Origin of the sequence: Devosia lucknowensis, assembly GCF_900177655.1 — a bacterium.
GTDB classification, from domain to species: Bacteria; Pseudomonadota; Alphaproteobacteria; order Rhizobiales; family Devosiaceae; genus Devosia; species Devosia lucknowensis.
The window spans coordinates 402,452-626,251 of the sequence record NZ_FXWK01000002.1; the positions used below are offsets into that span (position 1 = coordinate 402,452).

Below are 223,800 nucleotides of genomic sequence, written 5' to 3' on the forward strand. Positions count from 1 at the left end.
GTACGCATAGGCCTCGTTGTCAAAATCGACGTAAGGATGGATTTCGGGCCAACCGCTTCGACCGTGGCTGACGAAGGGAAAGTCATTGTCGATGAGGAAGCGAATGCGCTCGTCGAACGTCTCGGCCTTGGAAAAGATCACGCCATCGGCCATGCGATTGCGCACGATGTGCTGAATGGGCACGATAGGCTGCATGTTGCGGAAGAGCGGGGTGATGACCAGGTGATAACTGGTGTCGCGCAGGGCTTCGGTGATCCCGGTCACCAGATTGGTGCCGAACCCGTAGATCTGTTCGTCGGGCTCGAGAATGAGCGCAATCACGTTCGTTCGCCCTGTCTTGAGACGAAGGGCGGCTCGGTCGGGCAAATAGCCGATTTCGGCGGCGATCTTCTGAACGCGGTCACGCGTTTCCTGGGCAAGCTCGGGAGCGTTGTTCAAGGCGCGCGAAATGGTCGTGACGGCCAGACCGGTCATTTGCGCGATCGTCTTCAGCGTTGGCTTGCCGGATGGCTTGACGCCGCGTTTGCCGCGCGTGGCTGGCGGTCCGTCTTCCTGTGACACAGATATTCCCCTCAAACCCGCCCGGCATGGGGCGGGGACGCTTTGGCGGCAGAACACCAGATTGCGAACCCGCACGCAAGACAAAGCACTTGCCTGAAAAGCTGAACGAGTTTATCAGAATTTCATCGGCGCAGAATTTCCGATACAGATTTTTCGGAATTCTCTCCAATACGCATAAAGACGCACTGGAAAAGCCGGAGAGCGTCCCCTATCTTGCCATTGCTGCGCCGTAATGGCGTGAGATTACACCGTCCAACACTCGCAAGGGAGAAGACTGACGATGACGACATCGACCACCTTCACGATCCATGCCGTGTGTTCGACCGTAGTAACCTGCAAGCGTGCCACCAAACGTTGGCAAGGGTCCTGTCGATCCAAACGAATGTGACCAGCTGTCACACCCTCGTCTTAGATAACCGATAGAACCCCGCGTGACCTGGCGTCGGCCCTTTTGGTGCCGCTCCGGATAGACGCGCAAGTGGAGATTCCACCCATGCAGGAAAATAGTCTCAACAGGGCCGAAAGGCTCAGACCGATCGTCATCGAAGTGGCAGGGGAGCCTCAAGGCGTCGTCGTGCCCGCAGATGGCGGCTACAAGTTTCTCGCCGTGAAGTTGCCGGCCTTCGTTATGGACGGGCATCATTTTCCGTCGATCGAAACCGCGCATCTGGCGGTCAGTCGTGCCGTGGAAAGCGGCGAAACGGCATGAAAAAGCCGGTGGCTGGACCACCGGCTTCTGCTTTTGGCTCACTCAATCGTCGTTGGTCGCATTGAGCTCCGAGGGGCGCTTGCCTTCGGCGGTGGGCGGCGTGGGGTCGATCGCCTGTTCGACGGCGTCAGCCAGAGCTTCTACGTCGATGCGAGAGGCGCCCGATTGCGCCTGACGTTCCAGTTCCGCCGACAGCGCGGTGATGATTGCCTGACGGCGCGGGCCGATATCGTTAGCCGTTTCCATCGATCGAAATCCCCTGCTCGTTGACGCGGACTTCCAGCGACGGCTGCGCCTGTTGCTGCTGGTATGTGTAGATACCGAAAACAACGAGGGCGATAACCAGGATGGCGATCACGCCGTAAAGGCCGTTACGGGACAATTTGAAACTCCTGACGCTTGATAGTCAGGAAAGAACGCAAGGGGCGGGCCGGAAGTTCAATCGTCGGCAATGGCGCGCAATGCCATGATGAACGCGGTGACGCCGATCCCCACGGAACTCGAATTGTCGATGACGACGGGTGACACGTCAGCGGGAAGCGACGCCCCCTCGCGCGCCAGTCGCGCAACGATCTGATCGCGGTTTTCCCGGCCCCGCCGCGCCAGCCGTTCGGCCCGGAGGGATATTTCCGCAGAAATCTGAATCACCCGGCACAGGGGATACTTGGCCATGGCGCCTGGCACCGCATGACGCGAGATGTTGGCGACCACCACGCGTCCGAGGGCCAGGTCGGTATCGACGCCGATGGGCAGGGCATAGCTGAGCCCATGGGCCTGCCAGGTGAGCGCAAAGCGGCCAGCCCGCGCGGAGCGGTCGAACTCCTCGCGGTTAAGACTGACGTGATCCTCGAGGTCGATGTCGCTTGGGCGCGTCACGAGGCGCCGCACGAAACTGAAGCGTTTGTCGCCATCGAGCGCCTGGCGCGCTCCAGAGATCAATGTGTCCTTGCCGACCCCGGACGGACCCACGACAAGGACCAGCACTCCAGGGGGACGTTCACTCAACTGACCCGGTTTCCTTCACGCCAAACGCCACATACCGCAGGAAGTTGGCCCCGCAGGGAGACCCGCACAAGATCAGCTCGCTTGCCGATGGCGATCTCACCGCGATCGTCGAAGCCTGCTGCACGCGCCGGATTGAGCGTCACGGTAGCAAGCGCCTTCGAGAGGTCAAGGCCCGCCACTCTGGTCGGCATAAGGAAGGCGGCCTGGAGCAGCGCGAACGGCACATAGTCGGATGACAGAATGTCCAGAAGTCCACCGGCAACCAGATCGGTGGCCGATATATTGCCGGAGTGCGATTTGCCGCGCACCACGTTCGGCGCGCCCATGAGGATGGCCAGACCCGCAGCATGCGCCGCCGAGGCGGCCTCGAGCGTGGTCGGAAATTCGGCGATGGCGACCCCATCGGCCTCTGCCTGTTCGACATGGGCGAGCGTCGCGTCGTCGTGACTGGCCAGCGCGATCTGCATGTCCCGGGCCCGCGTGACGATCGCCTGCCTGTTGGCAGCGGAATAGCGGTCATGCTCGGCCTGCCGCGCATCGATATAGGCCTGCACCGTCTCGTCGGTGCCGCCCATTTGGCGCGCATAAAATACCTTGTAGGCGTCCAGCGAGCGAAACTGACGTTGCCCTGGCGTATGATCCATGACCGAGGCGAGGCGCGTCGACGGATGATCGGCCAGCGCGTCGAAATGATCGACGACGTCGTGGCTGGGAAGCTCGCAGCGCAGGTGGATGAAATGCTCGGAGCGGAGCCAGCCTCCTTCCGCACCGGCTCGGACTGCTGAAACGAGTCGTTCGGAATGCGTGAGCATGTCGGGCAGATCGATATCGGAACCGATCCGGACTGCATCGAAGACCGTGGTTATGCCTGATCCTGCAATCTGCGTGTCGTGCGCATGCAGGGCCGCCAGCGGATCCCAGAACACGCCCGGGCGCGGGCGATAGTGGTTCTCGAGATGGTCGGTATGCAGCTCGACGAGACCGGGAATAAGATAATCGCCTTCGAGATCAAGGCCAGCCGCGCTGGTGCCGCGGTCGACACGCGAAATCATGCCATCGCGCACGACGACGCTGCCTAGAAAGGCTTCGTCTGCCAGAACGACCCGCGCATTGGTGAAGACCGTTTCGGTCATTCGCGGCCTCTCCCGAGTGGGAAATCGGCCATCCGCGAGAATGGAAGCTTGTTCTCCTTCTCATGAAAGAGCGTCAGGCGATCCAGTGTCAGCTCTTCTTCCAGCACCGGCGCGAACCAGGTCTGAGCTGCCTGCAAAAGGGCGGAGCGATCCTCCTCGGCCAACCGATCGGTCAGGGTCATGTGGAAGCGGAATTCGTCGAACACATAGGGGTAGCCGTAGGCATCGAGCAGTTCCTCCTGACGTGGCGTGAGGCCATGCGAGGCACGGGCCGCCCGGTCTCGCGGGCTGAGAGGAGCACGGAACGGCTCGAATATTTCCACAACGCTGGCGGCGAAGTCCTGCAGGGCCGCGTTCTCGGCCCTTTCCGGCACCAGGGCCAGAAAGCCATCGATATCGGCGATCACCAGTTTGCCCAGCGGCACAGGCTCGAGTTCGGCGGCCGCCCGCTGCATCGCCTCGCGCAGGCCTTCCTCGTCCTGCCCCGGTGCAAGCGCCATCGGTGGCTTGAGCGTCGCATGGAAACCATAGCGGCCGGCAGATTGCGTGAGGTTGAGAAGCCGCGCGCGGTCGATGCCTGCCACGGCGCCGTCGTAGGGCAGACCTGTCGAAGGATCCCGGCCCAGCCAGACAGCGGCGCGTTCCCACAGGTGATCGGTCGCGGCAGGGGCGTAGTAAATGGCGAATCTTTGCGGCATGCATCCTCCTGGCGCGCAGCTAATGGAGCCATATGGCGGCCGTTTGACAAGCCAGCGGCTGGACAAAAGCAGGTCCGGTAGTGACAAGTAACCCAAGTCCGCCCCACCAAAGACGTTCCCCATGACCCGACAGCTTCTCGAAAATCTCTTCCACCGGGCTGTTGCAAGCGCGCAACCGGCACTGGCTCTCGAGCGGCATCTCCCGGCCATGCCGAAGGGACGAACTGTCGTTATCGGCGCGGGCAAGGCCTCGGCCCAGATGGCGCGGGCCTTCGAGAAAGCCTGGACAGGCGAACTCTCGGGACTCGTGGTGACCCGCTACGGCTACGCCGAGCGTTGCGAGCGCATCGAGATCGTCGAGGCGGCGCATCCGGTCCCCGATCAGGCAGGTTTCGAGGCGGCGCAACGCCTGATGCAAATGGTATCGGGTCTCGGGCCCGATGACCTGGTCGTCGCGCTGATTTCGGGAGGAGGATCGTCCCTCCTTCCGGCGCCGGCTCCGGGCCTCAGCCTCGATGACGAGCAGGCCATCAACCGCGTCCTCCTCGCCTCCGGCGCGCCGATCGGCGTGATGAACCTCATCCGCAATCAGTTCTCGACCATAAAAGGCGGGCGCCTCGCGGCGGCGGCAGCACCGGCCCGTGTCGCGACGCTGGTAGTGTCCGACGTGCCGGGGGACGATCCTGCCCTCGTCGCCTCGGGCCCAACCCTGCCTTTGTCCGGAGGGAGGGAAGAGGCGCGTCGGCAAGCAGCTCTTTACCGCATGGACCTGCCCGACCGGGCCCGCGAGCTTCTGGCCAGCGATCTCAACCTTCCGCCCGAGCCCGGCGATCCGGCCTTTGCGCGCAACAGCGTCGTCACGATAGCCTCGGCCGTTATTTCGCTCGAGGCCGCAGCGGACCTGGCGCGCGAGAGCGGCATCGAAGCGGCGATCCTTTCCGATTCCATCGAGGGTGAAGCGCGCGACGTGGCGCAGGTGCATGCGGCGCTGGCCCGGGAGATCGCCGTGCGGAACCGCCCCTTCACCAAGCCGGTGGTGCTGCTTTCGGGCGGAGAGACGACGGTGACGCTCCGCGGCAAAGGCCGTGGTGGGCGTAATGGCGAGTTCCTGCTGGCGCTGGCAATCGCGCTCGACGGCGTCGAAGGTGTTTCGGTCCTGGCAGGCGATACGGACGGCATCGATGGGTCGGAGGACAATGCCGGCGCCTTTGTGGACGGAACGAGTGCGCGTCGGATGCGCGAGGCGGGGCTCGATCCGCAGGCTGCGCTTGCTGAGAACGACGCCTATGGCGCCTTTTCGGCCATTGGCGACCTGTTCGTGACCGGCCCAACCGGAACCAACGTCAATGACTTCCGGGCTATCCTGATCAGCTGAGGACGCCCGAAACAGACCCCGATTAAAATCATACTTATGTTGATGTAGGGCCTTGGCAGAGAGTGGCAAGACCTGCTCTATAGCCGCGCTTCCGAGCAATGGAGTTTCCGGATGACCAAGCGCAAGATTGCCGTGATCGGCGTGGGCAAAATCGCCCAGGACCAGCACCTGCCTGTCATTGACGCTTCCGACGACTTCGAGCTGGCGGCGACGGTCTCGACCCGCGGCGTCGGACATGGAAGCGTGCCGGTGTTCCGCACCGCAGCCGAGCTCTATGCCGCGATGCCCGAAGTCGGCCTCGTCTCCATCTGCACGCCGCCGGGCGTGCGCCACACGCTTGTCCGAGAGGCGCTCGACGCGGGCAAGGACGTGATGATGGAAAAGCCACCTACCACGACGATTTCCGAGCTCGACGACATTATCGCCCATGCCGCGCGCCTTGACCGGGTGCTGTTTCAGACCTGGCACAGCCAATACAACGCCGCGGTCGACCGAGCCAAGGCGATCCTGGCCGAGCAAGGCGTCAACGCGGTGCGGATCGACTGGCGAGAAAGCGTGCGCAAATGGCATCCCGGCCAGGACTGGGTCTGGGAGCCCGGCGGGTTCGGCGTCTGCGATCCTGGTATCAATGCCTATTCGATCTTCACCAAGATCATGCCGTTTCCGGTTTTCGTGGAAAGCGCGAAGCTGACTTTCCCCGCCAACCGTCAGACCCCTGTCGACGTCGAGGTGACGTTCAAGTCCGGCCAGGCCCACAAGCCGACACTTTCGTCCGGCTTCAACTGGCTCGAGGAGAGCGGTGAAATCTGGACGATCCAGGTCACCACGGGCACTGGCGACGACCTCAAGCTCGAACGTGGCGGACGCACCCTGCGCATCAATGGCGAGGTCGTCATTGAGCATGGCGATGAGGAATACGCGGGAATCTACGACCACTTTGCCCATCTGCTCGACGCGCGTCAGTCCGATGTCGATGCCGCGCCGTTGCGCTTGATGAGCGACGTGTTCTTTCTCGGAGCCCGCGAGAACGGCCCCGCCTTCGAGTGGTGATCCGCCGGCGGCTTGCGGTCGGTATGCCAGCGGATGCGAATGCCCTTGAGGATGAGGCGCAGCGCTTCCCAATGAATGCCCGCCGTGACCTTGAGCGTCATCAGCGGATGCGAGAAGAACAGACGCATCAGCTCGGCATCCGAAAAGGGTCGGCGCGCTCCTGTGAAAGCGGCGTAGAGTAGCGGCTGACCGCCCTGCGTCTCATTGATGGCGACGCGCACGCGCTCTTCCGGAGCAGACAGGCGAAATTCGTAGCGGCAATCCATGTCGATAAAGGGCGACACGTAGAACGCCTTGTCGGCGGCCTGCTCTGCGGCGTTTGCGGGCAGAACGTAGGTATGCCGCTCCTTGAACGTGTTGTGTACCTCGTAGATCGTGGCGAGAGGCTCGCCCGCGGCATCGTCGCAATACCAGACCGTCAGCGGATTGAAGACATAGCCCAGAATGCGCGGGTAGCAGAGAAGGCGAACGCGGCCTGCCTCGGGCAGTCCCTCGGCCGCCAACTTGTCATTCACCCAGTCGCGAAGTGGCTGGCCATCGCCGTGATCGGCATCGCGAAACGAAAACAATGCACGCCGGTTATGGCCGAAACGTCTCAGACCATCGAGACGATCGAGTTCGTCGAGGTCGATCAGCAGCGAAAAGACGCGGTAGCGCAGGCTGTGCTTCTTCGGGCGATGCCGCTGATGCACCACCTGGCCGACATAGATGGCTGAGTTGAGGCTCATCCCACCAGTGCTTCTGCGGCGGGCGGCGCCAGCGTAATGCGACCGGAGGGATTGGCAACCGTCCAGGGACGGGGGAGAGACCCCATCGCTTCGGCCGCTGCCAGACCGGCCTGAAGGCCATCCTCGTGGAAGCCACGCCCGAAATGCGCGCCCGCAAACCAGGTGCGGTTCTGGCCCTGGATTTGCCAGAGGTTGTCCTGCGCGTGGATGGCGGCAGTGTCAAAAAGCGGATGGGTGTATTCGAACCGCGCAATTTCCTCGCGAGGGTCGGTAGGCGGGTTGAGCGTCACGAAAAGATCGCGTCCCTTGAAGCCCTGAAGCGCATTCATCCAGTAGCTGACGCAGAGCTGCTGCTCTTCACCCAGATGCTCCATGGAAATGTAGTTCCAGCAGCACCAGACGCGCCGCCGGCGCGGCATGAAAGCCGGATCGGCATGCAGCACGGCCGTGTTCTTCGTATAGGTGAAGGCGCCCAGAAGGCCGCGTTCCGCGTCGCTCGGATTCTCGAGCATCGCCAGAGCCTGATCTGCGTGCGTGGCGATCAGCACCGCGTCAAAACGGTCGGACTGCCCATCGCGGGTAAAGAGCGTGGCGCCGGTATCGTCGCGCACGACACGGGCGATGGGGGACGACAGACGCACCTGACCGGAAAAACCATCGAGGAGCGCCTTCACGTACGAGCGGCTACCGCCCTTTACGGTGCGCCACTGCGGCCGCTCCCAGAGCTGCAGCAGGCCGTGGCTTTCAAAGAAGCGCACAAAGGCCAGCAGCGGATAGGCGCGAATGTCTTCGGCGCTGGACGACCAGATGGCGGCCGCCATAGGCAGGAGATGATCGTCGACGAAGGACGCCGAATAGCGCTGCTGGCGCAGATATTCGTCAAGCGTCAGCCCGCGCATTTCGGGTTGATGCAGGACCGACGGCGCTTCGCGATAAAAGCGCAGAAGATCGCGGAAGAGGTTCCAGAACCGCGGCCGGAAGGCATTGAGCCGCTGCGCCAGCATGCCCGAAAGCCCTTCCCCGCAATATTCGAAATTGCCCTGATCGAGCGATGCGGCGAACGACATCTCGGTGGCGTTGTTGGCCACGCCGAGATGCTCGAGCATCGCCTTGAAATTGGGATAGTTCTTGTCGTTGTAGACGATGAAGCCCGTATCGACGCCACCGGTTCCCTCGACCTCGACGGTGTTGGCATGTCCGCCAATGCGATCATCGGCTTCGTACAGCACGACATCATGCGACTGCGACAGAAGCCAGGCCGCCGACAGGCCGGACACCCCGCTCCCTACGACGGCGATACGTTGCCGCGCGGATTGCGGATGCGAGAAGCCGGAGGCGGCATGGAACATAGTCTTGGTCCTGGAATGTTTGGTGTAGATACGGCTGCGGGGCCAATTTGGATCAAGCCTAATGCCGCTATTCTAAAAAAAGTGAACGGCATCAGAAATTTTGGGTGCGCCATGATCCACCCTGGAAATGGCGCCGTATCTGGGACATGTCACTTGCGATTTACCCACTTGCCGGACCGTGTCAGGATGCAGCGTCAGCAACGCGCCGCCGTCCCAGCGTGCCCGCGCGAGAAAAGGGCAACGATCGCATGACGGACCGAACTTCCCTCGCAGGTTCGTCGCCAGCAGATATCGGCAAATACATCGTCGCCATCGCTTCGGCGCAGGACATGGTGGCTTTCGAAGCCCTGTTCCGCGAATTTGGTCCGCGCATCCGCGCCTATCTCCTCAAGCTCACCCGCGACAGCCAGGCGGCCGAAGACCTGATGCAGGAGACCATGCTGGCTATCTGGCGCAAGGCCGGGCAGTTCGACCCGATGCGCGGACAGGCATCGGCGTGGATTTTCACCATTGCCCGGAACATCTGGATCGACGCGTGGCGCAAGCAGAAGCGGCCCGCATTCGACCCGGACGATCCGGCACTAGTGCCCGCGGCCGAGCCCGAAGCGCCCGACATCATGGACCTCAAGCAGAGCGGCGCGGCTCTCCATGCCGCGCTCCTGACGCTGCCGCAGGAACAGGTTGACCTCATTCGCCTTTCGTTTTTCGACGAAGCCTCCCACAGCACCATCGCCGCCCGCACCGGGCTTCCGATCGGCACTGTCAAATCCCGCATCAGACTGGCCTTCGGACGCCTTCGCACGGCGCTGGAGGAATTCAAATGACCACGATCCGACATCACCTCAGCGACGACCTCCTCCTCGAATATGCCGCGGGCAGCCTTTCCGAAGGCTGGTCCCTTGCTGTTGCCTGCCATCTTGCCATGTGCCCGACATGCCGGGGAGAACTGGCGCTTGCCGAAGCTACGGCCGGCGTGATGCTGGAAGAGCTGGCCCCCGTCGACGGACCCGCCGAAAGCTGGGACGCTCTCAAGGCACGCATCCTCGCCGCGCCCGAGGACAAGGCCAGCCCGGTGGTCCGCCCGGGGAATGCCACGCTCCCCGAGCCGCTGCGCTCGTATCTGGGCGGCGATGTCGCAAGCCTCAAATGGCGCAACCTGGGCAATGCCAAGCAGATCCTGATCAAGACCGGGGACGAAACGACCCAGGCGCGGCTGCTCTGCATCGCCGCCGGCAAGCCGGTGCCCGAGCACAGCCATGGCGGGCGGGAACTGACCGTGGTGCTGACCGGCAGCTTCCACGACGAGCTCGACAGTTTCGGACCGGGCGACATCGAGGATGCCGACGGTTCGGTGACGCACCAGCCGATCGCGGGCACCGATGCCGACTGCATCTGCCTTGCCATCACCGATGCGCCGCTGAAGTTTTCGAGCCGCCTGGTGCGGATGGTCCAGCCCATTCTGGGCATCTGAGGAGAAACGCTATGTTCGGCCTGCCCATCATGACCATTCTGGCCGCCTATGGCGGCACCGCGCTGGTGTTCTTCGGACTCGACATGCTGTGGCTTACGGTGCTCGGCATCGGCTTTTACCGGCAGGAAATCGGCGCCCTGCTGATGGACCAGCCGAACCTCGTGCCGGCGGCCGTCTTCTACCTCTTCTACATCGCCGGCATCGTCGGCTTCGCGGTGATCCCGGCGGTCAACGCCAATTCGTGGATCTGGGCGCTGGTGGCCGGGGTGGCGCTGGGGCTCCTGGCCTATGGCACCTATGACATGACCAACCTTTCGACCCTCAAGGGCTGGACGCTCAAGATCAGCATTATCGATCTCGTCTGGGGCGGCTTCCTGTCCGGCGCCTCGGCGCTGGCCGGCTACTGGGCCGTGAAGCTGACCCAGTAACCGCGCTCTCCTCCCCTGCCCTAGCCATTGAGCTTGCGCGTCAGCGCGAAGGCGACGGGATGGGGCAGGACGCCGAGCAGTTTCAGCGGCCAGATGAGGCGGCGGGGGAACGCCGTCTCGAAACTCTTGCCATCGAGCCCCCTGACGATCCGCCGCGCGGCCTCCTCGGGCTCCATGATGCCTGGCATGGCAAAATCGTTCCTGTCGGTGAGGGGGGTGCGCACGAAACCCGGCGTCACCAGCCGCACATCGACCCGCGGCCACAGCTCGGCCCGCAACGATTGCGCCAGATTGACGATGGCCGCCTTGGTGGCCGAATAGACCTGGCCATTGGGCAGGCCGAATATGGCGGCCGCCGACCCGAACAGCACCAGCTGCCCGCCAGGGGCCAGCGCCGTCATCGCCACGCGGGCGACGTTGAAACTGCCCGTGAGATTGACTGCAAAAATGGCCTCGGCCTGTTTCTGGTCGGCCTTGCCCACCGGGCCCGGATCATAGATCGCCGCTGTCGTGATGATGCGGGTGAAGGGGCCATGCGCCTGCGCCACGGCATCAAGGCTTTCGGGCTTTTCCGCATCGGCGACGACGGCCACGGCGCCATCACCGAGGCCGAGCAGCGCCTTGTCGAGCGCCGCCTGCTTGCGGCCGGAGATGACGACCAGCGCACCGCGCGCCACATAGGCCCGGGCCAGCGCCTCGCCGATGCCGCTCGAACCGCCGATGATCCAGATCTTTTCGCCCGCGCCGCTCATGTGCTGCTCCCGTTGCTGCTTGCGCAGGCAATACGAGGGCGAGGCCCGATTGGATGCCGGCAGGCGGCGGCGGGGGACAATAAAAAAGCCGCCTTGCGGCGGCTTTCTCGAACTCGGCTGATCGCCATCCGAGCCTAGCTCGCATGGCCTTCTCGCCTCAGAACGCTCCACTGGAGCGTTTTGCCCTTGCGGGACGGCTCGAAGTTACTTCAGCAGGGTCAGGTTCACGGCGGATTCACGGCCGTCGCGGCCGGTTTCGACGTCGTAGGAAACCTTGTCGTTCTCGTAGAGACCGTCAACGCCCGAGCGCTGCACGGCGGAGATGTGGACGAAGTGGTCCTTGCCGCCATTGTCGGGGGTGATGAAGCCGAAGCCCTTGGTGGTGTTGAAGAATTTCACGGTGCCGTTGATCGAGGCCATGATGATAGTTCCTTTGATGTAAGCTCGTAGCCGAAGCAAATCGAGCGTTTTGCCTCTGCACATGCCGAGGCGGGACAAACGTTCGCAAGTGGATCAGTGAGCCAAGGAACCGGAAATGACCGGCATCGGCAGCCGACTTAGGCTGAAAACGTATGGACGCTGTTGTGACAGATAATCGCGTCGAGAGCAAGGCAGGCGTCGACGCGCGCCGGAACGCCCTGCGGCACGGATACCGACGGGTGCAAACAATGGACGGACCGGAGACAGATTGCGTCTCTGGATGGTTTTAGACGAGACGAAACCTGTCCCCGGCGCCGGTTTTTGGAACTGATCGGCGGCGGGGGATCGCTCGTCCCGTCGCGGCCGACCTGGAACCTGTGGGAGAGGCAAAGCCCCCACCCGGCCTGCCCCGCCACTGTTCGCCTGCAGGCCGCCGCGCGGGGCAATGGCCCAAGTTTAATCGAGCCGCCGCAGCCGGGGATAAGTTTGCGTGGGTGCGGCCATCGCTTCGGGCGCGGACGGTGCGGGAGGCTCGCCCTGGCGCGCGGCGCGGCCGGCGCTGAACCCCGCTTCATAGGCCGCGCGCTCGCCGCTCCGGATCATGCGGCTCAATTTGTCGCGGATCACGTCGGTGTCGTCGCGCTTGAAATTCAGCGCCGCGGCGGGCGGATGGAGGCGCATGATCGGCCGATAGCCGGAGTGCAGCGTCCAGATGCGGCAATTAAAGCGCGTGGCCCAAGTGGTGTGGCGTGCCTCCCAACCCTCGAGCGCCGCCAGCGCCTGTCCGAGCTGGGCGGCAAGACCCGCGAGATCGGGCGCGGCAACGGGCAGGCGCTCATTGCGCTTGCGGGTAAAGGCGGCGCAATCGCTGAGCAGGCCCTCGGCGCTGATGCGCAGGGCCTCGGACACGGGCGCATTGGGCTTTTTTGCGCCGAGGGCAATCGTGTCCTTTTGGAGGGCGGCAAGGCTCAGCCACAGGGCTTCGTGGCGCTCGGCCTGGGACTTGGTGGTGGTGCCTTCGCTCAAGCGTGGGTGGGGCGCAGCCTGCGGGGCAGGCTGGTCCTGAGGGGGTTGGCCGAAGGACGCGGGGTGGTCGGTGTGTGTGGGCATGAGATTCTCCTGTGCGGCGGGAGGCCGGACAGGAGAGGGTGCACACAGGTGGAGGGGGCGGGGAGAAGTTTAACCTAAGATGCTAGTAGGCGTAGGCGCCGGAATCCCCCTCTGATTAGGTAGTCATCGGAAGCGGCAAGCAAGTGCGCCAGCTTGGGAGGTAGCCCGCCACTTTGGACTCCCGGCTGCACCGCAATGAACTCAAATTCGATCTGAGCGGCGGCCCGCGCGACCAAAAGGTCTTCGAAATTTTGGAGAGTGCCCTTCACGAAGCGTGAGCCGCCCAAACCATTCTGAAATCTGCGGCTTACGTGGCCAATGACCCGTTGCTTCAAGGCCCAGATCGTTGACTTTGTCGCCTGCGATACCACTTCGTATAGATCATCAACGCGATGCCCAGCAGATTGTCCCGATGAACTTTTGCAGTGGTAGAGCCGTATCACAAGGCGGTCTACTTCCTCCGTCGCTGTGATGTAGTCGGCAATCTCACCGCTTCCGTGATCGTAGTAGATGACGGAGTTGTCGCCCACGGTCAGCATTGCTTCCAGCCCTTCGTGAACAGACACGCCGCGCTCTGATTTAGCGCCGAACTCAAGCGTAATGTCGACGCCCATGGCGGCCCAGTCCAATGCTTCAATCTGGTTCGCATCGAAGGACAGATTTTCGTCGGGTGGCAAGGACAGGTAGCTCGTCCCAGTCAGCGACCCAAGCTCAGCCGTGAAAAACGTAATAGGATCATCGTTGATGTATTCGACCAATCCCACATCGCCGTCGTCGAACAATATGAAGAGGTCTGTGGCGCTGTCGCTTGACCATTCAAATAGACGCTTGTTGTTTAGGGAATAAACGAACGTCTCGGAATAACCAGCTTCGTGCGAAATGCGCACAAGAACCGAATTTTTATCAGATTTCCCTCTAATGACATCTAAATCAAAGTCCACGAGCGGAAACTCGAACCTTCCCTCACTTGTTTCAAAACTGCAAAGGGGGGACGAGCGATAAATGTCCATCGGCCAATCGGCAGCGATAATATCGTCAGGCAATTCTGATATTTCGTCGCCGACGTCAAGAATGTCGACGCCCGACATCGTCTTGGGCGTGCCTCTCGTGGAAATTCTGGATGCCAGAATGGAGCACCAGTCGATCAACGCGGGGATTTTGTCCGATCGATTACTCCAAACCTTGGATGCGCTGCTTATGCCAATTGTTACTGCATCGCCATCTTGTTCGCCGCGGCCAAATGCGTGACCAGCATGGAACAGTCGACCGTCAGATTTGCTGATCGATTTATCAGCGTTTGAGCCAGTTATTATTCGATAAGACTCGCTCGTGTTTCCTAGAACCCGATTTCGCATGCCAACGTTGAAAAATTCTGGCGAGTTGATGTCGTTCAGAACTCTGTTTATCCGCGATAGCGGCAGTGCACGGGGAACAGCAGACGCAAACCAAGAGGCGATGTGGTCGTACATGCCTGCGTTGCGTCTCGAGGCGCAAATAAACAAGAGCAAGCTCTTGGGGTCTTGATATATGATAAATAGGTCGGACGAAGATGACGCCAGGCGTTCATCGCCAGTCCATCTAGGCTGAGAGATCTCGCGAGTTATGTAGATGGCCGCGCCGTGCTCCTCACTCGAAACCTTATAAACGATCTGCATGGGAAATGGGAATTCTTCGCCTGCTGAGACATCAACTAGATCTTTGAGCTGAAGTATTTTCACGTGAAAATATGGCTCCAGGTCAAACAGAGAAAAATCCGACAAGTCGTGGCTGGCGTCGACCGGCAGGAAGGTATCCAACACCTCGCGAGTGTGGACCTCTTCTTCGATCCGGGCAGCGCTGAGATTTTGGACGATTTCTTGCCACACGGCCCTGGCGTCATATAGGCGCTCTGCCTCAATCTCGATGGCTGTAGGCACCGCCAAGAATGTAGCGCCACCAAGCTGTTCTCCCGTAGTCCGGGCAAACCTGCCGACAAACTGGAGGATAACTGCCAATGAGCGATGGGGCGAATGCACGGCGGCTATCTTTAATGACGGGAGGTCAAACCCTTCCCCGAGCATGTTGACGCAAATTAGCCCGTCAAGAGCTCCGGCCTGTAGTTCCTTGAGCACCGATTTTACATGGCGTAGTGACTGGTCTCCTTTAATTAGCTTGAGACGCAGGTTTGTATTTGCAGAGTATGTGTCCACCAGCTCTAGCGCCCGAGCGCGGCTATCGGTCCTGACCATCACCTTGTGATTGAAGCCGGCTTTAGCGTCTCTTTGAAAAACTTCCTGGCATGCTATGGCTACAGCCACGTCAGGGGGCTGCCCCTTCAAGGGATAGACTGGCTGGTACTCAATCTCTCCAAACACCTGATCTTCGAAAGCCCTCCGCAGATCATATGTGTATATAAAGCGGCCCCTGATCTCTCGTTGATCCTGACGAAATGGTGTTGCCGTGAAGAGCACCCTTCTGGCAGTCGAGAAATGATCAAGTGTCGACTGCCAAGTACGCGCCGGGCTGTGGTGAGCCTCGTCGACCAGAACGAGGTCAAATAGGTCCGCGGGGGGCTCCGGAACTACTTCATATTCTGGACTTATGCTTTGAATCGTCCCGACGACCACGTCATATTCTCGCATGCTCTCCCAGTCTTCGACCGAAGAAACTCTGCCAAGCGTGGCGAAGACCTTTGGTCCTTCCACGGTGTCAATTGCCCCAGCAATGCGGAGCGTTCGTAGCGCCGACGCTTCCTCGGCAATTTGCTCTCTAACCAATCGGCTGGGCGTTATGATCAGAACCCGCTGCGCTCTGAGGACAAAAGCTGCAGCCAGGAGAACGGCTGTTTTGCCCGATCCAGTTGGCATTGTAACAACGGCTGGATCGGCTCGAAGTGAGAAATGCGAAGCTATCGCATGGATAGCGCCCACTTGCGCTGGTCGGAGACCGACGTCTTCCGGCTTGTCTTTGATCGGATAAGTGAACCTTGAATAGTTTTCAGAAAAGAAGCTGATCGCAAGCTCCAAACAGAAGATGTTATTCCAGTCTCAAGTTCAGCCTTGTCAGATGCATTCAGTCAATAGGCGGATTTCGATTCCACTGGCTGAGCCAGATGCTGCCTTCAGTTGGACACAGCAACGTTAGTCACCCTCCATCACCAGCACCTTGATAACCTCATCCTAGGATATCGCCGCTGACCCAAACTGCCGCATGCGGGCCATTAAAGCATCGCCCTCACGGCCTGCTTCCCAAAAATTGCTCCACGAATGAAGATTCGCTTCCGGGACGGCGCGCAGTCTTCGGGCCTAAGCGGGCGGAGTATCCCCCTCGCCCGTCTCGGCCTGCGGCCGAGCCACCCTCTCCCCGAGGGGGCGAGGAATAAGAGCTGCGGCGGCGCTCGGGCGGCGAGCGTAGCTCTAGATTGCGAGAAGGCTCCCTCACCCGGCGCTACGCGCCGACCTCTCCCCCAGAGGGAGAGGTGAAATGGGCTCAGCTTGTAGAACTAGCCCGGGTGCCCGCTGCCTCTGGCAGCGACCCGGCGATTAATCTGCCAAGGCGCCACCGGCGCCTCGGATTGGCACAATTGCCAACCGATTAATCGTCCCCCATCTTCAGCGCCTTGATGAAGGCTTCCTGCGGAATGTTCACGTTCCCATACTGCCGCATCTTGGCTTTGCCCTTTTTCTGCTTGTCCAGGAGCTTGCGCTTGCGGGTGGCGTCGCCGCCGTAGCACTTGGCCGTCACGTCCTTGCGCATGGCGCGGACGGTTTCGCGGGCGATGATCTTGCCGCCGATGGCGGCCTGGATCGGGATGACGAAGAGATGGGGCGGGATCAGCTCCTTGAGCTTTTCGCACATCTGGCGGCCGCGCGATTCGGCGACCGAGCGGTGGACCAGCATGGCCAGGGCGTCGACGGGCTCGGCATTGACCAGCACGGTCAATTTGACCAGATCGCCGGTGCGGTGGGTATCGAGCTTGTAGTCAAAGCTGGCATAGCCCTTCGAGATCGACTTGAGGCGATCGTAAAAGTCAAACACCACTTCGTTGAGCGGCAGGTCGTATTCGACCATGGCGCGATTGCCGACATAGGAGAGGTTGTTCTGGATGCCGCGGCGATCCTGGCAGAGTTTGAGGATGGCGCCGAGATATTCGTCGGGCGTCAGGATCGTCGCCTTGATCCAGGGCTCGCGGATTTCCTCGATCTTCATGACATCGGGGAGATCGGCGGGATTATGCAGATGCATGGTCTCGCCATTGGTCATCACGACCTCGTAGACCACGCTGGGCGCAGTGGCGATGAGATCGAGATCGAACTCGCGGGACAGGCGCTCCTGGATGATTTCGAGATGCAGGAGCCCGAGGAAACCGCAGCGGAAGCCGAAGCCGAGGGCGGCGCTGGTTTCCATTTCGAAGGAGAAGCTGGCGTCGTTGAGCCGCAGCTTGCCCATGGCGGCGCGGAGTTCATCGAAATCCGAGGCATCGACCGGGAAGAGGCCGCAGAACACCACCGGCTGGGCCGGGCGGAAGCCGGGCAGCGCCGTGGTCGTGGGCTTCCTGTCATCGGTGATGGTGTCGCCGACATTGGTATCGGCCACTTCCTTGATGGACGCGGTGAAGACGCCGAGCTCGCCGGGGGTGAGTTCAGGCACTTCCACGAGCTTGGGCGTCTGCACGGCGACGCGATCGAGCTCGTAGACGGCGCCCGAGGCCATCATGCGGATCTTCTGGCCCTTCTTCATCACGCCATCGATGATGCGCACGAGAACGACGACGCCGAGATAGGTATCGTACCAGCTGTCGACGAGGAGGGCCTTGAGCGGCGCATTGATATCGCCCTGGGGGGCGGGCAGGCGCTGGACGATGGCTTCGAGCACGGTGTCGATGCCGACGCCTGTCTTGGCCGAGATTTCGAGCGCGTCACTGGCGTCGATCCCAATGACATCCTCGATCTGCGCTTTGACGCGCGGGATGTCCGCCGCCGGAAGATCGACCTTGTTGAGGACCGGGACGATCTCGTGATCGGCATCGAGCGCGTGGTAGACATTGGCGAGGGTCTGCGCCTCGACGCCCTGGGAGGCGTCGACGACAAGCAGCGAGCCTTCCACGGCCGACATGGAGCGGCTGACTTCATAGGCGAAGTCGACGTGGCCGGGCGTGTCGATGAGGTTGAGGACGTAATCCTCGCCATCCTGCGCCTTGTATTTGAGGCGCACGGTCTGCGCCTTGATGGTGATGCCGCGCTCGCGCTCGATATCCATCGAGTCGAGGACCTGTTCCTTCATCTCGCGCGCGTCGAGCCCGCCCGTCATCTGGATCAGGCGATCGGCCAGGGTCGATTTGCCATGGTCGATATGAGCGACGATGGAGAAATTGCGGATATTCTTGAGCGGCGTGGTCATGAGGGCGCTGATAGCAGAAGGCAAGGCCACGAGAAAGATGGTTTAGCGGGGGTTAACCGGGCACTTTGCGCAACAATCGTGCAGGCAGATGCGTTCGTAGCGCATGCGTCACCTCGTTCCAGCCATTACCGCCCTCCTTGTCGCCACCGCACCGGTGCCGGCGCAGGATTTTTTCCGGGATCTCGAGAGGTTCGTGGAGGACGCCTTGCCGCAGCGGCAGGCACCGCGGCCCAGCGGCGGCGTGAGCGAACCGACCCGTCCGACGCCGCCCAGCGTCACACGACCCGTTGCCCCGGTGACGCCGACCCCGATGACGCAGCGGCCAGAGGCCGACGCGGCGGAGGAGGAGCCGCCCCTGCCCCGCCCTCGCCCCGACGAGGCCGCGGATGCGGATGAAGCGGAGGGGCCGGACGAGCCTGCCGCACCGGACGTTTCGGACCCGGATGTGCCGGTGGCGGAACCGCAGCCCGCGACGCCGGAGCCGGAGCGGGTGTACCAGACCGCCTGCCCGGCCCTGCTCAGCGGCGTGGTGGTGGGCGAAATGCTCGACCCGATCGCCGAGGGCATTTGCGGCGAACGCTCGCCGCTCTCGATCACGGCGGTGCGGGTCAACGGCCGGGAGATCGGGTTTTCGAGCCCGGTGACCACCAATTGCGCAATGGCAGGCGCGCTGGCCGACTGGGCCGGCGAGGTCGACGCCTATGCCAATGCGGCGCTGGACAGCCCCATCGCGACGCTCGATACCGGCACGTCGATGATGTGTCGCAACCGCAATGGCGGCGACGAGGGCTTTGTTTCCGAACACGGCTTTGCCAATGCAGTCGACGTGATCGGCTTCACGCTGGCGGATGGCCGGAGCATCGCCGTCGAAGCCGACTGGTCTGCGGCGGCTTCACCAGAGGGCAAACTGCTGCGCCAGGCGCACGGGGCGGCCTGCGGACGTTTCACGACCGTGCTCGGGCCGGACGCCAATGCCGAGCATGAGGATCATTTCCACCTGGACCTCGGCTGCCACGGACAAACGTGTACGGCGCAGATCTGTGAGTGAGGCGCAGCAATTCACCCGCATTTGGGGTGATGGGTGGGCAGGTCGGCCCAGTCGTGGAGGGTCATGCAGTCGGGGTTTTGGGATCGGGCGGACGGCACGGAGCGGCCGAGCCACGCCAATAGGCGAGCCAGGATCGACATTTTCTGTCTCCGGAAATGAGTTGCTGGTGTTCTATGGCCTCATAATGCGCCACGGCGCTGGCCATCTCAATGGACATGCTCTGCCAGGCGCTATAGAAAATCTACATGAGTAAGGCATTTCCCATTCCCCTCAATGCGCTGCGCGCCATCGAGATCGTGGCGCGCCGTGGTGCGCTGGCGCCTGCTGCCGATGAGCTGGGCGTGACCGTCGGTGCCGTCAGCCAGCATCTGCGGCGCGCCGAAGAGCGGCTGGGGGTGGAGCTTTTCGCCCGGACGCCGCAAGGTCTGCGACCACTGCCGGTGCTGCTGCAGATCCTGCCGCAGCTTTCGGCCGGGTTCACGCAATTGCAGGATGGGCTGGCGGGGCTGACCGGTGCGCAGGACGGCGTGCTCAACGTGACCGTGGGCAGTGTCTTTGCCTCGCGCTGGCTGATCTGGCGGGTCCACAAATTCTCGGCCCTCTACCCTGGACTGGAACTGCGGCTGACGGTGACCGGCGCCATGCTTGATCTCAACCGGCTCGATATCGACTGCGGCATTCGCTATGGCGATGGGAGCTGGCCGGGTGTCGATACCAGCCTGATCGGCGGACAGGATTTTCAGCCGGTCTGCTCGCCCCTGATGCTCGAGCGGCTCCGGAGCCCCGCCGACCTGGCACGGGTACCCGTCATCAAAGACCAGACCAGCATGCTCGACTGGCCACTGTGGTTCGCGAATGCCGGGGTCGATCCCGCCGCGGCGCTGCAGGGACCGGTCTATTCAGATGCGTCGCTGGCTTTCGACGCCGCAATTTCCGGGCAGGGTGTGCTGCTGGCCGCCGACATGATGACAGCCGATGCGGTGAGCGACGGGCGACTGGTGCGTCCTTTCAACAGGCCGGTGAAGGGATCGAGAGGCTATTTCCTTGCCACAGCCAAAGGGCGGCGGGAGCCCGGCAAGCTTCGACTGTTCCGGGAATGGCTGGCGGCGGAAGTGCCCGACAGCGTGCTGGGCTATGTGCATCAACAAAGGCCGGAGCCAGCGCGAGAGTGAGAACATGAACGACCCGCCGCATGGATGATGCGGCGGGCCGTGCTGTTGCGTCGGATCAGGCAGCGGTGGATGCGGCCATGTCCTCCTCGAAATAGAGGGTGAGAATGCCACCCTCGAGCGTGCCACCCACAAGGGCTTCGAGAGAAAGACCGGCCTCATCGACCTGGGCGCTGAGATCCCCGGACAGCTGGACCGCCGCCTTGAGCGATGCCAATTCATCCTGGCGCAGCACCTGAACGCAGCCGCTGATGCTGACCAGGGACACATCCTCGACGTCGCGCAGATCAGTCGGGGACGGCATGCTGACCGAGCTCAGGGCTTCGAGACCGGCAATGCAGCTGACTTCGGCCACGACCATGTCGGGTTCGACCAGCGCCGCGGGCATCTGGGTGTTGACGGCTACCGCCCCGCTACCGGCACCCGTTCCCGGACCGCTGGCGCCGCCAGTTCCACCTGAGCCGGTTCCGCCTGTTCCACCGGTGCCGTTGCCGCCAGTGTTGCCGGTACCACCCGTGCCGTTGCCACCGGTACCGTTTCCACCGGTACCGCCACCATTGCCGGAGCCACCGTCATTGTTGCCAGTGCCGCCGCCATTGTTGCCGCCGGTGTCACCACCATCGTTGCCGCCGTTGCCGCCCGTGCCGCCACCGCCGTTGCCGCCTGTGCCGCCGTCGCCATTGCCGCCGGTACCATCGTCGCCGCCGTCGCCGTCATTGCCGTCGGTGCCACCACCGCCAGTACCGCCGCCGATCGAGCCTGTACCGATGGTGAGATCGACACTGGCGAGATCACCAAGATCACCCAGAAGGCCGCCGTTTTCACCCAGACCGGCGTCGATGAAGACGCGGGTCGGACCACCCTCGGGACTGTCGATGCCGATCACGGCCTCGGGCGAAAGGCCCGCATCATCAAGACTGTCGAGAAGATCAGCCGTGATCAGCACATCTTCCGTGTCTCCGTCGCGGCCAAGGATGGCATCGAGCTGAGCCAGCGACTCTTCGCCCAGAAGAGCGTCGACATCGATGAGTTCGATATTGCCACCCGATGTCCCCCCGCCCGAACCGCCGGACGAGCCGAGAATGCGAATAATGGCATCGAGCCGCTGTTGTTCGTTGGGAAGCAGCGCCAGGTCGATCCGGGCGAGTTCCTCATCGGTCAGAAGGTCGATGTCGAGCTCGGCGAGATCAGTGTCGAGCAACGGGCCGGTGGCATTGTCGGTGCCGGCCAGATCGAGGTCGAGATCGACCACGATGAGCTCGGCACTGCCATCGCCGTTGACGGAAATCGCGACGACGTTTTCACCGGAAAGACCCTGACGATCGAGAATGGCGCTGAGCTCCACACTGGCCTCGATGGCGGCGATGAGTTCTTCACGGCCTGGGCCACCCAACTCGACAAGGGCGCGAATTTCGCTGGCATCCTCGTCGCCGAAGAGTTCGGCAAGAGCAAGGATGGAGACACGCCGATCGTCGATCAGGGCATCAAGATCCGCTTCGGCCAGATCGGGCGTATTGATCTGATCGATCACGGCATCTACCCGTGCGGCCTGATCGAGAGCGGCAATACGGACCCCAAGGACCGGGGTGGCTGAGCCGCTACCGGCGCTGCCACCACTGCCGCCAGACCCGGCACCGACGGTCACATCGGCATCGAGCAGACTGTCGTCGTCGAGAACGTCGACCCCCACACCAACGATATTACCGCGGGTGCCGCCATTGCCGCCGCTGCGTGTGCCGACGCCGGCATTGACGTCCACGAGATTATCCTCGCCAAGCACTTCAGCATCGACGCCGATCTGGGCGCCGCCGCCGCTTTCGGAGCCGGCATCGACGTTGACACCGGCATCAACGAGGCTGTCGCCGCCGACACCCACACCCGCGCCGACATTCACATTGGTATCGCCGATGCCGAGATTGACGCCAGCATCCAGGCCGATACCGCCATTGTCGGAACTGCCGCCGAGATTGATGCCGAGATTGAGCTGCGCGAAAGCGGGGGGCGCGGCAAGCATGGCCGCCGTCAGTGCGATGGCCGAGATTTGTGTTTTCCTACGCATGGTAACAGTCTCCTCTTCGAGCATTCGAGGGCTGTCATGCGGGTCCATGGACCGCTCTTGGATCGATCCCGATCCGGGGTTAGGCTGGGCTGGAGGGTTCAGCTCCAATCGTCATTGCGGCCGCTGGATTTTCCGCATGAAACACACTCCATCGAACAAAATTGCATAAAATTAGACTAATACTGTATAATATTCAGAAATCGACAACTTCGGGCTTGCAGATGGCATAAATTGCCGAGCCTGAACTGGTAGTAATGACAAAGTAACTTCGACATCCAGCATTGGTTGCAGGGGAAATATGGACGACGTCATCATTCTCGGAGCCGGAATTGTCGGCATCGCCACCGGAATTCATCTGCTCCGCCGCGGCCAGACGGTGATTCTGGTCGACAAGAATGAGCCTGGCCACGAAACCAGTTTCGGCAATGCCGGCATCATCCAGCGTGAAGGCGTGAGGCCCCACGCCTTCCCGCGTGACCTGCAGACACTGCTGCAGGTGGGACTGCATCTGTCGACTGCAGCCCGTTACGAGCCGCTTGCCCTGCCCAAGCTGGCGCCGCCGCTGCTCCGATACTGGTGGGAGTCGTCGCCCGAGCATTATCGCAAGGTGGTGCAGAGCTATGCCCCCCTGATCGGCCGCTCCATCGTCACCCATTCCGACCTCATCGAGGCGGCCGGGCCTGAGGCGGAAAAGCTGATTTCCCGCTATGGCTGGCACCTGGCCTTTCGCAGTCCAGACAAGCTGGAAAAGGAAGTCGGCAAGGCGCAGGGCGACCATGACCAGTTCGGCATCGGCTTTGAGGTGCTGGACTGGCCGGCCCTCAAGGCGGTCGAACCCAACCTGATCGGCGGGCTGGCCGGCGCCATCCACTGGACCGATCCCTGGACAGTGAAGGACCCGGGCGCGCTGGTGGCCGAGTATTTCAAACTGTTCCTCAAGCTCGGTGGCCGTTTCCGGCGCGGCGTGGCCAAAGGGCTGAGCGAAGAGGCCGGCGGCTGGACGGCCAGCGTGGAGGGGCAGACCATCCGGGCGCGGCAGGCCGTGATCGCGCTGGGACCGTGGGCTCCGGATGTGCTGGAGCCACTCGGCTACCGGTTGCCGCTGTTCGTGAAGCGCGGCTACCACATGCATTACGGCAGCGGCGAGGGCGTGGTGCTGAACCACCTGCTGCTCGATCCGGAAGTGGGCTATGCCATGGCGCCGATGGCGCGGGGTATCCGCATCACCACCGGCGCGGAATTCGCCGAGCGTGATGCGGCGCCGACCCCGGTGCAACTGGCCAAGGCGGAGAAGGCAGCCCGCGAGCTGTTCCCGCTGGGCCAGCGGCTCGACCCGCAGCCCTGGAAGGGCGCCCGTCCCTGCACGCCCGACATGATGCCGATCATTTCCAAGGCACCCAAGCATGAGGGACTGTTCGTCGGCATCGGCCACGCGCATCACGGCTTCACCCTGGGACCGGCTACCGGCGAACTGCTGGCACAGATGATGACCGGCGAGGCGACGGCGATCGACGTCAATCCCTTCCGCATGGGACGGTTCATGGGCGCTTGAGCGTGAACCGGCTCCAGTTCCGCGCCGCGGTGATCTATTGGCGCGGGCCCGCCCCATTCCTGTTTGCCGCCATCCCGGCGGCGCTGGCCGCCGATATCCGGGCGCTGGGCAGCGCAGTAAGCTATGGCTGGGGCTGCATCCCGGTCAGCGCGCAGATCGGCGAGGCCCGTTTCACGACCTCGCTGCTGCCCAAGGACGGCAGCTATCTGCTGCCGCTCAAGGTGGCGGCCCGAAAGGCGATCGGGCCGGTGGATGTGGGCGACACGCTGGACGTGTCGCTCGATATCGGTACTAGCCGCTGATCAGGCGGCGCAGCTTGGCGACGGCGGTATCGCTCGATTCGCGATAGGCGATGGTGCCCTGGAAGTTGCCGTCGCGGTCGACCAGGAACACGGACGCCGTGTGGTCCATGGTGTAGTCGTCGCCCTCGAGCGGCACCTTCTCGTAGTAGACGGCCCAGGACCTGGCCATCCGGTCGATCTCTTCGGGCGATCCGGTGACACCGGTGACACGGCCCGTCCAGGACACGTAGTCGCCGATGATCTCGGGCGTGTCGCGCTCGGGGTCGACAGTGACGAAATAGGCCTGGAGGTCCCTGGCCTCGTCGCCCAGCGTTTCGTACCACGCCGTCATCTCGGCCAGCGAGGTGGGACATACATCCGGACAGTGGGTGAAACCGAAAAACAGCATCGAGGGGTGACCCGAAAGACTGGCGCGGGTGAACGGTTCGCCCGCTGCCGTCACCAGATCGTAATCGGCCTGCCCGAGGCCGGCCGCGGGCCTGGGCGCAATGAAGGTGGTATAGGCATAAAGCCCGGTGGCGCCGAGCGCCGCCACGGCAACGAGCGTCCAGAGGACGGTGCGGAGATGGGCAAGTGCGGGCATGATCAGTGGCTCATGGGCGCGGCTGCAGCGGTCGCGCCGGCGCGGAGATCGAGGGTGACCGTACCGGCCTTCTCGAAGGTCAGGGTGACGGGGACGGCATCGCCTTCGGCAATGGCACCGGTGAGCCCCATGAACATGAGGTGATAGCCGCCGGGCTCAAGCACGACGGTGGCGCCGGCCGGAATGACGAGGCCATCGGCGAGCTGGCGCATCCTCATGACATCGCCCTGCATGGCCATTTCGTGGATCTGGCCTTCGCGGGCAATCGGACTGTCCACCGAGACCAGGCGATCATCCTCCGCACCGGTATTGGTGAGGGTGAGGAAGCCGCCGGCCACCGGCGCATTGGGCAGGGTGGCGCGGGTGAAGGCGCCCGAAATCTCGATGGCGCCAACGGTGACGGGCGCCGTTTCGGCGTGGGCCGCATGCGCCGACGCATCCTGGGCGATCGCGGGGGGGAGACTTGCGAGCGTGGTCGCAAGAGCGAGGGTGAGAATGGAAGAACGGCGGGACATGGTAGTTCCTTTCAGTTGAGGTCGAGTTCAGTGCCGATGCGGGCAAGGGTAAAGCGGTCGAGCCTGATATCGAGGACGAGGTCCCAGAGGCCGGCCAGCGGAATGGCTTGGCCCTCGATGCGCCAGAGGCCATCATCCGGCGTGGCGGCCTGCCGGATGGGTTCGATGCCGAGCGCGGGGGCGGAGAGGGTGAGATCGACGCTGAGCGGGGTGACCGGGGCGCCGGCGATGTCGGTGAGCGCGATATCGATGGTGACGGGGCCGGCGCGGCCGGGAGTGACCACGATATCGGCCATGACGGCGTCGTTCATGGCATGGGCATAGCCGGGGACGGCGAGGGCGGCCTGGGCGGCCTCGGCGGCGGCGATGGCGCGGGGCGGCGGAGTGAAGCGCCAGCCGGCGGCGAGAGCGACGATGGCGAGCACCAGCACGATCTCGCAGACGATCGCCCGGCGCAGATGGCGGCGGGCGGCGGTGTCGCCGGCCAGCGTGGGGGTGGTGAGACGGAGCCGGTTGAAGAGGGCAATGGCCAGCAGCACGGCGACGAGGCTGAGCTTTGCCGCAAGGATCAGCCCATAGGGCGCGAGCCAGGCGGGACCCGGCGCCCCCATCTGCACGCTGGCAAGGACGAGGCCGGAGAGGAGGATCGCGGCAACGGCATAGGGGGCGAGCCGCGAGAAGCGCGCGAGGGCGCGGCCGGCTTCGGGCGTGGTTTGGCGCAACGCGGCAAGGAGCGGCAGGAGGGCGCCGGCCCAGAACAGGAAGCCGGCGATATGCAGAGCAACCGCCGGACGGGTCAACCATTGCGGATCGGCCGCGCCGGCATGTCCGCTGACGGCCAGCGCCACCGCTGCCAGTGCCCAGCCGGCAAGAGCGAGGGGGCGGAAACGGTAGAGGCTCGCAAGGCCGAGGGCAAAGGCGACCACCAGCATCAACACGGTTGGACCGTAGGTGGTGGCAAAGCCTGTGCTCCAGGCAGGAGCAGCGAGGATGGCTTGTGGACCCAGGCCGAGGGCGTCGGCGCCGTGCAGACCCAGGCTCACCGGCGCCCCGACGATACCGAATAGACTTGCAGCGCGGGCGAAGCGCCGTGCGGCGGGTGGCAAGGGCGCGAGCAACTGGAAGACTGACGCCCCAAGGCCCAGAGCGAGCGCGGCGAACAGGATGGCCTTGCCGGCCCAGAGCAGGACCGCGGTCGCCGGGGGCGCCTCCGGAATGTCTGCGGCCGCGCCGGTGATGGCGCCTACCGAAAACACCAGCGAGCCTGCCACGGGGTGGGCATCGACCGAAACCACCCGCCAGCTGAGGACGTGGGTGCCGCGACCGGGCGCGGAGGGAAGGTGGACGGAAAGGATTTCTCCACCGGCCGCCGCCGCCGTGAGGTCGGTCGATGCGCCATCGGGGCCGATCAGGGTCATGGCAAGCGGCGTCACCGGCTCGTTGAAGATCAGGGCGAGCGTTTCGGGCGCCGTGCCGAGCACAGCGTTTGCGGCGGGCTCGGTCGACAGGAGCTGGGCATGGGCGAGCGCGGGCATGTCCTGCGCCAGCATCAGCAGCAGGATCATGAGCGGAACGACAAAACGGGCCGTGATGGCGGGCATCGTATGGTCCTGGCGCAGGAAGAGCGCGGGGCGGGACGGACAGGCCCACCCCCCTTATCGGTCAGTGGCCGGGAGCGGCTTCCGACGGCACGAGCGTGACGCTGGGCGCGGGCATGTCGCCGTCTTCCGAGGTCTCGATCCAGGCTTCTTCGCCGGTGGCGCATTCCTGGATGGACAGGAAGTAGAAGGGGCCGGGTTGGAGCGTGTCGGCAAAGGTGCCGCGGAAGACGAACTCGTCATACCACTCGTTGGGCAGGTTGCCGCCCGACCACACGATCTCCCTGACGCCTTCCGTCACCTCGGTGCCGTGGTTCATGTAGGCGTTTTCGTAGGGACCGGTGACGGTTTCGAGGTCCCAGCCGGCCTTGGGCATGGGCTTGACGTTGAAAAAGCCTTCGGGGATCTGGATGCGGACGGTGTGGGTGGCCTCGGTGCCGCAGCCATGTGGCACGCGGAGCACGGCCTTGTAGGACGAGCCGATGGCGGCTTCGCCGACTTCAAGGGTGGCGTGGGCGAAAGCGGGCGCGGCGAGCGCGAAAACGGCAGATGCGGCCAGGGTGGCGCAGGCGAACGTGCGGATCATGTGATGATCTCCGGTCAAATGGTCTGAACGTGGGCGGCAAACCGCCCGGGCTTGATCAGACAGCGACGGGAGGGGCGCGCGACTGCCCAAAATGGGCAGGCAGGATGGGACGTGAGGGCGCCGCCGTCTCCGCAAAGACCACGAGTTCGGCAACAGTGGGCGCCTCGAGCAGCAGAACCGGCGGCAGAACGGCCGTCAGCTGATGCTTGGCAATGCCGGTCACCGGACAGGTCAGCGCCGCAGCGGCCGCTGGGTTGCCCTCGTCGTCCTGCGCCATGGGCTGGCAAATGGACCAGCTCGACAGCGTCGAATAGCCAAGGGCATTGAGATCGCGCTGGAGGCCCGCGGCCTGATGCAGCGGCAGGAGCAGGGTCAGCACATAAATGGCTAGTACCGCGACTGCCATGCCGGCTTCGCGGAACATCCGACCCTTCATGGTTGGCGCTGAGGTGCTCACGAACATCTCGTTAGCGCGGGACGCTCTCGGGCTCAAGCAACTTGCGGCGGCGGGACGGCAACACGATGTCGCAGCAGAAAAGCAGTTGCCGTCAGTTTAGAACCGTTCTAACTGTTGTCTGGAACCATTCTAAACTGGAGGGCGGCGATGCTGCGCTTTTGGCCGGACACCCGTCGTGACTTTGCGTCGTTGAGCGAGCGGGAAATCCTTTCCCTGGCGGTGGCGGCCGAGGAAGAGGATGGGCGCATCTATTCGGAGTTCGCCGCGCGACTGGGCGACACCTATCCGGGCAGCGCAGCGCTGTTCGAGGGCATGGCCGCCGAGGAGGACGAGCACCGCCGCAGGCTGCTCGATCTCTACGTCGTCCGCTTCGGAACCCGGCTCGTGCCGATCCGCCGCGAGCATGTGCGCGGTTTCCTGACGCGCAAACCGGTATGGCTTCAGAAAACGATGACCCTGGAACAGGCGCGCCAGCAGGTGTGGGAGATGGAGGAAGGCGCCTATCGCTTCTATCTCGAGGCCGCAAGGAACGTCACGGATGCGGGACTGCGCAAGCTATTGGGCGACCTGGCCGCAGCCGAAAAAGGTCATGCCACGCGTGCCGACCAGATCGATGAAACCGTGCTGGGCGCGGCCGGACGCGACAGCGAGGCGCATGAAGTGCACCGCCAGTTTCTCCTGACCTATGTGCAACCGGGCCTTGCCGGGTTGATGGATGGATCGGTTTCGACGCTGGCGCCGGTGTTTGCCGCAGCCTTCGCCACGGGCGATACGCACCAGACTTTTCTCGTCGGGCTCGCCGCAGCCGTGGGCGCGGGCATATCCATGGGCTTTACGGAAGCCGCATCGGATGACGGAAGACTGACCGGCCGGGGCTCGCCGATCAAGCGCGGACTGGCGGCCGGCATCATGACCGCCATTGGCGGCCTTGGACACGCCCTGCCCTACCTCATCGCCGACTTCTTTACCGCCACCGCCGTCGCCATCGTGGTGGTGCTGATCGAGCTATGGGCCATCGCCTATATCCAGAAGCGCTATATGCAGACCCCGTTCTGGCGCGCGGTGATGCAGGTGGTGCTGGGCGGCTCGCTGGTGTTTGCGGCAGGGATCCTGATCGGAAGCGCTTGAACGGGCTTTGGCAGCGACTCCCACCTAATTTCCCTTCGAGCTGGGAAGGGGCGCATCGGGATCATATCGGCCATTGCGCGGCAATCGTTGGCCGCTATACCGGGACCATGGAGAAACACGAGATCGAGGTCGATGACGGCACACGCCTTCATTTTGGGCTGCTGGGTCCAAAAACGGGTGTGCCGCTGCTGCTCTGCCACGGGCTCGGAGCCGGAGGGGCGCAGTTCGAAAGCGATATGGAATGGTTTGCGGCACGCGATTTTCGCGTACTCGTGCCAGACCTCAGGGGCCATGGACGGTCGGGCCTGCCGGCCCGGGTTGAAGCCGGCAGTTTCGCGACGTCGCGACTGCGGGCGGATATCTATTCCATGATCGACCACATCGGGATGACCCGGGTGCACTGGATCGGCAATTCGCTGGGCGGCATTCTGGGACTGGGCGCGAGCGTGGAGGCGCCAGAGCGGCTGGCTTCGCTGAGCATTTTCGGCACGGCGCTGGCGCTCGACGTGCCGGCAAGGGGCTGGATGCTGGCGCTGATGGATCGGGTGCCGGGGCGACGGATCGCGGCGCGGATGACGGCCATCAGCACGACACACAACAGGGCCGCTCGACCCCTGATCGAGGCCATGCTGAACCAGTACGACGTGCGGGGGGCGGGCGCGATCGTGGATGATATCCGGCGCTACGACCTGACCGAGGCGGCACGGGCGTGGACGGGTCCGGGCCTGATCCTGACGGGCGGCAAGGACCGGGCGGTCAACCGGGCCCTGCTGCCGCAGCTGGTCCGGCTGAACGATCTGCCGAACTGGCGGATCGCGCACTTGGCCGATGGCGGGCATTGCGCCAATCTCGACGCCCGCGAAGACTGGCGTCGCGAAATCCTCAGTTTCGTGACGAAAGCAGCGGGACCAGGGCCCGGCGCCGCAGGTTGAGCCACAGGAAAAGCGCCCCTGCCAGCACCGGCACCAGCACCATGAGCGAGTGCGCCCAGCCGGCGTCCGGTCCGAACAGCATGAGATGCATGCGCCGGCCGGGCAGGAAGGTGAACGCGCCGGCCAGCATGAGGGCACCGGCATAAAGACCTTGCATTTCCGCCCGATGACGGCGGCTGTCACGATCGACGATAATGGCCTTGAGGCCATTGAAGAGCGTGACATAGGTGAACAGCGAGAACAGGTGGATCGGGCTGAAGGGTCCGATCAGCCGGATTTCGTGGATAAAGAGCGCGCTCGTCGCGGTGACGAGCATCAGCACGACCCAGATGCGGCCCAGCGCCTTGTGCAGTCTCGTGCCCTTTCGACGCCACAACACGAAGGCGCCGATGAACACGGCCGCGACGGCGGTGGCGACATGAAGCTGAATGGCGAAGTCGGCATGCAGGATAGGCTGGAGAGTCATGAAAAGGCTCCGCTGGGTGATTGCCCTGCATGGGTGACGCGGTACACTCGGCACCTCAACCCGCCCTACTCGAACAGCCGGAATACTTCGTGAGCGACAGGCCCATGCAATCCACGCTTCGCGAAATGCAGCGGCTGCTGCGCGACAGCCGAAGCTGGGCGGTGCTCGTGGTGCTGAGCCTGATTGCCGGCATGATCGGGCCTTTCGGCACCTATGAGGCGATCCCGGTCGTGCCGCGGCTGGCCTACTGGAGCGCCATCGTGGTGGGGACCGCTGCGATGGGTACGCTGGTGGCCAGCGTGGTCGAGCGGTTGTTGCGACCACGTCTGCCGGAGTGGCTGGCGGCGCTGATCGCAGGCGGGGCGGCGGGGCCGTTCATCGCCGCGCTGGTGGCGCTGCTCAATTGGGCCGTGTTCGGGCCCGACATCACCGTCATCGACCTGATGACGCTGACCATCTACTGCACCCTGATCTCGATGGCGGTGACGCTGTTGAGCGCCCTGCTCGGGGCGCGGCCCGCAGGCGCCGTTCCTGTCGACGCGGGCGCGGCGACGGAAGCCGAGCCGGCGCTGCTCGCGCGGCTGCCGCGCGGGCTGCGCGGCCGGCTCGTGCATCTGGCTGTATCGGACCATTATGTCGACGTCACCACCGACAAGGGCACGACCCTCGTGCTGATGCGCCTTTCGGACGCCATGCGGGAGACCGCGCCGGTGCCCGGACTGCAGGTGCACCGGTCGCACTGGGTGGCGCTCGACGCTGTGCGACGCAGCACGCGGCAGGCGGGCAAGCCCATGCTGGAACTGGTGACCGGAACGATGGTGCCGGTCAGCCGGACCTATCTGGAGGCGACCCGCGCAGCGGGACTGCTGGACTGAAACAGATGCAGGCGATCGTCGATGATTTCGCCGACGCGTGCGCTTTCCTGGGCGATTTCGCGAATGAAGTCGGCCAGCATCGGGCGCTCAAGCACCGCCGGATTGCGCACGACCATGGCCGTATCGCGGTGCAGCGGCTCGAAATCGATCGGTGAAATCTCGACGAGGCGACCTGCCCGCACATCCTCCTCCACCGCCGAGTTGACGAAAAAGCCGAGCCCTTCTCCCTTGAGAGCGAGGCGCCGCGCCGGACCCGTGGGCAATTCGACGCTGGTCTGGGCCAGGCGCACCAGCGCCGCGGCGCGTTCGGGATCGGCCTGCCACCAGCGCAGGGCAATGACGCGCGGCACCAGAGCCAGCACTTCATCGATGCTGGGCTGGCTCGAGAGCCTCGCCGCCACTTCGGGCGACACCACGAGCGGCACGCGTTCGCGCATGATGATCAATGGCTCGAGATCGACCACCAGCGGATCGATATTGGGCCAGCAGAGAATGCCCATTTCCACTTCGCGCTCATGCAGCATGGCGGCGATCTGCGCCTGACGTCCCTCGCGCACGACCACGTCGACGGCCGGGTATTTTTCCTGGAAGCGCAGCAGGCTTTCGGTGATGAGCGGCGATACCAGGGTGCGCAGCGAACCGATGGAGACGCGGCCGCGCTCGACCCGGCGCAAGGCCTCGCGCCCTTCCTGTGCCGTGCCGATGATGCGGCGGGCAAAAGGCAGGAAGGTCATGCCCTGATCAGTGAGGGTGACCGTGCGTCCGCGCACGAAAAGCTGCACGCCCAGAAGCTGCTCCAGCGCACGGATCCGCATGGAGGCTGTGGCCTGGGTGATATTGAGATGAGCTGCGGCGCGGGTGAAGGACTGGTCCCGGACGATACGGTCGAAAGTGCGGAGCTGATCGAGGTCCATCGGATAGACTTATGTGACAGATGGTTTCCGGCGATCTATCGCGCGCGCCATTGGCAATGTCTATACGTCATGTGGCGCATAACGGATTGCGTTATATAACGCGTCGCGTTATGATCTCATCCATGATCCAGAGCTTTGCCGATGGCGAAACGGAGCTGATATGGCAGGGCCGACGCAGCCGTAAACTACCCGGCGACATCCAGTCCATTGCCCTACGCAAGCTTCGTCTGCTCCACGCCGCCCGCCAGTTGCAGGATCTGCGGATACCACCCGGCAACCGGCTCGAGAGCCTGAAGGGCAACCGTTCGGATCAATGGAGTATCCGCATCAATGACCAGTGGCGCATCTGCTTCATCTGGGAAGACGGAGGACCGGCCCATGTCGAAATCGTCGACTACCACTGATGACTTTCTAGCCAACCCGCACCCGGGGGAAATCCTGCTGGAAGACTTCCTCAAGCCATTGGGTCTGAGCCAGAATGCCCTGGCGCGTGGCATTCATGTGCCGCCGCGACGGATCAACGAGATCGTACTGGGGCAACGCAGCGTAACGGCGGACACCGACCTGCGGCTGGCGCGCTATTTCGGGCTTTCGGAGGGGTTTTTCCTCGCCTTGCAGACCGAGTACGACCTGATGGAAAAGCGGCGCGAGATTGGGGACGATCTGAGCCGGATCGAGCCGCGCGCCGCCTAGCCCTTGTTGGCCAGGCGGGACTGTTCGGCCAAGGCCTTCTTCTGCTCCCGGCGCTTGTGCGCCTCGGACATTGCTTCATCGCCCAGATGGGTGGCGCCGCGCTTTTTTGCCAGATCCATCTGGCGCTGGCGTTCGGCGGCGGCCTCGTGCTTGGCGGCATCGCCAATGCAGTGCGGGCAGCTGACGCCTTCGTGGTAATCGGCATGCCGGCGATCGGCCTCGGTCAGCGGATGCCGGCAGGCGCGACAGAGCGTGGCAGTGCCCAGCTCTAGCCCGTGGCCCACCGATACGCGCTCGTCGAAGACGAAGCATTCGCCGGTGAAGCGACTTTGCTCGGGCGGGGTGACTTCGAGATATTTCAGGATGCCGCCCTTGAGGTGGAAGACTTCCTCGAAACCCTGGCTCAGAAGGTAGGACGAGGCCTTCTCGCAGCGAATGCCGCCGGTGCAGAACATGGCCACCTTCTTGTCTCGCGCCGGATCGAGGTTGCTGGCGACGTAGTCCTTGAACTCGGTGAAGTTCTGCGTGCCGGGATCGAGCGCGCGCTGGAAGGTGCCCAGACCGACCTCGTAGTCGTTGCGGGTATCGACAAGGACCACATCATTGCGCTCTATCAGCGCATTCCAGTCCTCGGGCTCGACATAGGTGCCGACCTGCCTATTGGGATCGATCTGAGGCGCGCGCAGCGTGACGATCTCGGGTTTTATGCGCACCTTCATGCGCAGGAAAGGCGCGGTATCGGCGAATGAATACTTGGTTTCGGCACCGGCGAGCCGTGCCCCGAACGGGCCGGTCGAGAACAGAAACGCCGCCAGGGCATCGATCGCGTCGGGTGTGCCGGCGACGGTGCCGTTGATACCTTCGGGCGCGAGGATCAGCGTGCCCTTGATGCCTCTGGCGCAGCAGAATTCGGCCAGCGGCGCCTTGAGGGCCTCGGCATCGGGCAGAGCGGCGAATTTATAGACCGCCATCACCTTGTATGGATGATGGGGCTGGGGCACAGTGGCGGTGGACATAGAGCGAGGCGCGGTCATTTCCCGCCGCTCATATCACCGGTCGAGCCCGACGTCACGGGCGGCCGCAGCCATAACATTGGGAGTAGACCATGACCTATCGGGCGGATAACGCACGCTACGACACCATGCAGTACCGCCGGTCCGGCAAATCCGGGCTGAAGCTGCCGGTGGTGAGCCTGGGGCTGTGGCAGAATTTCGGGGGCACGCGCGACTATCCGGGCGCCATGGAAATCCTCGGCTATGCCTTTGACCAGGGCGTGACCCATTTCGACCTCGCCAACAATTACGGCCCGCCGGCAGGATCCTCGGAGGAACTGTTCGGCCAGGTGATGGCCCGCGACTTCCGGCCCTATCGCGACGAGATGATCATCTCGACCAAGGCGGGATACAATATGTGGCCCGGTCCCTATGGCGAATGGGGAAGCCGGAAGTATGTGCTGGCCAGCCTCGACCAGTCGCTCAAGCGCCTGGGGCTCGACTATGTGGACATCTTCTATTCCCACCGCTTCGACCCCGATACGCCGCTCGAGGAAACGATGGGCGCACTGGCCCATGCGGTGAAATCGGGCAAAGCGCTCTATGTCGGCATCTCGTCCTACCCGGAGGCGCAGACGCGCGAAGCCCATCGCCTCCTCAAGGAGATGGGCGTGGCGACAACCATCCACCAGCCGAGCTATTCGATGATCAACCGCTGGATCGAGAACGACCGCACCATCGATGCCTGTGGCGAGCTCGGGATCGGCGTCATCGCGTTTTCGCCGCTGGCCCAGGGCGTGCTTTCGGGCAAGTACAATTCGGGGCATGCCGAGGGATCGCGCGGCGACAATCCGAACGGAACGCTGCGCGCCAGCCATATCGAGCCGCGCGTTCTCGATGCCGTACAGAAGGTGGGCGAGATCGCGCGGGCGCGCGGGCAATCCATGGTGCAGCTGGCGCTGAGCTGGGTGCTGCGGCGCAAGGAAATGACCTCTGCGCTGATCGGGGTACGCACTCTCGACCAGCTCAAGGACAATCTGGGCGTGCTCAACAACCTCGACCTGTCCGAGGAGGAAATCGCGGCCATCGACGAGGCCACCAAGGGCGGGCAGATGGAACTGCAGCCGCGCCCGCAGGGCTGGTTGCGGTAACAATTTGGGCAAGGCCCCCTCGCCCGCCGGCGTCGCCGTCGACCTCTCCCCCAGGGGAGAGGTGGGCGCGCAGGGTCGGGTGCGGGGGCTCTGGCCTTACACCATCATCGATTGCAGCGCGCCCATGGCGGCGAGCGAGCCGGAATTGCTGGCGAAGGTGACCGAGTGCATGCCGGTCGAGAGATCGCCGCAGGCATAGATGCCGGGACGCGAAGTGGCCTGCATGTCGCCGACCTGGACCATGGTGCCGGTGGGCGTGTCCTTCATCTCCAGACCGAGCTGGGCGTGCAGATCTGCCGAGGGCCGGTTGCGCGGATGCGCGTAGAGCGCCTCGAGGCCGTATTCGGTTCCGTCCTCGGTGACCACGGCGGAGATCTTACCCTCGCTATGGCGGATGGTCGCGAGCTTGCCATCGACCAGCTTGACGCCGCGCTTGCCGAGCTTGTGCCGCTCCTCGTCGATGATGTCGTGACCATCAAGGAAGAGGGTGATGTCGTCGGTCCAGTTGGCGTAGAGAACCGGGCCATGCAGCGACATGGGCGACGAATAGACCAGCCCCCAGCGCGTTCCGGCCACTTCGTAGCCGTGACAGAACGGGCAGTGGATGACCGTCCTGCCCCAGCTTTCGGCAAACCCCGGGATAGCGGGAAATTCGTCGACGATGCCGTAGCTCAGGATCAGCCGGCGGCCTGCTATGGTCTCACCGGCCTCGGTCGTGACGGTGAAATTGTCAGGCTCGCCGGCGACGGTGACGGCCTTGCCCGCGACCAGATCGACGGTCGGGTATTGCCCGACCTGGGCGCGGGCGACACGCAGCATGTCATGGGGAGGCGTGCCGTCCTGACCGAGGATGTTATGGGCATGCTCGGCATAGCGGTTGCGGTTGAGGCCGGTGTCGAGCACGGTGACTTTCCGACGGGCGCGACCAAGCTGCATGGCGGCGGTGAGGCCGGCAAAGCTGCCGCCGACGATAATGACATCCTGCATTGTATTCTCCTTTTTCGAGGGCGAGCGGAGCCGTCCGGCGCCAGGGGGCATTCCGGGCAAGTCCGCTTGCGGGGATTTGGTTCAGGCCAGGGTCGGGAAGCCTCCATGGCGCGCCTGGCTGGCGATATCGCTCAGTTTCACCCGGCTCAGCCGCGCCGCGAGGAGCGCCTCGGCATCGTCGAGAAAATCGGTCATGACCCGATCGACCGATCGGACGATGCCGCAGGCGGCATCGCCGGGATCGCTTTCGGTGCGCAGCAGCAGGCGTTCGCCCATGGCCGAATACACGGCATGGAGGGTAATCTCCTCGGCCGGCCGCGACAGGGTCCAGCCGCCATTGGGACCCTTGCTGGCATCGACAATGCCCGCCTCGCGCAATTCGCCCAGCACCCGGCGCACGACGACCGGATTGGTCATGAGGCAGGTGGAGAGCGCCGTCGAGGTCAGAGACTTGCCGGGCTGGGCGTGCAGATGCACGAGCGCATGCAGGGCGATGGACAGTCGGCTGGAGCGTTTCATGTAACTTTTATTGTTACACATTGCGCTCGCCGTCAAGTGCCGGGTTTCGTGTGGGTTGGGGCTGGGTTAGACTGCTCTCCTACCTCGGGAGGGTTCGCCATGCGCCAGATCGTTTTTCCAGTTGCCCTGCTTTTGGCAGGCGCCCTGCCCGGCCAGGCCTTCGACGCGCAGAGCCAGGCCGTGCTCGACCGGATGAAGGCCGGCAAGCTCGTTCATATCGATGACGTGGCGGCCCTGATGATCGGTGCGGAGCGCTGGTGCTACCGCGAGCAGGACGGCAATTGCGCCTGGTCCGACATCTACCTCTCGGTCGAGGGCACGGACGCCACTTACGAGATTTCAAATCCCTGGAGCGAAGAGGTGGACATAGCCTTCGTCGACCGCGGAGAACTGCGCGACGACAGGTATATCTGCGAGATCGGCTTTGACTGGATCCCGTCGGTGCGCGGCTACACGCGCAGCGATGGCAATGCCATCGAAGGGCGGGCGCTGGAAAACCTCCGGCAGGAAATCAGGAGCCAGGTCACGGTCGAAGATAACGACGACTGCTTCGACTATGTCTACCGCAGCGCGGACGCCGAGACGCAGGTGGTTACGCTGCTGCAGCGCCAATATATCGATGGCGAAACCGACCCGGCCAACGATACCGAAGTAAAACTCTATTTCGACAAGGACGCAGCCGAGGCGCTGGGATGGTACTGGTAAGCCCCGTCCAGTTCCGTCCTCGGGCCAAGCCCGAGGACGGAACTGCGGGTGGTTGAGCAGGCTAGCCCAGTTTGCCGTCGCGGAGGCTTTCGGCCAGCGGCGCGGGGCGCTCTACCGGGGTTTTGATCTCGACCGTGCGCCCGTCCCGCGATGCATGTTCGAAGGCTTCCATGACCTCGAGCACATGCAGCGCCAGATCGCCATTGGCGCGATGCGGTCGGTTTTCGAGAATGCCCAGCGCCATGTCGGCCACACCGAGCGAGCGGAAGTTGCCTTCGGCATAGGGCTGCTCGACCTGGACCGGGGTCCAGTTCTCGTCACGCCCGCGCTTGCGCAACTCGACCTCGCCACCGAAGAAATTCGGATCGGGAACGATCAGCGACTGCTCGGTGCCGTAAAGTTCGAGCGGCACATGCTTGTGGGCGGCGACGTCGAAGCTCATGCCGATCTGCACTACGGCGCCGTTGGCAAAGCCGAGCGAACCGGTGACGTGGGTGTCGACATGCACCGGCATGACCTGGCCCTTCTTGGGTTCAGAGGTCACGGTGCGTTCGGTGCGGAGGCGCGACGACATGGCCGAGACGCGCGCCACCGGGCCGAGCAGGTTGACGAGGTCGGTGATGTAATAGGGTCCCATGTCCAGCATGGGGCCGCCGCCGATATCGTAATAGAAGGCCGGATCGGGGTGCCAGCTTTCGTGGCCGGGACACTGGAAGAAGGCGGTACCGCCGACGATGGTGCCGAGCGCGCCGCTATCGACGACAGCGCGTGCCTGCTGGTGGGATCCGCCAAGGAACGTGTCCGGGGCCGAGCCGATGCGGCGGCCCGCAGCATTGGCGGCATCGAGCAGTTTGCGACCCTCGGCATAGGTGATGCCCAGCGGCTTTTCGGAATAGACGTGTTTTCCGGCCGCTATGCACCTCAGGCCCACCTCCACATGGGCGCGCGGGATGGTGAGGTTGACCACGAGGTCGATTTCCGGATCGGCCAGGAGCTGATCGACCGTCATGGACTTCAGGCCGAATTCGCTGGCGCGGGCGCTGGCGGCCTCGGCCTTCATGTCGGCGAGACCCTTGACGTCGAGAACGCCGAAGCCCGGCATGCCGTCCTTGCCCAGAATAGCCTTCAAATAGGCCGACGAAATGTTGCCGGTACCGATAAAGCCGATACCAAGGCGCTTGCCGCTCATTGGCAATCCTCCCAGATGTACGTGCATCAGACTATCCGGGGTGGATGGGAGTCGGAAGTGGGATCGGCAAAGAATTGCTAGCCCACCAGCACCGCACGATCGCAGCGCACGCCATAGACCCGCACATCCGCTTCGCCAACACCGAGCCCCAGCGCCGCCAGGGCACCGCTGATGGTGAGATCGAGCGTCGGAGCCATGGGCGCCAGAAGGTTGCGCAGGGCCTGGGCAAAGGTCGCGGGCGGCGAGAGCCCGATACCGAGGACGCTCACGGTGAGGTCGAGCGTGCCCAGGAGCGACCCGGCAAGCGAGGCCACGGGGGTGGTGGTGCGCGCCGTCTTGACCGTACCGGCGGCAATCTCGGCGGAGGAGAAATCGAGCTGGATTGGCGCGGTCTGCGCCACATTCACCTGGGCCGATGCGCTGATCCTGAGCACCAGGGCATTGATCAACACTGTCGCGCCGTGTGGCACCGGGGCTGCGAAGTCGTTCAGTGCCGCATCGCTGAGGGTTCCAAGTCCAAGGCGGGCCGCGCCCGGCAGCACGGCAAGGCGGGCGCTACCCCGCGGCGCCGCGACGGAGGGACAGGATGCGGAAACGACCTGTGCCTCGGACTGGGCGAGATCGAGCCAGAGCGGCAAAGACACGCCGGCGCCGAGCAGGGCGGAGCCGCCGAGCATGTCCGCCTTGATGCGCATGCGCACTTGCGCCGTCCGCACCATCGTGCCCGGCGGCCCTGCCGCGAACCAGGCCGCGCCCTGCGGCCTTTCGCCGATGGCCAGATCGAGCTTGAGCGAAACGAGGCCCGGGACCGATGCCGCGAGGTTGACCGAAGCCTGTCGATCGCCATCGGCGACGGATGCGGTGGCGACCAGTGTTTCCAGAGCCGAGAGCGCAAAACCCGATGAACTGCCGCTGCCCACCTGCAGCCCTCCCAGTTGGCCAAGCCGGGCGAGCTTGGACAGCGGCACTGCATGACCGGCGCCGCCACCGGCAATGGCGTTGAGCGCGGTGCGGGCGGCGCCCGTGGTAAGGCTGGCGAGCGCCGCAGCGACCGTACCGCTACGCGCATCCATCGCGAGAAGATGGTCGTAGGTGCCAGCCGTGACGCCGATGCGCTGGCCAACAGCGTCGAGGAGCAGCAGCGTATCGATACGCGCGGCCGCAAGCGCCGTGTAGTCGGCTATCGACAGGGACACGGTGGTGCCCAGCAACCTTGAGAGCACTTCGTTGGCAAGGCCTCCATTGAGACTGGCGAGGCGCGATCCAAGCGAAAACGACACTTCGGGCGTCACCGAGGCGATGCCTGCGGCGTGAAGGCGCGGGGTTTCGATCAATCCGCCGGCGAAATAGAGGGTTCCGGGCCGCTCCAGGGTGACCGATACGGCATTGGCGGGTAGACCGCCGGGCGTGAAACGATCGGCGATGAGCGCTGGCGCCGGGTCATACCGGCCGGTTACCACGGTCAGTCCATCCATGCTGGCCGGGGCAAGGAGCCGCGCCCCGACCAACACGGTTTGGACGATCTCGACGGCGCGGGAGGGTTCGGCCGCCGCCGCTATCGCCGCCAGGTCTACCCCGGCCTGCAACAGCCTGCGCTCCTGATAAAGCGAGGCTGCATCAACCGCCACTGCCGACACCAGGGCGGAAATCGTAAAGCCGAAGGCAAACAGGATCGACATATTGGCGCGCTCATCGCGGCGAAATTCAGACCCCATGCCGATCATATTCCGCCCCGGCGGATGGTGGCGCCATAACTGATCGTGGTGTCCGGGAGCGGCAGCGGCGGATAGAGGTTCCAGATAGGCAGGCGCGTGGCGTCGTAGCTGAGATGGACTTCGTACTGGTTCGGATCGGTGAGGCTGTCGCCGACACGATGCCGGAGCAGGGTGGGATCGATCAGCATGTAGGCCGAGGCATTGCGCGCCAGAAAGTCGGTGACCAGCCGGTTGCGCTCGGCGGTGTCTCGGCCGGCAATGGCCGTGCGCGCGGCATCAGCCGCCAGCTGCTGCAAGGCATGGGCCGCGCTGAAGTAGATGCCATAGGCGAGCATGCCGGCCAGCATCAGCAGGTAGACCGGCGTGAGAATGGCGAATTCCACTGCAGCCGCCGCCGACGTGTCGCTTCGCCCCTCTCCCAGGCGCCGCCGCATCCGTGCCTCCATCCAGTACGTTCCCGGCGCGACAGTGGGGCGACGAGGGCAAGCGGCTGGTTAAGGTACGGCTCGGTGGTTTCGCCGTCAGGACATACCCGCAGGCCAAATATGACTTTATTTATCCGGTTGCACTGGGTAGGAGTGAACGACCCGCAAGAGGCCAGCCGTGACCGCCCGAAACTATCTCTTCGCCCCCACTGCCGACGATGCCGCGTTGACGCGCTTCATCGCGCTCGGGGCATCGGCGACGGGCTTTCTCAAGGGCGCGCCCGGCGGGCACCTGCCGGGGTGGCACACGCCGGGCCAGGACAATACCGAGTTCCTGACCACGCTCTATCAGCGACTGGAGGCGAGCTATCCCCATGCCGGGCAGCCCTTCTATGCGGTGCGGCTCTGGACCAACCTCATGTGGCAGCCGGCCTACCTCGCGGTGATCGCGGTGCATCTGTTCGGGGCGCTGCCCGACGTGACGACGCTGTCACAGGCGCGGCAGAACATCGACATCAACGGCTATCGACTGCGGCCCGGCCCGATGGTGGAGGGCGACCTCGAAGTGCTGATCGCGCGCGCCGGGCAGGACTTGCGCCGTATGGGCGATGCCGTGCTGGCCGAGATCAACGGGGTGACCAAGCTCAAGCGCGTTCCGGCGCTGCGGCTTTTGACCGACCGCATGCTGGGGCTGATGGTGCGGCTCAATCACTACCGTCCCGGCATGGGCGTGGACGAGCAGAAGCGCCTTTGCGGCCTGTGGCTCAAGGCCATGGGGCTCACCGGCCAGGGCGATCTCGAGATCCTCACCCTCCACGACGGGAAGCAGGTGGCGATCACGGCGCGCAAGGGCTGTTGCCTCGACTATCTGGCGTTTCCGGGCACCTATTGCGCCTCATGCCCCAAGCAGGACGACGCCTTGCGGCTCGCGCGACAGACGGCCGATGCGGTGGCGGAACTGGCCGCGGCAAGCTGAGCGCTCAGTCGAATTCCTCGGTAGGGTAGACGCCCCAGAGCTCGGACTGCGAGACCCAGCCCGAATAGGAGGTGTGCGTGCCCGGCTGGGTGGCCGAGACATTGCACCAGTTGCCGTCGCATTCGCTGATGGAGACGCGAAATCCGGCGGACAGGCGGGCCCGCACTGAGGCGTCCGCCGACTTGCCCGAATGAATGGCGACCTCGCCATTGGCCATCAGCGGCTCGGCGAAGCCGGCACGATTGCCCGAGAGCAGGCTCTGGTGCACCCAGCCCTCGTCGCCGTCGATATCGCGGATTTTGCGCCAGGTATCGAATTCCTGGATGATCTCGACGGGGACGCCCGACACCTTGTAATTCCAGGCGATTTCGTAGCGCGTGCCGGGCCCGACACGGACGTTGATCGGGTTGGAACGGGTGGTGACGAAACGCGGCAGAGGCAGGCCGCTGGGATTGTCCTGGGCGGCGGCGGGAATGGCATAAAGACCGGTCAGACCGGCTAAAAGACACAGAAAAAAAGCGCGAACGCGGCCCGTGAAGGCTGGCAAGAACAACATCACTTTGCAGACGGGTTGGATTTGCCCTATCACTAGCCCATGATCCTTAATGGTCGCTGAAGGCGACGCTGGCGCAGGGTTTTTCCGGCCTGGTTTTCGGTACGCATGACATTACACAAGCCCAAGATCCTGGTGACGAGGCGCTTGCCCGCGAGCATTGAAGCGCGCATGGCCACCCTGTTCGAAACCGACGTCAACGAGGGCGACGTGGCGTTGACCAGCGAGGATATCCTCGCGGGCCTTGCGGGCAAGGACGTGCTGGTTTCCACCATTACCGACCGCATCGATGCCGACCTGATCAGGCGGCTGCCCCCAAGCGTGCGGCTGATCGCGCAGTTCGGCAATGGCGTGGACAATATCGATCTCGAGGCGGCCTGGGCGGCGGGGCTGACCGTGACCAACACCCCCTCTGTGCTGACCGAGGATACGGCCGACATGGCGACGGCCCTGATGCTGTCCCTGCCCCGGCGGCTGGTGGAAGGCACGCAGATGCTGCTGCGCGACCGGCAGTGGGCGGGCTGGTCGCCGACCTCGATGCTGGGGCACCGCCTGCGCGGCAAGGCCCTGGGCATCGTCGGCATGGGGCGGATCGGCACGGCCGTGGCGCAGCGCGCCCGCGCCTTCGGCCTCAACATCCACTATTTCTCGCGCCAGCAGCGGCCGCTGGCGGTCGAAACCCCGCTCGGCGCCACCTATTGGGACGATCTCGATGCCATGCTGGGCGAGGTCGACATCGTGTCGCTGCACACGCCGCTGACGAGGGATACTCACCATATTCTTTCGGCGGAGCGGCTCGACCGCATGAAGCCGGGATCCTACGTGGTCAATGTCAGCCGCCCGGAACTGCTCGACGAGACCGCGCTGATCGAGCGGCTGGAAAGCGGGCGACTTGCCGGTGCGGCGCTCGACGTGTTCGAGAACCGTCCGGACATCAATCCCCGGCTGCTGGCGCTGGCGGAAGCCAATCGCGTGGTGCTGACCGCGCATATGGCGTCGGCGACGCTCGAGGCGCGCGTCGAGATGGGCGAGGCGGTCATCGTCAATATCCGCGCTTTCATGGATGGCCACCAGCCGCCGCACCGGCTGTTGCCAGACCGGCCGCTGCCGCGCACCGCCCGGGCCTGACCGGAGCGGGCAGTGTTGCACCAATTCCGCAACGGCCCTGTGTTTTGAAAGCATAACCGCCCCCCGCTCTTGCACCCTTGGGACATGCCGCCTAATCGTCAGCCTGTCGGCGCGGCTGGGGGCCTCGCGCCACGGGACTGATGTGTTTGATGCCGGGTGTCAGGAGAACCCCGTGACCATGACCAAATTCGTGCCGGCCGTGGCGGCCGCCCTGGCGATCGCGACGCTCCCCGGATTTGCCCAGGAGGCCGGCGCCCTGCCGTTCACCCAGGTAGACGGGCAACTCGAGCTCGAAACCATGGGCCAGAAGCTGACGCTGCCGCCGCCGGACTGGGCTGCCCGGGCCACCACCCCGGCCGAACTCTCCGAACAGGTCTCGACGCGTTTTCTCGAGGAAAGCGGTCAGGCGCATCTCGAAATCTACAAGCGCGGCGAAGGCGAGGCGTTCTGGACCACGCTCTATGGCGCCCGCGTTTCCAACCAGACCAACCTGTCGCTGGCCGATTTTCGCTCGGTGGTGATCAATGTCTATGCCCAGTCCTGCGACCCGGCGACGGTGGCGCTGTTCCAGCTCGAGCCCGACCAGGACGACATGCTGCCGCCGGTGGGCTATGTCTGCGGCGCCTATCTCGACGGCTTCACGGCCTTTGCCGGCCAGGGCGAGGTGATGGTGATGGGCTTCTACAAGTCCGATGCCGGCATCGGCATGGTCTACCAGGAATGGCGCGGCGACGCGTTCGATGCGGCCGATCCCGCGAGCTGGCCGGTGGCATCGAGCGAGGTCGAAGCCTATATGGCGCGGCTCAAGAGCGACGTCACCCTGACCGCTGCGGATTGACGCCGGACCCGAGAGGGCCTAATCCGCATGCCCATGAAAAAAGACCACAAGCCCGCTGGCCCAAGCCAGCGCATGCTGCGCGTCGGGGAACTGGTGCGCCATGCCCTGGCGGCGCTGTTTGCCCGGGGTGACATCGAGGATGAAGCCCTGAGCGGCGCGGTGCTGACCGTGCCGGAAGTGCGCATGACGCCCGATCTCAAGATCGCCAATGCCTATGTGATGCCGCTGGGCGGCGCCCATGCCGAGGAAATCGTCGAGGCGCTCAACCGCAATCGCAAGTTCATCCGCGGTCGCGTCGCGCCGCTGATTGACCTGAAATATGCGCCCGAAATCCGCTTCTTCGTCGACGATACGTTCGAGGAGGCCGGTCGCATCGATGCGCTGCTGCGCTCGGACCGGGTGAAGCGCGACCTCGACGACGATACCGACGACAGCAGCGAAGACTGACGCTTGAGCCAGCAGAAATCGAAAAAGCGCGCCATCTCCGGATGGGTCGTGCTCAACAAGCCCTATGACTTCACCTCGACGCAGGCCGTGGGCAAGGTGCGCTGGCTGCTTTCGGCGGCAAAGGCCGGCCATGCGGGCACGCTCGATCCGCTCGCCACCGGCATCCTGCCCATCGCCTTGGGCGAAGCCACCAAGGCCGTGCCGCAGGTTCAGGACGGCACCAAGATCTACCGCTTCGCCATTGGCTGGGGCCGGGCGACGACCACCGACGACACCGAAGGCGAGGTGATCGCGACATCCGACGTCCGTCCCGAAGGTTCGGCGCTCGAAGCCGTGCTGCCGCGGTTCACCGGCACGATCATGCAGCGGCCGCCCGCTTTTTCGGCGATCAAGGTGGATGGCGAACGCGCCTATGACCTGGCGCGCGCCGGGGAAACGGTGGAACTCGCCGCGCGCCCGATCGAGATCGACGGCATCTCGCTGGTTTCCCACGGCCCGGACGAGAGCGTGCTCGAGGTCACCTGCGGCAAGGGCACTTATGTGCGGTCGCTGGCGCGCGACATTGCCGAGGCGCTGGGGACAGTGGGACATGTCACCAGGCTGCACCGCGCCGCGGTCGGCCCATTCACCGATGCCGACGCGGTGACGCTCGAGATGCTGGAGGCGGCGGAGGCGGGGGACGCGCGCGATGCGCTGCTCCGGCCCGTTGCCGCAGGGCTGACCGACCTGCACGAAATCCGGCTCGACGCCGGGCAGGCCACTGCCGTCAGTCACGGCAATCCGGTGCTGCTCACCGGAGCGGGCGCCCCGGTGGCGCTGGACGAATGCTGGGTCAGCTTCAAGGGCAAGGTGCTGGCCACCGGCCATGTCGAATTCGGCCAGTTCAAGCCGGGCCGCGTTTTCAATCTCTAGCCCGGCGGCTGCTGGGTAGGGCGCAATCGCCCGGCCATGACGAAGGTCAGCACCAGGAGCGGAATGAGCATGGCAAAGGCCATGCGCACGCCCAGGCCCTGTGCCACGACCCCGATCAGCGCTGGCGCGCCCAGATTGACCAGCTGGAACACCATGGTCACCGCCGCGACATTCTGCGATGCCGGACGATCGCCCAACCGCGCCGCCGCGGACAGCATCAGCGGATAGAGCACGCAGATACCCACGCCGATCATCACGAAGGCGAAAAGCCCGAGCCCGGCATTGGGCGCGACGACCACGAGCGCGAGCCCAGCTATGGCAATGGCGGCGAGGACGCGGGCGGTGGGCACCGGCCCGAAGCGGTCGAGAACCCGGTCGGCGCCCAGCCGGCACACCGCCATGGCCGCAACCAGTGCGGGCAGCGCCAGCGACTGTATCCAGGCCGGGACACTGAAACTGTCGCGCAGATAGATGATGGCCCAGGCGCGTGACGCGCCTTCGGTGAGGCCCGCGCCCAGCCCGAAGGCCACGAGTGCCAGGGTCGCCAGCGTCGGCAGGGCCAGCCGGCGCACCGGTCCGCCCGCATGGGGACGCGCCGTGCTGGTCGGCATGGGCAAGGCAATCAGCAGCAGTGCCGCTATGAGGAGCGGCGCGAGGAGCCCCAGATGCAGGGCCGGACTGATGCCGGCTCCGCGCATGGCCACCCCGAGGAGGGCTGTGGCCAGGAATCCCATGCTCCAGATGCCGTGGCAGGTATTCATGATGCGATCGCCCGATGTGGCCTCGACCCGGTCGGCCTCGACATTGATGGCGATATTGGTGAGCGAGAAGCCGACGCCGTTGAGTGCGAGCAGCGCGAAGAGTGCGACGGGATGGAGAAGGATGCCGGCCAGGGCCGACGTGACGACCACCACCGGCAGGAACCAGAGGATGACCCGGCGCGGTCCGAAGCGCTCGATGATGGCGCTGGAAACGAGAAACATGGGCAGGCCACCCAGGGGCTGGCCCATGAGCACAAGGCCGAGTTGGGCTTCCGAGAGCCCATTGAGCAACTGGAGGTCGGGGATGCGGGTCTGCACCGCGCCGACGGAGAGCGCGTGGATGAAAAACAGCGCGGCGATGCGCCAGTGGGTCAAGGGCATGGCGATCCAGGAGGCAGGCGCGCGGCCTGCGGTCAGAGGCGGGGGCCGGGATCCATCAGCACGTGGATACGATCGGCACCCATGCGGGCGAGCTTGAGCATCAGCGCCTTGCGGCGGGCCGGTGCGAGAGGCGTGTCGGGACTATCGCGCAGAATGGCGCCATCATGACCATCGGCGACGATCAGGCCTTCGCTCTTGGGAAAGATTTCGCCATCGAGTTCGGGTGGCTTGGCAAAAAAGAACCTGTCGGAAAATTCGCGGTATTCTGGCCATTTGCGATCGACCTGGAAGTCTATGAGGCTCGACTTGATCTCAATGATCCAGATCTCCCCCTTGGGGCCCACAGCCAGCACGTCGGCACGCCGCCCGTTGCTGAGCGGGACTTCGGCATAACAGGCCATGTCGTGCCGTTCGCGCAGCATCCGCATGACCCCGCGCTGGACGCGCAGGGCCGTGGCCGACTGGCGAAGGTCGACGATGGGCGGCAGATCCTCAGCCATTGGGTCCGAGTGGCTCGGGCGGCAGGTGGAGCGGCGTTTCGACCTTGCGGGTCCCCAGGGCAAAGCTCGATGCCCAGAGACCGGCCAGGAGCAATGGCAGGCAGATAAGGTAGGAGGCGCGGATATCGATCAGTTCGGCCACGAAGCCGAGCAGCGGCGGCGCCAGGAAGAAGACGACGAAACTGACCTGTCCGAGGGCCGCCACGTTGACGGCTGCCGGCCGGTCGGTGCGCTGCGCGGCAGCGGACACCGCAAGCGGATAGACCGCCGAGCAGCCTGCGCCCATGAGGGCGAAGCCCAACAAAGCCACTTCCGGCATGGGAGCGATGCCGACGAGCAGCGCGCCGACGCTGGCGAGGCCCAGCATGCCCATGGCCACGGTGCGGGGACCGTAGCGCGACACGATGGGATCGGCCGTGAGGCGCATCACGGCCATGAAGAAGGCAAAGAGCGTCAGGCCCATGCCGCCGACAAAGGGCTCCACCGAGAACACCTCGCCCATATAGATTGCCGACCAGTCGATGCCCGCACCCTCGACGAGGAAGGCGGCAAAACCGATCAGGCAGAGCGGCAACAGACCGAGATTGGGGAAGGCGATGCGATGCTCATCGGCGCCGGGCGCGGCAGCGGGCCGGGGTGCCGAGGTCGCGCCATAGATCAGATAACCCCCGATCAGCACCACGACCAGCGCGACGACGCCCATATGGACCGCAGCGGTGATGCCGGACTGACGGATCATGGCGCCGAACAGCGCCGTGAAGAAGAAGCCGACGCTCCAGAAGCCGTGGGCGCGGTTCATGAAGCGCTTGCCGGTGTGGGTTTCGAGACGATCGATCTCGACATTGAGATTGATCTCGAGCGCCCCGGCCAGCAGGCCAACGACGAACAGCAGCGCGAACATGGCCGGGGCCGACGGCAGCCAGGGAATGGCGGCGAACAGCAGCGCCGGGCCGAGCGTGGTAAAGAAGGCGGTGGTGCGGAAGCCCAGGCGCTCGATGATCGGCGCGCCGAAGGTCAGCGAGATCAGCGAGCCGATCGACATGCCGATCATGGTGAGGCCGAGCTGGCCCTTGCTGACATCGAGATGGGCCTGGATATCGGGCAGGCGCGCCATCAGCGCACCCGTGGTGACCGCAAAGAAGAAGAAACAGGCGTAGATGCGGTGCTGTGCGGCGATCATGGCGTGACCTCACGCATCTGCGGCCTGGGCGCCAGCACATGGGCGGTCGCGAGACCGAGCAGCACCAGCGGGAAGCCGACGCCGAACACCCACTGGATGCCGAAATGTTCGCCGATATAGCCCAGCAGTGGCGGCCCCAGCAGGAAGGCGGTGAACGAGAACTGCGCCAGCGCCGCGACGTTTATGGCAGCCGGACGGTCGGTCTGCTGCGCGGCTGCGGACATGGCCAGCGGGAAGAGCGCCGACGAACCGGCGCCGATCAGCGCAAAGCCGAGATAGGCCACCCAGGCATAGGGCGCAAAAAACGCGAGCAGCACGCCCGCGCCCAGCACGGTGAGCAGCACGCGGGCCACCATGACCGGGCTGTAGCGCTCGACGAACCCGTCGGCAAAAAAGCGCGCCACGCCCTGCGATCCGGCGACGGTGGCCACGGCCAGGCCCGCCCAGAAGGGTTCGGCGCCGAAGATGTTGCGCATGTAGATGGCCGACCAGTCGAGCCCCGCGCCTTCCATCAGCATGGCAGAGAGACACACGGCCACCAGCGCCATGATGGTCAGCGTGGGGCGGGCAAAGCGCGGCGGCTCGTCGGTGCTGGTTCCGGCGCGATGGGCCGCGGGCTGGAACTGGCCGAGCACCAGGAGCGTGGCGAGGATGACGACGGGGATCATCAGCATCAGGTGGACATGCACTTCGAGCCCGGTCTGGGCGATGAAGGAGCCGACCATGCCGGCGGCGAAGAAACCCAGGCTCCAGAAGGCATGGGCGCGGCTCATGATGCGCCGGCCGATGGCATGCTCGACGCGATCGGCCTCGACATTGATGATGATCTCGATGCAGCCGATGGTGAGGCCAACCGGCACGAGCAGCAGGAAGAATGCGAGCGGCGTGCTGGCCCAGCTGGCGAGGGCGTACAATGCCGACAAGAGCGGAATGGCCACCAGCAGCACGCGGCGATAGCCGATGGCTTCCACGAAATGGCCGGCAAATGTCAGCGAGATCAGCGTGCCCAGGGCAGAGCCGATCAGCGCCAGTCCCAACGCGCCTTCACCCACATTCATGGCATCCTGAATGTCGGGGAGGCGCGGGAAAATCGATCCCATGCAGAAGGAATAAACGAAGAATGCCCCGAAGACCTTGATGTGGGGCGGCAGGGAAAGGCCGAATCGCATTTCTGGAAGTGCTCAAAAGATCAGTCGGCCGCGACGCTAGGCTATTTCCGCCGGGCTGAGAATGGGGTGCGGCCGGATTGTTGCAACGATTGCAATGCGGTCACACGGTCTTTGCCGAGGGCATGCCCTCGCCCCGGAACAGCGGCGCATGGGCCTGCATCAAATCGCCGATGCGGTCGGCCACGGTGCGCACCGCCGGCGTGTGGCGCTCCTCGTGGTGGCTGACCAGCCATTGATCGGTCTCGAGTTCGGCAATGGGCCCGGCCATGCGCGCGACGCGCGGATCGCTGTCGCCGACGAAACACGGGAAAACCGAGATGCCGGCGCCCGCGGCGACCAATTCGAGAACGCTCATGGCATCGTTGCCGCGCGTGGCGATGCGGTCGGCATGGCGGGCATGGAGCCAGCGGGCCGAATGGGTCTGGTTCCCTTCGCCCGCCACGCCCACGAAATAGCCGGCGGCGACGCCGCTCACCAGTTCGGGACGGGCATAGAGCGCATAGGCGACCTTGCCGGCGAGACGCCCCGCCAGCCACTGCTCGGTCGGACGCTGGTTGCGGATGCCGATATCGGCGTGACGACGGCCGATATCGACCTTGTTATTGGCGGTGACGAGTTCGAGCGCGAAGCGATCGGCCGCAGTCCAGATCGCGGCGATGTTGCGGGCGAGAAAGGCCGAGGTCCAGGGACCGGCGGAGACGCGCACCACGCGTTCGCCGATGGCGCCGTCCTTCCAGCGCTTGAGCGAAAGCATGGCCGCCTCGACTTCCTCGGCCCGCACCAACAGCTCCTCGCCCGATGGGGTCAGGCGATAGCCGGTCTGGCTGCGCACGAAAAGCCGCTCGCCGACCTGCTGCTCGAGCGCGGTAACGCGGCGGCCCAGCGTGGCCGCCGAAAGCCCGGTGGTCTGGGTTGCGGCACTGAGCCCGCCCAGCCGCGCCACGTCCAGAAAGAGCCTCAGGTCGTCCCAGGAGAATTCCATTTTTCATTTCTGAAATGATTGTTGCGTTCACCAGTGTAGCGCAGGACGCTGCAAACAGGCAATTATCTCCTTGTGAAGCGGGACCAAGCCGCTCCATCCAGCAACCAGTCGATCAAAAATGCAACGCGGGGCACGACAGCTTCTGCGCGCGTGGTCGGCTGGCCCGTTCTCAAGGAGATGCACCATGTACAAGCACCTGACCCGCCGCCTGCACGACTGGCACATGCGCAATGTCACGCGCCGCAAGCTGTCGATGCTGGACAGCCGCATCCTGGCCGATATGGGGATCGAGCGCGATCAGATCGGCGACTTTGTCGCGCGTCTGAGCCCACCGCATGCCAAGGGGTGAGCCGGGCGCAAACAAAAGGCCGCCCGATGCACATCGAGCGGCCTTTTGTCGTTCCGGGAGGAAACGCTTATTTCTGTGCGATGCACACCGAGGTCACGCCCCGGTTCTGAAAGCCCAGGGCCGCCGCGGCGCCCTTGGACAGATCGATGATGCGCTTGCCATGGAAGGGGCCACGATCGTTTATGGTGACCTCGACAGACTTGCCGGTGCGCTGGTCGGTGACTTCGACCTTGGTTCCGAAGGGAAGGGTCCGGTGCGCCGCGGTCATGGCGTTCTGGTTGAACACTTCACCGGAGGCGGCAACTTTGCCGTTAAATCCAGGTCCGTACCAGGAAGCGCCACCACACTGGGCATAGGCTGCAGAGGAGAGGGAAAGGAGAGCTGCAACGGATGCGGCGGCGATAACGGCTTTCTTAAACAATGGTCCAGGGGCTCACTGATGTTTTCGATGGAGCCTTCAATAAGGGCAAGGACGGCCTGAATCTGGGCCGCCCCGTTCACAATCGCCGCCTCGCGCGGCTGTGATGCAACCAAAACACAGGTTTCCGGGCTGTCTGCGCGATCGTCAGGCGGTGAGATTCGGTAAACCCTAGAACGAGAATCCATTTGGCAATGGATTCCGGCGCGTCGTGCACGGCTATTTCGCCGGAACGGGATTCGATTTGCGCGGTGTGTCGGATGGGCAACTGTTCCGCCAAAGCGACCTCAAACCCACCAGATTGGGTGGGGACAGTGGGGAAAACGTCGCCGAAATCGCCCTGCGCCGTCGCAATCGGGCGCAAATGTGGCGGATTTCCTGGGCTTTGTGGCAAAGAAAAAGGGCGACGGCCGCAACCATCGCCCAGTTCGTCAGGGAGAAAACGGGGTCCGCGCGGGATCAGCCACGCGGTTGAGGAACAATGCGCAGATAGGGCTTCAGTTCCTTCCAACCTTCGGGATACTTCGCCTTGGCCGCTTCATTGGTGACGGCGGGAACGATGATTACGTCCTCGCCCTGCTTCCAGTTGACGGGTGTCGCCACCTGATGCTTGGCGGTCAGCTGCAGGCTGTCGATGACGCGGATGATCTCGTCGAAGTTGCGGCCGGTTGAGGCCGGATATTCGATCTTGAGCTTCACCTTCTTGTCCGGTCCGATGACGAACAGCGACCGCACGGTCAGCGTGTTGTCGGCATTGGGATGGATCATGTCGTATTTGCGCGCCACTTCGCCCTGGGTATCGGCGAGCAGCGGGAAGTTGAGGGCCGAGCCCTGGGTTTCCTCGATATCGCGGGCCCAGCCGGCGTGATCCTCGAGCTTGTCGACCGACAGGCCCAGGACTTTGACGCCACGCTTGGCGAATTCGTCCTTGAGCTTGGCGGTATAGCCGAGCTCGGTGGTGCAGACCGGGGTGAAATTCTTGGGGTGGCTGAACAGCACGGCCCAGGATCCATCGATATAGTCGTGGAAGTGGATGGTGCCCTCGGTGGATTCGAGGGTGAAGTCCGGGGCGGTGTCGCCGATCAGGATGGCCATTGTCGTCTTCCTTTCCCCGCGCAAATGCGGGTCCGCATTCGTATTGCTCTTGAGAATATCGTGCTGCAGCCCCCTGCTTGAAGCGGCAGGAGGCGAAATGGTTTTGCCTTGTTGGGGCCGAGCTCGGCAAGCCGTTTCTCCGCCATGGGGAAAGCGGCAAAGCCGGGTTTCAGCGCAGCATGGCCATCAGGCGCGGCGGCAGCATCGGATTGAGCAGAAATGCGATGGCCACCATGGGAATGGCGGCGATGACCAGAGCCGCCATGGGCCCGGCCTTGAGGATCCGGGCGATCAGGTAGACGATGAGGAAAAAGGCCAGATTGATCAGAAGATCAGCCGCATTGGCGGACAGATAGGCAAGCAAACCCCGCATCGACACCCCCCGATGGCATGGCCGATAGGGGGAGGATGCGCGCGGGCTGTTGCCTATTCCTTCCGGGATTGAAGCAAATTTTCCGACAATGCGGTGGTTCTACTGCACCATCACCGAGCCCTGCATGGGCTGCGCCGTCGGCGCTCCATTGTCCCAGGTCACGTCGGCCCCATTGAGCGGCACGACCGACAGGCTCATCTTGCCCGACCCCTGCTGCACCTGCCGGGCGTGGGCCAGATAGATCAGCGAATTGTTGGCGGCGTCGTAGATGCGGGTGACGCGCAGCGACTTCCAGATCAGCGAGCGGCCCTGCTGGAAGATTTCCTCGCCGCCGGCACGGGTCGCTATATCGCCCACCGTCACGGGCCCGACGATCGAGCAGTCCAGCGCCGAATAGGAGGGATCCTCGAACCAGTTGCCCTGGCTGACGCGATCGATGAAGGAGCGGTTGAAGAAAGCGAGGTGACACACGACGCCGTCCACGTCGGGATCCGCCACCGCCTCGATGGAAATGTCGTTGCCGGTCCAGTCCACCCCGACGCTGCCCACTTCGTTGCGATTGCCGCAGGCGGCCAGCGAAACGGCCGCGATGGCGACGACGGCGAGGCGGGCGAATGCGTGCATGGGGTTCCTCCGGGGTGACGTGACCAAAATGGTCATCTCGAGGGCGCGATGCAAGATCGACCACCGGACGAGGGCGGAACAGTATTAGATGCGATCGGTGGTGCCTACCGTCCCACACGCCGGTCCATCACCCTTTCCAGCCAGCGCAGCAGCAGCGAGAGCGAGATGGTCATGGTGAGATAAAGGAAGGCCACGACATTGTAGGTTTCGAAGAACAGGAAACTCGACGAGGCCGAGAGCTTGCCGAGCTGGGTGATGTCCTGCACGCCCAGCGCCGAAACCAGGGCACTATCCTTGACCATGGACACGAAGTCGTTGCCCAGCGGCGGCAGGATGGTGCGCAGGGCCTGGGGAAAGACGATGTGGCGAAAGCAATGCCAGCGCGACAGCCCGAGCGAGCGGGCCGCCTCGACCTGGCCGCGCCCCACCGCCTCGATGCCGGCGCGGAAGATTTCGGCAATGAAGGCCGAATAGCACACGGTCAGCGCGAAAATGGCGCGCCACACGAAATCGAAGCCGCGCACCGTCGCCGGGGCGATCCAGCCCACCTCGATAAGCGGCGCCATCACCCAGTTGAAGCCGGCCACCATGGCAGGAGCCGCCACGAAGGCGATGTAAAAGAGAAAGACGAGGATGGGGATGCCGCGCAGGATTTCGACGTAGAAAGTGGCGATTTCGCGCAGCACCCGCACCTGCGAGGTGCGCGCCAGCGCCACCAGCAGTCCGAGCACGGTGGCGGCAACGAAGGCGAGTATGGTGACCCAGAGCGTGGTGATGACGCCACCCGAAAGCGTCTGGAAGATCGACGCGTAAGTCTGGTTGCTGGTGATGGCCCAGAGCCCGAGCACGAACAGCAGGAAAATGGCCAGCAACCAGTAGGGCAGCCGGGCGAACAGCGAGGGCGGACGGGGGCGATAGGTCATGAAAGCGAGCCGTTCTTCGGCTTGAACGCCAAAGCCATTTCAGTCGTCACCACCGGACTTGTCCCGGTGGTCCATCCGATGCCTAGAGAAGATGGATTGCCGGGACAAGCCCGGCAATGACGATGGCTTGGTTCAGTCAGCGCCTCACTCGGCTGCGTACTGGAAGAACCAGTAGTTGATGCGCTCGTCGAGCCAGCCTTCCGCGCGCAGCTGGTCGATGGCGGCGTTGAAGGGCTCGACCAGATCGGAGCCCGGGGTGAGGATGAAGCCGAAGGGGTCGGACTTGATGGCGTCGCCGGCCTGCTTGAAGGCGCCGGGATCGGCACCGATATAGCCCGCCGAGGCCGCCTGGTCGGCGATCACGGCATCGACGTCTCCGGCCTTGAGGGCCTGCACGGCAGCGCCGAAGCTGTCGAAGGTCTTGATGCGCGGATTGGCTTCGTCGCCATCCAGCACGTCATAGACGGCGGTGAAGAACGATGAGGTTCCGGCTTGGGCGCCGAACAGGAGATCGGTGTTCTCGGCAAAGCTTGCGGGACCGGTGATGCGCTCTTCATCGGCGCGCACCAGGAAATACTGCTCGACAGTGATGAAGGGCTCGGTGAAATCGATCTGCTCTTCGCGCTCGGCGGTGATGGTGATGCCGTCGGCGCCCACGTCGAACTGCCCGGTGCGCACGCTTTCGATCATCACGTCCCAGGCCGTCAGGTCCCATTCGACGGTGGCGTTGAGACGCTTGGCGATCTCGTTGATCACGTCATATTCGAGACCGATGCCCTGCCCGTCCGGACCAGCGAAATTGAGCGGATAATAGGCATTCTCGGTGACCGCGTGGATGACGCGTCCTTCGAGATTGGGCAGGTCCTGCGCGGCAGCCGGCAGGATCGCCACAAGCAGCGCGGCGCCAGCAAGCAGGGCGGATTTCATGATCATGATGTTGACGTCTCCCGGAAATTGTCGCGGCGAGACTAGACCAATCCGATCGGCTTTGGGAATGGGGCAGACGTGTCAGGCTCCGCGGTCAAGTGCGTGTCACATCTGAGCCAGCACAACGCCCGGCGTCACTCCGGCGAAGGACGGAGTCCATTTTTGGGCTTACGCGCGGATTCCGGCCTGCTCCGGAACGACTCCGTGGAGATGACGGCAACGCGCGCCCGGTCGCTCCGCCAATCTTGAAAACGCGCCCTACTGTTCCAGGTTCACCCGGTCGACATGCCCGAGATCGCGATCGGGATCGATGTGGTCGCGCACCATCTGCTTGAGCACGCGGATATCGGGGAAGCCGCCATCGCGCTTGCGCTCCCAGATCAACACATCGTCGAGATGGATTGCGAAAATGCCGCCGGTGCCCGGAATGAGCGTTACCTGCCCGAGGTCGGTGGAAAAGGTGGACAGCAGTTCCTGCGCCATCCAGCCGGCGCGCAGCATCCAGTTGCATTGCGTGCAGTAGGCGATGCTGATGCGCGGCCGCTCGGTCATTTACGCTTCTTCTGCGTGTCGGCGGGATCGACGAGGCTGGCGAGGATCTGGTCGACGAGATCAAGGTCTTGGCGCTTGCCGGCCGCCTGCTGTTGCAAGTCCACGAGATAGGAGGTCGTGTAGTAGAGCCGGCGCGCGAGCATGGTGGCGATGTGAAGGCTCATCTCCGGATGGGCTTCGAGGAAGGTCAGCGCATCGGGAATTTCATAGGCCCGAACCTCGGAGAGCGCCTTGACCGTCGCCGAATGCGGCATGTCGAGCAACACGGCCATTTCCCCGAAAATCGAGCCGGGCTCGTCGACATGGGTCACCTGGGTGCGCTCGCGGATGACCTCGACCTGGCCTTCGATCAGCACCAGGAGTTTGCCCAGCCGCTCGCCCTCGGGCAGCATCACCTGGCCGGATTTGAACCGGACTTCGCCCAGGTCCGCACAGTAATCGAGAATGTCCGACATCGCCCGCCCTCCACGCGCCGACCGTGCCCCTCGCCCGGCCGCCAACTGCGCCGAAATCTAGTGCATCGCCCGGACAAAGCAAAGCCGCCCGGAAACGGTGTTTCCGAGCGGCTTGGGTCACGGCGTCGGGGTGTGGGGTTACTGAACCCAGACCACGGTGCGCGTGCTGTTTTCGACAAGAGCCGGACGGCCGTCGATATAGACATAGCCATAGTACGGATCTTCGGGGACCGGGGTAACGGTCGTGCCATCGGGCAGAACGTAGCCGACGACCACGTCGCCCTGGGCATTGATCGGGTCGATGGGGTTGGCGACGGCAAAGTCTGCAGCCGACTGGCTCACGACATAGCCCGGCGAATAGACGAGCGTATTGCTGGCCAGATCGACGATCCAGACACGGCCGTTGGCATAGAGATAGCCATAGGCCGGATCACCTTCCACCGGATAGACGGTGACGCCAGCGGGCACGACAGTGCCGGCGTTGACGTTGCCCTGGATGACCACCGGATCGACCGGATGCGCACCGGCATATTCCACCGTCGAGGTGGCGATACCGGCTTCCGCACCGATCACCGCGCCGGCAAAGCCTCCGATGATGGCGCCGATCGGGCCGCCAGCGAGAAAGCCGATGGTCGCGCCGCCGGCAGCACCGCCGGTGAGGCCGATGGCGGCGCCGGCGTCAGGGTTCACGACGCCTGCATCCTGGGCCATTGCCGGCACGCCGAGGGTAAGCGAAATCATGGCCACGGAGGCCAGAAGGGTCTTCTTCATTGTTTCAATCCTTCACTTGACGGCTTGGACGCCGCCAGTCTCACGGAAAGCTGGCCGGGACCGGCCGGCTTGTTCCGCCCCTTGCCCAACGAACGGGATTTGAGGCGAAGCGTTCCGCAGCGGAAGGAATATGATTGTGGGCTGTGGCCCGGCTGCTACAGCAGCTTTTCGATGTCGGGCGCTATGTCGGCAGGCTCGGTGGTGGGCGCGTAGCGCTCGACCACGCGACCGTCGCGACCGAGCAGGAACTTGGTGAAGTTCCACTTGATGGCCTCGCTACCGAGAATGCCGGGCGCCGACTCCTTGAGCCAGACGAACAGCGGATGGGCGTCGTCCCCATTGACGTCGATGCGCTCGAACAGCGGAAAGCTGACGCCGTAGTTCAGCGAGCAGAATTCGGCGATTTCGTTGCTGGTGCCCGGCTCCTGGCCGGCGAACTGATTGCACGGAAAACCCAGGATAACGAGGCCACGCTCGCCATACTGCCGGTGCAGCGTCTCGAGCCCTTCATATTGCGGTGTGAGCCCGCACTGGCTGGCGACATTGACCACCAGCACGACCTGCCCGGCATAGTCGGAAAGGCGCTGGGGCTTGCCGTCGAGGCGGTTGGCAGTGAAGTCGGCAAGGGTGGTCATGATCGCGCTCCGGGATGCATCGGAGGAGAGCTAGCACAGATCGCTCCGGCTGAAACGCGGCAGAACGGCGCGATCGCCCGGCATGTGTCTGTCGCTCCCTTCCCCGGTTCCCCCCACCGTTCCGTCCTCGGACTAGACCCGAGGACCATTTCCCGCATCATGCTGCCAAGGGCAGCGATTCATCCGGGTGGTGGCGATGGACTGGTGGAACGCGATCTCCCACAACCGTCATTGCCCCGCTTGACCGGGCAATCCATTCCTCCCCCAGCCCCCAGAGGTGGCCCGAGGCCGTCCCCCCCTCACCGTTCCGTCCTCGGGCTCGACCCGAGGGCCACTTGCAACGTGCACGATGTGGCGGTGGGAAAAGGGCCCTCGGGTCATCCCGAGGGCGGAATTGTGGGGCCTTTAGCCCTGCTGGGCGGCAAGCCAGGCCGGATCGGGTTCGATGGCGGTGATGACGTCGATGAGGATGCCGTTGGGATCCTCGACGATCACGTGGCGCTGGCCGAAGACTTCGTCCCGCAGCGGCTGGGCGATCTTGGCGCCCGCTGCTTCGAGGCGCCGCGCCTCGGCTGCTGCGTCCTCGACATAAAAGCTCAGGATGACACCGCTCGAGGGCTTGCGTCCGATCTCGGGGATGCTGTCGTGGTTGAAATCCATGACCGCCATTTCGAACAGGCCCTCGGCTTCGCCCCTGAGGTGGACATACCAATCGCTTTCGAAAACGGCGGTGAAGCCGAACATGTCCTTGTAATACTGCGCGGTGGCAGCGACGTCGCGAACCTGGAACAGCGGGAACATGCTGGAAAACTGCATTTGTCGTCTCCTTGTCATCGTCGATTAAAAGATACATACTGCATGTATCAATGTCAATAACATACAGGCAGTATGTATGCAAGAGGCAAGACGCACGCAGGAAGAACGGCGCGAGGCGACGCGCAGGGCGTTGATGGACGCGGCACGGAGCCTGTTCGCGGAAAAAGGCTACGCGGCGACGGGTACGCCTGAAATCGTGGAAGCGGCCGGGGTGACCCGGGGAGCCCTCTACCACCACTTTGCCGACAAGCTGGCACTGTTCGAGGCGGTGGTCGAGGATGAGCATCGCGCCGTCGCGGAGGCGATCACCGCTGTCGCCGACGGCGCCGAGGCTCCATCAGACATGATCGATGCGCTGGTCGCGGGCGGCGAGGGCTTCCTCAGCGCGATGCAGGACGAGGGCCGGCGCCGCATCATGCTGATCGATGCGCCGGCGGTTCTAGGCCGCGAGGCGCTCGACGCCATCAACCAGCGGTTCGGCCAGCAGACGCTGACGGAGGGCGTGCGCTGCGCGGTCGAGGCCGGGGTGCTGCGCCCGATGGAGGTCGAGCCGACAGCGCAACTGCTCGGCGCCCTGTTCGATCGGGCCGCGCTTGCGCCAGCAGGCGAACTGCCCGCCTACCGGACGGCCATGGAGGCGGTGATCCGGGGTTTGCGGCGGTAGTCGCGGGCCCCCCGGCCTTGGTCTCTCCGGACCAAAAAAAAAGCGGGACTTTCGTCCCGCTTCTCAGTCCGGTCAGGTGACCAGGAAGATGATGATGATCAGCCAGATCGGCACGCCGAGCAGCCAGAGGGCGAGACCTTTGAACATGATTTCTCTCCTTACGCTCGATTAGAACCGGCGGAACACGTCGGCGAAGACGGTGTTCTTGTCGCGGTGGTTGCCGCCCTTCTGGGCCGCCCAGTAGGCGCCGATGGCCGAGACCAGCGACGAGGCAGCGATCAGGAAGGCCGCGATGATGGCCGTGTTGCGGGCAATACGGGCCGCTTCGATGGCCTGCTGGCGCGCCGCTTCGACATTGGCGCTGACCTGGTCGACGCGCGCCTGGGCCTCTTCCGGCGTCAGGCCGGTATTGGCGGCCACGACATTGGCGAGGTAGGTGCGGTCTTCGGCCGCCACGGTGCCGTCGCCGAGCGCAGCCTGGGCAAAGATGCGGCCGGCTTCGTCGCGAACCAGCGTGGTGTCACCGGTGGCCGGGGTTTCCGTGCGGAACAGGGTATCGACGAAATAGGCGTTGGGATCGACCACATTGCCCGCTTCGTCGGCCGCGTTAGAGGCTGCGACGGTTGCGGTGGCGACCGCGGAGCCGGCAGCGTTGGCGAAGGCTCCGATGCCGCCGACGGCGAGAACCGCACCGACGATCAGCGCACCGCCCCAGACCAGCAGACCATGGGCGCCGTCACGGACGTCGCTTTCGTCTTCATTGGCATCGAAATGGCGGCGGCGCAGGCGGCCGGCGAGATAGCCACCTGCCATGAAGCTCGAGATCTGCACCCAGAGGAACCAGCTTGCAGCGCCGATGCCGATGAGGATGGCCGGGGCGCCTTCGCGGGAGTTGAAATCGAGGAAGTTGAGGCCGACGGCCGAGCCGAAGCTGATCAGGACGAGCGAGATGGCCGAGGCGAAGACGATGCCGGCGAAGATCGCGGCCCAGTCGACGTAGGAGGCATTCTCCCGGGTAGAGGTTTGGGTTTCGACGACGGCAATGCCGCCAGGTGCATCAATAGCCATGGTGATGATCCCTCCCTGCCGTTCAGGCGAGGCCGATGAAGGACAGGATGGCCATGACGATGACCACGAGACCGACGAGATAAATGATGGAATTCATGGGATAGCCCTCTTCGTGTTGACGCTTTTCGAGTGACGCTGCTGCCCCAACGGCACGAGGGCGGATTTTGTTCCGAATGGGGCAAGACACTGGCAGAACGGCGAAAAACAAAACGGGCGGGGATCGCTCCCCGCCCGCTGCAATGCCTCCTGGCAGCGCTTACTTGAGCGCGTCGGTGACCACGGTCGTGTAGGCGCCTTCGGGTTCGGCCTTGATGATGCTCTGGTCGAGCAGGGCCTTGGCCGTGCGGTCATAGGTGGCCATGTCGAGGGCCGCATCATCGGCGTCGACGAGCTTGGAAACCTCTTCCACCATGTAGCGCTGGTGATCGAACTCGGCCGCGCCGGTATCGTCCATCTCCACCACGATCTCGGCGGCCTCATCCGGGTTTTCCAGGGCATAGGCCCAGCCCTTCATCGAGGCGCGCACGAAACGGGTATAGGCGTCGACCTTGGCCGGATCGTCGAGGGTGTCCTCCATGACGTAGAGGCCGTCTTCGAGCAGGTCGTTGCCCATTTCGGTATAGTTGAAGATGGTGAGGTTGTCGGGACCGTAGCCGGCATCGAGCGCCTGGCCGTATTCGTTGTAGGTCATGACCGAGATACAGTCCGCCTGGCCCTGGATCATGGGCTGGATATCGAAGCTCTGCTGCAGCACGGTGACGCCGCCTTCCGAGCCGTCGGTGGCGAGACCGATCTTGTTCATCCAGGCAAAGAACGGATATTCGTTGCCGAAGAACCAGACGCCCAGCGTATGACCCGGGAAGTCGGCTTCCGAGGTGATGCCGGTTTCGGTCGGGCAGATCATCATCAGGCCCGAGCGCTTGAACGGCTGGGCGATGTTGACCAGCGGCACGCCGTTGTCGCGCGCCGACAGGCCAGCGGCCATCCAGGTGACGATGATATCGGCGCCACCGCCGGCGATCACCTGTTCGGGGGCGATGTTCGGGCCGCCCGGCAGGATGGTGATGTCGAGGTTTTCCTCGTCGTAGAAGCCCTTGGCCTCGGCCACGAGGTAACCGGCGAACTGTGCCTGGGTCACCCACTTGAGCTGCAGCGTCAGCGCGTCGGCGGCCATGGCGGCCGGGGCGGCTGACATGGCCAGCACCCCTGCCATCAACCCTGTGATGATCTTCTTCATTTGCTCGTTCCCTTTTCCCTTTACGTCCGCCCACCACGGACAGACGGATGCCAGAAGGTGACGCCCCTTTCGATGAGGGCGATCACCCCGTAGAAGGCGGACCCCGCGACCGCCGCGACAGCGATCTCCGCCCAGACCAGGTCGATGGCGAGACGCCCCACCCCGGTCGATATCCGGAAGCCCATTCCCACGACGGGCGTCCCGAAGAATTCCGCTACGATTGCGCCGATCAGGGCCAAAGTCGAGTTGATCTTGAGGGCGTTGAATATGAAGGGGCCCGCAGCGGGGAGCCTGAGCTTCATAAGGGTCTGCCAATAGCTGGCGGCATAGGTGGTCATGAGGTCGCGCTCCATGGCCGAGGCGGCATTGAGCCCGGCGACGGTATTGACCAGCATGGGGAAGAACGTCATGGCGACGACGACGGCAGCCTTGGATTGCCAGTCGAAGCCGAACCACATGACCATGATCGGCGCGATGCCGATGATGGGCAGGGCCGACATGAAATTGCCGATGGGCATGACGCCGGCCTTGAGGAAGGGCGAGCGGTCGACGGCGATGGCGACGACGAGGCCGGCGAGGCACCCGATGATATAGCCGGGAATGACCGACTTGATGAAGGTCTGGACGAAATCGGCCCACAGGATGCCGGTTTCGGCGGCAAGGCGCGCGCCGATGGCGGAGGGAGGCGGCAGCAGCACCGGCGGCACGTTGGCGCCGCGGGTGACCACTTCCCACACCACCAGCAGGGCGAGCCCGAACACCACGGGGATCAGGACGCCGGTGCCGGTTTCGGGCAGCCTGCCGGCACGGATGGCGGCGGATAGCCGTTCGACGAAGAGCCAGGCGAAGGCCCAGGCGGCGAACAAGGCCAGCCAGTGGTGAATGGGCATGGTGCCCGCCGGCAGCGACGCGATCAGCGCGACCGCGCCGAACACCGCCATCGCACCGTCGAGCCAGGCGCTCAGCGGCATGACGAGGCGCACCAGCGAGAGTGCCGCCAGCGCGAAGAAGGTCGCGACCAGCGGCGCGGTGCCAAGCGTAGGCAGGCTCATGGCGAACCCGGCGAGGCCACAGCCTGATGCGATCAGCGCCAGGTAGAGCTGGAAATAGGAGAGATCGCGCCTCATGCCCGGGCTCCCATCCTGCGGTTGACGACCCGTTCGGCCGAGCCGACCACCGCAACGAGCACGGCCGCAAGTCCTGCCGCGATGAACAGCGCCGCCCAGATCTGGATGGTCTGGCCATTATAAGACCCGGTCAGCAATCGTACGCCCAGACCACCGCCCGAGGCATTGGACAGTTCGGCGACCACCGCCCCGATGAGGGATATGGCGATGCCGACCTTCATCGAGGCGAAGAGGAACGGCATGGAAGCGGGCCAGCGCAGTTTCCAGAACACCTGCCAGGGATTGGCATCATAGGTGCGCATCAGGTCGAGCTGGATATTTTCGGGCGAACGCAGGCCCTTGACCATGCCGACGACGACCGGAAAAAAGCTCAGATACATCGAGATCAGCGATTTGGGCACGAGGCCGGTGAGGCCGACCGCTCCGAGGCCGACCACCACCATGGGTGCGACGGCGAGAATGGGAATGGTCTGGCTGGCGATGATCCAGGGCATCAGCGACCGATCGGATGCGTCATTGTGGATGATGGCCACGGCCAGGCCCACGCCCAGCCCCGTCCCCAGAGCAAAGCCCAGGAGCGTCGCCGACAGGGTGATCCAGGCATGGTAGGCAAGCGAACGCCGCGAGGTCAGTTCCAGCGCCACGGTCGCGTTCCAGATTTCCCCTACCACCTGATGCGGTGCGGGCAGAACCGGCTTGTCCTGCGACCAGGTCTGCTGGGCGAATTCGGTGAAGGGCACGTTTTCGAGGCCGGCACGACCATTGAGCTGGTTCTGCCAGGGCGCATTCATATGCACGGCCATGACGTACCAGAAGAGGACGATGGCAAGCAGGACCGTGAGCACGGGGAAGACGCGGTTCATGAGCTGAAGACCCCCACCCAACCTCCCCCTGAAGAAAGGGGAGGAGTGCATCGGGTTTGCCGCGAGAACGGGCCGGACACCGGCAGGCCCCTCCCCCGTCTTCCGGGGGAGGCTGGGCGTGGGCGTTTTGGGCTAGCCACCGCCCCCATCATACCGCTCCCTCGTCATAGCTATGCCCTGCCCTCAACCCATCGCGCACCCGTGCGGCGATCTCCAGGAACTCCGGCGTTTCGCGGATGTCGAGCGGCCGCTCCCGTGGCAGCGTGCTTTCGATCACATCGGTCACCCGGCCCGGCCGCGGCGACATGACGACGATCTTGGTCGAGAGATAAACTGCCTCGGGAATGGAGTGCGTCACAAAGCAGATGGTCTTTTGCGTCCTGTCCCAAAGCTTGAGGAGTTCGGAATTGAGATGGTCGCGGACGATCTCGTCCAGCGCCCCGAACGGCTCGTCCATCAGCAGCAGGTCGGCATCGAAGGCCAGGGCGCGGGCGATGGAGGCGCGCTGCTGCATGCCGCCCGAGAGCTGCCAGGGATATTTTTTCTCGAAACCGGCGAGGTTCACGAGTTCCATAGTGCTCCGGATGCGCTCGGCCTGTTCGCTGGCCGAATAGCCCATGATCTCAAGTGGCAGAGCCACGTTCTTCTCGATCGTGCGCCACGGATAGAGCGCGGCCGCCTGGAACACATAGCCATAGGCCCGCGCCTTGCGCGCCGCCTCGGCGCTCATGCCGTTGACGGTGAGCGTGCCAGACGTCGGTTTTTCGAGATCGGCAATGGCCCGCAGGAACGTGGTCTTGCCACAGCCCGAAGGCCCGATGAAGGAGACGAAATCTCCCTTCTCGATGGTGAGGTTGACATCGCTCAAAGCGACAATGTCGCCATCGCCGGTGGGAAAGGTGAGGCCGAGATTCTGGGCGGAGACGACGCTCATGCGGACATCCCCCTCATCCGGCGCTGCGCGCCATCTTCTCCGCGAGAGGGAGAAGAATGGTCCGGTGCTCGGTCGAACTCGGTGCTAATTCCTCTCCCTCTCGGGGAGAGGGTGGATCGGCCAAGGGCCGAGACGGGTGAGGGGGATTTCTCCACGATAACCAAGTGCCGCATCAAACCCCCGTCGCCGGAATACCCGTCCGCTCCACCTTGCGCGGGGCGACCAGTTCCTTCCACTGGCTGAGCGCCCTATTCACAGGGTTCTTCGCTTCGCGCGCCACGAACTTGCCGTGGCCGGGCTCGGCCTTCACCTCGTTCTCGACAATCGACACCTTGCCGCGGCTGAGCACGAAGCGCGGCAGGCCGGTGACTTCAAAGCCCTCGAACACATTGTAGTCGATGACCGACTGCTGGCTTTTCGCCGAAATGGTCTTCTTGCGCTTGGGGTCCCAGACGACGAGATCGGCATCGGCGCCGACCATGACCGCACCCTTCCTGGGATACATGTTGAGGATCTTGGCGATGTTGGTCGAGGTCACGGCCACGAATTCATTGGGCGTCAGCCGCCCGGTATTGACGCCTGCGGTCCAGAGCACCGGCAGTCGATCCTCGAGCCCGCCCGTGCCGTTCGGAATTTTCGCAAAATTGCCGACACCGGTACGCTTCTGCTCCGACGTGAAGGCGCAGTGATCGGTGGCGACGCAGGAGAGCGAGCCCGCCTGCAGGCCAGCCCAGAGCGAATCCTGGTGCTGCTTGTTGCGGAAGGGCGGCGACATCACCCGGCGCGCGGCATGGTCCCAGTCGGCGTTGAAATATTCGCTCTCGTCGAGCGTCAGGTGCTGGATCAGCGGTTCGCCATAGACGCGCATGCCCTTCTGCCGGGCCCGGCGGATGGCTTCGTGCGCCTGCTCGCAGCTCGTGTGCACGACATAGAGCGGCACGCCGGCCATGTCGGCGATCATGATGGCCCGGTTGGTGGCTTCGCCCTCGACTTCCGGCGGCCGCGAATAGGCATGGCCCTCCGGCCCGTTATTGCCTTCGGCCAGGAGCTTGGCCGTCATCGCGGCAACGACGTCGCCGTTTTCGGCATGCACCAGCGGCAGCGCCCCCAAGGCCGCGCAGCGCTGGAACGAGGCGAACATCTCGTCGTCGTTCACCATCAGCGCGCCCTTATAGGCCATGAAGTGCTTGAACGAGGTGATACCGCGATCAACCACCTCGGCCATTTCGTTGAACACCTGCTCGCCCCACCAGGTGATGGCCATGTGGAAGGAATAGTCGGCGCTGGCCTTGCCGGTCTTGTTGTCCCACATCTTGAGCGCTTCGAGCAGGCTCTGGTCCGGATTGGGCAGACAGAAATCGACGACCATGGTGGTTCCGCCCGCGAGGCCCGCCCGCGTGCCGCTCTCGAAATCATCGGCCGAATAGGTGCCCATGAACGGCATTTCGAGATGCGTATGCGGATCGATGCCGCCGGGCATGATGAGGCAGCCCGTGGCATCCAGCACTTCGTCGCCGAAAAGATTCTTGCCGATCTCGACGATCACATCGCCCTCGATCCGCACATCGGCCTCGTAGGAGAGATCGGCGGTGACGACGGTGCCGTTCTTGATGACTGTGCTCATGGATTCCCTCTTGATGCTGAGGCCCCCTCATCCGTCTCGCCCTGCGGGCGAGCCACCTTCTCCCCGAGAGGGAGAAGAACGGACCGTGCCTGATTGAGAAATTGTGCGCCGGCGGCAGCGCGAACGCCTCTTATTCCTCTCCCACTCGGGGAGAGGGTGGCCGGAGCGAAGCGGAGGTCGGGTGAGGGGGATTTTTCAATCACCCCCAGGATCAGTTCGCAGACCATGTCGCGATGATTCAGCACTTCGTCGTTCCAGAAGCGCACAACGGAATAACCCTCGGCATTGAGAAAGGCCGTGCGCGTTACGTCCGCTGCATTCTCGGCATGCTGCCCGCCATCGAGTTCGACGATCAGTGCTGCCTCACGGCAGGCAAAGTCAGCGATGTAAGGTCCCACTGGAACCTGACGGTTGAACTTCCACCCGCCTAAGCCCCGATTGCGCAAAACATACCAGAGCCGATTTTCGGCATCGGATGCAGTCCTGCGCAACTGACGGGGGCGGGTAGTCACCTGCAATCCCCCTCACCGACTCGGCTACGCGGAGCCACCTCTCCCCGAGAGGGAGAGGAATAAGCGGCGCGCGCCGATCTATTCTTCTCCTTCTCAGGGAGAAGGTGGCGCGGAGCGCCGGATGAGGGGGATATCGAAACGAGCGATAATCTCACTCCACGACCTCCGCCGTTTCCACCACCGCGTGGAACAGCACATCGGCTCCCGCCGTCGCCCATTCCCTGGAGATCTCCTCGGCCTCGTTGTGGCTCAATCCATCGACGCAGGGGCACATGATCATGGTCGCCGGCGCGACTTTCGCCGCCCAGCAGGCGTCGTGGCCGGCGCCGGAGATGACGTTCATGTGGCTGTAGCCGAGCTTTTCGGCGGCCGCGCGCACCCGGCCAACCAGGGTGGGATCGAAGGTGACCGGATCGAAATGGCCAATCGCCTCCACCGCGCAACCCACGCCAATCTCGGCGCAGATGTCGGCGGCGCGCTTTTCGATCTCGGCCCGCATGCGATTGAGCTTGTCGATATCGGGCGAGCGGATGTCGACAGTGAACACCACCTTGGCCGGCAGCACGTTGCGCGAATTGGGGGTGAATTTCACCTGCCCCACGCCACCGACGGCGCCCGGCTGGGCTTCCATGGCCACCTCTTGCACCATTTCCATGATGCGCGCCATCGCCAGACCCGCATTGACGCGCATGGTCATCGGGGTCGAGCCGGTATGGGCTTCCTTGCCGGTCAGGGTGAATTCGAGCCACCACAGGCCCTGGCAATGCGTCACCACGCCGATCTGCTTGTCCTCGGCCTCGAGGATCGGACCCTGCTCGATATGGTATTCGAAATAGGCGTGCATTTTCCGCGCGCCCACGGTCTCGTCGCCGACCCAGCCGATGCGTTTCAGTTCGTCGCCGAAGGTCTTGCCATCCATGTCGGTGCGGGCATAGGCGTGCTCGAGCGGGATCACCCCGGCAAAGACGCCCGAGGCTAGCATGGCCGGGGCAAAGCGCGCGCCTTCCTCATTGGTCCAGTTGGTGACGACGATGGGGTGCCTGGTCCTGATGCCCAGATCGTTCATCGTCCGCACGACCTCGAGTCCGGCCAGCACGCCGAGCACGCCGTCATACTTGCCGCCCGTAGGCTGGGTATCGAGATGGCTGCCGACATAGACCGGCAGGGCGTCGGGATCGGTGCCCGGCCGGGTCATGAACATGGTGCCCATCTGGTCGACGCCCATGGTCAGGCCCGCGTCCTCGCACCAGCGCTGGAACAGTTCGCGGCCTTCTTTATCCGCATCTGTCAGGGTCTGGCGGTTATTCCCGCCCGCGATCCCCGGCCCGATCCTGGCCATGTCCATCAGGCTCTCCCAGAGCCGGTCGCCATTGATCCGAAGGTTTTCGCCGGGAGAGGTCATGGATGGGTCTCAGATGCTGGTGGTCGAACAAAAAGCCCCGCCATCGCGACAGGGCGAGGGCAGGGCCGGAAACGTCAGTGTCCTCTCCGCCGGGGAGAGGCGCAGGCGGGTCAGCGATTTGGAGGTGCCGCTGACCATGTCGCGCCTATTTCACGCTCGGGAAGCTGAATTCCGCGCCGCCCTTGATGCCGGCGGGCCAGCGGGTGGTGACGGTCTTGAGCCTTGTGTAGAAGTGGATGCCTTCGGGCCCGTAGATGGAGTGATCACCGAACAGCGAGCGCTTCCAGCCGCCAAAACTGTGATAGGCCACCGGCACCGGGATCGGCACGTTGATGCCCACCATGCCCACTTCGATCTTGTCGGCGAATTCGCGCGCGGCGTCGCCGTCGCGGGTGAAGATGGCCGTGCCATTGGCATATTCGTGGCCGTGGATCAGGTCGACCGCGTCCTTGAAGCTGTCGCGGCGCACCACCGAGAGCACCGGCCCGAAGATCTCTTCCTTGTAGATCTTCATGTCCGGCTCGACGTTGTCGAACAGCGTGCCGCCGACATAATAGCCGTTCTCGTAGCCCTGCAGCGTGAAGCCGCGGCCGTCGACGACGAGCTCGGCGCCCTCTTCGACACCGCTGTCGATGTACCCCAGGATCTTGTCGCGGTGCATCTTTGTGACGACAGGACCCATTTCGGCGTCCTTGTCGGTCGCCGGGCCGATTTTCAGACTTTCGACCCGCGGCTTGAGCTTGGCAACGAGTGCATCGGCCGTGTCCTTGCCCACCGGCACGGCCACCGAAATGGCCATGCAGCGCTCGCCGGCCGAACCGTAGCCGGCGCCCATCAGCGCGTCGGCCGCCTGGTCGAGATCGGCATCGGGCATGATGATCATGTGGTTCTTGGCCCCGCCCAGGGCCTGCACGCGCTTACCGGCCTTGGTGCCGCGCTGGTAGACATATTCGGCGATCGGGGTCGAGCCGACGAAGCTCACGGCCTTGATGTCGGGATGGTCGAGAATGCCGTCGACCATTTCCTTGTCGCCATGGACGATATTGAGGATACCCTCGGGCAGCCCGGCTTCCATGAAGAGGTTCCAGGCCAGCATGGGCGCGCTGGGGTCGCGCTCGGAGGGCTTCAAAATGAAGGCATTGCCGCAGGCGATGGCCGCCGGATACATCCACATCGGCACCATGGCCGGGAAATTGAACGGGGTGATGCCGGCCACGACGCCGAGCGGCTGACGGTCGGAATAGCTGTCGATATTGGGGCCGACATTGCGGCTGAATTCGCCCTTGAGCAGGTGCGGAATGCCGCAGGCGAAATCCACGCAGTCGATGCCGCGCGCCACTTCGCCCAGCGCGTCGTCATGCACCTTGCCGTGTTCCTTGGAGATCTCGCGCGCCAGATCGTCGGCATACTGGTCGAGCAGCGCCTTGAACTTGAACATGACGCGCGCCCGCTTCATCGGCGGGGTGGCGCCCCAGGCGACCTGCGCCTTGACCGCATTGGCGACGGCGGCGTTCAGCTCGTCTGATGTCGAGAGCGGCAGTTCGGCGGATTGTTCGCCCGTTGCCGGATTGAACACCGGCACGCGGCGGGTCGAGGATGAAACATAACGCTTGCCGGCAACGGCGTTTTCGATGACCTGCATCAGGGCATGCCCTCCAGTTTGAGAACGTTCATTCTATATTTTCTGGTATAGAATGTTTGTTCCATTTCACTCAAGCGTCTTGAGGATGCCCGACAGGGTCGAGACGATTTCGCCGATCTGCGATTCCGAGATGATCAGCGGTGGCGAGAGCGCGATGATGTCGCCGGTGGTGCGGATCAGCAGTCCCTGCTCGAAGGCCTTGAGGAAGGCCGCGAAGGCGCGCTTGGTCGGCTGCCCGTCGATGGGCTGCAGCTCGATCGCGCCGACGAGCCCGATATTTCTGATGTCGATGACATGCGGCAGGCCCTTGAGCGAATGCAGAGCATCTTCCCAGACCTTGGCCAGTTCGGCGCCGCGCGTCAAAAGGCCTTCGTCCTTGTAGGTCTCGAGCGTCGCCAGCCCTGCCGCCGAGGCAATCGGATTGCCCGAATAGGTGTAGCCGTGGAAGAACTCGATGACGTGTTCGGGCCCTTGCATGAAGGCGTCGTGGATCTCCTTGGAGACCATGACCGCACCCATGGGGATGACGCCGTTGGTCAGGCCCTTGGCCGTCACCATGATATCGGGCACGACACCGAAATAGTCGGCGCCGAATGGCGTGCCGAGACGGCCGTAGCCGGTGATCACTTCGTCGAAGATCAGCAGGATGCCGTGCTTTTTGGTGATGTCGCGCAGGCGCTGGAGATAGCCCGGTGGCGGAATGAGCACGCCGGTCGAGCCGGCGACGGGCTCGACGATGACGGCGGCGATGGTCGAGGCGTCGTGCAGGGTGACGATGCGCTCGAGCTCGTCGGCAAGGTCGACGCCATGCGTAGGCTCGCCGCGCGAGAAGGCATTCTTGGCAAGGTTATGGGTATGGGGCAGGTGATCGACGCCCGTCAGCAGCGTGCCGAACATCTTGCGGTTGGTGACGATGCCGCCCACCGAAATGCCGCCGAAATTGACGCCATGGTAGCCGCGCTCGCGACCGATGAGCCGGGTCCGCGAGCCCTGCCCGATGACCTTCTGGTAGGCCAGGGCCACCTTGAGGGCGGTCTCTACCGATTCCGAGCCGGAATTGGTGAACAGCACGTGGTCGAGACCTTCCGGAGCCAGGTCGACAAGGCGATTGGCGAGCTCGAAGGCCTTGGGATGACCCATCTGGAAGGCAGGGGCGTAGTCGAGCTCGGCCGCCTGGTTGGCGATGGCTTCGACGATCTTGGGGCGCGCATGCCCGGCATTGACGCACCACAGGCCCGCCGTGCCGTCGAGCACCTGGCGCCCGTCCGAGGTGGTGTAGTGCATGTCCTTGGCGGCGACGAACATGCGCGGCGCCTTCTTGAACTGCCGGTTTGCCGTGAAGGGCATCCAGAACGCGCTGAGATCGTTCGGCGCAACGTTGGATGATGTGGGCACTTGGCTCTCGCTCCCGATGATTTTGGCCCGGTCAACAATTGGCTCTTGACGGACCGTCCCGAACCCCGGAAATTTTGACCAGTTGGAAAAATGTTAGCATCCCTACACATTCCCGCAAGGCGAAAATGGCCCCCCGAAATCTGAAAGCCGCCGAGCACACCGTTTCTGCCGCCAAGCGCCAGCACAAGGCCGATGCCAAGGCAGCGACGGCCCATCCGCGGCCGCTGACGCGGATCCAGAAGGAAAAGCAGGACATCATTCTCGAAGCGGCGCTCGAGGTCTTCGCCGTGCACGGGTTCCGGGGCGCCACCATCGACCAGATCGCCGAGGTGGCGGGAATGAGCAAACCCAACCTGCTCTATTATTTCCCGAAAAAGGAAGAGATCCACCGTCGGCTGATCGCCGCGCTGCTCGACACATGGCTGGCGCCGCTACGCGATTTCGACGAGGACGGCGACCCGTTCACCGAAATCCGCTCCTATATCCGCCGCAAGCTTGAAATGGCGCGCGACTTCCCGCGCGAAAGCCGGCTCTTCGCCAATGAAATGCTGCAGGGTGCGCCCCGCATCAGCGAAATGATCGAGATCGACCTCAAGGGGCTGGTCGATGAAAAGGCGAAGGTTCTGCTGACCTGGATGGATCAGGGCAAGCTGGCGCGCACCGATCCCTACCACCTGATCTTTTCGATCTGGGCCACCACCCAGCACTATGCCGACTTCGACGTGCAGGTGCGGGCGGTCCTGGGCAAGGGCCGCAATGGCGAGGGACGTTTCGAGGATGCGGCGCGCTATCTCGAACAGCTGTTCATGCATGGCCTCACGCCCCGGCCACGCCCGGGCGCCGCGGGCTGATCGTCAGGCGGCGTCGCGCGCCTGCGCCGAGCCCTTGCGCCCGCCCGATGACTGACGGCGCTTGTCGCCGCTGAAGCAGAAGGCTGAGCCAGCCATGCGCTTTGCTTCATAGAGCGCCCGGTCGACGCGCTTGAGCAGGGCCGCGGGCGGATGAGCACCACCATCTTCGACGAGGCCAATACTGACGCCGACCGTGACATTGGCCCCGACCGCATGGATCGGACGGCCGACCGCCGCGATACAGTCGCGCGCCAGTTGCGCCAGTGCGGTGCGCGGATCGTCGCGGCGCACCACGGCCACGAATTCGTCGCCGCCGACGCGGGCGAGGATTTCGCCGGGCCGCAATTGCAGCGCCAGTCGCTGTCCGATCTCGATCAGGGCCAGATCGCCGGCGTGGTGCCCGAAGAGATCGTTGATGGGCTTGAAACGATCGAGATCGAAAGCCAGCACCGAGAAGGCGGCACCTTCGTCCGCAAGGCGTGACAGTTCTTCGTCCAGCGCCAGGCGGTTGGGCAGGCCGGTGAGGTGATCGCGCAGCGCCTGCCGTTCGGCGTCGCGCCGCTGCCGCTCCAGCCTCCGCACATAGCGCAGCATGGCGAGGAGGCAGATCAGCACCATGGCGATCAGGCCCAGGATCAGCGGTACCCGCGTCGGCGCATGGGTTTCGAACAGGATCTTGCCCGGCCGCTCGGCGCGCCAGGACAGGAACTGGCCGCCCAGGGGTTCACCGAGCAGCGGGATGGATTGCATGTCCTCCCCGGCCGCGGGCTGCGGCGCGAGCGTCAGCGCGCGCAGCCCTGCAACGCGGCCCATGGCGGCAATGGCGGCCGGCAACTGGTCGGCCGGCAGATGGGGGATGATCTCGGCGATGCGGGTCGCGCGCATGCGCTCCTCGGCCATGGAGAGTTCGTCCGTGGTCGACATCACATGCAGCACTGAAACGAACAGGGCCGTGCAGGCCAGCACGGCGCTGAGGAATGCACCCAGCACCAGCAGCCGGATAGGCGCCAGCGCCCGGCCAGGATCGGAATCCTTCGCGTTGAGGCGGGGTTTGATGTTCATGTCCACGTAGTGGGTATGCGTCCGCCCCCATGATCACCCGCCAAAGGTTCGCATCCGGTTAGCGCCGCGACGCTTTTATGCGCGGTCCGCTCTGCTCCGGCGCGACATCAGCGCCAGAGGGCGATCCTCCAGGTCCGTGAAGAAGGCCATCCAGTCCTCCGTGCCGTCACCGTGCCGATGCACGAGGTGAGGCGGTCGCAGAAAGCGGACGCCACGCGCTTCCAGTGCTGCGTGGGTGGCCGAAATATCCTCGACAGTGAAATAGAGGATGGACTGCTCGCCCGCATCGGCTTGCTGCTGGAGATAGAGGCGCATGCCCGCCAGGTCGAAGAACGCCATGCCCTCGAAGATATAGAGCAGCGGCAGGCCCAGGACGTCGCGATACCAGGCCGTGGATTGCGCGACATCGCGCACGGAACGGGCGACCTGCCCGATACCATTGATCCCTGTGGACGACGTCATCTCACCCTCCATGCGATCGGGCCATGATAGCCCCGTCGCAGCGACATCTCCACTCGTCCTTAACTCGGGCCCGACCATGATCGCGTCCTTCCCGCTTGAGGACCTGTTCCGTGCCCGACCTGCAAAAGCCCGCGCTGACCCGCCAGGACTGGCTTTGGATCCTGGCTGCCTGGGCCATCGCCGTGGCGACGCTGGTCTACAAGGTGTTCTTTTCCAACAGCAACGGGCCGTTCTTTGCCGACACCGACGACGCCATGCGCATGGTGGTGGTGCGAGACCTGACTGCCGGCCAGAACTGGTACGATCTGGTCCAGCATCGGCTCAACACGCCCTATGGGGCCGAAATTCACTGGTCGCGTCTCGTCGACCTGCCCATCGCCGCGCTGGTCATGGCGGCATCGCTGTTCGCCGATCCGCGCATGGCGGCGATGATCGCCGGGACGATTTGGCCGCTTCTGCTGGTCGGCACGCTGCTCTGGCTCAGCGCCCGGGTGGCGTTCGAACTGGTCGGGCGCGAGGGCCTGTTGCCCGCACTGGTGCTGCCGATCCTCAGCCCGGCCGTACTCGCCGAGTTCAACCCCGGGCGCATCGACCATCATGGCGTCATCATCGTCCTGACCATGGCCTGTCTTCTGGCCAGCCTGGTCGCCCTGCGCCGGCCGCTGGCGGCATGGCTTGCGGGTGTGGTTGCAGCCACGGCGCTGGCCGTGGCGCTCGAGGCGGCGCCGCTTGTTGTCGCCGCGGTTCTGGCTTTCGGGCTTGCCTATGTTGCCGACCCCGCGCGGGCAGCTAATTTGCGCCGTTTCGGCCTTGCCCTGGCCGGTGGACTTGCGGTGCATCTTGCACTTGCGCGCCCGCCGTCGCGCTGGCTGGAAGCGGCATGCGACATGATCTCGCCGGTCTTCGTGCTGGCGGGCCTGGGCGTTGGCCTTGCCTATCTCGTGGTATCCGTGCTTCCGCCGCCGCGGCAGGCCTGGCAAAGGCTGGCGCTCTTGGGTGCGCTCGGCATTGCCGCCGTCGCGGTCGTTGTCCTCGCCTATCCGCAATGCCTTGCCGGTCCCTATGGCAGCCTCGATCCGTGGCTGCAGGAGAACTGGATCGCCGTCATCGTCGAGGCCAAGCCCTGGCATGCATCGCTGTTCGAACTGCCCGTCTATGCCATCACCGTTGCCGCGCCCGTGTTTCTGGGCCTCCTCGCCACGGCGGCCGCGCTGGTCAGGGATCGGGAGCGGCGGATGGGCTGGCTGACCGTCCTCGTTTTCCTCGCCTGTGCGGCGCTGGTCATGCTCACCCAGATACGCGGCGCCCGTCTCGCCATCCTCCCCGCCATCCCGGCGGCGGCATGGCTGATCGTCAGGGCGCGCGCGGTCTATCTCGATCGCCCCAGGATCGTCTCGGCGCTTGGTCTCGTCGGATCGTGGCTGGTCTTTTCAGGGGTTATCCTCAGCATGCTGGTCAGCCTCGTGGTCGACCTCCTCCCCGACGGGAGGGCGCAGGCCGTGGCGCAGACGCGCGCCAGCAAGCAGCCTTGCCTCGTGTCCGACAGTTTTGCCGATCTGCGCGCCCTGCCCCCCGAGCGGATCATGACGCCGATCGACCTCGGTTCGCACATGCTGCTCGAAACACCGCATGAAGTGGTGGCCGCGCCCTACCATCGCAACGAGGATGGTGTGCTCGACGCCTTCCGGTTCTTCAACCGCTCGGCCGACGAGGCGCGAGAGATTGCCCGCGTGCGCGGACTGGGCCTCCTGGTCACCTGCCCGGCCATGCCGGAAATGCGGGGCGCCGGGCTCGATGTTCCGGGCACTTTGTCGAACCTGCTTGCCGCTGGCACGCCGCCCGACTGGCTCGAGGATGTGTCGACCAGCGGCCCGCTCAAGGTTTACGCCATCCTGCCCTAGGGGGCGTCGAGGCCCAGTTCGCTGCGCAGGCGACGGCTGAGTTTCGAAGCCACCAAGCGGTGCGCCTCGGTGATGTAGGCGCGCAGATCGTCCTCGCCCAGCGCGCTCTCGTGGCTGATGGCGACCCAGCCTGCTCGCGCGAAGTAGGGGGCCGGGCGGATGCCGTCCATTTCGATCATCAGGTCGAAGGACATGTCCGGCACCTTGAGCCAGATTTCTCCCGGATCGCGATCGAGCAGGCAGAAGATCTTGCCGCCGACCTTGGCGACGGAATCGTCGCGCCACTGGTGCACGATCGTGGCGGCCGGAAGCGTGCGCACGAAAGCCTCGAAGGCGGGGCGGTGCATGATCGGCGGATAGGTCACGGCAAATGTGCACAGTCTGCTAGCAAATTGGGCGCTCCGGTTACCCGGAGCGCCCGTTTTAGGGCAAAATCACGAGGTTCTGCAGAACTATCGCGATGGTCTGCTGCAATCAGGCACTGACGCCCAGGCCGATCGGGCAGCTCACCCCAGTCCCGGCCAACCCACAGTAACCATTGGGGTTTTTGGCCAGGTATTGCTGGTGGTAGGTTTCCGCATAGTAGAACGGACCCGCCTCGGCAATCTCGGTCGTGATCTGTCCGAGCCCGCGCTGGCGCAGCGCCTGCTGGTAGGCGTCGCGACTTTTCGCAACGATTTCAGCCTGTTGCGGGGTGGTGGTGTAGATGGCGGACCGATACTGGGTGCCCACGTCATTGCCCTGCCGCATGCCCTGGGTCGGATCGTGCTCCTCCCAGAAGGTTTTCAGCAATGTTTCCAAGGAGATAACCTTGGGGTCGTAGACCACCTTGACCGCTTCGGTATGCCCGGTCTGGCCCGAGCAGGTCTCTTCATAGGTCGGGTTGGGCGTATGGCCCCCCTGGTACCCCACCGCCGTGACGTAGACGCCCGGCAGCTGCCAGAACAGGCGTTCTGCGCCCCAGAAGCAGCCGAGACCGAAATAGATGGTCTCGGCGCCTTCGGGATACGGGCCCTTGAGCGGAGCTCCATTGACAAAATGTTCTGTGGCAACAGGCATTTGCGTGTCCCGCCCCGGGAGGGCGTCGGCGGCGCTGGGGATGGTGGTCGGCTTTTGACGGAAGAACATGAGTTGCTCCTTTCAGCCCTTTATTCGCCGGCAATGCGGCGGAAGTTACAGCGGTTTCATATCTGTTCCTGGCGCAGGAACCGGTCGCGCTGCGGACGGCGACCCATCAGGGCGAGGATGATGCCGGGGACGGCGAGAACGGCAAAGACCGGGTAAGTCAGAAGAGCCTCGAGTGCGACACCCAGAAGGTCGGCGAAGAAGCGGCTATCGAGAAAGGCCTGGGTCGCCTCGAGGCTGGGCGCATGCAGCTGCGTCCAGGCCTGTCCCAGGCTTGTGAACACAAAAGCATTGGCGGCCAATGACTTGGTGCCATCGATGACAAGATAAATGAGCGCCAGGCCAATCAGCCAGGTGCCCAGAATTCGCAACAGCAGCCGCATCCGCAATTCCTATGCCCGGATATATCCAATCGAACCCGCCCCAGGTTCGTTCCATTCCAAGCACGCGCCCGTTGTGGCACGCCGTCCCCGCGTCCACAAGATGAAGACGCCGGGTTAACCGGGCCTTGCGGCAGCGGAAAAACAATCGGTATGGAGGCCAAGTGATCCCTTGCGCCGCAGTCGATCCTGAGTATATTGCGCCTCGCTCGCAGCGGCCTTTCGAGGATCCGCGGGTCCGGCCTTTCCAGACCGGACGACAGGCGATGCGGAGAGGTGGCCGAGTGGTCGAAGGCGCACGCCTGGAAAGTGTGTAGGCGGGGAACCGTCTCAAGGGTTCGAATCCCTTTCTCTCCGCCATTCCCAAGGCCCTTTGCTTTCAAGATCTTGGACGTTCCTTCATAGCGTTCGATACTTGAGCACCGCACCATCGAGGCGGGCCTGCAGCTGACCCTCGGCAACGAGATAGTTCGCCATCGGACGCAGCAGGTAAGGCATGCGGGAGATGAGCCGTGGGGAAGGGTTGGCAAAGAGCAGCGGCGCCATGTCCGCGCAGGTCATCTCCCCTTGCATGCCCTCGAGCAAACGTGTCAGGCGCTGCCGGTGAGCTTCGCGGATCGCCGCGACCTGCCGCTTGAATTCCCGGACCGGATCGCCATGCCCTGGGAAGACGACAAGGTCATCGGGGAGGGTATCGAGGCGATCGAGAAAGCGGAAATAGTCGCCCAGCATGTCATCGTCTGGCCGTTCGGCCTGGACGGGCACCTGCGGGCCCGACCCCATGAGCAATTGGTCCGCCGCGAGGAACACCTTGCGCTCGCGCGACAAAAGGCACACGGGTGCGCGCGAATGCCCACCCCCGATCCACACCTCGAAGGCGATGCCCCCCAGCTCCACGGTCTCACCATCGTGCAGATGGGCTGCCGGTCGGGGAAATGGGGCCAATGAGGAGTAATCGATAGGCGGGGCTCGCTTGTCGACCGGGATTGCGCACTGGTCGTAGAACGTCGTGGCGCTGGCCTGGCGCTGTTGCCGGTCCATGGTTGACAGGCGCGCGATGTCCTCGTGCTCGACCCTCGACATCAATAGCGGCGCACCAGTATGCCGGACGAGCATGCCGGCCTGACCGACGTGATCGATATGGGCATGGCTGCAGACAATGCTTTCTACAGCATTCGACCTGCCATCGAGCAGCGATAGCCAGATTGCGGCGGTTTCAGCGCCCGGTGCCCCGGTATCCAGGATTGCCTGTCGACCCGGCTCTCCAAGCAGAAAGGCGGTCACCCCTCCAAAGGCCGGCATCGGCAGGCGCAGGCAGACGATATCCTCGGCCCAGTGTTCAAGCCGAGGATCGGTCACCGTCAGGCCTGGGCGAAATGGCAGGCCGATTCATGTCCGGGCCGGCCATGTGACACCAGTGGTGGCTCCTGTTCGGCACAGATCGGCTGGGCCATGGGACAGCGGGTACGGAACGTGCATCCCGATGGGGGGCTCATCGGATTGGGGAGATCCCCCTTGGCGATCAGGCCTTCGCTGTCCGAGCGGCCACCGATCTGCGGAATGGCGGCCAGAAGCGCCCTTGTATAGGGGTGGGCCGGCCGATCGAACACGTCCTCGGTGGCACCCTGCTCGATGACCCGGCCCAGATACATGACCATGACTTCATCGGAAATGTGCCGAACGACAGACAGGTCGTGCGAGATGAAGACGTAGGTCAGTCCGAGATCCTTCTGCAGCTTCATGAGCAGGTTGATGACCTGCGCCTGAATGGACACGTCCAGAGCGGATACGGCCTCATCGAGGATCAGCACATCCGGGTTGAGAGCCAGGGAGCGCGCAATGGCGATGCGCTGGCGCTGGCCACCGGAGAATTCGGGGGAGCGCCGCTGCCCCGCCTCGGGCGGCAGGCCGACATGTTCGAGCAGCTGGTTCACCCGATCGGGCGAATAGGCGCCGGCGATGCGCAGGGGCTCGGCGATGACGTCGTGGATCTTCATCCGCGGATCGAGCGATGAGTAGGGATCCTGGAACACGACCTGAAGGTCGCGGCGGCGCTGCCGCAAGGCGTTGCCCCGCAGCTTGAACAAGGGACTGCCATTGAGGAAGACATCGCCACCGCTGGCATCGGCCAGTCGCAACAGCACACGGGCCAGGGTGGATTTGCCACAGCCCGATTCACCGACGATGCCGAGTGTCTTGCCGGATCGCAAATCGAAGGAAATGTCGCGCAGGGCATGGAGCTTATACCGGCGGAAGGCTGCGCCACCGATGTCGAACACCTTCTGCAGGTGCGACACCTTGAGAACGACATCGCCGTCATCATTGGCAGCTTCGGGCGACTCGGCCGGGATGGCGCTGATCTGACGCTGCTGCGCCAGCCACGAGGGTGTTTCCCCGTAGAAGTGACAGGCGACGTCGCGCTGTGGCGCGATCGCCTCCAGGGCGGGATCGGTTGCCGAACATTCCGGGCGGTCGCGACCGATGGCGCACCGTGGATGAAACGGGCAACCGGATGGACGCTTGCGCGGATCGGGGACGAAGCCGGGGATCGAATAAAGCGAGGCGACCTTGTGGTCGATCTGCGGCAGGCTCGCGATGAGGCCAGCGGTATAGGGGTGCTTGGGATCGCTGAAAAGCTGCTCACCCGGAGCCTGCTCGACAATGCGGCCCGAATACATCACCGCCAGCCGGTCGGCATATTCGGAGACGAGGCCGAGATCGTGGGTGATCAGCACCATGGCTGCGCCGGTGCGGGCGCGCACTTCGGCGAGGACCTCCATGACCTGGGCCTGGATAGTTACGTCGAGCGCCGTTGTCGGCTCGTCGGCGATCAGCAGGTCGGGTTCGTTGGCCATGGCCATGGCAATGACGACGCGCTGCCGCATGCCGCCGGAAAACTCGTTGGGAAACTGGCTGAAGCGGCGTTCAGGGTTGGGGATGCCCACGAGCGTCAACAGTTCGATGACGCGCGCCTTGACTTCCGGTTTGCTCTTGTCCGGATTGTGAAGCCGGATGGCCTCCGCAATTTGCTCGCCGATGCGCAGGACCGGGTTGAGCGTCGTCAGCGGGTCCTGGAAGATGATGGAGACCGCCTTGCCACGCACCTTCTGCAGGTCGGCAAAGGACATCGACGTGAGCTCTTTGCCGCGCAAGACAATGCTGCCTGATGCAATGGAGAGCCCGGACCCCAGCAGTCCCAGAACGGCGAGCATGGTGAGGCTCTTGCCCGAGCCGGATTCGCCGACGAGGCCGAGCACTTCGTGCTCATAAACATCGAAGGACACGTCCTGAACCAGGTGGATGGGTTTGCCATCGGCGCCCTTGGCATCGATCGACAGGTTGCGGACGCTGAGCACCGCATTGGCAGGGGCGGCGACAGGAGCGGTTTGCGGGATCATGCGACCATCTCCAGATCGTTTTCCTTGGTGAGGGTCTGAGACAGGAACTGGAAACCGGCCACCAGAACGAAGAGGGCGATACTGGGAAGGATGGCCAGTTGCGGGGCGAGGGCGAGGTAATTCTGCCCCTCGGAAACCATCATGCCCCAGCTTGGAAGTGGCGGCTGGACACCGAGGCCCAGATAGCTCAGCGATGCTTCTAGCACGATAATCATGCCGAATTCATAGGAGCCGACGATCAGCATCTGCGGCAGCACGTTGGGCAGCAGGTGATGACGGATGTTCCAGGTGGCCGAAGCCCCCTGGGTGCGGGCGGAAAGGATAAATTCGCGCTCGCGGAGGCTCAGCGCCATGCCACGGGCAACGCGACCATAAGCAACCCAGCTCGAGAGACCGAGAATGATGGCCAGGTTGACCACGCTGGGCCCGATGATCGCGGTGACGGCGATGAGCAGCAGCACGCGCGGGATCGAGAGCTGCAGGTCGGCCAGACCCATGATGAAGACTTCGACGGGCCCGCGGAAATAACCGGCGATGAGCCCGAGCGTGACGCCTACCAGAAGGCTCACCGCGACGGCGCCAAGGCCGATGAGAGCGGAGACCTGGCCAGCCAGCGCGAGGCGCGAGAGCATGTCGCGCCCCAGCGTATCGGTGCCCAGAAGATAGAAACGGCCATCGAACGAGGAGCCACCCACGGGGAGCAATGCACCGCCCAGATTCTGGCTATAGGGATCATATCCCGGGAGCAACGGGATGATGATGACCAGAACGGCAACGATGGCCAGAAGACCGATGGCAACGCCCTGGGAAATGGAAATCTTGCCCATCATGCGAGCCTCACGCGGGGATCGAGGAAGCCATAGAGAATGTCCACGATCAGGTTGATGACCACGAAGACGAGGGAGATCAGGAAAACGCCGGCGATGATGACCGGGAAATCGCGCTGGCTGACGGACTGAACGATCAATCGGCCGACGCCGGGCCAGCTGAACACCGTCTCCGTGACCACGGTGCCGCCCAGCAGCATGCCAAGATTGATGCCGGCCACCGTGACGAGCGGCAGCAGCGCATTGGGCAGCATGTGCTTGAGCAGCACCTGGATGCGTCCCTGACCTTTGGCGAAGGCGGTCCGCACGTAGTCGTTGCGCTGTTCGGCAGCGAGCGAGGCGTTGAACAGACGCAGATAGAGCGCCAGCTCGTAGGTGCCCAGCGTCAGCGCCGGCAGGATCAGGTGGCTGAACGTGCCGCGCCCATAGGAGGGCAGCCATTTGAGCTGGATGGAAAAGATCAGGATCAGGACGAGGCCGAAGGAGAAGATCGGGATCGCCTGGCGGCCGAGCGCGATCCACGTGATGACATCGCGGATCCAGCCGTGCCGGGTCATGCGCATCAGAATGCCGAGGACGAAGGCAAGACCAATGCCAACGACAAAGGATGAAAGAGCCAGTTCGAGCGTCGCCGGGACGCGCTCGAGCACGAGATCCATGGCGGGGATGGCCTGGCGCAGCGACATGCCGAAATCGCCGGTGAAGGCCTTGCCCATGAAAACGAGATACTGGATGAACAGCGGCTGATCGAGACCAAGGGCGGCCCGCAGGCGCGCGGCATCCTCAGGCGTCGCCTCGGGCGGCAGCAGCAGGATGGCCGGATCGCCCGCAAGGCGCGTCAGGAAGAATGCCGCGGTGATCACCCCGACGATCGTCAGGATCGACTGTAACAGTCTCTTGATGATGAAGCCTGCCATTCCGCCTCCTGATAGACCTTGAGGTGTACCTGTCGGCCAGTGCCGAATGCAGGCCGGACCTGGCGTCGCGCAAAGATCCGAGGATCAAAAGCTAGAAGGGTGACACCAAACTGTCAACAGTAGACAAATAGATCGTTCGCCGATAGCGTGCAGCCAGAAGAGCAGACCGGCCAGCCCTGCATTGCCGGGTGGCCTGCTCCAGAACGCAAGGGATGTACGATGAAAGCTGCTGTAGTCTGGAAAGCCGGCGAACCGATGACAATCGAGAACGTCACGATCGAAAAGCCGAAGAGCCGTGAGGTTCTGGTCCGCACAGCTTATGCCGGCATCTGCCATTCGGACCTGCATTTTGCAGACGGCACCTATCCCCACCCCATGCCTTACATTCCCGGTCACGAAGCCTCGGGCATCGTCGAAGCCGTTGGCGAAGACGTGACCCATGTGCAGCCGGGCGACCACGTGGTGGGATGCCTGTCGGTGTTCTGCGGCCATTGCTCGCAATGCGTCACGGGCCATCCGAGCCTTTGTGAATCTCCGTCGCCCAAGCTGCCGGCCGGTGTTGCCCGTCGCATGTCGCTCAACGGCCAGGTGATCCACCAATCTTCGAACCTGTCTGCATTCGCAGAGCAGATGCTGATCCACGAAAATGCACTGGTGAAGATCGACAAGGATCTGCCGCTCGATCGCGCGGCACTTGTCGGCTGCGGCGTGCTCACAGGGGTCGGTGCGGTCATCCATGCCGCCAAGGTCGTTCCCGGTTCGACCGTCGCGGTGATCGGCTGTGGCGGCGTCGGCCTCTCGGTCATTTCCGGCGCCGTGCTGGCCGGTGCGGGCCGGATCATCGCCATCGACCGTCTCGACAGCAAGCTCGAGCTCGCCAAGCAGCTCGGCGCGACCCACGTGTTCAACGCGACAGACCACGATCCGGTCGACGAGATCATCGAACTGACCAAGGGCGGCGTGCACTACTCGTTCGAGGCCCTCGGCCTCAAGCAGACTGCCGACCAGGCATTCCGCATGCTCCGGATGGGTGGCACCGCAACGCTGCTCGGCATGTTCAAGCCGGGCAACACGCTGGAGTTCGAAGGCTCGCTCTTCATCAAGGACCGCAAGATCCAGGGCTCGTCCATGGGTTCGAACCAGTTTCGCGTCGACATTCCAAACCTCATGAACTTCTACCGTCAGGGCCGCCTGAAGCTTGACCACCTGATCAGCGATAGGATCGAGCTCGAGCAGGTCAACGAAGGCTTCAAGAACCTTTATGGCGGCACACCCGTGCGTCAGATCATCGACTTCCACACCGGGGCCTGATCGATGAACGACATGATTGCCGACCTTCAGCCCGCGACTCGCGCCTTTCTGGCGCGACGTCTGGGACACTTCGTCAACGGGCAGATCCTGTCCGAAACCACGGGCGCCACCAGCCCGGTCTTCGACCCCGGTCGCGGCGCCAAGCTCATGGACGTCCCGCAGGGCACAGCCGCAGATGTCGACAAGGCAGTCGCCGCGGCGCGCGCCGCCTTCGACAGAGGTCCGTGGCGCAGCATGAAGCCCAACATGCGCTCGCGGGTGATCTGGAAATTTGCCGACCTGATCGAAGAGCACACGCAGGTGCTCGCCGAGATCGAGTCGCTCAATTGCGGCCTGCCGATCAATGCCGCCAAATTGGGCCATATCGGCACCTCGGTCGATCTGCTGCGCTATACCGCCGGCTGGCCGACAAAGCTGATGGGCCGTACTATCCCGGTCTCCTCGCCAGGGGAATGGCATGCCTTTACCCTGCGCGACCCGGTGGGCGTCGTCGCCCAGATCGTGCCCTGGAACGGCCCGCTGATGATGGCCGCCTGGAAGCTTGCCCCCGCGCTCGCCGCAGGCTGCACGATCGTTCTCAAGCCAGCCGAGCAAACCCCCCTCACCGCCATCTACCTCGCCGAGCTCGCCATCGAGGCCGGGATACCGGAAGGCGTCTTCAATGTCGTCCTGGGGGGCGCAGAGGTCGGCTCGACCCTTTCCACACACCCTGATGTCGACAAGATCGCCTTTACCGGCTCGACCTCGGTCGGCCGGGCCATCGCGGTGGCGGCGGCGCAGTCCAACCTCAAGCGCGTGACGCTGGAGCTGGGCGGGAAGAGCCCTGTCATCGTCTTCCCCGACGCCGATCTGGCGAGCGCCATTCCCGCCATCGCCGCAGGTATCTTCTCGGGCGCCGGTCAGATCTGTACTGCCGGCTCGCGCCTCTACGTGCACGAAAAAGCCTTCGACCAGGTGTTGGACGGCGTTGCGGCAGCAGCCAATGCGCTCAAGGTGGGCTATGGTCTCGACCCGGCAACCCAGATGGGGCCGCTGATCTCGGAAGCCCATCTGGCCCGTGTCGCCGGCATGACCGAAAATGCCGTGCGCGAGGGCGCATCGGTCGTTACTGGTGCCGAAGCCATCGGCGGTGGTGGGTATTTCTACAAGCCCACCATCCTCGCGAGCCTGACCCCGAGTTCCACGATCGTGCGCGAAGAGGTCTTCGGTCCGGTCCTGTCGGCCCTGCGCTTCAGCGACGACGATCTCGATTCCATTGCCGCCGAGGCCAACAGCAGCGCCTACGGCCTTGCGGCCAGCATCTTCACCAAGGATTTCTCGCTGGCTCACAAGATGGCGGCGCGCGTTCGGGCGGGAACCATCGGCATCAACAGGCACTTCGTGGGTGACAGCGCCCTGCCCTTCGGCGGCTTCCGCCAGTCGGGCTGGGGCCGTGAAAAGGGCGAGGACATGTTCAACGCCTATCTCGAAACCAAGACGGTCGCTGCGCCGCTCTGAGCGGTTTCCACAAGTCACCAAAAAGGCCCGGCGGAGCGCATCCGCCGGGCCTTTCGTTTTACCGGCTTCGACTTAGAGGGCGGCGGGGATCTTGCCCAGAACGTCCACGGCCTCGTCGGTCGAGACGACGTCGGCATACTTGGCATTCATGTCGAAGAGGTTGACCAGGTGCGAGGTGCGCGAGCGGTCATAGACAGCGTCATGCGGCACCAGAACACGGTAATTATACGCAAACGCATCGACGACACTGCCGCGCACGCAGCCGCTGGTGGTGCACCCGGTGACGACCAGGGTGTCGATGCCACGCTCGACGAGATAACTCACAAGCGGGGTCCCGAAGAATGCGCTGGGATGGCGCTTGGGCAGCAAGACGTCGCCAGGCTGGGGGGCCACGGGCGGCACGAATTCGTAGCCCTTGGCGGCGACGCCCATCAGCGCGGGCACTTTGGCGGCGAGGCGGCCGGTGTCGAAATTTTCCTTCGGCGCGACGTAGGGATAGATGATCGGCCAGCCCTTCTCGCGGAACTGCGTGACGAGCTTTTCGATCTGCGCGACGGCATCCCAGCCGACATCGCCGCAGGAGGTGGGAAATTCCTTGATGGATTCGAAGAACGGCTTGGGCTCGGTTCCGACAGTGCGGTATTGCACGTCGATGATCAGCAATGCGGGCTTGGTTCCGATGCCGGACGCGCCCCCAAAACCGGCAGCTTCATAGGCCCGGACTTCTTCCTGTGGGATAATCCCGTCCCAAATCTGCTTGCTCACGGCTCACTCCATCCTGTCACGGCACCGATGCCGCAACAGGATTCAAAAGCCTCCGAGCCAAACTGTCAACAGTTTTCAGTTAGTCAGCAACGGCGGCCATAGCACTCAGTCGGGCATTGCGCAGATGCGTGCGCATAGCCTTTTCGGCTTGGTCCGGGTCCCTCGCCTCGAGCGCGACGATGATGCTTTCGTGCTCCACCAAAGCTGCGCGGGCCCGACCCGGCAGTGTGCTGGACTTCCGACGATGGATACGTAGCTGATAGTAGATCTGGTCCATCAGCAGCCGCTCGATCTGCTCGCAATGCGCGGCCTTGACGATCGACAGGTGAAAGTCATCGTCCGTGGATCGGGGTGCGTAGGCTTCACCGGCCTGCAGTTCGGGCTGGGTCCGGTCAGTGTTCAGCAATTCACGCAAGCGCGACACTTCCTGGGCCGAGATGCGTTCGCATGCCAAACGCGCGCTCATCCCTTCAAGGGCCTCACGCGTATAGAACAGGTCCTCGATGTTGCGCTTGGACAGTTCGATGACCCGAACCCCGATGCGCGGCGTCCGCGTCACCAGACGGCCTTCAAGGCGACCCAGGGCCTCGCGGAGAGGCCCGCGGCTGATCCCCAGCCGCCGGGCCAACTCGGCCTCGGACAGACGCTCCCCGGGAAGGAACTCGCCTGACGTGATGGCCGCGACGACCATGTCGAGAGCTTCCGAACTCAGCGAAGCGCCTACGATTGGCTGTATAGTACTCATCGATCCTCCCAATCGGCCAGCGCTCTGCCCACTGATGCGCCTACGTCAACTGTTTACCGATTTTTTGACGAGGCACCAAGCCGTCGCGTGCCAATTCCTTATCCCGGCAGGTTGAATACGCGCAATGCATTGTCGCGCATGATCTTCTTCTTGGAATGGGCGCGGAAATCGAGGTCATCGACTTCCTTGACGGCGCGTTCCGGATCAATCACCCACCAGTCGGTCCCGAACATGAACTTGTCCTGGCCGAACGTATTGGCGAAATGGACCGCGGACTGCCCCCAATGCTTGGGGGCATAGGCGTCACCGGCCATGTAGACATTCTTGTGCTTGGTCGCGACCGAGATCATCTCCTCGGTCCAGGGATAGCCAAGGTGGATGCCGATAATGGTCAGCTCGGGGAAATCGATGGCGATCCGGTCGAGCAGCATCGGCTTTGCAACTGTCGCAAGCCGATTGTCGTCGCGATACACCAGGCAATGGCCAACCTGCATCATGATCGGGATGCCGAGTTCGGCACAACGGGCATAATAGGGATAGTAGATCGCGGCGTCGGGCGCCTGGCCAAACCAGTGCGGATAAAGGTGCGCCGCGACGAAGCCGAGATCCTTCACGGCATGGTCGAGTTCCTTGAGGCCAGCGATTCCGAGCAGCGGATTGATGCCGGCGACGCCCGAGTAGCGATGCGGGTATTTCTGGCAGGCTTCGTGAATGTAGGAATATGGGATCTCGGTCGAAGTGCTCATGCGACGATCGCCACAGCGGGCGGCGATCAGCAGCGAACGCTCGATACCGGCCCGGTCCATCTTTTCGAGATATTGCTCGGGGGTGAGGCCCAGACGATGATCGCCGGCCATACGCACCTGGTCGCGGAAGTTTTCGTCGGTCGGCACGCGCTTTTCGGCGATGACCTGGGGCGTGTAATAATTGACGACAATGTCGATGGCACCATAGCCGTCGCGGGTGGCGCTGGGATCGAACTGGTAATCTGTGCTTGGCATGGGCGCCTCCTATGGACCGACGTTAGAAAACCCCGACCCTAACTGTCAACTGTTGACTATTTTGATTTGACCGAGTCTGGCGGCAGCATCGGCGGCGTCCAGACGCTGCGTGCGTGCAGCACCGCCCTCAGCGCGGCGACGCGCGTAGCTTCGGAGCGGTTCGCCATTCCGGATACGGGAAACCATCTGTGCTACTGCGTCGTCCAGTTTTTCCGGGGCGACGATTTCGTCAACGAGCGAAGCGACCAGCGCCGCACCGGCATCGATTAGCGCGCCGGTATCCGCGAGTCGGCGGATCACCGTCGCCGCGCCTCGATCGTGCAGGCCTGCAAGGGCGACATGAGGATAAATGCCGTGCCTTACCTCGGGGAGACCGAAGCGAGCCTTATCGACTGCGATGACGTGGTCGCATGCCCCCAGCAGACCCATGCCACCGGCCACGCAGGCGCCGTTGATCCGGCCGATCAACGGCACGGGCAGCCTGCCAGCGGCGCGCAGGGCGGCGCTGAGGCCGGTCGGCCCGTTGGACGTAAGGTCGGCCTGGATTGCCGCCTCATTGCGCAGGTTGAGCCCGGCACAAAAGAAGCGATCGCCCCGCCCTGTCAGAACCACCGCAACGAGGTTCGGCTCGCCGTAAAGATCGGCCAGCAGGCCACCCAGAGCATGAAATTCGGCTGGGTCCAGCGCGTTGGCGCGTTCGGAGTGATCGAGGACGATGGTGACGACGCCATCCTTGCGCGTCACCACCAAGCCGGAACTGCCGGTCATCGCTGGCGCAGGTCGACGATACGCTTGGGCTTTGCCATCGCCACCGGATCAAAAATCTCGTCGCGCTTGGCGATCTCGATTTCAGGCCGAAGATTGGTAAGGGTTGTGACAAGGCTCGCGATTTCGGGCCCGATGGCATCGCCCTTGCCTTCGACGGGTGCGAGGCGGACCAGCAGCACGTCGGGCGAGAAGGGGTCGGTCGCCGATTCCGAGGTGACGACGATCTGGTACTCTTCGAGATCGGAAATCTTGTCGAGTTCGGCCTTGAGATTGCCGAGGTTCACCAAGGCGCCCTTGATCTTGATAATGTCGCCGGTGCGCACCGGCTTGGACGACAGGCGGACCGAGGTGCGTCCGCAATGCGGACAAGTCGCGTGGTCGAGCGCGCCCATGTCGCCGACCTTGTAGCGCAGGAAGACGGTACCCCGGCGATTGAGATGGGTGATGGCGAGCATGCCCGTCTCGCCGTCGGCAAGCCTGGCTCCGGACTCCCCGTCGACCACCTCGTGAAAGACCTGGTCGGGCATGGAGCTGTGAAAGCCCGAACCGTCACAGCACTCGATCATGGTGCCACCCTGCTCGGTCGAGCCGTAGCGGTTGACGATCGTCGTGTCGGCGCAGTTGAGATTGCGCATCCTGAGGCGCAGGTCGTCGCGCATGGCAGGCGAGGCAGCTTCGCCCGTGGTCATCACCATGCGCACAGCGGTGAAATCGGCGCCAAGTTCGGCCGCTCGCAGCAACACGCGGCGAACGAAGCCAGCAACACCCCAGAGCACCGTCGCCTTGTGGCGCGCGATCGAGGCTACCGCATCATCGACGCTGCGGTTGACCGGGTAGTAGCTGTCGACGCGACCCGTATTGGCGATCAGCATCGCAGCGCCCACCGCTGCCGCTTCGTCGGGCCCGCGGGAATAAGCACCCATCGGGAACGACGTCAGCGGAAAAAGATTGGCGATGAGATCGGTGTTGCGGAGGCCGATCAGATCCTGGCGCGTGCGGAACAGGTCCTGATAGGCGAAATGGTCGTGCGACGTGACGAAAATCGGCGCAGGTTTCCCGGTGGTGGTGCCGGTCGTATAGATAATCTTCCAGAGCGTGCCTTCGGCCAGGGGGAGACCCTCGGGACGAAGCCGGAAGGCTTCGGGATCGGCGAGGAAATCCGCCTTGGACGAGGGCGGAATTTTCTGGAGATCGTCGACGTTCTGAATATTGGCTGGGGTCAGGCCGCGATCACGCATCAGCTGCGAATAGAAGGGGTGGTGGTCGTAGCAAAGCTCGACCATGCGACGCAGCAACTCGTTCTGCAGGCTCCGCACCGCCTCGAGCGGCTGCCGCTGGACATCAGGCAGGGTATAGGTCGGGGCGGTCGACATTGCATTCTCCAGTCAGAACTAAAATCAGTGTTTTGCCGCCCCGAGCTGACCGGTCTCCTGGCGCCGGACAGTGGGAGCGAAAATATCGTCGGGATCGCTGGTAACCGTCACCGGGACGGCGGCCGAAGCCAGCTCGGAAAGCAGATCGCATGCCAGAACCGTGCGCCATATTGGGCCATAGTTGCGCGGCTGCTTGAGCAGCGCGATGGCGCGGCGCGTGAGATGCGCCGGATCGATGTTCGGGGTGCTTGTCCGGCGCGCAGTGTGGCTGTGGTCGAACCAGGGGAACCAGAGCTGCTGATCACGCTGGTGATGCCAGAGGCGCAACAGGTAGCCACCGTCCTCGGAGGGCACGATATCGGGGATATGGCGCATAAACGCCGCGCGCTCTTCAGATGTCAGGAGCGGGGGCGAATTCAGAACCATGCCGGACATCCTTGCCGGATGGTGTCGCGCAAAATGGAGGGCGAGGGCGGCGGCTGTACCCTCGGCGTGGATTTCCACCTGCGTCCAACCGAGTGTGTCGAGCACATCGACGATCTGGTCACACCAAAGATCGAGGCCCGGCGCCGCCGAGGGCGACTCGGCGTTTCCTGCCAGATCGAATGCCAGCACCGGATGGTCCATGGCCAGCGTCTCGATCGCCCCGAGATGCAGATCGAGGCTACCGGGGAGGTCGTGCAGGAACAGCAGGGGCGTGTTGGAGTGGTGCAGGTTCAACCCCAGTGCTCGCACCGGGCCGTGACGGGTATCGATGTAGTCGTACACCTCGCCGGCCAGGTTCGGTGCCGCAAAAGCGGATCGGTGGGCGGGCACGCCATCGACGGCCCTATGCAGCCGAAGAAGATCGAGCTCCTCCAGCATGGCCGCGGACGAATCGCGCGACATGGTCCGAACGGGCGCACCCTCAGGATAGAGCGGGATGGTCTTGTACTGGCTGTCACCCGGTCGATTGCCCCAGAATGCAGGGACGATCACGTCGGCAATACGCGGCAGGGCCCGATGCACAAAGGCCGCGCGATAGGTGCGGGCATACGTTTCGGCTGCCTCGAGGAGTTCGACTGTGCCGCGATGCAGAAAATCGATGTCCGGCAGATCCGCATCGGCCCGATGCGCGATATCGCCCGCGTCCCAAGGCCAGAACATGTGCTGTTCGCGGTAGCGGAAAAAAGTCCAGGTCAGGTGCCCGCCATGCCATTCCGGCGTGATGGCCGGCAGGTACTGTGCGAGCCGCTCCTCCGTATAGGGCGCTGAGAAAATCGGCAGTCCGTCGGTCAGGATCATCGCGGCAAGGTCGGGGTGACGCAGCGCCAGTTCGAGCGCCACGCTGGCGCCGGTATGGCGACCGTAGAGGCCGGCCTGGCGAATATCGATTGCGCGCATGGCGCCTGCGATCAGATCGGCGAGACGCTCGATGGTGATCTCGCCCTCGACGGGCGCCTGGGAAAGGCCAAAGCCAGGAAGGTCGAAGGCAAAGGTGGTGAACTCGTGCCCCCACACCGCCTGCAGCTCGCCCATGACCTTGGCCGAACAGGGACTGGCATGCAACAACACAAGGGCAGGGCCTGAACCTTGCCTGATATAGTGCACCCGGTTGCCCTCAACGGTGACGAAACCTTTGTGGAGCGGAGGGCCGGCGATGTCAGCGGTGGTCGCCGACGCGCTCATCAGCATCATCCTTTTAGCGTGTAGTAGCGCCTGGACGGCCCTATCAACTGTTGACAGTTTACATCATACAGCGGAGATTGTGTCTAGTAGCTAGTTCGGCCCGCTGAGTGGGATCGGCCGCCGTTGCAAGGAGATAAAGCGTGACTACACAAGCCGCACGGCTCAAGACCATTCTGGCCCGCCGCGAGGCGGTGATCATGCCTGGTGCTCCGAACGCTCTCTTTGCCAATGTCATTCAGGAACTGGGTTACGAATGCGCCTATGTCACCGGCGCAGGCGTCACAAACATGTATCTGGGCTCCCCCGACGTGGGCCTGATCACCATGAGCGAGATGGCTCAGCATATCGCGGTCATTGCTGAAACGGTGGACATTCCCCTGCTGGTCGACGGCGACACCGGCTTCGGCAATCCGGTCAATACCTACCGCACGGTCCGGACCTATGAACGTGCCGGCGCAGCCGGGATCCAGATCGAGGATCAGGACTTTCCAAAGAAATGCGGACATTTCAACGGCAAGGCCGTCATCCCCACCGACGAAATGGTCCAGAAGATCAAGGCGGCAGTGGACTCCCGGCGCGACGGCGATTTTCAGATCATCGCGCGCACCGACGCCATCGCCGTCAACGGTATCGAGGACGCCCTCGAACGGGCGCACCGCTTTATCGAGGCCGGGGCCGACGTGACCTTTGTGGAGGCGCCGATCAATCTCGAGGACATCGCCCGGGTGGCGCGCGAGTTGCCGGTCCCACAGATCTTCAACTATGTCTTTGGTGGCAAGACCCCGCCGGTGGAGCACGCCGATCTCAAGGAAATGGGTTATGGCGCTGGCCTTTTCGCCAATGCGGCGCTGCAGGCGGCCCTGAAATCGGTGCACCACGTCCTGGGCGAACTGCATCGCACCGGCTCGCTAGAAGGCGTCAAGGATGCGCTGGCGAGTTTCGAAATGCGCCAGAGCGCGGTGCGCAAGGACGACTTCGACGCGATGGAGAAGCGTTACACCTGATTGCCCAACGAGGCCCCAGCCCGAGGATATCCCATGTTCGATCTCGTCATTCACAGCGGACTCGTCGCCCTTCCCGGCCAGGAACCTGCCCTCCTTGACATAGCCGTGAGCGACGGCCGGATCGCCGCGATCCTCGAGCCGGGCACGGCTGTGGAGGCCGCAGCGCACATCGATGCGTCCGGAAAGTTCGTCATGCCGGGCGCGCTCGACGTGCATGTGCATCTGGGCCACGGCGCTGATATCTCCTATCCGCGCGCGGCATCGGACGCCCGCAGCGAGACCTCGGCCGCCGCCAGCGGCGGCGTGACGACCATCGTGCCGTTCATCCTTTCGGCGCAGGAACATTCGACGATCTTCGACGAGATCCGTTCGGTGACGGAAGCGGGCAGCCACATCGACTTCGGCTATCACCTGATCATTTCGACCGAAGAGCAGTTGGCCCAGGTGCCCCGCTACATTGCGGATTACGGCATTCCGAGCTTCAAGATCTTCATGAACAATCGCGGCGGCGAGGGCAAACGCCTCGGCCTGCCGGATATCGACGATGCATTCCTGTTCCGGCTGGCGCAGGCCTGCGCCGAAAATGGCGCCGTGCTCTGTCCGCATCCGGAAAACATCGAGGTCGTGCACTTCTTGCGCCAGCAGGTCATGGCCAAGGATCCGGAAGGGCTCAACGGCCTGACGTCCTGGAATGAATCGCGCCCGCCCTTCGTGGAGGCCGATGCCATTCAGCGCGCGGCACGTCTTTGCCAGGCAGCGGGCGCACCGATCTACGTGGTCCATACGTCATCGGGCGAAGCGCTCGACGCCGCCATTGCGGCTCGCCAGCATGGCGTGTCGATCACCATCGAAACCTGCCCGCACTATCTGACGCACGATGTGACCTGGGAGCGTGGCACGGTCGGCAAGATCAATCCGCCGCTCCGCGAACCGAGCGATCGTGAAGCGCTGTGGGCGGGGATCGCTTCGGGCGCTATCGACACGGTCGCTTCCGACCATGTGCACCGCACCATCGCCGGCAAGGAGGGTGGCATCTGGAAGGCCTCTCCTGGATGCCCGGGCCTCGAAACGCTGTTGCCGGTCATGTTGACCGAGGGGCATCACCGCCGTGGTATCAGTCTCGAACGCGTGGTTGCGCTGTTGTGCGAAAATCCGGCCAGGGCAATGGGCCTTTGGGGCCGGAAGGGCGCGCTCGCACCCGGCTTCGATGCGGATATCGTGCTTGTCGACCTCGATGCTGAATACCGTCTCGAGACGTCCGATATCCTCAGCGATGCAGGCTACAGCATCTACGAGGGCATGCCCTTCAAAGGCCGCGTCACCAATACGCTGGTTCGGGGCGTCGAAGTCTATCGCGACGGCGCCATGATTGCGGACACTGCCGGCCACGGCCGTTACCTTCGTCGCAACCTGCAATCCTAGGAGGCCAGCTTGGCTAGTGACATCGCCGATCCGGCGTCCCAGCTCGCCGAGCGGCTGCCGGGGCTGCGCATAGAGACGCGTGACCTCGACCTTTATTCCACCGACGTCTTCTACCAGGCGCCGCACGCTCCCGTGGCCGTGCTCCATCCGGAGAGCGAAGGCGACATCGTGAACATGGTCCGCGAAGCCGCAGTTCTGGGGCTTGGGCTTTATGCGCGCGGGGGCGGCTTGTCCTATAGCGCGGGCTACTTGCCGGTGCGTCCCAACTGCGCGCTGGTCGATCTTTCGGCGCTCGACAAGGTCATCGAGATCAATGCCGAAGACCGCTATGTCACAGTCGAGGCGGGTGTCACCTGGGCGCAGCTTCGAGATGCGCTGCGTCCGCTGGGCCTGATGACGCCGTTCTGGGGCACCTTTTCGGGCCTTCATGCCACGGTGGGTGGTTCGGTTTCCCAGGGCGCCAAATTCTTCGGCTCGGCATCGCGGGGCAGTTCCGCGGAATCGGTGCTCGGCCTTAGGGTGGTCACCGGCACCGGCGAAGTCATCGAAACCGGATCGGCAGGCGGGGAAAACACCACCCCGTTCTTCCGCAATTATGGCCCCGACCTCACGGGCATATTTCTCGGCGATTGCGGAGCCTTCGGCATCAAGACGCAGATCACCCTGCAGTTGATCCCGACGGCGAAAGGCGAAGCTTTCGTGTCGTTCTCGTTCGACGACCCGGCTGCGCAGATGCGCGCCATGGGCCAGATCGGCGCGGAACTGCTGGCGTCGGAATGCCTCGGCATGGACCCGTTCTCGGCGCAGTCTCGCATGCAGAGCGATGGCCTTCTGGCCGATCTCAAGACCGTCGGGCAGATCATCAAAGGCGCGTCGAGCCTCCGCTCCGGCCTGCGCGACGCAACCCTGATTGCCCTGCACGGCCGGCGCTTCGCCAAAAAGGTCGGCTACCTGATGAACACCATCATCGAGGGTGGCGACCAGCGCGAGGCCGATCGCAAGGCGCAACGCGTGCGGGCCATTGCGCGAAACTTCGGCGGACGCGAAATTCCGGCGTCCATCCCGCGCGTCATGCGCGCCATGCCGTTCCCGCCCATGTCCGGACTTCTGACCCCGTCAGGTAAGCGCATGGCCTGGCTGCACACGGTCGTGCCCAATTCGCGTGGGGCGGAGTGCTTCACCCGCACCGAAGCCGTCTTCCAGCGCGATGCCGTGGCTCTCAAGGCGGCCGGCATATCGCATGGCTACCTGCTTTCCACTCATGGCCCCTCGGGCGTAGGCGTCGAGACACTGATCCGCTGGTCGGATGCGCCACTGCCCATCCATCTCGACTTCATGAGCGAGGCGCAGCGCGCCGCCTTGAAGCGCCGGCCGGACAATCCTGCCTCGCGCGAAAAGCTCAGGGAACTGACGCGCGACATCCTCGCCGAATGGCGGGAACTGGGCGGCGTCCACATGCAGGTCGGCCGAAAGTATCCCTTTATGCAGACGCGCCAGGCGCCGGTCCGCGCCCTCCTCGATCAGCTCAAGCACCAGTTCGACCCTTCGGACATCATGAGCCCGGGCAATCTGTTCACGCTCGACTAGCCCCACAGCGATTCTCAAAAAAGGCCCGGCAGTTCTGCCGGGCCTTTTCCATTTCATGAACGACCGACAAAAAAATGGGCCGGAAAAACCGGCCCATCTTCGTCTCCGGGAGGAGATTATTCGAAGGTGTAGAGGCGAACGATCTCGTCCGGATAGGGGACGTAGTCGATGTCCGCCTTGACGCCATAGACCTGAAGCATGTCGTAGAGCGGGAGGAACTGACGGTCTTCGTTGCTGATGCGGAACGCCTCGCTGATCATTTCCTGCTTCTTGGCCTCGTCGATTTCCTGGCGCTGGGACTTCACCAGGGCATCGATCTCGGGATTGTTGTGACGCAGGTGACCACCGGCCTCGTAGAGGGTCGCGAGGATCGTCTCGGCGTGGAACTGCGAAGAGCCAAAGGCGAAGTAGTACATCGGGCTCAGCTTGTTCTGGACCCAGGCCGGGAAGAAGGCCGTGAATTCCATCGGATTAAGCTGAACCTGAAGACCGGCACTAGTCAGATAGCCGGCGATCGCCTGCGCGACTTCGTTGGCCATCGGATAGTTGTTGTTCGGGTAGTCGAGGATGATCGGGGTGCCGTCATATCCGGCTTCCTGAACCAGCTGCTTGGCAAGTTCGGGGTCGAACTGGGTTGGCGTGAACGAAGCGTCATAGCCCCCGTTGGACGGCGGGATCATCATGCCGGTGGCTTTGCCCGTGCCGCGCATCAGCTGGTCGGCGATGGCAACGCGGTCGATGGCGACGTCAACGGCCTGGCGGATCTTGGGATTGTCGAAGGGCGCCTGATCCGGATTGAGCTCGAGGAAGGCGACGCGGTAGCCTGGCGCAACTTCGACCTTGAGGTCGGGATTGCCGGCCAGCATGTCCATCAGGCTCGGCGGCAGGCTCGGAACGAGATCGACCTCACCCGAAAGCAGGGCATTGGCGCGCGCGGCGTCGGAGGGGATCGGACGGAAGATGCCGGTCTTCACAGCCGGTTCGCCACCCCAGTAATCCGGGAATGCCTGGAGGACCATGCGGTCGTCCTTCACCCATTCGGCCACGGTATAGGGGCCGGTGCCGATCGGGGCGGTTGCATAGCCGGTGTCGCCGTTCGCATCGTAGTAGGCGCGCGACATGACGTAGAGATATTTGCTCTGACGATCGAACATCGCATAGGGCTGAACGAGGGTGAACTTGACGGTGGTGTCGTCAATGGCCTCGGCGGTCTTGACCAGACGCAGGAAGGCGCGGACCGGTGAGGTCTCGTCAGCCAGCACGTGCTCGGTGGTAAAGACCACGTCATCCGCGGTCATGGTCGAGCCGTCGTGGAACTTGACGCCCTCGCGCAGCTTGAACGTCCATTCGGTCAGGTCGTCGCTGACGGTCCAGCTTTCCGCCAGCTGCGGAATAACTTCGCCATCGCGGCCCAGTTCGGTCAACGCATTATAGACGTTGAGGCGCAGATTGAGACCGATCGGCGAGGTATCCTTGCTCGGATCGAGCGTGGGAACGTCGCCCGAAAGCGCGATGGTCAGCTGCTCGGGCGCAGCCATCGCGGCCGTGGACAGGGCGAGCAGCGACGTCGCGCCCACAAGGGCTGCCGCGGCAAAGCCCTTCATCATTGTGAAGTAAGACATGAAAACTCCCTTGCTGGTTTGGGGATTCTGTCCGTGCATCGGCCGGCAGTCCCTTCCCTCGACCTAGAGACTATTCACCTCTGCTGATAACTGTCAACAGTTTACCGAAGACTGCGCTTGCGGGCGCTCCACCGCACCAAGCTGGGCGCAAAATTCATTACGTAATGCCGAAATCCGAGGCGTGGAGCTCTACTGGCTGGCCGTGCTCGGTCCTGAGAAAGGCACTCTGCCAGGCGGCAGCATACTTATCGCGCTCCTCATGGCTTATGATGTCTGCCTCGATCAGCACTCGTTCCAGCGCTCGCTGCCACGCGGCATAGTATCCATCGTTGCCCTGGGCAGGACCTGCAGCGTCCTTTTCCAGCTCCTCGCCCAGGACCTCGGTCCAGCGCGTCCAGGAGAAGTGTCCCTTCTGCGACATCAGCTCGGCAATGGCGTGGGCCTTGGCCTGCCAAACTGTTTCGAACACCTTCGGACGGGGCTCGGTCCGTTCGTGTGCGTCACTACAATGGCTCAAGGTAAGGCTCCCAGGCGTCGATGACGACTTCAAAACTCGGCTGCTCCAAGGGCCCCCACAAGTCGTCGGAATTGAAGGCGACCGCATAGACCCAGGTGGGGTGCTCGCCCAGCCCGAGGGCGTTCGTGTCGGGAAAGACATGAACGCCGTGTACCCTGAGCACCGTGCCTTCCACACCGCGCGCATAGCGCGGCAGGCGCGTATGCGTGGCCGGATTGATGCGGCGCGCGCGGACCGCATCGCCTGCCTTGAAACGGGCCGGTGCGGTTGCAGTGCGCGCTGAAGAGTTGCCGCGCCTGACGCCCGCCGGCACCATGCCGGCCTCGAGCACATTGCGGATCGGCTTGGCCGGCTGACTGGCATGTCCTGCTTCCAGCTCTGACGGATCGATAAATCCATCCGATGTCAGCAGCTTGACGATGCGGGTGTACCAGAGCTCGTAATAGCCCATCGACAGGTAGTCTGCCGGCGGGATGCTTTCGGTGGTCGCGCGGTTCCGGTCGATGTTCCATTCGCCGCTCGCAAAGACCGCCTGGGCCACCCCGAACATTCGGCGCTCCCACGGGCGGGCGAACACCGGCTCATTACGATCGGGACGGATCGGCCCGAGGTTCTGCATACCCCCAAGATCGTGGGCGCCGTTCATGCGTGGTCTCCGGCAGGGATGACAGCAGTGCCGATCATGGCGTCGCGCGTTACCAGTCGGGCGAGCTCGTCTTCGCTCAGATGCCCGGTGCCAACAGGGCGCTGCGGAATGACCAGGTAGCGAGTGTCGGCAGTGGAATCCCAGACACGGATGGTCACGGTATCGGGCAGGAACAGATTGAACTGGGCCAGCACGCCCCGCGGGTCGATGACGGCCTGGGCCCGATAGGCGGGCGCCTTGTACCACTTTGGCGGCAGGCCGAGCAGGGGAACAGGGTAGCAGGAGCAGAGGGTGCACACGACCATGTTGTGCACCGCGTCCGTATTCTCGACGGCGACGATGTGTTCCCCCTGCCGCCCGGTGAAGCCAAGCGAGGCCACCGCGGCCGAGGCATCATCCAGCAACCAGGCGCGAAAGTCCTGATCCACCCAGCTTTTCGCGACCACTTTTGCCCCGTTCCGGGGCGTGATGTCGTTTTCGTAGGTCTCGATCAACGCATCGATGGCCGCCGGATCGATGTAACCCTTCTCGACGAGCACGGTTTCGAGGGCGCGCACTCGCACGTCCATGTCGTCGTAGTGCTCATGATCGTGCTCGTGGCCATGATCGTGATTATGACCATGCTCTTGCGCATGATCACCTGATGGAGGCTTGAGGGCCATGATCAACTTCCTGCGCTTTGCCAGGACGACATGAGCGTGCCGGTTTCCGTCACTTCCGCAAATGACCACGACATGTTGAAAAGGGCATAGTGATTGCGGCCGGGATCGATCTCGGCGACAGCGTCGCGCAGCACAAACGTCCAGTAGTCGCGCTGGCCGGCATCGCGGACCGTGGTCTCAACGCAGATGCTGGTCGTGACGCCGCAGATTACCAGGTTCCGGATACCGGCCGAAGTCAGGATCGGCTCGAGGCGCGTGCCGTAAAAGCTGCTGGGCCGACTCTTGTCGATGACGATCTCATCGGGACGGGGCGCGAGTTCGGGCAGAATATCGATTTCGTCCTGCCCCTCGCCGAGCGAGCGCAGATCGATACGGCGCGCATTGCGCTCGCGTCGATGCACGGGAAAATCCCGCATGCTTTTGGCGTAGACGAAACGGGTGAAAATGACGGGCACCTTGGCGGCGCGTGCGGCCGCGGCAGCGCGTACGCAGCCATCGATTGCATCGCGCAGCGGGGTGATGTCGGTTCCGGACTGTCCCATCGACAGCGCCGGATCCATGAAGGCCTTCTGCATATCGATGACGAGGAGTGCCGTATCCTTGGTCGGCACGCGACCGGAAAACATGGGAATTTCAAGCATGGCTTTTCCTTGCAGATCGGTCCGGCGCCAGGGATGGGGCCGGACCGCGCGGGTCACTTGAAGGTATAGAGGCGCACGAACCCGTCTGGATACGGATCGAATTCAAGGCCTTCGACCATGCCGAAGGCATTGTATTCGCGATAGATCGGGATGTTGTAGCGATCCTGGGCGGCGATGCGGAACAGGTCATTGATGACCTTGGTCTGCTCCGCTGTGTCCCTGATGGTCCGCTGCTGCTTTACCAGGGCATCGATCTCCGGATTTTCCTTATAGACCCGGCCACCGTTTTCATACATCGCGACCAGGATGGTATCGGCGTGATACTGGGTCGAGCCGTAGGCGAACACATACATGGCATCCATGCTGGTCTGCGCCCATTTCGGGAAGAAGGCGGTGAACTCGGATGGACGAATTTCCACGTTCAGGCCGGCCTCCGTCAGGTAGCCGGCAATGGCCTGCACCGTTTCGTTGGCCATCGAGAAATTGTTGTTCGGGTATTCGATCGGAATGACTTCTCCGTTGTATCCCGATCCGACCACAAGTTCCTTGGCGCGCGCCATATCCTGAGATACGGCCTCGACTGCGGGATCAAAGCCCACTGAACCTTCCGGTATCATCATCGGGGCCGGTGCACCCATGCCCCGCAGCAAGCCATTGGCGATAGCGTCGCGATCGATCGCAAGATCGATGGCCTCGCGGATGGCAGGATTGTCCAGCGGCGGCGCGTTGACGTTGAAGCCTGCGAAAATCACGCGAAATCCCGGGGCGACCAGGGTCTTCACGCCCGGCGCATTGCCAAGGGTGTCCATCAGCGATGGCGGCAGAGCCACCGCCAGATCAATGCCACCCGACATCAGCGCTGCTACACGACCGGCTTCGGACGGCAATGGCCGGAACGTCGCCGTCTTGATCGCCGGCGCCCCTGCCCAGTAGTCCTCGTAGGCTTCGAGCTGCATGTGATCGTCGCGCACCCATTCCACCACGCGATAGGGACCGCTGCCGATAGGCTTGCGCGCATAGCCGTCATCGCCCACGGCCTCATGGTAGGCCTTGGACATGATGCTGATGAAACTGATCTGCCGATCAAAAATGGCGTAGGGCTGGATCAGGGTGAATTCGACAGTATTGTCGTCGAGTGCCGCGACGCTATCCACGAGACGGATGAAGGGCCGCGTCGGCGATTTGGGGTCGTTGAGAATATATTCGACGGTATAGACCACGTCGGCGGCGGTCACGGGCGCACCATCGTGGAAGGTCGTTCCGGGCCGCAGGTTGAAGGTCCAGGTAACGAGGTCATCGGACGCATCCCAATCGGTCGCCAACCTCGGCGACACAGACCCGTCTCGCCCGATTTCCGTGAGTTGATCGAATACGTTCAGCCGATAATTGTATCCGAGCGGCGTGCTGTCGGCGCTGGGGATCAGCGACGGGAAATCGCCCGTGAGACCAACGGAGAGCGTTTCCGGCGCCGCATATCCGGGCACGCCGGCCAGCGCCAGCGCTGCTGCCGCCATTACTGCGCGAACCAATGTTTTCATCTTTGCTCCTTCACCTTGTGCTTTAGCGGTCTGAAAGGCGGGATGGTCGTTCCATTTTTATCCTCATTCCGCCTCGATATTCCCGTTAGATCGTTGTTCTAATTACCTTCTCTTGCCTGATGGCAGATCTTGTCCGCACCCCTCGGCCAGGTCCGGTGGAGTTCTGCGTTCGCCACTGCCTAACACTGCGAAAAACCTACCTGTCGACAGATGCCAACGACGTGATAGTCCGGCCGCACTGCATCTGGCAGGTGCGGATTTATGTGCCGAGGCGCATAATTTGTCTTTCTACTACAGGCGTTTGACTGACCGAAACCGATGCAATCTCGCTGTCAAGGAACGACCGCCCCCTTCGCAGGCTTGGCCGCAGACCCAGTCAACTCTCCTCAGCGGGGAGCTTCCTGAACTTTCTGTCATCTGTCAACAGTTGAGGGGTCGCGTAATACGAATGGCGGGAGGCGCAGCGCTGATCGAGAAATTATCGACCGCTTTCCAGACCGCATATCCACTACCTACTGGACGCGGTGCGCTAGCGCGTTCAGGCGTTTCTCGATCTCAACCACGCCGTCATTGCCCTGGTCGTCCGGCAATCAAGCGCAGTGATGACAGAGGCGGAGGGAGTGAGCCACCTCAGGTCAAGTGTGAAACGCGCTAGCCCAGCATGAGATGGCGGATCTGGGTGTAGTCGATCAGCGACTGCATGGAGAGATCGGACCCGTAGCCCGAATTCTTCATGCCGCCATGCGGCATCTCCGTCGCCATGACACCATGGGTATTGATCCAGGTGACCCCGTATTCGAGCGCATTGGCGATTTCCATCGCCGTGTCCGTCTTTTGCGACCAGACCGATGAGCCCAGGCCATATTCGGATGCATTGGCCCAATCGAGGGCCTGCTGGTTATTGTCGAAGGCGGTGATGCTGAGCACCGGACCGAAAACTTCCTTCTGCACGATCTCGGCTTCGATCGGCGCGGCAACCAGGGTTGGCGCGAAGAAGAACCCATCCGGATCGGCGGCCTGGCCCTGGATCACGTCAAACCCCTGCGCGCGGGCGCGGGACACGAAGCCATCGACCCGCTCCTGCTGCCGGGCGCTGATGACAGGTCCAAACTCGACATCGTCACGATCGGGCCGGCCATAGACCAGCGATCCGATCATGGCCTCGAGCTTGTCGGTCAGGGGCTGCACTACGTCAAGATGCGCGAAGATGCGGCAGGCAGCGGTGCAGTCCTGCCCGGCATTGTAGAAACTGGCTTCGCGCAGCGTTTCGACCAGCTTGTCAAGGTCAGCATCTACGCAGACGATGACCGGTGCCTTGCCGCCCAGTTCGAGATGGGTGCGCTTGATCATCGGGCCGGCGGCGGCCTGCAGCACGGCGCGGCCGGTGCGCACGTCGCCGGTGAGGGAGATCATTCGCACGAGATCGTGCGAAATCAGCGCGTGGCCAACATCGGGGCCGTTGCCCGTAACGACGTTGACCACCCCCGCCGGCAGGATTTCCGCAAAGATGTCGCTCAGTGCCAAAAGGCTGAGTGGCGTGAGTTCGGATGGCTTGATCACCACGGCATTGCCCGCGGCAATCGCCGGGGCGATCTTCCAGGCCGCCATCAGCAGCGGATAGTTCCAGGGCGCGATCTGGGCGATGACGCCAATGGGATCGCGGCGCACAAGGCTCGTGCGGCCCTGTCCACGATAGTTTCCGGCGGCCGGTGCGGGCATGTTGCGCACCGCAGTGCCGTAGAAACGAAAGACATCGGCGACATTGGCCAATTCGCCGGTCCTGGCAAAGCGCAACGGCTTGCCGGCATTGCGCGATTCCACTTCTGCCAAGCGTTCGACCTTTGCCTCGATGGCATCGGCAATAGCCAGCAATGCTGCGCTGCGCTCGCGCGGCGCGCGCTTCGACCAGTCCTTGTAGGCAGCATGGGCGGCCCCTACCGCCTGGTCGATCTGGCCCGTACTTGCCGACGGTACCTCCGCCAGCGGCTTTCCAAAAGCCGGTTCGTAGGCTGTTTCGGCCTTGCCTTCGCCTTCGACAAACGTGCCGTTGATGAAGAGGCGGGTCGAAAAATCAGTCATGCAGCAGTCTCCGCTCCGGGTGCAGGCATATAGCTCGAACGCGCCGCCTCCCCGAGATAGTGCCAGAAGGCCAGGTCATGCGGCCGGTCCTCGGGCCGCCACTCCGGATGCCATTGTACAGCAAAGACCGGCGCCGACGACCCGGTCGCGGCCACCGCTTCGATGATCCCTTCGGGGCCGGTGGCGTTTGCGACGAGACCCTTGGCCAACCGGTCGATGGCCTGGAAATGCACGCTGTTCACCACCAGCCTTTCGGCCTCCGCGAACCGGAAGAGCGTAGAATTGGCCACGACCTCGACCGGGTGGGTGAACGCGAACGTCTCCTCCAGCGAGGCATCGTCGGGAGCATGGTGGTGGTCAGCACCGATACTGTGGCGCAGGTCCCTCAGCGTGCCGCCCAGGGCCACGTTTATTTCCTGAAGCCCCCGGCAGATACCGAAGATCGGCTTGGCGGAGTTCATGCCGGCGCGGATCAGCACCTGGCCGAAATCATCGCGGCCATCGTCATTGGGCAAATGGGCCGGCGTGTCCGAGCCATATCGGCGCGGCGCAATATTGGAATTGCTGCCGGTAAGGAGGATGGCATCGAGCCGCGCGACGAGATAGGCGGCGTTGTCGGCCGACTGGTTGGTGGGGATGATCAGGGGAATGGCGTCGGCGAAGCGTTCGACGGCCTCGAGGTAGCGGTGCTTGACCGCCTGCGCCGGTTCGCCCTCGACCGTGCGTCCACAGGCGATAACACCGACGACAGGCCGGTGCTGGCGCATTTGCGAAGTCATTTCCGGCATTTAACGCCGCTCCTCTTCCCGTTTCACGGCAGCACCTGTTAGGCTGGAGTCATGTCACACAAAAAAGGCGACGGACAGGTATGAGTTCCGAAACGATCGCAAACGAAGACATCGTGTCCTGGCTTGCGGATAATCCGCAGATCGAAGTGCTGCACACGGCCGTATGCGACCTCAACGGCATCATGCGCGGCAAGCGCATTCCCATCGACCAGGCCCGGCGCGTTGCCGAAAACGGCATCCGCATGCCTCTTTCCATCGTCGGCGTGGACGTGTGGGGCGAGGATATCGTGGGCAACCCGATGGTCTACAAGAGCGGCGATATCGACGGCATCTGCAGCCCCACCGGTCGCGGCGCCATGCCGATCAACTGGACCACGCGCCCCAGCGCCATGATCCCGCTCTGGATGTTCGAGGATGCGCGCACCCCGTTTCTGGGCGATCCGCGGCAGGCCCTGGCGCACGTGCTGCGCCGCTATGCCGAGCACGGGCTCGAGCCGGTCGTGGCGACCGAACTCGAATTCTACCTCGTCGACCCCAACGCCGACAGCGCGACACCGCCGATCTCGCCCTATACAGGCAAGCGCCTCGACTCCGACGCCATCCTGTCGCTCGACGAGCTCGAGGATTTCGGCGAATTCTTTCGCGACGTCTATCTGCAATGCGCGCAGCAGAACGTGCCTGCCGACACGGCGGTGGCCGAAAACGGTATCGGCCAGTTCGAGATCAATCTTCTCCATACCGATGGGCTCAAGGCCGCCGACGACGCCGTACTCTTCAAGCGCATCGTCAAGGGCGTGGCGCGCAAACACAATCTCGTCGCTACCTTCATGGCCAAGCCGTATGGCGCGCGTTCGGGCAATGGTCTGCATGTGCATTTCAGCCTCAACGACATGGCCGGCAACAATGTCTTCGACGACGGCACCGAAAGCGGTTCGGAGGTGATGCATCATGCAGTGGGCGGGCTGCTTTCGGGCATGGCTGAAACCACGTTGCTGTTCGCCCCGCACTTCAATTCCTACCGGCGCCTGCGCCCCGATACGCATGCGCCGAGCGCGGTATCGTGGGGTTACGAGAACCGCACCACGGCTGTGCGCATTCCCGGCGGCAACCCGAAGGCCCGACGCATCGAGCATCGCGTGGCGGGGGCGGACGCCAATCCCTACCTCGTCCTTGCCGGCATCCTTGGCGCTGCCCTCGTCGGCATCGAGGACCAGATCAAGCCCACCAAGCCGTTCAAGGGCCGTGCCTATTCGGAACGCCTGCCCAAGCTTCCGGCCGACTGGGCCTCGGCGGTGAATGCCTTCGAGGACGGCGACATGGTGCCCCGCATTTTCGATCCGGCCCTCCATTCGCTGTTCGTCGCCTGCAAGCGACAGGAGATCGCGGGCTTTGCCTCGCAGGTCACCGATCTTGAATTCTCTGCCTATCTGGAGGTGGTGTGATGGCCGAAACACCGAGCGCGCATTCGCCCTATCCGCCGAGCTACTACGCCGCCTCGCGCAATATCGTCCGCGAGAGCAAGGCGCTCGAGGGCGACGTAACGGCCGACATCTGCGTGGTCGGGGCTGGCTATTCCGGCCTCTCGTCGGCGATTAGCCTCGCCGAGCATGGATTTTCGGTCATCGTGGTGGAAGCGGCCGAGGTCGGGTGGGGCGCGTCGGGTCGCAATGGTGGGCAGATCGTCAACGGTCTCAACGCCAGCCTTGAAACCATCCAGCGCCGCTATGGCGACACCACCGCCGCCTTCTTCGGCACCCTGCTGCAGGAAGGTGCGGGGATCATCTATGATCGGGTCGAGCGCTACGGAATCCAGTGCGATCTCAAGCGCGGCAACATCTACGCGGCGTATACGCCCAAGCACATGGACGAGCTGCGCGCCAAGCAGGCGCTATGGCGCCAGCACGGCATGGACGATCACGAACTGCTCGACCGGGCCCAGATCCGCAAGCACATCGGCTCGGATGTCTATGAAGGGGGCATGATCGACCATTCCGGTGGTCACATGCATCCGCTCAATCTCGCTCTCGGGGAAGCCGCGGCGTTCGAGAGCCTGGGTGGGACGATCTTCGAACACTCGCCCGTCACCAAGGTCGAGCAGGACGCGACGGGAGCCACCGTCACCACGGCCAAGGGGCGCGTGCGTGCGAAGACGGCCATCGTCTGCGGCAACGCCTACCTGGGCAATGTCGTCCCGGAACTCACCTCCCGCATCATGCCGGTCTCGACCCAGATGATGGCGACCGAACCGCTGGGCGAGGACCGCGCAAAGGCTCTCCTGCCGACCGACATGTGCGTCGAGGACGTGCGCTACATTCTCGATTACTTCCGCCTGTCGGCCGATCATCGGCTGATCTTCGGCGGCGGCGTCGTCTACGGCGGCACCGATCCGGCCGACGTCGTCGCAAAACTGCGACCCAATCTCGATAAGGTCTTCCCGCAGCTCAAGGACGTCAAAATCGATTATGCCTGGAGCGGCAATTTCGCCCTGTCATTCTCGCGAGTCCCGCAACTGGGCCGGCTGGGCCAGAACATTTATTTCGCCCATGGCGATTCCGGCCACGGCGTCACCGGCACCCACCTGTTCGGCCGCATCCTCGGAGAAGCCGTGCGCGGCGACATGACCCGCTTCGACACCTTCGCAAAACTCCCCTGGATCCGCTTCCCGGGCGGCAGAATGTTCCGCGCGCAATATTCGACGCTTGGCTCCTGGTGGTACGCGCTCCGGGACAAGCTGGGCATCTAGGCGCTCACTGCCACAGTTCCACCCTGCTTTGGAAATGCTGCAGAACTTCCAAAAATCTCACCCTTGACGCTCAGCAATAGTGTGCTAGATTACTAGAACACTATACGAGCGAGACACATGGATGACTTTCACTCGAGCCAGCCGATCTTCGTTCAGATCCGGCAGAGGCTGATCGAGATGATCCTCCGGCGTCAGGTCAACGAGGGCGATCCACTGCCCTCGGTGCGCCAGATCGCCGCCGATTTGTCGGTCAATCCGCTGACGGTTACGAAGGCCTTCGAGGCCTTGGTCGATATCGGCGTGGTGGAAAAACGCAGGGGACTTGGAATGTTCGTAACCACTGGAGCGCGGGCGGGGCTGCTGGCCCACGAGCGCGAAAAATTCCTTAGGGAAGACTGGCCGCGCATCGCGGCACAGATCAGGGCACTCGACCTCGATGTCGAAGACCTCGTCCAGACGGACAAAACGCTACAGGGGCAGACGAAATGACCGACCTCTCCATTTCCGCCGAGCCAATCGTTTCGGCGCGCGGGCTCTCGAAGTCCTTCGGCCGCAAGAAGATCCTGCACGATCTCGACTTCGACATTCCGGCCGGTCGCATTTATGGGCTCATCGGTCACAATGGCGCGGGCAAGACCACGACGCTCAATGCCATGCTGGGTCTGACGAGCTACGAGGGCACAATCCGGGTCCTGGGCGAGGACCCCTTCGCGCGGCGTGCCAAGCTCATGGAGAACGTCGCCTTCATTTCCGACGTGGCCAGCCTCCCGCGCTTCCTGCGCGTGCGGGAGCTGTTCGCGCTCCTCACCAACATCCACCCCAACTTCTCGCCCGACAAGGCCCGGCAGTTCCTCGAAGGCACCGACATCCGGCCGGAGATGAAGATCAAGACCCTCTCAAAGGGCATGATCGCCCAACTCCATCTCGCGGTGGTGATGGCCATCGACGCCAAGTTGCTGGTGCTCGACGAACCGACGCTGGGGCTCGACATCACCTATCGCAAGCGCTTCTACCGCAGGCTTCTCGAAGACTACATGACCGAGGAACGCACGCTCATCATCACCACCCACCAGGTGGACGAGATCGAGTTCATGCTGTCCGACATCATGTTCATCCGCGACGGCGAGATGATCCTCCACATGCAGATGGAAACGGTGAGCGAAAAGTTCACCCAGCTCGTCGCCAACGAGCCTGAAACCCAGGCTGCGGCCCGCGCCCTCGGGCCCGTCTACGAGGAAACACGCTTCGGCCAGACGGTTTTCATCTTCGACGGCGTGCCGCGCGAACAGCTCGAAACGCTGGGGCGGGTGTCGACGCCCACCATTTCCGATCTCTTCGTTGCGCTGATGCAGCGTCCGACAGCCAATCCGGAGACTGCGCGATGAAGGCATTCCACGCTCTCGTCCAGCGCGAGTTCATCGAACACCGTGGAGCCTTTCTGCTCGCGCCACTGGTGCTGGTCGGGGTGGTCTTCGCCCTGACCATCCTCGCCTTCAGCGTCGATCGTCTCGATACCCGCTTTTCCGGGCAATTGCTGACTGTGGTGCCCACCTGGGTGTTCGAGGCCGGGTTTGCGGGGCTTGCCGTGGCATGGCTCGCCTATCTCGGTTTCGTGCTGTTCTTCTACTGTGCCGACGGCTTCGCCGCGGACAAGCGCGACAATGCGCTGCTGTTCTGGAAGTCGATGCCGGTTTCCGATTTCAAGGTCCTGCTCAGCAAGCTCACCGCCGGGCTCACCGTGCTGCCGGGAGCGGTCTTCGTCGTAGGTCTGATCAGCATTTTCCTCATGTTCGTGGTCGCCTACATAACCATCATGATTGCTGGCCTGGGCAGCGCCACGCTGCTTGGCGCCATTGTCGGCATCTATGGGCAGATGGCGCTGGTTTTCCTGGTCGTCCTTGTCTGTGCGCTGCTCTGGTATCTGCCCTATATCGCCCTTGTGGGCGCCATGGGCAGTGCCGTGGGGCGCTGGGCGATCCCACTGGCGCTGCTGCTGCCAACGGTGGTGTCGGCACTCGAATGGGTCACCCTGGGCGGCCTGCACCCCTTCGCCACCCGCACCTGGGCCTATCTTGACTATCGCTCGCAACTGCCCGTCTCGATGGACCACCTCGATCGCGTATTCGAAGGCCAGGAGGCGTTCAACGCGACACTCTTCGTATCGAATTTCCTGCAGAAATTCGATTGGGTTCAGGTCGGTATCGGCGCGGTGTTCGCCTTTGGGGTGCTTTACCTCGCTTCCGAATATCGCCGGCGGGCACCGGCGAACTAGCCAAGTCCCATGCAGGACCTCCGCCGTCGCGCCCGTCAGGGTGCGGCGGTTTTCTCATGCGCACAGGCGTGCTAGATGCCGCCCACCGATCGCGGCGAGCATGTCATGACCCTTCCCACCATTGTCAGCTTCTGGCACGGCCCCCTGAGCTGGCTCGAAGTGCTCTGCATCACCAGTTTCCGCCGGCGCGGGCACGCGGTAGTGGTTTATTCCTACGAGCCGATGGCAAACCTTCCCTCCGGTGCCGAGTGGCGCGACGCCACTCAGGTGCTGCCGCGCGAACGGCTTGTCTTCTACAAGGGGAAGGGCACGCCGGGGGTGTTTTCGGATCACTTCCGCTATGCCGTCCTGCGCGCGGGCCTTGGCGTCTATGCTGATCTCGATATCTTCTGCGTCAAGCCTATCGCAGGGCCGCCAGACTACCTCTTTGCCTGGGAACGTTCCGGCTCCGTCAATGGCGCGGTATTGCACATCCCCAAGTCGGCACCGCTGCTCGACGATCTCCTCGACATTTTCGAAAAGACCGGGCGTCCGCTTCTCGAACCTCACCTGCCGCCGATCCGCCGCATGGAAGTGGCCATCCGGCGCCTCGTGGGCGACCGCGTATCGCCCGAGCACATGCAATACGGGGCGACGGGCCCCATGGCGTTGACGCATTATGTGGCGCGACACGGATTGACGGCAGAGGTCCGGCCGGCCGCGACGTTCTATCCCGTCCCCTACGAAGGCATTCCGGCGCTGATGAAATCGGACTCGAGCCTTGAGACCGCGATCAAGCCCGACACGCTCGGCATCCACCTTTGGCGCAGCCAACTGACCGATCGCGGCCGCGCTACGCTGCCCCTGCCCGAAGCGGGCAGCGCCCTGGCCGCCCTCTGCGCGGCGGAAGGTCTCAACCCCGCCTCGGTGGTCTAGCCGATCCGCAACGTTTTCTTCCACCAGCGCTTCCGGCGGTGCCTGGCGAAGCGATAAAAGAGATCGTTGGTCATCACATGCCGATAGAGCCGGGCAAAGGCGACGGTATGGAGCAGGCCCGCCAGCACGCCCCAGGGCTTGTTCTCGCCGGTATAGTGCAGGATCGCTGGATCGAGCCCCTCATGGACGGGCCGTGCATCGATGACGTTCCAGCGCCACGGCAACCGGAACCACCTATCCCTGAAAATCAGGTTCAGGAGGTCCTGGTCGTAATAGATGCGCTGCATAACCCCCGTCGCATAGGCTTCTTCCATGCGCCCGATAATGTCGGCGTCGCGCCATCTGGCGACGTCGATCAGCACCAGACCTGCGTTGAAATAGTAGCTGGCCGGATCGAAAAGGTCCCGGTTGGCCCGGAGATCGCGCCCACCGGTAATGAAGGCGCCGCTGGTATCGCGCACCGCGCCGATCGCATGGTTCTTGAGGTCGGTTTCATAGAGGAGCGCGATATCGTCCCGCACCAGCATGTCGCAGTCGAGGTAGAGGATGCGCTCCACGTCCGGCCCGACCAGGCGATCAATCATCAACCGCGCATAGACGATATTGGACAGCCGCTTGTTCTCCGGCATGCGCGCGGCGATATCGGCGAACATTTCGGACTGGTCGAGATCATGCCACCGCAGCGTCACCGGGAATTCGTCGGTGATCGCCTCGAGGTCGGCCCGATGCGCCGCGCTTAGGGTGCGGTGGCAGAGGTGGAAGACAAGTTCCTGACGACGGGTGGTGAACAGGCAGACCGAGCGCATGGTGGCGAAGGCCGGGGCCCAGAAATTATCGTCGAAGGTCAGGGCTATGTGGATGGCCATGATGGGGCGTTCCTATCGCTCGAGCCGCAGCAGGCGCCGCAACCAGCGACGCCGCCGGTGCGCTGCAAAGCGGTAGAACAGTTTATTGGTCATGACGTGGCGGTACCAGCGCGCGTAGGCGGTGCTGTGCAGGATACCCGCCGTCAGGTGCCAGGGTTTGCTGGCCTGGGTGAAATGCAGGATGGCCGGGTTGAGTGCCTCATGCGCCTGGTGTGCATCGATCGTGTTCCAACGCCAGGACAGTGCCTGCCAACGCTCCCGGAAAATCAGGTTCAGCATGTCCTGATCGAAATAGAGGCGCGACAAAACTCGGGAGGCTTCGAGCGCGCCGATCTGCGCCTTCATATCCAGGGTACGCCATTGCGCGAGATCGATCACCAGCACGCCGGAATTGAAGTAGGGCTCGGCGCCATCGAAGATATCGGCGTTTTCGCGCATGTCGCGACGCAGGGGAATAAAAGGCGACAGTGCCTCCTGAACCGCACCCAGGGGCTGCCCACCGAGATCGGCCGCGTATAACTGCTCGATCGGCGCTCGCACCAGCGTATCGCAATCGAGGTAGATCACGCGCTCCACGGTTTGCGGCAGAAGGTCCGGTAGCATCAGCCGCGCATAGACGACCGAAGGCCAGCGCCCGCTCCTCGGCAGACCGGCGACAAAGTCCCCGAAACTGTCCATCTCACCGAGGGGATAGAACGCAAGTTCGGACCCGAACTCGCCGACGATGCCTTCGAGGTCCGTGCGCTGTTCGGCCGTCAGTGGCATATGCAGCAGGTGAAAGACAAGTTCCTTCCTGCGGCTGGTCGACAAGCAGATCGAGCGCATCACCGCATAGGCGGGCGCCCAGAAGTTGGTGTCGAAACAGAGGGCAACGTGGATTTTGCTGGTCACGGTGCGGCCGCTGATTTGGAGGGCGCGAAAAACACGATCGCGCTGACCACGACGAGCAGCAGCTTGGGGGCCTCCACCATGAACAGGACGTCGGTCAGTCCGCTCACGAAAAGCCCCAGGCTCACAGTGACGGCGAGGTAGAGACGGGGCCCGGCCTTCAGCCCGCGGTCACCCTCCCACGCGGCGATCAACGGCGCGGCGATGAAAGCAAGATAAGCCAGAGCACCGAAGACGCCGGCGGCCACGGCAAGGCTCAGGAAGTCGCTGTGGATATAGCTCCAGGCCTCGGCCTCATAGCCCGCTTTGGCCATTTCGGAGAGGTAGGGATAGGCCGCCTGCAGTTGATTGTGCCAGCCGTGCCCGACCAGCGGTGCATCCCAGAAGGCGGCGACGGCCGAGCGGTACATTTCCACGCGATAGATCGAGGAATGATCCGCCGGCAATTCACCGCGCAGCACGGCAAGCACCGGCTCGATCGCACCCAGAGGCCGGGTGAAGCCCAGCGCATTGGCAAGGAAAAAGGCGGCGAGCGTCAACGCGATGATCCCGGCGAACAGCGCAACCTGCCCGATCACCGGCCAACGGCGTTCCCGCAGCCAGAACAGCGCATAGACCACCACCAGGACGAGCGCGGCGAGCATCGAGGCCCGCGTGCCCGAGGCGATGGCGGCGACAAGCCCCAAGACTGGAGCCAGATACAGCACGTAGGCGTAGCCGGGACGAGCCCGAAGCACGCCTGCCAATGCCGCGAAGCCGGCGATCAGCGCCAGATCGGCAAAGTGGATGGGGCTCAGTTCCGGAGCGCTGACGCGGCCGCCACCGCCGAGGATGCCGGAGATGCCGATCCAGGCACAGAGCACCGTCGCGAGGAGAAATATCCAGGACGTGATCTCGACCGACACGCGCCGGGCGAAGGGCATCACCGCTACCGCCAGCAATGGCGCAAGGGCGAAGAGCGCGAAGTCACCGATCGAGGCCGCGCTGGCGCGCTCGGGCTGGAGCAGGAAGGCTGCAGAGATCAGCACGAAGCCTGATATCAAGGCCCATACCCAGCGGGCCTTCAGGATGTTCGCGATGCCGCGGATGGTCAAACCCGTCAGCAGGGCCGGCACCGCGAGAAGCAGGGCCACATAGGCACCGGTATTGCCCATCGTGGCCCATAGACACAGGCTGGCAACGACGAACACTCCGCTCAGGACCGAGGCAACTTTCCATCGCAGTGGCGCGTCTTTGAAGGCAGTGGCGTCCATGCGTCCGGTCCCGTGGTGGTGAGGCTTTCGCCTTTTGCTGGCAACAGCCCGTTCCGGTCAAGAAATTCCTACTTGAGAATGATTTGCAATTGCATTATCTCTGCATCATGCCTTCGGAGTTCACCATGCATCGCCGCCTGCTTCTCGCGCTTAGTCTTGTCGCGCCTCTCGCCCTTGCCGGCCCAACTCTCGCCCAGGATCGGATCAAGGCCGTCACTAGTTTCACCATCCTGGCCGACATGGCGGCGAACGTGGCCGGTGATGCCGCGGACGTGGTGTCGATCACCAAACCGGGCGCGGAAATCCACAATTACCAGCCGACGCCGGGCGATCTCGTCGGCGCGCAGGATGCCGACCTCATTCTCTGGAACGGTCTCAATCTCGAGCAGTGGTTCGCCCAGTTCCTCGACAACCTGCCCGACGTCCCCAACGCCGTGCTGACCGAGGGGATCGAGCCCATGGGCATTGGCGAAGGCCCTTACGAAGGCAAGCCCAATCCACATGCCTGGATGTCGCCCAGCGACGCGCTTGTTTATGTCGAGAACATCCGCAAGGCGTTCGTCGCGGTCGATCCGGCCAATGAAGCGACCTACAATGCCAATGCGGCGGCATATGCGGCCGAAATCACGGCCACGGTCGACCCGATCCGCGATACCATCGCCGCCATTCCCGAGGACAAGCGCTGGCTTGTCACCTCGGAAGGCGCCTTTTCCTATCTGGCGCGCGATTTCGGGCTGCGCGAACTCTATCTCTGGCCGATCAACGCCGATCAGCAGGGTACGCCGCGCCAGGTCCGCACCGTCATCGACGCCGTACGGGAGCACGATATTCCCGCGATCTTCTCGGAATCGACGATTTCTCCCAAGCCCGCCGAGCAGGTGGCGCGCGAGACCGGCATCACCTATGGCGGCGTGCTGTATGTCGACTCGCTGTCGGATGCCGGCGGCCCGGTGCCCACCTATCTCGATCTGCTGCGCGTCACCACCAGCACGATCGTTGCGGGCCTCAACCAATGACCGAAAATCCAGGCCTCGTCGTCGACGACATCACGGTCGCCTATCGCAACGGCACGACCGCACTCAAGCATGCCAGTTTCACCGCGCCACGTGGATCGATCACCGCGCTGGTGGGCGTCAACGGCGCAGGCAAGTCCACCATCTTCAAGGCGCTGATGGGTTTCGTTTCGCTCGCCGGCGGCCGCATTTCCATCCTCGGGCAGGACGGCCGGCAGGCGCAGCGGCAGAACAGGATTGCCTATGTGCCGCAATCGGAAGACGTCGACTGGAACTTTCCGGTGCTCGTCGAAGACGTGGTCATGATGGGCCGGTTCGGCCACATGAACATGCTTCGCATTCCGCGGCCCGTCGATCGCGACAAGGTCGCGGCGGCGCTGGCCCGGGTCGACATGACGTCCTTTGCCAGACGCCAGATCGGCGAACTCTCGGGCGGGCAGAAGAAACGCGTGTTCCTCGCCCGGGCCCTGGCGCAGGAAGGTGAGGTGATCCTCCTCGACGAGCCGTTCACCGGCGTCGACGTCAAGACCGAGGACGCCATCATTGCGCTGCTGCGGGCGTTGCGCGACGAGGGCAAGGTGATCCTCGTCTCCACCCACAATCTGGGCTCGGTTCCCGAATTCTGCGACCGCACCGTTCTCGTCAAGGGCACCGTCCTCGCCCACGGTCCGACCTCCGATGTCTTCACGCGCGAAAAACTCGAGGAAGCGTTCGGCGGGGTGCTGCGCCATTTCGTGCTTTCGGGCGCGGGCCTGCACGACGACGACGATCCGCGCCATCTCTCCGTGCTCACGGACGACGAACGGCCGCTGGTGTTTTACGGCGAGAAGGGCCGCGAGGCGCATCAAAACCGAAAACCGGACGCGCCATGATCGAAATCCTGCTCGAGCCCTTTGGCTACCAGTATATGATAAACGCCATCTGGGTTTCGGCCCTGGTGGGAGGCGTCTGCGCCTTCCTTTCAGCCTATCTCATGCTCAAGGGCTGGTCGCTGATCGGCGACGCGCTGTCCCATTCCATCGTTCCCGGCGTCGCCGGGGCCTATATGCTGGGACTGCCGTTTTCTGTCGGCGCCTTCCTGTCTGGCGGCCTCGCCGCCGGGGCCATGCTGTTCCTGTCCCAGCGCACCAAGCTGCGCGAGGATGCCGTCATCGGCCTCATCTTCACCGGCTTTTTCGGGCTGGGCCTGTTCATGGTCTCGGTCTCGCCTACCTCGGTCGACGTGCAGTCGATCGTCCTGGGCAACATCCTGGCCATCACGCCCGAGGACACGGTGCAGCTTGTGGCGATCTCGGTGGTGACGTTCGGCGTCATGATGGTGATCTGGAAGGACCTCATGGTCACCTTCTTCGACGAGAGCCATGCGCGCTCCATCGGCCTGCGCACGACCGTGCTGAAAGCGGTATTCTTCACGCTGCTGAGCGCCGCCACGGTTGCCGCCATGCAGACGGTGGGCGCGTTCCTCGTCATCGCCATGGTGGTGACGCCGGGCGCGACGGCTTATCTGCTCACCGACCGTTTCCCGCGGCTGATCGTGCTGGCCATCGCGCTGGGCGTCCTTACCTCGGCCATCGGCGCCTATCTCAGCTTCTATCTCGATGGCGCGACGGGTGGCATCATCGTCGTGCTGCAGACCCTGATCTTCCTTCTCGCCTTCGTCTTTGCCCCCAAGCATGGCTGGCTCGCCGCCCGCCGCCGCGTTGCCCGGGAGATCGCATGATGGATGGCGTTCCCTTGAGCGAATGGCTGCTCTGGCCGTTCCAGTTTCCCTTCATGGTCCAGGCCATGGTGATTGCCGTGCTGGTGGCCGTGCCGACCGCGCTGCTTTCCTGTTTCCTGGTGCTCAAGGGCTGGTCGCTGATGGGCGATGCCATTTCCCATGCCGTGCTGCCCGGCGTGGTGCTGGCCTATATCGTCGGCTTGCCGCTCGGCATCGGCGCCTTCATCGCAGGCATGGTCTGCGCCCTCTCGGTGGGCTTCCTCAAGGAGAATTCGCGCATCAAGGAAGACACGGTCATGGGCGTGGTCTTTGCAGGCCTCTTCGGCCTCGGCATCGTACTCTACACGGCCATCACCACCGATGTGCATCTCGACCATATCCTGTTCGGCAACATGCTCGGAGCCGGCATCGACGATATCATCCTGGCCATCGCCATCGCCGTGCTGGTCACGGGCGTGATCGCCGCCAAGTGGCGCGATCTCATGCTCTTCATCTTCGATCCGCAGCAGGCCGGCGCCATCGGTCTCAACACGCGCCTGCTGCACTATGGTCTTCTGGTGCTCATTTCGCTGACCATCGTGGGCGCCCTGCAGGCTGTCGGCATCGTCCTCGTCATTGCCCTGCTGATCGCGCCCGGGGCCATCGCCTTCCTCGTCACGCGCCGCTTCGGCGTCATGCTCTGGGTCGCGCTCGGGATCTCGGTGACGTGCAGCATCGCCGGCGTCTATCTCAGCTTCTTTCTCGACAGCGCACCGGCCCCGACCATCGTCCTGCTGATGAGCCTGACCTTCGTCGCCGCCTTCGTGTTCTCGCAAAGGCGGACAGTGGCAGCCGTCTAGGCCAACCTTATCCTCGCATCCCGCCACGGCCGCACACTGCGCTCCAGTTCGAACCGGAGCCTTTGCATGACCGATACTTCCCGCCTCGCCCTCCCCTTCATCATGGCCGGCCAGGCCCTCAAGCACGTCACCCACAACGACGCTCTCAACCGGCTCGATGCGCTGGTGCAGCCGGTCGTCGAATCCGCAACGCTGACAACCCCACCCACCACGCCTCTGCCGGGCGAGGCCTGGCTCGTGCCGACAGGCGCCGCCGGCGCCTGGGCCGGGCACGGCGACGAGATCGCCGCCTGGCAGGACGGGGCTTGGCGCTTCTTCGATCCGGCAGAGGGCTGGCAGGTTTTCGATCGGGCCAGCGACACCCTTCGCATCTTTTCCGGCACGGCCTGGATCGTGGTCGCGGCCACCGGGGCCGGCTTGCCGCAACTGGGCATCAATGCCAGTGCCGACAGCACCAACCGGCTCTCGGTTTCGGCGCCAGCGACGCTATTCAGCCATGCGGGCGCGGGTCACCAGCTCAAGCTCAACAAGGCCGCGAACGGCGATACGGCGAGCCTTCTCTTCCAATCCAACTGGTCGGGCCGGGCCGAGATGGGGCTAATAGGCGACAGCAACTGGCGCATCAAGGTGAGCCCCGACGGCTCGTCATGGACCGATGCGATCGTGTTCGAGGCCACGACCTCGCTCACGACGGTGGCGGGCATCCTGCGTCCCGCTGCCGACAATACCAGGACGCTCGGCGCCAGCGGTGCGCGCTGGTCGGCGGTCTGGTCGGCCACCGGCACCATCCAGACCTCTGATGCCCGGCACAAGACCGAAATCGGTCCGAGCGATCTCGGTCTCGACTTCATCCGGCTGCTCGAGCCGGTGCGGTTCCGCTGGAAGGGCGGCGACAGCCGCACCCAATACGGGCTCATTGCCCAGCAGGTGGCGGCCACGGCACAGCGCCTCGATGCAGATTTCGGCGGTCATGTCCTCGCCGACCCCGACGACCCGGCCAGTCAGCAGGCCCTGCGCTACGATCAGTTCGTCGCGCCGCTGGTCAGCGCCGTGCAAGAACTGGCAGAGCGGGTCGAGGCCCTCGAAGCAATTTTATCGTGACGATGTCGCAATGGGGGGCCATCATTCGTCGGGATTGAGATGCACGATCCCAAAGGAGACAGACCATGACCTATGTCCAGGGCTTCATCGCCGCCGTTCCTGCCGCCAACAAGGAGGCGTATCTGGCCCATGCGCGCGAGGCGGCCGGCTATTTCATGAAGTGGGGCGCCACGCGATGCGTGGAGAACTGGGGCGACGAGGTGCCGAAAGGCGAGCTTACCGACTTCCAGCGTGCGGTCCTCGCGAAAGACGACGAGGTCATCGTTTTTTCCTGGGTGGAGTATCCCGACAAGGCGACGTGCGACGCCGCCAGCGAAAAGATGATGAGCGATCCGGACATGGCCAAGATGCAGATGCCATTCGACGGCGCCCGCATGATCTATGGTGGCTTCGACACGATTTTCGATCAGGGGAAATAACCCCGCCACCCTGTCTCCCCCTCCAAAAGGGGGAGGCGTCAGTTCTGCTTAGCGCGGCGCGCGCTTGGCGAGAATGCGCTGCAAGGTGCGCCGGTGCATGTTGAGACGACGCGCCGTTTCGGAGACGTTGCGATCGCAAAGCTCGTAGACGCGCTGGATGTGCTCCCAGCGCACCCGGTCGGCCGACATCGGGTTTTCCGGCGGCTCGGGCTTGTCCTCGCCGGTGGCGAGCAGCGCGTTGATCACATCGTCGGCATCGGCGGGCTTGCTCAGATAATCCATGGCGCCCAGCTTCACCGCGGTCACGGCAGTGGCGATATTGCCATAACCGGTCAGGACCACGGCTCGGGCGTCTGGGCGCTTCTGGTGCAGGGCCGAGACCACGTCGAGCCCGTTGCCGTCTTCGAGCCGCAGGTCGACCACGGCATAGGCCGGCGGCCGTTCGGTTACCGCAGCGAGGCCAGCCGCAACGGAGCCGGCAACGCGAACTTCGAAGCCCCGCCGCGCCATGGCGCGTTCGAGGCGGCTGAGGAAGGCTGCGTCGTCATCGACAAGCAGAAGGCTCGGATCGGCAGCCAGCAGATCTTCAATCGTGTCCATGGCCATTCCAATAGGCGTTTGCTCGGTCTACGTCAAAACCATCTGGCCCGATCACTCCAGCGCGCTCCGCGGCCAAATGATGCGGACACGGGCGTGACCCTGGTTTTCGACATTGTCGAAGGTCAGCCTGGCGCCGGTTCGTTCGAGCAAGGTCTTGGCGATGAAGATGCCGAGCCCCAGCCCGCCGGGCTGATGCGCGTCGCTGCCGGCGGGGTCGCGCGGACGGCTGGTGAGATAGGGCTCGCCCAGGCGGGCGATGAGTTCGGGCGCAAAACCCTTGCCGTCGTCGATGATGGCAACCGATATCGTGTGCTGGTCCCAACCGCTTTCGATGCGCACCGTCTGGGCCGCGAAATCGGTGGCATTCTCGATGAGATTGCCCAGGCCGTAGAGCAGGCCGACGCTACGCGGGAAGACCGGGGGCGATCCGGCCGTATCACCCATGTCGAACAGGATCACCTTGCCGCGCCCTTCGTGCGGACGCGCCACTTCATCGAGAATATCGGTGAGCGGGGCTTCCGCAAAGAGGTCGGCCGGTTCGCTGCCGAGGTTGCGCAGCTTGGCCAGGATCGCGCGGCATCGCGCCGCCTGAGCGATGATCAGCTCGACGTCCTCGGCCAGCTGGCTGTTCTTTTCCACCTCGTCACGCATCTCCTTTGCGGCCAGGGCAATCGTGGACAGGGGCGTGCCCAGTTCGTGCGCCGCGGCGGCAGCGAGCCCATCGAGGGCCGAAAGCTGCTCGCGGCGCGACAGCGCCAGTTCCGTGGCCGCCAGCGCGTCGGCGATCTGGCGGGAGTCATGGGCGACCCGGTTGGTATAGGCCGAGATGAACACCACGCCGCAGATGATCGAAACCCAGATTCCGATGACGTAGATGCGGTTGAAGACGATGGTCTGGTTCGGCTCCCAGGGCAGCGGCAGGTGGATGATTGCGAGCACCGAGGCAATGGCTGCCGCAAGCAGCGCCACAAGAAAGGCCTGCCGTTGCGGCAGCGACGTTGCAGAGACAGATACCGGCGCCAGCAGCAGCAAGGCGAACGGATTTTCCAGCCCACCGGTCAGCGCCAGAAGTCCGCCGAGCTGGCACAGGTCAAACGCGAGCTGCAGCGCCGCAATCCGCGCCGACAGGCGGTAATGCGGTCCGAGACGGAGCGTCAGCCCGATGTTGAGACCGGCCGAAAGCGCGATCAGCACCAGGCATTCGACCAGCGGCAGGGGGAAACCCAAGCCCCAGTTGACGAACAGCACACCGAGTGTCTGACCGGCCACTGCCAGCCAGCGCAGCAGCACCAGGGTTTGCAGGCGCAGCGGCCGCCAGCTCGATGGCAGGGGCAGGCTGGGGGCCGTTTCAACACTCATGCCGGTCTCCTGGGCGGGCTTGCCCTCTGGCGCATAGGTAGGCTTGGCCGTCATTTCAAGCGCAAAAAAACGACAGGCACACGCTTGATCCTGTCACTTGCGGGGCCATCTGAGACTCACCGTGACTGGGAGACGAAACACTATGAACACTGCAATCATCAAACCACAATGGTCGCCTTTGACCATCGCCCTCATGATTCTGGGCTTCATCATCTTCTGGCCCCTGGGCCTGGCCGTGCTCGGCTACATCCTCTGGGGTGAAAAGTTCGGCGGTTCGGCCGAGCAGGCACAACGCTACTGGAACAAAGGATGCTCTTTCGTGCGCAGCAATACCAAGACCAGCGGCTTTGGCCGTACCGGCTTCACCCACTCCTCGGGCAATGCCGCCTTTGACGAATATCGTGTCGAGCAGCTCAAGCGCCTCGAAGAAGAGCGCGCTCGCCTCGACGCCGAGATCGACGCCTTCCACGAATATATGGCCAATCTCAACAAGGCCAAGGATCGTGAAGAGTTCGATCGCTTCATGAACGAGCGTCGCGGCAGCCGCCAGGGTTATGGCGACAACGACCAGAACAACAATTGGGGCAACAACGGCCAGTAACGGCCGGCCCCGACAGCCTTCCCTGCCTCCAACGGCAAACTGGCGCCCCACAAGGGCGCCTTTTTCGTGAAGACGTGTTTTCCCCGCGCCGGCGCGAATCTCCTATACTGCGGCATTCCTCGTTCCGGCTCTTCATGTTCTCCTTCCTGCGCCAAACCACATCGCCACCTTCCGTGACCCATATGCGGCTCGATGGGGTGGATGTGGCCATCGCCGTGCGGGTGTCCAAGCGCGCGCAGTCGTTCCGCCTGTCTTTGCCGGCGGCCGGCCCGCTGCTGACGCTCCCCGAACATGCACGCTGGGCGGATGCCGAGGCGTTCCTCCATCGCCACCGTCACTGGCTCGCGGCTCGCCTGCCCCGGGCATCGCATGCGCGGCGGCTCGAGGCGGGCATCGACATTCCGGTGCGTGGTATTCTCCATAGCGTGGTGGCCACCGGACACCTGCGCGGGCGGGTCGAGGCGGTCGATACCGACCATGGCCCCGTGTTGCACGTGCCGGGCGACGCCGCCCACCAGCCGCGCCGCATCTACGACTGGCTCAAGAGCCAGGCCCTGTCCGATCTCAACCGGCAGAGCCTGTTTCATGCGGATCGCCTCGGCGTGCGGGTCACGCAAGTGCGGCTGCGCAGCCAGTCGAGCCGCTGGGGCTCGTGTTCGTCCACCGGCAACATCAATTACAACTGGCGTCTTATCCTCGCGCCACCGCATGTGCTCGATTATGTCGCCGCCCACGAAGTTGCGCATATCGTCGAGATGAATCATTCGTCCGCGTTCTGGGCGACTGTGGAGCGCACCCTGCCCGACATGGAGCGGGGCAAAGCGTGGCTAAAAGCACACGGTCGCGAACTCATGGCCTGGCAGGCGCCGACATCGGAGGCCTAGGAGCGCTGTCGCCGCTATCCTGCCGCAATCTGCACGGTATCAGCATCGCATGCGTCGCCTGATTGCCGCCATTGCCGTGCTTTTCACCTTCGCGTCCGTCATGGGCGCGACGGTGGCGCACGCGCATCGCTATGTTTCGACACCCATCGTCGTGCTCAACCATGTCGATGCGGACAACCAGTCGATCCCAATCGTCGTGCAGATCCAGCGCGGCCAGATCGATCTGGGTGCCGGTATCGTCATGCCCTGCGGCCCGCATCACGCCATCGGCGTCGCCATTCCAGCGCTTCCACCGGCGCCCGACTGTGCTTCGCCCGAAGCACGGACCGAGCCCATCGGCGCTTCGCGCCCCGCAAGGCAGCTGCTGCGCCCGCCCATATCCGCCTGAGCCTTCACACCTCCCCTTCAAAAGCTCAGGGCCCTTTGCGGCCAAGGATAGATTCATGTCTTCTGTTATCGACGCGACCCTGTCGCGCCGCGCCGTGCTGGCTGGCTTTGCCAGCCTCGGCGCTCTCGCTCTCGCCGGTTGTTCCACCACCGGAACCCAGCGCCCCGTCATCGCCGAGCCGATCCGGCCAGTCGTACCGCCCGACGTGCTGGCCATGTATGCCGCGCGGCCTGAGGAAGACTACCCGGTGCCCGCAGCCGACATTTCCCAAGTGGACCCCAAATTCTGGCGCCAGGAGGTCGAGAACACCACCGGTCAGCCCGCGGGCCGTGTGGTGGTCGATACCGGCAATTATGTTCTCTATTTCACCATGCCCGAGGGACGGGCGATGCGTTATGGCGTGGGCCTCGGCCGAGCGGGCTTCGAATGGAGCGGCGAGGGTCATATCGCCTACAAGCGCAAATGGCCGGTCTGGACCCCACCCTCAGAAATGATCGAGCGCCAGCCTGAGCTCGAAATGTATCGCCACGGTCAGCCACCGGGGCTGCTCAACGCCCTCGGCGCCCGCGCCCTCTACATTCACCAGGGCAATCGCGACACGCTCTATCGCATTCACGGCACCATGGATGTCGCCACGATAGGCAAGGCAGTTTCGTCGGGCTGCGTGCGGCTGCTGTTCCACGATGTCATCGACCTCTACGAGCGCGTGCCCAGTGGTGCCCCGATCGTGGTGCTCTAGGCCCGCATGTTAGCCAAACAAAAAGCCCCGGAGTTCGCTCCGGGGCTTTTTTTGTGGTTCTGCTTGCTGGGATCAGCCGCCGAAGATCAGGTCCATCAGCGTCCGTTGGCGCTGGGGCTCCTGGTAGACCTGTTGGGGCTGCTGCTGCACCTGGGCGGGCGGGATGATCTGACCCTGCGGCACGATCTGCTGCGGCTGCTGCGTGGCGGGCGCGCTCGGCACCCAGACCTGCTGCCCGGTGGCGGGATCGGTAACGAGCACCATGGGCAGGCCGGTCTGCGGATCGATCGGCGCGGCCTCCATGCCGGTGGCCTGCTGCTGCAGCGGGAAACCGGTCAACGGATCGATGGCCTGACCGTTGGCGTCGTACTGGACACCCGTACTTTGCGGCACGGTTTCGATTGGCAGGCCCGTTGCCGGGTCGATCTGGCCCTGGACTGGCTGTCCTGTCGTCGGATCATACTGGATACCGGTCTGCGGATCATACTGCATGCCCGAGGCCGGATCGTATTGCAGGCCAACGGGCAGGCCGGTCGCCGGATCGACCATGGTGCCGGTCTGGATCGGCGGATTGCCGCCCTGCGTACTGATGGGCGTCAGCCCGTCGATAGGCAGGCCCGTGGCGGGATCGATGGCCACGACCTGACCGGTGGCCGGATCGGTCGTGGTCTGCACCGGCTGACCCGTGCCGCCGTCGACATACTGAACCTGCGGCTGGCCCGTAGCCGGGTCGATCACCGGCTGGCCGGTCGCAGGGTCGATCATCTGCTGGGCGATCAATTGCCCGGCATAGGAGCCGCCCGGGATGGCGGTCGGGGAGCGGCCGGCATGCGCCTTGGTCATGAATTCGGACCAGATGTTGGCCGGAACATTGCCACCGGACAGCGTGGTCTTGGTGTCGTTGTCATTGCCGAGCCATACGCCCGTCACCATAGCCGAGGTGTACCCGACAAAGAGCGCGTCGCGTGCATTCTGGCTGGTGCCCGTCTTGCCGCCGAAATCCCAGCCGCCCAGATTCGCGCCCTTGCCCGTGCCGACTTCCACAGCCGTCTTGAGCATGTCGTTCATCTCGGCCAGCACATTGGGATCGATGACCCGGCCAGGACCCGCGGTCGAGGCTTCGTACAGCACATTGCCCTCGACATCGGAGATCTTGGTGATGACGTTGGGGATGACGCCATTGCCGCCATTGGCAAACGGCGCGTAGGCGCTCGTGAGCTCGAGCAGGTTCACTTCCTGGGTTCCCAGGGCGATCGAGGGAACCGGCGTCAGGTTGGAAGAAATGCCCATGCGCATGGCTACCTCGACCACCTTTTCGGGGGTGACGTCGATGGCGAGGCGTCCGGCGATGGTGTTGAGCGAATAGGCCAGGCCCTGGCGCAGGGTCACGGTACCGGCATACTTGCCGCTGGCATTGCGGGGGCTCCAGCCGTTGTAGTCGAACTGGGCGTCCTCGGCCAAAGTGTCGGGCGTATAGCCCTTTTCCATGGCGGCCATGTAGACGAAGGGCTTGAAGGTCGAGCCGGGTTGGCGCTTGGCCGTCACGGCACGATTGTACTGGCTTTGCTGGTAATCGACGCCACCGACCATGGCACGCACCGTGCCGTCCACGTCCATGGCCACCAGCGCACCCTGGCTGAAGCCGCGATTAGGGCCCTCGTTGGCGACGGCTTCCTTGACGATGAACTCGGCGTCGCGCTGCATCTTGTAGTCGATGGTGGTCTGCACCACGACGTCGGATTTGATCTCGCCGATATAGGCGGTCATCAGGCTTTCGACCCAGTCGGCGACGTAGGATTCCGAGCCGGCGACGACGGTGCGGATCGTCTGATTGGGGTCGATCCGGGCGGCATTGGCCTCCTCGGAGGTAATGTAGCCCTCACGTGCCATGAGGTTGAGTACGATCTGCTGGCGCTCGCGCGCCCGATCGGGATTGGATTTGGGGTTGTAGGCCGAGGGTGCAGGCAGAATGCCGACCAGCATCGCCGCCTGTCCGAGCGACAGGTTGCGCGCGGAAACGCCGAAATAGGTCTGCGCCGCAGCCTCGATGCCATAGGCACCGGCGCCGAAATAGACGCGGTTCATGTAGAGTTCGAGGATTTCTTCCTTGGAGAAGTTTTGCTCAAGCCAGACCGCGAGAATGGCCTCCTGAACCTTGCGGCCCAGGGTCTGGTCGGGAGTCAGGAAGAGGTTCTTGGCAACCTGCTGGGTCAGGGTCGATGCACCGCGCGTCACTTCTCGCGCCTGGACGGACTCGACGGCCACCGACAGGAGACCGATCGGGTCGACGCCGAAATGGCTCATGAACCGGCGGTCTTCCGAGGCGATGAACGCGGCCGGCACATAGTGCGGCAGTTCGCGGAAGGTCACGGCCTCGCCACCGGTCTGGCCGCGATTTGAAATCAGGCTGCCATCGGCCGCGAGGATCCGGATATTGGGGGGACGCTCGGGAATGGCCCAGGTGTTGGATGCCGGGAGCTGCGCCCCATAATAGACCACGATGCCGATAACGGCGAGGCCGCCCCAGAGGCAGGCTACGAAGCCCCACCAAAGGAGGCCCATGAGAAAGCCGCCGGAGCGCTTCTTCTTGCGATTGCGCGCGGGTTCGGCCTTGCCCCTGCGGGGTTGTTTTGGGGCCTTGGGCGGCTTGCTGCCACCACCACCGCCGCCGTTGCGGCCACTTGGGCGCACTTCATCGACCGAGAACGCCATGGACTGGCCCATGGCGGGCTGGCCCATGCTCGGCTCGACACGCTGCCCCTTGGCGGCAGGACGGGCCTGCGGCTTGGTCTGGCGTGCCTTGGGAGCACCAACGCGGTCATCGGCCGAAATGCGAAAATCCATCGGGCAAACCTAAAGCGGAAAAGGAGTACGCTGCTTCTACCCTGTTCGCCCGTCGAGGGAAACTCACGGTCACCAAGAGGTTAACGCCGGACCGACCGGCTCTTCATCGCTCGATGGGCGTCCAGCAGCGGTTGCCTACGCTTCTCCATGGCAAATGTGGCCGGTTTAAGGGACTTTTCTCAAGTCTTCGGGCATTGTTGCAGCGCAACAACAGCCACGCCCCGGCCACAAAGAAGTTGAACCAACGCGCCATGCGCTTTCTGCCCCTCGTCTTTGCACTATCCGCCCTCTTTGTTTTGCCTCAGGCAGCACAGGCCGACCCGGTGACGACAGCACTCAACGACGCCGTCGCCGCTTTTGCCAAGGCCCGTCCGCAGATGGGCCGCGAGGCCTTCGGTGTCGACGTGGCCGCCTATGGCGATGCTCTCACGGCCGGACGTTTCGCGTCCGCCTATTGGGGCGGCGAAATCGCGCTCGATCTTCATCAGAGCCGGGATGCCGGCGGCTCGTGCGGACGCTTCGCCGCCTATGTGCAACTGCCGCCACAGGACGGCACCATCCGCATGGTGGTGTGCCCGCAATTTTCGGCGGACGGCACAGCCGCCTTGCGGCGCCTCACGGTGTTGCACGAGATGGTGCATGTTGTGGCCGGGCCCGACGAATGCCGCGCCATGGCCTTCGCGGCGCGGGTCGAAGCGGCGGCGACAGGCGCATTCACGCCTGTCGACCGCTACTGGCAGGCCAATAATTGTCCGGCTTCGGCCTTCAGCCTGCCCTAGCGCCAGCCCAGCGCCGGCGCGACATATTTGAGAATGCTCTCGATGACATGGGCGTTGTATTCGACACCCAGCTGGTTCGGCACCGTCAGCAGCAGCGTATCGGCCTCGGCAATGGCCTCGTCCTTGCGCAGTTCCTCGATGAGCTGGTCCGGTTCGCCCGTATAGCCGCGACCGAAGACGGCCCGCTTTTCAGGCTCGATATACCCGAACTGGTCCTCTTCGGGCCGCCCTGCCCCGAAATAGAGGCGATCCTCGTCGCTCACGAGCGCGAAGATGGAGCGGCTGACGGAAACGCGCGGAGCCCTCGTATGGCCCGCTTCCGCCCAGGCGGCGCGATAGGCGCGGATCTGCTCGGCCTGCTGGATATGGAACGGCTTGCCGCTTTCGTCGAATTTCAGCGTCGAGGACTGGAGGTACATGCCCATCTTTGCCGCCCAGATCGCCGTGGCGTCGCTGGCCGCGCCCCACCAGATGCGCTCGCGCAGGCCTTCGGAATGCGGCTCGAGGCGCAGCATGCCCGGCGGGTTGGGAAACATGGGGCGCGGATTGGGCTGCGCGAAGCCCTGACCCTTGAGTACTTCCAGAAAGACTTCCGCATGCTGGCGGGCCATGTCCTGTTCGGTCTTGCCCTCTTCAGGCTGGAAGCCGAAATAGCGCCACCCGTCGATCACCTGTTCGGGCGAGCCACGCGATATGCCCAGCTGCAGGCGTCCACCCACGATCAGGTCGGCCGCTCCGGCATCTTCGGCCATGTAGAGCGGGTTCTCGTAGCGCATGTCGATAACGGCGGTCCCGAGCTCGATGCGCTTGGTCTTGGCGCCAGCAGCTGCGAGCAGCGGAAAGGGCGAGGCCAGCTGGCGGGCAAAATGGTGCACGCGGAAATAGGCGCCATCGGCGCCCAGTTCCTCCGCCGCTACAGCAAGATCGATGGATTGCAGCAGCGCATCGCCGGCACTGCGTGTCCCGGAATTGGGCGACGGGCTCCAATGGCCAAAGGACAGAAAGCCGATCTTTTTCATGAGGCGCCTCGCAGATGTTCGTTCGCCGACCTGATTACGCCTCGCGACGCGCTAGTAAAAGCTTTGCTTGGGGAACGAATTGGTCTCGATCCTCGAACAAGTGTCGATCTGGACTTGCGCGAGGCCGTCCGCCACAGTGCCCGGTGGGGGAGGGACCTGGGGTGATTGCGAGATTTTTGTGCGCGCTGGCCGTGCTGATGTGCAGCCTCGCGCCGGCGTCCGGCCAGAACCAGCCTGTCGGGGCCCACGCCCTCGAGGTCCTGCATGGCACGCTTGTCCGCCTCGAGGAGCACGGCACGTCCTTTGTGGCGCTCGAGCTCGCCAATGCGATCGACCTCGTCTGCCCGGAAGACGACCTGCTCTGCGAAGCTGCCAGCGGGCAGACGCGGCTCCATCTCGTCCTATCCGGAGATGACCTCTGGGATACATTCGAGGCCAATCTCGGCAAGCCGGTTCGGGTGATGGGCGAGGCGTTTTCGGCCCATTCTATTCACCACATGACCCCGGTCCTGTTCGTTGCGGAAACCATCGAGGCCGTTCCGTCGCTCGACATCGATATCGCCGAGGGTCGATATGTCGACGGATCGGCGCGCTGCCTCCGTCCGCACAACGACCATCGAACCGATCGATTTACCGAACTCTACGTCGCAAACGGCTCGCTGTCCTCCTGGCACCACGAGTCGCTTTGCACCGCCACTGCCGTCCACAAGGACGGCACCGGGCAGGAGATCAAGTGGCTCTGCTTTTCAGAAGGCGAAGAATTCGAGACCACATCCCGCCTGAGCCTGACCGATACGGGCGCGCTGCTCGATGACGACACCTTGCTCACGCGATGCATGCCGCCCTCGCCCATGCACGATGGCGAGCCCCTGCGCATCGCTCTGGTTCCGCCCCATGCCGACCTCGCATCCTATGGATCACGCGTCGGGATGACCGCGGTGATCGAGCGGTTTTCGGGCCGCGGCACCACCAATGCCGTCATGAGCGTCGAACACACTCCGCGCGATGCCTATATCTTCTGCACCTATTTTGCTGGCTCGCCGACACAGGGCTGCATCGAGGAAGAGCTGGCACGGTCCATCGCAGAGACGGCCACGGCCAACTGCACCACGGGCGTGTTCACCGACCTGCTGGGCGCGCGTTTTCAGTTTAAGGGGACAAGTGCACCGGGTGCGCTGACCGAATACGACATTGTAAACCTGGCCACTGGCGCTGTCCTCGATGGCTCCAGCGCTTCGGATTACGCGACGGCTTTGCAGGTCTACCAAGCGCTTTGCGCCGTGGGCGAACTCGAGCGGCCCCTGCTGAGCGCCGCCGACTACGACCGGGAATTCGATCGGCTCAAGGATTGGCGCGGCCAGATCCCTGCCGGCCTGATGTTCGATTTGCCGATCATGAAGTACGCCTTTCGGGAACGGCCAGCTGTTGCGCAGGCGCTGCTCGCCGCCATTCGCAGCAAGCCCATGCTCATGCATGGGCATTTCGGCTTCGTTGCCGCCAATGGTGGCAGTCTCTTCATCGATTACGGACAACGGGACATCTATGCCTGCTGGCTCGATGGCGAGCGCAACGTTTCCTATCGCCTTGGCACCATGCTGTCCCAAGGGCTCGACGGCTATGGCGTGGTCTGCCCGCAGTCGATCGGCGCGGCGCTGGCGGAATACGGCCCGCTCGTCGATCCGCAACAGGCGTTCGTGGCCGGCGGCCCGGATGGTGATGGCCATGAGGTGGACTGGCAGGGGATCGAGCACGATCGGGACCTTCTCGGCCTGGGCAAGGTGATCTACTACGACCAGTGCGGATCATCGCCGGATTTCAATCCCGAACTGTTTGCGGTTTTCGGGGGCACGTGGTTGTTCGAAGGCCGCTTCGAATCCGGGCTGATCACCTGTCACATCGGCAGTAGCACCTATAGCGAAACCGGAGACGCGCTTTACGTCGAAACCGAGTGTTCCGATTCCGGCTATGCCCCTTCGCTGTATGCATTCACCGTCACCCGAGATGAGCAGAACCGTCTGGCATTCGATGACGAGCCGGTCTCTCAGTGCACCGCGAGCTATCGCGCTGCACAGCAGCGTGCCGGTGTCGAGCGTTCCCAAGTGCGGCAGAATCCGATTTCCGGGCTCGAAGCAGGCGTCTTGGCAGACTGGTCGGGCCGGGACCGAGCACAGGTCTTCCGCTATCGTGATGTCCAGCTCTCACTGGCCGCGCGAGGCGAATACGGCGACCAGACCGTCACGCTCACCGGCTCGCGCGACGGCGCCGTCTTATTCGAAACCGAGATCACCGGCGGCCTGGGTGGCACGGGCGCCCTCGGCGTCTACCCGATGGCTGGCGATGGTTCGATGACGCTGATCGTCTCGTCATATACGGGCGGCGCGTCGTGCTGCACCGACATCCTCGCGGTGCCGCTGACGGATCGCCCCGAGGCACAAATGCTCGGCAGCTTCTATGGAGATTACTGGAGGGTGGACGACCTCGACGGCGATGGCCGCTTCGAGGTGCCGCAGTCCGACGAGCGTTTCAACTATCTCTACGGACCGCCGGGACTGTCATTCCGTCCGTTGCAGATTTTCGCGCAGAGCGGGGAGCGCATCGTCGATGCCACGCATGAAGCGCGGTTTCGATCGCTGGTGGTGGACGACATCAAGCTGAGCTCTGCCCAGTGCGGGGGAGAACAGGGCTGGATGCAGGCGGCATGCCTGAGCTGGTTGGCCACGAGCGCCCGCATCGGCACCGCCGACTCGACCCTGCGCGTCATCACCCGGAGGTTCAATGAAAACGGCCCACCCAAGGACTGGGGCGGGCCGATGGAAGCGGAGGCTTTTGTCGCCGATATGGTCGAGACGCTCACCGGACTGGGCTATCTGCCGGCCCGGTGAGCGATCCGGTCACACGTCGAGATTGCTGACGTTCAGCGCATTGTCCTGGATGAAGTCGCGGCGCGGCTCGACCAGGTCGCCCATGAGGGCGGTGAAAATCTGGTCGGCTTCGTCGGTCTGGCCCATTTCCACGCGCAGCAGGGTTCGGGCATTGGGATCGAGCGTGGTCTCCCAAAGCTGCTCGGCATTCATTTCGCCAAGACCTTTGTAGCGTTGCAGCGATACGCCCTTGCGCCCGGCATCGGTCACGGCCTTGAAGAGGCTGGCGGGGCCATAGATGTTGATCGTCTCGCCCTTGCGGGTCAGCGTCGGAACCCCACCGAAAAGCTCGTCGAGGCGCTCGGCCAGCTGGCGAAGCTTGCGGGCATCGGCGCTCTGGAGCAGGGCGCGGTCGATATAGTGCGTTTCCATCACCCCGCGCACGGTACGCGAGAAGGCAAGGGCATCATCCTCGTTGATCGCGCCGGCCCAGCCGCGTTCCAGCTCATCGGAGATGCGATCGAGGCGGCCGGCGACGCGCTTGAGGGTTTCAGCGCTCTTTTCGGGGTCGGCCATGCCGTCGGCATCGAGCCCGCCGACGATGGCCGCCTGCTCCACGAGATTGCGGTTGTAGCGCAGGTTGAGATTGTTGATGGCCTTCACGATGTCGCGCGACTGCTGAAGGATGGCAAGAAGGTCGTGACCGGCATGTTCGGCGCCGTCGCGGGTGCGGAACACCGCATCCTCCAGCCCGCCCTCGAGCAGGTAGTTCTCCAGCGCCTCTTCGTCCTTGAGATAGAGTTCGGACCGTCCGCGGGTGGCTTTGTAGAGCGGCGGCTGGGCGATGTAGATATGCCCGCGCTCGATCAGCTCGCGCGTCTGTCGGTAGAAGAAGGTCAGCAGCAAGGTGCGGATATGAGCGCCGTCGACGTCGGCGTCCGTCATGATGATGATCTTGTGATAGCGCAGCTTGTCGGGATTGAACTCCTCGCGACCGATGCCCGTGCCGAGCGCGGTGATCAGCGTGCCGACCTGATCGGACGAGATCATGCGATCGAAGCGTGCACGCTCGACATTGAGGATCTTGCCGCGCAGCGGCAGCACCGCCTGGTTGGAGCGGTCGCGGCCCTGCTTGGCGGAACCTCCGGCCGAGTCACCCTCGACGATGAAGATCTCCGACTTGGCGGGGTCGCGTTCCTGGCAGTCCGCAAGCTTGCCCGGGAGCGAGGAGATTTCGAGCGCACCCTTGCGGCGGGTCAGTTCGCGCGCCTTGCGAGCCGCTTCGCGCGCGGCAGCGGCTTCCACCACCTTGCCGACGATGGTCTTGGCCTCGTTAGGGTGCTCTTCAAACCACTGGCCGAGCTTTTCGTTGACGATGTTCTCGACCACCGGGCGGACTTCGGACGAGACAAGCTTGTCCTTGGTCTGGGACGAGAATTTTGGATCCGGCACCTTGACCGACAGCACGCAGGTGAGACCTTCGCGCGTATCGTCACCCGAAAGCTCGACCTTTTCCTTTTTCGCAATGCCCGAGGACGTGGCGTAGCCCGTCACCTGACGCGTCAGCGCGCCGCGCAGGCCCGCAAGGTGCGTGCCGCCATCGCGCTGCGGGATGTTGTTGGTGAAGCACAGCACGTTCTCGTGGTAGCTGTCGTTCCACTGCAGCGCCACTTCGACGGTGATGCCGTCCTTTTCCGAGCGCATGACGATCGGAGTTTCGATGACCGGCGCCTTGGACTTGTCGAGATACTTGACGAAGGCTTCGAGGCCGCCCTCGTAGAACAGCTCCACCTCGACCGGCTCAGGGTGACGATGGTCGCGCAGGTGAATGCGCACGCCCGAATTGAGGAAGGCCAGTTCGCGCAGGCGATGTTCGAGCGTCTTGAAGTCGAACTCCACCATGGTGAAGGTTTCGGTCGAGGGCAGGAAGGTGATCTCCGAGCCCGAGCGCCCCTCATAGGTGCCAGGCTGCTTGTCTTCCTTGTAATCCCCCACGACCTTGAGCGGCGCATCGGCGACGCCGTGCGTGAAGCTCATTTCGTGGATCTGCCCGTCGCGACGGATATTGAGCCTGAGGAACACCGAAAGGGCGTTCACCACCGAAACGCCCACGCCGTGCAGACCGCCCGAGACCTTGTAGGAGTTCTGGTCGAACTTTCCGCCGGCATGAAGCTGGGTCATGATGACTTCGGCAGCTGACACGCCTTCGGAGGCATGGATGCCAGTCGGAATGCCGCGACCATTGTCGTTGACCGAGCAGGACCCATCGGCATTGAGCGTCACCGTCACGAGGTCGGCATGACCCGCCAGCGCCTCGTCGATGGCATTGTCGACGACTTCGTAGACCATGTGATGCAGGCCCGAACCGTCGTCGGTATCCCCGATATACATGCCCGGGCGCTTGCGCACGGCATCGAGGCCCTTGAGCACCTTGATGCTGTCGGCGCCATATTCACTCGGGGTCGGATTTTCGCTGTCGCTCATGGGGTCCGAATCAGTCGATTTCACGTGACAAATGTTCTAGCGGAATGGGGCCGAAACCCCAAGGATTTTGGCCGTTTGCGCGGCTTTTGCCGGGGATAGTCACCCCTCGTGCGAGAGCCGCCCGTCGCGTACCGAAATCCGCTGCGCCCGATCTTCGAGCGCCTCGAAGAGAAGCGCATCGGTGCCGGTGAGGAAGCACTGCGTCCCGAGGCCATCCAGCGCCGCAAACAAGGCGCGCCGGCGATCCGGATCGAGATGGGCGGCGATCTCGTCGAGCAGCAGAAACGGCACGATCCCGGTTCGCAGGCGCACGAGGCGGGCATGGGCGAGGATGAGACCGATCAGCAGGGCCTTCTGCTCGCCCGTCGAGCCCAGCGCCGCCGGCATGGCCTTTTGGGCATGCACGACCTCCAGGTCGACCCGGTGTGGCCCTGATGTGGTGCGCCCGGCCGCTCGATCAAGCCCCCGCGCCGCATGCCAGCGCTGCATCAGCAAGGCCTCGAGAGCCGAGGAGGTGGCAGGCTGGGCCCCATCCTCGAACAGCGGCGTCAGCGCCAGCCGTGCAGCCGGAAAGCTGCCGTCGTCGAGACTTTCGGCGATCAGCGCCTGAAGGTGCTGCAGGCTGTCGGTCCGGTTGAGATGGATGGAGGCACCGAGCTCGGCCATCTGCGCCTCGATCGCCGCCAGCCAGCGCGGGTCGGCCTCTTCCTCGAGCAGCCTGTTGCGCTGCCGCATGGCCTTTTCGAAGTCGGACACGGCCGAGGAATGGGAGGGGATGAGCGTTGTCACCAGGCGATCGAGAAAGCGCCGGCGCTCGCCCGCAGGGCCGGAGAACAGGCCATCCATGCTGGGGGTTAGCCACAGCACCCGCAGATAATCGCTCATTGCCTCGATGGACCGCGCATTGGCGCCGTTGATGCGCACTCGCCGGCCGCCATCGGTCAGCGCCCCGGTGCCGATGTCGGAGGGGCCACTATCGGTCTCGACGGTAGCGGCAACGGCCCAGGGCATGTCGGAGCCCTGCGACTGCAGGGTATCGAAGCTCGCCCCACGCAGACCACGGCCGGGAGAGAGCACCGAAACGGCCTCGAGCAGGTTCGTCTTGCCCGACCCATTGGGCCCGGTCAGCACGACATGACGCTCGTCGAGATCGAGCGCGGCCGAGGCATAGTTGCGAAAAGCAGTCAGGCGCAGGCGGGAGATGTGGCGGATCATTCGGGCCAGTCTTCGCTCGGCCAATCGCGCGCCATGTGGATGACGCGCACGATAACTATGCTTTCGATGCCGTCGACCAGCTGCACCGCATAAGCGATCACATAGGGATAGCGCGCCAGGGGCTTTTCATAGGTTCCGAGCACGCGACCAGGTTTGCCTGTAGCGAAACGCCCCAACGCCGTTCCAGCCTCTGCGATCGCGTCGACAACGCGATCTGCCGCACCGGGATTATCGGCTGCCAGATAGGTCAGGATTTCCAGGTTGTCGCGCTGCGCTTCCACCGACCAGAAAACTGGCCTCATGCGTTGGTGTCTTTGCTTCGCCTGGCTTTCTCAACAACGTCCCGCATCTGAGCCACTGCCTCGTCATGGGGCACCAGCCTGCCTGCCGCGGCATCACCCAGACCGCGCTTGATCCCGTCGATGATTTCGAGCTCGCGGTCGACATAAGCGGCCACGGCCTCCCCAGCAAGAAACGACTTGCTGCGCCTTGTGTCAGTGGCGATCCGGTCGAGCTTTTCCTTAACCTCGGGCGCGAGGCGTATGGTCATCGTTGTGCTAGCAGACATCGGACTGGGTTCTGTGTTGGGATGTACACAACCTAACACAGAGCAGTTTAACCCTCAATGCTTACACCCGCATCGGCATCAGGACGTAAAGCGCGTTGGCCTCGCCTTCTTCCTTCACCAGCGTCGGCGAATTGGCGTCGTTGAACAGGAAGACGGCGCTTTCGGAACGGATCTGCTGGATGATGTCGAGCAGGTACCGGGCGTTGAAGCCGATCTCGAAGCCATCGGTGTCGAAATCGACAGCCACTTCCTCGGATGCCGTGCCGTGGTCGGGATTGGTGACCGAAAGCTCGAGCAGGCCATCGCGGGCCTGGAGCTTGACCGCCTTGCCGCCGCGATCGGAGGCAATGGTAGAGACGCGATCCACGGCCACGGCGAAGCCGGCCTTGTCGACCAGCATCTGCTTGTCGTTGTTCTTGGGCGTCACCCGGTCATAATCGGGGAAGGTGCCCTCGATGAGCTTGGAAAGCAGAACGACCGGACCCACGGTGAAGCGGATCTTGGTGTCACTGACCTCGACATGGACGTCGCCGTCGATGCCGTCGAGCAGCTTCTGGACTTCGCCGACGGTCTTTTTGGGGACGATGATGCCGCTCATGCCCGAAGCGCCCGAGGGCGCCGCGATCTCGGCGCGCGCCATGCGGTGGCCGTCAGTCGCGACGGCGCGGAAGAGGCTGCCCGAAGCGCTGTTCTCCACGGCATGGAAATAGATGCCGTTGAGATAGTAGCGGGTTTCTTCGTTGGAGATGGCGAACTGGGTGCGCTCGATCAGCTCGCGCAGCGATGCGGCGGCGATGTCGAAGTCATGCGCGAAGGCGCCGGACTTGAGATCGGGGAAGCTGTCGGGGGAGAGGCAGGCGAGGTTGAAGCGCGAGCGGCCGGAGGTGAGAACCATGTTCTCGCCGCCATCGGTTTCGAGGCGGACTTCAGCGCCATCAGCCAGCTTGCGGACGATCTCGTAGAGCGTGTGCGCCGGAACCGTGGTCGAGCCCGGGGTCGAAACCATGGCCGGGACGCTTTCCGTCACCTCGATATCGAGGTCGGTGGCGCGCAGTTCGACACGATCGTCGCTGGCTTTGAACAGGACGTTGGCCAGGATGGGATAGGTGTTGCGGCGTTCAACCACCCGATGCACATGGCTCAGCGACTTGAGCAGATGATTGCGTTCGAGCGTGACTTTCATGGAGTTCATCTTCCTGGCATACGCGGCGGCAAAAACCCGGCAACCGGCCGGGGTTGGACGTTTACAGTTTCATAAGAAATTGGCAAGGCCAGCAGGCTTCTGGTCGCACCCAAGCTGTGGATGTCAGCTGCGGAAATGCACGGTGATGTCGAAACGCTCGCCAGAGGCCGCGCCCAGGGCCTCGAGCTCCGCAAAAGGCAGGCAGCGCTGAATGGCGCGCACCACCGATTGCATCAGCACCGGATACTTGCCCGCCGTGCGTTCGCTCTGTGGGTCGATGAAGGGATCGCCATCGAGCGTCCCGTCGCCAAAGAAGGCGAGGCGAACCGATATGGTGCGATCCTCATATCCAGGAGGCAGGGTCCAGCAGCCCAGCAGCTGCTCCTGGACGGACACGGCAATGGCAAGGTTCTGCTCCGCCAGCTGCGCAGGCGTCAGGTCCTCCGCCACAGATGGGGTTACGACGAGCAGGAGCGGCAGCAGAAGGGCGAAGCGAAGCATGGACAGTCCCTGCCCTGCGGACGCGTTCAGATTATGGCGCCTTTGCGGCTTACACACAGCTCACAGCAGAGACGTGACCGGGCGCCCACCGCACATGCCATCAGCGAGCGGGTGGGGAAAAGACCGGACGCGCTTTTGGCGCGACCGTGAAGGACACCGGGGCGTCGTGCCCTGCGAGCATAGCTCTCCGGGCGTTCGGTCCTAAAATCGCTCAACCGGAGCGATTTTGCGACGGTCAAGCCCACCGCCGGACCTCACTCCTCCAGCATGCGCTTCAGGAGTTCGATTTCCTGGCCCAGTTCCATATCGTCCTTGATCATCTGTTCGACCTTGCGAACCGAGTGGAGGACCGTGGTGTGGTCGCGACCACCGAAGCGACGGCCGATTTCGGGCAGCGAGCGGCTGGTGAGCGCCTTGGCCAGATACATGGCGATCTGGCGCGGGCGCACCACGTCGCGCGAGCGGCGGGCCGAGAGCAGTTCATTCCGCGGCACCTTGTAGTGGCGCGAGACGATCTTGAGGATGTCCTCGATGCGGACGCGCTTGGCGTCGCGGGCACGGATGAGGTCGGCCAAGGTTTTTTCGGCAAGCGGCACGGTCACCAGTTCGCCGGTCAGCTGGTAGGCGGCGACGAGGCGGTTGACGGCGCCATCGAGATCGCGGCCGTGGCTGATCACCGAGCGGGCGATGTAGTCGACGACCGGGCCCGGGAAATGCAGACCGAACCGGGCCGTGGCCTGATCGGCGCGGCGCTGGACGATGTCGCGACGCAGGTCATGATCGAAGGACGAGATCGGGACAACAAGGCCGCCGGACAGGCGCGAGCGCACGCGCTCGTCGAGCATTTCGAGATCGCGCGGCGGGGCATCGCCGGCCACCACCACCTGCTTGGCGCCGGTCAGCAGCGCTCCCAGCGTATGGCCGAATTCGGTGGCCGACTTGCCCTGAAGGAACTGCATGTCATCGATCAGCAGCAGATCGACGCGGCGCAGCCATTCCTTGAAGCCGAGCGCGCTCTGGCGCTGCACGGCGGTGATGAAATGGTACATGAAGTGGTCGGCCGTCAGGTAGACGATATTCTTGGACGGGTCCGCCTGGCTCACCGCATGGGCAATGCCGTTGAGCAGGTGAGATTTGCCGAGACCAACGGTGGAGTGAATGTAGACCGGATTAAAAGTGACGGCATTGTTGATGGCGGCACTGGCGATCTGCTTGGCGACGCCGAAGGCCATTTCGTTGGCCGAGCCGGCCACGAAAGTATCGAAGGTCATGCGCGGATCGATGGCGCTGCCATTGAGAGCGTCGCCGGACTTGGCATTGTCCCTTACAAGGCGCGGCATGGCGGTCACGGCAGCGACAGGCGCGGGCGTGGTCTCGGTTGCAGCAGGTGCTTCGGGAGCCACTTCGGCGACAGGCGCCAGGCGCGGCCGGGCCTGGCCGTTAACGCGCATCGTCACCTGAAGGCGTGCGGCCTCGGGAATATCGTTGCGGAAGGCTTCGACGATGCGGTCGGCGTAGTTGGACTGAACCCAGGAACAAAGGAAACGTGTCGGAGCACTCAGATGCACCAGGTCATCGACGATTTCCTCGAGCTCGAGCCGGGCGAACCAGGAGGCAAAGACGTCTTCACCGACAGCAGCCTTGAGGCGTGCACGGACGCGAACCCAGAGTTCGCGGTGATCGGGAATGGAGACGTCGGGAGTGGCCATGACAGGATTGCCGCCTTTGCTGGAAGTGGAGGGAGAGGAGGAATTGGTATCGGCCCAATCGTCCCTTCCCGCGGTCGCCTGTCGCATCATCGTGTCTAGCCCCATTCTGTTGCCGCCTTGTCCGGCCCGCATAGCCGGAAAGCCCCTGTTATATTGATGTGTCCTTCCGGTCCCTGATGGCCCGGTTGTTTTGGACACGGCTTCGCCCCTGCCCCTGCTCGCGCAGGCGCATGTTTCCTGTGCGGTGGCATCACCTGCCCCCGTCTTCCACTTGACCTTTCACCTGAACCCGGCCTGCCCCGGCCGATGTCGAATGAACGCTACCAACTCAAATTTGACTGACCGTCCGAAGGCGGCCCAACCCAAAAATCTCTGGCTGAAAACTCCGGTGATAACATCCGGAACTACCCCAAACTCGAGCGTCCTTGCGTCTGCCCGCCTCTGGGTCGGGAGGGTCGTTCCACCCCTCTTTTTCCCCGTTGGCCAAAGTACCCTAGCGGCCAGATATTGGAGCAGCAAGACGTGAATCGTTGAAAAAGGGTCTTGACTCTAACACTGCTTTTTCGGGGTCCGCGGAGGCTGAAAACTAGGGTCCGGCAAGACCCTGTGACTCAAGGCAGAATCGAACACTTAGCGGTCGCGAAGAGGTTAAAATATTATTTCAACCGGGTGTTACCAGCGGGCTTTGTAGCCCGTGCCAGGCACTTCACAGCGACCTGCAACGTCTTGCCGCAGCTGAAGAAATCGGAAGCTTCGCGCTTCGTTCTCCCCGCTGCGACACCGTCACCGGATAGTCATGTGACAGAACAATGGCGAAAAAGCTTCCCCGCTGCACCGTACAACAAAAAGGGCTCCCTCGGGAGCCCAGAATGCAGACTTCGGCAGCAACGCCTCAAGTCTCTCGATTGGCCTGGATCAGACCGCGAGAGCCTTCACGCGGCTGTTGAGGCGGGAGACCTTGCGCGATGCCAGATTGGCATGGACGATGCCCTTGCCGGCAGCGCGATGGATCTCGGGCTCGGCGGCCTTGAGAGCGGCGAAGGCAGCAGCATGATCACCCGAGGTGATCGCTTCCTCAACCTTGCGGATGAAGGTGCGCACGCGGCTACGACGCGACTTGTTGACCGCGGTGCGGGCGGCAATCTTGCGGGTCGCCTTCTTGGCTGACGGCGTATTGGCCATTTAGGTCCTCTTGGATCGTCCGACCGGCAGAAACCACACCAAACTGGCGCCGCAACCTGCCGGGATGAAATGAAAGCGGCGGCAAGCTGCCGCCAAGTCGGGGGGTCTATAGGGGATAGAGGGGGAGGCGTCAATACGATTCCGGCGTGAGGGGGCACTGCGTTGCAGCGTCCAAGCCCGGATCTTCCCGCGCCGTCACCACCCGGCTTGTCCTTGTGGTCCATGCCGCCGCAAGGGTGATTGCCGGATAAGCCGGGCAACGACGAAGGAACGCCAAGGCCAGCGATCACTAATGCGCTTTTTGGCACACGGGACAGTAGAACGTCGAGCGTCCCGATTGCACGATCCGTTTGACCACGCCCTTGCAGAGCGGGGTCGGGCACGGATCGCCTTCGCGATCGTAGACGGCGAAGTTGTGCTGGAAGTAGCCCTCGCCGGTGGTGCTGCGGAAATCGCGGATGGTCGACCCGCCGACCTCGATGGCGGCGGTGAGCACCTCGCGCACCCCATAGGCAAGGTCGTCCAGCGCCTTCTTGGGCTTGCCCGCCTTGGTGACGAGCGTTCTCGCCTCGACCGTGGGCAGGATATGGGCCCGGTGCAATGCCTCGGCGACATAGATATTGCCGAGCCCCGCCACGACACGCTGGTCGAGCAGGGCCGCCTTGATCGGCGCCTTCTTGCCGGCGAAGGCAGCGGCCATCTGCGCGGAAGAAAATTCGTTACCGAGGGGCTCTGGCCCGAGTCCCCTCAGGTAGGGGCTCTGCTCGATATCGTCATAGAGATCGATGAAGCCGAAGCGGCGCGGATCGGCGTAGATCAGGTGGCTCTTGCCGTGCCGGGGGTGATCGAGCGTCCAGATCATGTGATCGTGCTTGGGCTCGGTGCCCGGCTCATAGTAGCGCGGCGGCTTGTCGATGCCGTGTTCGGCAAAGCGCCAGGAGCCTGTCATGCCCAGATGGCTGAGCAGCGTTTTGCCACCAGACAGGGTCATCAGCAGGTATTTCGCCCGCCGTCCGACCGTCTCGACCCTCTGGCCCTCCAGTGCCGCCTTGAGGCCATCGGGAAATGGAAAGCGCAAATCCTTGCGATTGAGGACAACGGTTTCGATGGTCGCGCCTTCGAGCCAGGGGGCCAGGCCGCGGCGGACGGTTTCGACCTCGGGCAGTTCGGGCATGGCTCAGCTCTCCTTCACCCTGCGCGACTTTGTGGCATGGGCAAGCCTTTATGGCTTCTATATATGGGCAGTACGCAATCTATCGCGATCAGTACAGATCGCCGCGAGGCCCTGCCATGACCCAGTCCAGCCAGACCACCCATTTCGGCGAGCGGATCGTCGCCCTCGAGGAAAAGCAGGGACTGGTGAACCAGGTCTTCCATGACGTCGCCGACCGCTACGACCTGATGAACGACCTGATGAGCGTCGGGGTTCACCGGCTCTGGAAGGATGCCATGGTGGCCGAACTGGCGCCGCCCAAGGCCGGCACCCGCCCGTTCCGGGTGCTCGACATGGCCGGCGGCACCGGCGACATCGGCGAGCGTATCGTCAATGCCTCGCTTGGCCACGCGTCGGTGGTCGTTTCCGACATCAATGCCGACATGCTGCGCGTTGGGGCCGAGCGTGCCAAAGGCTGGCGCTATCCGGGGCAGGTGGAATTCGTCGAGGCCAATGCCGAAGAGCTGCCGTTCGAGCCCAACAGTTTCGATGCCTATACGATCGCCTTCGGCATCCGCAACGTGCCGCGCGTCCAGAAGGCGCTCGACGAGGCCCGTCGCGTGCTCAAGCGCGGCGGCCGCATTCTCGTGCTCGAATTCAGCCAGGTCGACGTGCCGGGCTTCGATGCGTTCTACAAGCTCTATTCGGACCGGGTCATCCCGCCGATGGGCCGGGTCGTCACCGGCGACGCCCAGCCCTACCAGTATTTCATCGAGTCGATCCGCAAGTTTCCCGCCCCGCCCGAATTCACCGGCATGCTCGGCAAGGCCGGGTTCAAGCGGGTCAAGCACACAAGCATGACCGGCAATATCGCGACCCTGTTCTCGGGCTGGAAACTCTAGCCCATGTCCTTCGGCTCGACGTTCCGTCTCATCCATGCCGGCTGGGTGCTGGCGCGCGAGGGCGCCTTTTCGGTGCTGCCCGTGGAATCGCTGCCGCCGATGATACGCGCGGGCATTGCCATGGCACGCCTCGTGGAACGGCGCGATGTGCGCCGCACCGGCAGCATCGAGCGGCTCAACGCCGCGCTTCACAAGCTCGGCCCCAGCTACGTCAAGTTCGGCCAGACCCTGGCCACCCGCCCCGACATCGTCGGCGCGCAGGCCGCTGCGGACCTTTCGGGCTTGCAGGACCGCATGCCGCCTTTCGATCCGACGCTGGTACCGGGCATTCTCGACACCGCGCTCGGCGTCAAGGCGCAACACCTGACCGAGATCAGCGAACCGGTTGCAGCCGCTTCGATCGCGCAGGTGCACAAGGCCACGCTGCGCGCCCCCGGCGAGGTGCCGAGGCTCGTTGCCGTCAAGGTCCTGCGCCCCGGCGTCGCCGAGCGGTTCCACGCCGATACTGACAGCCTTTATGCCGGCGCGCGCCTCGCCGAGGCGTTCTCGCCAGCCAGCCGGCGCCTCCAGCCGACCCAGGTCGTGCGCACGCTCGACCATTCGATGCGGCTCGAGCTCGATCTGCGGCTCGAAGCCGCCGCCATTTCCGAGATGTCCGAGAACATCAAGGACGACACCGGCTTCCGCATTCCCGACGTGCACTGGGACCAGGTGGCGCAGAATGTGCTCACCACGACATGGATGGACGGCATTCCGATCCGCGACCATGCGGCCATCGATGCCGCCGGCATCGATCGCAAGGCCCTGGCCTCCAAGCTCCTGCAAAGCTTCCTGCGCCACGCCATCCGCGACGGCTATTTCCATGCCGACATGCATCCGGGCAATCTCTTCGCCGATCCGCGCAGCGGCGACGTGATCGCGGTGGATTTCGGCATCATGGGGCGCATCGGCAAGCGCGAGCGACGCTTTCTCGCCGACATCCTCTACGGGTTCATCACCCGCAACTATCGTCTCGTCGCGCAGCGCCACTTCGATATCGGCTACGTGCCCGAAACGCAGTCGGTGGAAGACTTCACCCTCGCCATCCGCTCGATCGGCGAACCGCTGCATGGCCGCACCGCCGCCGACATTTCCATGGCCAAGGTGCTCGGCCAGCTCTTTACCATCACCGACCTGTTCGAAATGCGGACCCGTCCCGAGCTGGTGCTGCTGCAGAAATCCATGGTGCTGGTGGAAGGGGTGGCGCGCAATCTCGATCCGGATCTCGACATCTGGACCGTCGCCGAGCCGGTGGTCGGCGAATGGCTGCGGCGCGAGGAAGGCCCGGTCGGCCGGATCGAAGACCTCATGGGTCATCTCGGACGGCTCAGCGAGGCCGCCGGCCGCGTGCCGACGCTCCTGGCGCAGGCCGAGCTCACCATGGCCGAACATCGGGCCCTGATGCACCGTCCGCCCGATAGGCTGATGCGGGGCGCCATCCTCTCGGTCCTCGGCGCCGCGCTCGTGCTGCTGGTGACCCTCATCTGGCAGGTGATCGTCGGTTCTTGAGGCTTGTCCGACCGGCCGTTCCAACCGTAAAGTGCCCCGAGAGCAGGCAAAAGCGCCGACGGAGAAGCAGCATGAGCGTCAAACTTCTGGGCAAGCTCGCGGCCACGGCGCTGCTGGCGGCAGGGCTTTCAGGCTGCATCGACATTGATGTGGAAGTGGCGATCACCAGTCCCACGACGGCCAGGGCGACCATGACGCAGGTCATGAGCGCGGACATCTACGCCATGGTGAAGATGAATGCCGAAGGGCAGGCCATCGACGAGGACAGTTTCTGCGCCGACGGCGACATCACCGAAAATGCCGATGGCAGCGCCACCTGCGTGATGGTCGAGGAAGGCGCCTTTGCCGATCTCGATCTTGGCCAGGACGATGGCGGCATAACCTTTACCGAGGCTGGTCCCGGCCTCGTGCGCGTCGCGCTACCGACCGCGCAGATGAAGGCCGAGCTTGGCGCCGAAGAGCAGATGGACGAAGAAACCCGCCAGATGGTCGAGGCGTTCTTCGAGGGCCGCACCATGACCGTCATCATTTCCGGCGCCGAGATCGTCGAGAGCAACATGACGGTCGCGGGCGACCGTCGCAGTGCCGAGCAGGTTATTCCGCTGCTCGACCTGATCAATGGCGATGTCGACCTGCCCGACGAAGTCTTTGCGGTAGTGCGCGCGCCGTGACCGTCCGTATCGCTGTCAAATGGCTCGAGCATGGCCTTGGCCTGCCCCTGCCCCGGCAACAGACCTCCGGAGCGGCAGGGCTGGACCTCGCCGCAGCGATCGACGCGGACGATCCGCTGACAATCGCGCCGGGTGATTTCGCCATGGTGCCGACAGGCCTCGCCATCGCTTTGCCCGAGGGATACGAGGCGCAGATCCGGCCCCGCTCCGGGCTTGCCGCCAAGTATGGCGTGACTGTGCTCAACAGTCCGGGCACCGTCGACGCCGACTATCGCGGCGAGGTCCAAATCCTGTTGATCAATCATGGCAAGATGCCGTTCGTGCTGCGTCGGGGCGACCGCGTGGCGCAAATGGTTGTGGCGCCCGTGAGCGCCGTGGAAATGGTGGAAGTACATGAACTGGACACGACCGAACGCGGCGGTGGCGGCCACGGCTCGACTGGCCGCTAGCGGCATCGCCTTTTTGGCCTTGGCCCTGCCGGCCTTCGCCGGCGACCGGGCCTTGATCGACTATATCGGGTATTCCGAGGATTTCCGGTATTTCGCCTTCGAGGAATTCGGCATCCAGGACGGCTCGGGCTTTGCCTATTCGAGCATCTATGTCGTCGACCTCAGTGCCGACAGCTGGGTCGTCGGCACGCCGATCCGCTTCCAGGCCGAGAGCGAAGAGACCACGATGCAGTCGGTGCGTGCGACGGTGGCGCAGAATGCCGCCGGGCATTTCGAGGAATTCCGCATCGATGTTCCGGTCGAAATCGCGGCCCTGATCGGCGACGGCGCACCCAATACCGATGCGAAGACCCTCGATTTCGGCGCACCGGGCTATCTGCCCGGAACGGTATCGGGCGATTACAGCCTCAGCCTCAAGACCTACGACACGACGGCCACCAGCCCCTGCAGCGACTGGTTCGGCATCGATCCGCAGGGCTACGAACTCACGATTGCCGATAGCGGCACGCAGCGTCTCGTGCACCGCGACGCCAACCTGCCGCGCTCGCGCGGTTGCCCCACCGACTATCGCATCCATTCTGTCGTCATGCCCTTCGGGGGCGTGACGCTGTCCAACGCCGTCGCCATCATCTCGGTCTATCCCGGCGGCTTCGAGGGGCCGGACCGGCGGTTCCTGGCGGTTCCCCTTGGCCTCTGATCCGCCTCTGGGCCCCGAGGAAACACGGCGCTACGCGCGCCATCTGGTGCTCAAGGGTTTCGGTGGCGGGGCACAGCAGAAACTCAAGGCGGCGCGCATTCTGGTGGTGGGGGCCGGGGGCCTTGGCAGCCCCGCCATTGCCTATCTTGCCGCCGCCGGCATCGGGCAGCTTTCGATCATCGATCCTGACAGGGTCTCGCTGTCCAACCTGCAGCGCCAGACGCTGCACACCACGCCAGCGGTCGGAACCGGCAAGGCCGAGAGTGCCGGCGCCTTCGTTTCCGCGCTCAACCCGCATGTCGGACTTGACCTTCATGCCGAGGCCCTCACTGAAGCCAACGCCGAGGCGCTGGTCGCATCGTGCCAGGTCGTTCTGGACGGCACCGACAATCTTGTGACACGGCGCATCGTCGCCGCCGCCGCGGCAAGGCTCGGGAGGCCACTGGTCTCTGGCGCAGTCTCGATGTTTTCGGGACAGGTGACGGTCTTTGCGCCGCATCTGGGTGGGCCAGGCCACGCCGCGCTATTTCCGGACGAAGCCAGCGACGACGCCCTCCCCTCCTGCGAAGCCAACGGTATTCTGGGACCTGTCACCGGCGTCATCGGCACGCTGATGGCGATGGAAGCGATCAAGCTTGTCACCGGAGTGGGCACGCCGCTGATCGGCCGGCTACTCGTCTACGACGCCCGCGACGCGCGGTTCTCGGAACTGTCCTACTGACCCTCGGCAACTTTTGCGGCGGCTTGTCGGTTGCGGCAGAACGGCGATACCGAGGTGCTTTGCATGACCGATGACGACCTGACCATGGATGAACTGGAAACGCTGGCGCTCTTTACCGAGCCTGGGCAGCCCGAGGATGTCGATCCGCAGCACTTCGCCAAGCTGCTGTCGCTGGCGCTGCTGGAGCAGAAGGAAGGCGGACCTGTCGTCACCGAAACCGGCCGCGAGCGTCTCGCTTCCAGGGGCAAGAATCCGGGGCCGGCGCTCTAATTCCTCTCGCCTAAGCCTCGGGATGCTTGAAGACCAGTGCGGCATTGGTGCCGCCGAAGCCGAACGAGTTCGACAGCACATAGCCCAGGTCCACGTCGTCGCGGCGCTGGCGCAGAATGGGCATATCCTCGAAGGCCGGGTCGAGCGTCTCGATATTGGCGCTCTCGGCGATGAAGCGGTTGCGCATCATCAGGATCGAATAGATCGATTCATGGACACCCGTCGCGCCCTGCGAATGGCCGGTCAGCGACTTGGTCGCCGAGATCGGCGGGCACTTGTTCTCGTTGCCGAAGACGGCGCGTAGCGCCTCGATTTCCTTGAGGTCGCCCACCGGGGTCGAGGTGGCATGCGGGTTGATGTAGTCGATCGGCGCCTTGATGTTCTTCAGCGCCATGCGCATGCAGCGCTCGGCGCCCTCGCCCGACGGAGCAACCATGTCCAGACCGTCGGAGGTGGCGCCATAGCCGACCAGTTCGGCCCAGATCTTGGCGCCGCGTGCCTTGGCGTGTTCGTATTCCTCGAGCACGAGCACGCCGGCACCGCCCGAAATGACGAAGCCGTCACGGTTGGCATCGTAGCAGCGCGAGGCCTTTTCCGGGGTCTGGTTGTAGTCCGAGCTCATGGCGCCCATGGCGTCGAACAGGTCGCTAAGCGTCCAGTCCAGGTCTTCGTGGCCCCCGGCAAAGACAATGTCCTGCTTGCCCAGCATGATCTGTTCCATGGCATTGCCGATGCAATGCTTGGACGTCGCGCAGGCGGCGGTGATCGTGTAGTTGATGCCCTTGATGCCGAAGGGCGTGGCCAGCGTCGCGGACGCCGTCGACCCCATGGCCTTGGGCACGGCCAGCGGCCCGACGCGCTTGGGCGAGGTGTTCTTGCGGGTGATGTCGGCCGCTTCCACGATGGTGCGGGTCGAGGCGCCGCCCGAGCCCATGACGATACCGGTCATGGGGTTGGAAATGTCCTTCTCCTCGAGACCCGCATCGGCGATCGCCTGCTGCATGGCGAGATAGTTCCAGGCCGCGCCCTTGCCCATGAAGCGGGTGACGCGGCGATCCAGAATCTCGAACGGGTCGAGGCGTGGGTCGCCCTTCACCTGGCTGCGGAATCCGAGCTCGGCATAATCTTCGGCGAAGATGATGCCGGGCTTGGCCGTGCGCAGGCTGGTCGTCACCTCGTCGAGCGAGTTGCCGATGGAGGAAATGATACCCATGCCGGTCACGACAACTCGTCTCATTTCAATCTCGCTCTTTGGTCTCGTGGTCAGGTCGCCCTTGGGGAGGCGCCGTCCTCATATAGTTCAGTTCTGGCCGGCAATAAGGCCGATCAGGCGGTTTGCTGCTCTTTGAGCTGCACGTCGGTGAAAAGCCCAACGCGCAGGTCCTTGGCTTCGTAGATCACCTTTCCGTCAGCCTTCACCCAGCCGTCGGCAATGCCGAGGGTCAGGCGCGAACGCATGACGCGCTTGAGGTCGATGCCATATTCCACCAGCTTCACGTCGTCGGTGACCTGGCCGGTGAACTTGATTTCGCCGCCAAGGGCGCGGCCCTTGCCGGGCTGGCCGATCCAGCTGAGGAAGAAGCCGGTCATCTGCCAGACGGCATCGAGACCCAGGCATCCGGGCATGACCGGGTCGCCGATGAAGTGGCACTTGAAGAACCAGAGATCGGGATTGACGTCGAGTTCGGCGCGCACCAGGCCCTTGCCATGGGCGCCGCCGGTTTCGTCGATCTGGGTGATGCGGTCGAACATCAGCATCGGCGGAGCGGGCAGGCGGGCATCGCCCTGGCCCGGAAGTTCGCCGCGGCCATGGGCCAGCAATTCTTCGTAGTTAAAGGCGTGTTGCCGATCGGCCATGGACGGTCCCCGCTTTGCTCAAGCCCCGTCTCGTATAGGCGAGGCGGGATAGGGTCAAGACAGCCATAGGTTTGAGCCCGCTGCGGGCCGGGCGCCGCGCGCTTGTGCCGAAACGCTCGCGCCAGTATAAGAAGCCCATATCGTCGGACCTGAAGAACGAGACTTACTGGCCCAATGCTCGACCGAGACACTGCCGCCCGGCCGCTGCCTTCCCGCAAGCCTTGCCTGACTGCCGTCCTGCGGATGGCGGGTCTGCGCCCCACACGGCAGCGCGTCGCCCTGGCCGAACTGCTGTTCGGCGGCCCGCACCGGCATGTCAGTGCCGAACAGCTGCATGGCGAGGCAAGCACCGCCAATGTCAACGTGTCGCTGGCCACGATCTACAACACGCTGCACCAGTTCCACGAAGCCGGGCTCCTGCGCGAAGTCGCCATCGACGCGTCGCGGTCCTATTTCGACACCGACACGTCTGACCATCACCACTTCTACGTCGAAGACGAGCAGCGGATGATCGACATTCCCGCCGATTCGGTGACCTTCAAGTCGCTCCCCACCGCGCCCGAAGGCATGGAAGTGGCGCATGTCGACGTGGTGATCCGCGTTCGCAAGGCGCCACGCTGAGCGCGGACCGCAGTGCCTTTCCCATGCTTGTCAAGCCGGTGACAAAGTGGACCGCCTTGACCATAGTGTGCGCCGATTTCAACAGCGGCAAAGGTAGCTGATGCCCGAAAAGGTCAACCTCAAAGGCTATTTCGACAGAATCGGTTTCGCCGGTTCCATCGCCCCGACATTGGCGACGCTGGAAACGCTGCATGCGCTTCACCCTGCCGCCATTCCCTTTGAGAACATTTCGCCACTGATCGGCGAACCGGTTCCGCTCGATCAGCCGAGCCTTGAAAAGAAGCTGCTGTCCGATAGGCGAGGCGGTTACTGCTTCGAGCACAACCTCCTGTTCATGCGGGTGCTGCAGGACCTCGACTACACGGTCCGTCCGCTGCTCGCCCGTGGGCTCATGAACAATCCCGACAACCAGAAACTCACGCACCTGCTGCTGCTCGTCGACATCAACGGGCAGAATTACATTGCCGATGTCGGCCACGGCGGGCTGACCCTCACCGCGCCGCTGCGCCTGCGTGCCGATGTCGAACAGACCACCCCGCACGAGACGTTCCGCCTCGTCGGGGGCGATCCGGACTGGACGCTCGAGGCACGTCTCGGCGACGCCTGGGAGCCGATCCACGCCTTCACGCTCGACCCTGCCGAGGATGGGGCGATCGAAGCCGCCAACGAGATGATGGCCCATACGCCGGGCACCAGCATGGTCTCCAACCTGCGCGTCGCGCTGTCGCCGCCGGGCCGCCGATTGAAGCTGCTCAATACCGGTTTCACCATCAAGCCGGTGGACGGCGAAAAGGAGCAGCGCGAGATCACCAGCATGGAAGCGCTGCGCTCGGTCCTGACCACCGAATTCGGTCTCGTCCTGCCCAATGACGAGCGGCTCGAGCCGGCGCTGTCGCGGCTCTTTCCGCTGCCGCCTGATCTGCCGGACCAGGCGCCGGTGTGATCGATGCCGCCGGTCCAGGTCCCGCTCGACAAGCTGCGTGAATTCGTCGATTTCGACGCCTTCTACCGCTGGCTTGCCGCCAATCACGACAGCGCGGACGAGATCTGGATCCGGATCTTCAAGAAGAGCAGCGGCAAGCCCACCATCACGCCGGTGGAGGCCATCGATGCCGTGCTCTGCTGGGGCTGGATCGATGCCATCAAGAAAAGCTGGGACGAGGAGAGTTTCGTCCAGCGCTATTGTCCGCGCCGCGCCAGATCGGTGTGGAGCCAGATCAACAGGGACAATGTCGCCCGCCTGTCCACACAGGGCCTGATGACCGAACATGGCCTTGTCCATGTCGAAGCGGCCAAGGCTGACGGCCGCTGGGACGCCGCCTACAAGACCACGCAGGAGGCGCCGGCCGACCTCCTCGCTGCCATCGCCGCCAATCCAGCGGCGCAGCAGGCCTATGACGGGCTTTCCTCGCAGAACCGTTTTGCCCTGACCTTCCGGACCATTTCATTGAAGACGGAGGCCGCTCGCAAGAAGAAGATCGAGAGCTTCGTCGCCATGCTCGAACGCGGCGAAACCATCTACCCGCAAAAGGCAAAGTCATGAGTGTCTGGGGCGCTTTTCTGCGCGGCATAAACCTGGGGAAGCGGCAGATGAAAATGGCCGAGCTCAAGGCGTGTCTCGAGGCCGACGGCTTTGCCGAGGTCAAGACCATCCTTGCCAGCGGCAATGTGCGACTCGCGGCCGACGGTACGCCCGACGCCATCAAGGCGCGCCTCGAAAAGGCAATCGCAGCGCAGTTCGGGTTCGAGGTCGGTGTCGTCCTGCGCTCGGAGGAGGAGCTTGAAACCATGCTGCGCGAGCATCCTTTCGGCACCCTCGATCCAGACGCCGATCTCACCCGTCATGTCATCCTGTTCGACAAGCCGCTGCCGCGCGATATCTCCCTCGAGAGCCGGCCGGGAGACACGGAAATCCTTCGGGTCGACCCGCGCGAAGTCTATTTTGCGGGCTACCGGCAGGCCAATGGCCGCTATACCGAGCATGTGGAGGAGGTGCTGAAGCCGCTTTATGCAAAGCTGGGCAAAGGCAATCTCGACACCATGCGCAACTGGAACACGATCGAGAAAATCCTGAAATGATCACCGTCTTCGGCTCCACCAATCTCGACCAGATCGGCACCGTTTCGCGCCTGCCCAAGCCAGGCGAAACCGTCGCGGGCGGTACCTTTTCGATGGCGCCGGGCGGCAAGGGTGCCAACCAGGCGCTGGCGGCGCGCCGCGCCGGTGCGGAGGTGCGACACGTGTCGGCCGCCGGCGAAGACGCGTTTGCGGACCTCGCGCTCGAGCTGCTCAAGTCGGGCGGCGTCGATCTCTCGCATATGCGCAAGGCCGAGGCCGCGACCGGCATCGCCATGATCTTCGTGGATGCGGCAGGCGAGAATGTCATCGCCATCCTTCCCGGCGCCAACGGCACGGTCAGCGCCGAGGACGCCGAACGGGGCCTGGCTCAGCTCACCCCGTCCGATACGGTGCTGGTGCAGCAGGAAGTGCCACAGGCGGCAACGAAAAAGGCGCTGGAGATCGCCCGCGAAAAGGGCGCCCGCTCGATCCTCAACACCGCCCCCTTTCTGCCCGACACGGCAAAGCTCGCGCCGCTAGCCGATATCGTGGTTGCCAACGAGACCGAGTTCTCGCTCCTCACCGGCCGCCCCATCGACCAGCTCGACGCGGCCATGCAGGATTGGGTCAACCGCACCGGCCGCACCATCGTCGTCACCCTCGGTCCGGAGGGCGCCCGCGCCCGTACGCCGGACGGCCCGATTTCGGTGCCGGCCCACAAGGTCAAGCCCGTCGATACGGTGGGCGCCGGCGATACGTTCTGCGGCTATCTTGCCGCCGGGCTCGATGCCGGCCATGATCTCGCAACCGCCCTGCGTCGCGCGGCTGTGGCGGGCAGCCTTGCCTGCCTCAAGCCCGGAGCGCAGCCTGCCATTCCGCTCAAGGGCGAGGTGGACGCCATCACCCGCTAGGAGGCCGCCGTGCCGCTCTTTCTTGCCGTCTACATGATGAAGGGCGACAACGTCGTCCGCTTCCGCGCCATGCCCAAGGCCGAACAGGACGCGGTAGACAATGCCGGCCTGCCGCAATGGGCCGATTGGGAAAAGCGCAACGCGGCGTCCATTGTCAACAAGGGCGGCATGGTGGGCAAGACCACCCGCGTCAGCATTGGCGGTATTGCCCCGGCCAGCAATGACATTTGTGGCTATGTGATCGTTGAGGCCGACAGCGCGGAGGACGCCGCCGCCCTGTTCCGCGACCACCCGCACTTCAACACCTTTCCGGGCGACAGCGTCGACATCATGCCTTTCGTGACCGAGCCCGATCTCTAGGCCGAGGCTGCGGCGCTGAACCGCTCGCGATAGGCGCTGGCCGAAAGGCCGGTGACCTTCTGGAACACCCTGCGGAAGGCCGAGGGGTCCTTGTAGCCGACAGTCCAGGCGATCCGCTCGACAGTGTCGCGGCTGAATTCAAGCTTTTCGCGCGCCAGTGCAATGCGCAGCGCCTGCACGTATTCGGTTGGCCTGAGGCCGGTCGCCTTCTGGAAGCGGCGCAGGAAGGTGCGCTGTTCGAGCCCGGCCTGCGCTGCCAGTTCAGCCAGGGCGATTTCCTCGCTGCGATGGGCCTGCAACCAGTGCTGCACCTTGAGGATCGGCGCGTCGCCGTGGGTCAGGCGCGGCGCGAAGGCTGCGTAATGCCGCTGCTCTCTCCCGGACGGATCGACGAGCAGGAATTTGGCCGTATCGGCCATGACGGTCCGGGGGCTCGACCTTTCTTCACGAAAGCGCATTCCGCGTGTCAGCCCCGTTGTGCTGACCCGGAAATATATCATATAGGTTCTACAAGAAAGCAGACATCTAATGCCGATGAGCTCCGTATGGGGCGCAGCGGGTGGGAGAAACCAGCGTGAAAATCGTCGATATCACCGTGACAAAGTTCACCTACAAGACGCGCAAGCATCAGGACAGCCACGGTCATTCCCACCCGGGACCGGAAAAGGATGCCACCCAGGCCATGCTGACGGTCAAGACCGACACCGGCCACGAGGGCTATGCCTTTCAAAGTCCGGACGCGCTGCGACCGGCCATTGTGGACAAGTATTTCAAGCATGCCGCGATCGGCGAGGACGCATTTGCCCGCGAGCGTATCTGGCAGGATCTCGAGCGCAGCCAGCGCGGCAGCGGCGGCCACTTTGCCGATCGCAGCCTCGGCGCGCTGGACCAGGCCCTCTGGGACCTGGCCGGTCGTGCGCTGGGTGTCCCGGTCTACAAGCTGCTCGGCGCCTATCGCGACAAGATTCCGGCCTATGGCAGCATCATGTGCGGTGACGAGCTCGAAGGCGGCCTGGCCACTCCGGACGACTACGGCAATTTCGCCAAGACGCTGGTCCAGCGCGGCTACAAGGCCATCAAGCTGCACACGTGGATGCCGCCGATTCCCGGGGCGCCTAACCCCAGGCGCGACGTCGAAGCCTGTGCCGCCGTGCGCGACGCCGTGGGCCCCGACATCGCCCTGATGCTCGACGGCTATCACTGGTACAGCCGCACCGATACGCTCTACATCGGCAAAGAGCTTGAAAAGCTCGACTTCACCTGGATCGAAGAGCCGATGAACGAGTCCAGTCCATCCTCCTATGCCTGGCTGTCGCAAAATCTCAGCCTGCCGGTGCTGGGGCCGGAATCCGCGCCCGGAAAATACTGGACCCGCGCCGAATGGGTGAAGGCCGAAGCCAGCGATATCCTGCGGGCCGGCGTGCTGAATTCGGCCGGCCTATCGCCCCTGATGAAAACCGCGCATCTTGCGGAGGCTCACGGGCTCAATTGCGAAATCCATGGCAATGGTGCCGCCAATCTGACCGCCTGCCTCGCCATCCCCAACTGCGATTGGTACGAACGCGGGCTATTGCACCCGTTCCTCGACTATGACGCCGTCCCCGGCTATCTCAATAGCCTCAATGACCCAATGGATTCAGATGGTTACGTACACGGTTCGCAACTTCCGGGTCTCGGCGAGGACATCAATTTCGACTACATAGACGCCCACCGGATCGCCTGACCGATCACAGCGTTATAATACCTGTTGCGAAGTGTTGTGACATTCTCTTATAAGTTGTCTGTCAACTAAGGGAGGGATTGGCGTGCACAACGCGGCCATCCGTGTCGCGGCGCTCGTCCAGCGCTTACCCTCGTTGCCAAGCATCGGCCAATGTCCGGGAAAGGTCTGTTCATGTCCCCGCTCCACCGTAGAAGGCTTGTGGGCTTCCTGCAATCGGCCGGTTCGATCGCCGTCACTCTGCTGCTGCTCGTCACCCTGACCTTCTTTCTCGGCCAGGTGATGCCGGTCGACGTCGTGTCCCGCCTCGTGGGCGCCGATGCCGACTTCCAGACCTATGAAGCGACCCGCCTGCGCCTTGGTCTCGACGAGCCGATCTATGTCCAATTCTGGCTCTATCTCGGCCGCATCGTCACCGGCGATTTCGGCACGGCGCTGCTGACGGGCCATCGCGTCATCGACGACATCATGCGCGTTTTCCCGGCCACGGTGGAGCTGGGCACCTTTGCCCTGCTGATCGGCGCTGGCCTCGGCATTCCCCTTGGCGTGCTGGCCGCCGTGCGTCGCGACAAGCTGACGGACCACATCATCCGCGTCGTCACCCTGCTCGGGCATTCCGTGCCCATCTTCTGGCTCGGCATGATGGGGCTGCTGGTGTTCTATGCCTGGCTGAGGATGGTCGGCGGTTCGGGGCGCGTGGCCGTTTTCTACGAGGGCATGGTGCCAACTGTCACCGGCATGCTACTGATCGACTCGCTTCTGGCTGGCGATTGGGACGTGTTCTGGAGCGCGGTGCGCCACATCATCCTGCCCGCCTCGGTGCTCGGCTACGCGTCCATGGCCTCGCTCTGTCGCATGACGCGCAGTTTCATGATCGACCAGCTCAGCCAGGAATACGTCATTTCGGCGCGGGTGAAGGGACTGTCTAACTGGCAGGTGGTCTGGGGCCATGCCTTTCCCAATATCCGCGTGCAGCTTTTGACCATCGTGGCGCTGGCCTATGGCTCGATGCTGGAAGGCGCGCTTCTGATTGAGACCATCTTCGCCTGGCCCGGCTTCGGCCAGTATCTGACCAGCAACCTGCTTCTGGGCGACATGAACGCCATCATGGTCTGCGTGCTCCTCGTGGGTGTGATTTTCATCACCCTCAACGTCATTGCCGACCTCCTTTATTCCGTATTCGATCCGAGGACCTCGAAATGAGCCTCCAGCCCGCCGCCCTCCCGGCCAGGGAACCATTTCTCACTCGCGAGGCCCGCTCCACGCGTGAAGCCATGCTGCAGCGTCTCGGCATCGGCACGCTGACCTTCCTCGGCAATCGCCTCGCCGTCATCGGCGTCGCCATCATCCTGCTGCTGGTGGTGCTGGCGGTCTTCGCGCCCTGGATCGCCACGCATGATCCGAACCTGCAGAACCTGCGCGCCGCGGCGCTGCCGCCATCGGGCGCCAACTTCTTCGGCACCGACGAATATGGCCGCGATATCTATAGCCGCATCGTCTACGGCTCGCGCATCACCCTCTATATCGTGGGCCTTGTCACCATTACGGTGGGGCCGATCGGCCTGATCATCGGCGCCATCTCGGGCTATTTCGGCGGCTTCGTCGATACGGTGGTGATGCGCATCACCGATCTCTTCCTTGCCTTCCCCAGCCTGATCCTGACCCTGGCCTTCGTGGCCGTGCTGGGACCGGGGCTGGAACAGGCGGTCCTGGCGATCGCCCTGACCGGTTGGCCCGCCATGGCGCGCCTCGCGCGGGCTGAAACGCTGACCATCCGGTCGTCCGACTATATCGCCGCCGCCAAGCTCCAGGGCGCCTCGTCCTGGCAAATCATCATCGGCTCGGTGATCCCCATGTGCATGCCCTCGGTGATCGTGCGCCTGACGCTCAACATGGCCAGCGTCATCCTCACCGCCGCGGGTCTCGGCTTTCTCGGACTTGGCGCCCAGCCACCGACCCCGGAATGGGGCGCAATGACCTCCACCGGCCGCGCCTACATGCTCGACAGCTGGTGGATGGTGACCTTCCCGGGCCTTGCCATCATGGCCGTCAGCCTTGCCTTCAACCTTTTCGGAGACGGATTGCGCGATGTCCTCGACCCAAAAAGCAATTGATCCGACACAGCCGCTGATCCAGGTCGAAGACCTCTGGGTGCGCTACAAGATGCGCTACACCAGCTTCGAGGCGGTGCGCGGCGTCTCGTTCAATCTCGGGCGCGAAAAGCTCGCCATCGTCGGCGAGAGCGGCTCGGGCAAGTCGACCGTCGGCCGCGCGCTGCTCAAGCTTCTGGCCGGCAATGCCGAGATCACTGCCAGGCGGTTGCAGTTCGGCGATATCGACATTGCCGGCGCCAATGACAGGACCATGCAGGAGATCCGCGGCTCGCGCGTGTCGATGATCCTGCAGGATCCCAAATTCTCGCTCAATCCGGTGATCCCGGTGGGCGAGCAGATCGCCGAAGCCTATCGCGTGCACCACAAGGTGTCGCGCCAGGAGGCCAAGGCGCGCACGCTCGACATGCTGGCGGCGGTGCAGATCCGCTCGCCCGAGCGCGTCTTCGGGCAATATGCCCATCAGGTCTCGGGCGGCATGGGCCAGCGCATCATGATCGCCATGATGCTGATCTCCGACCCTGATGTCATCATCGCCGACGAGCCGACCTCGGCGCTCGACGTGACTGTGCGGCTCCAGGTTCTCGCCATTCTCGACGACCTCGTGCGCGAGCGCGGCATGGGGCTGATCTTCATCAGCCACGATCTCAGCCTCGTCCGCTCCTTCTGCGATCGCGTCATCATCATGTATGGCGGGCAGATCATGGAAACCGTGGCGGCGGCCGATCTCGACAATGTGCAGCATCCCTATAGCCGGGGCCTGCTCAATGCCCTGCCCTCGCTCGAAAACCGCCGGCCGCGCCTGCCTGTGATGCAACGCGATCCCAGCTGGTCGGCGCTGCGGGGAGAACGCACATGATTTCGGTTGCCGACCTTAATCTCATCTTCCAGACCTCGACGGACGAGCACCACGTCCTGCACGATGTCAGCTTCGATGTCGCGCCGGGCGAAGTCTTCGGCCTCGTGGGCGAATCCGGTTCGGGCAAATCCACCGTGCTGCGCTGCATTGCCGGGCTTTACCGGCACTGGACCGGCACGATCGACGTCGATGGCCAGTCGGTGGCCGGGAAGCTCAGCAAGGCCCATCATCGCAAGATCCAGATGGTGTTCCAGGATCCCTATGGCTCGCTGCACCCCAAGAAGACGGTCAATTCGACCCTCACCGCGCCGCTGAAGATCCATGGCATCGGCGATATCGACCGCCGCATCAGCCAGGTGCTGACCCAGGTCGGCCTGCCGCTGACGGCGCGGTTCCGCTATCCGCATCAGCTTTCGGGCGGCCAGCGGCAGCGCGTCGCCATTGCCCGGGCGCTGATCCTCGAGCCCAGCGTGCTCCTGCTCGATGAGCCGACCTCGGCGCTCGACGTGTCGGTGCAGGCGGAAATCCTCAATCTCCTCGCCGACGTGCGCCAGGAGCGGAACCTCACCTATATCATGGTCAGCCATGACCTGGCGGTGATCGCCCATCTGTGCGATCGCGTCGCCGTCATGCAGCAGGGCGGAATCGAGGAAGTTCTGGGCGTCGAAACCCTGCTCTCGGGTGAGGCCAGCACCGATTATACGCGCACGCTGTTCGAGGCCAGCCGCCGCTATGACCGTTCGATGGCCTCCAGTCTCGCCAGGGGCGCGACGGCGCCGGCCACGGCCTGAACGGGAGGTTGAGCATGACCGAGAACCGCTTTGCGGCGGCGGAGCTTGTCGCTTTTGCCCGAAATGCCCTCATAGCCGGCGGCCTCGGCACCGCGTTTGCGGAAACCACGGCAGATGTGCTGGTCGAGGGCGACCTCATGGGCCACACCACCCACGGGCTGGCCTTGCTGCCTGCCTATCTCGCGGCGCTTGAAAATGGTGGCATGGCGCGCGAGGGCAGTTTCGATGTGCTGCGCGACAAGCAGGCGACCGCGCTTTGGGATGGTCGCTTCCTGCCCGGCCCGTGGCTGATTACGCAGGGCTTCGCCCTCGGCGTCGAGCGCGCCAGAACCTTCGGCACGTTCACGCTCAGCATCCGCCGCAGCCACCATACCGCCAGCCTCGTCGCCTATCTGAAGGCCGTCACCGATGCGGGACTGATGGGCATCCTCTCGGTCTCCGATCCCACCGAGCGCTGCGTCGCGCCGGCGGGTGGTCGCGCCCCGCTCCATTCCACCAATCCGATCGCCTTTGGCCTCCCGACCGAGGAGGCGCCGATCCTCGTCGATATTTCAACCTCCTCCACAACCAATGGCCTGGTGAAGCGCCTGTTCGCATCAGGCGGTCAGCTGCCGCATGATTGGCTGGTGTCGGCCGAAGGAGAGGCCAGCGCCGATCCAGGGGTGCGATTCACCGATCCGCCCGGCGCCGTGCTGCCACTGGGCGGCATGGACAATGGCCACAAGGGTTTTGGTCTGGGTATTCTGGCCGAGGCGCTGACCCACGGGCTCTCGGGTCATGGCCGCGTGATCGAGCCCCGGGGCTGGCAGGCCAATGTATTCATCCAGGTGCTCGACCCCGAATTCTTCGCCGGCGCCGACGTGCTGCGGCGCGAGCTCAGCCACTTTGCGGACACCGCCCATGCGGTGCCGCCGATCGATCCTGCGCGCCCGGTGCGCCTGCCCGGCGAGCGCGGACTGGCCCTGCGCGAGACGCAGTTGCGTGAGGGCATGGTGTTATCGCCGGCGATCGTCGAGGGCCTTGCGCCCTGGGCCGAGAAATACGGCCTCCCGCTCTCGGGGCTGCGGGCATGAGCTGGGACGACGACCACTTTCTCGACCTCGATGGCGTGCGTATCCATTACAAGGATGCCGGCGGGAGGGGCGAACCGGTCCTCTTCATCCACGGCTATACCGCCAGCATCGGCGGGCAATGGGGCCGGCCGGGTCTGATCGCCGGCATCCGCGAGCGCGGCTGGCGGACGATCGCGTTCGACCTGCGCGGCCACGGCATGAGCGACCGGCCACATGATGGCGCTGCCTATGCCGGTGAGCGCATGGCGCGCGACATCGAAGCACTGCTCGACCATCTCGACATCCAGCGCGCTCATCTCGTGGGCTACTCACTCGGCGCGCATATCCTCGTCCATGGCCTCACGCTCTTTCCCGAACGCGCCGCCACGGTGTGTCTGGGCGGCGCCGCCGGGCGCTGGAACTGGACCGAGGCCGAAACCCTCGCCGTGATGGACGAAGCCGACGAGCTCGAGACCGGCAGTATCGGCAAGCATATCCTGCGGCTCTGGCCGCCGGGCAAGCCGAGGCCCACGGACGAAGAGCTCCGTGCGCTTTCGGACAGGAAGCTCGAGGGCATGGATGCGCGCGCGCTTGCCGCCATCAAGCGCGCGATGCCGGATCACCAGGTCAGCGTTCAGCAGATGCAGGCGTTGAAAATGCCAATCCTGGCGGTGGTGGGCACGGGCGATGGCCAGCTCGAGGCCATGCGTCAGCTCGCCGGTTTTCATCCGGGCGTCACCCTGGTTGAGGTGCCCGGCGCCGGTCATGGCGATTGCCCCGGCAAGCCTGAATATCTCGACGCGCTCAGCGCTTTCCTCACCCAACACGCCGGCACGTCAGCAGACGTTCCTCGCTGAAAGGATTTCCCATGCGCCGCATTCTTCTCACCGGCGCAGCCGGCGGCATCGGTTCGATGCTGCGGGAAAACCTGCTGCGGGAAGGCGAAGTCCTCAGGCTCTGCGATATCGCGCCAATGACCGCGCATGACGGGGACGAGGTGGTGATGGGCGATCTCGCCGATGCAGACTTTGCCATGGATGTCTGCCGCGATGTCGACGCCATCGTGCACATGGCCGGCCAGGCCAAGGAAGGCCCTTGGGAAAAGCTCGTCGGGCCCAATCTGATCGCGACAACCAATCTCTGGGAGGCGGCGCGCGTCAATGGCGTCGAGCGCGTGGTCTTCGGCAGCTCCAACCACGTGGTCGGCATGTATCCGGTCGGCCTGGAGCTCGATCCTTCCGACATTACGCGCCCCGATTCCCGCTATGGCGCGACGAAGGTTTTCGCCGAGGCGGTCGCGAGCCTTTATGCTGACAAATACGGCATAAAGAGCTTCCTCGTGCGCATCGGCACCTTTGCCGAGAAGCCCGAGAATATCCGGGCGCTCTCGACCTGGATTTCCCCCCGTGACCTGGCCGCGATCGTTCGTCTGGGGCTCGACGCCGACTATCACTGCGAAACCGTGTTCGGCGTTTCGCGCAACACGCGCGCCTGGTGCGACAACAGCCGCGCCTTCGCCCTTGGCTATGACCCACAGGACAATGCCGAGGATTATCTGGCCCAGGTCGATCCCAATGCGGGGCCGCAGGGACCGGTGGCCTCGAGCCTGCAGGGTGGCGGATCCGCGGCAAAGGAATTCAGCGGCGATATCGATCTGTTGCGCAGAAGGGTTCGGCCGTGACCGGCTTGCTCCTTCTCACCTGCAATTCGCGCAGCGCCACCGTCTCGGTCCACGCATATGACACCGCGCGAGGGCAGGTGAGGCATCTGCGCGACGTGCCCCTGCCGGTTTCATCAGGCGAGACCAATGCCGCGCCCATGACGCTCGGCGCCGGTGGGACCAGGGTCTACCTCGCCTGGCGCGGCGCTGAGAAACGGCTTTTCGCTTTCGCCCTTGATCGAAAAACAGGCGCGCTGATCCTCCTGCAGGACCATGCGATCGGCGTCGACGTCTGCTTCCTCCATGCGCCCGGCGACGGCACCCGCCTGCTCGCCGCAAGTGGCGATACGGTTCAGGAATTTCTGCTCGATCGGGAGGGCCGTGTCGCCCAGACCATGACGCCGCTGCCGCTCGGCCCCATGGCGCATTGCGCGATCGCCGACAGTCTGGGCCGCATCTATGCAACGGCCTGTCGCGGCGATCTTGTGCGCAGCTTTACCGTCGACAGCGGGCTGGTTCACGTCGAGGACATTCCGCAGCCAGCCGGCAGCGGACCGCGACATCTCTGCCTCTCGCCCGATGGCACGAGCCTCTATCTGGTTACGCAGGAGAGTGGTGAAGTCGTGGTGTTCTCGACCACGGGCGGACTGCGGGAGATACAGCGCCTCGTCATGGTCGAAGGCGCCGCCGCTCCCATGGGCGGCGATATCGGTGTGACGCCGGATGGACGGTTCGTCTACGCCACCGAACGCAGCACCAATCAGGTCGTGGGCTTTGCCGTCGACGATGGTCGGCTGCGGCGGATCGGGGCGGCGCCGGTGGCGGACTATCCGCGGGCCCTCGGTATCGGTGGCGGCGGCGCGTTCCTCGTGGTCCTGGGCTTTCGCGGACACAGGGCCGATATCTTCGGTATCGCCGAAAACGGGTCTCTCACCCCCATCGCGGATTACGAGACAGGCGAACGGCCGAGCTGGGTGCTGGCCGTGGATGCAGCGTGAGCGTGCCCGGGCCCGGTCGGGCCCTGCTGCTGGTTTTGGCCGTCGGCATGTTCATGGAACAGATGGACGCCTCCGCACTGGCGACCGTGTTGCCGGCCATTGCCGTGGACTTCGGCATCGAACCCATGCCGCTCAAGCTGGCGCTGACGGCCTATATCGTGGCCGTTGCCATGTTCATCCCGATCACCGGGTGGCTGGCCGATCGTTTCGGAGCGCGGCGAGTCTTCATCCTGTCCATCTGCGCCTTCATGGGTGGGTCGCTGCTCTGCGCGCTGTCGCAGGATCTCGTGACCTTCGTTGTCGCACGGTTCCTGCAAGGCACCGGAGCGGCGGCCATGTCGCCGGTGGCGCGTCTCATCATCGTGCGCAGCGTGCCGCGGGAACATCTCGTCGGCGCCATATCGCGCTGGGCGCTGCCGGCCATGATCGCACCCGTCGTCGGCCCGCTGGTGGGTGGATTTCTGGCCACCTATGCCTCCTGGCACTGGATTTTCTGGATCAACCTGCCCATCGGCTTTGCCGGCATCGTGGCAGCACGGCTGGTCATCCCCGACATGAAGGCGGAGGACGTGCCAAAGCTCGATGCTGGAGGCTTCTCTCTGCTCGCCCTGTGCTTTCCCATGCTGATCTTCGGCATGTCGGTCCTGAGCCTGCCGCTGGTGCCGGCATGGCTGGGGCCGGGCCTGATCGTGGGAGGGCTGCTGCTCGGCTGGACCTATATCTGGCGGGCCGGGAAAGTAGCGAGACCTCTGCTCGATACCAGCCTCTTCAGGGATCTTTCCTTCCGGGTCGCCAGCATCGGCAGTGCCGTCTTCCGGTTCTCGACCGGTGCCACGCACTTTCTCATCCCCCTGATGCTGCAACTGGGTTTCGGGCTGTCGCCGCTGCAATCGGGGCTGCTCACCTTCGCCGGGGCCATCGGGGCCGCCTCGTCCAAGCTGTTCATCTCGAAGGTGTTCCATCTCTTCGGCTATGCCGGTGTGCTGTGGGTGACGGCATGGCTGGCGGCGGCACTGCAAGGGGGAATGGGCTTTCTGCAGCCGGGCGTGGAGCCGCTGGTCGTCGTCGCCTTCATGGCGGCAGGCGGGCTGGTGCGGGCAACCTTCTTCTCGGGCATCCAGGCACTGGGCTACGCGACGCTGCCCAACGACCGCGCCGCTGATGTGTCGATCCTCGCCACCGTGAACAACCAGCTTTCGGTCGCCGGCGGTATCGCCGCGGCCGGCATGGTGCTCGAAATCTGGGGCGGTCAAAGTCCTGGCCTGGCTGATCTGCAACTGGCGCTGATCGTCCTTGGCGGCGTCGGCGCACTGGCGGCGCTGGCCCTGATCGGCCTGCCCAAAACACTCGGGCGCCTGCGTTAGCAAGCGCCCGGCATCGGTGCGACGTGTGAGCGGCCTGTCAGCGCTGCGAAAAGCCGAACAGCGCTTCCGGATTGTCGACGAGAGCAAGGTGGCGGTTGGCCTCGCTCGAGAACCACGAGAGCACCGTGTCGGTGAGCGCAGCGTCACCGGGATAGTCGGCGGTGGTCCTGGCGCCGTTGTGCGGCCAGTTGGTGCCCCAGACAATGCGTTCGGGGGCGTAGTCGGCGATGACCCGTGCAATGGCGGCGATGTCGGAGAAGTCAGGTCCGCCGACGCGGCTTGATTCATAGCAGCCGGCAAACTTGAACCAGCACTGGCCACCATCGATGAGGCGTTTGACCGTATCGACCTGCGGGCCATCTGGCGTGGCGCCGGAAAAGAACTTGCCGTGATGGTCGAGGATCCAGCGCGATTTGAGGCCGGCGAGGCGTTGTTCCTGGTCATGAATATGCGAGCCATCGAACTGCACGGCCATCATCCAACCGAAGGCTGCGGCGCGCGCATCGACCGCTTCCAGTTCGGCGAGGCCGACGGCGCCGCCGGGCAGATCCATGATGCGGGCGCCCACGACACCGGCTTCGGACAGCCGGGTCATTTCGACATCGGGCGTGTCGCCGGTAATGACGGCAACACCGCGGGCGGCGTCGCCCATTTCCGCGAGGCAGGCGAGGAGGCAGCTATTGTCGCGCTGGTGGGCATTGCCCTGGGTGACGATCACGCCGTCAATGCCGAGCCAGTCCATCACCTGGCGGTAGTCGTCGGGGGTCGGCAGCGGGTCGAGCGGCAGGCCCGGCCCGCCCGGCAGCGCTGGATAGCCTGGCAGGTACATATGCATCTGCGTGTCGATCGTGCCCCTGGGCAGGGCGATGGCAGGCTTGCGGCCGGTGTAGGTGCGCTCGATCATGGGGACTACCTGGGTGCGAAGTGTTTAAGGGCGGCGCGGTCGATCTCGATGCCGAGGCCTGGACCGTCGGGAATGGCGAGGACCCCATCCACCACCTCGAGCGGGGTCGTGACCACGGCCTGGCGGAACGGATTGTCGGTCCGGTCGAATTCGAGGATCGGCTCGATGGGTTTGAGGCGCACCGGATCGGGCACCATGGCTGCCATGAACTGCAGCGCCGCCGCGATCTGCACCGCCGTGCCCCAGACATGGGGGACAACGCGGATACTGTGGAGACTGGCGAAATCGGCGATGCGGCGAGCCTCGGTAAAGCCACCGCAACCGCCGATATCGGGTTGCACGATGTCCACGCAGCGCTGCTCGATCGGCGCGCGCATGCCGTAGCGGGTGTGCCAGGTCTCGCCGCCAGCCAGCGGGATCGGCTGGCCCTGCCGCACCGCGCGATAGGCTTCGAGCTGCTCGGGAACGATGGGCTCCTCGAACCAGGCGATATCGTATTGGGCAGCCTTGCGGCCGACCTGGATGGCCTCCAGCGCGTCGTAGCCGTGATTGCCGTCGATCATCAGGCCCATGTCGGGGCCGACGGCCTTGCGCACGGCAGCGATGACGCGCAGGTCCTCCTCCGGGTCGAAGCCAATCTTGATCTTGGTGGCGTGGAAGCCCTCGGCGCGATAGCGCGCGGCCTGCAAAGCGGCATCCTCCACGCGATCGACGCCATCGAGCTTGAAGAAGCCGGTGGCATAGGCGCGGACTTCACTGCGGAAGCGGCCGCCGAGCAGGGTCGATATCGGCACGCCAAAGTGCTTGCCCTTGATATCCCAGAGCGCCATGTCGATGCCGGAAAGAGCAGTGACGGCGATGCCGCGCTGTCCCTGGTCGCGAAAGGCGTTGTAGAGCTCGGCCCAGAGTTTTTCGGTTTCGAGCGGATCGCGGCCGACAAGCAGCGGCGCATAGGCCGCTACCATTGCCGCATTGGGGCCCGCCGGGCCGAGGCATTCGCCCCAGCCCACGGTGCCGTCGTCGCAGATCACCTCGATCAGCACATGCCGCCTGGTGTCGAAGCGCATCGACGCGCTTTCGAAGGCCGTTTCCAGCCGGTGTTCCAGGAGGTGCGTGCGGATCTGGGATATCTTCATCTTTTGTGGCTGCCGATCAGCTTGGCGAGAACGGCTTCTTCGTCCGGCGTCAGGTCGCAGAGCGGGCTGCGCACCGGCCCGGCGTCAAAACCCTGGAGCCGCACGCCGGCCTTGATGGCGGCGACGGCATAGCCCTTGCGGCGCGAGCGCAGCTCCATGAAGGGATAGAAGAAGTCCTTGAGGATGCGTTCGCAATTGGCGCGATCGCCGCCGCGCAAGGATTTATAGAACTCGACGGCAAGGCCGGGCACGAAATTGAAGACGGCCGAGGAATAGGTGGTGAACCCGGCGGCGAGGTAAGCCTCGGCAAACAGTTCGGCCGTGGGCATGCCGCCCAGATAGGTCAGACGATCGCCCATGGTGGCGCTGATCTGGCGCACCAAGCCGATATCGCCCGAGCCATCCTTGAAACCGACCAGATTGGGGCAGGCTTCGCACAGGCGCGCCAGGGTCTCGGGCAGGATGATGGAATTGTCGCGATTGTAGACCATGACGCCGATGCCGATGGACTGGCAGACGCGGCGGACGTGTTCGAAAAGCCCCTCCTGCGGCGCGTCGATCAGGTAGTGCGGCAGCAGCAGGATACCATCGGCGCCAGCCTTTTCAGCGGCCCGGGCGATCTCGATGGCCATTTCCGTGCCGTAGCCGCATCCCGAGACGATGGCGGTGCGGCCCGCCGCCGCTTCCTTGGCCGCAGCGACGATGCCAGGGATTTCGCTCGGCTGGAGGGAAAAGAATTCGCCCGTACCGCCCGCGGCGAACAGGGTCGTCGCCTCATAGCCCGAGAGCCATTCGACGTGGCGGCGATAGGACTCGGCGTTGAACTGTCCGTCTGCGTCGAAATGGGTGACGGGGAAGGAGAGCAGGCCTGCTCCCAAGCTCTTCTTCAGGGCAGTGACGTCCATCGGGCGTGTCCTCTCGGCAAAACGGTGCGGTTCACCGTTTGAATACGAACCTGCCTGATCAATGTCAATACCTGTATGATATCTTCTAATCCCGTCTGAGAAGTGCCCGGTAGCGGCGCTGGCTGCCAAGCAGGTGTTCCTGCATAGCAGCGCGGGCGGCTTCGCTTTCCCGGTTGGAAATAGCCGTGACGATGCGGTCGTGCTCGCGGTGGATCTGCCCCAGATATTCGGGGTCGGCGGGCAGCTGCACGCTGGCCCGCGGAATGGCATTGGGACCCACCAGATCCATGAATTCGGCAAAGCGCGAATTGTTGGTCGCCTCGCTGATGGTCCGGTGCAGTGCGAAATCGGCGTCCACGGTGGGCCTGCCCGCTTCGATGCAGGCCTGCACCTCACGATGCCGCTCGATGATCGCTTCCTCCTGAGCGGGCGAGCGACGTATGGCGGCAAGAGCAGCGGCTTCCGACTCCACTGCCGCGCGCAGTTCGATCAGTTCGACGATCGAAGAAATACGTGCATGGTCAACACCTTGGAATGGCCGTGCCGTACCCGGCCCCATTTCCATGACGAACACGCCGGCGCCCCGCCGGGGCTCGACCAGGCCATCCGACCGGAGCGCTGCGATGGCCTCCCGCACCACTGTGCGGCTCACGCCATAAAGCTCGGAAATTCTGGCTTCGCTCGGCAGTTTGTCGCCGGGCTTGAGTTCGTCATGCAAGATCATGGCGCGCAGCGCATCACTGATCTGCGTGACCAGCGTCACCCCCTTGGCGGCCATTGGTAGAGCAGGCGCTTTCATGATTTCGGTCATCTGCATCTCGATTGCGGGCCAAAACTGGTTGTCACGTTAACTTGTATGATTGATTGCCGCAATGGCGCGGAGATTTGTCGTAAAGGTTGGGTGTGGACAGCGGCGGCGTAAGACACTTCGCACATTCCATGGTCTTTGCCTCTCGTCACACCCCCCGACTGCAAGAGAGCGATAGAGCGAAGAAGGTCGGCAAGATCTGCATTTCGGCCGATGTCAGACATCTGTTGCGGCGCAACCATTACACGGAGCACAAGACGCCGCCGACAGCCACCACTTCACGCGCTCGAGGTTTCCGCCAGCCACACCGCTGTAGCAGCCAAAGGCATCGATCTGCGCCGTGACCACCCCTTATCCATTGATATCACACAGCTTTACATCGTCATAGAATTTCTGCGCAGACAAATTGCTATTTCAAAACACTCCCATTATGTTGTCAGACGTATCGAGATTAAATCATACATGTTCGGAGGAGCACATGTTATCCAATTTCAAGCGGACGCTGTTGGCGGGCTGCGTGGGCGTCATGCTCGCTGCCGGACCGACGCTCAGCCTCGCCGAGACGCCGGCCGACCAGCTCGTTGTCGGCCTGAGCCTGTCCAATATCCTGTCGCTCGATCCGGCCGCCATGTCCGGGCGCGAGTCCATGGAAATCAACGCCAATATCTATGATCGCCTCATCGAACCCGATGTGACCGATCCGGCCGTGTTCCATCCGCGTCTCGCCGAAAGCTTCGAGATCGCCGAGGATCGCGGCAGCGTCACCTTCCACCTGCGCCAGGATGCGGTCTTCCACTCCGGCAATCCGGTTACCGCGCATGACTTCGTCTGGTCGATGACCCGCGCCTTCGAGCTGGGCATCGGTGGCTCCAACATCCGCGTCTTTGGCTATAACGAAGACAATATCGCGGAAATGGTGACGGCGCCTGACGATTACACCGTCGTAATGAAGCTTCCCAAGCCCAACGATCCGACGCTGATCCTGGCCGCCGTGGCCGGTCAGGGCGTGGCCATGGTCATCGATTCCAAGCTCGCCATGGAAAACGCCAAGGATAACGACTTCGGCCAGGGCTGGCTCACGACCAACAGCGCGGGTTCGGGTCCCTACCGCCTCGACCGCTGGCTGGCCAACGATATCGTGCTGCTGCAGCGCGTCGAGGGCAGCTGGGGCGAGCAACCGGCAATGACCCGCCTGATTTACCGCCACATGCCTGAATCGCAGACCAAGCGTCTGGCGCTGGAAGCTGGCGATATCGACATCGCCTGGGGCATGTCAGTGGCCGACGTCACGGCGCTGCAGAGCAATGACGCTCTCGAGATCGCCGAAGTCACCAGCGGCAACATGTACTATCTGATGTCATCGATGGCCGAGGAGAAGTTCCAGGACCCGCGCGTGCGCGAAGCCCTGCGCTATCTCATCGACTATGAAGGCATTGCCGAAACCATCCTGCCCTACTACGCGCGCCTGCATCAGCGGCCGCTGGGCAAGGGGCTCGATGGCTCGCTGCCCGATACCGGCTACAGCCTCGATCCGGAAAAGGCCAAGGCGCTGCTGGCCGAAGCGGGCTATCCTGCTGGCATGGACGTCACGCTGCGCGTCCTGGCCGAGTCCCCGTTCATCAATATCGCCACGGCAATCCAGGCCACGCTGGCCCAGGGCGGCATCCGTGCCGAGCTGATCACCGGCAATTCGGACCAGATCTACGGCGCGGCGCGCGAGCGCAAGTTCGAGCTGCTCGTCGGCCGCGGCGGCGATCGCACCGGCACCCATCCCTACACGAGCCTGCTTTCGCTGGTGTACAATCCGGATAATTCGGACGAAGCCAAGCTTTTCACGCTGCAATCCTGGCGCGCCTCGTTCCAGAGCGAGGAGATCAACACCCTGCTCGATGGCGCCCTGCTTGAAGGCGATGCCGACAAGCGCCGCGAAATGTACGAGCAGATCCAGGAAATCTGGGAAGAGCAGGTGGGGCCGCTCCAGGTCATGGCCCAGGGTCTCGACGCCGTGGTCTATCAGGACGACGTGGTGAACTACGTGCCGCACGTCTACCAGACCACCATCTACCGCGACGTCACCAAGAACCGCTGACGACACCGACCGGCGGGGCAACAGCTTCGCCGGTCGCTTCCGACGGGTACCAGGCTCCGAACATCGGGGGATGTGTGGGCTGACCTCCAACATGGTCGAGCACCCGCAGCGAAACGCGGAAGGGACACCGGTCCGCGGTGGACGCCTAATCGTCGTTGCGCCAGATCAAGATCTGCCCGCTCGAGCAGAAGCCGCCGCCAAAACAAAACGGGCCTTTCGGCCCGTTTTTTCTTAACTTGGATATTGCCGTCGCCTCACTTGGGCGCCAGCACCATGACCATCTGGCGCCCTTCCGAGCGCGGCTGGCTTTCGACCTTGGCAATGGCCTCGGTCTGTTCCTTGACCTTGATCAGCAGCTGCATGCCCAGATCCTGGTGCGCCATTTCGCGGCCGCGGAAGCGCATCGTCACCTTGACACGGTCACCGTCGTCGAGGAAGCGCTGCACCGCCTTCATCTTGGTCTGGTAGTCGTGATCGTCGATATTCGGACGCATCTGGACTTCCTTGACCTCGATCACCTTCTGCTTCTTGCGCGCTTCGGCTGCCTTCTTCTGGGCGGCGTACTTGTAGCGCCCGAGATCGAGCATCTTGGCGACGGGCGGCTGCGAATTGGCAGCGATCAGGACGAGGTCGAGCCCCTGCTCCTGTGCTTCAGCCAATGCATCGCGCGTACGCACGACACCGCGGTTCTCGCCTTCTGCATCGATAAGCTGAACGTCGGGGCTGGTGATATCCTCGTTGGCAAGCGGCCCATCTTTCTGGGGCGCAACGGGTCTCATGGGACGGCGAATGGCAAGCTTTCCTTGTGCTGATGATGCCAGGGGGTGAATTCGGCCCTAAAATCGTGGTAGCGGCTCAAGAAGTCAACTGCCGGAACCACTGAAATTCCGCCTGTTGCGCATGGGGTACGCCCTACCACCCTTATCAAAAGGTTCGCTTGCCAGATGAGTTCCATTCTCGCATCCCGCGTCACCGTCGGACAGGGTGCGGAAGCGCGCGACATCGCCGTGGAACAGCGCACCGGCGCGGCGCCCGGGCTCTTCTGGCTCAATGGCTTCCGCTCGGTGATGAGCGGGGCCAAGGCCATGCATCTCGATGCGTTGGGCGCGCAAAAAGGCCTTGAGGTGACACGCTTCGACTATTCCGGGCACGGCCAGTCGGGCGGCGCCTTCGACGCGGGCACGATCAGCCGGTGGCTCGAAGAGACCGAAGCGGTCTTTGAGCGCACACACGGCCCCCAGATCGCGTGCGGATCATCCATGGGTGGGTGGCTGGCACTGTTGCTGGCTCGCCGGCAGTGCCGCAAGGGCATGCCGCTCAAAGGTCTCGTGCTCATTGCACCCGCCACCGACGCCACCAGCCGCATCGCGGCCCGCATGACGGCCGAACAGAAAGCCGGCCTCGAGGCCCTGGGCTATTTCGAGCGCGACAGTGCCTATGGCGATGGACCCTATCGCTATACGCGGCGCCTGATCGAGGACGGTGCCCAGCACCTGCTGTTCGGCTCGGTGATCGAGACCGGATGTCCGGTCCACATCCTTCAGGGCGGCCGCGATCCCGACGTCCCGCCCGAGCATGCGCAAAAGCTGCTCACCCACATCCTTCATGATCCGGTGACCTATACGCTGATCCCGGATGGCGACCATCGCCTCAGCCGCGAAGAGGACCTCGCCCGGCTCAGCGCTGCCGTCCTCGCGATGCTCTAGCGGGGCCGCGTCGTCAGCCGGCTCTTCTGCCGACCTTCGGCGTCGAAATTGTCAGGCGCGAGCCAGCGTTCGAACTCTGCGCGAAGAGAAGGCCATTCGCTGTCGAGAATGGAGAACCAGGCCGTGTCGCGGCTTTCGCCCTTGACGATCATGTCCTGGCGGAAAACACCCTCGAAGGTGAACCCGAAGCGCGCGGCGGCCGCCTTGGAGGGCTCGTTGCCGTTGTTGCATTTCCATTCGAAGCGCCGGTAGCCCAGGTCGTCGAAGGCGTGCCGGGCAAAGAGATAGAAGGCCTCGGTGGAGAGCGGCGTGCGCGCCATCGGCAGACCCCAGTAGATGGCGCCGATTTCGATCGAGCCATGTTCGGGGCGAATGCGCAGCCAGGCCTGCTGCCCGAGTACGGTGCCGGTTTTCTTGTCGACCACGGCGACATAGGCATCGGGTCCGCCCTGGGCCGCTTCGATGCGCTGCTCCAGATCCTCAAGCCTCTGCGGCGGCTCGCTCGGCAGATAGCGGTAGCGCTCCGGCCCGCCAGGCAGGGTGCTGACGGCGAACAGCTGTTCGGCATGGCGGCGCTCGAGCGGCTCGAGCCGGACATGCCCGCCCTCTAGGATAACGCGTTGCGGAGCGGACTTGGCGGGCTGTGGCGTCATCGTTCGCTCTCGAGAATGTTCTGAAGGCCGGCGCGGTAATTGGGATAGAGCAGCTCGATGCCGAGCGCGTCCTTGATGGCGCGGTTCGAGACACGCTTGTTGTCGCGATAGAAGCTGCGCTGCATCGGCGTCATCTCGGCCGTCTCATAAGGCAGGTCCGGCGGCACCGGCAGGCCGATCAGCCCGGCGCCATAGGCGATCACGTCCTGCGGGGGCGTGGGCTCGTCGTCGGCCAGGTTGAACGTGCCATCGAGACGGGCCGCTGCGGCCAGCGCCGTGACGCGGCCGATATCGGCGACATGAATGCGGTTGAACACCTGCCCCGGCTTGATGACGCGCCGGGCGGTGCCGTCGCGCAATTTGTCGAAGGTCGAGCGGCCGGGACCATAAATGCCGGCCAGACGAAGGATGGTCAGCGGCACGCCCCGGGCAGCAGCAAAATCGCGCCAGTCCTGTTCGGCGAGGACACGCCGGTCCGATCGCATGTTGCGCGGCACCAGCGGCGCAGTTTCGTCGATCCAGTCGCCGTCGAAGTCGCCATAGACCCCGACGGTGGAATAGTAGCAGAGCCATTCGAGCGCCGGCGCGTTCATCAGGTCGTCGCGGAAGTGACGCAGCACCGGGTCGCCATTTTCGTCCGGTGCGATGGACTGGATCACATGCGTCGCCGACCCGATCGCATCGGCGACCGGCGCGGTTCTCTCACTCCCATCGAAAAGCAGCACCTGATGATAACCACGTGCTAACGAATCGGCCTTCTCGCGTGACCTGACGGTGCCGGACGAGGGCAAGAAATCGGGGTCCTGCTCAAAAAAGCGCACGGATTGCTGGGATGAAAAGCCCAGCCCGAAGAAAAACGCCTGCCTCATACCTCACCCATCCATTCGTCCTGCACCGTCCTATCGCTTTCCCGCGCCTGCCTGTCCAGCCGCATGGCTTCGGCGCGGTCGGGATCGAGGCGACGCAGGGCCCAGACGGCCGATCCCCGGATCAGCGGGTCGGCACTGTCCAACCGGTCGAGCACGGCTGGAACCAGCGTCAGGTCGCCGGAATTGCCGATGCCGATCAAGACGTTACGGATGAACCGCGCATGCCCGATGCGTTTGACTGGCGAGCCGGAAAAGAGCGCCCGAAAGCCGGCATCGTCGAGCCTGACGAGGTCGGAGAGCGACGGCCGCTCAAGCTCCGGCCGCGACCGCAACTTGGCCTCCCGGCTGACAGAGGCAAACTTGTTCCACGGGCAGACCGCCAGGCAATCGTCGCATCCATAGATGCGATTGGCCATGGGACGGCGGAATTGGCGCGGGATTTGCCCTTTATGTTCAACGCTGTAATAGGCAAGGCACTTGCGCGCATCGAGCTGGAAAGGCGCCGGAAAGGCGTTGGTGGGACAGATGTCGAGGCAGCGGGTGCACGATCCGCAGCTTTCCTGATGCGGAATGTCCACGGGGAGGTCGGCCGAGGTCAGGATAGCGCCCAGAAACAGCCAGGAGCCGAAATCGCGGCTCACCAGGACCGAATGCTTGCCCTGCCAGCCCAGTCCCGCCGCCTCGGCCAGCGGCTTTTCCATGAGCGGCGCGGTATCGACGAAGACCTTGACGTCAGCGCCGGCGCGCCGCGCCAGGAGCCCGGCCAGTTCCTTCAGCCGCCCCTTGATGATGTCATGATAGTCGCGGTTTCGAGCATAGGCGGAGATGATGCCGACACGCGGTTCATCGAGCAAAGTCATGGGGTTATCGGCAGGGCCATAATTGACGCCGAGCAGGATCGCCGTCCTCGCCTCCCCCCAGAGCTTGAGCGGATCGCCGCGCCGCTCCTCGGTTTCCGCCATCCAGTCCATGTCGGCATGCCAGCCCTCGGCCAGTGCCGTGGCAAGTTTTTCCGGCAGGTCCGGCCGCGCATCGGCGCGCGTGATCCCGAATGCGTCAAAGCCCAGGGCCAGCGCCCTTGCCTTGAGTTCGCTCACGATCGGATCGGCTTGGGTTTGGGCCATGCCCGCAGATAGGCCTAAAAATCGAGGTCCGCATAGCCCTTGGATGGGGGCATGGCGGTGACGCGGTCATTGAGCAGAGTGCGGAATGCCGGCCGCGACTTGATCCGTGAGTACCAGTCGCGCGTTTCGCCGGGCGCCTTGGACCAGTCGATGTCGCCCATGTAGTCGAGCGTCGAAAAGTGAGCCGCCAGGGCGAAGTCCGCCAGGCTCAGTTCCTCGCCCGCGACCCAGTTCCGGCTCGCCAGGAGATAGTTAAAGTACAGCATATGCTCGACAAAATTGGCTTTTGCAGCCCGGAGCACCGATGGTTCAGGCGTCGCGCCGCGCAGGTCGCGCTTTGCGATCTTTTCCTCGACGAGATAGCGGGTGACCTCGTCATTGAGCTTCACCAAGGCCCATTCCACCAGTCGCCACATCTCCGCACGGGCCATCGGATCGGCGGGCACGAGCCCACTGACGGTATCGGGCGTATAGAGATCTTCCACCGTGTGAAGGGTGGCAAGGATGCCGACCACGGGTTGCTCGGTATCGGTAAAAAGGATCGGCAAAGTCGCCGCCGGATTGACCTCGAGCAGGGCTTCGTCGCGCAGCCAGGGCTTGATCTCGTCAAGATCGAGCGGGACGCCATATTCGGCGCACATCAAGCGGATCAGGCGCGAGGCGGGATCAAGAGGATGGTGCACGAGGCTGGGCATGAATGACGCTCTGAGAGTGTGTGCTGCTCCGACATTGCCAGCCTCGCCCTCGCGCGAAATCGAACGCAACTGAGTGAGGCGCACCAATGCGACCAGATGAACGAGTTAGGGGATCAGATGAACGCCGATCAAGGTCTTTTTGTGCCGCCGTGCAACAGACTTGCCGATGGCCTTACCAATTCCTGCCAATCGGTCAAAATAAAGCCCCGGTCGAGCCGGGGCTTCCATGCTGGAAACCGGATGTCAGCGGGGCGGTTCCTTGCCCGAATAGGTCGAGGGGAACGTGAAGAAGTTCGGAGGAATTTGGACATCTTTCTGCACATCGTAAAGCGAGAAGGTCAGCTCCGAGCCATTCGGCTCCACCAAGGTCCACTGGGCCAGGTCCTTGGTTTCGGTGTCGAAAATCAGCGACACCTGGACGGTACCGGCGACCGTATTGTCGATGACGGTGATGCTGACGTACCCATCCGTTGTGGTGATGTCGACCACGTTGGCGCTCAACAGGTCGATCTGATCGCCCAGAAACTGGCGCAGCGGGATCGAGTCCTGCGGATAGGCGTAGTAGGTCTCTTCGCGACGGTCGATGACATAGAAACCACGACCGATGGAGACGATTTCTTCGCGACTGGGCGGTGCATAGCGGAATGCGATCTTGCTCGGGCGCTCGAGGAAGAAGGTGCCCTCCTGACGGCCGCCCTGGCTATCGATCTGCAGGAACCGGCCCACCATGGTGCGGATAGCCGAATTGTGGACGTTGATATCAGTGATGAGCTGCTGCTCTTCCGGCGTCAGCGCCCGGCTCTGCGCCAACACAGGCATGGCGGACGAGAGAGCGGCGGCAAGGCCGAGCATGAGTGCTGTACGGCGAATCATCGGCTGGAAGTCCTCTCGGATTTTTAGGCTGAGCGTAACCTAGCGATGAATTACGGCAACAGGTGGAAAGTTCCATTGGGATCGGTTCGGCGCAGCGCGTCGAGAAAGCAGCTCTCGATGAGCATCCAAAGGCCAGAAAACAACAAAGGCCGGACAGTTGTCCGGCCTTTTGTCGTATCCCTTTCGGGAAATTGGAGCGGGCGATGGGATTCGAACCCACGACCCTAACCTTGGCAAGGTTATGCTCTACCCCTGAGCTACACCCGCGCTCCGTTGTCTCCGGCACTTGGCAGTGCGGCGACGCGGGCCTATATGCCCAATCACCGATCCGATTGCAACCCGGTTTTTTGCGGAAATGTCTTTCTTGCGAATGCCTGTGGGAATCGGGGGTTGCCACAAGCGCCCCGGCAGGCGCAAAAAGGCCGCCAACGCTCAGTTTCTTGCCGCATAAGAGTTTGAAAACATGACCTTGTCCTTCGATGGCGCCCCCAGTGCCGCACCGGTTCCCGCTGATCTTATTCGCGACGGCAGCGATGCCGGCTTCAAGGCCGACGTCATCGATGCGTCGCTTGAGCAGCCGGTGCTGGTCGATTTCTGGGCACCCTGGTGCGGACCCTGCCGCCAGCTGGGTCCAGCCATCGAGAAGGTGGTGACCGAGAAGGCCGGCCAGATCAAACTGGTCAAGATCAACATCGACGAGCATCCGCATATTGCGGGCCAGCTTGGAGTGCAGTCTATCCCGGCCGTCTTCGCCTTTTCCGGCGGCCGTCCGGTCGATGGTTTCATGGGCGCCATGCCCGAGGGCGAAGTGCGGCGGTTTGCGGAGAAGGTGATTTCCGCGGCCCCCGCCGGCGCGCCTCCAGCCGATTCGCTTGAATCTCAGATTGCAGATGCTCTCGAAATCGCAAAGCAGGCGGAAGCTGCGGGCGAGCTTGGACAAGCGGCACAGATCTATGGCCAGATACTCCAGCACGTCCCTGACAATGCAGATGCGCTGATCGGGCTGGCGGGCGTCTATATGAATGCCGGGGAGGCAGAGCAGGCCAAGGTCACGCTGGATATGGTGCCGGAAGACAAGCGCACTGGCGACGCTTACACGGCGCTTGCCAATGCCATCCGGCTCAAGGACGAGGCAGCCGGTCTCTCGGAAGCGGCAACGCTGGAAGCTGCCATTGCGGCGGATCCCGATAACCACCAGGCCCGCCTCGATCTTGCCGTCGTGCTCAACGCCGAAGGCAAGCGTGTCGAAGCTGCGCAGGCCCTGGTCGACAGCTTCAAGCGCGATCGCAGCTGGAACGAAGATGCGGCGCGCAAGAAGCTCCTCGAGTTCTTCGAAGCCTGGGGTCCGAAAGACCCGGCGACACTCAAGGGCCGCCGCCTTTTGTCCGCGGTGCTCTTTTCCTGATCAGGACACCCTATGCCCAAGCGCCCGACCAGCCCGGCTGACCTGCCAAAGTCCGTTCCGATCTTTCCTCTGAGCGGAGCCTTGCTGCTTCCTTTCTCGCATCGCCCGCTCAATATCTTCGAGCCGCGTTATATCGAGATGGTGGACGCGGCCTTGCGTGGGGACCGGCTGATCGGGCTCATCCAACCCGAAGATGTCAGCGAAGAAAGTCCGAAGGGCCGCGCGCCACTGCAGACGGTTGGGTGCCTGGGGCGCCTGACGCATTTCGAGGAGAGCGGCGATGGCCGCTACTTCATCATTCTCGAGGGCGTGACACGATTCCGCGTGATGCACGAGCTGACGGTGCTGACGCCTTACCGTCAGTGCGTGATCTCGGCCGACGGCTATGACGCAGACTTTTCGCGCAATCACGGTGAAGACGCCGTGGATCGCACCCGTTTCGTCAAAATGATGCGGGACTATGCCGAGTTCGCCAATTTCGAATCGAACTGGGAAGAGATCGAGTCGACGGGAACCGCTGATCTGGTCAACTTCTGCTGCATGGTTTCGCCATATGGACCGGCAGAAAAGCAGGTGCTGCTCGAAGCCCAGACACTGGAACAGCGCGCGGAAACGCTGATCGCCATGACTGAATATGAAATGGCGCGCGGCGGCTCGGACGGCGCGGCACCACTGAACTGATGACGGAAGCACCGCCCAATCCTCGCCACGTGGTGGATCCGCAAACGCTGGAAATGCTGGTGTGCCCGCTGACCAAGACGCGGCTGACACTGTCGTCGGAACGTACCGAGCTCATCTCGGTGGCGGCGCGCCTCGCCTTCCCCATCGTCAAGGGCGTGCCGCTCCTGAGCCTCGATGAGGCGCGCAACATCGAGCCGGACGAAATCCAACGCCATTCGCGCTAAGTGGATGGGTCAGATCGGCAGGCCGCTCAGAAGCTTGGGCGCTCCGCCGGCAACGCCGGATGCGGCGCGGATCAAGCTGGCCTTGACCGGACCGGCGCGGTCGACAAGCCCCAACCCAAAGTCCCTTACCGCGCGAAGCGGTGCCAAGTCGTTGGAAAACAGACGATTCATCCCGTCCGTCACCGCCGCCATCGAGGCCGTGTCGAGACGCCGCCACGCCTGATAGCGCTCCAGAACATCCGTGGCACCATGATCCAGTCCTAGACGCAGCGCATCGACAACCACTTCGGAAAGCGCGGCGACGTCCTTGAGGCCAAGATTGAGCCCCTGGCCTGCGATGGGGTGGATGACGTGCGCCGCGTCGCCCACCAATGCGAGGCGCGGCGCGACAAAGCTCTTGGCCAATTGCAGGCGCAGGGGGAAGCCCATCAATTTATCTTCAAGCGAGACGCGCCCCAATGTCGAGCCCATGACGGCCTCGATTTCCGCGGCCAGTTGATCGGGCTGCATGGCAAGGAAGCGGGGGGCCTCGGCGCTGCGTTCGGTCCAGACGAGCGAGGACCTGTTGCCTGGCAACGGCAAGCTGGCAAAAGGCCCTGAAGGCCGGAAATGTTCGTAGGCGACGCCGTCATGCGCCAGCTCGTGCGTGATCGTCGCGACAAGGCCAGTTTGATCATAGTCGTGACCGAAGGTTTCAATTCCCGCCCTCTGCCGAAGGCTCGATTGCGCGCCGTCTGCGGCGACGACCAGGGGTGCCGACAGCACAGATCCATCGGCGAGCGTCAGCCGGGCTTCGCCATCGTCGGCCGACCAGTCGGTGATATCAGCAGGCGCGAGCACCGTGATCCGGCCCTCCACTGCCGCCATCAATGCGGCGCCCATGGCCTGGTTGGGCACCATATGGGCGAAGGGTTCCCCCGGCGCGACATCGCCATCGAACCGCAGGAGCAACGGCCGCGCAAGATCGCCCGTCCCTGAGTCGGTAATGTGCATCGCGGTGATCGGCTGGCTTTGGCCAGCCATGTCATCCCACACACCCAAGGCCTCGAAGATCCGCCTTATGGCCGCGGCAACCGCCGTCGCGCGGTTGTCCCGCGGGATGCTGAGAGGCCGACGATCGACCAGAGCCACACGGATTCCAGGGGCAGATCGCACCAGTGCAAGGCCCAGCGTGAGCCCAACAGGCCCCGCACCCACGATGATGACGTCATGCCTGTGTGTCGGTGCTGCGCTCATTCAGGATCTCCTTGAGCGCATTGTCGGGCCCGGCGCGTGCGGAAACAAGTGCCAGCTTGCCGCGCCCCGTGCACAGAAAACCACCATAATTTTGAGAGCAAGCCAATTGTGTCCATATTTTAAGCAAACGTGAGAGGGCGCCGCTTTTGGCCGGGGATATAAAATGCCATAGGCCATTGATAAATCTGATCATTCTTCAAGTTCACCGGTTTTGGCACGCGTCTTGAGAGGGAGGACAGGCGATAAAAATCAGAAAGGGAAAAGAGCAGGCATGAAACTAGTGATTGCGATCATCAAACCATCGCGGCTCGAGGAAGTGCGCCAGGCGCTGAACTCGCTCGATGTTCACGGCATGACCGTCACCGAGGTGAAGGGATATGGCCGACAGAAGGGCCACTCGGAAATTTATCGCGGCACCGAATACGCCGTGCATTTCCTTCCCAAGCTGAAAGTCGAAATTGCCGTGGACGACGCCATCGCCGATGCCGTCAGCACCGCGATTCGCGAGGCAGCCCAGACCGGCCGCATCGGCGACGGGAAGATCTTTGTTCTCGATCTTCTGGCCGTAACCCGCATTCGCACCGGCGAGACCGGCGCCGCGGCGCTCTAAACCCCATCATCATTCGAGGAACCATTTCACGATGACAGGATGCACAACTGCATTGAAAATCGCCGGCGGCGCTGCTGTTGCCGCCCTTCTTCTTGCCCTGCCTGCCGTGGCGCAGGACACCATCACCCCCGAGGCCGCTGAAGCCGTCGTGGGCGGTGAGGCCGCGCTCCAGACGCAGTTCATACTGAACTCGTTCCTGATGCTGTTCGGCGGCATCCTGGTGTTCTGGATGGCTGCAGGCTTTGCCATGCTCGAAGCTGGCTTTGTGCGCACCAAGAATGTTTCGATGCAGTTGCTGAAGAACATCACCATGTATTCATTAGCGTGCCTCGCCTATTATCTCATCGGGTATGCGCTGATGTATCCGGGCGAAGGCTGGATGATCAGCGGTATCCTGGGTGCCGTGGGCATTGCCGTTCTGGAACCCGTGGGGCTCGCCGCCGAGGCGGCCGACCTTACCTATGCCACCGTCAGTTCGGACTTCTTCTTCCAGGTGATGTTCTGCGCCACGGCGGCGTCGATCGTGTCGGGCACTGTTGCCGAACGGATCAAGCTCCTGCCGTTTCTCGTATTCGTCGCCGTCCTGACCGCGTTCATCTATCCCATCCAGGCCTCCTGGAAGTGGGGTGGCGGTTTCCTCGACCAGATGGGCTTTCTCGATTTTGCCGGTTCGACGGTGGTGCACTCGGTCGGCGGATGGGCTGCGCTTGCCGGCGCGATCGTGCTTGGCGCACGTCGAGGCAAGTACAATGCCGACGGATCCGTCCACGCCATTCCCGGCTCGAACATGCCACTGGCGGTGCTGGGCATGTTTATCCTCTGGATGGGCTGGTACGGCTTCAACGGCGCTTCGCAGCTTGCGATGGGCACGGTCGGCGACATTGCCGATGTCGGTCGCGTCATGGCCAATACCAATGCCGGCGCCATCGGCGGCGCCCTGGCGGCCGCAGCACTTTCCGCGGCGCTCTACAAGAAAGTCGATCTGACCTTCGTCATCAACGGTGCGCTGGCCGGCCTCGTTTCGGTCACGGCCGAACCTTTGACACCGGGACTGGGCACGGCAACGCTGATCGGCGCGGTCGGTGGCGTCATCGTGGTGCTGTCGGTGCCATTGCTCGACCGGCTCAAGATCGACGATGTCGTGGGCGCCATTCCTGTCCACCTGTTCGCCGGCATCTGGGGCACGATCGCCGTGGTGCTCACCAACCCGGACGCCAATATCGGGGCGCAACTCCTGGCCATTCTGAGCGTGGGCGCGTTCGTCTTCATCATCAGCCTCGTCCTCTGGATCATCCTCAAGGCGGCAATGGGGCTGCGTCCGAGCGAAGAAGACGAGGATCTCGGGCTCGACGTCACCGAGGTCGGCGTCGAGGCCTATCCCGAGTTCAAATAGTCGCTTCTGGCGGCCGGGCGCACGCCCGGTCGCTGCCGCTTGCCAGCGGCGTGCAGTCTACGCTCCTCTTGGCCCGCCACAGAGGCTTCCCACTCGCAAACCGCGTAGACTGCACACCCCTCGCAAACGCGCTCAAAAAAAGAGCAGGCACGAAGAGCGTTGCTCAAAAAATAGACTGAAAAATGCCCAATTCTGAGTCTGTGGGCACCTCCATCCGTTAAGCTCCTGGAAGATATCAGAAATTTCAAGCCATCCGAATTGGCATGCAGCTTGAAAGAACAGTGACCAGTCCAGCACGCCATGAGGCGACAAGGGGGTCAGATGAAACTGGTGATTGCCATTATCAAGCCGTCTCGGCTTGAAGAGGTGCGGCAAGCGCTCAATTCGCTCGATGTGCACGGCATGACCGTCACCGAGGTGAAAGGATACGGGCGCCAGAAGGGGCACTCGGAAATCTATCGCGGCACCGAATATGCCGTGCACTTCCTGCCCAAGCTCAAAGTCGAAATCGCTGTCGATGATGCCCTCGCCGACCAGGTGAGCACGGTTATCCGCGACGCCGCACAGACGGGCCGCATCGGCGACGGCAAGATCTTCGTGCTCGACCTATTGGCGGTCACCCGCATTCGCACCGGTGAAACGGGCGCCTCGGCGCTCTGATCCCGCTTCCCAATTCCGGAGACGATACAATGAAGATGTCGAACGTTCTGGGGGGCGCAACACTGGCCTCCCTCCTCATGTCCCTGCCAGCCCTGGCACAAGAGGCCGCCGCGCCTGCTGCTGAAGCCGTTGCGGAAACCGCCGCCGCCGTCGTCGACAAGGGCGACGTGGCCTGGATGCTTGTCTCGACCATGGTCGTGATCGTCATGACCATTCCGGGCCTAGCCCTGTTCTATGGCGGCCTCGTTCGCGCCAAGAACGTACTCAGCGTCCTGACCCAGGTTTTCCTCGGCTTCTCGATGATTTCGATCCTTTGGGTCGCCTACGGATACTCGCTGGCCTTCGCCGGCCCGACAGAGGGCGGCCTCTCCGCCTTTATCGGCGATTTCTCGAAATTCTTCCTCAACGGCGTGACCCTCGACAGCCGTGCCGCTACGTTCTCGGCCGGTTTCGAGCTGCCCGAACTGGTGTTCGTCACCTTCCAGCTGACCTTTGCGTGCATCACTTCGACCCTGATCGTTGGTGGCATCGCCGAGCGCATGAAGTTCGGCGCGCTGATGGCTTTCCTCGCCATCTGGTTCACGTTCTCCTATGTGCCGATGGCACACATGGTGTGGTCGGGCCCGGGCCTGCTGTTCGGCATGGGTGCGTACGACTTTGCCGGCGGCACCGTCGTTCACATCAATTCGGGTGTGGCCGCACTCGTTGCCGCTCTCGTCCTCGGCGCCCGTTCCACCTACATGAAGGAACCGATCCCGCCGCATAACCTGGTCCTGACCTATATCGGCGCTGGCCTGCTGTGGTTCGGCTGGTTCGGCTTCAATGCCGGCTCCAACCTCGAAGCCAATGCCCTGACCGCCGTTGCCCTCATCAATACCGTCCTGGCTCCGGCCGCCGGTGCGCTGGCCTGGGCGCTGGGCGAAAAGATCACCCGCGGCCATGCCTCGGCTCTTGGTGCTGTCTCGGGTGCTGTTGCCGGCCTCGTCGCCATCACTCCGGCTGCTGGTTTCTCCGGTGTGGGCGGCGCCATCGTGCTGGGCGCCGTTGCCGGCGTGGTCTGCCTGTGGGCCGTGGTCAACCTCAAGCCATTGCTCAAGTATGACGACAGCCTCGACGTGTTCGGCATCCACGGCGTGGGCGGCATTGTCGGCGCTCTTGGCACCGCCATCGTCGCCAACCCCTCGCTCGGTGGTTACCCGCTCGACGGCTACGACATGGGCGGCCAGTTCATGATCCAGCTCACCAGCGTCATCGTCGCCATCGTCTGGTCCGGTGTGGTTGCGCTCGTGGCAATGCTGATCGTCAAGGCGCTGTTTGGCGGTGCCAAGGTTTCGGAAGCCGCCGAAAGCGACGGCCTCGATCTCTCGACGCACGGCGAGCGCGCCTACAACTGATCGATTACAGAATCAGCTGAGCAATCCAGAAGGGGCGGCGCCACGGCGTCGCCCTTTGTCTTTCCGGCATTTTCCGATGGTTAGCACGCGATTAACCACGGCCGATTAGCATGGGCTCATTACGGCCCACTCTGATGGTTTGCGGGCCGGCAACGAGTAATGCGTGTCCATGCCCAGCCATCCCGTCTCCACTCTCGACGAAGTTCGCACCATGCCCGCCCGGGCGTCCCGCGCATCGACGCGCTCGGCGAAAGCTCCCATGCCGCCGCCGGCGATCGCCATCCGCATTCCGCTGCGTGTCGCGGGCATGCTGATCCTGGGCCTGTGCGCCATTGTTCTGGCATCGCTTGCCTCGTGGTCAGTGGATGACCCCTCACTGTCGCTGGCGACCAGCAAGACCGCTGCGAACTGGCTGGGTTTTCCGGGCGCGGTCATTGCAGACCTCGTTTTCCAGTTTCTCGGACTGGCGGGCCTTGTGATGGTCGTGCCGCTGGCGCTCTGGGGCTGGGCCATGGCGCGCCGTCACGTGGTCACGCATCCGGGCATGCGGTTGCTCGCCTGGGTGGGCGCCGTCGTGCTATTTTCCGGCGTATTCTCGTTTGTGACCATGCCCCAGAGCTGGCCGCTCCCCACCGGGCTCGGCGGCCTCAGCGGCATGCTTTTCACCAATCTTGCAGGCATGATCGCAGGGACGCAGCCGGAGGCGCTGACCTCGACGCTGTTCGCGATCATCCTGGCCGCACCCGCCCTCGCCCTGTTCTGGATTGCCATGGGCCTCGGCACCTCCATCCCAGCAAAGCCGGCCAAGGCTTCGGCGTCGCGCAAAGCTGCCGAAGAAGACGAACGCGAGGCCAACCCGCTGGTCGAAGTCGCCATGGGCGCCGTCGTCCATATGGGCTATTCGATGCGTACGGCATTCCGTCGCGCCAAGGCCGAACATGCCGCGCGCCGCGCCGAGACCGCGGCCGATGACCGCGACCGCGATGTCGAGCCTTCGATGCACGAGCATCGCGTTCCAACCGTACATGTGGAGCCCGACATGGTCGTGGCGCCAACGCAGCGCCGCATCCATGCGCCTGCTCCGCATGTCGAGCCAAGCTTTACGCCAAGCGCCCGCATCATGGCGCAGCCGGACTATGACGACACCGCGATCGACTATCCTGAAGAACCGGAAGACGACGCCGTCCCGTTCGTGCCGGATACGCCGGTGGTATCGCGCACCCAGCGCGGCGATTCCCGTTTCACTCCCGTCGATCCGGCAGCGCCACGCGTCGCAGCACCGGCGCCCCGTCCCGCGCAGGGTCAGCGTCAATTCCGCGAAGCACAAGGCTCGCTGCTCGACGAACCCCATGGTTTCGAGCTGCCGGAGCTGAGCCTGCTGGCCGAACCGCGCCGCGGCGGCCCCTCGCCGGAACACGCGCCCGAGCGTCTCGAAGCAATGGCCCGCCAGCTCGAGGCCGTGTTGCAGGATTTTGGGGTCAAAGGCGACATCATCAATGTCCGCCCCGGCCCGGTCGTGACCCTGTTCGAACTCGAACCGGCTCCTGGCATCAAGTCGAGCCGCGTTATCTCGCTGGCGGACGATATTGCCCGCTCGATGTCGGCGATTTCCGCTCGCGTCGCCGTGGTGCCGGGCCGCAATGCCATCGGCATCGAGCTGCCCAACCAGAGCCGCGAGACCGTGTATTTCCGCGAAATGCTGGCGTCGTCCGACTTCGAAAAGATGAAGGGCAAGCTGCCGATATGCCTAGGCAAGACCATCGGCGGCGAACCTGTGATCGCCGACCTGGCGCGCATGCCGCATCTGCTCATCGCCGGCACCACCGGTTCGGGCAAGTCGGTGGGCATAAATACCTTCATCCTTTCGCTGCTCTACCAGATGACGCCCGAGCAGTGCCGCATGATCATGATCGATCCCAAGATGCTGGAATTGTCGATCTATGACGGCATTCCGCACCTGCTGACGCCGGTCGTTACAGATCCGCAGAAGGCCGTCGTGGCGCTCAAATGGGCCGTGCGCGAGATGGAAGACCGCTATCGCAAGATGAGCAAGATCGGCGTCCGCAACATCGACGGCTTCAACCAGCGCGTCGCCGAGGCCGCCAAAGAGGGTCGCGTCATTACCCGAACCGTGCAGACCGGCTTCGATCGCGAAACCGGTGAGGCCATCTTCGAGAGCGAAGAATTCGACCTTTCGCCGCTTCCCTATATCGTCGTCATCGTCGACGAAATGGCCGACCTGATGATGGTGGCCGGCAAAGACATTGAGGGCGCCATCCAGCGTCTGGCGCAGATGGCGCGTGCCGCAGGCATCCACATCGTCACCGCCACGCAGCGTCCGTCGGTGGACGTGATCACCGGTACGATCAAGGCCAACTTCCCGACCCGCATCTCCTTTATGGTGACCAGCAAGATCGACTCGCGCACCATTCTGGGTGAACAGGGCGCCGAACAGCTGCTGGGCAACGGCGACATGCTCTACATGGCCTCAGGCGGCCGCACCAAGCGCCTTCATGGGGCCTTCGTGTCCGACGCGGAAGTGGAAGCCGTGGTCAATCATTTGAAGAGCCAGGGCTCGCCCGACTACCTCGACAACATCACCGAGGAAAACGACGAGGGTGGTGAATTCGGCGCAGAGGCGATGGGCGAGACCGGCGGCGGTTCGGGCGATGAGCTCTACGACAAGGCGGTCCATGTCGTCCTGACGGACAAGAAAGCATCGACCTCCTATGTCCAGCGCCGCCTCGGGGTGGGCTACAACAAGGCCGCGACGTTGATCGAGCGGATGGAACGTGAAGGCGTCATCAGCGCTGCCAACCACGCGGGCAAACGCGAAATCCTGGTCGGCAACAATGCCGACGGCTACTGAGGCGCAGTCTCCTCAACAAAAAACCGCCGGCTCCCATGGGGCCGGCGGTTTTGTTTTGAGGCGTCGGGGGTGGTTCAGCGGATGGCCGTGCCCTCGGCGTCGAAGATATGAGCCTTGGCCGGATCGACATAGGCCGAGATGCTGGATCCAAGTTCGACGCTGCGCTGACCCTCAAGCACGATGGTGAGGGCCTGACCGTCGCGCGTGGTCGCGTAGACCACCGTCTGGCCGCCCAGATTTTCAACGAGATCGACAGTGAGGTCGGCGAACTTGACGCCCGAGCCTTCGGACACCGTGATGTGCTCGGGACGAATGCCCAGGGTGGTCGCCCCGCCGACGTTGCGGCCGAGGTCAATGCTGACGCCGCCAGTCCTGAGAAGGGAGCCGTCGCCGGTGGCCGTCATGAAGTTCATCTTGGGCGAACCGATGAACCCGGCGACGAAGAGATTGCGGGGATTGTTGTAGAGCTCGAGAGGCGCACCGGCCTGCTCGATGACGCCCGCGCGAAGCACCACGATCTTGTCGGCCATGGTCATGGCCTCGACCTGATCGTGAGTCACGTAGATCATGGTGTTGCCCAGATCGTTGTGGAGCTTGGCAATCTCCACGCGCATGGCTACGCGCAATTCAGCGTCGAGGTTGGATAGGGGTTCGTCGAACAGAAAAATCTTGGGTTCGCGAACGATGGCGCGACCGATGGCGACGCGCTGACGCTGACCGCCCGAGAGCTGTTTGGGCTTGCGCTTGAGAAGCGGCTCGATCTTGAGAATCTCGGCAGCGCGTTGCACGCGCTTCTCGATCTCAGGCTTTGGCATCTTTGCCGTTTCAAGCCCGAAAGCGAGGTTCTGATAGACGCTCATATGGGGATAGAGCGCATAGGACTGGAACACCATGGCAATGCCACGCTTGGCCGCCGGAACGTCGTTCATGCGCTGCCCGTCGATCAGGAGATCGCCGCCGGTGATCGGTTCGAGACCGGCAATCATGCGCAAAAGCGTGGACTTGCCGCAGCCCGAGGGGCCGACAAATACCGTGAACTCACCGGGATCGATGGTGAGGTCGACGCCATGGATAACGGCGACATCGCCATAGGCTTTCTTGATCTGTCGCAACTGGATTGAGGTTGCCATGGTCCGTTCTCCTTAGCGAAACTCGGTCGGGACCCAGCTCTGGTAGAGCGGATGATCGGGACCAAGCGGCAGTACCACTTCGGTATGGGTTGAGGAAGAGTGGTAAAAGGCCGTTACCAGCTCAAGGGCCCTGCGGCTATCGGCACTCGACACCGGCAATTCGGCCTTGTCGAAGATGGCATCGTGGAACCGTGCCATCTGCGTCTGGAAGCGCGAGGGCACGTCCTGCCATCCGGCCAGGAGCGCGTCGATACGGCTCTTCACCTCCTCGTTGCGCGGCAATATCTTCCAAAGCTCCTTGCCCGGATTATAGGGCGCGTGATCACTTTCAAACGTCACATTCTCGAACTGCAGGCGAATGCGAGTGATCTCGTCGACGGAGCCGAGGGTTGCGGTGAAGCTGGCCAGCGCGCCCGATTTCATCTCCAGCGAGGCCGAAATCGTGTCCTCGACTTCGATCGGATTGACCCGGGTGGCCACGCGCCCGAAAATGCGCGCAATGTCACCCATGAGATAGGTGAATATGTCATGCGGGTGGATGGCATGGCCCATCAGCACACCGCCGAGTTCGGTCTTCCATTTGCCGCGCCAGGGCACGGCATAATAGGGCGCTTCGCGTCGCCACATGGTCTCGACCGTGCCGCAATAGGGCTTGCCCGCAAGGCCAGCGTCAATGATGCGTTTTGCCTGCTCGATACCGTTGCCGAACCGGTACTGAAACACCGGCATCAGTTTTCCCTTGGCCGTCTGCTCGATCGCCATGATGGCATCGACGTCCCGCAGTGAGCCGACCAGCGGTTTCTCGCATACGACATGCTTGCCGGCTTCGAGCGCTGCGGACACCATCGGCAGGTGCGCGCCGGGCGGTGTGCAGACATCGATGATGTCGATATCATCCATGGTGAGCAGATCATCGAAGTTGACGATCCGGCGTTCAATGCCGAATTCATCACCGATCGCGTCCAGACGCTCCTGGTTCAGATCGCAGAGGGCGACGACCTTGAACTTGTCGGCATTGGGCAGATAGCCCTCGACGATATGCGACCTGCCGATGCCGCATCCGACGACGGCAACATTGAGGATCCGGCTCATCGCGCCCACTCCGTGTCGGCTTCGGCCATCTGTTGCGCGGTCAGCGCCATTTTCATGGCGTTATAGCAGCGCTCCTGCGGCATGGCCGTCTCGGTGCGATTGCGCACGTCGTCAAGGAACTGGCGACCGAACGGCATGTCGACATTGGAGCAATCGATGTGCTGGACGCCCTTCCTGTCCACGAGGAAGAGGTGATTTTCGCCCGGCCGGCCCGCGATATCGACGTATTTGCGCAATTCGATATAGCCGTCGGTGCCCAGGATGGTGAGACGGCCATCACCCCAGGTCGGTAGACCTTCAGGGGTGAACCAGTCGACGCGGATGTATCCTGTGGTCTTATCGGTGCGGATATGCGCGTCGCCGACGTCCTGCAGACCCGGACGCTCGGGATGATTGCGATTGTAGACATTTGCCGAAACAACTTCGCCGTCCATGGCGCCGGAGAAGAACAAGAACTGCTCGAACTGGTGGCTGGCGATATCGCAGAGAATGCCGCCATAGCGATTGCGGGTGAAGAACCAGTCGGGACGATTGTTGAGCCGAAGGGAATGTGGACCAAGGCCTACGGTATTGACCACCTGCCCGATGGCGCCGTTGGCGATCAGGTTGCCGGCTTCCACCGCTGCCCGCACCTCGAAATGCTCCGAGTAGAGCACCGAGAAAATCCGGCCGGTTTCCTTCTGGACCGCCTTGATCTCGTCCAGTTGAGCGAAGGTCGTCATGCCGGGCTTGTCGGTCAGCACATCCTTGCCATGCTTCATCGCTGCGATGCAGATTTCGGCCCGATCGCCAGGAATGGCGGCGGTGGTGATCACCTGGATAGAGGCATCTTCGAGGATCGCACGCGGATCGGCAACACGCCGGGCCTCGGGGTATTTGTCGCCGAAGGTCTTGGCCAGATCGTCCTCGATGGCATGGAAGGCTACGAACTCGGCTCCGGCCCGTTTGAGGCAATCGACCTGACCGTAGATATGGGCATGGTTGATGCCGATGGCGGCAAATTTGATGGTCATTTCTGCAGGGTATCCTGGTCGTCTGTCGTGGGGGAATGCGGATCGACCGCATTCTTGATTTTGAAACTAGCGCTTCATGCCCGTCGTCGCGATGCCTTCGATCAGCAGCCGCTGGAAGATCAGGAAAAACACGAAGATGGGTACGAGGCTGAGGACGCTCATGGCGAAGAGGCCGCCATAATCGGACATGCCGGTGGAGTCCGTGAAGGTCCGGAGCCCCAGCATGACCGTGTATTGACGCAGATCGCTGAGATAGATGAGCGGTCCGAAAAAGTCGTCCCAGGTCCAGATGAAGGTGAAGATCGCCGCAGTGGCCAGCACCGGCATGGAGAGCGGCATGATGATCTTCCAGTAGATCCTCCATGGCCCTGCGCCATCCATGCGCGCGGCTTCATCGAGCTCCTTGGGAATTCCGCGGAAGAACTGAACCATCAGGAAGATGAAGAAGGCGTCCGCAGCGAGAAACTTGGGCACGACAAGCGGCAGGAAGGTGTTGACCCAACCAAGGTTCAGGAAAAGCACATATTGGGGGATGAGCGTCACCTGGTAGGGCAGCATCAGCGTCATCAGCATCATGGCGAACCAAAACCGACGCCCAAAGAATTCAAGCCTGGCGAACGCATAGGCCGCGAGCGAACAGGCAAGGACATTGCCGCAGACGCTGAGAATGGAAATCACGAAGCTGTTGAGGAAGAGCTGCCCGAAACTTACACGAAGCCCGTTCCAGCCGCGGAAGTAGGAATCGATGCTCCAGGAGGTGGAGGGCAGAACCGATATTCCGGAGGTGAAGATCTCGTTCTCCGGCCTGAACGACGCGGCCAGCAGCCAGAGCAGTGGGTAAAGCATGATGATCGACGCGCCGATCAGCAACGCGTGAGAGACCACCGACATGACCTTGCGCCGGGTGGGAGACGTGGACGTGACGACGGTGAGACGGCTTGCATCAGTCGTCATAATGCACCCAGTATTTCGAAGTCAGGAACGAAAAGGCGGTGAACAGCGAGACGATGGCAAGCAGGACCCACGCCAGAGCCGACGCGTAACCCATGCGGAAGAAGCCAAAGGCCTCGTTGTAAAGGTAGAGCGTGTAGAACAGGGTCGAGTTGATCGGATTGCCGGTTCCGCCGGAGATGATGAAGGCCGGGGTGAAGCTCTTGAAGGCCTCGATGGTCTGGATAATGGCGTTGAAGAACACGACCGGGGTGAGCATGGGCAGAGTGATCTTCCAGAACTGCCGCCACTTGCCGGCGCCATCGAGGCTCGCGGCCTCGTACATGTCCTGCGGGATCTGCCGCAGGCCGGCGAGGAAGATGATCATGGGCGAACCGAACTGCCAGATGGCGAGGATGATCAGCGTCCAGAGCGAATAGTTCGGATTGGAAATCCAGCTCGGTCCGACAATGCCAAAATTGGCGAGGACCTGGTTCACGAGACCATTGCCGGCAAAAATCTGGCGCCAGAGGATGGCGATGGCTACCGATGCGCCAAGCAGGCTCGGCAGGTAGAACAGGGCGCGGTAGAGCGGCAGCCCCTTCATGCCGCGATTGAGCAAAAGGGCGACGCCGAGCGCGAAGGCGAGCTTGAGTGGCACCGAGAAGATCACGAAGAAAAACGTCACCCGCATGGAGGCGGCGAACTTCGGATCATTGGTGAACATGCGCACATAATTGTCCATGCCGGCCCAGCGCGGCGCGGTCAGCAGGTCGAAATGCGTGAAGCTGAGATAAAACGAGGTGAGAATCGGCCCGATGGTGAGGCCGAGGAAACCGATGAACCAGGGCAGAAGGAACAGATAACCGGGGGCATGGTTCTGCCATACCCCCGACCAGAAGGACGGGGTGGCCACGCGGCCGGTTCCGTTTGAAGCGGTAGTATCGACCTGCGTGGCCATGAGCGTTCCTGACTTAGGCCTGGCGTTCGAGAATGGCCGTGGCTTCAGTCACGAAGTACTGGCCGGCATCCTCGGCCGAACGTGCGCCAAAGGCCACTTCCTGGCTGAGCGTGCGCAGCAGGGAGATGTCGATTTCACCTGCAGCCGCCGGCGGGGGCGGCGGCAGCGGCCCAAGCAGGTCGCCAAGGTTGGCCACGAAATCGAGGGCGATCTGATCCTGCGCATTGAGCTCGGGAGCGATGGTTTCGCGCACGGTGCCGATGCAGGGAATGCCACGCTCGACACCCAGAATCTTGGCGGCCTCGAGATCGTTCACGAAGAAGCTGAGATACTGAGCCGCAAGTTCCTTGTTTGCGGACGAACCGCCTACCGAGAAGAACATGGAGGGCTTGCGATAGTGCCCGCCACCGACACCGGCAGCGATACGCGGGTAGTTGGTGATGGTGAGCTCGTCCTGCACCAGGGTCTGGAAGGCCACCAGCTGGTTGGAGTTGGACGGCATCATCGCCGCTTTGCCCAGCACCACCATCGTGGTTTCGAGCGGCCCGTTGGTATCGAGAGCCTGGTCTTCCGCGGTGACGCAGATACCGTCGGTGCGGAAACCATTCCAGAGGGTGAACCACTCGGTCATTTCCTCGGCACCGAAGCCGAGCTTGCCATCAGCGGTATAGAGTGCGAGACCCTTCTGGCGCAGCCAGTTGTCGAGCATCGGCTCGGACCCGGAGCCGTCGGAAATTACCTTCATGCCACCGCGGATATTGGCGGCCTTGAAGGCCTCGCCCATGGCGCGAATGTCATCATAGGTCGTATCGCGGTTCGGTGGCTCGACGCCGGCTTCCTCGAAAGCCGCGAGGTTGACGAGCTGGGCGACCGAATTGGCGCCAAGGCTCACGCCATAGAGCTTGCCATCCACCTTGCCGCCCTCGAGCTGGTCTTCGTCGAAGCCATCGAGCTTGAGTGCGCCGCCGACATAGTCGTCGAGCGGGGCAATTGCACCGCGCTTGGCGTATTCAACGATGTAGCGATAGTCCATCTGGATGATATCGGGCGCATTGCCGCCAGCGGTCTCGGTCGCGAGCTTGGGCCAGTAATCGCCCCAGCCCAGGAAGCTGCTGTCTACCTGCGCGCCGCCTTCGGACGCCGCAAAGAGATCGTTGACGCCATAGGTGCGGTCGGCGCGCGCCTGACCACCCCAGAAGAACTGGCGCAGGCCCGCCTGGGCCCAGGCCGGGCCGGCCCCGAAGGCTGCCGCAGCGGCCAGAGCCGAAGAACCCATCAGAAACTGACGGCGTCCAAGTCGAAGTGTCATGTTTTTCCTCCCATTAAACAGTTGCCGTTCCGCCCTGCGGAACCGAAGTGCTCAGCAGCCTCCCCGCCGCTAAGTCACCAACTGGTTACTACGATAAGACCTTTGAACGAGGTGTCAATCGCCCCATTTCGCGGGTTTTAAGTCGGGCTCTCACCTTTCAAATCCGAAATAACCAGTCAGTTACCCTAGCACGGCGATCAACGGACCGGCAACGATCTTGTATGGAAGTGACCGGGACGTGATATCCCTCGGGATGCCTTCGCTGGATTGGTGCCGGGCAGGCGTGTCTTGTTCCCAAACAGTGGCGCAAAAATAGCGATTGGAAAATTACGAAACACCCGACACTCTATAGAAAAATTCTATGGGACGGGTGACCAGTGTGGACAAGCTGCTTACACAGTTTCTGGCCGTGGCCGATGCGGGATCGCTGAGCGGAGCGGCGACCGCGCTGTTCATCACGCAGCCGACGCTCAGTTTCAACATGAACAAGCTCGAGGAGACCGTCGGAGCGCCCCTGTTCGATCGCTCATCCAAAGGCATGCAGCTCACGCGCTACGGCGAGACGCTCTACGAAAACGCCCGCCTGATGCAAAGGCTCTACGACAACACGCTCAACGCCATCGCCGACCAGAAGCGCGGCACCGAGAAAGGCATGTCGATCGGGTCGGGCTATTCCTGGTGGACCATGTTCCTCCGGGACATGGTGATTGCGTATCAGCAGGAATTTCCCAAGGCCCCGGTCCAGATCAGCCTCGGCAATCAGCTGCGCCTCATGGACCAGATGCTTTCGGGGGACATCTCCATGTTCCTGGCGCATGAAATCGAAGGCCTCAGCGGCGCTATCGGCACGGACTTCATTCCCCTCACGCGGGTCTACAATGCCTTCTTCGTCCGGGAGGGACACGAGCTCCTCAGGCGCAAGCAAACCCTGGCGGAGATCGACAGATATCCGATCGTCATCAGTTCGCTCGCCGAAAGCCGGCATGAGCGGTTTTTTGACCCGGCCCGCAGGCGTGCGCGCGTCGAAACGGTGTTCGATCGCACAAGCGTTGCCTTGCGCACCAACTCCCTCGCCGCCTGCGTGGACTACACACTGGCAACAAACGCCGTGCTCGTGCACACGCATGTGATGCGGGAGGACTTCAGCAGGCGCGGGCTGGTCGAGGTGCAGCAGCGGGACGAACCCAGGCGGGCGGTGGCCGGGATCTATGTGCTGCGGGAGCGTCGAGGCGAGGACCGGCTCGAGGACCTTATCGATCGGATCACCCGTGCCGCTCACGCCGCTCTGCCACCCTGGAAGCCGGGCAAACGGTGATAAACAGACCACCGCTGGATCGCGATTTTGATTCCATGCCCACTTGCTGACATGTTAGCTTGCGGACATGCAGCAAGCCTTAGACTTCTCTCTTCAAGCCCACGCCCAGACACCTGAGCGCCTGGCCGCCGGAACACGGGTCGCCGCCCGCCTCAACGGGCGCGTGCGCGGCGCAATACATACCGACCCGCTCATGACTTACGCCTGGAGCGGCGACGCCAGCTCCTACCGGCTGATCCCCGCAGTCGTGGTATTCATCAATTCCGAAGACGACGTGCGCGCCGTCTTCGAGGCTGCACGCGCCGAGGGGCTTCCGGTCACCTTCCGTGCCGCCGGCACATCTCTTTCGGGACAGGCGGTGACCGATGGTGTTCTCGCGGTTCTGGGCGATGGCTGGCGCAAGCTCGACATCCATCCGGGGGCCGAACAGGTGACGCTGGGGCCAGCGGTCATCGTGGCCGAAGCCAATCGCGCCCTCAAGCCATTCGACAAAAAGATCGGCCCCGATCCGGCCAGCCAAGCCACGTGCAAGATCGGTGGCGTGGTCAACAACAACTCTTCGGGCATGTGCTGCGGCGTGGCGCAGAACACCTACCATACCATGTCGCGCCTTCGCATCGTGCTGCCCGACGGGACAGCGCTGGATTCGGGCGACCCGGCCAGCCGCGACGCTTTTCGCATCAGCCATGCCGCAATGCTCGAAGACCTGCACCATCTGCACCACGAGATCGCCGGCGATGCGGAACTTACGGCCCTTATCCGACACAAATATCGGATCAAGAACACGGTGGGCTATTCTCTCAATGCCCTCGTCGACTATCACGACCCCCTCGACATCCTGATTCATCTCATGGTCGGCTCTGAAGGCACATTGGGCTTCGTTTCCGAGGTGACCTACAACACCGTCCCCGAGCATCCGTTCAAGGCCACGGGATTGGTCCCGTTTCCGGACCCGCAATCGGCCGGCCGCGCCATCATAGAAATGGCCAATGGCGGCGTTCAGGTCACGACCGGTGTCACTGCTGCAGAATATATCGAACGCCGGGCCCTCTCGACCGTCGAACACCTGCCGCCGATGGCGCCGCTCCTACCCTGGCTGACAGCCACGTCCCCTGCCGTCCTGATCGACGTCACCGCGCCTGACGAGGCAACGCTGATGGCGGAGATCGCCAAGGCCGAGGCGCTCCTCGTCCGGCATGGCGCCACCCATGTCGATCTCAGCCGCGACGAGCATCGCAGCCACGCGCTTTGGGATATCCGCAAGGGCTTCTTCACGTCTGCCGGCGCCGCGCGACCCAAGGGGAGCATCATGCTGACCGAAGACGTGGCGGCACCCATCGAGAGGCTCGCCGAATTCGTCGTGGACCTGAGGACCATGCTGGACGCACACGGCTACCAGGACGCGGTGATCTTCGGCCACGCACTGGCGGGCAACCTCCATTTCCAGATGGGCGACGATTTTTCCAAGCCGGGAGCGGCCGCCAAGTTCGACAGGTTCAACCAGGAACTGAGCGAGCTCGTATCGCGGCGCTATGGTGGTTCGCTCAAGGCCGAGCATGGTACCGGTCGCGCCATTGCACCATTCGTGGAGGCGGAGTGGGGTCCCAAGGCCTATGCGATCATGCACCGCATCAAAGACCTGTTCGACCCGGAGCGCCTGCTCAATCCCGGCGTGCTGCTCAATGCCGACCCCAAGGTCCACGTCAAGAACCTGAAGGTGATGCCGCTCAGCGACGAGCTCGTGGACCTTTGCATCGAATGCGGCTTCTGCGAGCCGGCGTGCCCCAGCCACCACATGACGCTGACCCCGCGCCAGCGCATTGCCGTGACCCGGGAGCGCGAACGCCTGCGGGCCTATGGCGAAGACCCGGCTCGCCTCGCGCGGCTCGATGCCGATTTCCAATATGCCGGGATGGACACCTGCGCGGCGTGCAACCTTTGCTCACTACGCTGTCCCGTGGGTATCGAAACCGGCACGATGATCATGGGCGAAAGGGCCCGGCGTCGCGGCAGCACTGCCCATGCCGTGGCCCGATTTGCGGCCGACCATCGCGGGGCGGTGGAAACAGTGATGCGCGGCGGGGTGGCGGTCGCTGACGCCGCCCGCGTCGTGGTTCCCGCAACGGTGGTGGAAGCCGTCACCGAGGCCGCCCGCCGCGTGACCAACAAGCGAATACCACGGGTCTCGCGTGCCTTGCGCCATGGACCCGGGGCACCCGAGGCGCGGGACAACAGACAAAATCCGCGCCGCACGGGCTTTCCGGTGCCGATTGCGCAGACCGGGCGCCCCTCAGTCGTCTACTTCCCGGCCTGTCCAAGCCGCATGTTCGGAGCCCCCAAGACCTCGCATGACCTGCTCGATACGCCCAAGGCGATGATGGCACTGCTCGAACGAGCCGGATACGACGTGATCATGCCCGAGCGTCTCAATGGACAATGCTGTGGCCAGCCGTTCCAGTCCAAGGGTTTTCCCGAGGAAGCCGCGGACGTGGGTGGAACGCTTAATGCCAAACTTTCAGAGCTGTCGGGGAATGGAAGCCTCCCTGTCGTCACTGACGCGTCAACCTGCGCCAAGCACCTCAAGGAGTTTCCGGGGGATGCGACAGTCCTTGATTCCGCGCAATTTCTCCTTACTCATGTCCTGCCAAAACTGAAGCTCACCCAAAAACTGCCCGTCGTTGCCGTGCACCACAATTGCTCGGCGCAACGCCTGGCGGAGCAGCCAGCCACTGAGGCAATCGCCGCGGCCTGCGCGGAGCGCATCGCTGTGCTTTCCGCGGTGACGTGCTGCGGCTATGCCGGAGACAAGGGGCTGTTCGTTCCCGAACTCAACGCCCATGCGACGAGGCGTGTCGGATTGGACATCCCGGAGGGGTGTGAGCTCGGAGTTTCCACCGTATCGACCTGCGCGTCGGGCTTGTCCGAGCATGCCGGGGTGCCGTTCGTCAGTCTGGCAAGCCTGCTGGAATGGGCGAGCAGATAGAAGAGCACCGCCACCCTGCTCCACGGAGGGCAGCAGGGTGGCGGGATGCTATTCCGCTGCGAGCTTTTCGGCTTCCGGCCGCTGGTCGGTTATGGCCAGCGGTTCGACGGCGACGATCTGGTCGCGCCGGCGGTGAATGCGAAGGCGCTTGATGCGGCGGCTGTCGGCGGCCAGGATCTCGAACTCGAAGCCATCGAGACCGGTTACGCGCTCTCCCCGCTTGGGGACGTGGCCGGCAAGGTCGAACACCAGACCACCCAGCGTCTCCACATCTGCCGCAAGGTCTCCAGGTGCAAAGTCGGGTCCAATGACGGCCTGTACATCGTCGAGTTCGGCGCGGGCATTGGCGACGTAGGTGTCGTCGTTGACTTTGCGGATCAGCGCCGCTTCGGTGACGTCGTGTTCGTCCTCGATCTCGCCCACCACGGCCTCGAGCAGGTCCTCGATGGTAACGAGACCATCGGTGCCGCCATATTCGTCAACGACGATGGCCATGTGGGTGCGACTGGCGCGCATGGACTGCAGCAAGTCGGCGGCCGGCATGAAGGTGGGAACGAACATGGCCGGGCGCATGATACCCAGCTTGCTGATCTTCTGCCGAAGGGCAGTCGAGAGCAATTTTACCGGCACTTCCTTGTCAGGATCGAGAACCGGCTCGGTGATCTTGGAGAGGGCGTCCTTGATATGGATGAAGCCCTTTATGTCATCCAGACCCTCGTCATAGACCGGTAGACGGGAGTGACCGACCTGCCGGAACCGGGCCAGGAGCGTGCCAAGGTTGATGTCTGAAGGAACGGCCTGCATGTCGGATCTCTCCACCATGACGTCGTCGATGGACACCTTGGAGAGTTTCAGAACATTCTGCAGGATCAGCCGCTCGCTTTCGGAGAAGTCGGCGGTTTCCGCGCTTCCCGTCTCCTCGAGGGCGACCTGCAAGTCGTCACGAAGGGATACAGTGGTTCGGGCCATCAGACCCTTGAGCCGGTTCCATAGTGTTGGCCCCCGCGTGGCGGCGGAGGCGGGACTAGAGGGAGGCTCCGGGTTTTCGGCCACCCGAAGGGCCTTGTCTTGGCTATCGTTCATTCATCTCACGCCGTCCAGGTGACGGCTTTGTTGCACTTAGGGACGGAGAATGCCCCGATCACCAGGGAGTTCCCTGGCGCAGGTCAGTCGGCATAGGGGTCGTCTACCCCCAACCCGGCCAGTATTCGGGTTTCCAGCCCTTCCATTTGAAGGGCTTCCGCCTCATCCATATGATCATACCCCAAAATGTGCAGAAAGCCATGCACCATTAGGTGGGTGAAGTGATCCTCAAGGCTCTTGCCCAGATCTACTGCCTCACGCTCCAGCGTTTCGCGCGCAAGGGTGATGTCCCCAAGGAGGCCGATGACCGGATCGAAAGGCTCGATCTGGGGAAAGCTCAGGACGTTGGTGGAACTGTCCTTACCACGCCACTGAGCGTTGAGCTCGCGCTGTTCCTCGTCGTCGGTGAGGAGAACCGAAATCTCTGCAGCGCCCTTGACCTTGGGCTTGGCCCCGGCCAGCGCCGCGAGCACGGCTTTTTCGGCCAAGGCATCGAAATGCTCAGGCCAGCCATCCGCGTTTCGGATGACGGCAATTTCAAGAGGCGGCGATACGGGCATGGGCGGGTAGCTCAGCTCCGGGGCGCAGCGCCAAGGACGCGTTCGAGACCCTGCCTGTCGCCTTCTTTGTCGGCGAGACGGCGCGCGGTATCGGCTTCATAGGCGCGGACGATGCGCCCAACCAGAGCGTGGCGCACCACGTCCTTGTCATTAAAGCGCGAGATATGCACGCCTTCGACGCCATCGAGGAGGTTGACGGCTTCGACGAGGCCCGACTTTTCACCGCGCGGCAAATCCACCTGGGTCGGATCGCCCGTGACGATCATCTTGGAGTTCTCGCCAAGGCGGGTCAAAAACATCTTCATCTGCATTGACGTGGTGTTCTGCGCCTCGTCGAGGATGACCACCGCGTTCGACAAGGTGCGACCGCGCATGAAGGCGAGCGGGGCAACTTCGATGATGCCGGAGGTGATGCAGCGCTCGACGTTTTCGGGCTTCATCATGTCATAGAGAGCGTCGTAGAGCGGACGCAGGTAGGGATCGACCTTTTCCTTCATGTCGCCCGGCAGAAAGCCGAGGCGCTCACCGGCCTCAACGGCCGGACGGGAAAGAATGATGCGATTGATATCACCGCGCTCGAGGAGGGAAGCGGCATGGGCCACGGCAAGATAAGTCTTGCCCGTACCAGCCGGACCGATGCCGAACACCAGCTCGCTGCGCTCCATGGCGCGCATATAGGCATCCTGAGCCGGGGTGCGCGCGACGATGGTGGACTTGCGGGTGGCGATCTGGGCCATGCGAACCTTGCCCTTGCGCTCGAGCGTGGGCAGGGTGAGCTGACTGTCTTCGGTCTCGATCATACGGATGACGGCATCGACATCGGCGATGTCCATGGCGCGGCCTTCCTCGAGGCCGGCATAGAGCGATTCAAGAACACGTCTTGCCTGATCGACCTTGCTGGCCGCACCCTTGATCAGCACATGATTACCCCTCGGCGTGGCCGAGACGGCAAGGCGCTGTTCAATGAGGGCGAGGTTCTGGTCGAAATCGCCATAGAGCTGGGCAGCCAGGCGATTGTCTTCAAAGGCGAGTTCGAGTTGCGATGCGAGGGCATTATCGGCGGTGGGTGGCAAGTGCCTGCTCAAACTTTCTCGGCTCCCGAAGGGGGCGCCGCGGAGCGCGTCGCCCAGTGCAGTAACGACGCTAGGATGATTTGCGTTCGCTGTCTGTAGATATTTTGTGACGGTGAACGGATATCGCAAGGCTTTCACGGACGAGCATTGCGAGCAAACGCGCGTCAGTGCGTCGTTAGAGTTGCGGACGCACGTCCGGCCATTTTGCGGAACCCTGATGTTCCGAGGGGCATTGCAGGGCGACATTGGAGAAACGCCCAACATGTTTGGTGCAATAGTGGATCAATCGGGCACACTGTTCGGTGTGTGGGCTCCCGATCATCGTGAGGCCGAGGTGGTGGTGACGGGAAAGGGAAGCTTTTCCCTATCGCCGCAAGGCAAAGGCTATTTCGCGGGGCATGTGCCAGGGGTCACCGCGGGAGACCGATACATGTTCAGGCTGGACGGCGGAGCCCCCGTTCCGGACCTCGCCTCGCGCTGGCAGCCCGACGGCAATGACGGCCCCTCCGTAGTGGTGAGCGACAGCTTTAAGTGGACCGATGGCGACTGGCCCGGTCCGTCCGCTTCGGACGAGGTCATCTACGAGCTCCATATCGGCACATTCACGCCGGAAGGAACCTGGCCGGGGGCGTTGGAAAAACTCGAGGCGCTCAAGGCGCTGGGGGTGACCATCGTGCAGGTGATGCCAATCGGCACATTCAAGGGTGCGTTCGGCTGGGGCTATGACACGACCCTGCCCTACGCCCCATTTGCGCCCTATGGCTCGCCTGACGACATGCGGCGCTTCGTCGATACTGCGCATGCGCTCGGCATCGCGGTCATCCTGGACGTGGTCTACAACCATGTCGGCCTCGGAGATCACTTCCGCGCCTATGGCGAGCAGTTCTTCACCAAGCGCCACGAGAGCGAATGGGGCGCAAGTTTCAACTACGACGACTACGAGAACGGCGCATCGGCCGTGCGCGATTTCATCGTGGGCAACGCGGTCTACTGGATCGAGGCCTTCCATGTCGACGGGCTTCGGCTCGATGCCGTGCAGGCGATGATCGACGACAGCGACGAGCATGTGGTCGCCGCCATCACGCGCGCCGTGCGCACCGCCGCGGCGCCGCGAACGGCCTATATGGTGGTAGAGAACCAACCGCAGGAGCGGCTGATGATCGAGCGGCCCGAACAAGGCGGGATGGGGGTCGACGCCATGTACAGCGACGACTTCCAGCATGCCGTGAGGGTGGCGGCAACGGGCCACAACGACTTCTACTATCGCGATTATCTGGGGACGCCGCAGGAGCTGATCTCCGCCCTGAAGTACGGATTTCTGTATCAGGGGCAGCGCTCGGACATGCGCGACGCGGCCTATGGCACCTACAATCTCGACACGCCGGCACAGCGCTTCGTGCATTTTCTGGAGAACCACGACCAGGTGGCCAATTCGGCCACCGGAGCCCGGCTGGGCGCGCTGATGGCGCCGGCGCGGTTGCGGGCGATCACCGCGCTGCTGCTCCTCGGGCCTCAAACGCCCTGCCTGTTCCAGGGACAGGAATTCGCTTCGTCCAATCCATTCCTCTATTTCTTCGGCATTGATGGCGAAGAAGCGGAAAGTGTTGCGACAGGGCGGCGCCAGTCGGTGAGCAATTTCCCTTCGGTCGTAGACCCGGTCATGCAGAATCTCCTGGCGCGCCCGGACGACCGATCGACATTCGTGCGCAGCAAGCTCGACTGGGCAGAGGCGGAATCCAACGCCCCAATTTTAGCGCTACACCGCGATCTGCTGCAGATGCGGCGCGAGGACCCGAGTTTTTCGCAGACATCGGAGCGCCGTATCGATGGGGCGGTACTCGGCGATGCGGCGTTGGTGATTCGGGTCACCACGCACGACCCTTCCGGCCACAGGCTGCTGCTGATCAACCTGGGGCGCGACCACAACATGGGGGTGACGGCGGAGCCCCTGCTGGCGCCACCGCCGGGACACAGATGGATGCCATATTGGTCGAGCGAACATCCAGACTATGGCGGCGCCGGGCGCCGGCCGATGGATGCAGCAGCCTACTGGATCCTGCCGGCTGACTGCACGCTCGTGCTGAAGCCGCAGGCCTGATCACGCGGCCGCCACCGCCTGCTTAAGGCGACCAACCAGGGAATTGGTGCTGGTGCCGATAATCTCGACATCGTGGATGGCGCCAATGAGGTCGGTCGACCCATCCAGATGTACGGCCTGGAGATAGGGCGAACGGCCGCCGACCTGTCCGGGCATGCGACCCACGCGCTCGATCAGCACCGGGAGCGTCTTGCCCACGCATGAGGCATGGAAATCGGTCGTTTGCCGGTTGACCAGTTCCTGCAGGCGGTAGAGGCGTTCGGTTTTGACCTCCTCGGCAATCTGATCGCCCAGACTGGCGCCGGGCGTGCCGGGACGGGTCGAATACTTGAACGAGTAGGCCGAGGCGTAACCGGTTTCCCGGATGATGGTCAGGGTATCCTCGAAATCCTGATCGGTTTCCCCAGGGAAGCCGACGATGAAATCGCCCGAAAGCGCCATATCCGGGCGGGCAGACTTGATCCGCTCGATCAGCCGAAGATATTGAGCCGACGTATGCTTGCGGTTCATGGCCTTGAGGATGCGATCGGACCCCGACTGCACCGGAAGATGCAGATACGGCATGAGGAGCGGGAGGTCGCGATGCGCTTCGATCAGGGCATCGTCCATGTCGCGCGGATGGCTGGTGGTGTAGCGCAGGCGTTCAAGCCCCGGGATTTCGGCCAGGAGATAGGCCAGCTCGCCCAGGCCGACGCTTCGACCGGCGGCGTCGACGCCGTGATAGGCGTTGACGTTCTGGCCGAGCAGGGTCAGTTCCTTGACCCCGGCTTCGACAAGGTTGCGCGCCTCGGCCAGGACCTGGGCAACCGGGCGGCTGACTTCGGCGCCTCGGGTATAGGGCACGACGCAGAACGAGCAGAACTTGTCGCAGCCTTCCTGCACGGTGAGGAAGGCGGTGAGACCCCGCTTGATGGTCACTTCCTTTTTCGCCGCAGGCAGATGGGCGAACTTGTCTTCCTCCGGAAAGTCGGTGTCGATCACCGCTTTCTTGAGCGAAGGGTGCAGATGACGCTGGGCACTGGCGCGCTCGAGCATTTCCGGCAGCCGGTGATAGGCCTGGGGACCGAAAACCATGTCGACAACCGGCGCGCGACGGGCGATTTCCTCGCCTTCCGCCTGTGCCACGCAGCCTGCCACGCCAATCATCATGTCGCCGCCGGATGCGCGTTTCTCGCCCTGCAACTCCTTGAGCCGGCCGAGCTCGGAAAAAACCTTTTCACTCGCTTTTTCCCGGATATGGCAGGTATTTAGGAGAACGAGGTCAGCCTCGCCAATGTCCTGAGTCGGGATATAGCCTTGCGGCGCCAGCGCATCGGCCATGCGGTCGCTGTCATAAACGTTCATCTGACACCCATAGGTCTTGATGAACACGCGCTTTGACGCGGCCTGGGGCATGATTTCGGTATCGGTCATGGGCGCTGTTTATCAGAGGCCGCAAATGGATGCCATGCCCTGCAACTTACCGACGCGTGGGGTGTTCTACCAGTTCGAGACATGAGAGCGACAATGCAGAAGCAAGACAAATCGACTGCCCATGCCGCAGCCATGCGCGATGGACGCAAGCCCGGCTCCAAGAACGATCCCGTACAGGTGCGCGACGCAGGGCCAGAGTCGATGAAGGACCAGCCCGAACATTGGGACGAGGTCGACGAAGCCTCGGACGAAAGCTTCCCGGCCAGCGATTCCAGCGCCAAGTACTGAGTTCAGTCTGCCGCAGAGAGGGCGCGGCGACTTTGAAGGACGGGGGCAATGGCAGTAGATACGGCGCCAGGAAAGAGCGACGCGCGGGTGATGCGTGGACGCCCTATTGCGGTCTACCTGATCGCGCTGGTGCTTGCCATCCTGATCCCCGCAATGGCCGTCGCCCTCGTGTTACTCAACAGCGCCAACGATTCCCAACAGAAGGTTCTGGCTGCGCTGACCAACGCGACCGTGCAGGCGATGGGGCACGCGGTCGACCGCGAAATCACCGGAATGGCGACGACGCTGCGCGTGCTGTCGAGCAGCGAGTCGCTGGAATTGGGCGACCTTGCCGCTTTCCACGAGCGGGCGCTCACGGCATTGGCGGGCAGCGGATCCTACTTGATCGCGGTCGATGACCAGTTCCGCCAGCTGCTCAATACCCGGGTCCCCTATGGGGAAGTATTGCAACAGACCTCCGACATTCCTACCGCCGAGCGTGCGCTGGAGCGCGGGGTGGCAACCATTTCCCCGATCTTCTTTGGCGCCGTAGCGCAGGATTATGTCTTTAATGTCTGGCTACCCCTGAGCGATGTCGAGCCGGTACGCCTCGTGACCATGACGCAGAATGCGCGCAACCTGGCGCCGTCGCTGCAGTCGCGCCAGTTACCGGCAGGATGGCACGCGGCCCTCGTCGACACCAACAATGCCGTGATCAGTTCCACCGCCGATACGGCCCTCGAAATCGGTTCGATCCTGCCGATCCGACAGTGGAAGGCGGACGTGCCCGGCGATGCCTGGGCGCAGGAAGAACTGAACGGCGAGCGGGTCGTCACGGCCGAATGGCGCTCGGGCTATACCGGCTGGCGGGTGATCGCGTGGGCGGCATCGAGCCAGGTTCAGAAGCCGCTGCAGGATTCGGTGCTGCAGCTCACGCTCTGGGGGCTGTTCATCGCGGTATGCGCAACGGCCGTGGCGTTCCTGATCGCGCAGCGGATCAGCAGCTCGGTGCGCGGCCTGCGGCTCGACGCCCAGCGCATGGGCCGGGGCGAGGCCGTCTATCCACGGACCTATCCCGTGACCGAGATCGCCGAGGTATCGCAGGCGCTCGCCGAAGCTTCGGAGCAACGGCAGATCGCTGATCGGGACATCCGCTTCCTGATGCGGGAGCTTGCGCACCGATCGAAGAACCAGATGGCGGTGATAGCCGCAATGGCCAAGCAGACAGCCCGCGGCGCCACCGACATTCAGACCTACGTGGTTTCGCTGGAGCGCCGTATCATGGGTCTGGCGCGCTCGACCGACCTGCTGCTGGCCAACGGCCGCGCCGGCGTGATGCTGGCCGAGCTGATCGAGCAGCAGATCGGGCCGTTCCGTCCGCCTGAGGCCGACCGTGTGAAGGTCGAAGGGCCAGATCTGCGCATCAACCCTCAAGGGGCGCAGATCCTGGGCATGGCCTTGCATGAACTGGCCACCAACGCCACGCGCTACGGGGCATTCGCCGAGCCCACGGGTCGGCTGGACCTTACCTGGAGGATGGATGCCGAAAACCTCTCGATGCGCTGGCGCGAACACCTGGGCAGAGCTCTCGTGGTGGGCGAACGCTCGGGCTTCGGCACGATCGTGCTGCGTACCATGGTCGGCGGGGCGCTGGGCGCGCAGGTCAATCGCGACGTGCATGGCGATGGCGTGGAATGGATCTTCGAGGTACCACTGACCGCGCTCGACCCGAGCTTTGCGGCGGTGCGCCCGGACGAACCCGATCCGCAGGCCTAGCGCCACGGCGGCGGCATCCTCATTAAATTCTGGCTATTTGCCCGGGATTGACCTATAGCAGCGCAGCTGGCTGCCGGGCCCAATGCCCGGCGCTTGCCTTTACATGGCCCCACCTGGACGACATCCCGGCTGGGGCGGCCATCATCCTCATTTTTCGAAAGGATAGCCCGATGTCGATCACTGCGGAACGCAAGACACAGCTCATCAAGGAATACGCAACCTCGGCCACCGACACCGGTTCGCCGGAAGTTCAGGTTGCGATCCTTTCTGAGCGCATTGCCAACCTCACCGAGCACTTCAAGGACCACGTGAAGGACAACCATTCCCGCCGTGGCCTGCTGAAGCTGGTTTCGACCCGTCGCTCGCTCCTCGACTATCTCAAGAAGATCGACGCGGACCGTTACAAGACGCTGATCGAAAAGCTCGGCCTGCGTCGCTAAGACGTATCAATCGGTCCGGCGCGGGAGGCCTCTTCCGCGCCGGATGCCTTTTGAGGTGTCGCCACTTCGGAGGCAGCGCCGCGCGTGGTAGCGCGGCAACCAGGCCGGCGCAGCCGGAGCATGGCAGGATCATCGGCCTCTTCCGCAGCGGAGGGGCTCATCGTCTTGTCCATGTTTCGTCGGTGCCAGAGATGAAACCGTGCCTGATTTTGAGCCGGCGCGCACATAGGGTGCGCTGCCGAGTGCGGGCACACCGGAGGCGTTCGTAGGGCCCTAGCCTTGCCCTGCGTTCCCGCGCAACCGGCAGAATGGAAAGACGAAAACATGTCGATCAAGTTTGATCACCACAAGGTCGAGCTCAACTGGGGCGGCCAGCCCCTGACGCTCGAAACCGGCAAGATTGCCCGCCAGGCCGATGGCGCCGTGCTCGCCACCCTGGGCGAAACCGTGCTGCTGGCAACCGTCGTCAGCGCCAAGTCGCCCAAGCCGGGTCAGGACTTCTTCCCGCTGACCGTCAACTACCAGGAAAAGTACTTCGCCGCCGGCAAGATCCCGGGCGGCTACTTCAAGCGCGAAGGTCGTCCGACCGAGAACGAAACCCTGGTTTCGCGCCTCATCGACCGCCCGATCCGCCCGCTCTTCCCCGATGGCTACAAGAACGAGACCCAAGTGGTCGTCACCGTTCTCCAGCATGACATGGAGAACAACCCCGACGTGCTGGCCATGGTCGCCGCGTCGGCTGCCCTGACCATTTCCGGCGTGCCCTTCATGGGCCCGATCGGCGCTGCCCGTGTCGCCTATATCGACGGCGAATATGTTCTGAACCCGTCGATCGACCGTCGCGCAGACTCAAAGCTCGACCTCGTCATGGCCGGCACCCAGGACGCCGTGCTGATGGTGGAATCGGAAGCCAAGGAGCTCTCCGAAGAGGTGATGCTCGGCGCCGTGATGTTCGGCCACAAGGCATCGGCTCAGGTGATCGAAGCCATCATCAAGCTGGCGGAACTCGCCGCCAAGGAGCCACGCGACTTCCAGGCTCCTGACTTCTCGGCCCTTGAAACCGAAGTGCTCGGCATCGCCGAAGCCGATCTGCGCGCTGCCTACAAGCTCACCAACAAGGCCGAGCGCTACGCGGCCGTCGACGCTGCCAATGCCAAGGTCAAGGAAGCGTTTGCCGCCAAGATCGAAGCGGGCGACGTTTCCAAGGAAGCGCTGGGCGAAGTCGTCCACAATCTCCAGGCCAAGATCGTGCGCTGGAATATCCTCGACACCGGCAGCCGTATCGACGGGCGTGATCTCAAGACCGTTCGCCCGATCCTCTCGGAAGTCGGCGTTCTGCCGCGCACCCATGGTTCGGCCATCTTCACCCGTGGCGAAACCCAGGCACTGGTGGTTGCGACCCTCGGCACTGCCGAAGACGAGCAGTTCATCGACTCGCTCGAAGGCACGCAGAAGCAGAACTTCCTTCTCCACTACAACTTCCCTCCCTACTCGGTGGGTGAAGCCGGCCGCATGGGTTCGCCCGGCCGTCGCGAAATCGGCCATGGCAAGCTCGCATGGCGCGCCATCAACCCGATCCGTCCGTCGATGGAAGAATTCCCCTATACTATCCGCATCGTGTCGGAGATCACCGAATCCAACGGCTCGTCCTCGATGGCCACCGTTTGCGGTACTTCGCTGGCCCTGATGGATGCCGGCGTGCCGATGAAGCGCCCGGTGGCCGGTATCGCCATGGGTCTCATTCTTGAAGGCGAAAAGTTCGCCGTCCTTTCCGATATCCTCGGCGACGAAGATCATCTGGGCGACATGGACTTCAAGGTGGCCGGCACGGAGGAGGGTATCACCTCGCTCCAGATGGACATCAAGATCGCCGGCATCACCGAAGAGATCATGAAGATCGCCCTGGCCCAGGCCAAGGACGGCCGCGTGCATATCCTTGGCGAAATGAACAAGGCACTGTCCGCGTCGCGCGGCGAAGTGGGCGAGTTCGCTCCCCGCATCGAAACGCTGAAGATCCCGACTGACAAGATCCGCGAAGTGATCGGCACCGGTGGCAAGGTCATCCGCGAAATCGTGGAAAAGACCGGCGCCAAGGTGAATATCGAAGACGACGGCACCGTGAAGGTCTCCTCTTCGGACGGCTCGCAGATCGAGGCCGCCATCAAGTGGATCCGCTCAATCACCGATGAACCCGAAGTCAATGCCATCTACCAGGGCACGGTCGTCAAGACCGCAGATTTCGGCGCCTTCGTGAACTTCTTCGGCGCCAAGGATGGCCTGGTGCACATCTCCCAGCTTGCCGACCAGCGCGTCGCCAAGACCACTGACGTGGTCAAGGAAGGCGACAAGGTCTGGGTCAAGCTTCTCGGCTTCGACGAACGCGGCAAGGTTCGCCTGTCCATGAAGGTCGTCGATCAGGCAACCGGCAAGGAAGTTGCCGCTGCCGCCAAGGAAGACGCCGCAGAGTAAGCAGCGCTCCAACCAGACATTGGAAGGCCGGGCAGTTGCCCGGCCTTTTTTGTCTTCGCCAGTAATGTCAGTACCCGTTGCAAACGAGCAACATACGAACTGTGATCACATTGCGGCGAGGAACTGCCGCATTGGGGTCACGTTAACACCACAATGCGTTACTCAATGGCCGGACATGCACGACGCAGTCCTGCTCCTCCCAGTTGCCTGAGGTTTGTAGTTTGATTTCCCGCCGCCTGTTCCTGCTTGGCGCTTCAGCCGCCGTGCTCTCCGCCTGTTCCACGACGCGCCAGCCTGTGGTGCAGGAACCGGTCATCGATCCCTATTACCAGCGCATGTACGGTCCGGTGGCCGGCGAACCCTATATGGTCGCCGGGATGGACCTGCGCCGCGTCGACCCCAAGTGGTGGCGCCAGGAAGTGGAATATTTCACGACCGAACGGCCGGGCACGCTGGTCGTCGATACTCCCGCGCACTACCTCTATCTCGTCATGGAAAACAACCGCGCCCTGCGCTATGGCATCGGTGTGGGCAAGGATGAGGCCCTGGTGTTCCGCGGTGACGCAACGATCGGCCGCAAGGCGGCATGGCCGCGCTGGACGCCCACCCAGTCGATGATCGCCCGCGAGCCCGATCGCTATGGCCCCTATGCCGGCGGCATGGGCCCAGGTCCGGAAAACCCGCTCGGCCCCCGCGCGCTTTATCTCTACAAGGGTGGCCGCGACACGCTGTTCCGCATCCATGGCACGACTGAGCCCTACACCATCGGCACCAACGTTTCGTCGGGCTGCATCCGCCTGATGAACCAGGACATCATCGACCTGTATTCCCGCGTGCCAGTTGGCGCGCGCGTGACGGTTATCAACTAGGCGCCGCGACTGGGGCCTATAAGGCGCGCCCGTCCAACTCGCGACTAGAACGACATTGTCGGCGGCGTTCGGTTTTCCCGTAGTCACCCGCAGCCGACATCCCAAGGCCCGCTTCCCCGCAAAGGAGGCGGGCCTTTTCCTTTGCCAAGCAGCACGATGCAGGCGCTGGCTGGAAAAGAAAAAGGGCGCAGCCAAAGCTGCGCCCTTTCGATTTGTATGGAGCAGTGCCCTAGAGGGTGCGCTTGACCGTTTCGACGCGGAAGCATTCGATGACGTCGTTGGCGCGGATGTCTTCGTAGTTTTCGAAGGCCATGCCGCATTCCTGGCCGGTCTGGACTTCCTTGACTTCGTCCTTGAAGCGCTTGAGCGTCTTGAGCTTGCCTTCGTGGATGACCACGTCGTCGCGCAGGAGGCGCACACCGGCACCGCGCTCGACGATGCCTTCGGTGACCTGGCAGCCGGCGACCTTACCGACCTTGGTGATCTGGAAGACTTCGAGGATCTTGGCGTAGCCGATGAAGGTCTCGCGGCGCTCGGGCTTGAGCAGACCGCTCATCGCACTCTTCACGTCATCCACGAGGTCGTAGATGATGTTGTAGTAGCGGATTTCGATGCCGTCGCGGGTGGCGAGGTCCGAAGCCTGCTTGTTGGCACGAACGTTGAAGCCGATGACGATGGCATTGGATGCCGAAGCCAGGGTGACATCGCTTTCGGTGATGCCGCCCACGCCGCTCATCAGGATCTGAGCCGACACTTCGTCGGTCGAAAGCTTGTTGAGCGAGGCCACGATGGCTTCGACAGAACCCTGCACGTCGCCCTTGATGATCAGCGGGAACTTGGAGATGCCGGCGATCTTGAGCTGATTCATCATCTGCTCGAGGCTCGTGGCACCGCCGCCGGCCGTCTTTTCACGGATGGCGCGCTGACGATACTCGGTGACTTCACGGGCACGGGCTTCGGTTTCCACCACCGAGAAGCGGTCGCCCGCGCTCGGCACCCCGTTGAAGCCCAGGACTTCCACCGGCACGGACGGGCCGGCTTCCTTGACCTGCTCGCCCTTGTCGTTGATGAGGGCACGCACACGGGCAAACTCGGTACCGGCGACGAGAATGTCGCCGATCTTGAGCGTGCCACGCTGGACCAGCACGGTTGCCACCGCACCACGGCCGCGATCGAGCTTGGCTTCGATGACGAGGCCTTCGGCACGACCGTCGCGGGCGACCTTGAGCTCGAGCACTTCGGCCTGCAGCAGGATGGTTTCGAGCAGCTTGTCGAGACCGGCCTGAGTCTTGGCCGACACTTCCACGTCGAGCACGTCGCCGCCCATGGATTCCACGAACACTTCGTGCTGCAGCAGCTCGGTGCGGACGCGAGTCGGGTTGGCTTCGGGCTTGTCCATCTTGTTGATGGCCACGATGATCGGAACACCGGCCGCCTTGGCGTGCTTGATGGATTCGATGGTCTGAGGCATGACGCCGTCGTCTGCCGCCACCACCAGAACCGCAATATCGGTCGCCTGGGCGCCGCGGGCACGCATGGCGGTGAACGCCTCGTGGCCCGGCGTGTCGAGGAAGGTGATCTTGGCACCGTTCTTTTCGACCTGATAGGCGCCGATATGCTGGGTGATGCCGCCGGCTTCACCGGAAACCACATTGGCTTCGCGGATGGCGTCGAGCAGCGAGGTCTTGCCGTGGTCGACGTGACCCATGATGGTCACCACAGGCGCACGATCGGTCAGGTCTTCGGCCTTGTCGTCGGAGGCGATGTCGAAGAGGCCTTCTTCCACGTCGGCTTCGGACACGCGCTTGACAGTGTGGCCCAGTTCGCTGGCGATCAGCTCGGCGGTATCGGCGTCGAGCACGTCGTTGATCGTGGCCATCTGACCCTGCTGCATGAGCAGCTTGATCACGGTCACGGAACGTTCGGCCATGCGGTTGGCCAACTCGGCCACCGTAATCACCTCGGGGATAATCACTTCACGGCTGAGCTTGGGCGCATCCTGCTGGTTGCGGCCCATCTTCTTGTCCCGACGACGGCGCATGGCCGCCAGCGAGGGACCGCGATCGCGATCGCTCTCGGTGGTGGCGCTCGACACCGTCAGGCGGCCGCGGTCATTGCTGTCCTGGCCGGTGCGGCGGGTGGGACGCTCGGGCGTGGCGCGCGAGGCGCGGCGGGCGTTTTCCAGTTCCGCTTCGGTGGTCGGACGCACCTGGGGTGCGCCAGTACGGGTGCGACGACCATCGGCTTCGCTGGGCGGAGCCGGGGGCATATTGCCGATCGGGGCCATGCCGGCGCCGGGGCGACGGTCGCCAGCCGGACGTCCGGCCGTGCCTGCGGGACGGCGTTCACCGGTGGGACGGGCGCCTGCAGCGGCGCGATCACCTGCCGGACGCGTGCCGGCAGCACCGCGTTCGCCATCAGGACGCCCGGTGGGACGATCTTCGCGACGCGGCGGACGGGCGGACTGACCCGGACGGCCGGAGACAGTGCGGACGGCCGAAGGGCCGGGATTGCGCTGACTGGCAGGGACGAATTCCTCGCGCGGAACGGGCGCCGGTTCCGGCTCCGCCTGACGGGCCTCTGCCTCTTCAGTGCGACGGGCTTCTTCGGCCTGACGGCGCTCCTCTTCCTGGCGCGCAGCATCTTCGCGCACCTGGCGGCGACGATTGTCTTCCTCGATGCGGCGCGCTTCCTCTGCCGCGAAGCGCTCCTTGTCCTCGGCCTGGCGCGCGCCGGCGAGAGCAAGTGCCTGACGACGGGCTTCAGCCTCGGCGGCACTTAGGCCCAGCGGGGCACGGTTCTGCTGCTGCATCGGGCGCCCGCCCTGCGGACGGCCACCGGGCGCACCGGGGCGACCGGCACCAGCCGGAGCAGCACCTGCAGGCTTGGGCACAATGCGCGTGCGTTTTTCCACGACCACGGTCGAGCGCGAAGGCCCACGCGACATCCCGCCGGGGCGATTGCCCAGCCCGGCGCCACTCTTGAGGGTCAGAGTCTTCTTGGCACCAGTGTCGTCGGAACGCTTGTCGTCGTTATCAGCCATACTACCTATCGTCTTTCGTCCTGTTCCGCGGGCAAAAGCACACCGGACGCCGGGAGGCGGTCGGTGTGGTCTTCCATCGCTGGGGCGGTGTATCTGGCCAGTCGCCTGGCCTTGTCCACCGCCGATTGGGCTGCCGCCCCGGTCATGAGGGCAGCATGTATCACATTTTCAAGCCCAAGTGCCAAACCCATTTGCTCACTTGAGAGAGATTCGAAATGCGGCACGTCCGGACCGGTCAGACCGGCCTCCTGCCGCGCATAGTTGAGAGCCCTGAGGGCCCCCAGCATCTTGTTGCGTCCGTCCTCGGCCGCGTCGGTCGCCGTCAGCAGCGCCAGCACCTGGCCGGACTGCAGGGCCGTTTTGACCTTGGTGGCGCCGGTGGTGAACTGGCCAGCCTTGCGCGCCATACCCAGAGCCGAAAGCAGACGTTGCTCGAGTCGCAGTCGGGTGAGATCGGCCAGATCGTCGGGTACGCTGACCTGGGCCTTGAGGCTGCGGGCGAACGCTTTCTTTTTGACCGCCTCCACCACCGCCTGGTGGCTGAGGGTAATCCACACGCCGCGCCCCTCGGCGCGCGCATCGACATCGGGGACGATGCTGCCATCGGGCCCAAGAACGAAACGCACCAGCGCCTCGACCGGCTTTTCAGTCCGGGTCAGGGCACAAGTCCTCACCATGTCCACGCTCCGGGCCAGGGCCGGGTGCTCCCGATAGGGGCGGTCTTAGACCGCCGCCTCCTCGGAGAGGCCGTCTTCGCTGCCGTCTTCATCGGCAGGAAGTTCATCGGCGCTGATCCAGCCGGCACGAATGCGCGCCTGCAAGATCATATCCTCGGCTTCCTCGCGGGATACGGGGAAGTCCTTGAAGGTACCGTCAAAGCGCTTGGTTTCACCGTCCTTGCGTTCGCTCCAGCCGACGAGATCGTCGGCAGCGCAGCCGGCGAAATCTTCCACCGACTTGATATCTTCCTTGCCCAGCGCGACCAGCATGGCAGCGTTGAGACCAGGGATTTCGTAGAGTTCGTCCTCGACACCCAGCGCCTTGCGCTCGGCATCGAACTTGGCATCGATCTCGGCCAGATATTCGGCGGCTCGATTCTGGATTTCGCCGGCCGTCTCTTCGTCGAAGCCTTCGATGGAGGCAATTTCGCCCGGCTCGATGTAGGCCAGTTCCTCGACGGAGGAAAAGCCTTCCGAAGCCAATAGCTGGGCAACCATCTCGTCGACGTCAAGGGCCTGCATGAAGAGAGTGGAGCGCTCGGTGAATTCCTTCTGCCGGCGTTCGCTTTCTTCCTGCTCGGTCAGGATGTCGATATCCCAGCCGATCAGCTGCGACGCGAGGCGCACATTCTGGCCACGACGGCCGATGGCGAGCGAGAGCTGCTCATCGGGCACCACGGTTTCGATGCGCTCGGCCTGTTCGTCGAGAACCACCTTGGCCACATCGGCCGGCTGCAGTGCCGAGACCACGAGGTCGGCAATGTTGTCGGTCCAGGGAATGATGTCGATCTTTTCGCCCTGCAATTCGGCAACCACGGCCTGCACGCGTGAACCCCGCATACCGACGCAGGCGCCGACCGGATCGATCGAGGAATCGTTGGAGGTCACGGCGATCTTGGCGCGCGAACCCGGATCGCGGGCGATCGAGCGGATGGTGATCACGCCATCGTAAATTTCCGGCACTTCCTGCATGAACAGCTTGGCCATGAACTGCGGATGGGTGCGCGACAGGAAAATCTGCGGCCCACGCTGCTCGCGGCGGACGTCATAGATATAGGCGCGGACGCGATCGCCATAGCGGAACAGTTCGCGCGGGATCAGTTCGTCGCGGCGGATGATGGCTTCGCCACGACCGAGATCGACGATCACATTGCCGTATTCGACGCGCTTGACAGAGCCGTTGACGATTTCGCCGACGCGGCCGGTATATTCCTCGAACATCTTGTCGCGCTCGGCGTCGCGCACCTTCTGCACGATGACCTGCTTGGCCGACTGGGCAGCGATACGGCCGAATTCCATGGGAGGAAGCGGCTCGGTCAGAAAGTCGCCGATCTTGGCGGTCGGGTTCTTGACCTGGGCGAACTTGAGCGGGACCTGGCGGGACGGCTCCTCCACCTCGTCGACGATCTCGAGCAGGCGCCACATGCGGGTTTCACCCGAACGCGGATTGATCTCGACCTTGATCTCGGTCTCGGCGCCATAGCGGCCTTTGGCAGCCTTTTCCATGGCGTCCTGCATGGCCTCGATCACAACCATGCGGTCGATGTTCTTTTCGCGCGCAACAGCGTCGGCGATCTGCAACAGCTCAAGGCGATTGGCTGAAACGGCCATCAGTTCTTCTCCTCGGAAGAATTATCTTTGTCTTTCGCAGTCGTGTCCTCGACCATATCGGTCGCCGGCTCGTCAGCGATTGCGTCGTCATTGTCGGCGTCGGCATATTCGACCGTTTCGGTCTCGTCGTCGTCGATCGGATGCAGCTCCTGGTCGGCGCGGGCCATGTCCATGAGCTTGTCGGTCATCACCAGCTTGGCTTCGGCGATGGTGGTAAAAATGAGCTTGTGATCGGGATCGGTGCCGCCGGGCGCATCGGGCAGGCGAATGGTGACACCCTCGTCGTCCACGGCGTGAACATGGCCACGAAAGCGCTTGCGCCCATTGATCATGTCGAGCAGTTCGACCTTGGCTTCATGCCCAAGGAAGCGCTCGAAATCACGCTTGCGCACCAGCGGGCGGTCAATGCCTGGCGAAGACACTTCCAGGTGATATTCGCGATCGATCGGATCTTCGACGTCGAGCACCGGAGACAGGTCTTTGGACAGAGCCTCGCAATCGTTGATGTTGAAGCGGCCGTTCTCGTCTTCGGCCATGATCTGGAGCGTGCAACCGTTTTCCGGCGTTACCTTCACCCGCACCAGCGCATAGCCCAGGCCATTGGCCACGGGCTCGACGATTCGAGCAATACGGGCTTCTAGCCCGGTTTCCTTGATGTAGCGCTTCTCGGTAAGGTCGAAAGCCAAATTGAGGTCCCGGATAACAAAAAGAGCGGGGGCCTTCCGGCACCCACTCTCGAATGAGAGCAACGATGTTGGCGCTGATATAGCCCTTGAGGGCCCAAATGGCAAGCGCATGGACATCAAGGGTTCATAAGTGCTCGAACGCGCCCCCGAGGCCACAGACAGAAAAATAATCATTTGTTAAAGCCCCGGCTTCAAGGTCAGCCCGTCCAAGCAGCGCGATTGGATTATCCATGTCAGCAGTTCCCAGCCCTTCAAGCTTCGTTCCCGCGGCCGACGCGGAACGGTTGGCAGCGCTCGAGCGCTTCGACATCCTGGACACGCCTGCCGAGCCGGCCTTCGACCGTATCGCGCACCTGGTTCGCCTGATCTTCGAGGTCGAGACCGCGCTCGTCACCATGATCGATGCTCACCGCCAATGGTACAAGGCGGCACTGGGCACATCGCTGACGGAAGTGCCGTTGGGCGACAGTTTCTGCCAATACACTCTGGCCGCCGCAAAGCCGCTGGTGGTGCCCGATGCATCGCTGGACGCCCGCTTTTCCGTCAACCGCCACGTCACCGCCCCCGATGGCATCCGCTTCTATGCAGGGGTCCCGCTGGTCACATCGGACAAGCAGATTATCGGCACCATCTGCGCCATTGACCGAACCCCGCGTTCGTTCTCGGAACGTGAGCTCGCAATCCTCTGCGAACTGGCAGAGGTGGTGATGAGCGAACTGGAGCTGCGCCAGCTGGCAACCAGCGACGGGCTGACCGGGATTGCCACGCGCCGCGCTTTCAAGGCGGAGGCGGAAAAGTATGTCGCACTGGCTCGCCGACACCGCAGCCAACTCTCGGTAGTGACGTTCGACGTCGATCACTTCAAGAAGGTCAATGACGCCTACGGCCACGCTGGCGGCGACATGGTGCTCAAGGCTATTACCCGGGCCGCGCAGGACGGACTTCGCAAGAGTGATCTGCTGGGCCGGCTGGGCGGAGAGGAGTTCGCGGCCGTGCTGCCGGATGCCGATGCCGCCGCCGCCATGGCCGTGGCGGAAAAGCTGCGCTACGCCTTCCGCGGCCTCGACTTTCCCGGGAGCCGACCGCCTATCAAGGTCACGGCCAGTTTCGGCGTGGCAACACTCGACCCCGGACGCGACGATCTCGACAGCGTTCTGCTCAAGGCCGATGAAGCCCTTTACGAAGCCAAACGCTCTGGCCGCAACAAGTCGCTAGCCTGGCGTGGCGCGACCACCGCTACCGTTGCCGATCCCGTAGACCGCCGACGGGTGCTCAAGGCCGGACGCCTCGTGTTCAACGCCAGGCGCTCGACCCTTGATTGCACGGTACGCGCCCTCTGGGAGAATGGCGCAGAGATCCAGGTGGCGTCGCCTGCAGATATTCCGGAAGAGGTGACGCTCGAGGTGGTTTCGAGCGGACATAGTTGGGATGCTCGGGTGGTTCAGCGCCGTCCTACCAGCCTCGAGCTGGCATTCGGATAAGCGCTACTTTTCCCAAGTTACATTGGCCACATCCGCGCCCGCATCTTCAAGCAGGCCGCGCAGATCACTGACCATCTCGTCAGGACCGCAGAGATAGAAATTCTGATCGAGCCGCGTCACGTGAGCTCGAATGAAGTCGGCGTCGATCCGCTCCTGCAGCAAGCGCGACTTGGCATCTCCGGTGACCGTCCAGATCACTTCGAGGCCTTCCATGGCTTCGAACTCGTCGCGCAGGATGATGTCCTGTTCCGTGCGATTGGAGACGACAAGACGGTTTCCGGCGATCTTGCCCGATGCGTTGAGCTGGCGCAGGATGGCGATGAAGGGCGTGACCCCGGCGCCGCCCGCAATGAATGTACCCGGCCCGCGATACTGGATGGTCCCCCAGACATCGCGAAGGATCAGCTTGTCGCCTGCCCCGAGCGACCAGAGTTCGTTGGTGACACCGGGATGATCGAAATAACTCTTGATGGTGAATTCGAGAACATCGGCATCGGGCAAGCTGGTGAAGGTGAACGGGCGCTTCCTGTCCTGCCAGCCATCGCGATCGATGCTGACTTCCGTGGCCTGACCAGGCGCGAACCGGTACCCCTTGGGCCGTTCGAGCCGATAGTGCCGGACATTGTGGGTCACCGGGATGGTGTCGAGAATCCTGACGCTGGTCTGCATGATGGCGCTCCTTCAGCATGCTAAACCAATGGCGCATCTGCGGGGTTGCACGGGGTGGTTCCGTGCATGGAACCCGGTTTCGCAGACGACACCTCGTTTCCCTGAAAACCCTTGATTTCGCATGGAAAACTCTCGGCGCATAGCACCGGGTTTCAAGTGCAGAAAAGTGGAATTTCGCCGCTTGCAGGTCAGTTCGGGGGTGATCATTTCCGGATTGTTCAAACCAGAAAGGATCATCCTCCCATGATCAAGAACACTGTAATCGCCCTCGTGACCGCTGCTGCCCTGGCCGGCGTTGCCGCCCCCGCAATGGCATCGACCTCGTCGCTGCTCGAGACGGCAGACACCACCAATTTCGACGCGGCCTATGTCCAGGCCCAGCTCGAAGCCAAAGGCCTCAATGTGACCCAGGTCGAGGAATGGGGCGAATATGTCGCCGCGCTGGTGGTGGATGCCGACGGCAAGTCGACGTTCTCGTACTTCAAGCCGACAACGCTCGAACAGGTCAATTTCTGATCCATGCGATCCCGGCGCCGTCAGACCTGACGGCGCCCGAACCGCCTGTCAGTAAGCGGGCCGTTCGTCCACAGCGTCAAACAGCCGCCGGGCCTGTTCTACCGCCCGGCGATTGCGCTGAGCGAAGCTGTGCCAGTCATCAGCCAGCGCCAGCAATTCCCGGCCCAGTTCGGTCAGATCATACTCCACGCGCGGCGGAATAGTCGCATAGGCAGTGCGGGTGATGTAGCCATCCCGCTCCAGCTCCCTCAGGGTCTGGCTCAGGGATTTTTGCGGTACCCCACCCATGTTGCGGCGCAACTCGTTGAAGCGCATCGTCCCGCTTCGCAACTGAACGATGACCACCAGGGTCCACTTACTGGGCCGGATGACCAACAGTTCATGGCTAGCCTCTGCTTCGGCACCCGAAATGGACATTGACGCTACTCCGCTTGACGCTGACCCCGATATGGGGCGTTGCGCGCCAAGGTCCAGAGCGGTGCGACATGAAACCTCTGCAAGGTGTCCGGGGGCGCTACACGGCCTTGCGCACAAAACTGAAGTAGAAACTGACCATCCGCCCCTCGCGACGGGCCTTCTGCTCGTAGCGCGTCGGCTGCCACCCTGGGTAGGGAATGTGCCAGCTGCCAGGCTCATTCGCCTCGAAACCGAAGCGTGGCTCGCGCACGATATGGGCAAGGGTCCAGTCGGCGTAGTCCTCGATATCGGAAGCGAAGAAGAAGGTGCCGCCTGGCCGGATGACGCGCGCCAGCTGGTCGAGCGTGGTGGGTGAGACGAACCGCCGCTTGTGATGACGGCTCTTGGGCCAAGGATCGGGATAGAGCAGGTAGACGGCATCGACTGACGCGTCGGGAAGCGCCACTAGGAGTTTGAGCGCATCATCGGTAAAGAGCCGGACATTTTCGAGGCCACCGGCTTCGATGGCCTGCACCATTTTGCCGATGCCACCGGTAAAAACCTCGCAGCCGATGAAGCCGGTGTCGGGTTCCTCCACCGCCTTGCGCGCGAGGTGTTCGCCGCCACCATAGCCGATCTCGATCACGATCTTGTTTGCATGCGGGAAGAGCGTTTGCGGGTCACAGGCGCCATTGAGCTGCAGCTCCACCTGCGGCAACAGGGCCGCCACCTGGGCCTTCTGCCCGTCATGCAGCTTCTTGCCGGAGCGGCGGCCAAAGAAGGCACGCGGTTCACCCGAGCGGGTCTTGGGGAGTTCGTGGTCGGTCATGGTTCCGGCTGCAGAATAGGTAAGGCCTCTCCTCCGCCATTCGCGGAAAAGAGGCCTTGGGTCAATCATTCAATCTCGGAGGATCAGGCCACCGCGGCCTTCAACGCTTTCACGAGATCGGTCTTTTCCCAGGAGAAACTGCCGTCACGACCAGCCTTGCGGCCGAAGTGGCCATAGGCTGAAGTCTTGGCGTAAATGGGCTTGTTGAGATCGAGATGGGTGCGGATGCCGCGCGGCGTGAGGTCCATCACCTCGGCCAGAGCCGTTTCGAGTTTTGCTTCATCAACCTTGCCGGTGCCGTGTAGATCGACATAGATCGACAGCGGCTTGGCGACACCAATGGCATAGCTAAGCTGAATGGTGGCACGATCGGCGAGGCCGGCGGCCACCACGTTCTTGGCTAGGTAGCGCGCGGCGTAGGCGGCAGAGCGATCGACCTTGGTCGGATCCTTGCCCGAGAACGCACCGCCACCGTGTGGCGCAGCACCACCATAGGTATCGACGATGATCTTGCGGCCGGTCAGGCCTGCGTCGCCATCGGGACCGCCAACGACAAATTTGCCGGTCGGATTGACGTGCCAGACCGTGTCGTTCGCAATCCAGCCTTCGGGCAAGGCCTGGCGGATATAGGGCTCGACGATCTTGCGGACGTCGGAGGACGTGAGCTTATCGTCGAGATGCTGTGTGGAGAGCACGATCTGGGTCACGCCGACCGGCTTGCCGTTTTCATAACGGACCGTGACCTGGCTCTTGGCATCGGGACCAAGGACGGCGGCCGGACCCTCGCCCGATTTGCGGGCCTCGGTCAGGGTCTCGAGAATCTTGTGCGCGTAGTAGATCGGCGCGGGCAGCAATTCCGGCGTTTCCCGGCTTGCATAGCCGAACATGATGCCCTGGTCGCCAGCGCCGACATCCTTGTTGCCCGCGGCGTCGACGCCCTGCGCGATGTCGGCCGACTGGCCATGAAGAAGAACATCGATCTTGGCGGTCTTCCAGTGAAAGCCGGACTGCTCGTAACCGATGGCGCGGATGGCCTTGCGGGCGGCCGACTTGAACTTGGCCGGGTTGACGATCGGCGCACCAGAAGCGTCGGTCAGTACGGTGCCGTCCTTGCCCTTCTTGAGCAAGGTCTCAGGCACGCGCACTTCACCGGCGATGACGACCCGATTGGTGGTCGCAAGGGTTTCGCAGGCGATGCGGACCTGGGAAGGATCCATGCCGGCTTTCTTGGCTTCCTTGAAGACCAGATCGACGATCTCGTCGGAGATGCGGTCGCAGACCTTGTCGGGATGGCCCTCGGAAACGGATTCCGAGGTGAACAGATAAGATGATCGGGCCACGTTAAACCTCATGAAGGTGGCGAGGGCGCACGGGCGGGTGCGCGTGCGGGGACACATTCCCCAGCACTTTCAGCCTCGCTTCTCGCAGGTCCCGCAGGCGAAATCAATAGGCATATAAAGAATGCTTTATATCGCGACCGTGAGGCATACGGGGGTTGCCATGCCTTTTCTTGGTCACCGCTCTGTGCCAAGGAAGAATGAGTTTGAAAGCGAGACGATATCCATGGCCATCCGAGTGCATCGCGGCGACCTGCCCAATCTTTCCAACTATGGCCGCGAAGTCGCGATCGACACCGAAACAATGGGCCTGCATCCGCATCGCGACCGGCTTTGCGTCGTGCAACTTTCCCCCGGGGACGGCAGCGCTGACGTGGTGCAGATCCCACAGAACGCCAGCGAGGCGCCAAACCTGGTCAAGCTGCTCAGCGATCCGGGCGTCACCAAGATTTTCCACTATGCGCGCTTCGACGTCGCCGTGCTCCAGAACCGTTTCGGCGTAGTGACCGGCCCTGTTTACTGCACCAAGATCGCCTCGAAACTGGTGCGCACCTATACCGACCGCCATGGCCTCAAGGACCTGGTGCGCGAATTGCTCAACGTCGATCTCAGCAAGCAACAGCAGAGCTCGGACTGGGGCGGCGACAAGCTGTCGGACGCGCAGCTCGATTATGCGGCATCTGACGTGCTGTACCTGCACGACCTCAAGCGCCATCTCGATCGCATGCTGGCCCGCGAGGGTCGCACGGAACTGGCCCAGTCGTGTTTTGATTTCCTCAAGACGCGCTGCGCGCTCGATCTGCTTGGTTGGGAAGAGACCGACATTTTCGCGCATAGCTGAGACCGGTATCCAGCATGACCGCGACGGCAGGCACGGGGCAGAGATATCGGCGTCTGGCCCGCCGGAACCGGTGGGTTGGCGTGCTGCGCTTGGCCGTCCCAGCGATGGGATTGCTGGTACTGGCCGGACTTGTCGGCCAGATCGTGATCGCCAGTGTCGGTAGCCGTTTCGGTATCGACCGGCTTACCATCACCCCCGAGGCAGTCGCGATCGAGGCGCCTGAATATGTGGGCACGCTCTCGGATGGATCGTCCTATCGCGTCTGGGCGGTTTCCGCCCGTGCCGCCGCAGAGAGCAGCCATCTCATCGACCTGACCGATGCCACGCTGGTCATCGACCGGATCGACGGGGTGCAGCTGACCATGGAGGCGCGTGAGGCTCAGCTCGATACCGCCCAGCAGCTGACACTGGTGCCCGGCCGTGCCGATATCGCGGACTCGACAGGAACCACCGGCACGCTGGACGATTCCATCTTCGACTGGCATAGCCAGTTGCTTACAACGCGCGGTGCTGTGTGGATCGACAATGCGGATGGCTCGACCATCCGGGCCAAGGGCCTGGTCTACGACGCAGCAGCTATCGTCTGGACCTTTAATCGTTCGGTCGTCACCCTACCATCGACCCCCGGGGAGGGCGCGACGGAGGACACAGGAGAAACCTCCCAATGAAACCGATCCGGTCCATCTTCGTCCTGTTGCTGATGAGCCTGCCGGTCCTGGCGCAAAACCCGGTCGAAATCACCTCGGACAAGACGGTGATGAATGACGACAAGCGCGAGGTCATCTTTACCGGCGACGTTGTGGTGGTGCACCCGACCGTGACCGTATGGGCACCCGAGGTGATCGCGACCTATGGCGAGGGCGGCACCAGCGATATCGAGACTTTCGTTGCTACTGGTGGCAATGTGCGGCTCAAGACCAAGGACCAGGACGCCACCGGCGAACACGCTGTCTATACGCCTGGAGACCAGCTGCTGCGGCTGACGGGGAATGTTGTGGTGACCAATGCGAGCGGCACGGTCAATGCAACCGAACTGGTGGTGAACCTTGCCACGAGTGTATCGACGTTCACCAGTGGCGGCGGAGGCCGCGTGACCGGGGTCTTCACATCGCAATGAGTGTGGACGCCCGCCCGCGCATCGACCAGACCGGATGGCTGGTCGCCCATAACCTGGCCAAGAGCTTCGGCAAGCGCACCGTGGTGCGCGACGTTTCGCTGGCGGTGAGACGAGGCGAGGCCGTTGGCCTGTTGGGGCCAAATGGCGCCGGCAAGACTACGGTTTTCACCATGATCATGGGGCTGGTCAAACCCGATGCGGGCAAGATCATGCTCGACGGCCAGGACATAACCCGGCTGCCCTTGTTCCAGCGCGGGCAGCTGGGCATCGGCTATCTGCCTCAGGAGCCCTCGATCTTCCGGGGTCTGACAGTCACCGGCAATATCATGGCGGTGCTGGAGAATTCGGTTCACAACCGCCAGGAACGCAAGCAACGGCTCAATTCGCTGCTTGAGGAATTTTCCATCAGCCACATCGCACAGTCCAACGCCCTGGCACTATCGGGCGGCGAGCGGCGACGCGTCGAGATCGCCCGCGCCCTTGCCGCCGATCCAGGCTTCATGTTGCTGGACGAACCCTTTGCGGGCGTCGATCCGATCGCGGTGGCCGAGGTCAAGGGCCTCGTGCGCCAGCTGACCCAACGCGGCATCGGTGTGCTTATAACCGACCACGCCGTGCGCGAAACGTTGGGGCTGGTGGACCGTGCCTACCTGATCCATGGCGGCAAGGTGATGATCCAGGGCAAGCCCGAAACGATCAGTGCCGATCCGGAAGCGCGAAGGGTGTATCTGGGCGACAGTTTTTCCATCTGAAACGCCACTGACGGAACGCCCACAACTGGCATGAAACTTGCCCTATGGGCAGAATTGAGTCATGGTCCGCCCGGGAAGTCGCCGCATGCGGCGCGAATTGTTTGCATCCAAGGGCCTTTACGCATGGCGCTTTCGCCGCGGCTGGAGTTTCGTCAGAGCCAAAGCCTGACCCTGACGCCGCAGCTGATGCAGTCGATCCGGCTGCTCCAGCTTAGCCATCTTGAACTCAATACCTTTGTGGACGACGAACTGCTGCGCAATCCGCTCCTGGAACGCGAGGAGGGCGGTGCGGACGACAGCGCGAGCGAAGAACCGCAGCACGTTCCGATGGAAATGAGCGCCTACGAAGACACGGTGACCTCGGGCGAACGGACCAAGGATGCTGCCGAAATTGCCGAAGGCTACGATACCGCCGTCGAAAACGTCTTCCCCGATGCCGGACCAGCGGAACAGTCCGCAGGGTCGGGTCCTGATCGCAATGGCAGTTTCGATGGTGGCGAGGCGCCGGACCTCGATCAGTATGTGGCCAGCCGCCCGAGGCTGAGCGATCATCTTGAGGCGCAGGCGCAGATGCTGCTGCGCACGCCTGCTGACCGCCTTATCGCCCAACATCTCATCGATGGCCTCAACGAAGCCGGGTATCTCGTAGTCGAGCCCGAAGCGATCGCCGAACTGCTTGGAGCTGAGCTCGAGGATGTGGACGCCGTGCTCGAGGTGATGCAGGGTTGCGATCCCACGGGCATTTTCGCGCGTAATGTCGCCGAGTGCCTGGCTCTGCAACTGCGCGAGCGCGACCGGCTCGACCCCATCATGCAGAAGCTGATCGAAAACCTGCATCTCATCGCTGATCATAACATGCCGGCCTTGCTGCGGGCCGTGGGATGCGACCGCGAGGACCTTGGCGAAATGCTCGCCGAACTCCGGCTCCTCGACCCGCGGCCGGGACTGGCATTCGACAGCACCGCGGTGGAAGCGGTGGTGCCCGACGTCTTCGTGCGGCAGGGACCCGATGGCGGCTGGCAGATCGAACTCAATTCCGACGTGCTGCCCAAGGTGCTGGTCAATCGGGTCTACTACGCGTCGGTTACCAAAAAGACCCGCGATACGGCCGAGAAAACCTTCCTTTCGGATTGCCTCAACACAGCCAACTGGCTGACAAAAAGCCTCGATCAGCGCGCCCAAACCATAACCAAGGTGGCGGCGGAAATCGTTCGCCAGCAGGACGGCTTCCTGACGCATGGCGTGGCTCACCTGAGGCCAATGACGCTGAAGACCGTGGCCGAAGCGATCGACATGCACGAATCGACCGTGAGCCGCGTGACATCGAACAAGTACATGGCCACGCCGCGCGGCCTTTACGAGATGAAGTATTTCTTTACCACGGCGATCGCTTCAGCCGATGGCGGTGGCGATCATTCGGCCGAAGCGGTGCGTCACCGGATCAAGCAATTGATCGATACGGAGCCCGGCAACGCCATCCTGTCCGACGACACGATCGCCGACATGCTGCGCAAGGAACAGGGCATCGACGTAGCCCGCCGCACGGTCGCCAAGTATCGGGAAGGCATGAACATTCCCTCATCTGTGATCCGGCGGCGGCAGAAAAAGGATATGTCGCCAATTGCCTGAGGCGGCACGATCGCCACCCATCTCACCCGGCAAATCGACGTTCGTGAATCCTATGTGGCGGGGTCGTGGCTGTCATCTGCTTATTCGGTTCCCCGAGACCTCTTGCGCATGGACAGGTTCGTGTTCGCGGGTCTAGCATCCTTTCCGTCGGCACCACATTTATCAAGTGTCGGCAGACGCAGATCCCGTAGAGCCGGGAAGCGGCTTTTCGGAACTCTCGCGTCGAGCCCAACGACCGAAAGGAACAAAAGCCATGACCCTACGCGTTTCGGGAAAGAACATGGATGTTGGCGATGCCTTGCGCGGCAAGGCGGAGGAACATTTCGCCTCTGTTGTCGGAAAGTATTTCGACGGCGGCTACGACGGACATCTCACCCTGACCCCCGATGGTATCGGTTTCCGTGCTGACTGCGTGGTGCACCTGGATTCCGGCACGGTGCTGCAGGCCAGCGCCCAGGCAGGAGACGCGACCAGCGCATATGAAGTCATGGCGCTCAACATCGAAAAACGCCTGCGCCGCTACAACAGAAAGCTTAAGCAGCATCGCAAGGGCAATATTGCCAATGGTGTCGATGGACTTACGGCCCAATATACCGTCTTCGGCATTTCCGACGACATCGAGGAGTATGACGAAGACTATGCGCCGCCTGTGATCGCCGAAACAACCAAGAGCCTTCGACAGATGAGCGTCGAAGAGGCGGTAATGGAACTGGACTTTTCAGGACAACAGGTTGTGATGTTCCGCCACGCTGGACATGGCGGCCTGAATGTGGTCTACCGCCGCGCGGATGGCAATATAGGCTGGATCGACCCGGCCCTGGGCGCCAATTGAGCGACGCCCGCCAGTCCCGATAGCTGGTTAGATCCTAAGGCATTTTGATGGAATTGGCCGATATTCTGGCGGAGCATGCGGTGCTGACTTGCACCGGCGTGCGCAATAAGCGCCAGCTCTTTGAAATTCTTGCGCAAAAGGCGGAAGAACTCACCGAGTTTCCACAAGAGCAGATCCTTGCGACCCTTGAGGGTCGCGAGGAACTCGGCTCGACGGGATTGGGTAACGGCATTGCCATACCGCATGGCAAGGTTCAGGGCCTCAAGGGCGTAATCGCTATTTTCGTACGTCTCGATGGGCCTATCGAATTCGACGCCGTCGACGATCAGCCGGTCGACCTGGTGGTCATGCTGCTCGCGCCTGTTGGTGCCGGCGCCGATCATCTGAAGGCGCTCTCGAAAGTTGCGCGGCTGCTGCGGACCGAAGCGGTGACCGAAAATCTTCGCACAGAGGATGATCCGCTGCGGCTGCATGCGCTTCTCACAGAGCCCCTGCAGTCGAATTACGCGGCCTGAACGGCAAAAAAATAAAAACCCCCGCATCATGCGGGGGTTTGCGTTTGGTGAGTCTTAGCGCACTCAATGCAGGGTAGCGACGCCAATATTCTGGTCGCCCAGCCATTCAGTGACGGCCTCGGTGGTATCGGCCACCATGAGTGGAGTGCCATCGGCGGACATGACCAGCTGATATTGCGTGGCTCCGTCGAATTCGGCATCGGAAATCATGTCTGACAGCAACAGGCCCGAAACCGGCTTGATATAGGCCACCGCATCTCCACCCAGCGCAGCGAACTGGGCGCGCGTCAGGTGTTTGAGGGGATTGGCGTCATCCAGGACGCCTTCTGCATTGCGCTTGTCCATCATTTTTCAGGCCCTTTCTTTGTTCTTTTCCTCACAGGGAGCGAATGTCGATCTGTCGGGCGATCTTGAGCGCCCGTGGGCGTTCGAGAGTAATAACGAGCATACCGTGCCCCAAAGTTGCATCCTTCACTTCCATGCCATCGGCGAGAAGGAAGGTCCGCTGGAACTGGCGTGCGGCAATGCCGCGATGCAGGAAGTCCCTGCTGGGTTCGTCGGCCTGCTTGCCACGGA

Annotated in this window: 229 protein-coding genes and 2 tRNA genes (2 of these 231 only partly in view); 100 read left to right on the plus strand and 131 right to left on the minus strand. The window is 63.4% G+C overall.

The annotated features are described in order from the left end of the window. On the minus strand, positions 1 to 561 hold the 5' portion of the coding sequence (locus CCK88_RS14260) for a LacI family transcriptional regulator (RefSeq protein WP_244557547.1). 486 nt of this gene lie to the left of the window's left edge; the window shows 561 of its 1,047 coding nt (coding positions 1-561); it begins with the start codon at positions 559 to 561; the stop codon falls past the left edge of the window. A gap of 493 nt (positions 562 to 1,054) precedes the next feature. On the opposite strand from CCK88_RS14260, the gene CCK88_RS14265 reads away from it, so the two are divergent. Continuing rightward, positions 1,055 to 1,270: a hypothetical protein gene (locus CCK88_RS14265; protein WP_086471255.1), complete on the plus strand. Its 216-nt coding sequence runs from the start codon at positions 1,055 to 1,057 to the stop codon at positions 1,268 to 1,270. A 42-nt stretch (positions 1,271 to 1,312) separates the two neighbouring features. On the opposite strand, the gene CCK88_RS14270 is transcribed toward CCK88_RS14265, so the two are convergent. From CCK88_RS14270 to CCK88_RS14285, 5 genes are read right to left on the minus strand one after another with little or no spacing between them, the layout of a single operon-like run. Then, a complete protein-coding gene (locus tag CCK88_RS14270; protein ID WP_086471256.1) occupies positions 1,313 to 1,516 on the minus strand; it encodes a hypothetical protein in 204 nt (67 codons plus the stop codon). Beyond that, positions 1,503 to 1,652 carry a hypothetical protein gene (locus tag CCK88_RS18495; RefSeq protein WP_170926501.1) on the minus strand — a complete coding sequence of 50 codons (150 nt, stop codon included), beginning with the start codon at positions 1,650 to 1,652 and terminating at the stop codon, positions 1,503 to 1,505. The genes CCK88_RS14270 and CCK88_RS18495 overlap by 14 nt, the downstream gene beginning before the upstream one ends. A 56-nt stretch (positions 1,653 to 1,708) precedes the next feature. Next, complete coding sequence (phnN, locus tag CCK88_RS14275; RefSeq protein ID WP_086471257.1) at positions 1,709 to 2,275, minus strand: phosphonate metabolism protein/1,5-bisphosphokinase (PRPP-forming) PhnN; 567 nt, start codon at positions 2,273 to 2,275, stop codon at positions 1,709 to 1,711. Next, positions 2,272 to 3,408 (minus strand): alpha-D-ribose 1-methylphosphonate 5-triphosphate diphosphatase, encoded by a 1,137-nt coding sequence (locus CCK88_RS14280; RefSeq protein ID WP_086471258.1) that lies wholly within the window; start codon positions 3,406 to 3,408, stop codon positions 2,272 to 2,274. Before CCK88_RS14280 ends, phnN begins: the two co-directional genes overlap by 4 nt. After that, entirely contained in the window at positions 3,405 to 4,106 is a 702-nt protein-coding gene (locus tag CCK88_RS14285) for a DUF1045 domain-containing protein (protein WP_170926502.1), read from the minus strand. Before CCK88_RS14285 ends, CCK88_RS14280 begins: the two co-directional genes overlap by 4 nt. Before the next feature lie 121 nt (positions 4,107 to 4,227). Here CCK88_RS14285 and CCK88_RS14290 point away from each other — a divergent pair, with 121 nt between their 5' ends. Beyond that, on the plus strand, positions 4,228 to 5,481 hold the full coding sequence (locus CCK88_RS14290) for a glycerate kinase type-2 family protein (protein WP_086471259.1): 1,254 nt from the start codon (positions 4,228 to 4,230) through the stop codon (positions 5,479 to 5,481). Positions 5,482 to 5,592: 111 nt separating this feature from the next. Beyond that, a complete protein-coding gene (locus CCK88_RS14295; RefSeq protein WP_086471260.1) occupies positions 5,593 to 6,531 on the plus strand; it encodes a Gfo/Idh/MocA family protein in 939 nt (312 codons plus the stop codon). Here the strand turns inward: CCK88_RS14295 and CCK88_RS14300 are convergent. Beyond that, positions 6,441 to 7,259, minus strand: a complete 819-nt coding sequence (locus CCK88_RS14300; RefSeq protein ID WP_086471261.1) for a DUF1365 domain-containing protein — start codon at positions 7,257 to 7,259, stop codon at positions 6,441 to 6,443. The two genes, CCK88_RS14295 and CCK88_RS14300, sit on opposite strands and share 91 nt — an antisense overlap. Next, entirely contained in the window at positions 7,256 to 8,608 is a 1,353-nt protein-coding gene (locus CCK88_RS14305) for an NAD(P)/FAD-dependent oxidoreductase (protein ID WP_086471262.1), read from the minus strand. The genes CCK88_RS14300 and CCK88_RS14305 overlap by 4 nt, the downstream gene beginning before the upstream one ends. 248 nt (positions 8,609 to 8,856) lie before the next feature. Here CCK88_RS14305 and CCK88_RS14310 point away from each other — a divergent pair, with 248 nt between their 5' ends. From CCK88_RS14310 to CCK88_RS14320, 3 genes are read left to right on the plus strand one after another with little or no spacing between them, the layout of a single operon-like run. Further along, positions 8,857 to 9,432 carry a sigma-70 family RNA polymerase sigma factor gene (locus CCK88_RS14310; protein WP_244557548.1) on the plus strand — a complete coding sequence of 192 codons (576 nt, stop codon included), beginning with the start codon at positions 8,857 to 8,859 and terminating at the stop codon, positions 9,430 to 9,432. Beyond that, on the plus strand, positions 9,429 to 10,079 hold the full coding sequence (locus CCK88_RS14315; RefSeq protein ID WP_086471263.1) for a ChrR family anti-sigma-E factor: 651 nt from the start codon (positions 9,429 to 9,431) through the stop codon (positions 10,077 to 10,079). The genes CCK88_RS14310 and CCK88_RS14315 overlap by 4 nt, the downstream gene beginning before the upstream one ends. A gap of 11 nt (positions 10,080 to 10,090) precedes the next feature. Then, positions 10,091 to 10,507, plus strand: a complete 417-nt coding sequence (locus CCK88_RS14320; protein ID WP_244557549.1) for a DUF2177 family protein — start codon at positions 10,091 to 10,093, stop codon at positions 10,505 to 10,507. 20 nt (positions 10,508 to 10,527) lie between these two features. Here the strand turns inward: CCK88_RS14320 and CCK88_RS14325 are convergent, their stop codons facing one another. From CCK88_RS14325 to lepA, 5 genes are all read right to left on the minus strand, one after another. Next, entirely contained in the window at positions 10,528 to 11,259 is a 732-nt protein-coding gene (locus CCK88_RS14325) for an SDR family NAD(P)-dependent oxidoreductase (RefSeq protein ID WP_086471264.1), read from the minus strand. A 204-nt stretch (positions 11,260 to 11,463) separates the two neighbouring features. Then, positions 11,464 to 11,679, minus strand: coding sequence for a cold-shock protein (locus tag CCK88_RS14330; RefSeq protein WP_086471265.1), 216 nt, complete (start codon positions 11,677 to 11,679; stop codon positions 11,464 to 11,466). 456 nt (positions 11,680 to 12,135) lie between these two features. Then, positions 12,136 to 12,789 (minus strand): hypothetical protein, encoded by a 654-nt coding sequence (locus CCK88_RS14335; protein WP_140049003.1) that lies wholly within the window; start codon positions 12,787 to 12,789, stop codon positions 12,136 to 12,138. Positions 12,790 to 12,863: 74 nt separating this feature from the next. Continuing rightward, positions 12,864 to 15,794 (minus strand): DEAD/DEAH box helicase, encoded by a 2,931-nt coding sequence (locus tag CCK88_RS14340; RefSeq protein ID WP_086471267.1) that lies wholly within the window; start codon positions 15,792 to 15,794, stop codon positions 12,864 to 12,866. A gap of 568 nt (positions 15,795 to 16,362) precedes the next feature. After that, positions 16,363 to 18,168 (minus strand): translation elongation factor 4, encoded by a 1,806-nt coding sequence (lepA, locus tag CCK88_RS14345; RefSeq protein ID WP_086471268.1) that lies wholly within the window; start codon positions 18,166 to 18,168, stop codon positions 16,363 to 16,365. Positions 18,169 to 18,271: 103 nt separating this feature from the next. On the opposite strand from lepA, the gene CCK88_RS14350 reads away from it, so the two are divergent. Continuing rightward, entirely contained in the window at positions 18,272 to 19,216 is a 945-nt protein-coding gene (locus CCK88_RS14350; protein ID WP_086471269.1) for an extensin-like domain-containing protein, read from the plus strand. Positions 19,217 to 19,227: 11 nt separating this feature from the next. Here CCK88_RS14350 and CCK88_RS18790 read toward each other — a convergent pair whose 3' ends face one another. After that, entirely contained in the window at positions 19,228 to 19,356 is a 129-nt protein-coding gene (locus CCK88_RS18790; protein WP_280173826.1) for a hypothetical protein, read from the minus strand. Between the two features lie 105 nt (positions 19,357 to 19,461). Here CCK88_RS18790 and CCK88_RS14355 point away from each other — a divergent pair, with 105 nt between their 5' ends. Then, positions 19,462 to 20,388, plus strand: coding sequence for a LysR substrate-binding domain-containing protein (locus CCK88_RS14355; protein WP_086471270.1), 927 nt, complete (start codon positions 19,462 to 19,464; stop codon positions 20,386 to 20,388). A 55-nt stretch (positions 20,389 to 20,443) separates the two neighbouring features. Here CCK88_RS14355 and CCK88_RS18570 read toward each other — a convergent pair whose 3' ends face one another. Next, positions 20,444 to 22,444, minus strand: coding sequence for a hypothetical protein (locus CCK88_RS18570; RefSeq protein WP_210189952.1), 2,001 nt, complete (start codon positions 22,442 to 22,444; stop codon positions 20,444 to 20,446). Positions 22,445 to 22,742: 298 nt separating this feature from the next. Between CCK88_RS18570 and CCK88_RS14365 the strand changes: the two genes are divergently transcribed. Further along, positions 22,743 to 23,996 carry an NAD(P)/FAD-dependent oxidoreductase gene (locus CCK88_RS14365; RefSeq protein ID WP_086471271.1) on the plus strand — a complete coding sequence of 418 codons (1,254 nt, stop codon included), beginning with the start codon at positions 22,743 to 22,745 and terminating at the stop codon, positions 23,994 to 23,996. 2 nt (positions 23,997 to 23,998) lie between these two features. Further along, positions 23,999 to 24,298, plus strand: coding sequence for a DUF1905 domain-containing protein (locus CCK88_RS14370; RefSeq protein ID WP_086471272.1), 300 nt, complete (start codon positions 23,999 to 24,001; stop codon positions 24,296 to 24,298). Here CCK88_RS14370 and CCK88_RS14375 read toward each other — a convergent pair. The 5 genes from CCK88_RS14375 to CCK88_RS14395 form a co-directional block, all read right to left on the minus strand. Then, a complete protein-coding gene (locus tag CCK88_RS14375) occupies positions 24,288 to 24,881 on the minus strand; it encodes an SCO family protein (RefSeq protein WP_086471273.1) in 594 nt (197 codons plus the stop codon). The two genes, CCK88_RS14370 and CCK88_RS14375, sit on opposite strands and share 11 nt — an antisense overlap. 2 nt (positions 24,882 to 24,883) lie before the next feature. Then, positions 24,884 to 25,396, minus strand: coding sequence for a copper chaperone PCu(A)C (locus tag CCK88_RS14380; RefSeq protein ID WP_086471274.1), 513 nt, complete (start codon positions 25,394 to 25,396; stop codon positions 24,884 to 24,886). 11 nt (positions 25,397 to 25,407) lie between these two features. After that, on the minus strand, positions 25,408 to 26,997 hold the full coding sequence (locus CCK88_RS14385; protein ID WP_086471275.1) for a copper resistance CopC/CopD family protein: 1,590 nt from the start codon (positions 26,995 to 26,997) through the stop codon (positions 25,408 to 25,410). Between the two features lie 61 nt (positions 26,998 to 27,058). Next, positions 27,059 to 27,580 carry a YcnI family copper-binding membrane protein gene (locus tag CCK88_RS14390; protein ID WP_086471276.1) on the minus strand — a complete coding sequence of 174 codons (522 nt, stop codon included), beginning with the start codon at positions 27,578 to 27,580 and terminating at the stop codon, positions 27,059 to 27,061. A gap of 55 nt (positions 27,581 to 27,635) precedes the next feature. Continuing rightward, positions 27,636 to 28,037, minus strand: coding sequence for a hypothetical protein (locus CCK88_RS14395; RefSeq protein ID WP_140049004.1), 402 nt, complete (start codon positions 28,035 to 28,037; stop codon positions 27,636 to 27,638). A 147-nt stretch (positions 28,038 to 28,184) separates the two neighbouring features. Between CCK88_RS14395 and mbfA the strand changes: the two genes are divergently transcribed. Both mbfA and CCK88_RS14405 read left to right on the plus strand, forming a co-directional pair. Next, entirely contained in the window at positions 28,185 to 29,165 is a 981-nt protein-coding gene (gene mbfA, locus CCK88_RS14400; RefSeq protein ID WP_086471278.1) for an iron exporter MbfA, read from the plus strand. A gap of 107 nt (positions 29,166 to 29,272) precedes the next feature. Then, on the plus strand, positions 29,273 to 30,097 hold the full coding sequence (locus CCK88_RS14405; RefSeq protein ID WP_086471279.1) for an alpha/beta fold hydrolase: 825 nt from the start codon (positions 29,273 to 29,275) through the stop codon (positions 30,095 to 30,097). Here CCK88_RS14405 and CCK88_RS14410 read toward each other — a convergent pair. After that, positions 30,048 to 30,563 carry a DUF2306 domain-containing protein gene (locus CCK88_RS14410; RefSeq protein WP_086471280.1) on the minus strand — a complete coding sequence of 172 codons (516 nt, stop codon included), beginning with the start codon at positions 30,561 to 30,563 and terminating at the stop codon, positions 30,048 to 30,050. The genes CCK88_RS14405 and CCK88_RS14410 overlap by 50 nt on opposite strands. Positions 30,564 to 30,652: 89 nt before the next feature. Between CCK88_RS14410 and CCK88_RS14415 the strand changes: the two genes are divergently transcribed. Next, positions 30,653 to 31,438, plus strand: coding sequence for a LytTR family DNA-binding domain-containing protein (locus CCK88_RS14415; protein WP_170926503.1), 786 nt, complete (start codon positions 30,653 to 30,655; stop codon positions 31,436 to 31,438). Here CCK88_RS14415 and CCK88_RS14420 read toward each other — a convergent pair. Further along, a complete protein-coding gene (locus CCK88_RS14420) occupies positions 31,399 to 32,352 on the minus strand; it encodes a LysR family transcriptional regulator (RefSeq protein ID WP_086471282.1) in 954 nt (317 codons plus the stop codon). The two genes, CCK88_RS14415 and CCK88_RS14420, sit on opposite strands and share 40 nt — an antisense overlap. Positions 32,353 to 32,474: 122 nt before the next feature. Between CCK88_RS14420 and CCK88_RS14425 the strand changes: the two genes are divergently transcribed. Together CCK88_RS14425 and CCK88_RS14430 are read left to right on the plus strand one after the other, a co-directional pair. Continuing rightward, positions 32,475 to 32,756, plus strand: a complete 282-nt coding sequence (locus tag CCK88_RS14425; RefSeq protein ID WP_086471985.1) for a type II toxin-antitoxin system RelE/ParE family toxin — start codon at positions 32,475 to 32,477, stop codon at positions 32,754 to 32,756. After that, positions 32,731 to 33,045, plus strand: coding sequence for a HigA family addiction module antitoxin (locus CCK88_RS14430; protein WP_086471283.1), 315 nt, complete (start codon positions 32,731 to 32,733; stop codon positions 33,043 to 33,045). Before CCK88_RS14425 ends, CCK88_RS14430 begins: the two co-directional genes overlap by 26 nt. On the opposite strand, the gene trhO is transcribed toward CCK88_RS14430, so the two are convergent. Next, positions 33,042 to 34,079 carry an oxygen-dependent tRNA uridine(34) hydroxylase TrhO gene (gene trhO / locus CCK88_RS14435; RefSeq protein WP_244557550.1) on the minus strand — a complete coding sequence of 346 codons (1,038 nt, stop codon included), beginning with the start codon at positions 34,077 to 34,079 and terminating at the stop codon, positions 33,042 to 33,044. The genes CCK88_RS14430 and trhO overlap by 4 nt on opposite strands. 71 nt (positions 34,080 to 34,150) lie before the next feature. Here trhO and CCK88_RS14440 point away from each other — a divergent pair, with 71 nt between their 5' ends. Continuing rightward, entirely contained in the window at positions 34,151 to 35,188 is a 1,038-nt protein-coding gene (locus tag CCK88_RS14440; RefSeq protein WP_086471285.1) for an aldo/keto reductase, read from the plus strand. Positions 35,189 to 35,284: 96 nt separating this feature from the next. On the opposite strand, the gene CCK88_RS14445 is transcribed toward CCK88_RS14440, so the two are convergent. Then, on the minus strand, positions 35,285 to 36,175 hold the full coding sequence (locus tag CCK88_RS14445; protein ID WP_086471286.1) for an NAD(P)/FAD-dependent oxidoreductase: 891 nt from the start codon (positions 36,173 to 36,175) through the stop codon (positions 35,285 to 35,287). Positions 36,176 to 36,256: 81 nt separating this feature from the next. Further along, on the minus strand, positions 36,257 to 36,694 hold the full coding sequence (locus CCK88_RS14450; RefSeq protein WP_086471287.1) for an RrF2 family transcriptional regulator: 438 nt from the start codon (positions 36,692 to 36,694) through the stop codon (positions 36,257 to 36,259). A gap of 99 nt (positions 36,695 to 36,793) precedes the next feature. On the opposite strand from CCK88_RS14450, the gene CCK88_RS14455 reads away from it, so the two are divergent. Continuing rightward, entirely contained in the window at positions 36,794 to 37,399 is a 606-nt protein-coding gene (locus tag CCK88_RS14455) for a hypothetical protein (RefSeq protein WP_086471288.1), read from the plus strand. Positions 37,400 to 37,460: 61 nt separating this feature from the next. On the opposite strand, the gene CCK88_RS14460 is transcribed toward CCK88_RS14455, so the two are convergent. The 3 genes from CCK88_RS14460 to CCK88_RS14470 all read right to left on the minus strand — a co-directional run bounded on the left by CCK88_RS14460 (position 37,461) and on the right by CCK88_RS14470 (position 40,737). After that, a complete protein-coding gene (locus tag CCK88_RS14460; RefSeq protein ID WP_086471289.1) occupies positions 37,461 to 38,588 on the minus strand; it encodes a Gfo/Idh/MocA family protein in 1,128 nt (375 codons plus the stop codon). A gap of 77 nt (positions 38,589 to 38,665) precedes the next feature. Then, positions 38,666 to 40,303: a TadG family pilus assembly protein gene (locus tag CCK88_RS14465; RefSeq protein WP_170926504.1), complete on the minus strand. Its 1,638-nt coding sequence runs from the start codon at positions 40,301 to 40,303 to the stop codon at positions 38,666 to 38,668. A gap of 5 nt (positions 40,304 to 40,308) precedes the next feature. Beyond that, positions 40,309 to 40,737 (minus strand): TadE family protein, encoded by a 429-nt coding sequence (locus CCK88_RS14470; RefSeq protein ID WP_244557551.1) that lies wholly within the window; start codon positions 40,735 to 40,737, stop codon positions 40,309 to 40,311. 169 nt (positions 40,738 to 40,906) lie between these two features. On the opposite strand from CCK88_RS14470, the gene CCK88_RS14475 reads away from it, so the two are divergent. After that, complete coding sequence (locus tag CCK88_RS14475) at positions 40,907 to 41,704, plus strand: siderophore ferric iron reductase (RefSeq protein ID WP_086471292.1); 798 nt, start codon at positions 40,907 to 40,909, stop codon at positions 41,702 to 41,704. A gap of 4 nt (positions 41,705 to 41,708) precedes the next feature. Here the strand turns inward: CCK88_RS14475 and CCK88_RS14480 are convergent, their stop codons facing one another. After that, a complete protein-coding gene (locus CCK88_RS14480; protein ID WP_244557552.1) occupies positions 41,709 to 42,251 on the minus strand; it encodes an SH3 domain-containing protein in 543 nt (180 codons plus the stop codon). Positions 42,252 to 42,365: 114 nt separating this feature from the next. Here CCK88_RS14480 and CCK88_RS14485 point away from each other — a divergent pair, with 114 nt between their 5' ends. The 4 genes from CCK88_RS14485 to truB all read left to right on the plus strand — a co-directional run bounded on the left by CCK88_RS14485 (position 42,366) and on the right by truB (position 45,582). Then, positions 42,366 to 43,385 carry a 2-hydroxyacid dehydrogenase gene (locus tag CCK88_RS14485; RefSeq protein WP_086471294.1) on the plus strand — a complete coding sequence of 340 codons (1,020 nt, stop codon included), beginning with the start codon at positions 42,366 to 42,368 and terminating at the stop codon, positions 43,383 to 43,385. Between the two features lie 172 nt (positions 43,386 to 43,557). Continuing rightward, complete coding sequence (locus CCK88_RS14490) at positions 43,558 to 44,223, plus strand: hypothetical protein (RefSeq protein ID WP_140049006.1); 666 nt, start codon at positions 43,558 to 43,560, stop codon at positions 44,221 to 44,223. A gap of 33 nt (positions 44,224 to 44,256) precedes the next feature. Then, a complete protein-coding gene (gene rbfA / locus CCK88_RS14495) occupies positions 44,257 to 44,670 on the plus strand; it encodes a 30S ribosome-binding factor RbfA (protein ID WP_086471296.1) in 414 nt (137 codons plus the stop codon). Between the two features lie 3 nt (positions 44,671 to 44,673). Then, positions 44,674 to 45,582, plus strand: coding sequence for a tRNA pseudouridine(55) synthase TruB (gene truB, locus CCK88_RS14500; protein ID WP_086471297.1), 909 nt, complete (start codon positions 44,674 to 44,676; stop codon positions 45,580 to 45,582). On the opposite strand, the gene CCK88_RS14505 is transcribed toward truB, so the two are convergent. The 5 genes from CCK88_RS14505 to CCK88_RS14525 all read right to left on the minus strand — a co-directional run bounded on the left by CCK88_RS14505 (position 45,579) and on the right by CCK88_RS14525 (position 50,555). After that, a complete protein-coding gene (locus CCK88_RS14505) occupies positions 45,579 to 46,724 on the minus strand; it encodes an MFS transporter (RefSeq protein ID WP_086471298.1) in 1,146 nt (381 codons plus the stop codon). The two genes, truB and CCK88_RS14505, sit on opposite strands and share 4 nt — an antisense overlap. Positions 46,725 to 46,756: 32 nt before the next feature. Then, the gene (locus CCK88_RS14510) at positions 46,757 to 47,224 is read right to left on the minus strand and encodes an MmcB family DNA repair protein (protein WP_086471299.1); all 468 of its coding nucleotides are present in this window, start codon (positions 47,222 to 47,224) and stop codon (positions 46,757 to 46,759) included. Then, positions 47,217 to 48,404 (minus strand): MFS transporter, encoded by a 1,188-nt coding sequence (locus tag CCK88_RS14515; protein WP_086471300.1) that lies wholly within the window; start codon positions 48,402 to 48,404, stop codon positions 47,217 to 47,219. The genes CCK88_RS14510 and CCK88_RS14515 overlap by 8 nt, the downstream gene beginning before the upstream one ends. Continuing rightward, entirely contained in the window at positions 48,401 to 49,573 is a 1,173-nt protein-coding gene (locus CCK88_RS14520) for an MFS transporter (protein WP_086471301.1), read from the minus strand. The genes CCK88_RS14515 and CCK88_RS14520 overlap by 4 nt, the downstream gene beginning before the upstream one ends. A 100-nt stretch (positions 49,574 to 49,673) precedes the next feature. Continuing rightward, positions 49,674 to 50,555 (minus strand): LysR family transcriptional regulator, encoded by an 882-nt coding sequence (locus tag CCK88_RS14525; protein WP_086471302.1) that lies wholly within the window; start codon positions 50,553 to 50,555, stop codon positions 49,674 to 49,676. Between the two features lie 184 nt (positions 50,556 to 50,739). On the opposite strand from CCK88_RS14525, the gene CCK88_RS14530 reads away from it, so the two are divergent. Continuing rightward, a complete protein-coding gene (locus CCK88_RS14530) occupies positions 50,740 to 50,904 on the plus strand; it encodes a YjiS-like domain-containing protein (protein ID WP_170926505.1) in 165 nt (54 codons plus the stop codon). Positions 50,905 to 50,971: 67 nt separating this feature from the next. Here the strand turns inward: CCK88_RS14530 and CCK88_RS14535 are convergent, their stop codons facing one another. The 11 genes from CCK88_RS14535 to CCK88_RS14585 form a co-directional block, all read right to left on the minus strand. After that, positions 50,972 to 51,325, minus strand: coding sequence for a septal ring lytic transglycosylase RlpA family protein (locus CCK88_RS14535; RefSeq protein ID WP_086471304.1), 354 nt, complete (start codon positions 51,323 to 51,325; stop codon positions 50,972 to 50,974). A gap of 456 nt (positions 51,326 to 51,781) precedes the next feature. Then, a complete protein-coding gene (locus CCK88_RS14540) occupies positions 51,782 to 52,417 on the minus strand; it encodes a peroxiredoxin (protein WP_086471305.1) in 636 nt (211 codons plus the stop codon). Positions 52,418 to 52,586: 169 nt separating this feature from the next. Continuing rightward, positions 52,587 to 52,790 (minus strand): hypothetical protein, encoded by a 204-nt coding sequence (locus CCK88_RS14545; RefSeq protein WP_086471306.1) that lies wholly within the window; start codon positions 52,788 to 52,790, stop codon positions 52,587 to 52,589. Between the two features lie 99 nt (positions 52,791 to 52,889). After that, positions 52,890 to 53,414 (minus strand): CreA family protein, encoded by a 525-nt coding sequence (locus CCK88_RS14550; RefSeq protein WP_086471307.1) that lies wholly within the window; start codon positions 53,412 to 53,414, stop codon positions 52,890 to 52,892. A gap of 104 nt (positions 53,415 to 53,518) precedes the next feature. Further along, a complete protein-coding gene (locus CCK88_RS14555; RefSeq protein ID WP_086471308.1) occupies positions 53,519 to 54,337 on the minus strand; it encodes an amino acid ABC transporter permease in 819 nt (272 codons plus the stop codon). A 144-nt stretch (positions 54,338 to 54,481) separates the two neighbouring features. Then, positions 54,482 to 55,270 carry a substrate-binding periplasmic protein gene (locus CCK88_RS14560; protein ID WP_210189953.1) on the minus strand — a complete coding sequence of 263 codons (789 nt, stop codon included), beginning with the start codon at positions 55,268 to 55,270 and terminating at the stop codon, positions 54,482 to 54,484. A gap of 252 nt (positions 55,271 to 55,522) precedes the next feature. Beyond that, positions 55,523 to 55,816 carry an Rdx family protein gene (locus CCK88_RS14565; protein WP_086471310.1) on the minus strand — a complete coding sequence of 98 codons (294 nt, stop codon included), beginning with the start codon at positions 55,814 to 55,816 and terminating at the stop codon, positions 55,523 to 55,525. Beyond that, positions 55,813 to 56,271, minus strand: a complete 459-nt coding sequence (locus CCK88_RS14570; RefSeq protein ID WP_086471311.1) for a Crp/Fnr family transcriptional regulator — start codon at positions 56,269 to 56,271, stop codon at positions 55,813 to 55,815. The genes CCK88_RS14565 and CCK88_RS14570 overlap by 4 nt, the downstream gene beginning before the upstream one ends. Positions 56,272 to 56,409: 138 nt before the next feature. Further along, positions 56,410 to 57,042, minus strand: a complete 633-nt coding sequence (locus CCK88_RS14575) for a DUF1236 domain-containing protein (protein WP_086471312.1) — start codon at positions 57,040 to 57,042, stop codon at positions 56,410 to 56,412. A 155-nt stretch (positions 57,043 to 57,197) separates the two neighbouring features. Further along, positions 57,198 to 57,677 (minus strand): glutathione peroxidase, encoded by a 480-nt coding sequence (locus CCK88_RS14580; protein WP_086471313.1) that lies wholly within the window; start codon positions 57,675 to 57,677, stop codon positions 57,198 to 57,200. A 405-nt stretch (positions 57,678 to 58,082) separates the two neighbouring features. Continuing rightward, entirely contained in the window at positions 58,083 to 58,493 is a 411-nt protein-coding gene (locus CCK88_RS14585; protein ID WP_086471314.1) for a VOC family protein, read from the minus strand. A gap of 76 nt (positions 58,494 to 58,569) precedes the next feature. Between CCK88_RS14585 and CCK88_RS14590 the strand changes: the two genes are divergently transcribed. Next, positions 58,570 to 59,157, plus strand: coding sequence for a TetR/AcrR family transcriptional regulator (locus CCK88_RS14590; protein ID WP_086471315.1), 588 nt, complete (start codon positions 58,570 to 58,572; stop codon positions 59,155 to 59,157). A gap of 168 nt (positions 59,158 to 59,325) precedes the next feature. Here the strand turns inward: CCK88_RS14590 and CCK88_RS14595 are convergent, their stop codons facing one another. From CCK88_RS14595 to aptA, 11 genes are all read right to left on the minus strand, one after another. Continuing rightward, positions 59,326 to 60,225 (minus strand): hypothetical protein, encoded by a 900-nt coding sequence (locus CCK88_RS14595; protein ID WP_086471316.1) that lies wholly within the window; start codon positions 60,223 to 60,225, stop codon positions 59,326 to 59,328. Between the two features lie 22 nt (positions 60,226 to 60,247). Next, positions 60,248 to 60,412 (minus strand): hypothetical protein, encoded by a 165-nt coding sequence (locus tag CCK88_RS18505; protein ID WP_170926480.1) that lies wholly within the window; start codon positions 60,410 to 60,412, stop codon positions 60,248 to 60,250. Positions 60,413 to 60,481: 69 nt separating this feature from the next. Then, a complete protein-coding gene (locus tag CCK88_RS14605; RefSeq protein ID WP_086471318.1) occupies positions 60,482 to 61,462 on the minus strand; it encodes an ABC transporter substrate-binding protein in 981 nt (326 codons plus the stop codon). Between the two features lie 20 nt (positions 61,463 to 61,482). Then, the gene (locus CCK88_RS14610; RefSeq protein ID WP_425290642.1) at positions 61,483 to 62,352 is read right to left on the minus strand and encodes an ABC transporter permease; all 870 of its coding nucleotides are present in this window, start codon (positions 62,350 to 62,352) and stop codon (positions 61,483 to 61,485) included. 233 nt (positions 62,353 to 62,585) lie between these two features. Further along, on the minus strand, positions 62,586 to 63,452 hold the full coding sequence (locus tag CCK88_RS14615; RefSeq protein WP_244557553.1) for an ABC transporter permease: 867 nt from the start codon (positions 63,450 to 63,452) through the stop codon (positions 62,586 to 62,588). 148 nt (positions 63,453 to 63,600) lie between these two features. Next, positions 63,601 to 64,386, minus strand: a complete 786-nt coding sequence (locus CCK88_RS14620; protein WP_086471320.1) for an ABC transporter ATP-binding protein — start codon at positions 64,384 to 64,386, stop codon at positions 63,601 to 63,603. Positions 64,387 to 64,558: 172 nt separating this feature from the next. After that, positions 64,559 to 66,010, minus strand: coding sequence for a dihydropyrimidinase (hydA, locus tag CCK88_RS14625; RefSeq protein ID WP_086471321.1), 1,452 nt, complete (start codon positions 66,008 to 66,010; stop codon positions 64,559 to 64,561). Further along, a complete protein-coding gene (locus tag CCK88_RS14630) occupies positions 66,007 to 66,522 on the minus strand; it encodes an endonuclease domain-containing protein (protein WP_244557554.1) in 516 nt (171 codons plus the stop codon). The genes hydA and CCK88_RS14630 overlap by 4 nt, the downstream gene beginning before the upstream one ends. 151 nt (positions 66,523 to 66,673) lie before the next feature. Continuing rightward, entirely contained in the window at positions 66,674 to 67,924 is a 1,251-nt protein-coding gene (locus tag CCK88_RS14635) for a Zn-dependent hydrolase (protein ID WP_086471323.1), read from the minus strand. 145 nt (positions 67,925 to 68,069) lie between these two features. Further along, complete coding sequence (locus tag CCK88_RS14640) at positions 68,070 to 69,566, minus strand: CoA-acylating methylmalonate-semialdehyde dehydrogenase (protein ID WP_086471324.1); 1,497 nt, start codon at positions 69,564 to 69,566, stop codon at positions 68,070 to 68,072. Between the two features lie 66 nt (positions 69,567 to 69,632). Continuing rightward, the gene (gene aptA / locus CCK88_RS14645; protein ID WP_086471325.1) at positions 69,633 to 70,913 is read right to left on the minus strand and encodes an omega-aminotransferase AptA; all 1,281 of its coding nucleotides are present in this window, start codon (positions 70,911 to 70,913) and stop codon (positions 69,633 to 69,635) included. Positions 70,914 to 71,086: 173 nt separating this feature from the next. Between aptA and CCK88_RS14650 the strand changes: the two genes are divergently transcribed. Further along, positions 71,087 to 71,812 (plus strand): TetR family transcriptional regulator C-terminal domain-containing protein, encoded by a 726-nt coding sequence (locus CCK88_RS14650; protein ID WP_086471326.1) that lies wholly within the window; start codon positions 71,087 to 71,089, stop codon positions 71,810 to 71,812. Between the two features lie 3 nt (positions 71,813 to 71,815). Here the strand turns inward: CCK88_RS14650 and CCK88_RS14655 are convergent, their stop codons facing one another. Beyond that, a complete protein-coding gene (locus tag CCK88_RS14655) occupies positions 71,816 to 72,874 on the minus strand; it encodes a GGDEF domain-containing protein (RefSeq protein ID WP_086471327.1) in 1,059 nt (352 codons plus the stop codon). A 75-nt stretch (positions 72,875 to 72,949) separates the two neighbouring features. After that, on the minus strand, positions 72,950 to 73,336 hold the full coding sequence (locus CCK88_RS14660) for a VOC family protein (RefSeq protein WP_170926506.1): 387 nt from the start codon (positions 73,334 to 73,336) through the stop codon (positions 72,950 to 72,952). A gap of 110 nt (positions 73,337 to 73,446) precedes the next feature. Between CCK88_RS14660 and CCK88_RS14665 the strand changes: the two genes are divergently transcribed. Further along, entirely contained in the window at positions 73,447 to 75,237 is a 1,791-nt protein-coding gene (locus CCK88_RS14665; RefSeq protein WP_086471329.1) for a hypothetical protein, read from the plus strand. On the opposite strand, the gene CCK88_RS14670 is transcribed toward CCK88_RS14665, so the two are convergent. From CCK88_RS14670 to CCK88_RS14680, 3 genes are all read right to left on the minus strand, one after another. Continuing rightward, positions 75,234 to 75,602: an MmcQ/YjbR family DNA-binding protein gene (locus CCK88_RS14670; protein WP_210189955.1), complete on the minus strand. Its 369-nt coding sequence runs from the start codon at positions 75,600 to 75,602 to the stop codon at positions 75,234 to 75,236. The genes CCK88_RS14665 and CCK88_RS14670 overlap by 4 nt on opposite strands. A gap of 109 nt (positions 75,603 to 75,711) precedes the next feature. Beyond that, a complete protein-coding gene (msrA, locus tag CCK88_RS14675) occupies positions 75,712 to 76,365 on the minus strand; it encodes a peptide-methionine (S)-S-oxide reductase MsrA (RefSeq protein WP_086471330.1) in 654 nt (217 codons plus the stop codon). A gap of 56 nt (positions 76,366 to 76,421) precedes the next feature. Then, a complete protein-coding gene (locus CCK88_RS14680; protein ID WP_086471331.1) occupies positions 76,422 to 76,745 on the minus strand; it encodes a hypothetical protein in 324 nt (107 codons plus the stop codon). Between the two features lie 267 nt (positions 76,746 to 77,012). On the opposite strand from CCK88_RS14680, the gene CCK88_RS14685 reads away from it, so the two are divergent. Continuing rightward, positions 77,013 to 77,102 (plus strand) — tRNA-Ser (locus CCK88_RS14685). A gap of 39 nt (positions 77,103 to 77,141) precedes the next feature. Here the strand turns inward: CCK88_RS14685 and CCK88_RS14690 are convergent. The 4 genes from CCK88_RS14690 to CCK88_RS14705 are packed head-to-tail and all read right to left on the minus strand — an operon-like array spanning position 77,142 to position 81,884. After that, positions 77,142 to 78,101 (minus strand): MBL fold metallo-hydrolase, encoded by a 960-nt coding sequence (locus CCK88_RS14690; RefSeq protein ID WP_086471332.1) that lies wholly within the window; start codon positions 78,099 to 78,101, stop codon positions 77,142 to 77,144. A gap of 2 nt (positions 78,102 to 78,103) precedes the next feature. Continuing rightward, the gene (locus tag CCK88_RS14695; protein ID WP_086471333.1) at positions 78,104 to 80,140 is read right to left on the minus strand and encodes an ABC transporter ATP-binding protein; all 2,037 of its coding nucleotides are present in this window, start codon (positions 80,138 to 80,140) and stop codon (positions 78,104 to 78,106) included. Beyond that, entirely contained in the window at positions 80,137 to 80,970 is an 834-nt protein-coding gene (locus tag CCK88_RS14700) for an ABC transporter permease (protein WP_086471334.1), read from the minus strand. Before CCK88_RS14700 ends, CCK88_RS14695 begins: the two co-directional genes overlap by 4 nt. Beyond that, positions 80,967 to 81,884 (minus strand): ABC transporter permease, encoded by a 918-nt coding sequence (locus CCK88_RS14705; RefSeq protein WP_086471335.1) that lies wholly within the window; start codon positions 81,882 to 81,884, stop codon positions 80,967 to 80,969. The genes CCK88_RS14700 and CCK88_RS14705 overlap by 4 nt, the downstream gene beginning before the upstream one ends. Positions 81,885 to 82,103: 219 nt before the next feature. Between CCK88_RS14705 and CCK88_RS14710 the strand changes: the two genes are divergently transcribed. Together CCK88_RS14710 and CCK88_RS14715 are read left to right on the plus strand one after the other, a co-directional pair. Beyond that, entirely contained in the window at positions 82,104 to 83,195 is a 1,092-nt protein-coding gene (locus CCK88_RS14710; RefSeq protein ID WP_086471336.1) for a Zn-dependent alcohol dehydrogenase, read from the plus strand. Positions 83,196 to 83,198: 3 nt separating this feature from the next. Further along, a complete protein-coding gene (locus CCK88_RS14715; RefSeq protein ID WP_086471337.1) occupies positions 83,199 to 84,692 on the plus strand; it encodes an aldehyde dehydrogenase family protein in 1,494 nt (497 codons plus the stop codon). A gap of 72 nt (positions 84,693 to 84,764) precedes the next feature. On the opposite strand, the gene CCK88_RS14720 is transcribed toward CCK88_RS14715, so the two are convergent. The 6 genes from CCK88_RS14720 to CCK88_RS14745 all read right to left on the minus strand — a co-directional run bounded on the left by CCK88_RS14720 (position 84,765) and on the right by CCK88_RS14745 (position 91,012). Then, positions 84,765 to 85,457 (minus strand): isochorismatase family protein, encoded by a 693-nt coding sequence (locus tag CCK88_RS14720; protein WP_086471338.1) that lies wholly within the window; start codon positions 85,455 to 85,457, stop codon positions 84,765 to 84,767. A gap of 79 nt (positions 85,458 to 85,536) precedes the next feature. Beyond that, the gene (locus CCK88_RS14725) at positions 85,537 to 86,202 is read right to left on the minus strand and encodes a GntR family transcriptional regulator (RefSeq protein WP_086471339.1); all 666 of its coding nucleotides are present in this window, start codon (positions 86,200 to 86,202) and stop codon (positions 85,537 to 85,539) included. 98 nt (positions 86,203 to 86,300) lie between these two features. After that, positions 86,301 to 87,203: an amidohydrolase family protein gene (locus CCK88_RS14730; protein ID WP_086471340.1), complete on the minus strand. Its 903-nt coding sequence runs from the start codon at positions 87,201 to 87,203 to the stop codon at positions 86,301 to 86,303. A gap of 45 nt (positions 87,204 to 87,248) precedes the next feature. After that, a complete protein-coding gene (locus CCK88_RS14735) occupies positions 87,249 to 87,971 on the minus strand; it encodes an enoyl-CoA hydratase-related protein (protein WP_086471341.1) in 723 nt (240 codons plus the stop codon). Continuing rightward, positions 87,968 to 89,344: a phenylacetate--CoA ligase family protein gene (locus CCK88_RS14740; RefSeq protein WP_086471342.1), complete on the minus strand. Its 1,377-nt coding sequence runs from the start codon at positions 89,342 to 89,344 to the stop codon at positions 87,968 to 87,970. The genes CCK88_RS14735 and CCK88_RS14740 overlap by 4 nt, the downstream gene beginning before the upstream one ends. Before the next feature lie 24 nt (positions 89,345 to 89,368). Then, positions 89,369 to 91,012, minus strand: a complete 1,644-nt coding sequence (locus CCK88_RS14745; RefSeq protein WP_170926507.1) for an alpha/beta fold hydrolase — start codon at positions 91,010 to 91,012, stop codon at positions 89,369 to 89,371. Between the two features lie 140 nt (positions 91,013 to 91,152). Between CCK88_RS14745 and CCK88_RS14750 the strand changes: the two genes are divergently transcribed. Genes CCK88_RS14750 through CCK88_RS14760 form a run of 3 tightly spaced genes read left to right on the plus strand, consistent with a single transcriptional unit; the run spans position 91,153 to position 95,025 of the window. Beyond that, the gene (locus tag CCK88_RS14750) at positions 91,153 to 92,016 is read left to right on the plus strand and encodes an isocitrate lyase/PEP mutase family protein (protein ID WP_086471344.1); all 864 of its coding nucleotides are present in this window, start codon (positions 91,153 to 91,155) and stop codon (positions 92,014 to 92,016) included. A 33-nt stretch (positions 92,017 to 92,049) separates the two neighbouring features. Next, a complete protein-coding gene (locus CCK88_RS14755; RefSeq protein ID WP_086471345.1) occupies positions 92,050 to 93,438 on the plus strand; it encodes a dihydroorotase in 1,389 nt (462 codons plus the stop codon). A gap of 9 nt (positions 93,439 to 93,447) precedes the next feature. Then, entirely contained in the window at positions 93,448 to 95,025 is a 1,578-nt protein-coding gene (locus tag CCK88_RS14760) for an FAD-binding oxidoreductase (protein ID WP_086471346.1), read from the plus strand. A 116-nt stretch (positions 95,026 to 95,141) separates the two neighbouring features. On the opposite strand, the gene CCK88_RS14765 is transcribed toward CCK88_RS14760, so the two are convergent. From CCK88_RS14765 to CCK88_RS14800, 8 genes are all read right to left on the minus strand, one after another. Then, on the minus strand, positions 95,142 to 96,647 hold the full coding sequence (locus CCK88_RS14765) for an ABC transporter substrate-binding protein (protein WP_170926508.1): 1,506 nt from the start codon (positions 96,645 to 96,647) through the stop codon (positions 95,142 to 95,144). Positions 96,648 to 96,804: 157 nt separating this feature from the next. Then, positions 96,805 to 97,251, minus strand: coding sequence for a nitrile hydratase accessory protein (locus CCK88_RS14770; protein ID WP_086471348.1), 447 nt, complete (start codon positions 97,249 to 97,251; stop codon positions 96,805 to 96,807). Then, entirely contained in the window at positions 97,151 to 97,810 is a 660-nt protein-coding gene (gene nthB, locus CCK88_RS14775) for a nitrile hydratase subunit beta (RefSeq protein ID WP_086471349.1), read from the minus strand. Before nthB ends, CCK88_RS14770 begins: the two co-directional genes overlap by 101 nt. Next, the gene (nthA, locus tag CCK88_RS14780) at positions 97,807 to 98,472 is read right to left on the minus strand and encodes a nitrile hydratase subunit alpha (RefSeq protein WP_086471350.1); all 666 of its coding nucleotides are present in this window, start codon (positions 98,470 to 98,472) and stop codon (positions 97,807 to 97,809) included. The genes nthB and nthA overlap by 4 nt, the downstream gene beginning before the upstream one ends. 2 nt (positions 98,473 to 98,474) lie before the next feature. Next, entirely contained in the window at positions 98,475 to 99,113 is a 639-nt protein-coding gene (locus tag CCK88_RS14785; protein WP_086471351.1) for a cysteine hydrolase family protein, read from the minus strand. Between the two features lie 53 nt (positions 99,114 to 99,166). Beyond that, complete coding sequence (locus tag CCK88_RS14790; protein WP_086471352.1) at positions 99,167 to 100,651, minus strand: ABC transporter substrate-binding protein; 1,485 nt, start codon at positions 100,649 to 100,651, stop codon at positions 99,167 to 99,169. Positions 100,652 to 101,302: 651 nt separating this feature from the next. Further along, positions 101,303 to 102,730 carry an aminobutyraldehyde dehydrogenase gene (locus CCK88_RS14795; protein WP_086471353.1) on the minus strand — a complete coding sequence of 476 codons (1,428 nt, stop codon included), beginning with the start codon at positions 102,728 to 102,730 and terminating at the stop codon, positions 101,303 to 101,305. Beyond that, positions 102,727 to 103,518, minus strand: coding sequence for a gamma-glutamyl-gamma-aminobutyrate hydrolase family protein (locus CCK88_RS14800; protein ID WP_244557555.1), 792 nt, complete (start codon positions 103,516 to 103,518; stop codon positions 102,727 to 102,729). The genes CCK88_RS14795 and CCK88_RS14800 overlap by 4 nt, the downstream gene beginning before the upstream one ends. A gap of 80 nt (positions 103,519 to 103,598) precedes the next feature. Between CCK88_RS14800 and CCK88_RS14805 the strand changes: the two genes are divergently transcribed. The 6 genes from CCK88_RS14805 to CCK88_RS14830 all read left to right on the plus strand — a co-directional run bounded on the left by CCK88_RS14805 (position 103,599) and on the right by CCK88_RS14830 (position 109,448). Then, positions 103,599 to 104,960, plus strand: a complete 1,362-nt coding sequence (locus CCK88_RS14805; protein ID WP_086471355.1) for a glutamine synthetase family protein — start codon at positions 103,599 to 103,601, stop codon at positions 104,958 to 104,960. Beyond that, a complete protein-coding gene (locus CCK88_RS14810; protein WP_086471356.1) occupies positions 104,960 to 106,261 on the plus strand; it encodes an NAD(P)/FAD-dependent oxidoreductase in 1,302 nt (433 codons plus the stop codon). The genes CCK88_RS14805 and CCK88_RS14810 overlap by 1 nt, the downstream gene beginning before the upstream one ends. Positions 106,262 to 106,378: 117 nt before the next feature. Then, a complete protein-coding gene (locus CCK88_RS14815) occupies positions 106,379 to 106,750 on the plus strand; it encodes a GntR family transcriptional regulator (protein WP_086471357.1) in 372 nt (123 codons plus the stop codon). Next, positions 106,747 to 107,646: an ABC transporter ATP-binding protein gene (locus CCK88_RS14820; protein ID WP_086471358.1), complete on the plus strand. Its 900-nt coding sequence runs from the start codon at positions 106,747 to 106,749 to the stop codon at positions 107,644 to 107,646. The genes CCK88_RS14815 and CCK88_RS14820 overlap by 4 nt, the downstream gene beginning before the upstream one ends. Continuing rightward, positions 107,643 to 108,533, plus strand: a complete 891-nt coding sequence (locus CCK88_RS14825) for a hypothetical protein (protein ID WP_086471359.1) — start codon at positions 107,643 to 107,645, stop codon at positions 108,531 to 108,533. Before CCK88_RS14820 ends, CCK88_RS14825 begins: the two co-directional genes overlap by 4 nt. A 75-nt stretch (positions 108,534 to 108,608) precedes the next feature. Then, on the plus strand, positions 108,609 to 109,448 hold the full coding sequence (locus CCK88_RS14830; protein ID WP_086471360.1) for a glycosyltransferase family 32 protein: 840 nt from the start codon (positions 108,609 to 108,611) through the stop codon (positions 109,446 to 109,448). On the opposite strand, the gene CCK88_RS14835 is transcribed toward CCK88_RS14830, so the two are convergent. The 3 genes from CCK88_RS14835 to CCK88_RS14845 are packed head-to-tail and all read right to left on the minus strand — an operon-like array spanning position 109,445 to position 112,455. Then, the gene (locus CCK88_RS14835) at positions 109,445 to 110,314 is read right to left on the minus strand and encodes a glycosyltransferase family 8 protein (RefSeq protein WP_086471361.1); all 870 of its coding nucleotides are present in this window, start codon (positions 110,312 to 110,314) and stop codon (positions 109,445 to 109,447) included. The genes CCK88_RS14830 and CCK88_RS14835 overlap by 4 nt on opposite strands. Positions 110,315 to 110,326: 12 nt before the next feature. Beyond that, positions 110,327 to 111,205 (minus strand): glycosyltransferase family 8 protein, encoded by an 879-nt coding sequence (locus CCK88_RS14840; protein ID WP_170926510.1) that lies wholly within the window; start codon positions 111,203 to 111,205, stop codon positions 110,327 to 110,329. Beyond that, entirely contained in the window at positions 111,202 to 112,455 is a 1,254-nt protein-coding gene (locus tag CCK88_RS14845; RefSeq protein ID WP_086471363.1) for an O-antigen ligase family protein, read from the minus strand. Before CCK88_RS14845 ends, CCK88_RS14840 begins: the two co-directional genes overlap by 4 nt. Positions 112,456 to 112,580: 125 nt before the next feature. Between CCK88_RS14845 and CCK88_RS14850 the strand changes: the two genes are divergently transcribed. The 6 genes from CCK88_RS14850 to CCK88_RS14875 all read left to right on the plus strand — a co-directional run bounded on the left by CCK88_RS14850 (position 112,581) and on the right by CCK88_RS14875 (position 117,547). Further along, on the plus strand, positions 112,581 to 113,471 hold the full coding sequence (locus tag CCK88_RS14850) for a metal ABC transporter substrate-binding protein (protein ID WP_086471988.1): 891 nt from the start codon (positions 112,581 to 112,583) through the stop codon (positions 113,469 to 113,471). After that, on the plus strand, positions 113,468 to 114,340 hold the full coding sequence (locus CCK88_RS14855) for a manganese/iron ABC transporter ATP-binding protein (protein WP_086471364.1): 873 nt from the start codon (positions 113,468 to 113,470) through the stop codon (positions 114,338 to 114,340). Before CCK88_RS14850 ends, CCK88_RS14855 begins: the two co-directional genes overlap by 4 nt. Continuing rightward, positions 114,337 to 115,188 (plus strand): metal ABC transporter permease, encoded by an 852-nt coding sequence (locus CCK88_RS14860; RefSeq protein WP_086471365.1) that lies wholly within the window; start codon positions 114,337 to 114,339, stop codon positions 115,186 to 115,188. Before CCK88_RS14855 ends, CCK88_RS14860 begins: the two co-directional genes overlap by 4 nt. Then, entirely contained in the window at positions 115,185 to 116,027 is an 843-nt protein-coding gene (locus CCK88_RS14865) for a metal ABC transporter permease (protein ID WP_280173827.1), read from the plus strand. Before CCK88_RS14860 ends, CCK88_RS14865 begins: the two co-directional genes overlap by 4 nt. 66 nt (positions 116,028 to 116,093) lie before the next feature. Beyond that, positions 116,094 to 117,128, plus strand: a complete 1,035-nt coding sequence (locus tag CCK88_RS14870; RefSeq protein WP_086471366.1) for a DUF2793 domain-containing protein — start codon at positions 116,094 to 116,096, stop codon at positions 117,126 to 117,128. A gap of 65 nt (positions 117,129 to 117,193) precedes the next feature. Continuing rightward, positions 117,194 to 117,547 carry a DUF1428 domain-containing protein gene (locus CCK88_RS14875; protein ID WP_086471367.1) on the plus strand — a complete coding sequence of 118 codons (354 nt, stop codon included), beginning with the start codon at positions 117,194 to 117,196 and terminating at the stop codon, positions 117,545 to 117,547. 48 nt (positions 117,548 to 117,595) lie between these two features. Here the strand turns inward: CCK88_RS14875 and CCK88_RS14880 are convergent, their stop codons facing one another. Then, on the minus strand, positions 117,596 to 118,147 hold the full coding sequence (locus CCK88_RS14880) for an ActR/PrrA/RegA family redox response regulator transcription factor (protein ID WP_425290631.1): 552 nt from the start codon (positions 118,145 to 118,147) through the stop codon (positions 117,596 to 117,598). A gap of 51 nt (positions 118,148 to 118,198) precedes the next feature. After that, the gene (locus CCK88_RS14885) at positions 118,199 to 119,506 is read right to left on the minus strand and encodes an ActS/PrrB/RegB family redox-sensitive histidine kinase (protein WP_086471990.1); all 1,308 of its coding nucleotides are present in this window, start codon (positions 119,504 to 119,506) and stop codon (positions 118,199 to 118,201) included. A 142-nt stretch (positions 119,507 to 119,648) separates the two neighbouring features. On the opposite strand from CCK88_RS14885, the gene CCK88_RS14890 reads away from it, so the two are divergent. The 4 genes from CCK88_RS14890 (at position 119,649) to CCK88_RS14905 (ending at position 122,118) form a co-directional block, all read left to right on the plus strand. Then, positions 119,649 to 120,107 (plus strand): DUF2852 domain-containing protein, encoded by a 459-nt coding sequence (locus CCK88_RS14890; RefSeq protein ID WP_086471369.1) that lies wholly within the window; start codon positions 119,649 to 119,651, stop codon positions 120,105 to 120,107. Positions 120,108 to 120,289: 182 nt separating this feature from the next. Further along, positions 120,290 to 120,991: a M48 family metallopeptidase gene (locus CCK88_RS14895; protein ID WP_244557586.1), complete on the plus strand. Its 702-nt coding sequence runs from the start codon at positions 120,290 to 120,292 to the stop codon at positions 120,989 to 120,991. Between the two features lie 49 nt (positions 120,992 to 121,040). Further along, on the plus strand, positions 121,041 to 121,379 hold the full coding sequence (locus CCK88_RS14900) for a hypothetical protein (protein WP_086471371.1): 339 nt from the start codon (positions 121,041 to 121,043) through the stop codon (positions 121,377 to 121,379). Between the two features lie 55 nt (positions 121,380 to 121,434). Beyond that, complete coding sequence (locus tag CCK88_RS14905; RefSeq protein ID WP_086471372.1) at positions 121,435 to 122,118, plus strand: L,D-transpeptidase; 684 nt, start codon at positions 121,435 to 121,437, stop codon at positions 122,116 to 122,118. Between the two features lie 72 nt (positions 122,119 to 122,190). On the opposite strand, the gene CCK88_RS14910 is transcribed toward CCK88_RS14905, so the two are convergent. Continuing rightward, positions 122,191 to 124,962, minus strand: coding sequence for a PBP1A family penicillin-binding protein (locus CCK88_RS14910; protein WP_086471373.1), 2,772 nt, complete (start codon positions 124,960 to 124,962; stop codon positions 122,191 to 122,193). A 251-nt stretch (positions 124,963 to 125,213) separates the two neighbouring features. Between CCK88_RS14910 and CCK88_RS14915 the strand changes: the two genes are divergently transcribed. Beyond that, on the plus strand, positions 125,214 to 125,741 hold the full coding sequence (locus tag CCK88_RS14915; RefSeq protein WP_140049009.1) for a hypothetical protein: 528 nt from the start codon (positions 125,214 to 125,216) through the stop codon (positions 125,739 to 125,741). Here the strand turns inward: CCK88_RS14915 and CCK88_RS14920 are convergent. Then, positions 125,738 to 126,760 carry an LLM class flavin-dependent oxidoreductase gene (locus CCK88_RS14920; protein ID WP_086471375.1) on the minus strand — a complete coding sequence of 341 codons (1,023 nt, stop codon included), beginning with the start codon at positions 126,758 to 126,760 and terminating at the stop codon, positions 125,738 to 125,740. The two genes, CCK88_RS14915 and CCK88_RS14920, sit on opposite strands and share 4 nt — an antisense overlap. Before the next feature lie 161 nt (positions 126,761 to 126,921). Between CCK88_RS14920 and CCK88_RS14925 the strand changes: the two genes are divergently transcribed. Continuing rightward, positions 126,922 to 129,642 carry a DUF4431 domain-containing protein gene (locus CCK88_RS14925; RefSeq protein WP_170926512.1) on the plus strand — a complete coding sequence of 907 codons (2,721 nt, stop codon included), beginning with the start codon at positions 126,922 to 126,924 and terminating at the stop codon, positions 129,640 to 129,642. 9 nt (positions 129,643 to 129,651) lie between these two features. Here the strand turns inward: CCK88_RS14925 and gyrB are convergent, their stop codons facing one another. The 9 genes from gyrB to mutM form a co-directional block, all read right to left on the minus strand. Continuing rightward, complete coding sequence (gene gyrB, locus CCK88_RS14930; protein ID WP_086471377.1) at positions 129,652 to 132,105, minus strand: DNA topoisomerase (ATP-hydrolyzing) subunit B; 2,454 nt, start codon at positions 132,103 to 132,105, stop codon at positions 129,652 to 129,654. Positions 132,106 to 132,204: 99 nt separating this feature from the next. Beyond that, positions 132,205 to 133,320, minus strand: a complete 1,116-nt coding sequence (recF, locus tag CCK88_RS14935) for a DNA replication/repair protein RecF (RefSeq protein WP_086471378.1) — start codon at positions 133,318 to 133,320, stop codon at positions 132,205 to 132,207. Then, positions 133,317 to 133,622 carry a type II toxin-antitoxin system RelE/ParE family toxin gene (locus tag CCK88_RS14940; RefSeq protein WP_086471379.1) on the minus strand — a complete coding sequence of 102 codons (306 nt, stop codon included), beginning with the start codon at positions 133,620 to 133,622 and terminating at the stop codon, positions 133,317 to 133,319. Before CCK88_RS14940 ends, recF begins: the two co-directional genes overlap by 4 nt. Further along, a complete protein-coding gene (locus CCK88_RS14945; RefSeq protein ID WP_086471380.1) occupies positions 133,619 to 133,888 on the minus strand; it encodes a CopG family ribbon-helix-helix protein in 270 nt (89 codons plus the stop codon). The genes CCK88_RS14940 and CCK88_RS14945 overlap by 4 nt, the downstream gene beginning before the upstream one ends. A 61-nt stretch (positions 133,889 to 133,949) precedes the next feature. Beyond that, a complete protein-coding gene (gene dnaN, locus CCK88_RS14950) occupies positions 133,950 to 135,071 on the minus strand; it encodes a DNA polymerase III subunit beta (protein WP_086471991.1) in 1,122 nt (373 codons plus the stop codon). Positions 135,072 to 135,194: 123 nt separating this feature from the next. Next, positions 135,195 to 135,572: a hypothetical protein gene (locus CCK88_RS14955; RefSeq protein ID WP_086471381.1), complete on the minus strand. Its 378-nt coding sequence runs from the start codon at positions 135,570 to 135,572 to the stop codon at positions 135,195 to 135,197. 254 nt (positions 135,573 to 135,826) lie between these two features. Next, positions 135,827 to 137,281, minus strand: a complete 1,455-nt coding sequence (gene dnaA / locus CCK88_RS14960; protein ID WP_086471382.1) for a chromosomal replication initiator protein DnaA — start codon at positions 137,279 to 137,281, stop codon at positions 135,827 to 135,829. A gap of 915 nt (positions 137,282 to 138,196) precedes the next feature. Further along, positions 138,197 to 138,463 carry a 30S ribosomal protein S20 gene (gene rpsT, locus CCK88_RS14965; RefSeq protein WP_086471383.1) on the minus strand — a complete coding sequence of 89 codons (267 nt, stop codon included), beginning with the start codon at positions 138,461 to 138,463 and terminating at the stop codon, positions 138,197 to 138,199. 289 nt (positions 138,464 to 138,752) lie between these two features. Continuing rightward, positions 138,753 to 139,637, minus strand: coding sequence for a bifunctional DNA-formamidopyrimidine glycosylase/DNA-(apurinic or apyrimidinic site) lyase (gene mutM, locus CCK88_RS14970; RefSeq protein ID WP_086471384.1), 885 nt, complete (start codon positions 139,635 to 139,637; stop codon positions 138,753 to 138,755). A gap of 116 nt (positions 139,638 to 139,753) precedes the next feature. On the opposite strand from mutM, the gene ubiE reads away from it, so the two are divergent. From ubiE to CCK88_RS15005, 7 genes are all read left to right on the plus strand, one after another. Next, positions 139,754 to 140,518 (plus strand): bifunctional demethylmenaquinone methyltransferase/2-methoxy-6-polyprenyl-1,4-benzoquinol methylase UbiE, encoded by a 765-nt coding sequence (gene ubiE / locus CCK88_RS14975; RefSeq protein WP_086471385.1) that lies wholly within the window; start codon positions 139,754 to 139,756, stop codon positions 140,516 to 140,518. A gap of 3 nt (positions 140,519 to 140,521) precedes the next feature. Continuing rightward, positions 140,522 to 142,066: a 2-polyprenylphenol 6-hydroxylase gene (gene ubiB, locus CCK88_RS14980; protein ID WP_086471386.1), complete on the plus strand. Its 1,545-nt coding sequence runs from the start codon at positions 140,522 to 140,524 to the stop codon at positions 142,064 to 142,066. Between the two features lie 71 nt (positions 142,067 to 142,137). Further along, positions 142,138 to 142,737 (plus strand): hypothetical protein, encoded by a 600-nt coding sequence (locus CCK88_RS14985; protein WP_086471387.1) that lies wholly within the window; start codon positions 142,138 to 142,140, stop codon positions 142,735 to 142,737. Then, entirely contained in the window at positions 142,734 to 143,186 is a 453-nt protein-coding gene (gene dut, locus CCK88_RS14990; RefSeq protein WP_086471388.1) for a dUTP diphosphatase, read from the plus strand. The genes CCK88_RS14985 and dut overlap by 4 nt, the downstream gene beginning before the upstream one ends. Further along, a complete protein-coding gene (locus CCK88_RS14995; RefSeq protein ID WP_086471389.1) occupies positions 143,131 to 143,883 on the plus strand; it encodes a DUF2259 domain-containing protein in 753 nt (250 codons plus the stop codon). The genes dut and CCK88_RS14995 overlap by 56 nt, the downstream gene beginning before the upstream one ends. Next, positions 143,873 to 144,604: a HesA/MoeB/ThiF family protein gene (locus tag CCK88_RS15000; RefSeq protein WP_086471390.1), complete on the plus strand. Its 732-nt coding sequence runs from the start codon at positions 143,873 to 143,875 to the stop codon at positions 144,602 to 144,604. The genes CCK88_RS14995 and CCK88_RS15000 overlap by 11 nt, the downstream gene beginning before the upstream one ends. A 63-nt stretch (positions 144,605 to 144,667) precedes the next feature. Continuing rightward, complete coding sequence (locus tag CCK88_RS15005; RefSeq protein ID WP_140049010.1) at positions 144,668 to 144,874, plus strand: hypothetical protein; 207 nt, start codon at positions 144,668 to 144,670, stop codon at positions 144,872 to 144,874. A gap of 10 nt (positions 144,875 to 144,884) precedes the next feature. Here CCK88_RS15005 and fabB read toward each other — a convergent pair whose 3' ends face one another. Further along, positions 144,885 to 146,111, minus strand: coding sequence for a beta-ketoacyl-ACP synthase I (gene fabB, locus CCK88_RS15010; RefSeq protein ID WP_086471392.1), 1,227 nt, complete (start codon positions 146,109 to 146,111; stop codon positions 144,885 to 144,887). A gap of 89 nt (positions 146,112 to 146,200) precedes the next feature. Continuing rightward, positions 146,201 to 146,731, minus strand: coding sequence for a 3-hydroxyacyl-[acyl-carrier-protein] dehydratase FabA (gene fabA / locus CCK88_RS15015; protein WP_086471393.1), 531 nt, complete (start codon positions 146,729 to 146,731; stop codon positions 146,201 to 146,203). Positions 146,732 to 146,905: 174 nt separating this feature from the next. Here fabA and irrA point away from each other — a divergent pair, with 174 nt between their 5' ends. The 6 genes from irrA to CCK88_RS15045 all read left to right on the plus strand — a co-directional run bounded on the left by irrA (position 146,906) and on the right by CCK88_RS15045 (position 150,681). Then, a complete protein-coding gene (irrA, locus tag CCK88_RS15020) occupies positions 146,906 to 147,352 on the plus strand; it encodes an iron response transcriptional regulator IrrA (protein WP_086471394.1) in 447 nt (148 codons plus the stop codon). Between the two features lie 100 nt (positions 147,353 to 147,452). Continuing rightward, positions 147,453 to 148,295, plus strand: coding sequence for an arylamine N-acetyltransferase family protein (locus CCK88_RS15025; protein ID WP_086471395.1), 843 nt, complete (start codon positions 147,453 to 147,455; stop codon positions 148,293 to 148,295). 3 nt (positions 148,296 to 148,298) lie between these two features. Continuing rightward, a complete protein-coding gene (locus tag CCK88_RS15030; RefSeq protein ID WP_086471396.1) occupies positions 148,299 to 148,895 on the plus strand; it encodes a YdeI/OmpD-associated family protein in 597 nt (198 codons plus the stop codon). Further along, on the plus strand, positions 148,892 to 149,431 hold the full coding sequence (locus CCK88_RS15035) for a DUF1697 domain-containing protein (RefSeq protein WP_086471397.1): 540 nt from the start codon (positions 148,892 to 148,894) through the stop codon (positions 149,429 to 149,431). Before CCK88_RS15030 ends, CCK88_RS15035 begins: the two co-directional genes overlap by 4 nt. Then, a complete protein-coding gene (locus tag CCK88_RS15040; protein ID WP_086471398.1) occupies positions 149,428 to 150,321 on the plus strand; it encodes a ribokinase in 894 nt (297 codons plus the stop codon). The genes CCK88_RS15035 and CCK88_RS15040 overlap by 4 nt, the downstream gene beginning before the upstream one ends. Before the next feature lie 9 nt (positions 150,322 to 150,330). Beyond that, the gene (locus CCK88_RS15045; protein ID WP_086471399.1) at positions 150,331 to 150,681 is read left to right on the plus strand and encodes a hypothetical protein; all 351 of its coding nucleotides are present in this window, start codon (positions 150,331 to 150,333) and stop codon (positions 150,679 to 150,681) included. On the opposite strand, the gene CCK88_RS15050 is transcribed toward CCK88_RS15045, so the two are convergent. Continuing rightward, on the minus strand, positions 150,678 to 151,100 hold the full coding sequence (locus tag CCK88_RS15050) for a helix-turn-helix domain-containing protein (protein ID WP_425290632.1): 423 nt from the start codon (positions 151,098 to 151,100) through the stop codon (positions 150,678 to 150,680). The genes CCK88_RS15045 and CCK88_RS15050 overlap by 4 nt on opposite strands. 155 nt (positions 151,101 to 151,255) lie before the next feature. On the opposite strand from CCK88_RS15050, the gene CCK88_RS15055 reads away from it, so the two are divergent. The 10 genes from CCK88_RS15055 (at position 151,256) to CCK88_RS15100 (ending at position 161,236) form a co-directional block, all read left to right on the plus strand. Then, positions 151,256 to 152,404 (plus strand): mandelate racemase family protein, encoded by a 1,149-nt coding sequence (locus CCK88_RS15055; protein ID WP_086471992.1) that lies wholly within the window; start codon positions 151,256 to 151,258, stop codon positions 152,402 to 152,404. Positions 152,405 to 152,575: 171 nt separating this feature from the next. Continuing rightward, on the plus strand, positions 152,576 to 153,604 hold the full coding sequence (locus CCK88_RS15060) for an ABC transporter permease (RefSeq protein ID WP_086471993.1): 1,029 nt from the start codon (positions 152,576 to 152,578) through the stop codon (positions 153,602 to 153,604). After that, a complete protein-coding gene (locus tag CCK88_RS15065) occupies positions 153,601 to 154,515 on the plus strand; it encodes an ABC transporter permease (RefSeq protein ID WP_086471401.1) in 915 nt (304 codons plus the stop codon). Before CCK88_RS15060 ends, CCK88_RS15065 begins: the two co-directional genes overlap by 4 nt. Then, complete coding sequence (locus tag CCK88_RS15070; protein WP_086471402.1) at positions 154,490 to 155,371, plus strand: ABC transporter ATP-binding protein; 882 nt, start codon at positions 154,490 to 154,492, stop codon at positions 155,369 to 155,371. Before CCK88_RS15065 ends, CCK88_RS15070 begins: the two co-directional genes overlap by 26 nt. Then, positions 155,368 to 156,162: an ABC transporter ATP-binding protein gene (locus CCK88_RS15075; RefSeq protein ID WP_086471403.1), complete on the plus strand. Its 795-nt coding sequence runs from the start codon at positions 155,368 to 155,370 to the stop codon at positions 156,160 to 156,162. Before CCK88_RS15070 ends, CCK88_RS15075 begins: the two co-directional genes overlap by 4 nt. Positions 156,163 to 156,176: 14 nt before the next feature. Next, entirely contained in the window at positions 156,177 to 157,235 is a 1,059-nt protein-coding gene (locus tag CCK88_RS15080) for an Ldh family oxidoreductase (RefSeq protein WP_086471404.1), read from the plus strand. Then, on the plus strand, positions 157,232 to 158,071 hold the full coding sequence (locus CCK88_RS15085) for an alpha/beta fold hydrolase (RefSeq protein WP_086471405.1): 840 nt from the start codon (positions 157,232 to 157,234) through the stop codon (positions 158,069 to 158,071). Before CCK88_RS15080 ends, CCK88_RS15085 begins: the two co-directional genes overlap by 4 nt. 11 nt (positions 158,072 to 158,082) lie before the next feature. Then, positions 158,083 to 158,895: an NAD-dependent epimerase/dehydratase family protein gene (locus tag CCK88_RS15090; RefSeq protein ID WP_086471406.1), complete on the plus strand. Its 813-nt coding sequence runs from the start codon at positions 158,083 to 158,085 to the stop codon at positions 158,893 to 158,895. Beyond that, positions 158,892 to 159,872, plus strand: a complete 981-nt coding sequence (locus CCK88_RS15095; RefSeq protein WP_170926513.1) for a lactonase family protein — start codon at positions 158,892 to 158,894, stop codon at positions 159,870 to 159,872. Before CCK88_RS15090 ends, CCK88_RS15095 begins: the two co-directional genes overlap by 4 nt. Then, positions 159,869 to 161,236 (plus strand): MFS transporter, encoded by a 1,368-nt coding sequence (locus CCK88_RS15100; protein WP_086471408.1) that lies wholly within the window; start codon positions 159,869 to 159,871, stop codon positions 161,234 to 161,236. The genes CCK88_RS15095 and CCK88_RS15100 overlap by 4 nt, the downstream gene beginning before the upstream one ends. A 37-nt stretch (positions 161,237 to 161,273) precedes the next feature. Here the strand turns inward: CCK88_RS15100 and CCK88_RS15105 are convergent, their stop codons facing one another. From CCK88_RS15105 to CCK88_RS15120, 4 genes are all read right to left on the minus strand, one after another. After that, positions 161,274 to 162,140 (minus strand): amidohydrolase family protein, encoded by an 867-nt coding sequence (locus tag CCK88_RS15105; RefSeq protein ID WP_086471409.1) that lies wholly within the window; start codon positions 162,138 to 162,140, stop codon positions 161,274 to 161,276. A 5-nt stretch (positions 162,141 to 162,145) separates the two neighbouring features. Then, complete coding sequence (locus CCK88_RS15110; RefSeq protein WP_086471410.1) at positions 162,146 to 163,276, minus strand: mandelate racemase/muconate lactonizing enzyme family protein; 1,131 nt, start codon at positions 163,274 to 163,276, stop codon at positions 162,146 to 162,148. Beyond that, positions 163,273 to 164,181: a 5-dehydro-4-deoxyglucarate dehydratase gene (gene kdgD / locus CCK88_RS15115; protein WP_086471411.1), complete on the minus strand. Its 909-nt coding sequence runs from the start codon at positions 164,179 to 164,181 to the stop codon at positions 163,273 to 163,275. Before kdgD ends, CCK88_RS15110 begins: the two co-directional genes overlap by 4 nt. An 85-nt stretch (positions 164,182 to 164,266) precedes the next feature. After that, on the minus strand, positions 164,267 to 164,998 hold the full coding sequence (locus CCK88_RS15120) for a FadR/GntR family transcriptional regulator (RefSeq protein ID WP_425290633.1): 732 nt from the start codon (positions 164,996 to 164,998) through the stop codon (positions 164,267 to 164,269). Positions 164,999 to 165,467: 469 nt separating this feature from the next. Here CCK88_RS15120 and CCK88_RS15125 point away from each other — a divergent pair, with 469 nt between their 5' ends. Next, positions 165,468 to 167,078 carry an ABC transporter substrate-binding protein gene (locus CCK88_RS15125; protein ID WP_170926514.1) on the plus strand — a complete coding sequence of 537 codons (1,611 nt, stop codon included), beginning with the start codon at positions 165,468 to 165,470 and terminating at the stop codon, positions 167,076 to 167,078. 254 nt (positions 167,079 to 167,332) lie between these two features. On the opposite strand, the gene infC is transcribed toward CCK88_RS15125, so the two are convergent. Next, positions 167,333 to 167,869 carry a translation initiation factor IF-3 gene (gene infC, locus CCK88_RS15130; protein ID WP_170926553.1) on the minus strand — a complete coding sequence of 179 codons (537 nt, stop codon included), beginning with the start codon at positions 167,867 to 167,869 and terminating at the stop codon, positions 167,333 to 167,335. Positions 167,870 to 168,022: 153 nt separating this feature from the next. On the opposite strand from infC, the gene CCK88_RS15135 reads away from it, so the two are divergent. Then, positions 168,023 to 168,784: an alpha/beta hydrolase gene (locus CCK88_RS15135; protein ID WP_086471414.1), complete on the plus strand. Its 762-nt coding sequence runs from the start codon at positions 168,023 to 168,025 to the stop codon at positions 168,782 to 168,784. Here CCK88_RS15135 and CCK88_RS15140 read toward each other — a convergent pair. From CCK88_RS15140 to CCK88_RS15165, 6 genes are all read right to left on the minus strand, one after another. Next, entirely contained in the window at positions 168,781 to 169,437 is a 657-nt protein-coding gene (locus tag CCK88_RS15140; protein ID WP_086471415.1) for a GNAT family N-acetyltransferase, read from the minus strand. The genes CCK88_RS15135 and CCK88_RS15140 overlap by 4 nt on opposite strands. Next, the gene (locus CCK88_RS15145; RefSeq protein WP_086471416.1) at positions 169,434 to 170,306 is read right to left on the minus strand and encodes an NAD-dependent epimerase/dehydratase family protein; all 873 of its coding nucleotides are present in this window, start codon (positions 170,304 to 170,306) and stop codon (positions 169,434 to 169,436) included. Before CCK88_RS15145 ends, CCK88_RS15140 begins: the two co-directional genes overlap by 4 nt. Then, positions 170,303 to 171,430 carry a tRNA epoxyqueuosine(34) reductase QueG gene (gene queG, locus CCK88_RS15150; RefSeq protein WP_086471417.1) on the minus strand — a complete coding sequence of 376 codons (1,128 nt, stop codon included), beginning with the start codon at positions 171,428 to 171,430 and terminating at the stop codon, positions 170,303 to 170,305. Before queG ends, CCK88_RS15145 begins: the two co-directional genes overlap by 4 nt. 14 nt (positions 171,431 to 171,444) lie before the next feature. Continuing rightward, the gene (locus CCK88_RS15155) at positions 171,445 to 172,125 is read right to left on the minus strand and encodes a glutathione S-transferase family protein (RefSeq protein ID WP_086471418.1); all 681 of its coding nucleotides are present in this window, start codon (positions 172,123 to 172,125) and stop codon (positions 171,445 to 171,447) included. A 243-nt stretch (positions 172,126 to 172,368) separates the two neighbouring features. Beyond that, the gene (locus tag CCK88_RS15160; protein ID WP_086471419.1) at positions 172,369 to 172,998 is read right to left on the minus strand and encodes a LolA family protein; all 630 of its coding nucleotides are present in this window, start codon (positions 172,996 to 172,998) and stop codon (positions 172,369 to 172,371) included. Positions 172,999 to 173,190: 192 nt separating this feature from the next. Next, positions 173,191 to 173,265: transfer RNA gene (locus CCK88_RS15165), tRNA-Gly, on the minus strand. Positions 173,266 to 173,461: 196 nt separating this feature from the next. Here CCK88_RS15165 and CCK88_RS15170 point away from each other — a divergent pair. From CCK88_RS15170 to CCK88_RS15180, 3 genes are read left to right on the plus strand one after another with little or no spacing between them, the layout of a single operon-like run. Beyond that, the gene (locus tag CCK88_RS15170) at positions 173,462 to 174,403 is read left to right on the plus strand and encodes a thioredoxin family protein (RefSeq protein ID WP_086471420.1); all 942 of its coding nucleotides are present in this window, start codon (positions 173,462 to 173,464) and stop codon (positions 174,401 to 174,403) included. A gap of 12 nt (positions 174,404 to 174,415) precedes the next feature. Then, on the plus strand, positions 174,416 to 175,084 hold the full coding sequence (locus tag CCK88_RS15175) for an LON peptidase substrate-binding domain-containing protein (RefSeq protein WP_086471421.1): 669 nt from the start codon (positions 174,416 to 174,418) through the stop codon (positions 175,082 to 175,084). After that, positions 175,084 to 175,308, plus strand: coding sequence for a Trm112 family protein (locus CCK88_RS15180; RefSeq protein ID WP_086471422.1), 225 nt, complete (start codon positions 175,084 to 175,086; stop codon positions 175,306 to 175,308). Before CCK88_RS15175 ends, CCK88_RS15180 begins: the two co-directional genes overlap by 1 nt. 9 nt (positions 175,309 to 175,317) lie before the next feature. Here the strand turns inward: CCK88_RS15180 and CCK88_RS15185 are convergent, their stop codons facing one another. Together CCK88_RS15185 and CCK88_RS18275 are read right to left on the minus strand one after the other, a co-directional pair. Further along, the gene (locus CCK88_RS15185; RefSeq protein ID WP_086471423.1) at positions 175,318 to 176,544 is read right to left on the minus strand and encodes an FAD-dependent monooxygenase; all 1,227 of its coding nucleotides are present in this window, start codon (positions 176,542 to 176,544) and stop codon (positions 175,318 to 175,320) included. Next, positions 176,516 to 176,737 carry a hypothetical protein gene (locus CCK88_RS18275; RefSeq protein WP_140049011.1) on the minus strand — a complete coding sequence of 74 codons (222 nt, stop codon included), beginning with the start codon at positions 176,735 to 176,737 and terminating at the stop codon, positions 176,516 to 176,518. The genes CCK88_RS15185 and CCK88_RS18275 overlap by 29 nt, the downstream gene beginning before the upstream one ends. A gap of 78 nt (positions 176,738 to 176,815) precedes the next feature. On the opposite strand from CCK88_RS18275, the gene CCK88_RS15190 reads away from it, so the two are divergent. The 5 genes from CCK88_RS15190 (at position 176,816) to CCK88_RS15210 (ending at position 183,470) form a co-directional block, all read left to right on the plus strand. Beyond that, positions 176,816 to 177,154: a P-II family nitrogen regulator gene (locus CCK88_RS15190; RefSeq protein ID WP_086471424.1), complete on the plus strand. Its 339-nt coding sequence runs from the start codon at positions 176,816 to 176,818 to the stop codon at positions 177,152 to 177,154. Between the two features lie 31 nt (positions 177,155 to 177,185). Continuing rightward, positions 177,186 to 178,547, plus strand: a complete 1,362-nt coding sequence (locus CCK88_RS15195; protein ID WP_086471425.1) for an ammonium transporter family protein — start codon at positions 177,186 to 177,188, stop codon at positions 178,545 to 178,547. A 321-nt stretch (positions 178,548 to 178,868) separates the two neighbouring features. Next, the gene (locus CCK88_RS15200) at positions 178,869 to 179,207 is read left to right on the plus strand and encodes a P-II family nitrogen regulator (protein WP_086471426.1); all 339 of its coding nucleotides are present in this window, start codon (positions 178,869 to 178,871) and stop codon (positions 179,205 to 179,207) included. Positions 179,208 to 179,236: 29 nt separating this feature from the next. Then, entirely contained in the window at positions 179,237 to 180,601 is a 1,365-nt protein-coding gene (locus CCK88_RS15205; RefSeq protein WP_086471427.1) for an ammonium transporter, read from the plus strand. Between the two features lie 169 nt (positions 180,602 to 180,770). Further along, positions 180,771 to 183,470, plus strand: coding sequence for a DNA translocase FtsK (locus CCK88_RS15210; RefSeq protein ID WP_483188983.1), 2,700 nt, complete (start codon positions 180,771 to 180,773; stop codon positions 183,468 to 183,470). 74 nt (positions 183,471 to 183,544) lie between these two features. Here CCK88_RS15210 and CCK88_RS15215 read toward each other — a convergent pair whose 3' ends face one another. The 6 genes from CCK88_RS15215 to CCK88_RS15240 form a co-directional block, all read right to left on the minus strand. Beyond that, the gene (locus CCK88_RS15215; RefSeq protein ID WP_086471429.1) at positions 183,545 to 184,600 is read right to left on the minus strand and encodes an ABC transporter ATP-binding protein; all 1,056 of its coding nucleotides are present in this window, start codon (positions 184,598 to 184,600) and stop codon (positions 183,545 to 183,547) included. A gap of 12 nt (positions 184,601 to 184,612) precedes the next feature. Continuing rightward, positions 184,613 to 185,692: a Gfo/Idh/MocA family protein gene (locus CCK88_RS15220; protein ID WP_086471430.1), complete on the minus strand. Its 1,080-nt coding sequence runs from the start codon at positions 185,690 to 185,692 to the stop codon at positions 184,613 to 184,615. Continuing rightward, positions 185,689 to 186,705, minus strand: coding sequence for a Gfo/Idh/MocA family protein (locus CCK88_RS15225; protein ID WP_086471431.1), 1,017 nt, complete (start codon positions 186,703 to 186,705; stop codon positions 185,689 to 185,691). Before CCK88_RS15225 ends, CCK88_RS15220 begins: the two co-directional genes overlap by 4 nt. Positions 186,706 to 186,771: 66 nt before the next feature. Next, on the minus strand, positions 186,772 to 187,596 hold the full coding sequence (locus CCK88_RS15230) for a carbohydrate ABC transporter permease (RefSeq protein ID WP_170926554.1): 825 nt from the start codon (positions 187,594 to 187,596) through the stop codon (positions 186,772 to 186,774). 52 nt (positions 187,597 to 187,648) lie between these two features. Continuing rightward, on the minus strand, positions 187,649 to 188,596 hold the full coding sequence (locus tag CCK88_RS15235) for a carbohydrate ABC transporter permease (protein ID WP_086471433.1): 948 nt from the start codon (positions 188,594 to 188,596) through the stop codon (positions 187,649 to 187,651). 13 nt (positions 188,597 to 188,609) lie between these two features. After that, positions 188,610 to 189,905, minus strand: a complete 1,296-nt coding sequence (locus CCK88_RS15240; RefSeq protein WP_086471434.1) for an ABC transporter substrate-binding protein — start codon at positions 189,903 to 189,905, stop codon at positions 188,610 to 188,612. 379 nt (positions 189,906 to 190,284) lie between these two features. On the opposite strand from CCK88_RS15240, the gene CCK88_RS15245 reads away from it, so the two are divergent. Together CCK88_RS15245 and CCK88_RS15250 are read left to right on the plus strand one after the other, a co-directional pair. Then, positions 190,285 to 191,220 (plus strand): LysR family transcriptional regulator, encoded by a 936-nt coding sequence (locus tag CCK88_RS15245; protein WP_170926515.1) that lies wholly within the window; start codon positions 190,285 to 190,287, stop codon positions 191,218 to 191,220. A 193-nt stretch (positions 191,221 to 191,413) separates the two neighbouring features. After that, positions 191,414 to 194,203, plus strand: coding sequence for an FAD-binding and (Fe-S)-binding domain-containing protein (locus CCK88_RS15250; RefSeq protein WP_170926516.1), 2,790 nt, complete (start codon positions 191,414 to 191,416; stop codon positions 194,201 to 194,203). A gap of 48 nt (positions 194,204 to 194,251) precedes the next feature. Here CCK88_RS15250 and CCK88_RS15255 read toward each other — a convergent pair whose 3' ends face one another. The 3 genes from CCK88_RS15255 to CCK88_RS15265 all read right to left on the minus strand — a co-directional run bounded on the left by CCK88_RS15255 (position 194,252) and on the right by CCK88_RS15265 (position 196,919). Beyond that, positions 194,252 to 195,172 carry a hemolysin family protein gene (locus CCK88_RS15255; protein ID WP_086471437.1) on the minus strand — a complete coding sequence of 307 codons (921 nt, stop codon included), beginning with the start codon at positions 195,170 to 195,172 and terminating at the stop codon, positions 194,252 to 194,254. A 197-nt stretch (positions 195,173 to 195,369) separates the two neighbouring features. After that, the gene (gene ybeY / locus CCK88_RS15260) at positions 195,370 to 195,846 is read right to left on the minus strand and encodes an rRNA maturation RNase YbeY (RefSeq protein ID WP_086471438.1); all 477 of its coding nucleotides are present in this window, start codon (positions 195,844 to 195,846) and stop codon (positions 195,370 to 195,372) included. Between the two features lie 11 nt (positions 195,847 to 195,857). Further along, positions 195,858 to 196,919 carry a PhoH family protein gene (locus CCK88_RS15265; RefSeq protein WP_244557556.1) on the minus strand — a complete coding sequence of 354 codons (1,062 nt, stop codon included), beginning with the start codon at positions 196,917 to 196,919 and terminating at the stop codon, positions 195,858 to 195,860. 262 nt (positions 196,920 to 197,181) lie between these two features. Between CCK88_RS15265 and treZ the strand changes: the two genes are divergently transcribed. Beyond that, positions 197,182 to 199,017, plus strand: a complete 1,836-nt coding sequence (treZ, locus tag CCK88_RS15270; protein ID WP_170926517.1) for a malto-oligosyltrehalose trehalohydrolase — start codon at positions 197,182 to 197,184, stop codon at positions 199,015 to 199,017. Here the strand turns inward: treZ and miaB are convergent, their stop codons facing one another. Continuing rightward, positions 199,018 to 200,430: a tRNA (N6-isopentenyl adenosine(37)-C2)-methylthiotransferase MiaB gene (miaB, locus tag CCK88_RS15275; RefSeq protein ID WP_086471441.1), complete on the minus strand. Its 1,413-nt coding sequence runs from the start codon at positions 200,428 to 200,430 to the stop codon at positions 199,018 to 199,020. 93 nt (positions 200,431 to 200,523) lie between these two features. On the opposite strand from miaB, the gene CCK88_RS15280 reads away from it, so the two are divergent. The 5 genes from CCK88_RS15280 to CCK88_RS15300 all read left to right on the plus strand — a co-directional run bounded on the left by CCK88_RS15280 (position 200,524) and on the right by CCK88_RS15300 (position 206,251). Continuing rightward, a complete protein-coding gene (locus CCK88_RS15280; RefSeq protein ID WP_086471442.1) occupies positions 200,524 to 200,718 on the plus strand; it encodes a hypothetical protein in 195 nt (64 codons plus the stop codon). A gap of 48 nt (positions 200,719 to 200,766) precedes the next feature. Further along, positions 200,767 to 202,473, plus strand: coding sequence for a sensor histidine kinase (locus CCK88_RS15285; protein WP_086471443.1), 1,707 nt, complete (start codon positions 200,767 to 200,769; stop codon positions 202,471 to 202,473). Positions 202,474 to 202,643: 170 nt separating this feature from the next. Then, positions 202,644 to 202,913, plus strand: coding sequence for a 30S ribosomal protein S15 (rpsO, locus tag CCK88_RS15290; protein WP_170926518.1), 270 nt, complete (start codon positions 202,644 to 202,646; stop codon positions 202,911 to 202,913). Positions 202,914 to 203,237: 324 nt separating this feature from the next. Further along, complete coding sequence (gene pnp / locus CCK88_RS15295; RefSeq protein WP_086471445.1) at positions 203,238 to 205,382, plus strand: polyribonucleotide nucleotidyltransferase; 2,145 nt, start codon at positions 203,238 to 203,240, stop codon at positions 205,380 to 205,382. A 221-nt stretch (positions 205,383 to 205,603) separates the two neighbouring features. Beyond that, on the plus strand, positions 205,604 to 206,251 hold the full coding sequence (locus tag CCK88_RS15300) for a L,D-transpeptidase (protein WP_086471446.1): 648 nt from the start codon (positions 205,604 to 205,606) through the stop codon (positions 206,249 to 206,251). 229 nt (positions 206,252 to 206,480) lie between these two features. Here the strand turns inward: CCK88_RS15300 and infB are convergent, their stop codons facing one another. The 4 genes from infB to rimP all read right to left on the minus strand — a co-directional run bounded on the left by infB (position 206,481) and on the right by rimP (position 212,310). After that, positions 206,481 to 209,063, minus strand: coding sequence for a translation initiation factor IF-2 (infB, locus tag CCK88_RS15305; RefSeq protein ID WP_425290643.1), 2,583 nt, complete (start codon positions 209,061 to 209,063; stop codon positions 206,481 to 206,483). Positions 209,064 to 209,299: 236 nt separating this feature from the next. Beyond that, a complete protein-coding gene (locus CCK88_RS15310) occupies positions 209,300 to 209,971 on the minus strand; it encodes an RNA-binding protein (RefSeq protein ID WP_086471448.1) in 672 nt (223 codons plus the stop codon). 45 nt (positions 209,972 to 210,016) lie between these two features. After that, positions 210,017 to 211,624, minus strand: coding sequence for a transcription termination factor NusA (gene nusA, locus CCK88_RS15315; RefSeq protein ID WP_086471449.1), 1,608 nt, complete (start codon positions 211,622 to 211,624; stop codon positions 210,017 to 210,019). Then, a complete protein-coding gene (rimP, locus tag CCK88_RS15320) occupies positions 211,624 to 212,310 on the minus strand; it encodes a ribosome maturation factor RimP (protein ID WP_244557557.1) in 687 nt (228 codons plus the stop codon). Before rimP ends, nusA begins: the two co-directional genes overlap by 1 nt. A gap of 230 nt (positions 212,311 to 212,540) precedes the next feature. Here rimP and CCK88_RS15325 point away from each other — a divergent pair, with 230 nt between their 5' ends. Continuing rightward, positions 212,541 to 213,791 carry a GGDEF domain-containing protein gene (locus CCK88_RS15325; RefSeq protein ID WP_086471450.1) on the plus strand — a complete coding sequence of 417 codons (1,251 nt, stop codon included), beginning with the start codon at positions 212,541 to 212,543 and terminating at the stop codon, positions 213,789 to 213,791. A gap of 3 nt (positions 213,792 to 213,794) precedes the next feature. On the opposite strand, the gene CCK88_RS15330 is transcribed toward CCK88_RS15325, so the two are convergent. Continuing rightward, complete coding sequence (locus CCK88_RS15330) at positions 213,795 to 214,460, minus strand: ferredoxin reductase domain-containing protein (RefSeq protein WP_086471451.1); 666 nt, start codon at positions 214,458 to 214,460, stop codon at positions 213,795 to 213,797. A 243-nt stretch (positions 214,461 to 214,703) separates the two neighbouring features. Here CCK88_RS15330 and CCK88_RS15335 point away from each other — a divergent pair, with 243 nt between their 5' ends. After that, positions 214,704 to 214,976, plus strand: coding sequence for a PepSY domain-containing protein (locus tag CCK88_RS15335; protein WP_086471452.1), 273 nt, complete (start codon positions 214,704 to 214,706; stop codon positions 214,974 to 214,976). A gap of 48 nt (positions 214,977 to 215,024) precedes the next feature. Here CCK88_RS15335 and CCK88_RS15340 read toward each other — a convergent pair whose 3' ends face one another. From CCK88_RS15340 to metK, 3 genes are all read right to left on the minus strand, one after another. Further along, positions 215,025 to 215,393 carry a winged helix-turn-helix transcriptional regulator gene (locus CCK88_RS15340; RefSeq protein ID WP_086471453.1) on the minus strand — a complete coding sequence of 123 codons (369 nt, stop codon included), beginning with the start codon at positions 215,391 to 215,393 and terminating at the stop codon, positions 215,025 to 215,027. A 97-nt stretch (positions 215,394 to 215,490) separates the two neighbouring features. Beyond that, a complete protein-coding gene (gene trmB, locus CCK88_RS15345) occupies positions 215,491 to 216,201 on the minus strand; it encodes a tRNA (guanosine(46)-N7)-methyltransferase TrmB (protein WP_086471454.1) in 711 nt (236 codons plus the stop codon). 83 nt (positions 216,202 to 216,284) lie between these two features. Further along, positions 216,285 to 217,553: a methionine adenosyltransferase gene (gene metK / locus CCK88_RS15350; protein ID WP_425290634.1), complete on the minus strand. Its 1,269-nt coding sequence runs from the start codon at positions 217,551 to 217,553 to the stop codon at positions 216,285 to 216,287. 211 nt (positions 217,554 to 217,764) lie between these two features. Between metK and CCK88_RS15355 the strand changes: the two genes are divergently transcribed. The 7 genes from CCK88_RS15355 (at position 217,765) to CCK88_RS15385 (ending at position 223,224) form a co-directional block, all read left to right on the plus strand. After that, complete coding sequence (locus CCK88_RS15355; protein ID WP_086471456.1) at positions 217,765 to 218,379, plus strand: ribonuclease D; 615 nt, start codon at positions 217,765 to 217,767, stop codon at positions 218,377 to 218,379. Between the two features lie 14 nt (positions 218,380 to 218,393). Then, positions 218,394 to 219,047, plus strand: a complete 654-nt coding sequence (locus CCK88_RS15360) for a hypothetical protein (protein WP_170926519.1) — start codon at positions 218,394 to 218,396, stop codon at positions 219,045 to 219,047. Beyond that, positions 219,044 to 219,496, plus strand: coding sequence for an LptA/OstA family protein (locus tag CCK88_RS15365; RefSeq protein WP_086471458.1), 453 nt, complete (start codon positions 219,044 to 219,046; stop codon positions 219,494 to 219,496). The genes CCK88_RS15360 and CCK88_RS15365 overlap by 4 nt, the downstream gene beginning before the upstream one ends. After that, positions 219,439 to 220,248, plus strand: coding sequence for an LPS export ABC transporter ATP-binding protein (lptB, locus tag CCK88_RS15370; RefSeq protein ID WP_425290644.1), 810 nt, complete (start codon positions 219,439 to 219,441; stop codon positions 220,246 to 220,248). The genes CCK88_RS15365 and lptB overlap by 58 nt, the downstream gene beginning before the upstream one ends. 123 nt (positions 220,249 to 220,371) lie before the next feature. Continuing rightward, a complete protein-coding gene (gene rpoN / locus CCK88_RS15375; RefSeq protein WP_086471460.1) occupies positions 220,372 to 221,877 on the plus strand; it encodes an RNA polymerase factor sigma-54 in 1,506 nt (501 codons plus the stop codon). Between the two features lie 253 nt (positions 221,878 to 222,130). Continuing rightward, positions 222,131 to 222,709, plus strand: a complete 579-nt coding sequence (gene hpf, locus CCK88_RS15380; RefSeq protein WP_086471461.1) for a ribosome hibernation-promoting factor, HPF/YfiA family — start codon at positions 222,131 to 222,133, stop codon at positions 222,707 to 222,709. Between the two features lie 47 nt (positions 222,710 to 222,756). Further along, positions 222,757 to 223,224, plus strand: a complete 468-nt coding sequence (locus CCK88_RS15385) for a PTS sugar transporter subunit IIA (RefSeq protein WP_086471462.1) — start codon at positions 222,757 to 222,759, stop codon at positions 223,222 to 223,224. A 63-nt stretch (positions 223,225 to 223,287) separates the two neighbouring features. Here CCK88_RS15385 and CCK88_RS15390 read toward each other — a convergent pair whose 3' ends face one another. Together CCK88_RS15390 and CCK88_RS15395 are read right to left on the minus strand one after the other, a co-directional pair. Next, a complete protein-coding gene (locus tag CCK88_RS15390; protein ID WP_086471463.1) occupies positions 223,288 to 223,572 on the minus strand; it encodes a DUF1150 family protein in 285 nt (94 codons plus the stop codon). Positions 223,573 to 223,600: 28 nt separating this feature from the next. Beyond that, on the minus strand, positions 223,601 to 223,800 hold the 3' portion of the coding sequence (locus tag CCK88_RS15395; protein ID WP_086471996.1) for an Hsp20 family protein. 220 nt of this gene lie beyond the right edge of the window; only the last 200 of its 420 coding nucleotides appear in the window; the start codon falls outside the window, past its right edge — the gene reads right to left on this strand; the stop codon is at positions 223,601 to 223,603.

Bases quoted from the DNA above. Each gene is read 5' to 3' on its own strand.
- CCK88_RS15125 (WP_170926514.1), top strand. From the start codon at position 165,468: ATGTTATCCAATTTCAAGCGGACGCTGTTGGCGGGCTGCGTGGGCGTC.
- CCK88_RS14825 (WP_086471359.1), top strand. From the start codon at position 107,643: ATGAAGGCATTCCACGCTCTCGTCCAGCGCGAGTTCATCGAACACCGT.
- CCK88_RS14740 (WP_086471342.1), bottom strand. From the start codon at position 89,344: ATGTCGACCGCCCCGACCTATACCCTGCCTGATGTCCAGCGGCAGCCG.
- CCK88_RS14425 (WP_086471985.1), top strand. From the start codon at position 32,475: ATGATCCAGAGCTTTGCCGATGGCGAAACGGAGCTGATATGGCAGGGC.
- CCK88_RS14575 (WP_086471312.1), bottom strand. From the start codon at position 57,042: ATGAAGAAGACCCTTCTGGCCTCCGTGGCCATGATTTCGCTTACCCTC.
- CCK88_RS14355 (WP_086471270.1), top strand. From the start codon at position 19,462: ATGAGTAAGGCATTTCCCATTCCCCTCAATGCGCTGCGCGCCATCGAG.
- CCK88_RS14705 (WP_086471335.1), bottom strand. From the start codon at position 81,884: ATGGCAGGCTTCATCATCAAGAGACTGTTACAGTCGATCCTGACGATC.
- CCK88_RS15390 (WP_086471463.1), bottom strand. From the start codon at position 223,572: ATGATGGACAAGCGCAATGCAGAAGGCGTCCTGGATGACGCCAATCCC.
- CCK88_RS14410 (WP_086471280.1), bottom strand. From the start codon at position 30,563: ATGACTCTCCAGCCTATCCTGCATGCCGACTTCGCCATTCAGCTTCAT.
- CCK88_RS14335 (WP_140049003.1), bottom strand. From the start codon at position 12,789: ATGCCCACACACACCGACCACCCCGCGTCCTTCGGCCAACCCCCTCAG.
- CCK88_RS14730 (WP_086471340.1), bottom strand. From the start codon at position 87,203: ATGCCAAGCACAGATTACCAGTTCGATCCCAGCGCCACCCGCGACGGC.
- CCK88_RS14635 (WP_086471323.1), bottom strand. From the start codon at position 67,924: ATGACCTCTCCCGGCGAAAACCTTCGGATCAATGGCGACCGGCTCTGG.
- CCK88_RS15285 (WP_086471443.1), top strand. From the start codon at position 200,767: ATGGCAGTAGATACGGCGCCAGGAAAGAGCGACGCGCGGGTGATGCGT.
- CCK88_RS14390 (WP_086471276.1), bottom strand. From the start codon at position 27,580: ATGATCCGCACGTTCGCCTGCGCCACCCTGGCCGCATCTGCCGTTTTC.
- CCK88_RS15200 (WP_086471426.1), top strand. From the start codon at position 178,869: ATGAAACTGGTGATTGCCATTATCAAGCCGTCTCGGCTTGAAGAGGTG.
- CCK88_RS14995 (WP_086471389.1), top strand. From the start codon at position 143,131: ATGAACTGGACACGACCGAACGCGGCGGTGGCGGCCACGGCTCGACTG.
- ubiB (WP_086471386.1), top strand. From the start codon at position 140,522: ATGTCCTTCGGCTCGACGTTCCGTCTCATCCATGCCGGCTGGGTGCTG.
- CCK88_RS14455 (WP_086471288.1), top strand. From the start codon at position 36,794: ATGCGCCAGATCGTTTTTCCAGTTGCCCTGCTTTTGGCAGGCGCCCTG.
- CCK88_RS15365 (WP_086471458.1), top strand. From the start codon at position 219,044: ATGAAACCGATCCGGTCCATCTTCGTCCTGTTGCTGATGAGCCTGCCG.
- CCK88_RS15075 (WP_086471403.1), top strand. From the start codon at position 155,368: ATGATTTCGGTTGCCGACCTTAATCTCATCTTCCAGACCTCGACGGAC.
- gyrB (WP_086471377.1), bottom strand. From the start codon at position 132,105: ATGAGCGACAGCGAAAATCCGACCCCGAGTGAATATGGCGCCGACAGC.
- CCK88_RS14855 (WP_086471364.1), top strand. From the start codon at position 113,468: ATGACCGAAAATCCAGGCCTCGTCGTCGACGACATCACGGTCGCCTAT.
- CCK88_RS14270 (WP_086471256.1), bottom strand. From the start codon at position 1,516: ATGGAAACGGCTAACGATATCGGCCCGCGCCGTCAGGCAATCATCACC.
- CCK88_RS14570 (WP_086471311.1), bottom strand. From the start codon at position 56,271: ATGTCGGACATTCTCGATTACTGTGCGGACCTGGGCGAAGTCCGGTTC.
- CCK88_RS14530 (WP_170926505.1), top strand. From the start codon at position 50,740: ATGTACAAGCACCTGACCCGCCGCCTGCACGACTGGCACATGCGCAAT.
- CCK88_RS15185 (WP_086471423.1), bottom strand. From the start codon at position 176,544: ATGAGCGCAGCACCGACACACAGGCATGACGTCATCATCGTGGGTGCG.
- CCK88_RS18570 (WP_210189952.1), bottom strand. From the start codon at position 22,444: ATGCGTAGGAAAACACAAATCTCGGCCATCGCACTGACGGCGGCCATG.
- CCK88_RS14585 (WP_086471314.1), bottom strand. From the start codon at position 58,493: ATGCAGTTTTCCAGCATGTTCCCGCTGTTCCAGGTTCGCGACGTCGCT.
- CCK88_RS14985 (WP_086471387.1), top strand. From the start codon at position 142,138: ATGAGCGTCAAACTTCTGGGCAAGCTCGCGGCCACGGCGCTGCTGGCG.
- CCK88_RS14715 (WP_086471337.1), top strand. From the start codon at position 83,199: ATGAACGACATGATTGCCGACCTTCAGCCCGCGACTCGCGCCTTTCTG.
- CCK88_RS14565 (WP_086471310.1), bottom strand. From the start codon at position 55,816: ATGACCGAGCGGCCGCGCATCAGCATCGCCTACTGCACGCAATGCAAC.
- CCK88_RS14445 (WP_086471286.1), bottom strand. From the start codon at position 36,175: ATGCAGGATGTCATTATCGTCGGCGGCAGCTTTGCCGGCCTCACCGCC.
- infB (WP_425290643.1), bottom strand. From the start codon at position 209,063: ATGCAGCAGCAGAACCGTGCCCCGCTGGGCCTAAGTGCCGCCGAGGCT.
- CCK88_RS14900 (WP_086471371.1), top strand. From the start codon at position 121,041: ATGCGTCGCCTGATTGCCGCCATTGCCGTGCTTTTCACCTTCGCGTCC.
- CCK88_RS15205 (WP_086471427.1), top strand. From the start codon at position 179,237: ATGAAGATGTCGAACGTTCTGGGGGGCGCAACACTGGCCTCCCTCCTC.
- CCK88_RS14810 (WP_086471356.1), top strand. From the start codon at position 104,960: ATGGCCGAAACACCGAGCGCGCATTCGCCCTATCCGCCGAGCTACTAC.
- CCK88_RS14320 (WP_244557549.1), top strand. From the start codon at position 10,091: ATGTTCGGCCTGCCCATCATGACCATTCTGGCCGCCTATGGCGGCACC.
- fabA (WP_086471393.1), bottom strand. From the start codon at position 146,731: ATGGCCGATCGGCAACACGCCTTTAACTACGAAGAATTGCTGGCCCAT.
- CCK88_RS14680 (WP_086471331.1), bottom strand. From the start codon at position 76,745: ATGCGGCTGCTGTTGCGAATTCTGGGCACCTGGCTGATTGGCCTGGCG.
- CCK88_RS14725 (WP_086471339.1), bottom strand. From the start codon at position 86,202: ATGAGTACTATACAGCCAATCGTAGGCGCTTCGCTGAGTTCGGAAGCT.
- CCK88_RS14785 (WP_086471351.1), bottom strand. From the start codon at position 99,113: ATGCTTGAAATTCCCATGTTTTCCGGTCGCGTGCCGACCAAGGATACG.
- CCK88_RS15210 (WP_483188983.1), top strand. From the start codon at position 180,771: ATGCCCAGCCATCCCGTCTCCACTCTCGACGAAGTTCGCACCATGCCC.
- CCK88_RS14915 (WP_140049009.1), top strand. From the start codon at position 125,214: ATGCGCTTTCTGCCCCTCGTCTTTGCACTATCCGCCCTCTTTGTTTTG.
- hydA (WP_086471321.1), bottom strand. From the start codon at position 66,010: ATGAGCACAGTCATCAAGAACGGCACCGTCGTCACCGCCGATCTCTCC.
- CCK88_RS14820 (WP_086471358.1), top strand. From the start codon at position 106,747: ATGACCGACCTCTCCATTTCCGCCGAGCCAATCGTTTCGGCGCGCGGG.
- CCK88_RS14605 (WP_086471318.1), bottom strand. From the start codon at position 61,462: ATGAAGAAGATCATCACAGGGTTGATGGCAGGGGTGCTGGCCATGTCA.
- CCK88_RS14505 (WP_086471298.1), bottom strand. From the start codon at position 46,724: ATGCCCTTGACCCACTGGCGCATCGCCGCGCTGTTTTTCATCCACGCG.
- CCK88_RS15255 (WP_086471437.1), bottom strand. From the start codon at position 195,172: ATGGCCCGAACCACTGTATCCCTTCGTGACGACTTGCAGGTCGCCCTC.
- CCK88_RS15050 (WP_425290632.1), bottom strand. From the start codon at position 151,100: ATGGCCGATACGGCCAAATTCCTGCTCGTCGATCCGTCCGGGAGAGAG.
- CCK88_RS14375 (WP_086471273.1), bottom strand. From the start codon at position 24,881: ATGCCCGCACTTGCCCATCTCCGCACCGTCCTCTGGACGCTCGTTGCC.
- CCK88_RS14815 (WP_086471357.1), top strand. From the start codon at position 106,379: ATGGATGACTTTCACTCGAGCCAGCCGATCTTCGTTCAGATCCGGCAG.
- nthA (WP_086471350.1), bottom strand. From the start codon at position 98,472: ATGGCCCTCAAGCCTCCATCAGGTGATCATGCGCAAGAGCATGGTCAT.
- CCK88_RS14295 (WP_086471260.1), top strand. From the start codon at position 5,593: ATGACCAAGCGCAAGATTGCCGTGATCGGCGTGGGCAAAATCGCCCAG.
- CCK88_RS14660 (WP_170926506.1), bottom strand. From the start codon at position 73,336: ATGACGTCGTCCACAGGGATCAATGGTATCGGGCAGGTCGCCCGTTCC.
- CCK88_RS15005 (WP_140049010.1), top strand. From the start codon at position 144,668: ATGACCGATGACGACCTGACCATGGATGAACTGGAAACGCTGGCGCTC.
- CCK88_RS14850 (WP_086471988.1), top strand. From the start codon at position 112,581: ATGCATCGCCGCCTGCTTCTCGCGCTTAGTCTTGTCGCGCCTCTCGCC.
- CCK88_RS15355 (WP_086471456.1), top strand. From the start codon at position 217,765: ATGGCCATCCGAGTGCATCGCGGCGACCTGCCCAATCTTTCCAACTAT.
- CCK88_RS15090 (WP_086471406.1), top strand. From the start codon at position 158,083: ATGCGCCGCATTCTTCTCACCGGCGCAGCCGGCGGCATCGGTTCGATG.
- CCK88_RS14330 (WP_086471265.1), bottom strand. From the start codon at position 11,679: ATGGCCTCGATCAACGGCACCGTGAAATTCTTCAACACCACCAAGGGC.
- CCK88_RS14365 (WP_086471271.1), top strand. From the start codon at position 22,743: ATGGACGACGTCATCATTCTCGGAGCCGGAATTGTCGGCATCGCCACC.
- CCK88_RS14470 (WP_244557551.1), bottom strand. From the start codon at position 40,737: ATGCGGCGGCGCCTGGGAGAGGGGCGAAGCGACACGTCGGCGGCGGCT.
- CCK88_RS14450 (WP_086471287.1), bottom strand. From the start codon at position 36,694: ATGAAACGCTCCAGCCGACTGTCCATCGCCCTGCATGCGCTCGTGCAT.
- CCK88_RS14700 (WP_086471334.1), bottom strand. From the start codon at position 80,970: ATGATGGGCAAGATTTCCATTTCCCAGGGCGTTGCCATCGGTCTTCTG.
- lepA (WP_086471268.1), bottom strand. From the start codon at position 18,168: ATGACCACGCCGCTCAAGAATATCCGCAATTTCTCCATCGTCGCTCAT.
- CCK88_RS15040 (WP_086471398.1), top strand. From the start codon at position 149,428: ATGATCACCGTCTTCGGCTCCACCAATCTCGACCAGATCGGCACCGTT.
- CCK88_RS15340 (WP_086471453.1), bottom strand. From the start codon at position 215,393: ATGTCCATTTCGGGTGCCGAAGCAGAGGCTAGCCATGAACTGTTGGTC.
- CCK88_RS15325 (WP_086471450.1), top strand. From the start codon at position 212,541: ATGTCAGCAGTTCCCAGCCCTTCAAGCTTCGTTCCCGCGGCCGACGCG.
- CCK88_RS15175 (WP_086471421.1), top strand. From the start codon at position 174,416: ATGCCCAAGCGCCCGACCAGCCCGGCTGACCTGCCAAAGTCCGTTCCG.
- CCK88_RS14640 (WP_086471324.1), bottom strand. From the start codon at position 69,566: ATGCAGGTCATCGAAAACGCCGTTGCCGGCAAGCGTTATGTTTCATCC.
- CCK88_RS14615 (WP_244557553.1), bottom strand. From the start codon at position 63,452: ATGAACCGCGTCTTCCCCGTGCTCACGGTCCTGCTTGCCATCGTCCTC.
- CCK88_RS14865 (WP_280173827.1), top strand. From the start codon at position 115,185: ATGATGGATGGCGTTCCCTTGAGCGAATGGCTGCTCTGGCCGTTCCAG.
- CCK88_RS14525 (WP_086471302.1), bottom strand. From the start codon at position 50,555: ATGGAATTCTCCTGGGACGACCTGAGGCTCTTTCTGGACGTGGCGCGG.
- CCK88_RS14350 (WP_086471269.1), top strand. From the start codon at position 18,272: ATGCGTCACCTCGTTCCAGCCATTACCGCCCTCCTTGTCGCCACCGCA.
- CCK88_RS15215 (WP_086471429.1), bottom strand. From the start codon at position 184,600: ATGGCAACCTCAATCCAGTTGCGACAGATCAAGAAAGCCTATGGCGAT.
- CCK88_RS14405 (WP_086471279.1), top strand. From the start codon at position 29,273: ATGGAGAAACACGAGATCGAGGTCGATGACGGCACACGCCTTCATTTT.
- CCK88_RS14735 (WP_086471341.1), bottom strand. From the start codon at position 87,971: ATGACCGGCAGTTCCGGCTTGGTGGTGACGCGCAAGGATGGCGTCGTC.
- CCK88_RS14485 (WP_086471294.1), top strand. From the start codon at position 42,366: ATGACATTACACAAGCCCAAGATCCTGGTGACGAGGCGCTTGCCCGCG.
- CCK88_RS14885 (WP_086471990.1), bottom strand. From the start codon at position 119,506: ATGAGTGTTGAAACGGCCCCCAGCCTGCCCCTGCCATCGAGCTGGCGG.
- CCK88_RS14550 (WP_086471307.1), bottom strand. From the start codon at position 53,414: ATGCACGCATTCGCCCGCCTCGCCGTCGTCGCCATCGCGGCCGTTTCG.
- CCK88_RS15080 (WP_086471404.1), top strand. From the start codon at position 156,177: ATGACCGAGAACCGCTTTGCGGCGGCGGAGCTTGTCGCTTTTGCCCGA.
- CCK88_RS14905 (WP_086471372.1), top strand. From the start codon at position 121,435: ATGTCTTCTGTTATCGACGCGACCCTGTCGCGCCGCGCCGTGCTGGCT.
- CCK88_RS14300 (WP_086471261.1), bottom strand. From the start codon at position 7,259: ATGAGCCTCAACTCAGCCATCTATGTCGGCCAGGTGGTGCATCAGCGG.
- rpsT (WP_086471383.1), bottom strand. From the start codon at position 138,463: ATGGCCAATACGCCGTCAGCCAAGAAGGCGACCCGCAAGATTGCCGCC.
- CCK88_RS15190 (WP_086471424.1), top strand. From the start codon at position 176,816: ATGAAACTAGTGATTGCGATCATCAAACCATCGCGGCTCGAGGAAGTG.
- CCK88_RS15220 (WP_086471430.1), bottom strand. From the start codon at position 185,692: ATGAGCCGGATCCTCAATGTTGCCGTCGTCGGATGCGGCATCGGCAGG.
- CCK88_RS14315 (WP_086471263.1), top strand. From the start codon at position 9,429: ATGACCACGATCCGACATCACCTCAGCGACGACCTCCTCCTCGAATAT.
- nusA (WP_086471449.1), bottom strand. From the start codon at position 211,624: ATGGCCGTTTCAGCCAATCGCCTTGAGCTGTTGCAGATCGCCGACGCT.
- CCK88_RS15385 (WP_086471462.1), top strand. From the start codon at position 222,757: ATGGAATTGGCCGATATTCTGGCGGAGCATGCGGTGCTGACTTGCACC.
- CCK88_RS14790 (WP_086471352.1), bottom strand. From the start codon at position 100,651: ATGAAAACATTGGTTCGCGCAGTAATGGCGGCAGCAGCGCTGGCGCTG.
- CCK88_RS14940 (WP_086471379.1), bottom strand. From the start codon at position 133,622: ATGAGGCCAGTTTTCTGGTCGGTGGAAGCGCAGCGCGACAACCTGGAA.
- CCK88_RS14795 (WP_086471353.1), bottom strand. From the start codon at position 102,730: ATGACTGATTTTTCGACCCGCCTCTTCATCAACGGCACGTTTGTCGAA.
- CCK88_RS14895 (WP_244557586.1), top strand. From the start codon at position 120,290: ATGCGGCTCGATGGGGTGGATGTGGCCATCGCCGTGCGGGTGTCCAAG.
- CCK88_RS15105 (WP_086471409.1), bottom strand. From the start codon at position 162,140: ATGATCGAGCGCACCTACACCGGCCGCAAGCCTGCCATCGCCCTGCCC.
- CCK88_RS14310 (WP_244557548.1), top strand. From the start codon at position 8,857: ATGACGGACCGAACTTCCCTCGCAGGTTCGTCGCCAGCAGATATCGGC.
- rbfA (WP_086471296.1), top strand. From the start codon at position 44,257: ATGAAAAAAGACCACAAGCCCGCTGGCCCAAGCCAGCGCATGCTGCGC.
- CCK88_RS14755 (WP_086471345.1), top strand. From the start codon at position 92,050: ATGTTCGATCTCGTCATTCACAGCGGACTCGTCGCCCTTCCCGGCCAG.
- CCK88_RS15145 (WP_086471416.1), bottom strand. From the start codon at position 170,306: ATGAGGCAGGCGTTTTTCTTCGGGCTGGGCTTTTCATCCCAGCAATCC.
- CCK88_RS14420 (WP_086471282.1), bottom strand. From the start codon at position 32,352: ATGGACCTCGATCAGCTCCGCACTTTCGACCGTATCGTCCGGGACCAG.
- CCK88_RS14655 (WP_086471327.1), bottom strand. From the start codon at position 72,874: ATGAACATCAAACCCCGCCTCAACGCGAAGGATTCCGATCCTGGCCGG.
- CCK88_RS14620 (WP_086471320.1), bottom strand. From the start codon at position 64,386: ATGAGCGTCGTCTCCGCCCAGAATCTCGGCCTCACCTTTCCCACCGGC.
- hpf (WP_086471461.1), top strand. From the start codon at position 222,131: ATGACCCTACGCGTTTCGGGAAAGAACATGGATGTTGGCGATGCCTTG.
- CCK88_RS14285 (WP_170926502.1), bottom strand. From the start codon at position 4,106: ATGCCGCAAAGATTCGCCATTTACTACGCCCCTGCCGCGACCGATCAC.
- CCK88_RS15110 (WP_086471410.1), bottom strand. From the start codon at position 163,276: ATGAAGATATCCCAGATCCGCACGCACCTCCTGGAACACCGGCTGGAA.
- CCK88_RS14920 (WP_086471375.1), bottom strand. From the start codon at position 126,760: ATGAAAAAGATCGGCTTTCTGTCCTTTGGCCATTGGAGCCCGTCGCCC.
- CCK88_RS15170 (WP_086471420.1), top strand. From the start codon at position 173,462: ATGACCTTGTCCTTCGATGGCGCCCCCAGTGCCGCACCGGTTCCCGCT.
- irrA (WP_086471394.1), top strand. From the start codon at position 146,906: ATGCTCGACCGAGACACTGCCGCCCGGCCGCTGCCTTCCCGCAAGCCT.
- CCK88_RS18275 (WP_140049011.1), bottom strand. From the start codon at position 176,737: ATGATCAGATTTATCAATGGCCTATGGCATTTTATATCCCCGGCCAAA.
- CCK88_RS14555 (WP_086471308.1), bottom strand. From the start codon at position 54,337: ATGACCTATCGCCCCCGTCCGCCCTCGCTGTTCGCCCGGCTGCCCTAC.
- CCK88_RS14385 (WP_086471275.1), bottom strand. From the start codon at position 26,997: ATGCCCGCCATCACGGCCCGTTTTGTCGTTCCGCTCATGATCCTGCTG.
- CCK88_RS14745 (WP_170926507.1), bottom strand. From the start codon at position 91,012: ATGAGCGCGTCGGCGACCACCGCTGACATCGCCGGCCCTCCGCTCCAC.
- CCK88_RS14595 (WP_086471316.1), bottom strand. From the start codon at position 60,225: ATGGCTATTGATGCACCTGGCGGCATTGCCGTCGTCGAAACCCAAACC.
- CCK88_RS14890 (WP_086471369.1), top strand. From the start codon at position 119,649: ATGAACACTGCAATCATCAAACCACAATGGTCGCCTTTGACCATCGCC.
- CCK88_RS14710 (WP_086471336.1), top strand. From the start codon at position 82,104: ATGAAAGCTGCTGTAGTCTGGAAAGCCGGCGAACCGATGACAATCGAG.
- CCK88_RS14290 (WP_086471259.1), top strand. From the start codon at position 4,228: ATGACCCGACAGCTTCTCGAAAATCTCTTCCACCGGGCTGTTGCAAGC.
- dnaN (WP_086471991.1), bottom strand. From the start codon at position 135,071: ATGAAAGTCACGCTCGAACGCAATCATCTGCTCAAGTCGCTGAGCCAT.
- CCK88_RS14845 (WP_086471363.1), bottom strand. From the start codon at position 112,455: ATGGACGCCACTGCCTTCAAAGACGCGCCACTGCGATGGAAAGTTGCC.
- CCK88_RS14910 (WP_086471373.1), bottom strand. From the start codon at position 124,962: ATGGATTTTCGCATTTCGGCCGATGACCGCGTTGGTGCTCCCAAGGCA.
- CCK88_RS15180 (WP_086471422.1), top strand. From the start codon at position 175,084: ATGACGGAAGCACCGCCCAATCCTCGCCACGTGGTGGATCCGCAAACG.
- metK (WP_425290634.1), bottom strand. From the start codon at position 217,553: ATGAGGTTTAACGTGGCCCGATCATCTTATCTGTTCACCTCGGAATCC.
- CCK88_RS14430 (WP_086471283.1), top strand. From the start codon at position 32,731: ATGTCGAAATCGTCGACTACCACTGATGACTTTCTAGCCAACCCGCAC.
- CCK88_RS14460 (WP_086471289.1), bottom strand. From the start codon at position 38,588: ATGAGCGGCAAGCGCCTTGGTATCGGCTTTATCGGTACCGGCAACATT.
- CCK88_RS15230 (WP_170926554.1), bottom strand. From the start codon at position 187,596: ATGTCGGTGGTCTCTCACGCGTTGCTGATCGGCGCGTCGATCATCATG.
- CCK88_RS14540 (WP_086471305.1), bottom strand. From the start codon at position 52,417: ATGGCCATCCTGATCGGCGACACCGCCCCGGACTTCACCCTCGAATCC.
- ubiE (WP_086471385.1), top strand. From the start codon at position 139,754: ATGACCCAGTCCAGCCAGACCACCCATTTCGGCGAGCGGATCGTCGCC.
- dnaA (WP_086471382.1), bottom strand. From the start codon at position 137,281: ATGGCCACTCCCGACGTCTCCATTCCCGATCACCGCGAACTCTGGGTT.
- fabB (WP_086471392.1), bottom strand. From the start codon at position 146,111: ATGAGACGAGTTGTCGTGACCGGCATGGGTATCATTTCCTCCATCGGC.
- CCK88_RS15120 (WP_425290633.1), bottom strand. From the start codon at position 164,998: ATGCAGATGACCGAAATCATGAAAGCGCCTGCTCTACCAATGGCCGCC.
- miaB (WP_086471441.1), bottom strand. From the start codon at position 200,430: ATGACCGATACCGAAATCATGCCCCAGGCCGCGTCAAAGCGCGTGTTC.
- CCK88_RS14510 (WP_086471299.1), bottom strand. From the start codon at position 47,224: ATGGCTGAGGATCTGCCGCCCATCGTCGACCTTCGCCAGTCGGCCACG.
- CCK88_RS15030 (WP_086471396.1), top strand. From the start codon at position 148,299: ATGCCGCCGGTCCAGGTCCCGCTCGACAAGCTGCGTGAATTCGTCGAT.
- trhO (WP_244557550.1), bottom strand. From the start codon at position 34,079: ATGACCGCGCCTCGCTCTATGTCCACCGCCACTGTGCCCCAGCCCCAT.
- CCK88_RS18790 (WP_280173826.1), bottom strand. From the start codon at position 19,356: ATGTCGATCCTGGCTCGCCTATTGGCGTGGCTCGGCCGCTCCGTGCCG.
- CCK88_RS14695 (WP_086471333.1), bottom strand. From the start codon at position 80,140: ATGATCCCGCAAACCGCTCCTGTCGCCGCCCCTGCCAATGCGGTGCTC.
- CCK88_RS15160 (WP_086471419.1), bottom strand. From the start codon at position 172,998: ATGATTCGCCGTACAGCACTCATGCTCGGCCTTGCCGCCGCTCTCTCG.
- CCK88_RS15155 (WP_086471418.1), bottom strand. From the start codon at position 172,125: ATGCCCAGCCTCGTGCACCATCCTCTTGATCCCGCCTCGCGCCTGATC.
- treZ (WP_170926517.1), top strand. From the start codon at position 197,182: ATGTTTGGTGCAATAGTGGATCAATCGGGCACACTGTTCGGTGTGTGG.
- rpsO (WP_170926518.1), top strand. From the start codon at position 202,644: ATGTCGATCACTGCGGAACGCAAGACACAGCTCATCAAGGAATACGCA.
- CCK88_RS15310 (WP_086471448.1), bottom strand. From the start codon at position 209,971: ATGGTGAGGACTTGTGCCCTGACCCGGACTGAAAAGCCGGTCGAGGCG.
- CCK88_RS14650 (WP_086471326.1), top strand. From the start codon at position 71,087: ATGGCCCCCCGAAATCTGAAAGCCGCCGAGCACACCGTTTCTGCCGCC.
- CCK88_RS14380 (WP_086471274.1), bottom strand. From the start codon at position 25,396: ATGTCCCGCCGTTCTTCCATTCTCACCCTCGCTCTTGCGACCACGCTC.
- CCK88_RS14280 (WP_086471258.1), bottom strand. From the start codon at position 3,408: ATGACCGAAACGGTCTTCACCAATGCGCGGGTCGTTCTGGCAGACGAA.
- nthB (WP_086471349.1), bottom strand. From the start codon at position 97,810: ATGAACGGCGCCCACGATCTTGGGGGTATGCAGAACCTCGGGCCGATC.
- CCK88_RS14870 (WP_086471366.1), top strand. From the start codon at position 116,094: ATGACCGATACTTCCCGCCTCGCCCTCCCCTTCATCATGGCCGGCCAG.
- CCK88_RS15280 (WP_086471442.1), top strand. From the start codon at position 200,524: ATGCAGAAGCAAGACAAATCGACTGCCCATGCCGCAGCCATGCGCGAT.
- CCK88_RS14945 (WP_086471380.1), bottom strand. From the start codon at position 133,888: ATGTCTGCTAGCACAACGATGACCATACGCCTCGCGCCCGAGGTTAAG.
- CCK88_RS15195 (WP_086471425.1), top strand. From the start codon at position 177,186: ATGACAGGATGCACAACTGCATTGAAAATCGCCGGCGGCGCTGCTGTT.
- queG (WP_086471417.1), bottom strand. From the start codon at position 171,430: ATGGCCCAAACCCAAGCCGATCCGATCGTGAGCGAACTCAAGGCAAGG.
- pnp (WP_086471445.1), top strand. From the start codon at position 203,238: ATGTCGATCAAGTTTGATCACCACAAGGTCGAGCTCAACTGGGGCGGC.
- kdgD (WP_086471411.1), bottom strand. From the start codon at position 164,181: ATGGACGTCACTGCCCTGAAGAAGAGCTTGGGAGCAGGCCTGCTCTCC.
- CCK88_RS14765 (WP_170926508.1), bottom strand. From the start codon at position 96,647: ATGTCTTACTTCACAATGATGAAGGGCTTTGCCGCGGCAGCCCTTGTG.
- CCK88_RS14440 (WP_086471285.1), top strand. From the start codon at position 34,151: ATGACCTATCGGGCGGATAACGCACGCTACGACACCATGCAGTACCGC.
- CCK88_RS15135 (WP_086471414.1), top strand. From the start codon at position 168,023: ATGAGTTCCATTCTCGCATCCCGCGTCACCGTCGGACAGGGTGCGGAA.
- CCK88_RS14520 (WP_086471301.1), bottom strand. From the start codon at position 49,573: ATGCGATTCGGCCTTTCCCTGCCGCCCCACATCAAGGTCTTCGGGGCA.
- CCK88_RS15070 (WP_086471402.1), top strand. From the start codon at position 154,490: ATGTCCTCGACCCAAAAAGCAATTGATCCGACACAGCCGCTGATCCAG.
- CCK88_RS15335 (WP_086471452.1), top strand. From the start codon at position 214,704: ATGATCAAGAACACTGTAATCGCCCTCGTGACCGCTGCTGCCCTGGCC.
- CCK88_RS14770 (WP_086471348.1), bottom strand. From the start codon at position 97,251: ATGCGGTCGCCTTCAATTCCGACGACTTGTGGGGGCCCTTGGAGCAGC.
- CCK88_RS14805 (WP_086471355.1), top strand. From the start codon at position 103,599: ATGAGTTCCGAAACGATCGCAAACGAAGACATCGTGTCCTGGCTTGCG.
- CCK88_RS14560 (WP_210189953.1), bottom strand. From the start codon at position 55,270: ATGATCATGAAATCCGCCCTGCTTGCTGGCGCCGCGCTGCTTGTGGCG.
- rpoN (WP_086471460.1), top strand. From the start codon at position 220,372: ATGGCGCTTTCGCCGCGGCTGGAGTTTCGTCAGAGCCAAAGCCTGACC.
- CCK88_RS15250 (WP_170926516.1), top strand. From the start codon at position 191,414: ATGACTTACGCCTGGAGCGGCGACGCCAGCTCCTACCGGCTGATCCCC.
- CCK88_RS15225 (WP_086471431.1), bottom strand. From the start codon at position 186,705: ATGACCATCAAATTTGCCGCCATCGGCATCAACCATGCCCATATCTAC.
- trmB (WP_086471454.1), bottom strand. From the start codon at position 216,201: ATGACCGACCACGAACTCCCCAAGACCCGCTCGGGTGAACCGCGTGCC.
- CCK88_RS14860 (WP_086471365.1), top strand. From the start codon at position 114,337: ATGATCGAAATCCTGCTCGAGCCCTTTGGCTACCAGTATATGATAAAC.
- CCK88_RS14580 (WP_086471313.1), bottom strand. From the start codon at position 57,677: ATGACCACCCTTGCCGACTTCACTGCCAACCGCCTCGACGGCAAGCCC.
- CCK88_RS14875 (WP_086471367.1), top strand. From the start codon at position 117,194: ATGACCTATGTCCAGGGCTTCATCGCCGCCGTTCCTGCCGCCAACAAG.
- CCK88_RS14590 (WP_086471315.1), top strand. From the start codon at position 58,570: ATGCAAGAGGCAAGACGCACGCAGGAAGAACGGCGCGAGGCGACGCGC.
- mbfA (WP_086471278.1), top strand. From the start codon at position 28,185: ATGCTGCGCTTTTGGCCGGACACCCGTCGTGACTTTGCGTCGTTGAGC.
- CCK88_RS15235 (WP_086471433.1), bottom strand. From the start codon at position 188,596: ATGGCCACGCAGGTCGATACTACCGCTTCAAACGGAACCGGCCGCGTG.
- CCK88_RS15140 (WP_086471415.1), bottom strand. From the start codon at position 169,437: ATGACGCCACAGCCCGCCAAGTCCGCTCCGCAACGCGTTATCCTAGAG.
- CCK88_RS14800 (WP_244557555.1), bottom strand. From the start codon at position 103,518: ATGCCGGAAATGACTTCGCAAATGCGCCAGCACCGGCCTGTCGTCGGT.
- CCK88_RS15330 (WP_086471451.1), bottom strand. From the start codon at position 214,460: ATGCAGACCAGCGTCAGGATTCTCGACACCATCCCGGTGACCCACAAT.
- recF (WP_086471378.1), bottom strand. From the start codon at position 133,320: ATGATCCGCCACATCTCCCGCCTGCGCCTGACTGCTTTTCGCAACTAT.
- CCK88_RS14610 (WP_425290642.1), bottom strand. From the start codon at position 62,352: ATGCCCATTCACCACTGGCTGGCCTTGTTCGCCGCCTGGGCCTTCGCC.
- CCK88_RS14265 (WP_086471255.1), top strand. From the start codon at position 1,055: ATGCAGGAAAATAGTCTCAACAGGGCCGAAAGGCTCAGACCGATCGTC.
- CCK88_RS14465 (WP_170926504.1), bottom strand. From the start codon at position 40,303: ATGGGGTCTGAATTTCGCCGCGATGAGCGCGCCAATATGTCGATCCTG.
- CCK88_RS14955 (WP_086471381.1), bottom strand. From the start codon at position 135,572: ATGCTTCGCTTCGCCCTTCTGCTGCCGCTCCTGCTCGTCGTAACCCCA.
- aptA (WP_086471325.1), bottom strand. From the start codon at position 70,913: ATGCCCTTCACGGCAAACCGGCAGTTCAAGAAGGCGCCGCGCATGTTC.
- CCK88_RS14305 (WP_086471262.1), bottom strand. From the start codon at position 8,608: ATGTTCCATGCCGCCTCCGGCTTCTCGCATCCGCAATCCGCGCGGCAA.
- CCK88_RS15240 (WP_086471434.1), bottom strand. From the start codon at position 189,905: ATGACACTTCGACTTGGACGCCGTCAGTTTCTGATGGGTTCTTCGGCT.
- CCK88_RS14835 (WP_086471361.1), bottom strand. From the start codon at position 110,314: ATGGCCATCCACATAGCCCTGACCTTCGACGATAATTTCTGGGCCCCG.
- CCK88_RS15065 (WP_086471401.1), top strand. From the start codon at position 153,601: ATGAGCCTCCAGCCCGCCGCCCTCCCGGCCAGGGAACCATTTCTCACT.
- CCK88_RS14545 (WP_086471306.1), bottom strand. From the start codon at position 52,790: ATGCGGGGTTTGCTTGCCTATCTGTCCGCCAATGCGGCTGATCTTCTG.
- CCK88_RS14830 (WP_086471360.1), top strand. From the start codon at position 108,609: ATGCCGCCCACCGATCGCGGCGAGCATGTCATGACCCTTCCCACCATT.
- CCK88_RS14880 (WP_425290631.1), bottom strand. From the start codon at position 118,147: ATGGACACGATTGAAGATCTGCTGGCTGCCGATCCGAGCCTTCTGCTT.
- CCK88_RS15085 (WP_086471405.1), top strand. From the start codon at position 157,232: ATGAGCTGGGACGACGACCACTTTCTCGACCTCGATGGCGTGCGTATC.
- CCK88_RS15035 (WP_086471397.1), top strand. From the start codon at position 148,892: ATGAGTGTCTGGGGCGCTTTTCTGCGCGGCATAAACCTGGGGAAGCGG.
- CCK88_RS15060 (WP_086471993.1), top strand. From the start codon at position 152,576: ATGTCCCCGCTCCACCGTAGAAGGCTTGTGGGCTTCCTGCAATCGGCC.
- ybeY (WP_086471438.1), bottom strand. From the start codon at position 195,846: ATGCCCGTATCGCCGCCTCTTGAAATTGCCGTCATCCGAAACGCGGAT.
- CCK88_RS14325 (WP_086471264.1), bottom strand. From the start codon at position 11,259: ATGAGCGGCGCGGGCGAAAAGATCTGGATCATCGGCGGTTCGAGCGGC.
- msrA (WP_086471330.1), bottom strand. From the start codon at position 76,365: ATGTTCTTCCGTCAAAAGCCGACCACCATCCCCAGCGCCGCCGACGCC.
- CCK88_RS14515 (WP_086471300.1), bottom strand. From the start codon at position 48,404: ATGATCGCCGCACAGCACCGCATCTACGCCTGTTTCTTCTTCTTTGCG.
- mutM (WP_086471384.1), bottom strand. From the start codon at position 139,637: ATGCCCGAACTGCCCGAGGTCGAAACCGTCCGCCGCGGCCTGGCCCCC.
- CCK88_RS15360 (WP_170926519.1), top strand. From the start codon at position 218,394: ATGACCGCGACGGCAGGCACGGGGCAGAGATATCGGCGTCTGGCCCGC.
- CCK88_RS15025 (WP_086471395.1), top strand. From the start codon at position 147,453: ATGCCCGAAAAGGTCAACCTCAAAGGCTATTTCGACAGAATCGGTTTC.